Here is a 230686-nt window from a genome sequence, read left to right as displayed (position 1 = left end):
TTGCTAAAACGCGATAGTTCTTACAGTTATTATTCTGCTACCGATGGCAGCATTTTGCCTAACGGCGATCAACAATACGCCATTTACCTTGCCCGGTACTTTACGCAAGACTCAGTTTCTGCTATTAAAAGTACCGTGTTGCAAAAAAGCTATGACGACAATTATGCACCTATTAATCGCCTCTTACCGGTTTGGAAAATCTCTTTAAAAAGAGCCGATGGAATGGACGTTTATATAGAAACCAGCCAAAGCCGCCTGGGAACGTTCAACAACAACACCCGTAAAACATTTTTATGGATTTTTAGACAGTTTCACAACTGGCAATTTTTGGGAGATTTAGCAGGAGAAACATTCCGCATTGTTGTACTGCTGATTATTGTCTCGTTCATGCTGTTGTCCTTACTTTCGGGCATAATTGTATACGGACTTTTTTGGAACCGCTTTAAACAGATCAGACAAAAACAAGAAGCAAACGGACGGCACAATAATCGCTTTCTACACCGCTTCCACCGTCAGCTAGGTTTAATCGTGTCGTTTGTAATGCTTTGCTTCGTAATAAGCGGAGGGTTTCATTTATGGGTTAAATTACAAAACCAGGGTGCCGCACAAAAACCTTTTGAGCAACTAATCAATCGGTCTGACTTAGGAGCCAGCAATCTGAATTTGGTTGTAGCTGATAGTTTAATTAAGCGCATAAGTATAATAAAATTCGACGGGCTTGCGTATTATCAGGTACTCAATAACAAAAAAGAGTATTTGTATATAAATGCAGTAAACGGTAGTATTCTTGATGGTGGAGAAAATAAATTTGCACAGTATTTGGCCGGTTACTTTGGCAACAAATCCCATCAGTATCACAAATTGCTACCAAACACCGAACCTGTTAAGCAATTTACAGAGGAATACGGCTTTATTAACAAACGCTTGCCGGTTGTTAAAGTAAGTTACCCGTACAATGAAGATTGGTATATTGAAACCTCTTCTGCAAAGCTAGCTACAAAAGTTGCCGGTATTGACCGTACCGAAGGTTTCTCATTCATCTTTTTACACAAATACTTTGGTATGACTTGGGCTGGCAAAAACATTCGAGACATAGTTAGCATGCTGGCTGCAGCCGGTGTGTTAGTTGTATCTTTGTTTGGTTTTGCAGCTTTTTTAAAAAACAAATAACATGAAAAAATTAAGCATTTTCTGTCTGATGATTACTTTAGCTGCGTGCAATCAATCATCACAAACCCAAACCACAAGGCCGAATAACGAAAACAAAACTGTTTATACCTGCACTATGCACCCAGATGTAAAGGCAGATAAGCCAGGCATTTGCCCGCAATGTGGAATGGACTTAGTTGAAAAGAATTAAAAGAACCTCATTATGAAATTATACATCTTATTGGCATCAATAACACTATTAGCAACTGCATGCACCGACACCAAAAAGCAGGAAAAGGAAGCGCTAAGCAAAGTAATCGAAATACATGACAAAGCCATGGCTCATGATGAGCAGGCAGTAAGGAACAAGATGCTGTTGGACAGCTTGATCAAAAACAACGCAGACGAAGCCGCCAAAGTTATGCCTGTGGTTAACAATCTTACTATTGCAGATAAGGCCATGGAAGACTGGATGCATCAGTTTAATGCCGATAATACAGGCAAATCTCACGAGGAAGTTATGCAATACCTGGACGACCAAAAAAAGAAAGTTAGCAAGATAAATAACCAGCTAGCTACAGCCGTTAACCAATCAAACCAACTTATAAGTACTTTAAAAAAATGAAATTGATTAATTTAACTTTTATCACTGCTTTGATTTGGAGTTCGTGTACACAAAATAAAAGCAACACTATACTACCCATATACGGTAACCGCGAACCTGTAACCAAAACGGTGAACGGAAAAACGGTAACTGATACCGTTTACCAAACCATACCCGATTTTAAGTTTGTGAACCAATATGGCAAAGAAATAACACGCAAATCCTTAGACGGCAGTATTTATGTAGCCGATTTCTTTTTTACAAGTTGCCCATCTATTTGCCCGGTTATGCACCGCAACATGCTCAATGTTTACAATGAATTTAAAACTTCGGGCAATGTTAAAATTATATCGCATAGCATAGATCCCAAACATGATAGCGTGCCTGTATTGAAAAGCTATGCCGAAAAGCTAGGCATCACCGGTAACAATTGGTGGTTTTTGCAAGGAGATAAAGAAGCTACATACAAATTGGCCGGAAACTATTTAACCGCAGTACAAGAAGACAAGAATGCTCCGGGTGGCTTTGTACATGCGGGGTATTTTATATTAGTTGATAAGCAAAAACGCATTCGTGGTACTTATGACGGCACAAATGCCGACGAGGTGCAAAATCTAATCGGCGATATTAAAACACTGCAAAATGAGCCTTCAAATAGTATAGCGCAATGAAACTGAAAGTTATCTTTGTTCTTTTGGGCGCAATTACGGCATTGGTATACTCTTGCCAAAGCGAGCAAAAACTTGAATTTATGCGCTATTATACATCGGGTCAACAACTGTACAAAACGCGTTGTCAGAATTGCCATGGTCCGCAAGGCGAAGGTTTGGCCGCTCTCATACCGCCGCTCACCGATTCGCTGTTCCTGAAAAACAACCGCAGCAAATTAGCATGTTATGTCAAAAACGGTTTAAAACTACCCATACTTGTCAATAGTAAAGCTTACAACGGGCAAATGCCGCCTGCTAACCTTACCCCGGTCGAAATTGCTCAGGTACTTACTTATGTACAAAATTCATTTGGAAATAATCAGGGGCTCCATTCAATTGAACAAGTAAATAAAGACTTAAACAATTGTAATTGAGATTGATAACCACAATTATCTAACCGGGCCAGATCACTTTCTGCATGATTGTTAACGCAGGCCATACGAAAAGCAGTATCTTTGCACTGCAAAACGTTCTATCGCTGCCTGATTTAGTTTGGGCGGAGGAAAGTCCGGGCAACATAGAGCATCCTGCTTCTTAACGGGAAGGCGCTTCGCAGCGGGCGACAGCCAGTGCCACAGAAAATATACCGCCTGGCTTAGGTTAGGTAAGGGTGAAAACGTGAGGTAAGAGCTCACGGCAGGCATAGGTAACTATGTTTGCGGTAAACCTCAGGAGTTGAAAGACCAAATAGGTCCTGGTTTATGGAGGTTGCTCGCTTCCGGATGTTGCGTAAGCAGTATCGCCAGGATGGGTAGGTTGATAGAGCCGGTCAGCGATGACAGGTCCAGATTAATGATAGAAACTGCCGCAAGGCAGCACAAAACCCGGCTTACAGTTTTGCTGCTGTATTTAACCCCTCTTGTACAACCAGGAGGGGTTAATTATTTCCCGAACATTACAAAAAGTGTTTGTTTTACTATACAAATAGCTATATTAGCAGCCGAAAAAACATACTACTTCCTGAAAAAACATGGCTAAAATTTTAATTATTGATGACGAGCGCGCAATACGCAACACCTTGCGCGAAATTTTAGAATACGAAGACTACCATGTTGAAGATGTGGACAACGGCGTTGACGGACTTCAGCTAATACAAAAGAACGATTACGATTTAGTGCTGTGCGATATCAAAATGAATCGCATGGACGGTATGGAAGTCCTTACTGAGGGTATGGTCATTAAGCCTGACCTGCCTTTTATCATGATATCCGGCCACGGCACTGTTGAAACTGCAGTAGAAGCCAGTAAAAAAGGCGCTTTCGATTTTATTTCTAAACCGCCTGACCTTAACCGCCTTTTAATTACCGTACGTAACGCGCTCGACCGCGGAAGCTTGGTTACCGAAGCCAAGGTATTAAAACGTAAGGTGTCTAAAGTTCGTCCTATACTGGGCGAATCGCAGTCTATTTTAAAAATCAAAGAAACTATAGATCGTGTTGGCCCTACTGAGGCCCGTGTATTGGTAACCGGTGCCAATGGTAGCGGTAAGGAACTGGTAGCCCGCTGGTTGCACGAGAAATCGAACCGCAGCAATGGCCCTATCATTGAGGTAAACTGTGCTGCAATACCTTCGGAACTAATTGAGAGTGAGCTATTCGGGCACGAGAAAGGTTCATTTACTTCGGCTGTAAAGCAGCGTATTGGCAAGTTTGAACAAGCTAATGGTGGTACTTTGTTTTTGGATGAGATTGGTGATATGAGCCACTCTGCTCAGGCTAAAGTTCTGCGTGCTTTGCAGGAAAGCCGTATTACCCGTGTGGGTGGCGAAAAGGAAATTGAAGTGGATGTACGTGTAGTAGCGGCAACCAACAAGGACCTGCTTAAAGAAATTGAAGATGGTAACTTCCGTATGGACTTGTACCACCGCCTGAGCGTTATTTTGATACATGTACCGCCGCTTATTGAGCGCCGTGATGATATACCTTTGTTAGCAACCAGCTTTTTAGAAGAGATTTGCAATGAATACGGTATGCCCACCAAACGCATTAGTGATGCTGGCTTAGAGGCGCTTAGAGCCTTGCCATGGACGGGTAACATTCGTGAGTTGCGTAACATGATTGAGCGCTTGATTATTTTAAGCGACAAGGTGATTACCGATAGCGATGTTAAGGCGTTTGCCAATCCATCGGCACCAGTTAGTGTAACGGCAGGTGCGGCCGCTGCGCCACAAACCGACTTTGAGCAGTTTAAGAATTTTCAGGAGTATAAGGATTATGCTGAGCGCGAGTATATCAAATTTAAGTTGGAAAAGAACAACTGGAACGTTTCTAAAACAGCTGACGATATAGACATTCAGCGAAGTCATTTATATAGCAAAATCGAAAAATTTGGTTTAAAAAGGGGCGAGTGATCTCCCCTTTTTTCATGACACTAAAATCTGGTGAGTGCCTTAAATCAACAATTTTTAGCTGTTCGTATATTTACCCTCCTATCGACGTTTTAGAACAAAAATTGTCGTCACTCAATCAGTTTGCATACAAAGTTGTTTATATGAGTAAACAACCTTTATATGCATAATACAGATATTAAAATTGGCGACGTTGTAAAATTAAAATCAGGCAGCCTGGAAATGACTGTTAGTGATATAGACGAAAACATGGTGAGCGTTATTTATTGGGTTCCGGCAGTTAACGAGTTTAAAACCTACAACTTTTTGTCGGAACTCTTAATGAAGACTAATCTTACTGCATAACGCTTTAACATTAGTTTGCACTACCTGTTCATAACTGACGTCATACTTCCATTTTTGGCAGAAATCAGCCTTATTGCAGGCGTGTTTGCGGCCATAATTAGTATATGCTACGCGTTTTAAGTAATCAATGAGATTATCTACCATCAGGCGCAGATGTGTGGCATAAATTAAATATAGTAGCCGAGCTGGGGAGCTTGCCTTACTAACCTTATCTAAGCTTTATCGCTTACCAGGCGTTTGAGCAAGTATTGCGGGTTGTTGTAAGTGGTGCCACTAAATTCGCGATAGTATACGTTTACGATTTCCCAACCAAGCGTGGCCAGGTAATTAAGCCCATCAACCAGGTGGCTGTACTTTTGCACCTGCTGTGTTTTTTGGTTAATGGCTTCGTTGTAAGTGGCAAGTGTGGCGCTATCCTCACCTAAGTCCAGTTCAAACTCTATTCTACTGCTAAATAACTTGGTGTTCACTTTAAGTATGCAGTATTGGTATAAGGCGTAGTTGCTGGTATTCATGTGCATTTTAAATTGATCTCTGGCAACCAAGATACATCATTTATTCAAAAAGATTAAAAGTGCTTAGTTACCTCATTATTGTGTATAAAGCCTTTTTAGCGTAATTTAGCGTTCAGTATGTGCGGCAGGATAAATTTTGGGAGTAGCACGGAAACAGCCAAACGGCTGGGTGTTAAAGATGGCGAACCGGCCCGGTCTGGTGACATGAACGCCTTTGCATGTAAAGGGACCTACATATTTGGCTTGGTTGATAAGGCACCTGATACGTTGCGTCATTTCCATTGGCCGCTGGTGCCGGCATGGTGCAACGCTTATCCTGAGTATCATACCCATAACGCCCGGAGCGAAGACATGGGCCAGAAGCCAGCCTTCAAACATCTCTTGGGTAAGCGCCATTGCATTATAGCCATCGATGGCTTTTATGAATGGGAACGTACCGGCACAAAAACACCTTACTATTTCAGCATGGCCGATGGCAGCCTGATGCTGCTGGCCGGATTGTGGGATTATAACACCCGGCTTGATACTCCCCTGCTCAGCTGCACAGTTATAACCCGCGAGCCCAATCAAATGGTGGGCGAAGTGCACAACCGTATGCCGGTAATACTTACCCGATCTGAGGCTGATGTATGGCTTAATACCCAACTCTCTTACCCAGAGCGCGCCGAAGTACTGAAACCAATTGAAAATAGCGCTTTACTCAAAGTAGAGATTAGCAAAAGCATCAACAAGGCCGACAACAAATCGGGCGACTGGTTCAAGGGGCCAGATGTGAAACCGTTGAGCCTATTTTAAAAAGTTAGCTGCCTGTCGTCAGCATTCGATTGAACTTTAAGCGTAAAAAGGCTTTGTGCGTAATCTCTAATCCTTCAAAGAGCAAGGCATTACATGTAGTTGTTGTCAATCCGCTTTTTAGAAACAGACGAACCAGTTCCTGTAATTATTCTCTAAAGCAAAAAACTTATGATTATACATACTTCTGCAGACAGCTTTTAACCTGTCCCAAATACCCGCCACCAAACAAGTTCAAATGTAATAGCAGTGGATAAAGGTTCCACAGATCCAACCGTTGCTGCCAGGCATGCGCTAAAGGAAAGCCTTCGTTATAAGCGTCGTAAAATGACTTGTCAAAACCACCAAATAATGTAGACATGGCTATATCAAACTCACGATTGCCATAACTTACAGCCGGATCGATCAAAAACGGCGTCCCATTGTTAGCAATAAGGTAGTTACCGCCCCACAAATCGCCATGTATAAGACCAGGAGCTTCTTCCTCAAACAGACTACTCATGATATTATAAAGCCGATCAAACTGTTTTACATCCACATTGCTAAGCAATTGTTTATTTACAGCTGTCTGCACCATTGGCTGTAACCGCTCGTTGATGAAAAACTCTGCCCAGGTATTATGCATACGGTTGCTTTGCTGCAGCGATCCCATGTAATTGTCATGGCCTAAGCCAAACCGGGCGGCCGTATGCCGGTGCATGGCTGCGAGCTGCTGACCTAAAAGTGCCGACGTGCTTGCAGAAGGCTTTGTGCTATCAATCCATTCCATTAGCAAAAAGCTTTGGTCTGCGTAATGGGACTGTAAAACAACGTTAGGTACAGCTATTGTGTGCGTATTGCGGATGAGGTCAAGGCCACAGCTTTCGAGCTCAAACATGTTAGGGTAAGCGCTATTGCTGTTCAGCTTCATCATAAGCTTTTTCCCATCATCCATGCGCAAGCAATACGATCTGTTTATATCGCCTCCGCTAACCGGTTGCATTGATAAAATAGTTACATGATGACCATAAATATTTGTCAGACAGCTCTCTATGTAATCAGTTAGTTGAACATTCGGTTCCATTATCTTCAAATTAGTTAAATCGGTTAACGCATACAAATTTATCGCCTTAAAAAGCTATTTTTGCGTTTTGAAATGAAGCACATCCGTAACTTTTGTATCATAGCCCATATCGACCACGGTAAAAGCACCCTGGCCGACCGCTTGCTCGAATACACCAAAACCATTACTGCTCGCGAAGCCCAGGCTCAATTGCTTGACGACATGGATCTGGAACGCGAACGCGGCATAACCATCAAAAGCCACGCCATACAGATGGACTATGTGCTGGATGGGCAGCCGTATGTTCTTAACTTGATTGATACGCCGGGCCACGTCGATTTTTCATACGAGGTATCACGCTCAATTGCTGCGTGTGAGGGCGCTTTGCTCATTGTTGATGCATCGCAAGGCATACAGGCACAAACCATATCTAATCTTTACCTGGCTTTAGAGAATGATTTGGAAATTATTCCGGTACTTAACAAAATGGACCTGCCCGGTGCTATGCCCGAGGAAGTAAAAGACCAGATTGTTGACCTGATAGGATGCAAGCGGGAAGAAATCTTGGCTGCATCTGGTAAAACAGGTATGGGTATCGAAGATATTTTGCGTGCCATTATTGAGCGCGTTCCCGCCCCTGTTGGTGACCCCGACGCACCACTGCAAGCGTTGATCTTCGACTCGGTGTTTAACTCTTTCCGCGGTATTATAGCTTACTATAAAGTTGTAAACGGCGAAATACGTAAGAACACTAAGGTGAAGTTTATGGCTACCGGTAAAGAATATATTGCCGACGAAGTAGGCACTTTAAAACTTAACCAGGTTCCTAAGGATGTTATCAAAACCGGCGACGTAGGTTACATTATTTCAGGTATTAAAGAGGCAAAAGAAGTTAAAGTTGGCGATACGATCACTTTAATTGAGCGCCCGGCAGCTGCTGGTATTCAAGGGTTTGAAGAAGTCAAACCTATGGTATTTGCTGGCATTTATCCGGTTGATACAGAAGATTATGAAGAGCTGCGCGACTCAATGGGTAAGCTGCAACTGAATGATGCATCATTAGTATTTGAGCCGGAATCATCGGCTGCGTTAGGTTTTGGTTTCCGTTGTGGTTTCCTGGGTATGCTCCACATGGAGATCATCCAGGAACGTTTAGAGCGCGAGTTTGATATGACGGTTATTACTACCGTACCTAACGTATCTTACATTGCTTACACTACCAAAGGTGAACCGCTTACGGTAAATAACCCCTCTGACCTGCCCGACCCAAGCAAGCTGGATTTTGTTGAGGAACCTTACATTAAAGCCAACATTATTACCAAGGCCGAGTTTGTTGGGCCAGTAATGTCATTGTGTATTCAAAAGCGTGGTACTATTGTAAACCAGTCATATTTAACATCAGACCGGGTTGAACTCATATTTGAGATGCCAATGGGCGAGATTGTGTTCGACTTTTATGATAAGCTGAAAACTATATCCAAAGGTTATGCTTCGTTTGATTACACGCAAATAGGCTACCGCCAAAGCGACCTGGTACGTTTGGACATCCGTTTAAACGGCGAACCGGTTGACGCCCTATCGTCATTAATTCACCGCAGTAACTCTTACGATTTTGGTAAAAAGATCTGTGAGAAACTGAAAGAGCTTATTCCGCGCCAGCAATTCGAAATCATTGTACAAGCCTCTATCGGTGCTAAGATTATTGCTCGCGAAACGGTAAAAGCTTTACGTAAAGACGTAACAGCCAAGTGTTATGGTGGCGACATATCACGTAAACGTAAGCTGTTAGAGAAACAGAAAAAAGGTAAAAAGCGCATGCGCCAGGTAGGTAACGTAGAGATACCACAATCGGCGTTTATGGCGGTATTGAAATTAGACTAAATGACAATGTGATAAAGGACAAAAGATGCGACAATGTCTTTCGTCCTTTGTCTTTTTAATCCTATGTCCTCACATGCAACTACTCGACGGAAAATACGTATCTGAAAAATTAAAGGTTGAAATTGCAGAACAAGCATCAGAATATTTGCAGCGCACGGGCCGCAAACCGCACTTAGTTGCTGTTTTGGTTGGTCACGATGGTGGAAGCGAAATTTATGTAGCCAGCAAAATGCGAAACTGCGAAAAGGTGGGTTTCAAATCAACCTTGGTACGATATGAGAACGATGTTACCGAGAAAGAACTTTTAGCTAAAGTTGCTGAGCTAAACCGTGATGCCGATATTGACGGCATTATTGTGCAGCTCCCTCTACCCAAGCACATTGACCCGGAGAAGGTTACCGAACATATAGATCACCGTAAAGATGTGGATGGATTTCACCCTGTAAATTTGGGCCGTATGCAGCGTAACTTGCCATCTTTTATACCGGCTACCCCTTACGGCATTACCATGATGCTTAAGGAATATGGTATTGAAACGGCCGGCAAGCATTGTGTGGTAGTTGGGCGAAGTAATATTGTAGGCTCACCTATGAGTATTTTAATGGCGCGCAACGCCCAGCCTGGTAATTGTACGGTTACGATATGCCACAGTCGTACACCCGACATTAAGAAGTTTACACTTGACGCCGACATATTGATTGTTGCTATTGGCAAGAAAAACTTCATCACCGCTGATATGGTTAAAGACGGCGTGGTCATCATAGACGTGGGCATGAACCGCGAAACCTCTACCCTAACCAAGTCGGGTTACAAACTTTATGGTGATGTGGATTTTGAAAGCGTTGCACCTAAAGCGGCATGGATTACACCGGTGCCTGGTGGTGTGGGTTTAATGACAATTATTGGGTTGCTCAAAAACACGCTGTCTTCAGCTAACCGCGATGTCTACCCCGAACTTGCTACATAGTAGCATTTCATTTTGCCGGTTGCTGATAGAATACCCCTATAGTGTTTCCACAAAGAATAATGTCCCGTTAGCTCCATTGCGAGTCGGCGTTTGCTTTTGCAGAAAGCTTATTTAAAAATACGCTTTACACCCTCCAGCCAGCTCTTTACTTCTATATATACTCCGTCGGGTTCATTCCTTACCGGATACACGGTTACATAATCATTTTGGCCAGGCGCGCCTCTACCTGTTTGTAAATCGTAAGAATAGCGGTGGTAAGGACAAACAAGCTTTTCATCCTGGCACCAACCGCCGCTTAAATCCGCACCGGCATGGGGGCACCAGGCTGATAGTGCATAAACGTTTTTCTCATGAACTATTAAGCATATAGTTTTGCCGCCTGCATGCACTTTCTTAATCACCGATTCAGACAGATCAAGGCCGTCGGCCACTTTATACCATGCCATTTTAGCTGTTAAAAATCTATCCTCAAGTTCATCAGAGACGGATTCTTGACCAGCTCATCCATACTGGTTTGTAGTGTAACCTGCTTACGATCGGCCGATACTATTGCCTTCTTGTTATCTATTTTCTTAACCGGTTTGGCAAAGTTCAACACCACCTTGTAGGGCGTTTCGATGAGCATAGCCTTTGCCATAGCAAAGGTTGACTGCGTCTTTTTCAAAAACACTTTAAATTTAGCCATATCAATAACGCGACAAAATTTATGTGGCGTAACCTGGTAAGCATAAATATCCTGGCCAGCTATGAGTTGCTGGGCATTAAACATATTCATGTTAGGCCTTTTAGCGTTCTCTTGATCGTACTTAGCTAATTTTGATAAACGCTGCAGATAATACTCCAGTTCTTGCGGACTATTTGCCTGATGCCTGATGCTCACCTTCATCATGCTTCGCTTTAAATTCATATTTATGGCCAAGTTGCTGCTTTGCGCAAGCTTCATTTCCTCAGCGCTCATTTTGGTTTGGGTGCTATCTGGTAAGGCGCTGTACAGGTTCATTACCGTATCTTTCACCATGGCAAATTGCGGTGTAGATGCAAGCGAGTCTGACAGTAAGTTGTGCAGAACTGCAACTGCCTGGCTCATGTCAAAATCATACAGCACCTCGCATGTGCCGTTGGCCTTAAAGTTATAACGCTCAACAATATCCACACATGATGTGATGGAGCAGGCAAAACAAACTATAATAAAAATGTAAAGTTTTTTCATACCACTCATTTGTAAGTAATTATACAAATAATAACTTGTAGTTAGAAGTTTTAAAAATGTTTATGCTGCCGGGCTTTATGTATATTTGCAGATTAATTTATGGCACACGTAATACCAGAAGATGGCACACAGCTTCCGTTGATGGAAGAATTTTATACGATACAGGGCGAGGGTTACAATTCGGGTAAGGCCGCCTACTTTATAAGGCTTGGCGGTTGTGATGTAGGCTGCCATTGGTGCGATGTAAAAGAAAGCTGGGATGCTGAATTACATGCCCTCACTCCTTCTGATCTCATTGTAGAAAACGCATTAAGATATCCGGCCAAAAATGTTGTAGTTACCGGTGGAGAGCCATTAATATATAACCTCGATTATCTTACCGATAAGTTGCATCAGCATAACGTTAAAACATTTATTGAAACGTCTGGCGCATACCCCCTTTCGGGCCATTGGGATTGGATTTGCCTTTCGCCTAAAAAGTTTAAAGCGCCCATGCCTGATGTTACCGCATTTGCGCATGAGTTAAAAGTTATTGTTTTTAATAAGTCGGATTTTGCCTGGGCCGAAGAACACGCCAGCAAGGTGTCGCCCGAATGCAAGTTATTTTTACAGCCCGAGTGGTCAAAAAGCAAGGAAATGATGCCGCTTATTGTGGAGTATGTAATGAACAATCCTAAATGGGAAGTTTCTTTACAGACTCATAAGTTTATGAATATACCGTAACATTTTTGCCTTAAAATACGTATAGTATCTGTTATGCGATGTGTAGCTTTATGTTTTTTGCTTCTTTTTACTTTCAAAACTCATGGTCAGGTTAAAAAGCTGAGTACCAATAATAGCGCCGCTATAACGTATTACCAAAAAGCAAGCGCCTTTTTAGACCGTCAGGACTATGCAAACGCAGGCCTGAATTTACAAAGCGCACTCCAGGCCGATAATAATTTTATTGAAGCGCATGCTCAACTGGCCGATTTGCTTAAAATGCAAATTAAGTATAAAGAAGCTGTCGAGCACTACCGGGCAGTACTGACGCTTAACCCCGAGTTTAGTCGTGGCATCTATCTAAAACTGGGCGAATCGGAAATTAATTTGGCTGAATATGTGCAAGCTCAAGCACATCTCGAGAAATACATCACCTACCCCACATTAACGCCTGAGAATCGTTTTTATGCCCGCAAGCTCATTGACGATTGTACTTTTAGTATAGATGCACTACAGCACCCGGTTCCTTTCAAGCCGGTGAATCTGGGGCCACAAATAAACTCCATAAACGACGAATATCTGCCCGTATCAACAGCAGACGAAAGCACCCTTATTTTTACCCGGAAAATAGCATCCAACGAAGATTTTTATAAAAGCAGCCGCCAAAACGGCCAGTGGACAGCAGCCTCTTATTTAAGTAAATTCATCAACACCGTTGAGTTTAATGAGGGGGCACAATCGCTATCGCAAGATGGCAAGTTCCTGTTCTTTACGGGCTGCAACCGTCCTGATGGCTTAGGTCGGTGTGATATTTATGTAGCACAAAAAAAGGGGGAAGACTGGAGCAAACCTTTCAATTTAAGTTCGCCAATCAACAGTTCAGGATGGGAATCGCAGCCATCCATAAGCGCTGATGGCAAAACCTTGTACTTTGTAAGTAACCGTAAAGGTGGGTATGGAGGTTATGACATCTGGAAATGTCAGATCACTGATAAGGGATGGTCGGCACCTGAAAACCTAGGGCCAAACATTAATACACCATATGATGAGCAATCTCCGTTTATCCATCCTGATGATAGCACGCTTTATTTTTGCTCAAACGGGTGGCCGGGGATGGGCAATAAAGATTTGTTTATAAGCCGCCTTAACAAGGCAGGCAAGTGGGAGAAGCCCGAAAATATGGGCTATCCTATTAATTCGAGCGGTGACGAAAATGGCATGAGCATTAGTACTACCGGCGGTTATGCGTACTTTGCTTCAAACACGTTAAATGGCTATGGAGGCTTTGATATTTACATGTTTGAGCTGCCGGAAAAAACAAGGCCACATAACGTAACCTACGTAAAAGGATCTGTTGTGGATGCAACTACCAAAAAACCCATCGAAGCAGAAGTTGAAATAGTTGATTTAACGACCAACCGGCCGGTTTATCAAAATTACAGCTCGCCAACAAACGGCGATTTTTTGGTAACGCTGGTAACAGGGCGCAATTACGGGCTTACAATTACTAAAAACGGCTACCTTTTTTCATCTGAGAATTTTGCGCTTACTGGAAAAGACACTAATAAACCCTTTAACATTGAGGTGCCTCTTAATACCATTGAAGTTGGCAAATCTGCTATTCTGAAGAATATTTTTTTCGACACTAATCGATATGACCTCAAACCCGAGTCGCAGTCTGCATTGCAATACCTGCTCAATTTCATGACTGTTAATCCTACTGTTAGTATTGAGATATCTGGGCACACAGACAATATGGGTAATGATAAATTAAACCAAACATTGTCTGAAAGCAGGGCGAAATCCGTTTATCAATATCTTGTCAACCATGGTGCCAATGCCGGCAAGCTTCAGTTTAAAGGTTATGGCAAGCAGCAGCCGGTAGTGCCAAACACTACTGAAGACAATCGTGCTAAGAACCGCAGAACGGAATTCAAAATAATAGCAAAATAAATCAGGGCTTTTTAACATTGATAAAGCTCTCACCGTAAACCACTCCGTCACCGGCAACGCCCTGTATAACTATCCTAAACTTTCCTGTGATGTCGCTGGTATAGAAACTCATTTCGGTTTCCTTTTCTTTGTTTATTTTGACTAAATGCCTCCAAAATATCGTGGAGTTGTACTCTGGTTCGGTAGGGTTGGCTACCGCATAATCTGACCCGTAAAATTGCTTGGCCAGGTATATGCCATGGATGGTGTTGGTTTGACCATTGCTTTCAGCTGAGCAACCGTTATATACAGTACGCATTCCATTAAACGTATATACTGCACCTATAACCGGCAATGTATGTTGTGCGTTAACATGGTTTGGGCAATTAAGAATTTTGAACGCGCACACATAGTCGCCACATTTATTTGTAGCACCAAAAAAGGAGTTGTCTCTTTTGGCTACTACTGTAACTTCCTTTAATTGTATAGCACGTTCCAATCCTTTTATCGCAAAAGATTCGCTATTGAGTGTTGAAACCGAAGGCTCATAACTTTGCATTTTTAAAGAATGGGCCAGGGTCTTATTAACAGAAAGGTATGGATCCGCTATATGAACGTAGTAGTTGTCTTTTGTTTGTGTTATAAACCTTACTTTTTTGTCCTGCATGGTTAAAAGCTGTTCAAAACTTAAATCAAAGTGTCCAATATCATTCGTACTGAATATGATCGATGATGAATCGCGGGCCAGCACAACTGTTGCCGCCTTTTTTAATGGCTTATCATATTTCGTCAGTTTGCCTGATAATACTAATGAACCCTGCATGGATGCAGTATCGGTTACTTTAACGTTAAGCATATCCTGCCAGGTGTATTTGCGCCAGCCTTTTATCAAGAGGACGTTTTCAAGGTAAGCTTTGTCCTGAGGGTTGCTACCCATATATTTTTCCTTTAGCGGCAAGGTGCCTGTACCACTTTTAAGGTAAAAATAACTCTCGATGTCCTGTACTTTTTTAAGTTCGATACGGTTATCCTGTACGCATGCTACAGACACGAAGCCTTGCAAAGGCGCAATCATTTTCGCATCCAAACGCACCTTTAGGTTCACTTTTTCGCGTGTACTGAAGGTGATCTTGTTAGTTTGAAAAATTAAAGGGTTGGGTTGATCGAAGTGAGAAAAAAATACACGCTCAGCCATCGGGTGGCCGGCACTATCAGTTACAGTTACTTCGGCCAAGCCTCTAGGCATCTCATTTAATGGCACCTTAACTCTTAGCGGATGTAATATATCAACCTTAACAGGAGTACAAGAGTACAATTGCGTAAAATTGTGAACATTTATAAAATACCTTCCCCGTTCTGAACTACGAACCTGCACCTCGAGCGTATCGCTTGCCAGCGGGTTTCTAGCGGTTAGTGATATGCCCGATGAAAGTGCTTTCGGTAGTTGGTAAGACGTGTCCCTTTGCCTAATCCCCTTTAATTTTAAGGTGTAAACATGTTCCGGACGTGCATATAGTAAAAACCTGCCCATTCCATATGAGTCAGTATACAGCGTATCAAGTGCGTTACCATTTTCATAAAGTACACCTGTAACTTTTAGCGGCTGTCCATCTGGAGTGGTAGCTTCCCAGCCAACTTTTGAGGGCACATTATTAATCAGGTGCCCACTTTCCGGATAAAATTTAACCTGTGCTATTTCGTTTTTATCGGGTAGTGATAGATACATGTATTGGCTGGCTTTTTTGTCTTGTATCAGCACTTTCAACATGCTTTTTCCTGGCGGCATGTTAATCAAGTATTGCCCGGCCCGGTCCGTTTTTGCTTTTCCGTTAATGATACTAGTGTCCTTGCCAGCAAGCTTGTATTTAACGGTAGCATCAGCAACCGGCATGTAGTCGGCACCGGTAACACTTAGCACTACCTGACGCGGCTTATTGAGCCTGTTAACCAGAGTGTCTTTAAGAAACAATATGGCCTTAAACGGTGGAACAGCACCTGACTTGATGGTAACGGGTTGATGAAATACCGCTTCCGGGTTACGGTTAATTAGACGGTTGGTATACACTGTAAATGTGTAATTACCCGGCGCAATGCTATCTGGAAGCAGCAGGTTACCAAACCCTACGCCATTTGCCATTACAAATTTTTCATGCAAAACAACGGTCCGGTCCATATCGCTAACCAAGCTAACCGACAACGTGTGATGATCGGCGTAAGTATTGCAATTGAGCAAATAAGCCGTGAACCAAACATTTTCGTTATTGGTGTAAACTATTTTGTCGAAATGTGCAAACAACAATGTGGCTGGGCGCAACTGTTGATACCGCTTCATCTTTTGCTGCAGGGTGTCAGCCAACGGAGGCAGCACTTGTGCGGTGGTTTCTTGATTCACCAGGCATAAAAGCAGAGCAATCATAATTAGTTGTATGACTGAGCTTGCATTTTTAAGCCGGCATTTTAACATAAATTTGGTAGTGGTTCTTTAGGTTGCAGAATGCAAGATATAAAAAAAGGAACTCGTGTTGTGAGTTCCTTTTTATAATCATATCTAGTAAATGCTAGTTGCCTAACTCCGACATAAATTTGATACGCATGAGTTGTATCTCTTCGCGGGTATAATCATTAACGCCTAAATCCACCAAAGCGTCGTCTATTGAATCAACTTCAGCCGAACGGAAGTAATCATAGACCTCTTCCTGTTTATCCTCGTCAATTACTTCGTCTATATAGTAATTTAGGTTAAGCTTGGTACCAGAGTTAACAATAGATTCAACCTCACGAAGAATTTCTTCATAGGTTAATCCCTTTGATGCAGCGATATCTTCCAGGTCTAAATGGCGGTCAATGTTCTGAATAATGTAAACTTTAAGTGCTGATTTATTAGCTGCACTTTTTATAACCATATCAACCGGCCGGTCGATGTCGTTATCCTCTACGTACTTCTTAATCAGCTCAATGAATGGTGCACCAAATTTGGCAGCTTTACCCGCTCCCACGCCCGATATTTGCTTCAGCTCATCTGTAGATACGGGATAATGCGTACACATCTCCTCCAATGACGGATCCTGAAAAACTACAAACGGGGGTAAATTCTTTTGCTTGGCAATCTTTTTGCGCAAGTCTTTCAGCATCTGCAGCAACTGTGTATCCAACGCACCACCGCCGTGCTTAGGGCCCTCTTCAGACTCATCGTCCTCAGCGGCTTCCATAGGTTTGTTCAATACAAATTTAATGCTGTATGGGTTGTCTATAAAATCGTAACCTTTATCAGTTAGCTTCAACAAGCCATAATTGTCTATGTCTTTCGATAAGAAATTATCCAGCATTGCCTGGCGTAATAAGGAGTGCCATAAATTTTGGCCTTCTTCCTTACCTGAGCCAAAAACATCGAGAAGATGATGTTCATAATGGTGTACATGCGGATTATCCTGCCCCATTAACACACTGGTAATATGATGATCATCAAACTTGTCGCCCAGTTGTTTGATGAGGCTCAAAGCACGGTGCAGTTGCGCTTCAGCGTCAAAGAACAGCCGCTCAGAACTGCAATTATCACACATGCAATTACAACTGGCCGCATCATAGTCCTCACCAAAGTAATGCAAGATCTGCTTACGGCGGCAAACAGCCGACTCCGCATAATCAATTACTTCCTTAAGTATCTGCGTACCGATTTCACGTTCAGAAACCGGCTTGTCTTTCATAAATTTTTGCAGCTTATCTACATCTTTTTCAGAATAGAAAGCTACACAAATACCCTCGCCGCCGTCACGCCCTGCACGGCCGGTCTCCTGGTAATAACCTTCCATGCTCTTGGGCACATCATGGTGTATTACATAACGCACATCGGGTTTGTCAATACCCATCCCAAAAGCAATGGTAGCAACAATTACGTCGGCATCTTCCATCAAGAATTTGTCTTGTGTATCGGCACGCACTTTAGCGTCAAGGCCGGCGTGGTAAGGTAAAGCTTTAACGCCGTTTAACTTTAATGCCTCGGCTACTTCTTCTACCTTTTTACGGCTTAAACAGTAAACAATGCCTGATTTGCCCTGATGCTGCTTAATGAACTTAATGATTTCTTTAAGAACATTGCGTTTGGCACGCACTTCGTAAAAGAGATTTGAACGGTTGAACGATGATTTATATACCGTTGCATTGTTCATTTGCAAATTTTTCTGAATATCGTGCTGCACTTTGGGTGTAGCCGTAGCGGTTAGCGCTATAATCGGAATATCTTCGCCAAGGTTGGTGATTACCTGCCGTATCTTACGGTATTCCGGACGAAAGTCATGCCCCCACTCCGAAATACAGTGCGCTTCATCAACCGCTACAAATGATAGCTTGTTAAGCCTCAGAAAATCAATATTGTCCTGTTTTGTTAATGATTCGGGAGCAACATATAATAGTTTAGTACGACCGGCCAAAACATCTTCTTTAACCTTAGCCGTTTCTGATTTGGTTAATGATGAGTTTAGAAAGTGTGCAACGCTGTCTGAATTACAGAAAGCTCTTAGCTGATCAACCTGATTTTTCATCAGGGCTATGAGTGGAGAGATGACGATGGCTGTACCTTCCGTCATTAATGCCGGAAGCTGATAACACATGGATTTACCGCCGCCGGTAGGCATAATCACGAACGTGTCATTACCGGCCATTATATTAGTAATAATCGCTTCTTGTTCGCCTTTAAAATTATCGAATCCGAAAAAATTTTGCAGGTTATCAAAAAGCGACTTTTTAATTTCAATCATTTTATCTTAGAAAAAATTTGAAGTTCTGCTTTTATAGTTCAAAATAACAAAAAAATACAGAAAAACGACAAAATGTAAACAAAATATTAAACTATTATGATTTTACGTGTTGTTCTAAACTCGATAATAATTAACTAAATATACCCGATTTTTATTACAAAACCGAATTATTTTTTACAAATTTGACGGCAGTGTTACCACTTGATCACATACTGTATATCACATGAATAAAAACTATTATGCCATTATCATGGCTGGTGGCATAGGCAGCCGCTTTTGGCCTATCAGCCGTACTTCACACCCCAAGCAGTTTATCGATATCTTGGGCACTGGCAAAACGTTAATACAAAACACTTATGATCGGTTCCTGAAGGTTTGTCCGAAGGAAAATATTTATGTTGTTACCAACGAAATTTATACCGACCTAGTAAAAACGCAGTTACCAGATATGACCGACTCACAAATACTTACTGAGCCGGTTATGCGCAACACAGCTCCTTGTGTAGCTTACGGATGCTTTAAAATAGAAAGCCTGAACCCGGATGCAGTAATTGTAGTAGCGCCCTCAGATCACCTGATACTGGCAGAAGATAAATTTGTGAGCGCCATTGAAAGCTCGCTGGAAACAGCAGCTGCTCATGAGTGCCTGATCACCTTAGGCATTATGCCTTCGCGCCCGGACACAGGCTACGGATACATTCAGTACAATGACCAGGTAATCGACGAACAATTCCATAAAGTAAAGACCTTTACCGAGAAGCCTACGCTTGATATAGCCAAAACCTTTATTCAAAGTGGCGACTTTTTATGGAATGCAGGCATCTTTGTTTGGTCGGCCAAGGCCATCGTGAGCTCGTTTGATAAGTACTTGCCCGACATGCATGAGATATTTGCAGAAGCGCGTGCTGTTTATAATACCGCTGAAGAGAAACCGCATGTGCATACCGCTTACCAGCGCTGCATCAATATCTCTATCGATTACGGCATTATGGAGAAGGCAGAAAACGTTTACGTGCTGCCGTCTGAATTTGGTTGGAGTGATTTAGGCACCTGGGCTTCAATTTACCAGCTGGCAGAAAAAGACTATGTAGGCAATGCAGTTATCCCTTCTGAAAAGGTAATTATGTACGATTCGTCAAATTGTATGGTAAACGTACCTGATGATAAACTGGTTGTGTTACAAGGCCTGCACGATTATATCGTTGTTGAATCAAACAATACCTTGCTGATTTGCCCACGGGATCAGGAACAAAACGTAAAACAAGTAGTTGCCGACGTTAAACAGAAATTCGGCACGAAATACATTTAAGATTCAAATAAAATAATGAATCCATGCGCAGGTGTTTAATCCTTTATTAAACATTTGCGCATTTTTATTTGCATACCAATTTACTGTCGCTGCCTAACTGCTTCATAAAGTATTATTCCAGCAGATACCGAAACGTTTAGAGACTCTATTTCACCGTACATGGGTATCTTAGCTAAGTGGTCTGCTGTTCGTATCAGTTCGTTACGTATGCCATCTTCCTCTGATCCCATTACCACTGCGGTGGGTAAGGTATAATCCGGTTTGTAGATATAATCATTTGTTTTTTCGGTACAGCATACTATCTGCAAGCCCGACTCCTGTAAAAAGCGTACGGTTTGTACAAAATTTTCGTGCCGGCAAACCGGAATTTTGTATAAAGCGCCGGCCGATGTTTTCACGGCATCTGCATTAATCTGTGCCGATCCTTTTGCGGGTATCAGTATGGCATGCACACCGGCACATTCTGCAGTACGGGCCAATGCTCCCATATTGCGTACATCGGTTATGCTATCCAGCACTAAAATAAGCGGCACCTCCCCCTTTTCAAAAACATCTGGAATAATGTTTTCTATTTTCTGATAGGTAATTGGCGATACCACCGCTACAGCACCCTGGTGATTTTTAGGTGTCATGCGGTTCAACTTTTCGACGGGTACGTACTGTGGCGTAATTTGATGCTCGCTGGTTACTTGTTTTAACTCCTGATACAGTCCGCCGGTAAGGCCGCGCTGAACGTAAAGCGATTCAATTTCTTTGCCTGATATAATTGCTTCTATGATGGCACGGATTCCGAATATAAATTGACTATTGTTACTGCTGCGTCGCGGGGGATAATTACCTGTCATTTAAAATAAAATAAAGTAACAAAAATACGCATAATTACTAGTATAAACCTTACATTTAGTTAGAAGTGAAAAGGCGAACAAATATTCTATACAAATAAGATTTCAGATAAAAGAACACTAAGCCGGCAAATATTTATCAACAAGATCGGTTAGTAATTTTAATCTGCCATACCTGCGTCAACCCTACACTATTTGTATATTTTTGTCGCCCCAACGATTTGAGACAAGGCCATGATTTTTGAGAACAACAACCGAACCAACAACGACAGACGCAATAAGACATTTACATCGCCTAACCAGATATCCGGAAAACTGCCACCTCAGGCCCGTGATTTGGAAGAAGCTGTTTTAGGCGCGTTGATGTTGGAAAAAGACGCACTTTCTTCGGTTATTGACGTATTGAAACCAGAAGTTTTTTACGTAGAAAGCCATCAAAAGATTTTTAATGCCATACGTACCCTGTTCGAAAAAACATCGCCTGTTGATATCTTAACTGTTACGGCCCAATTGCGTATGCAGGGCGAATTGGAAATGGTTGGAGGCGCTTTTTATATTACCGAGTTAACTAACCGAGTAGCATCGGCAGCCAACATTGAGTACCATGCGCGTATCATCATTCAAAAATATATTCAGCGTGAACTGATCCGCATTTCGACCGATATTATCAATATTGCGTATGAAGACACCACAGATATTTTAGAGCTGCTGGATAAGGCTGAAAAGAATTTGTTTGATATTGCTCAAAATAACCTCCGCCGCGATTCGCGCAAAATGGATGACCTGATGCAGGAAACGCTGAAGGAAATTGAAGAGCTCAAAAATAAAACCGATGGTTTAACGGGTATAGGTACTGGCTTTACCGACCTTGACCGCATGACATCTGGCTGGCAAAAATCGGATTTGGTAATTATTGCAGCACGCCCAGCAATGGGTAAAACTGCGTTTGTGTTAAGCTGTGCACGCAACGCCGCCGTAGACTTTAACAAACCGGTAGTTGTTTTTTCCTTAGAGATGTCCTCTGTTCAGTTAGTAAATCGTTTAATATCAGGCGAGGCTGAAATTGAGCAGGAAAAGATACGTAAGGGTAAAATGGAGGAGTGGGAATGGCAACAAATTCACTCTAAAATTGGCCGCCTTGAACAAGCGCCATTAATTATTGATGATACACCCGGCCTAAATATTTTTGAATTCAGAGCTAAATGCCGCCGCTTAAAATCACAGCACGATATTCAGCTTATCATTATTGACTACTTGCAGCTCATGAGCGGTAAAACCGACGGCAAAGGCGGAGGTAACCGTGAGCAGGAAATTGGTAGTATATCCCGCGCATTAAAAATGGTAGCTAAAGAGTTACAGGTGCCTGTTATTGCGCTATCACAATTGAGCCGTGCGGTGGAAAGCCGTCCGGGCGGTTCTAAAAGACCCATGCTGTCGGATTTGCGTGAGTCGGGTTCTATTGAGCAAGATGCCGATATGGTGTTATTCCTTTACAGACCAGAATATTATGGTTTGGAATTTGACGAGGATAACAACCCTACCAAAGGTGTGGGCGAAGTAATTATTGCAAAGCACCGTAACGGCGAAACCGGAACTGTAAGGCTGAAATTTGTAGGCAAATACGTTAAATTCACCGATTTGGAACAAAGTATGGACAGCTACATGCCGCCTGCATCGGGCAGTGCATTTGCAGGCTTAAATCCATCGCAGGGTTTCGACAGCAACCCAGGTAATATTATTATACGTCCGTCGCGCATGGATGACATGGATGATGAGCCACCATTTTAAGGTGCGGAACAGTTAGAAAAAACCACCAATACTTAAAACAATAAACCTAACGCTACGCCTATCAGAATAATGATAGGCGTTTTAATTTTGGTGAAATACAGTAAACAAAACGCACCCGCCATTACCAGGTAAGCCATCCAATTACCCCCAAAAGGCGCAACCAGCAAAATAAAAGCGGTAGCCATAAAACCAACAGCAACCGCATTAATGCCACTTAATGAATTTTTAATGCGGGTTATCTTCTTTAGGTCTTCCCAAAAAGGTACTATAAAAAGTATGAGTATAAGACCTGGCAGGTTCACACCCACTACTGCAACAACGCTACCCCAAATCTGTCCGGCTAAACCGTAACCTTCATTACCTAACGTAATGGCACCCACAAACGAAGTAAATGAAAAGGTAGGCCCCGGCAAGGCTTGTTGTAAAGCATAACCCGATAAAAACTCAGCATTGGTTAGGTAATGCTTAACCTCGACAAACTCAGTATACATTAGCGGAACCAACACCTGGCCACCTCCAAAAATGAGAATGCCGTTACGGTAAAAATTTTCGAACAAGCGGATGGGTAAGCTAAAAGGCGAGGTACGATTTATAATAGCACCTAACGAAGCAAAAAACAGCAGTATCCCTATAAAGTAGGCAACCTTTTTAGGGTTAACATTCGAAAACAATTTTACCCGTAGTGCATCTTCAGTGGGTTGCGTTTCAAAGGCCGAAGAAAAGATACCGCCCAGTAATATTAATATGGGGAATGCGTATGGATTTTGCAGTATAAGCGTCGCCAGCAGCGAACCAATAGCCAGGTAAACGCTCACCTTGGTCTTAAGTATCTTTTGTGCAAAATTTACGGCTGCATAGGCAACAATACCCACCGCTGCTGGATGAAGAAACCGCAGCACCTCATCTACCCTGCCACTTGCTGCAAGGCCTTTATAGCTCACAGCCGCTATGCACATAATGGCTGCTGACGGTAATACCCAAATTACGAAACTTAATAGAGCGAGTTGCAAACCTCCCACCTTCCAGGCAATACCTACCAAAGTTTGTGTCGAAGATGGGCCGGGCAGTATTTGCGATAAGGCATTGAGCTCCATTAATTCTTCTTCTGTCACGTAACGGCGTTTCTCCACAAATTCGCGCAGCAATATAGCTACATGCGCTTGTGGCCCGCCGAAGGTAGTGAAGGTGTAAACCAACACATCACGTAAAAAAAGTAGTTTGCGGTTGTTCAATTTGCCTGTATTTAGCGGGGCAGTAATCTCTTTCGCTTTACGCTGATTGATATCTTAAAAGCTTCCTTAAATAAGTGCCGGGTTAATCATCATCGTCGTCATCAAATAATCCCGAAGCCTGGTTATAGGCCGACTGCAATTCCGAAAAAGCATGGTTATCACGTTTCTGCCGTGTAATCTGCATACCTTTTTGATAGATCACGACAGCCTCATCCTTTCGGTTCAGCGTTTCATAAAGCTTACCCAAGTGATAATATGTACCAGTGTAATTTGGATGTTCTGCCACTAAGCTTTCATAGTATTGCAAAGCTTTATCAACCTCGTTCAGCCTTAAGTACTCTGTAGCCAGGGCATATAACAGAAACTCATCATTCGGTTCGTCCTTTAAAAATTCAAGAAGCTTGGTTAAGCGGTCGGCCTGCATTTTAAACTGTGTATTTTTTAATATATTTTTGCAGCAAGGACGGCATAAAAATCAATTTATTTAGTAGCCGTCCCAACCGTTGCAAATGTAACGTTTGCAGCTTACTGCATCAACCTAATATTGCCTTAACACAGGTGTTAACGCCAGGCTTAAAATAAAAGCAAACGTTTTCAACAAACCTGCCGCAATGTGGTTATTGATGTTAAATGAATAAACAGAAAGGTTTGCGGCATAAATAATGCTGTAAACAGGTTAAAATGGTTTGTGATGGGTAACAATATGAAAAAAATAAAGCTCGACATTGTAGGTCTGTCTTACAGCCAAACACAATCGGGTGCATACGCTTTAGTGTTAGGTGAAGTAAATGGTCGTCGGAGGTTGCCTATCATTATTGGAAGTTTTGAGGCGCAGGCTATTGCTATTGAGATTGAAAAGATGACACCGAGCCGTCCGCTTACCCATGATCTTTTTAAGAGCTTTGCCCAGGCTTACCACATCAATATTCAGGAAATTATTATTTACAACCTAGTAGACGGAATATTTTACGCTAAGCTCATATGCTCTGACGGCAAAAAAACGGCTGAGATAGACGCCCGTACATCTGATGCTATTGCCATGGCTGTGCGTTTCGATTGCCCTATTTATACCCACGAGTTTATCCTTTCAACTGCAGGCATTGTGATTGAAGGTAATGATTTTGTTTACTTAGAAAACCTGAGCGAAGCGACGGAAGAAAAACCGAGCGGCTCGGGTACAGCCAGTTATACCTCTTTAAGTACAGACGAATTGAAAACCAAACTACAGGACGCGCTTACTGAGGAAGCTTATGAGAAAGCAGCCAAGATCAGAGACGAGTTGAATAAGCGAAAAGCATCCTAAATTCTGCTAGCTCAGTAACGATTAATAAATTAAGCCATAGTTGAACATCGGTCTCGGCTATGGCTTTTTACTGCCCCACCGCCTGTAAAAATCTACTTTTGCCGTTTTCTCATTTCGCAATATTTCACTACTTTCCGCTTTTATTTTCACTGACTAAAACTGATTAAACCGGGCGCCGTATGAATATTAAGTTTCGCTTGATACTGATGAATTTTATGCAATTTTTTATATGGGGAGCGTGGCTGCTCACCATAGGCGCATATTGGTTCCAGAACAAGCATTGGTCGGGTGCGCAGTTTGGCGTCATCTTTTCTACTATGGGCATATCAGCTATCTTTATGCCCGCGCTTACCGGTATAATCTCCGACCGTTTTGTAAACGCAGAAAAGCTTTATGGGATTATGCATATCATGGGTTCGCTTGTTTTGTTTAGCTTGCCATTAGTGACAAATCCCTCCACATTTTTTTGGGTGATATTGCTTAACATGGTGTTTTATATGCCAACACTATCACTCTCTATTACAGTAGCTTATACAGCCTTAAAAAACAAGAATATGGATGTTGTTAAAGACTATCCACCTATACGCATTTGGGGCACCATCGGGTTTATAGCAGCGTTGTGGACGGTAAGTCTTACGCATAATGAAACTTCAGCTAATCAGTTCTATATTGCTTCTGCAGTATCAATGGCACTGGGCATCTACTCCTTCACTTTACCTAAGTGCCCGCCATTGTTAAGTAAAACCAGCGGCAAGTCACTAACCGACAACCTGGGCCTGAATGCATTTGCGCTTTTCAAAACACCTAAGTTTGCCATATTCTTCGCCTTCTCTATGCTGTTAGGTGCAGCGTTGCAGCTCACCAATGCTTATGGCGATACCTTCTTACATGATTTCAATAATGTAGCTGCTTATAAAGACACCGTTGCGGTTAAGTATCCCGCTATTATCATGTCTATTTCACAAATCTCTGAGACACTGTTTATACTGGCAATACCATTTTTCTTGCGCAAGTTCGGCATTAAATACGTGATGCTGTTTAGCATGCTGGCCTGGGTATTACGTTTTGGTCTTTTTGCTTTTGGTGACCCCGCAGACGGCCTTTGGATGATTATCCTTTCATGCATTGTGTATGGCATGGCATTCGACTTTTTTAATATTTCGGGTTCATTATTTGTGGAAACGCAAACCACACCAGAAATACGTGGCAGTGCACAAGGCTTGTTTATGATGATGGTAAATGGATTTGGCGCTTTGTTTGGCAGCTTTGCCAGCGGCGTTATCATTGATGAATTTTTTACCCTGGCCGATAAGAGTAAGAATTGGCACGGCATATGGTTAACCTTTGCAGCTTATGCCCTTATAATTGCTGTTGTATTTCCGTTCGTGTTTCGGTACAAGCACAACAAAGCGCTTGAAGACGCTATACAGCACGCATAAATAATAATATTGGCTGCCGATGCCGATATGTAACAAACAAAAAAGGCTACCGAAAATGGTAGCCTTTTTTGTTTGTTGTTGTTATGCATGCGGCTTTAGTACCACCTTCACACAATCATCTTGCTTGTTCTTGAAAATATCATAGGCATGAGCTGCTTCGCTTAGAGGAAGTGTATGCGATATGATATCATTTAAAGTGACTTTTTCTTGTTTAATCAGATCTATCAGATGATCGATATAATTAAGTACAGGTGCTTGCCCTTGCCTAATGGTGATACCCTTATCAAACATGCGGTGAACCGGGAAGTTGTCATAAGGAGTTCCGTATACACCTACTACGGTTACGGTACCACTACGACGCACAGCTTCAAAGCACATTTCCAGTACCTTCATGCTACCTTTCTCGAAGTTGAGTGTAGCTTTCACTTTATCAAGAAATGAACGTTGCGCTTCAAAACCCACGGCATCTACACAAACGTCGGCACCACGTCCGCCGGTCACTTCCCTAATTGCTGCTACGACATCTACATCATTCGGGTTAAGCGTTTCCACCTTGTTAGCCTCGCGGGCTTTTCTCAGGCGGTAATCAACCGGATCAATTGCTATTACTCTGCTTGCACCGTTTAACCATGCAGCTTTTTGAGCCATTAACCCAACCGGGCCAGAACCAAAAATGGCCACCACTTCGCCACCCTTCATTTGCGCCCAGTCAATGGCCGACCAACCGGTTGGAAATATATCCGTCAGGAAAAGCACTTGCTCATCTGTCATGTTATCGGGCACAATGCGGGGGCTTACATCGGCGTAAGGTACTCGTACGTACTCGGCTTGTCCGCCCGAATAACCACCATACAAGTCGGTATAGCCAAATAAGGCACCGCCTTTATTATCCAGCATATCGCCTTGTGGGCCGTAGTGCTCATGATTGGAATTCTCGCAATGCGGCGAAGCGCCATGGGTACAGAAAAAGCATTGCCCGCATGCAATCGGGAAAGGCACGACTACCCTATCACCTCGTTTTAAATTTCGAACAGAGGGGCCGACTTCTTCAACAATGCCCATAAATTCGTGCCCCATTATAATATCGCTTGCCTGCGGAATGCCTCCGTCCAGAATGTGCAAGTCTGACCCGCAGATTGCGGTCGAAGTAACCTTTAATATCACATCATTGGCTTCTTCAATTTTCGGATCTTCAACCGTGTCTACGCTAATATCACCCGGTTTGTGAAAAACTGCTGCTTTCATAAGTAGATTTAGTTATTATAATTAATGTTATAACAATTAAATTAACAGATAGTTAAGCTCTTGGTTTTATATATAAAAAAAGCTCTAAACCTTGTAGGTTTAGAGCTAACGTGTAGTTGTGTAATTTTATAAAGAAAACAAACGGTAACCTAAAGTGAGGTTAAACAAATTTGCACGAATTTCAGAATCACCTCTGCCATTTCTAAGTTTGTTTAAACCCAACTCGTAACGCAAATCTAACGACATGCGCTGAAAATCTAACCCTGCGCCAAATTGCCAGGCATAATTTTGATCATGTACCCGAAGCCTGGCTGCGTTGTTAAATGCATCACCTACACTTTGGTCATGATTGATGGCAAACGAAATTAATGGGCCGGTATTAACCCGGGCGGCAACGCCAAACATGCCAAACTTTCTGCCAACCAGCAAGGGCAGATCAATGCTTTGAAATTCGGCGGTGTTTTCAGCTCCGGCTGTTGCATCCTTTAACTTAACGTTCTTACTGGTATAATACAGCTCAGGTTGAAAATGCCACCCTACAGCGCCTACCCTTGCCCAGGCACCTACAAGGTAACCAGCACGGTGACTGCTGCTTAAAGTGTTTTCTGTAGAAAAAGAGGACAGGTTTGCACCTGCTTTTAAGCCGAAATTAAAACTCGGCAAGAACTGAGCTGACGCCGAAAATCCGGTGCACAAGGTAATGGCTAATAGATAAAAGTATTTTTTCATAGTAGTATGTGTGTATTTGCATAACAATAAAGCCGCATTTTTGTGCGGCTTTATTGTTAATCTTGAAACACTCACTTAACTAAAAGTTCAATTTACCTTGGTAATAATCTAATATTTTGGTGCGGATATAATAATCATAACGCGCATTAATTAAATTGTTGTTAGCCCTATCGAGATTGTTTTTGGCCACAATATAATCAACTGAGGTTAGTGCGCCGGCATTGAAACGTATTTCAGCAGTGCGGAATGATTCTTTAAACGCGTCGACCTGTTCGGTTAATACCTGAAACCTTTCATAAGCAGATGCCATATTAATGTAGGCCTGTTCTACATTCTGTTTCAATTGTATACGTGTGGTTTCTTCTACATAACGGGTTTCTTGCAAATCAATTTTAGCTAAAGCCACTCGGTTGCGGCTAACAAAACCATTAAGTATGGGGATTTGCAAGCCTAAATTAACCTGCGTATTGTAGTTATTCTTAAACTGATTAAAGTATCCTATCTTATCACTCGAAAAATTTTGGTTATAAGCATACACTGGCTGGTTGCCACCGGCTGTTTTTATAAATGCACCGGTATTAACCTCCATCGAGTCAACAAAAATAGACTTGCGTGCGGCATTGGAGTACCGGGTAGCTAATCCGCCCGATAATGCCAATACCGGAAGCATATTGCCTTTGGCCACTTTAACTTGCTTTTCGGCGCTCTGCCTGCGCAAGGTTGCTGCTTTTACCAGCGGCAAGTTTTGTATGGCAGTGGTGTATATCTGTTCGGCAGATTCGTTGAACTTGGTTGATGAGACTTGGCTGGCATCCAGGCGCTGCAAAGTGATACTACGGGTGTAGGGCACATTCATAATTTGCAACAAATTAAGTTTTGATGCGTCCAAGGCATTTTTAGCATTAATAACCGTCAACTGGTCGGTTCCCTGCTGGCCTTTAACATCATAAAAATCTGATGGCTTAACTGCGCCATTGGCATTCATTACCTGCAAACGCTGTACCTGTTGCCTAGAAACCTCCAGTTGGTTGTTAGCTTGTGTAAGTAAATCAGTGTTGTTTATTACCTGTAGGTAGATGGTTATCACATTTAGCGTTATATCATTTTTGGCTTGTTCAAAGTCCATCTTTCCGGCCTGGTAGGCTAAGGCAGTTTGGCGTATGCTGTTTTGAACCGACAAGCCGTTGAAAAGTATCAGATTTGCATTTACGCCATAATCAGCCGATGCAATTTGCTGGTTTAAGTAAGTATTTGTAAACGGATCCAAGCCACGCCCTGTACTTAGCCCATGGTTTACCACACCATTAAAAGTAGGTAGCAAAGCCGCACGCTGCTGCTGCCAGTATACCCTGCTCCTTTCCATATCCAACTCGCTGCGTTTAACTGTTAGATTATTGGTAATGGCAATATCGATACATTGCTGCAGATTGTATACAGAATCGGCAGACTGACACTGGCCCGATCTATTGAGGCACAGTAAAATAATCAATAAAATGAGATAGCGCATAACCTTGCTTACAATAAAACGGTCGAATCGATTTTGCCATCCAACAAGTTGATGATGCGTGAACCGTACTGGGCATTTTTTTCTGAGTGCGTTACCTGGATGATGGTAACACCATCTTCCTGATTTAATTTTTTGAAAAGGTCCATAATTTCTTCGCCTTGCTTAGAGTTCAGATTGCCAGTGGGTTCATCCGCTAATAATAAATTGGGCTTGCTGATAAGTGCACGTGCTATACCCACCAGTTGCTGCTGGCCACCCGATAACTGAGCCGGAAACAAATCCTTTTTGCCTACGATGTTAAAGCGGTCTAAAATGTCGGCAACCAATGCCTTTCGTTCTGCGCTTTTTACATCCTGGTATAGCAGAGGCGTTTCAATGTTCTCATATACTGTCAGCTCATCTATTAAATGGTAGGCCTGAAAAACAAAACCTATGTTTTGCTTATACAAAGTTGAACGTTGTTTTTCTTTCAATTGATGAACCGGTTCATTTAGAAAGTATTGATAACCTTCAGATGGCTGATCGAGCATGCCTATGATGTTGAGCAGCGTTGACTTACCAGAACCCGACGGCCCCATAATAGATAGAAATTCTCCTTTTTCAACCTCCAAATCTACTTTGTTAAGCACATAGGTTTTATTAGCTCCAGTGTTATAGAATTTTGATATTTGTTTAAGTGACAGCATTTGCAGTATGATGAGTGATTAGTTGTTTGAAGATAACTTATTATACATTATGCTATACATGAATTCTATACCAAAACCATAAAGTGCTGTTTATAAAACCTATAGATGGTTTTAGTAACATACGGCTGTTCGCTTGTGTAACATGCATTGTGCGGTTGTGATACAGTTATAAGATCAATTGCTTATTCGATTAGGCACGTGTAAACATGTTGCTGGCAGTTTCAGATCAAAAAGCAAAAAAGGCACAACTAACAGATACGTTTTTTGTACTGTAAGTTGTGCCGTCGAACTGAACAATTATCAACCGAATTCAATTCGGTTAACAGCATTATTCGCTCCGCAGGCTTTTTACGGGGTTGGCAATTGCGGCCTTAACAGATTGGAAGCTTACTGTAACCATTGCAATTATAATGGCTGCAAAACCGGCCAGTATAAAAACCCACCATTCAACTTCAATGCGGTAAGTATAGCCCTGAAGCCAGCTATGCATAGCGTACAAGGCTATTGGCGTAGCAATAAAAATAGAGATCATAACCAGCTTCAGGAAGTCTTTAGAGATAAGCGTTGCAATGCTGCTTACCGAGGCGCCCAATACCTTACGTACGCCAATCTCTTTGGTACGGCTGCTGGCCATGTAAGCAGCCAAGCCAAACAGACCTAAGCACGATATGATGATGGTTAGCAAAGCGAACGTGCCGGCTAAGTTGCCTGTACGTTGTTGTTCTTTAAACTTTGCCTGATATTCCTGATCAACAAACAGAGGATTAAAAGGAAAAGCAGGGTTAAATTTTTTGAAAACAGCTTCGGCCTTTTGCAACGAAGCACTTATTGATTGTGCTGGATTTAAGCGATAATTAATAACATTGTCCCACTCGCTTCTTGGCCCCATAACAAACATCGGGTTTTTAGCATCAAATGGCGATCCCCAAATAAAGTCTTTAAATACGCCGACTACATGCCACTTTACAAAATCTTTATCTATAATCTGACCGATAGGTTTTTTAAAGTTCATGACTTTAGCGGCCGATTCATTTATCAGGCAGGCGGTAGAATCTGTGAGGTAAGCCGCCGGGTTAATGTCGCGTCCGTCAACCAGTGGTATCTTTACAGTTTTAATAAAGTCGCCTTGAGTAGCTATTTGGTCAAAAACAATCTTGGCACCTGGTGCTTTCCCTTGCCATTCTAACCCCCATGAGTTGGATTGGCTCGTAACCAAATTTGAGCTGGTAATGCTTACAGCAACAGCAGCCCCGGAGTTGAGTAGTTCATTCTTGATGAGTTTCTCATTCTTTTTAATATCGCCCGAAAAAGGCGTATATACCAAGTTGCTTTTATCATAGCCATTGTCGCGCTGCTGTGCATATTGTATTTGTCTGCGTATTATGATAGTGCTAATTATCATTACCACAGCAAACGTGAACTGCACAATAACCAATAACTTGCGTGGCGTAATCAGGGCGTTGAACGAACGGAAAGTACCCTTTAAAACCTCTACCGATTTGAAAGAAGAAAGGTACAATGCAGGGTAACATCCGGCCAGTAAGCCGGTAAGTAAAATAAAAGCTAGCGTGCACAGCCAAAACAAAGGGTTAGCATAAGGAATGCTCAATTGCCATTGCACCAGCCTATTAAAGTGTGGCAGGCTTACCTGCGCAAGCACAATAGCAATGATACCAGAAATAAGGGCAACAATAACCGACTCAATGAGGAACTGACCAATCAAAGCGCCTTTAATTGCGCCGACGGCCTTGCGTATGCCTACTTCCTTAGCACGCTTTTCGCTGCGGGCCGTACTCAGGTTCATGAAATTTATACAAGCAATAAGTAGTATAATACCTGCAATTATGCTAAACAAACGCACTACTTCTACCCTGCCACCCGACGGTTTACCATCCTTAAAAATATTATGCAGATAGTAATCGCTCAGCGGATAAAGGAAAACCTCATTATCTTCCTGATGCTTGCTGTGCCGTATAGTAATGTTGATTATTTTTTTATTGAATTGCTCTAAGGATGCGCCTGGCTTTAGCTGGACAAAAGTACGGTAACTGTTATTTCCCCAATTTTGATCATCGCGACCCCAAAATACTTTTATAAAAGACCATGGCGTAATATAATCACCCTGGAAACGGGTGTTGGATGGCTGCGGCTTCATAACACCGCTTACAACGAAACTGTGTTTATTGTCAAACATGATAATCTTGCCCAACGCGTCTTCACTTCCAAACATCTTTTTGGCAAAAACCTGGCTAATTACGATGTGATTGGAACTGCTTAGCGCATCGTGTTTATTTCCGCTTATCAACGGAAAGCTAAACATGTCAAAAAAGCCCGGATCTGCATTAAAGCCATCTGCTTCCAGCTTTTTACCCTTGTATTCTATTAAATGTCTTTCTGCATAATCGACCCGTACAGCCGATTTCACTTCAGGGTATTCTTGTGCCAAGGCCGGGCCTAATGTGTTTGGTGTGGTAGACCAGCAATTTACCTCTCCTTCAAAAGTTGACCGGTTATAAGCAACGTAAAGGGAATCGATATTTTTATGAAAACGGTCGAAGCTTATTTCGTTTTGTATCCACAACGCAATTAACATTGCTGCCGCCATGCCAACAGCCAAACCTGTAATATTAATAAACGAAAAACCTTTGTTGCTTAACAAGCTTCGCCAAGCAATTTTGATGTAGTTTTTAAACATGGTACGGCAGTAATAAATATTTTGAAAAATTTGTATTCAGACCAGGAAAAACTGCGGGTTCTAAACCGTTGATAATAAAAGAACCCGGATTACTCGCTCCGCAAGCTTTTAACCGGATTGGCCAACGCCGCTCGTATAGATTGAAAGCTAATGGTAATAAAAGCCAACACTATAGCTAGTATGGTTGATACTACAAAAACCCACCACTGGATGCTTATCCTATATGCAAAGCCTTGCAGCCACTTGTTCATTAGCCACCAAGCTATCGGAAAAGATATTATGGCTGCAAGCAAAACCAGTTTGACGAAGTCGCGAGAAAGCAATAACACAATGCCGGCCACGTTTGCCCCTAATACCTTACGTATACCTATCTCCTTGGTACGTTGCAATACCATCATAATAGAGATAGCCAATAAGCCAACACATGATATAACAATGGCCAACACAGCACCGCTTACAAAGATGCCTGATAAACGGCGTTCACTTAAGTACTGGCGCTCGGTGTTTTCGTTAAGCCATGCTCCTTTAAATTCGGTGTTAGGATATTGGCGGTGCCAACTTTCTTTTATTTCATCAAAGGCATGAATAAGACTTGCCGGTTTTACTTTAACGAATATGTAATTAATGGTGTAACCTTTATCCATAGTCAAGGTTAAAGAGCCAATATCTTCGTGCAGTGACTTGAAGTTATAGTTTTTTACAATACCAATAATCTGTGCTTTAGGTTGCTGATCATACATGGGCAGGAAACTACCCAACAGGTTCTTGCCTCCCAGTTGCCGGGCCATGCTTTCGTTAATAATAATAGCTGTACTATCGCCCGGAAAGTTCGGATCAAACTCCCTGCCTTCTACCAGTTTAATGTCGAGTGTTTTGGCATAGTCGTAATCTACACGCTGAATATTGGTGCGTATTTCCCGGTCGTTTACGGTAAAACCTAAAATTGATGTGCGTGATGAGCCATCATTACCGCGGCCCATGTTCAGATAAGCGCCGCTAACGCCCAGCACATTTGTATTGTTACGCAGCTCGTTACGCATCCGCTGCAAAGCCTTTTCGCCCGTAATTCCCCTACTAACCGGTATGCTGAGCACTTCTGTTTTGTTATAACCAAGCGGCTTTTCGCTCAAGTAGTTTATTTGCTGCCAGGTTATAATGGTACAAATGATAAGCAACGTTGATAGGGTAAATTGTATAACTAACAAGGTATTACGCAATTTGCCCGGCTTACCAGCACTCACGTCTCCTTTTAACACCGCAACAGTTTTATAACGCACCATCATTAAAGCCGGGTAAAAGCCGGCTATAGCAGTTACTGCCAGAAACAAAATAAGTATGCCTGCCAGATGGACTGGCTCGGCAAGCATTGATAAGCTGATTTTACTCTTAAAAATTGCCTTGAACAGGTCTACTACCAACACGCAAATCAGTAAACCAACTATGGTAGCGCCAAGGCAAACTAGAATGGTTTCAGTCCAAAATTGCAGCAGTAGCTGCCATTTGCCAGCACCTAAGGTTTTGCGTACACCTACTTCGCGGGCACGGGTAAAGCCGCGGGCTACCGAAAGATTAATAAAGTTAATGCAAGCAATAATGAGAATAAAACAACCTATTACAATTAGGCTGATGGGATATGTTTTACTTACCGAATTTCCTTCAACGCCCCCTAAGTCTATATTAAAGTGATTTGTTGCAAACGGGACGATACCTAACTTAAATAGATCTCCGTCTGCATCTGGCTTTGCACCCTCGCGTTTCAGTAGGTCCAGGTCTTGTGTATAGTGCTTCGTTACGAAGGGTTTCATTTGGTGACTGAAAACCTTGGGGTCATAGTTCTCAGCAAATTCTACAAGTACAAAATGTGTTCGATTATCCCATCTGTCAACATCGGTTTTGTAGTTTGGAAAATGTTCAAACCTCACCAGCATATCAAACTCCAAACTCGAGTTTGAGGGTAATTTTTTCATGACACCGCTAACTACAAAAGGCTTTTCCTCATTGCCGATAGTCAAAGTAACGGTCTTGTTGAGTGCCGGCTCATTACCAAAAATGGCTTTAGCTGCAGTTTTGGTAATTACAACGTTGTTAAGGCCGGAAAAAACTGTGTTTACATTACCCTGTAAAAGTGGAAAAGTAAACATCTTCAGAAAATCTTCGTCCACAAAATGTACACCTTGCTCCACCTCTTTATTGCCGTACTTCACCAGTGCACCTGCATTGGCACTACGGGTTATGTGTTTTACGGCTGGATATTCGGCCTTTAATGCAGGTGCAAAAGGTATAGACATCGACGAGGTCTTTTCCACACCCTCCGGCCGGTTCGAAATATTATATACCTGGTAAATGTTTTCCAGTTTTTCATGAAAGCGATCATAAGAGAACTCGTAAAAAACGGTCAGGAAGATGAGTGTACAACAAGCTACTGCTACCGATAACCCAACGATGTTCATTAGGTTAAAGACCCGACCTTTCCACAAGTTGCGCCAGGCTATTTTTAAGTAGTTCTTAATCATAATGGTAAATTTTTGGTGAGCGGAACATTCTGCTCAGCACTAATGAATGGCTTGTGCTTTATTTACTACTGCGTGGCATTGGCTGCAATTTACTCACGCCGATATTTTGCAGGCTTTTGCCTTTTAAGAAGGCCAATGCCTTGTTCAATGCTGCGTCATTGTTCTGAACAAAGTCTTTTACGGTAGGCAGCACTTCGATATCAGGTTTTATACCGTAGCCTACAAACTCGCGCCCGTCTGGGTAAGTATCTTTTTTGGTGCAAACACGCGCACCTCCACCTCCGGGCAAGTCGAAATTATAGGGCTGGCCGGTGCTTCCAAACGTATTTTGGCCTATTTTAATCATGTGCTGTTGTTTGTCGGCAAAAATTAAAAAGTCTTCGGCTGCAGAGGCTGTATTGTGTCCGATGAGTACGGCAGTTGGCACAATCACTTTAGGTGCTTTCGCTGTGTTAACATGTATGGTTGAAGCGGTGATAAGCTCATAACGCTCATCATGGTTGTTAAGGTAAGCTTTGCTTGCCCAAGCACTATTTACAGTGTCTTTTGGTGTTAGGCCCACACCCCATGCTTTAAAAGAGGGCACGTGCAGCCGGCTTACCATTTTAGAGCCGTAAAATGTTTTGTCATTGGTGAGATAGTCCAAGATGGCTGCCCCAATGCCAGTGCTGCCACCTCCATTATTACGCAGATCGATAATAAGGGCCTTAGCTTTATACAACTCGGGTAGCTTTTGTATAAATAAGCTATCAATCTTCTTGTCGCCAAAACTGTTTAAAGCCACGTACGCTACCTGGTTAGGATACCATTTTAAATTAAGCAAATCAGGTTCGGTGAGCGCCGGATAGGTTTCCTTCTCCTCGGTTTTTGCGTGGATTAACTGCAATGATTTGACTGCTCCTTTTGGTGTTTTAATTTTGAGCGCGTAGGTTGTGCCAGTTGGCCCTTGCAGCAAATTTGAAGCCGCTTGGTCGTCGAGCACATAGCGGGTAGACGATGCAATATACGGTCTTACATTTTTTGCCATATAATTATGGGTAGACATGCCGTTTACTTCAATAATCTCGCTGCCTACAGGAATTTCGTCCTTTTTTGAAAGATTAGTTCGGGTGATAATTGCGCGTCCATCTATGTTTTGAATGAACAGACGGTAGTTGCCAAACATGGTATTCAACACCTGATTGCCAATTACAGGGGGCATGTAGATATTGGTATGACCATCATTTAAAAAAGCACAAAAGCGCTGTAACTCGCGATAATACTCATAATCATTACTTGTTTTCTGTACAGTTGGTATCATAGCCGTGTACAAACTATCCCAGGCGGTACGGTTAACCTTACTTAGATAAACAAAGTTGTAATTCACCTCCTGCCAAAATTTAGATAGTCCGTAAACTTTCTCCTCAGGCTTAAGCGTGTTGGGCATTTGTGCGTGAGCATGCATGCATAAGCTTGCTGCAGCAACTAAAAGTGATAAGGTTTTAGAAAATTTCATTTGCGTACAATAAGGTATTCTTACATCATGATATTTTCAACTACGGTATGGCCATCAAGCAGGCGTACAATTCTATGGCTGTAACGGGCATCGTGTTCAGAGTGAGTTACCATAATAATGGTTGTTCCCTGCTCGTTCAGGTCGGTTAATAGTTCCATTACTTCGTTGCCGTTGCTGCTGTCCAAATTACCGGTAGGCTCATCTGCCAATATTAATTTGGGTTTGTTTACTACCGCACGGGCAATGGCCACCCGTTGCTGCTGCCCGCCCGACAGTTGCTGCGGGTAGTGATTTCGGCGATGCATTATTTGCATTTTGGTAAGCACCTCTTCAACACGTTGCTTACGCTCGGCCGTGCCAACGCCTGTGTAAATAAGTGGTAGCTCTACGTTTTCGAAAACCGTAAGCTCGTCTATCAAATTAAAGCTCTGAAAAACAAACCCGATGTTATGCTTGCGTAAGTCGGCACGCTTGCGTTCATTAAAGTGAGCCACCTCAGTACCATTAAACAGGTAACTGCCGCCATCTGGATCGTCAAGCAGCCCCAAAATATTAAGCAAGGTAGATTTACCACAGCCCGATGGACCCATAATAGCTACAAACTCACCGGTGTTAATTTCGAGGTTCAGCTTATTAAGGGCTACAGTTTCCACCTCCTCAGTGCGGTAAAACTTTTCAAGGTTTGTTATTTTAATCATTTATCCTCCTCACCCGTTGTACCGGGTTTCTTTGTTTAAAGGTAATTTCTTCAGTTGCGTTATTAGTATGATGCTTTCTCTGTTGCAGGTGTCAGTTCCTATTTTATAATTAGCTCCTGCATATCGCCATAATTTTCATAGCTTGATGTTACTACACGATCTCCCGGTTTTAACCCCTGCATAACTTCATAATAATCCGGATTTTGGCGACCCAATTGTATATCCATCCTATAAGCAGTTTTACCATCTTCGCTTAGTTTGAATATCCAGTTGCCACCCGTTTGCTGGTAAAAACCGCCTTTAGGTACTAGAACCGCTTGCGTTTCATCGCTTAAAGCTAAGCGTATCTGTAGGCTCTGCCCTCTGCGTATGTCTTTTGGCAATGCGCCTGCAAATTGCATATCGACCTGGAAACGGCCGTTAGAAACCTGTGTGAACACCTTTTTAATTTTTAGTTTGTAAGTTTTGTCGCCTAAGGTAAACTCACCCATTTGCCCATTAAACACACGGGTTATATAATGCTCATCCACATCAACCCGCACTTTAAAGCCAGATAGAACATCAATTTGGCCTAAACGACCACCCTTTTGCTTGCTTTGGCCAATTTCAGCGTCTAATGAAGTAAGCTGACCGTCAACCGGTGCACGTACAATCAAGTCTCCTACCTTTTTGCGCATCAGCTCTAATGTAGCTTTCATATGCGCGTACGATTCTTTCGACTGTTGCGTTTGCTGGTTCATGGCGGTTGAGTCCTGGTTCAGAATTTGTGTAGTTAGGCGCTTGCGGCGCACGGCGTATGAGTAATCATTTTCAGATTTTTGAAATTCCTGCAAGCCGATGGCTTTTTGGTCATAAAGGCGTTTATTTAGTTTATACACCCGATCGGCTTCTTTCAGGTTACTTTCTACTTCGGCCATTTGGTTTAGTTTGCTAATGGTATTCTGCCGGGCGTTATCGTGCGATATTTGCATTTGTGTAAGCACGTTAAATACGGCAGTTTCTTCGTTGGCCAGGTTTAACTCCAAATCAGTATTGGCTAGTTTCAAGATGGGCTGTCCCTTTTCCATGGTAGCGCCGTCTTCCACAAATAACTTTTCTACACGGCCTCCTTCAACTGCATCTAAATAAATAGTGGTTATAGGTAAAACTATACCATTAAGCGGTATAATTTCCTGAAACGATCCCTTTTTTACCTCACTTATGGTTATGCGCTCGGCATCTACATTAAGCTTGCTCTTGCCCGAAGTAAATACAATGCTTCCTGTTACCAACGCTACAACAGCTACTATGCCGGCAATAGTCATTACCCGTTTATTGTTCCACCTCTTTTTTTCAATTATTCTGTCCACGTAAAAAAGTTATTTACATCGTATATATAAACCCTGTGCCATAGTTTAAATAACTGTTTATCAGCACCTTATTTAACAATCTCAAAGATTGGCGTACGCTTGTGTTACAACAAGTGTGCGGTATTGATACAATGCTAAAATTGTAAACAAATGAAGCGCTTTGATTGCCAAATAGTTATAAATTTGGATAGCCAATTGCAATATTTGCGCAAATCAGCGTAGCTGTTATTTAAAATGAATAATAGTGCATTCGGCTATTAATACTAACTTAACCCTCCACAATAAAAGCAAATGATATTAAAAAAAGCAACAGTATTAGTTGTTGATGATGATACAGATGTACTTACGGCAGTAAAACTTTTGTTAAAGACCGAAGTACAGGAAATCATAACCGAAAAAAATCCGGAAAATATAAACTCGCTGCTCACCCGTAACCAGATTGACCTGGTCTTATTGGATATGAACTTTAATAGCGCCATGAACACCGGAAACGAGGGCATATACTGGCTGCGTAAGATAAAAGAATGGCGCCCGAACGTGTGTGTGATTATGATTACCGCATACGGCCATATTGATTTAGCTGTACGATCATTGAAAGAAGGCGCCAACGATTTTGTTGTAAAACCTTGGCACAACGAAAAGCTGATAGAAACCATTAAGGATTTATTAGACAAACAGGAAGGCCCTAAAAAGCCTAAAATCTCTGTCAAGGGTTCTACAGGCGGCACGGCCATATTAGGTGAAGCCGAAGCCATGCAGGATATATTTTATAAAGTAAACAAGATTGCGCCCACCGACGCCAACATACTTATTTTAGGCGAAAACGGTACCGGTAAGGATTTGATGGCGAAAGCTATTCATGAAAGGTCTTTACGTGCCAACAAACCCTTTATTAAGGTTGATGTTGGCGCATTAACGGATACGCTTTTTGAGAGTGAGTTATTCGGTCACAAAAAAGGCGCTTTTACAGACGCCCGGGAAGACCGCATGGGCCGTTTTGAAGAGGCCGAAGGTGGCACCTTGTTTTTAGATGAGATTGGCAATATCTCTTTACAACAGCAGGCTAAATTGTTAACTGTGTTGCAAAACCGCCAGGTTACCCGCTTAGGCAACAACAAGCCGGTTGATATTAACCTACGTTTGATATGTGCAACCAACGTGCCTTTGCAGGAATTAGCTAATGAGAACAAGTTTCGTAAGGATTTAATTTACCGTATTAATACGGTTGAAATTACCATGCCTGCCTTGCGCAGGCGTAATGACGATATACCCTTACTGGCACGCCATTTTGCAAAAATTTATGCGGCAAAATACCTAAAGCCGTCTGTGGATTTTAGTAACGCGGCACTGCAAAAATTACAGTCATACAATTACCCTGGCAACGTACGCGAATTGCAATACACCATTGAACGGGCTGTTATCATGGCCGAAGATGCCATTTTGCAGCCCGACGACCTGATCTTTTCATCTCTGGAAACGAATATAAAAGAAGCTCCCGAAGCCTCTGACAATGTCCCTTTAAGTATGATGGAAAAGAACGCCATTTTAAGGGTGATTGAAAAACATAACGGCAACATTACACGCGCCGCCAAAGAACTTGGTTTAACACGTACCGCATTATACCGCCGACTGAACAAGTATGATATTTAAGCGTTACGAGTGGCAATTATTGCTTCGCATTTTTGTTTTATTTGCCCTGCTTTGTGGTGCTGCCTACGCCATTATAAGCCGGTTTTATGTTTACAGCATTGCGCTTGCACCATTCATTATATACGTAATTGTTAGCATTATGCAGCAATACACAAAAATCCATCAGGAGGTGCAGGAGTTTGCTGAAGCAGCATTGTATCGCGATTTTTCGCGCCATTATGCCATCCAGAGTGCACCTGCTAACGTACAGATTTTACGTAAAGGTTTTAATGAAATCAACACCACGTTTAAGACTATTAACCGCGAGCGCGAAACGCAGTATCATTATCTGCAAAAGATATTGGAGCTTGTAGGCACTGGGATAATATCTTATGAGCAGGAAACGGGCGAAGTAGCCTGGATTAACGAATCGTTCAAGAATTTAATCAGTATACCTTACCTTAAAAGCATCCATTCGCTCGAAAAACGCAACGATGAGCTTTATTGGGAGATCATTAAACTAAAATCGGGCGGCAGCAAGGTAGTAACGTTAATCAAGGATCAGCAAAAAGTGAAACTGCAGCTAATGGCGAGCGTGTTGCGAAGCGAAGATAAGATCTATAAATTAGTCGCCTTCCAAAACGTAAGCGATGCCATGGATGAGTCGGAATCTAACGCCTGGTCAAAGTTGCTCAATGTAATGACGCACGAGATCATGAACTCGGTTGCTCCTATTTCGTCCCTGGCTGACACATTGAAAAACCGGCTTAAGCGGCCGGACATAGCCAACAGTCCGGTTAGTCATGATCTGGAAGATTTAGAGTTAGGAATTGACACTATTAAGCGCCGGAGCGAAGGCTTGCTTAAATTTACCGAAAGTTATCGCAGCCTTAACAAAATCACCAAGCTCGAGCTGCAACAGGTATCGGTTTATGATTTATTCGAAAACCTGAATACGCTGATGCTGCCCACACTCGAGAAAAAGAACATTGAATTGGATATTATACTCCGAGATATTAACATGACAATCGATGTGGATGTTAACCTGTTAGAGCAAGTGCTTATTAATTTATTGGTAAACGCCATTGAAGCTGTAAAAGATCAGCCTGAACCAATGATCAGCCTTTCGGCCGAGGTGCAAAGCAACAAAACTCTATTGAAGATAAGCGACAATGGTACAGGCATGTCTGCCGAGCTTATGGAAAAGATTTTTATTCCGTTCTTTAGTACACGCAAAACCGGCAGTGGCATTGGTTTAAGCCTGTGCAAGCAAATCATGCTTATGCATAAGGGTAACATACAGGTTCAAAGTACCGAAGGTGTGGGCACAACCTTTATATTGCAACTTAATTAACCCTGTATTTATGAAGATACTCGCCTTATGTGGCAGCCTGCGTCCGGAGTCATCTAATATGGGTATCTTGAAAACCATTCAAACATGGTTGCCGGATGGTGTTCAATATGAAATTTACGACAACATAGGCTTGTTGCCACATTTTGATCCCACTTTCAATCATGAAGATGTACCAGGCGAGGTTGTGAGGTTTAGAAGATTAATTGCCAATGCAGACGGCGTTATCATTTGCACGCCAGAGTATGTATTTGGTTTACCGGGCTCGTTGAAAAACGCTTTGGATTGGACCGCATCATCAGGCGAGTTTAATGAAAAACCGGTAGCTATTATTACGGCATCCTCATCGGGAGAAAATGCGCATGCTTCATTAAAAATAATAATGAATGTTTTGACAAGTCACGTGCCTGATACATCTACGCTGCTCATCTCCTACATCCGAACTAAAATAAACTCCCAAAGCCAAATAACGGATGCAGAAACGATTGATAAACTTCATAGTGTATTGCAATCTTTCCTCCAACATATTTCTGGCAAGCTGCCAAATTGACAAGCGCAAGCCGTTTGGAACAAGGCTTGATGTATGCGCAACAGCTACTAAACATTAATCCTTAAATTTTAACTATATGCAAGAAAAAGGTACGATTTCGATTCACACCGAAAACATTTTTCCCATCATTAAAAAATTCTTATACTCTGATAACGAGATATTTCTGCGTGAGCTGGTGTCTAATGCCGTTGATGCTACACAGAAGATAAAACGTTTAGCCTCACTGGGTCAATACAATGGCGACCTTGGCAGTCTGCAGGTTGAAGTTTCATTTGATGAAGCTGCCAAAACGATCACCATATCCGACAACGGATTAGGTATGACGGCTGATGAAATTAAAAAATACATCAACCAGATAGCTTTCTCGGGCGCTACCGAGTTTATGGAAAAGTTTAAAGAGGCTAAAGATGCAAACGAAATTATTGGTCGTTTCGGCTTAGGTTTCTATTCTGCATTCATGGTAGCCGATAAGGTTGAAATACAAACGCTATCTTATCAGGAAGGTGCTGAACCCGCTCGCTGGATATGCGATGGCAGCACCGAGTTTGAAATTACTGAAGGTAACCGTACAACACGCGGAACAGATATTATACTTCATGTTAATCAGGAGTCGGAAGAGTTTGTAAGCAAACACAAATTGCAAGAGATATTAGACAAGTATGCTAAGTTCCTACCCGTTCCTATTAAATTTGGTACTAAGACCGAACAGGAGCCAGATGGTGAAGATGAAGAAGGCAAACCTAAATATGTTTCAGTTGAGAGCGATAACATCATCAATGAAACAAACCCGATCTGGACTAAAGCCCCATCTGAGCTAAAGGACGAGGATTACTTAGCCTTCTATAAAGAATTATATCCATTCTCAGAGGATCCGTTGTTTTGGATTCACTTGAATGTAGATTATCCGTTTAACTTAACAGGTGTGCTTTACTTCCCTAAAGTGAAAAACGACTTTGATTTCCAACGCAACAAAATCAAGTTATTTTCACGCCAGGTATTTATTACGGATGAGGTTAAAGACATTGTTCCTGAATTTTTAATGCTTTTGCATGGCGTGATCGATTCACCGGATATTCCGTTGAACGTTTCTCGTAGTTTCTTGCAGGCAGATAGTAATGTTAAAAAAATAAATACTTACATCACCAAAAAAGTGGCCGACAAGCTGGCCGATCTGTTTAAAGCCGACCGCAAAGCTTACGAAGAGAAATGGAGCGACATTGGCTTATTTGTTAAATACGGCTTTTTAAGCGATGATAAGTTTTACGAAAAAGCAAAAGACTTTGTATTATTAACTAATACTGCTAAAGAAAACTTTACACTGAGCGAATACAAAGAGAAAGTACAAGCTGTACAAACCGACAAGGATGGCCAGTTAATTTATTTATATACTAACGAGCCTGCAAAACAGGATGCATTTATCCAATCGGCTACCAGAAAAGGTTATGACGTGTTGGTTATGAATTCTCCTATTGACAATCACTTTGTAGGTAACCTAGAACAAAAACTTGAAAAGACATCACTGAAACGTGTTGATGCTGACGTAGCCGATAAGCTGATTAAAAAGGATGATGCGCCGGCTACTGTATTGACTGATGAGCAAGTAACCCAGGTTAAAGCTGTTTTTGAAAAAGCAATTACCAAACCTGGCTTTAAAGTAGAGTTGGAAAGCCTAAGCCCTGAAGAGCTACCGGTAACTGTTACCATGGACGAGTTTATGCGCCGCATGAAAGAAATGGCCCAAATGGGTGGTGGCATGGGCTTTTATGGAAATATGCCCGACAGCTATAAAGTAGTGGTGAATGGTAATCACAAACTGATAAGCCGCATATTAGAAAATGGTGACGAAGGTGCACAATCACAACTGGCCAAGCAGGCGTTTGATCTGGCGCTACTTTCTCAAGGCCTGTTAACCGGTTCTGAATTGACCGAGTTTGTTAACAGAAGCGTGAGCCTGATTTAAGAACATATCTTTTAAAAAACATAAGCTGCCATTAAACCGGCGGCTTTTTTTGTGTCTAACTATATTGGTTATCAAACAAATTACCTTTACAAATAGTAGTGTTATAACCGATATATAATATAGCTCAAACTATGAAGACATTAAAGTATATATTCATCATTGCACTGTTTTTATTAGCAGGCAATACTTACGCTCAAGACACCGTTAGGAAGACAAGCCGTGCCGAGCGCCAGGAAATGAAAGCTGCGGAAGTTAGACAGCTGTTAGAAAGTAAAAAATTTGTATTTCAGGCCCAATACGCAAACCCATTGGGCGGAGGAGTAACAACATTAAATGGCCGATTATTTAATTTATCGCCTAACGGAAATGGCCACATCTATCTGAATTATAATTACGACTTCAAGATTAGGCCCGATTCGGTAATCTCTTATTTACCGTATTATGGTCGCGCTACGTTTGATGCAGCTTACAACTCGCCGAACGATAACGGTGTGATGTTTACTTCAACAAAATTTGGCTATTCTGCTAAGGCCGGTAAGAAAGGCAACACTGTAATTACCATTACGCCTCGGGATGCAAAGTATAATCAAAAATTTATTTTGGAGGTTACCGACAGCGGCACAGCTACACTGCAGGCAATTATAACCAACCGTAACACTATTTCTTACGACGGTTACATTACCGAAAAGTAATATCAATATATGTAGACAAAAAAGCCGCATTAATCAATGATATGCGGCTTTTCTGCTTTGTAATGATAAATTTTATTCATTACTATCGGCTGCTTTTATCGTAATGTGTAAGCTACCGTCCTGTGTTTCTAAAAAAGAGTTTTTGCCGGCTGTCCACTCATCGGCTATGTTTTCAGGAACAAATACAGTTACCAGATTTGTATGAAGAGTAGCTCTCATTTCGTTTTCGGCGGTACGCTGCAGCACAAACAGAATAGGCTCCTCACCTATCACAATTCGCTGCTTACAAACACCTTCATGGGCAAAAGCATCAAATTCGGCTTTCGATAGGTTATAATTTAAGACCGTTTCACTAATAGTTATTTCCATAATAAGTTTTTCAATCAGATCGGTGCATTTGACCTTCACTTACACAGAACAACTCATTTTCAGCTATTGTTCGTAATAATATGTAATTGCTACAGTACGTTTTTCAAAACGCTCCAAACGTTATCGGCCACAACTTTGGCGCCTTCTTTAGTTGGGTGGATGCCGTCATCCTGGTTAAGTTTAGCTACCCCACCCACGTTCTGTAACAAAAATGGGATGAGGGTCACTTTATTTTTTTCAGCCAGTTGGGTAAACATAGCCTTAAACTGGCTGGCATAACCAGCACCCATACTTGGCGGCACCTGCATGCCAGCTAATACTATTTTAGCATCAGGGTATTTTGATTTTACGCTATGGATGATTGTTTGCAAATTACGGGTTGTTTCAATTACGGGCACACCCCGCAAACCATCATTAGCGCCCAGTTCAAGCACGAAAACATCTACTTTTTGCTTCAATACCCAATCAATACGGCCGCGGCCGCCTGCGCTTGTTTCACCACTGTTGCCAGCATTTACAACGGTGTAAGGCAATTTGGCCTCCTTTATTTTATCCTGCACTACGCTTGGGTAAGCCTCCGTTGCCGGATCTTCCAATCCGTAACCAGCAGTTAAACTATCGCCAAAAAACAATACTACTTTGTTTGGTTTGGATTTAGCAGGAACTGCTGCCGTTGACGCCGCTGTAGTAGAGTCGGTTGCCTGCTGCTGCTGCCCTGCATTACTACATGCCGCCAGCAATAAGCTACTTATTAGTAATGCTTTTACTTTATGTTCAATCATCTTTCATAAATTCTTTTAAGTGTCTGATCTTAACACTTCCAGTGGTGGACGGTTAAGCACTCCACGGCTGTTAAACAGGCCAATTAAAATAGTTAACGCTACAGTAAGCCCAAACAGTATGCCAGCCGGGGCATAGTTAACTTGAAAAGGAATCTCAAAACTAAATTTGGCAAGCAACCATCCCCCTGCTATTGCAAGCAGCACACCAGTTAATGAAGATAACGCCCCTAAAAACAGATATTCTAATGCTGTAATAGCCAGTATCTGCCTTCTGCTGCCGCCAAGTGTACGCAATAAAACGCTTTCTTTAATACGCTGATATTTACTGATACGGACAGAGGCAATAAGTACAATAATACCTGTAGCTATACTGAAGCCGCTCATAAAACGTATTACGTAACTTATTTTATCCAAAATCTCATCCAGTATGGTTAGCACCAACCCCAGATCAACTATAGATACGTTAGGGTATTTTTTGACAATAGCTTGCTGATACTTAGCCGACGTTGGCGAAGAAGAAGCATGGGTAAGCAAAACGTGGAATTGCGGCGCCTGCTCTAAAACACCAGTAGGAAACACCACCTGAAAGTTAGTTTGTACCTTATTCCAGTTTACCTTTCTTAAACTGGCTACATAAGTATTTACTGGCGTACCCTGCACGTTAAAAGTAAGCTTGTCGTTCAATTTTATTTCTAACCGCTTGGCCATGCGTTCATCTAATGATACAGGAATTACGGTTTCACCGTCAGTCTTACCAATCCATTTTCCTTCTGCTATCTTTTCGGAAGAGGTAAGGTAATCTCGGTAAGTAACCCGGTACTCGTAACCAAAAGCACGGCGTAGCTTATCAGCAGTGCTGTCTTTAGGTAAGGTGGCAGCTGTTTTATTGTTTATACGGTCCAGCTTAATGGTAATGATGGGCACCTGCTGTATAACAGGCATATGGTGTTGCTTTGTAATATCAAGCACTCCTTTTTCCTGATCGCTTTGTATATCAAACAAAATCACATTAGGCTGATTGCCGCTCGCAGATAATGTTACCTGCTTAATAAGCATCGACTGCAGAAAGATGAGCAAACAAATAAAAGCAGTACTAAGCCCTATAGACACCATCAGGATGGTGGTTTGGTTATTGGGTCTGTGTAAATTGGCAAAGCCCTGCCTTACTAAATAACTCCATGATGCTTTAACCAATAATTTGATAATCCACATAAGCAAGAGTGCCGTTAATGTAAGTATCAGAAAGGCTACTAAAATGGCCACTGTAAAGGCTGCACTTGCCGCCCAATCATTAAGCTGCAAATAACTGAAACCTATGATAAAGCCGAGTATAAGCAGGTACACCAGCCAGCGAAGAGGATCTCTGCGAGATTTTACTGTTTCGAATGCAGAGCGCAAAGTGTTAAGCGGCGATATATTACGAATGCTGATTAAAGGCAATAAAGCGAAAAGCACGGATATGATAACCCCTAACAAAACGCCCTGTCCTAAAGCCAACCATGATACAGATACTGAAATGTCGAATGGCAAAAAATCTTTCAGAACAAGCGGCAAAACCTGTTGCACTACCGTACCCAATACAGCGCCGACAACTGAACCTATTAAGCCAATGCCTGCAATCTGTATCAAGAATATCAAGAAGGCTTCTGAGGCTTTGACGCCAAGGCAACGCAGCACCGCAATAGAAGCTACTTTCTCGCGCACATAGATCTGTGTTGCACTGGCCACACCAATACAACCCAGTAACAGCGCTATAAAGCCTACTAAGGATAGAAAACGGTTTAAGTCGCTAAATGCCCTACCTGTGTTTTGCTTACGCGTTTCGATAGTCTCATAACGCAGGTTATTTTTGTCCAGTTTTTCATCAAGGCGATCTGCCAGTTTATCGACGTCTGTCTTTTTATCAAATTTATAGTAAAAGTTGTAATTTATTCGGCTGCCTTTATCAACCAGTCCGGTTGCATCTAAGTATTGCAGCGGAATGTAAACCACCGGCGCAATACCTGCCGCTAAGCCACTTTGCCCGGGTGCCTGGTTCAAAACCCCTGCAATAATAAAAGTTACCTTACCAATTTTAACTGAATCGCTTACACCGGCTTTGTATTGCTGCATTAAAGCCGCATCTACCAAAGCATATTTACCGTCTTTAAAACTTTTAGCGGCTGTAGCAGGTGTAGTTTCAATACTGCCATAATACGGAAAGCCACCCTTTAAAGCACGAATTTGTACCAGCCGGGTATCTTGGCTTTTGTTGAAATATACCATTGAGGCAAAGTTGCGTTCTTGCGAACGCTGCGTGCCCAATGTATCCAGCAGCCTTTCCATTTTTTTATCAACCGCTTTGTTGCCGGATATAACTAAATCTGCTCCTACCAGGGTGGCAGCCTGTGAGTTGATATCATCACGCAGGTTATAACCAAAAGAATATATGGCAACCAGTGCGGCTATCCCCAGCGTAATAGATGAGATAAAAAGAAATAACCTGGAACGGTTACGCCGGCTATCACGCCAGGCCATCTTAAATAGCCAGCTCCATTTTACTGACCGGTTTAAGTTTATCATGTTAGATGAATCTGCGCTCATATCAGGCTAAAGTTTTTTCGTCAGATACGAGTTTGCCGCCTTTGATTTTCAAAATGCGTTGTGTTTTTCCTGCAAGCTCCAAATCATGCGTAACCAATATTAGGGTGGTACCGGCGTCATGGTTCAAATCAAAAAGTAATTTTTGCACACGCTCACCTGTTTCGGCGTCCAGGTTTCCCGTTGGCTCATCAGCAAATAGAATTTTGGGCTGATTGGAAAACGCCCGTGCAATAGATACCCGCTGCTGCTCGCCACCAGAAAGCTGTGTAGGATAATGATGGCTGCGGCTGGCCAGCCCTACTTTATCGAGCAAGTCCAGCGCCCTCGCCTTTATGTTTCGTTCGCCACGTAATTCTAACGGCACCATTACATTCTCTAAAGCGGTTAATGTAGGGAGCAGTTGGAAGTTTTGAAATATAAAGCCTACAAATTGATTACGAACCTGCGCTCTCTTGTCTTCACTTAGGGTGTTTAAATTGATACCGTTAAGCACCACGCTTCCGTTGCTCGATCGGTCAAGCCCGGCACATAAGCCAAGCAACGTAGTTTTACCGCTGCCTGATGGCCCAACAATAGCGTTGGCTGAGCCGGTGGGAATTAAAAAGTTGATGTTATCGAGCACCGTAAGTGTTTTGCCGGCACTTTGATAGGATTTACTTAGGTCGGTAATTTCCAGTATATTTTCCACTAACAATATTTAATTAAGATTATTCTTATAGACTTTAACAGCCCGTATAAGTTACAACATTAATTATAGTTAGTTTAGTTTGATGGTATTTTATGGCTGGAGTTTACAATAAGAAGATAAATTTTGCCAGCATGTGATACTACCTGATGCATTTAGCATACTGTTACTTACACTAAGCTTAAATGCATTGCCGAACATGGCTTTGCATTTGCCATTAAAACATGCTACTTTTTGTCAGCATGATCAATCTGGTGTTTTTTAGGGAAATTAAATAAGATTGAGCTAATGACAGGAATAACAAATATGCCTACTGTGAAGACTGATACCCACATATCAGTCTGTTCACTATCAAGTGTTTTAGTTACTGGAGACTCAGGATAAAAGTGTGAGAACAATGATGCCGAAAGTTTTAACCCTAAAACACCGATAACTAGGTAAGCTACCGTTTCCAAAAAGTGGAACTTTTCCATCAGCTGCACAAAGAACTGGGCTACGAAGCGCATAGCCAGAATTCCTATGAACACCCCGGTATATATCAGGAAAATGTGGTCGGTAAAGGCGACGGCGGCAAATACGTTATCAATGGAAAAGGCCAGATCCATTATCTCAACCAGTGCAACCGTAGCCCAAAAGTTGCCCAGTGCCCCTACGGTTTTTCTGTAGAACCAGCTTTCTTCTTTTTTGATATTTTCAGTCTCGTCTTTATCAGCAGTTTTTCCTTTAAAATAGTTAAAGGCAAGGTAAAGCAAATAGAAGCCGCCTAAGGGCTTAAGCCACCAGATTTTAACCAGCCATGTGGCCAGCAACAGGCATATGCCCCTGAAAACATATGCCCCTATAATGCCATACCGTAAGGCTTTGCTACGTTGTTCTTTGGGTAAATCGAGCACCATGGTTGCCAAAACTGCCGCGTTATCTACCGATAGCAAACTTTCAATAACAATTAAGTTGAGGATTATTAACAGCCCTGCTTTAATGTCTTCGCCAAGTAAAGTGTGCAAAAAGTCCATATCTCAAAATTATTCTTTATTCACAATTCATCGAACAAAGAGTTACACTTCAAAAGCTTTAAACACTATTTTAGGTATTAACCACCTTAAAACGGCTATAACAGCCCGCATTTATACTTGCATGCAATATTTTTAATATAATTGTACTCCATTAAGTGATCTATGCTATCAAAAAAGACAAAGTATGCCATCAAGGCACTGATTGTATTGGGTAAGAACAAAGACAACCCACCCATGCAGATTGCACAGATTGCGGAGCTGGAAAAAATTCCAAAAAAGTTTCTGGAAGTAATCTTGCTTGAATTACGTAAAGCCGGCTTTTTATACAGTAAAAAGGGCGCCGGCGGCGGGTATGCCATCAATAAAGATCCAAAAGAAATTTATTTGGTTAGTATATTACGCATTACCGATGGCCCTATAGCTATGGTACCGTGCGTTAGCTTAAACTTTTACCATCGCTGCGAGGAATGCCATAACGAATCAACCTGCGGTATTCGCAGTATGTTTTTGGACATCCGTGACGCAACACTTAAAATCTTATCTGAAACCAGCATTGCTGATTTAATTGACAAGGAAGTATCGCTGGGAGATTCGGCGCTCATAGGATTATAAAACAAGTAAAAAGAAAGGCCTCCTTTATCTGGAGGCCTTTCTTTTTTACTTGTTTGGTTGCGGGGTCATTCGCAAATAGGGTTTCACTACCCGATGGCCTTTCGGAAATTTAGCAGGAACATCTTCATCTTTCACAGCAGGCGTAATTACCACGTCCTCACCTTCTTTCCAATCTGCAGGTGTAGCTACACTGTAGTTAGCAGTTAACTGCAGAGAATCGATCACGCGCAAAATTTCCTGAAAATTACGACCCGTTGATGCCGGGTAAGTAATTATCAGTTTAATGGTTTTATCGGGCGCTATGATGAATAACGAACGAACGGTTGCAGTTAAGGAAGCATTAGGATGAATCATATCCCAGGCCTCCGCTATCTCGCGGCTTTCATCGGCAATGATAGGAAAGTTCACTTCTACGTCCTGTGTTTCGTTAATATCGCTAATCCAGCCCTTATGCGACTCTACAGAATCAACACTTAAAGCAGCTACCTTCACATTACGTTTCTTAAACTCATCTGTTAATGCAGCTGTACGGCCAAGTTCGGTTGTGCAAACCGGCGTGTAATCTGCCGGGTGCGAAAAGAGCACGCCCCAGCTATCGCCTAAAAACTCGTAAAAATCTATCTCGCCTACCGAGGTCTGCGCTTTGAAGTTGGGGGCTTTATCGCCTAATCTTAAACTCATGGTTATTAATTTTTGTAATGTTATGATAAGTATATAATTGTTTAAAACGATTTCGGTTTTAAAAGCAACAACCAAGATCATCTTGAACAAATATAGAACACCCAAGCAAAAAGTCTATAGTATTAGTAGATTTTTTACATCAAAAGAACAGAACCTTTTTCTCAACTACGGGGATGATATTGAATGATAGTGCTTTTTAAATAGTCACGATCTAAGTGTGTGTATATTTCGGTTGTGGTAATACTCTCATGGCCTAGCATCTCCTGTACAGCGCGCAGGTCGGCCCCTCCTTCAATAAGGTGAGTAGCAAAAGAGTGGCGAAAGGTATGCGGACTAATTTTTTTCTTTAGTCCTAGATTTTCTGCCAGTTGCTTAACAAGCATAAAGATATATACACGTGTTAAACGGCTACCTCTCCGGTTTAAAAACACTATATCTTCGTCTCCCTTCTTTACTGAAGTATGCACGCGTCCAAATTCAAGCCATAATTGAAGAGCCTTTATTGCAGTACTGCTAATGGGTACCAAGCGTTCTTTATTACCCTTACCAGTAACCTTAATAAATTCAATGTCGAGATATAGGTTAGAAAGCTTAAGTTCAGTCAATTCAGACACCCTCAGTCCGCAACTGTACAGTAATTCAACCATCGCTTTATTACGGGTGCCATCAGGTTTGGACAGGTCAACTACGGCAATAAGCTGGTTTATTTCATCATAACTTAAGGTGTCTGGTAACTTACGTTGAATTCTTGGCGACTCCAACAACTCAGAAGGATCTGCATTCACAATCTCTTCAATTAGCAGGTATTTGTAAAACGCCTTAATGCCTGATAGAATACGAGCCTGGGTAGACGGAATCATACCCAACTCATTTACCCACTGAATAAAGAGCCGTAAATCGGATAATACTATATTATCAGGCGTTAAAATAGGTAATTGTATTTCAGCGTATTCGCGGAGTCTACCTATATCTCTACTATATGCTTCAATAGAGTTCTCCGACAGTGATTTCTCCAATTTTAAATAGTTCCGAAAACCTTTTATTGCTGACTGCCAATCCACCTGCTTTAAGTTTTGATGTTTTATAAGTAAGTTTGAAATGCTATGAAGATACAAATCATTAATGGTCCAAATTTAAACCTACTTGGTGTTAGAGAAAAATCTATTTATGGTGACAGCAGTTTCGATAACTACTTTGCTTTACTCCAGCAGCGCTATGCCAACCATTCCCTCCATTACTTTCAAAGTAATTATGAGGGGGAGTTGATAGACAAACTGCATGAAGTGGGATTTGACTATGATGGCATTGTTTTAAACGCAGGCGCCTATACCCATACCTCTATCGCAATTGCCGATGCAATTGCCGCTATAACTACACCAGTTGTTGAGGTGCATATATCTAACGTACATAAAAGAGAGGAGTTTAGGCATAATTCTTTTCTTTCGCCAAACTGCAAAGGCATCATAGTAGGCTTTGGGCTCGACGGTTATCGCTTAGCAATTGAAAGCATAGTAAGCATTTAATTAAACTTAATTGTAAGCAAACGCTTTGAGCAAGCAGATGTTAATACTTTATAAGTGCTCCACTTACTTCATGTGCTGATGCGTAAAATTCTTTTTTTCCGGCTAATTGCCTGTTGTCTTTTGTTGCTGGTTGGAATGCCTTACCATGCCATTGCACAATATAAAAAGAAACGTTCTAAAAGTGTAAGCGACTCTTTGCGTGCGGCAATGCTGCGCCGCGATTCAATGATGAGGTATTACAAAACCTCAGATACATCAACTAATAATTTACTTCAAAGGATTGAGTATTACACACTATCTTTCAATCAGATAAGTAATAGATTAAGTAAAGGATTAGATACTGCAGATATAAGCGCACAGCTGCCAAGGCTGGAAAAGTTGACTACAACAGTCAGGAATTTAATTGTACGCGACCGATCAGGAACATTGCGCTACTTGTATTCTATAAGGGATATTTTAACTAAGCAACAAGACAAGCTAGATGTTTGGCAGGAGGATTTAAAAGCCATTAATGAAAAGCTGGCTGATACCGACGATCAACTAACCCTAATCAATCGGGATTCCATTTTTAGGATCTTCCCGGCTGATAGTACGTTGAGGCTTACCTTCCTGCAACAACGCGCCTCTATAGAAGTCAAAGCGCATAAGCTCGACTCGCTGAACAAGAAAGCACTGCTTCGTATAGGGCTGATGCAAAATAAAGTTACCTCTATTTATATCACTATACTGGAGGAGAAGGACCTTATCAACACCAAGATCAGGAACTTCAGCATTAATTCTTTTAATTGCGAATACGGTTATATCTGGAACATGCAATCGGCCAAAGGAGCTACGTTTGCATCGTCTTTAGAGCGTACAATTAGCATGAACATAAAGCTTTTTAAGTTGCTCAATGGCGAATCGCTCATGCATTTGCTCGGTATAATAATACTGGCAGGCTTTTTAATCTGGATCATTTTAAACAGACGTAAAATTGTTAAAACTAAAAGGAACCCGTCCAGCATACTTCAACAAACACAATACGTTTCGGGCTACCCTATTGCCGCTGCGCTTTTAGTAACATCTTTACTTGTTCCTTATTTTTACGACCAGCCCCCTATGGTTTTCCTGGAAATTATTTTTCTGGTAACTATTACCTGTGTATTATACCTTACCTACAAAACTTGCCCTAAACCAGCTTTAAGCTATTTACATAAACTATTCTGGCTAACGCTGCTGTTCAGCATCAGCAACTTATTTGTGGAAGTGTCTACCGTTGATCGCCTTGCGCTTTTGATCTTATCAGCGGCAACCGCCTGGATAAGTTTTAGGCTCATTAAGCAAATTAACATAACCTACGAACCGTATATACCCTACAGCCGCTTTGCACTTTGGCTGCTCGTAATTCTTCAAGCTGCACCGGTATTATTGAATATAGCAGGCCGTTTTAGTTTAGCAAAAATTATTGGTGTTACCGCCGTATACAATTTTTGGCTGGCCATTAGTTTATACTACTTTGTACAGATATTAATGCAAAGCCTCTTCTTACAGCTCGAGGCAAATAAAATTGATAAGGATAGTATAAGCTCCTATTTAGACTTCAAATTACTACAGGCCAAATTTAAAAACATCCTAAACATTGCTGCCGTGGTAATGTGGGTAGTTACTCTACTGCAAAATTTAAGCGTCGAAGACAATGCGTTTGAAATAGTGGAAAGCTTTCTGACACAATCGCGCAAATTAGGCGGCACCTTATTTACTTTCGGAAGCATTCTGATTTTCGTTGGCGTCATCTGGCTGGCATCTGTTGTGGCCCGCATCATCAGTTACTTTTATGACTTTGTTGGCCAGCACAAGCCAACCGAGTCTACCAAGCGCAAAACACGCACGTCACTCCTGCTTATCCGCATAGCAATATTCAGCGTTGGTTTCTTGTTAGCTGTGGGTGCCTCTGGCTTCCCGTTAGATAAGCTTACCATTATCATTAGCGCACTGGGTGTTGGTGTAGGCTTTGGTTTACAAAACATCGTAAACAACCTGGTATCGGGGTTAATACTGGCCTTTGAAAAACCGGTACAGGTAGGTGACGTTATTGAAGTTGCAAACCGCTCGGGCACTATAAAAGATATAGGAATGCGATCTAGCAAAATTGCTACAGGTAACGGCGCTGAGATCATCATCCCTAATGGTGATTTAATATCGCAGCATGTAATCAACTGGACTTTAAGTGATAGCAACCGCCAAGTTGAACTAAACATAAGTGTTGCCTACGGCTGTGATGTAGACAAGGTGAAGAACATTTTACGCAACATGCTAGCCAATCGGGATGATATTATGATTAAACCGGCACCGGTAGTTTATTTAGATAAATTAGGACCGGCGTCGGTTGATTTTAAAGTACAGTTTTGGGCGGCCGACATTTCGATGTGGCAGCAATTAAAAAGCCGCGTACTATCGGCAATTTATAAGGCATTTGAGGCGGAGGGTATCGAGATACCGCAACCTAAGCAGGAGCTTATATTACATATGCCCGGTAACAGCGCGACCGTAAATACACAAACAAGCGAACCAACTCGCCCGTTTAATGAAAGTCCTGCGGATCCAGATCAGTAAACTTGGTTTTCTTTTTGGCGAAGAACTGCATCACAATACTCCGTTTGTACAGCCCTTTTGTATTTGGAACCATCATTGGCTTGTGATAGGTTTGATCCATGCCGTCGTGTCTGCTTGATGAAGCGTTGGAAACCGAATGACCAGCCAGCACTGCTTCGTTGCTATATAATTCGGTTTGCTGTTTCTCCTCACAAGCAACTTGTTGCGTTTTTTTAAAAAAGCTTCTTACAAAGCTTTGATGGGCTTTGCTTACGGCCCATGCGTCTTTACGTTTACCTTCACCCAAAAAACGGATCAAGGCCAAAAGGTCCAGCCAAAAACGTATACCAATAACCCATGCACCGCGCATGGCAGGCAGGTTCTTTTTAAGCAATAAAAGATTGTTTCTGAAATTAAGATACGTTTTAAATGGATTTTCGGTATTGAGTGTACCTCCACCCACATGGTAAACGGAAGATTGCGCACAATACATAACCTTGTAGCCGCAGTTCTTTAAACGCCAGCACAAGTCAATTTCTTCCATATGTGCAAAAAAGCGCTCATCAAACCCACCTACTTCGCGCCAGCAATAGCTTTTAATGAACAGTGCCGCACCCGACGCCCAAAACACCTCACCCGACTGCTCGTATTGTCCTTTATCTTCCTCCACCTCATAAAACAAACGGCCACGGCAAAACGGATAACCCAGTTTATCGATAAAACCACCGGCAGCACCTGCATGCTCAAAGTAGCCGGGCTTGTCGAACGCTTTTATTTTAGGTGCAGCTGCAGCAATGGAAGCATCGCCTTCCATCAATGCAATCACCGGTTCAATCCAATCAGGCGTTACCTCAATGTCCGAATTAAGCAGGACATAGTAGTCAGCTTCCACCTTGTTAATTACCCGGTTATACCCGCCGGTATACCCGTAATTCTGTTCATTCTCTATAACATCAATGTGGCCGGCATAACGGGCTTTAATAAACTCAACAGAACCGTCGGTAGAACCGTTGTCTCCAACAATCACCTGTAAGTTTGGCCAAGTTGATTGTAGTACAGAGGGTAAGAATTGTTGCAAGTGCTTTAAGCCGTTCCAGTTAAGTATTATAACAGCAACTTTAGGTGGTATATTCATCAGTTCATATCTTCTGGTTTAAACTTCCACCTGCGGTGAGACCATAACCAGTATTGAGGCTCTTCTTTAATAACATTTTCCAGATAATGCACATGTGCTTTTGTAATCTCGTACTCGGCAGTTAGCTTAGGGTTATCAAACAAAGGTACAAATGTACAGGAGTAATAACCACGTTTTACACGCCTTACGTCACAAAAAACAACCAAGCTGTCTGTTGCCTTGGCCAGCTTTTCCACGCCCAAAAAAACTGCCGTGGGCTGATTCAAAAAATCTGTGAAGTACGTAGTTTCATCACGGGATGGCGTTTGGTCGCCCGCTAATACGGTAAAGGTAACCTCGTTCCGGTGGGCAACCAGTTTACGGAAGGTACTTTTCATCGGCACCAAATGTGCACCAAAGCGTGAACGCATATTGTAGAAAAACTCATCGAACACTGGGTTAGACAGGGGCTTGTAAGCAATGATGCATGGCCTTTCAGTAATCAACCCCATTCGTAAACAGCCACTTTCCCAGTTACCATAATGCCCTACTGCGCCTATGATACTTTTTCCCTGTTTAAATGCTAGATTTTCTTTTAGGTACTTATCCTCTATGCGAACGCGCTTAATCACCTCTTTTTCCGAGAGCGTACACAGCTTTATAGTTTCCACTACCAAATCGGCCAGGAAACGAAAGTATCTTTTTTCAATGGCTTTGCGCTCATTAAGTGACTTCTCAGGGAAAGCGTTAGCTAAATTTTCTTGTACGACTTTGCGCCGGTAGCCAATCATATAGTAGAGTAATACGAAAAGCACATCGGCAATCAGGTATAATAAGAAGTAAGGCAGCATAGAAAGCAGGTATAGTAAACCCACACCTAGCCTTGAAAAACCTTTTCTTATCATTACTTTCGCAAAAAATTAAGCTACAAACTTAAAAATATATGATGGAAAACGGCGCCTTATTGCCTATGTTTTATTTACCGCCAGTATCCTATTTCACGGCGCTTAATCAAAGTAAACCAAACATACTCATTGAGAAGCATGAGCACTTCCCTAAACAAACCTACCGTAACCGCGCAAATATATATTCGCCAGACGGTGTACTGGCGCTGGTTGTACCGGTAGTTAAAGGTGCAAAGGTGCATACGCCGGTAAAGGACGTAAAGATCAGCAATGACTTTGCATGGCAACGTTTGCATTGGATGAGTTTGCAGTCATGTTATCGGCGGTCGGCGTACTTTGAATTTTATGAGGATGAGTTTGCACACTTTTATGAAGAGCAATTCAACTTTTTGTTTGATTATAACGAGCAATTGCTTCATCTGTTACTGAAGTTTTTAAAGCTCCCGGTTAAGCCGCAGTATACCAACGAATATGAACGCAACTACCCAATGCTAACCGACTACCGTAATACCATACATCCTAAAAAAGATGTACCCTCTGAACAAAAACCTTATTTTCAGGTTTTTGAGGAACGGAATGGGTTTTTGAAAGATTTAAGTATAGTTGACTTACTTTTCAATCAGGGGCCGCAGTCTGTCAATTATTTATAAATGACCAGCACGCAGTATAAACGCATTACTAAACTAAAACGCCGGGCAGGCAATGTTGGCGACCGGCCTGGCTTGGTTAGGGTGCCTGATGGTGCGCTTAAACCACATATCAAAATATATTCATACAACGATAAGGAACTGGTAACTGCTGAAGGAGAGGATATTAAAACGATTTTAGATCAGTTAAACCGGTGTGCCAATCACACCCATTGGATAAAAATAAACGGCCTGGGCGATGCCAGCCTCATTGAAGAAATTGGCAAACGACTTTCCATTAACGATCTGGTGCTGGAAGACATTATGAATACGCACCAGCGGCCTAAGTTTGATGAGTACGATCAATATGTTTTTGCAACCGGCCGTATTATCACCAGTGATGAACAATGTGAGTTGAGCAACACGCAATTTTCTGTCATTGTGAAGGATAATATGGTGATAAGTTTTGAGGAAACATATGAAGAAAACTTTGAAGGCCTAGAAAAACGTTTAAATGCACAGCAAAGCCCTATTAGGAACTTCGGGCCAGGATTTATATGCTACGCTTTGTTTGATACGTTAATAGACTGGTATTTTGTGGTATTGAATCAAATTGGCGAAGAACTGGAGGCTATAGAAGACCGCATATACATAAACCCCGATCGTAGTATTATGTACGATACGCAGCGGTTAAAACGTATGCTTATTGTGCTGCGGCGGGCTAGCTGGCCAGAGCGTGACAAGATCAATGATATGATACGTACTGAAAGCCCGCTGATTACCAAGGAAACCAAAACCTATTTGCGTGACGCCTATGACCATTGTATTCAGATAATTGATCTGATTGAAAGTTATAAAGAGATTAGCGCAACTAATATAGACTTGTACTTATCCATGGTAAGTAACCGGATGAATGAAATCATGAAGGTGCTTACAATTATCTCGGTGATCTTCATCCCCTTAACATTTGTTGCAGGGGTTTATGGTATGAACTTCGCTCCTACCGATCCGTACACCAACAAACCCTTGCCGAATAACATGCCTGAACTCTACGAGCCCCATGGTTATCTATACTGCGTAGGCATAATGATTGTTATTGGGTTGCTACAATTGTTTTTCTTTTGGCGCAAAGGCTGGTTTAGCCGGTTATAACTTCTGAAACTCGGGCTTTAACTGTGCTTTCATAACCCTGCGCATCTTCACAATTTTGGGCATTGAAACAGATGTTAAATAAGAATTGTCAGCCAGATGTAGCCTGTAATAGCCTTGATGATACTTTTCGGCTGGATAAAACACCTTGAACGGCTCCACCTGTGTTACCACTTTACCACTATAATGTTTTGTTCCGTTGATCTTGCCAATAACCTGTAGTAGGGTCTGTTTTTCCTGCGGTGTACGGTAAAAGGCGATAGAACGATAGTCTGTGCCCACGTCGGGCCCCTGCCGATTAAGTGTGGTAGGATCATGTGCAAAGAAGAAGGCCTCCGCAAGTGTTGAATAACTTATCTGTTTTGGGTTATAATAAATCTGAACCACTTCGGCGTGGTTAGTAGTTCGGGTGCATACCTCTTCATAAGTGGGATTTTTTGTATTACCGCCAGCATAGCCTGATACTACCTTGTTTACCCCTTTCAGCTCAAGCATTGCTTCGCTTAAAGCCCAAAAACAACCACCTCCAAAAGTGGCAACCTGTTCGTTGGGTTTGGGTTGTGGCACTGCAGCAAATTCATTCCGCTCTTTATAGGGTTGTCCGTTAGCACAACTGCCTAATAAAATAGCGGCAACCAGGTACATTACCAACTTCTTCATATCACTACCTACGTTAAATTATATCGCCCCAGACTTCAGTTTGCTTTTTACTGTTTGTAAGATGACATTAAGTCCATTTATCTTAATCTCGTATACAGTTGCAAGCATCATACCTAACTTGCCTGCAGGCATTCCTTTTTGGTGCATCCACTCCAGGTAGCTTACCGGCAAATCACACAATAAAGTACCTTTATGCTTGCCAAACGGCATTTGCATTTTAACTATATCAACCAATATCTGACTGTCTGGCTTTAAACTTTCCACACCGTAAAGGTAACAGAAAACGGCTTACTATTTTACCAAACTGCGGGTAACGGCAAAACCTGCTAATGCGCCCAGCAGGCCTACAACCACCTTAAACTTTGTTGTAGAGTGGAATGGAGGAACATACGTTACTCCGCTTTCATCAGCAACGGCGGCTTGCTCTGCGTAACGGCCACCCGCCGGCACGGCAAGTTTTTCAAAATTATCAGCCAGGTTACGTAACGCCTCTTGTAATTCGCGTCCGCGAACTACCGGGCCATGGCCAGTGGCTGCAATTCGTGGTTGTAAGTCAGCTAAAGTTCTTACTGATTGTGCTGCAGCTTCCCAATTAGTGGTCATGTAACGAGGCGGGCCAGAAATCTTTTTAATATTGTTTAACGCATAAAACGCCGACTCGGGCTTGGTAGTCACAAAGGCATCTCCAACCACCAGTGTTGTATTCAAAGGCAGGAAAAGCGATATGTGCCCCGGCGTATGCCCAGGGGTGTGAATTACTTTCCATTCAGGTATTTCAGGCACACCTTCGTTCACATCAATTACACGTAAATTACGGCTTATATCTAACGGCGCCTTGCGAAAGAAAACAGACATTAATGACATAATACCCTCTCCGACAGTAGGATCAGCCGGTGGATATGAGGATTTACCTGTTAAGTACGGCACTTCAAGCTCATGCGCATATACGGGTACATCCCAGTGCATAAGCAGGTCTTCCAATGCGCCTGTATGATCAGAATGTGCGTGGGTCAGAACAATAGCTGATGGTTTTGCACCCGCCCCGAAAACGGCTTCGGCAAATGCTATAATGCGTTTGGCAGAGCCTTGCACACCAGCATCAACCAACACCCAGCCTTTAGGAAAACCGCGACGATTGGCAATGATATACACATTAACAAACATAATGCGCATACCCCAAACACCTTGAGCAACCTGAAAATATTTTATGTTATTAAGTTTCATTGGTTATTTATAATTGCCCTATTAACACCACCATAAATTAAAAGTTTTAACTGCCAAGTAATACACCGCCTAGGTGTAAAACAAATAGCCTGTTATGTGCATTATTGATAGAGTAATTTAAAATACCTTATAACTATATTTATGGAAAGACAGTTTGACGCCGTGTTAACCGGTTCTGATAGCCCAATTGAGGGATTGGTAACTACTATCGATTATAGCGGTTACCCGCAGGCATATGAGTTTAAATCTATAGACGAGACCTTGCATTTGGTTATAGTGCAAGAGACAGACGGGCACTGGATAAGGGTGGCCGGCACAGAACCTTATTTAACCGGCTGGGTTGATGAGCTGGTTGAACAAATCAATCATACTTCTTCAATTGAGTAAATACCGATGAACAAAAGGGAATTAGGTAATTCGGGCATAAGCATTGCACCATTTGTTTTTGGCGGTAATGTTTTCGGATGGACTATAGATGAACGGGCGTCTTTTACATTGTTAGACGCCTTTGTTGATAATGGGTTAGATTGCATTGACACAGCAGATGTTTACTCACGCTGGGTGCCGGGCAACAAAGGCGGCGAGTCTGAAACCATTATAGGGAACTGGCTAAAAAAGACTGGGAAGCGAAACAAGGTTGTTATTGCAACGAAGGTTGGAAGCTCAATGTTGCCTAATGACAGTAAAAAGAACTTATCTAAAGCCTACATTATTAAAGCTGCCGAAGATTCGTTAAGGCGTCTGCAAGTTGATCATATTGATCTTTACCAGTCGCACTATGATGATACGGATACGCCGGTGCAAGAAACCCTTGAAGCCTATGCGCAGTTGATTAAAGAGGGCAAGGTGCGCGCCATTGGCGCATCAAACTTCAGTGCTGGCCGCCTTGCCGAATCATTACAAGCAAGTAAAGAGCTTGGCCTGCCCAGCTATGCTACACTGCAGCCCGAATACAATTTATACGACCGTGAAGTTTACGAAAAAGAGCTTGAACCTATATGTAGAGACAACAATGTAGGCGTTATCACCTATTACTCATTAGCCAGTGGCTTTTTAAGCGGGAAATATAGAAACGAAGCGGATCTGAATAAAAGCAAACGTGGACAGGGCATTAAAAAATATTTAAACGAGCGTGGTTTTCGTATACTCAACGCTTTAGACGATGTAGCCAATAATTACAGCACAACACCGGCTGCTGCTGCCTTAGCATGGATAATTGCCCGGCCCGGCGTAACAGCTCCCATAGCCAGTGCAACGAGTACAGCGCAATTACAAGAGCTTGCTAAGGCTGTAAGTCTTAACCTTCCTTTGGATGTGATAGACCAATTAACCCAGGCAAGTGCTTATTAATAGTAAAGGGGACGCTGTAACAGCGTCCCCTTACTAAATATATGATGGAGTTAATCGGATTAGAATGAATACCTGTTTCCAGGAAGTTGCGGACGACTACTACCCCCGTTGTTTTGGGTATACCTCTGTTGATAATTCCCGTTACGATTGTTACTATTCCCGTTCTGGTTATTTTCACGATTAAAGCCACCGTTTGAGGGTCTTCCATAATTGCCCTGGTTGTTATCTCTGCCTGGTTGTCCATTGTTTTCCCTGTTAGGATAACCACTCCTGTTAGGATAACCATTGTTGTTATTACTATTGCCGCCCTCATTAGGGCCCTGGCCATAATTACGGTCCCGGTCTCTACTCCTGTCTTCGTTTCTGTTGTTTCGATCCCAGTTGCCACGGCCGCCGCCGGCGTTGTTTGAATCATATGGCGAGCTAGGGAAACGACCATTGTATCCCCTGTCGTCACGTCTGTCTGGGGTTCGGTTAGCATATTGGTTATTGTTCCAACTGCGGCCACCGTTACTACCATATCTACTGCGGTAATAATCATGATTTGCATACGGGCGTTGCGCCCTCACCTCATAACGGCGAGCACTGCGCCAATCGTAATCATGGTACCGGCCAGGAAGGTACGCTCCACTTACCCAACGACGGTCATCGTCCATATAATAATAACAGTGTTCAGGTACAGAGTAGTAAGCTTCTACATCTGGCAGGTAGTAATAGTTGTCGTAAACTACAGCCGGAGGTACAGGCTTATGAACATTAATAACCAACGGGCCTATTCGTACACCTACGTTTACCCCTACTTGTGCACTTGCAGTTTGTGACAACAAACCTCCAGCAGCTATGATGATTGATAAGAAGAACTTTTTCATATATCCTGTAATTTGCATGTATGACAGGATAACAGACAGCAAGGTTTAAGGGGCTAAATAATATGCTTTGTAACATCTGTGTGTACATTACACAACCATGTATTTAAATTGTTATTTGTAAAATTTTACGCCGCAAATTATAATGCTTTAATTTGAGCACAATCCATTATTTATGAAAAGAAAAGTAGCCTTGTCTTCTTTTATACCTATGCTGGCTGTTGCCGGCTTACTTTGGTATGGCGCCAGCCAGCAAAACACAATTACATCAGTAATTCCGGACGCTGATAACGCCGGTTTAAAGCTACCGGAAGGGTTTGGCGCCTTAAAGGCGGCCGATGGTGTTGGCAGAGCGCGGCATATAGCAATTACACCTGCTGGCGATATGTATGTGAAGCTTAACCGACTTAATAAAGACGGCAATGGCATTGTATACCTGCACGATAGTAATGGTGATGGCAAAATGGAGGATGCAAAAGGTTTTGCCAATTACATTGGTACTGGCATGTATATCAAGGATGGTTATCTCTATGCATCATCTAACACCGAAGTTTTTCGATATAAGTTAGACGACAAATACCAGATAGCAAACCCAACTCCTGAAAAAATAGTGACCGGTTTGATTGACCGCCATCAGCATGAATCAAAGTCGGTAGTGCTTGATAACGCAGGCAACATATATGTGAACGTTGGCGCTTACTCTAACTCATGCCAGGTAAAGGATCGCAACCCTGGCTCTATGGGACGCGAAGGCTGCCCCATACTTGATTCGGCTGGCGGTATCTGGCAATTTAAAGCAAACAAGCTCAATCAAACTTATGGAGATGGCGTACGCTACGCAACCGGGCTGCGCAATGTTGTTGGCCTGGACTGGAATCAGCAAAACAACCAGCTGTTTGTGATGCAGCACGGCCGCGACCAATTGCACGATTTGTTTCCGAATCTTTACACTGTGCAACAGTCTTCTATTTACCCTGCCGAGTGTATGTATGCCATTAAAAAAGGCGACAATGCAGGATGGCCGTATATTTATTATGACCAGGACCAACACAAGAAGATCTTAGCGCCCGAATATGGCGGCGACGGTAAGAAAGAAGGTGGTAAGGAAGCTATTGATCCATCTGTGGCCTTTCCTGGCCATATGGCACCTAACGGCTTGCTGTTTTATACCGGCAACATGTTTCCGGAACGTTATAAAAACGGTGCTTTTATAGCTTTTCATGGTTCATGGAACCGTGCGCCTGAACCACAGGCCGGCTTTTTTGTGGTATTTCAACCTTTTAAAGACGGAAAACCATTCGGTAAATGGGAAATCTTTGCTGACGGATTCTCGGGCTCGACGGAGAAAACAGCAAGTGGTCGTGCCGATCACCGCCCGTGCGGACTGGCACAGGGGCCAGATGGATCGCTCTATGTAAGCGACGATAGCAAAGGAACAATATACAGAATACTATATAAAAAGTAACCTTAATAAAAAGGCGGACTGTTGAGTCCGCCTTTTTTATTAAACGTATCTATACTTAATAGCAACTGGATTTTAAATCGTTTTTGGTGAGTAAACTTTCAGTACACCATCATCTTCACTACTCACTACCAACAAGCTCTTTTTGGTAGGGCTGTTTTTAGCAGGTATAATAAGTACACCTTCGGGCGCATCGCCACATTTTAGTAATTGCAGAAACACCGGCTTTTTAGGGTCAGTGATATCGTATACCGCTACTGCATCAGCACGTTCCATTCCAACAAAGGCAACGTTTTTATTGCCAATCTTCCCTATCGTTATGCCTTCAGGTTCAATAGATTTATCATCACTCCGGGCATCGTCGTACACACCTGCGGCTACTGCTTTAACGTCCAATTCGTTCATGCTATCAAATACCTGTGCTCCGGTATTGCCATTCCATACACTAAATGAGCGGGCCCCAAAGGAGTACAATGCATCGTAGTCGCCATCGCCATCAGTATCGCCCAGTGTGCTGGTGATGTTCAAACGCCCTAACTGCACATCGGTCTTTAAATCGTTACGATTAGGAAAAACAGTAGCGTCAAGCGTAACGTCTTTTATGCGCTTGGCTTCGGTTAACGCTGTATATTCACGTGCATCACCTTCGTTAGCAGTAAACAAATAAGGTATACCGCCCGATGTGAATACAGCGATACCGTCGGGCATAAAAATTCCTTTAACAGGCCACTTTGCTGCTACCCCTATTTTGTTGTCACGATCACTGGCGTCTATCTCGTTACCATTGGCGTTGTAATCTTTAAAGCCAAGTGGAAAGATGTTGGTAATAGTTTTAGTCACCAGGTCTATTTTGGCAATACCATTATTTTCTTGCAAGGTTACCCAGGCCGTTTTTGAATCTTCGGAAATAGTGATGTATTCTGGCTCTATGTCTTTAACGAAATCATTACCCACACCAAAAATCCTGAAGCCTTGGGCTTTTAGTGCCTCTTTCTGACTGGCGAAGCCGGCAAAATCGAGCGTTGTTACAGCATAATTATTATCTACAGCTATGATAGACACTGTTCCAGCAGGGTCATTAGTATAAGTGGTATTTGGCTCGCCCTCATTAGCCGTCATGATGAATTTACCGTCGGGCGAAAAGGTTATCATATCTGGCAAAGAACCAACGCTAATTACTTTTATTTCGCTAAAATCACTTGTTTTAAACACTGCCACCTTACCAAGAGCCTGTTTATCAGCAGATTCTATAGCGGCAGCCAATTTACCGTCGTAGACAGCCACACTATTTACAGCACCGCCGTAAGGGGCCATTTGTATGGAGGAGATAACTGCCATTTTAGATGGATCTTTAAAATCAATTACATCGATTTTATTTACAGTGCCGTTGTTTACCACAAACAGGCGATTAGTCGTCGGATCAAAAGCGCTGATCTCAGCTGCGCCGGCATCACCGATGTCTAATGTTCCAATTTCTGCAAATGTGGATGGATCCTCAGTAGGTTCAATTGGGTCCGCATTGTCTTTTTTCTTACAACCGGCAAGGATTACAGCCAGAAGGATAAACAGTAAATAATGTTTCATTCGGTATTTGGAGTTAAACACCAAAAATATTAACACATTATTAAGCCCTACACCTATTTAAATTAAGTGTTTGTTAACAAAAGTTTGTCTCTATATAAGAGACAAACTTTTAAATTACGCTGTAACGGAATGCCGCCATACGTTGCTCTTTGCCGTCCAAACGCTGTATACTCTCCTCAAGATCTTCTACTCTTTTGGTAGTTACAGCAGTTAAGATCGCTTCCTGATAACAGGAACGGGCTAAACAAAATTGCTTGTTCTTTTCGGCATGCTTTCCTGCTATCTCCCAAATTGCGGCGTAGTCTACGCCGGGTATGTTCAATGCTTTAATTTTGATAGTTTCTAAAGCTCTTTCTAGATTCAGAAATGCAAGCAGTCGTATATAGTGCTCATATAGATCAGGAAACCGATCATCGAGATCGTTACAGGTTTTAAAACAGTAACCCGCCTGTTGGTAATCCTTCAGCTCATAGTAATATATAAGCCCTAAATGAAAGAAAGCACGAGCGTATGTTGGGTCGGCAGCAATGATCTCGTTAAGTAACTGCAGGCTTTTGGGAGATTCGCCATATTTGTACTCCTCAACCGCTTGCAGATATTTTTCATCTATTGTGTAAAAAATGTCCATATGGAAATGTAAGTGCCAGTGTCGACTGACCTTATTAAAAAAAGAAACTGATAGTTGATTAGTGATGCCTGTAAATACAGGCCAAAAACGCAGAAAGGCTACTTCACGGTAAATACCCTCTGCACCAGCCGAATAGGCTGCTTAGGTAGCAATGTGCAGATATGGGTGAAGCGTAGCATCTTATTAAGTATTATAACGCAAAAGTAATAATTATTAACAGATTGCAAAATACTACCAAAAGAAAGGCACTGTAAGCTTTTTTAATAAAGCCAGGGATAAATGTGAATACGAAACTGTTCTCAGTTTCATATAAGAGAGTCATTGTATAACAACCCTCCTATTATCTGTTATATCGTATAAAATCTTGGCAGCAGTTTTTAACTAGCCAAGCCTAAATCTGTTAAAGGTACTGTGGTTTGAGTTGAGGTAATTAAAGGCATGTTAACATTAACGTCCTGAATAACATAATGGCTTTTCAATTCCTTTTCACTCACAATAACGCTAAAGTCGTTAAACTTAACGCCGTCTTCGTATGGATATATGGTGTAACCGCGTTTGTTGGGGTCATATGAGCCTAATTCAAAAACTTCTTCGTGTTTTATGCCCTTAATTTTAGCGCCTTGCACTAACTGGTAAGCATCTTTTATTGGTGCAAACTGATTGTTCTTCATAGATGCACCTACCTATACAATTACTTTGCCACTATTTTCAGTTAATTAACCAAACCATTCAAATAAATCACTTTGCGTTAAATTTAATTTATTTTCACTGTGTATATCCTTTAATATACGCCCTTCAGCCATATAAATTAACCTATTGCCGTAGGTATGAGCGTCTTTAAGGTTGTGGGTGATTAAAATAGCGGTCAGTTTGAATTGCTGAATGAGACGGTTGGCCGTTTGCATAACTAAATTAGCTGATCGCGGATCAAGTGCAGCGGTTGGTTCATCAAGCAACAATATCCGGCAATCGTCCATCACACTCATCAGTAAGGTTAAAGCTTGCCGTTGGCCACCCGATAAGGTGCCCATGGGCTGCATCAATTTATTTTCGAGTCCCATGCCCAATACACTGATTTTGTCCTGAACCTGTGCTTTAAAAGCACTATTGGTGCCAATACTTAAACCCTTTTTTTTAGTCCGTAAGGCGGCCACACGAAAATTGTCCAGAATGCTTAGATCAGGTGCAGTACCACTGAGCGGGTTTTGAAATACACGCGTTATCCACCTGCTGCGTTTGTAATCAGGCAAGCGCGTAACCAAATGGTCATCTAATTCAATCTTACCCGCCGATGGTATAATGCTGCCGGCAATCAGATTCAGCAAAGTACTTTTACCTGATCCATTTGCGCCTACTATCACCAGGTAGTCCTCGCTCGCAATATTCAAATTTAAATCCTGTATAGCTTTAACCTCGTTGGCCTTGCCGCGGTTAAATGTTTTGTTAATGCCCTCCAGCTTAATCATACCGTTTTGTTAATAACAACCTTGGTAAGCTTACAATAACCAGCACAAGCACAGCTGTTACCAATTTAAGTAAATTGGCATCAACACCCAACGCAAGCGTTATAGCCAGCACCAACTGAAACACTATTGCGCCTAACAGTACCAGTAACAAGCTACCCAGCACTGATGTTATCTTAAACCAGTTAATCAAACTTTCGCCAATAATTACCGACCCCAAACCGATAATGACAATGCCTATACCCATACTTATATCGGCAAAACCCTGTTGTTGCGTTATCAAAAAGCCGCTTAGGGCAGTTAGTGCGTTGGCCAAGGCTAAACCGATTATCTTCATCCTGTCGGTATTTACACCCAGTGCTCTAATCATGGTCTCGCTGTTGCCGGTGGCACGCATCGCAATACCAAAATCAGTTTTTAAAATATAGCCTATAAGCCCTGTAATTACCAATACAACTATCGTTAATATACCCAGCGCATTTAAATTAGGATCGATTGTTAGGTTGACAACGTTAAAGACCGACGGCATATTTACCAGCGGTAAGTTTGAACGCCCTGCTACCGAAAGATTAACAGAGTATAAAGCCGTCATCACCAGAATACCTGCTAAAAGCGCATTTATTTTAAGTTTGGTGTGTATAAAACCGGTTACTGCGCCGGCTAATGCACCGGCTAATAACACAATTATTAACGTAATGTATAACGAATTACCATGCGTTATCATAACACCTGTTAGCATACCACCTAACGTATAACTCCCATCAGTTGTAATATCAGGTATGTTAAAAATCTTCATGGAGATGTATATCCCTAGCGCAATGCCCGCAAAACACATTCCCTGCAGTAAGGCAGCTAAATAAAAGTCCATTACTTTACAGCTTCGAAATTGTCAGGAACGATTACATTATATTTTTTTGCGGCGTCCGCGTTGTATACACGCTTTCTTACTTTAACCATCTCAGGCTTTAACCCGTCAGTTTTATGCGTTTTAAGGTATTGCGCAGCCTGCAAGCCCGATTGGTAACCCCATTGATATATATCGGCCCCAAATGCTGCTACTGCACCTCGCTGTACCAAACCGGCTTCGCTGGTAAAAACAGGTACTTGCTTTTGCTCACAGTTTTTGTATATGGTTTCAAAAGCTGCAAACACGGTATTATCTGGATTGGCAAAAAATGCATCTATATTTTTTGATAGCAGTGATTGTGTAACCAGTTGTGCATCGGCCGATGAGTTTAACGGCATCGCTATCAATGTTATATTTGATTTTTCGGCCAACTCCTTTATACGCTCCATAGCATCGGCCGATTGCGGCTCCGACTGATTATAGACCATTCCGATCAACAACTTTCCGGCTTTTGCCTTTAGTAATTTCGGTATCAGCATAAATGATGTGTCAATATAATTCAGGTCTTCAACTGTACCGAACAGGTTAGCCGGGGCCTTGCCTTGTGCATCAAGCAAATGTGCACGTTCTGGTGTAGGTGACACCATCATAAAAATGGGGATCGTTTTTGTTTTTTGAGCTGCAGTAACTGATGATAATGTAGTACTGGTGGCCAGCAAATCAACAGGTTCTGATACAAACTTATTTACAATCTGTGTTAGGGTCGGTATGCTGCCTTGAGCGTTCTGGTATTCTATTTTGATATTGCCTTTATCTTCGCTAAAGCCATTTTTTGCTAAAGCATCTGTAAAGCCGGACTTAGCCTGTGCAATGGTAGCATCTTCAAAGGCATCAACAAAGCCAACAATGGGAACAGTATTTTTTTCGGTTGATTTGCACGCCGTCATTAAAAGCACAGCAGCACAAAGTATAAAGTATGGATTGCGCTTCATTGCACTAAAGTAAACAATTGTAAAGCAGATGGCTTAATATGTTTATAAAGAAGCTCGATTTTACCCACGTTTAACTATTTTAGCCCTTAATGATACCCGTTTCTAAACTTCCACAAACCGGAACTACTATTTTCACTACAATGTCTGCCCTGGCAAATGAGGTTGGGGCTATCAATTTGTCGCAGGGGTTTCCCGACTATGATTGCGACCCCGAACTGGTAAGCCTGGTTAGCCAAGCTATGCAAAACGGCTATAACCAATACGCACCTATGGCTGGCTTGCAGCAGTTACGTGAGCAGGTAGCTTATAAAACCGAAAGGCTGTACGGCGCAGTTTATCATCCTGAGTCTGAAATTACTATCACATCGGGTGGCACGCAGGCTGTCTTTACTGCAATATGTGCGTCTATACATCCTAATGATGAGGTAATTGTATTTGAGCCCGCTTATGATTGCTATGCTCCGGCTATAAAGCTGATGGGTGGTACTGTAAAATCGTTAGAACTGGAGCCGCCCGATTACCGGATTGCATGGGATATGGTGAAGCGATTGGTTAGCAACCGAACCCGTATGATCATCTTAAATTCGCCGCATAACCCAACCGCAACTATTTTACGCAAAGAGGATATTGATGAGCTGAGCACCATCGTACGCAATCGTGACATTTTAATTTTGAGCGATGAGGTTTACGAGCATTTAATTTTTGACGGCGAAGAGCATCATAGCATGGCCCGATACCCTGAGCTTAGGCAACGGAGCTTTATTGTAGCATCTTTTGGAAAGTTATTTCACACTACCGGTTGGAAACTGGGTTACTGTCTCGCCCCAGCTGAGCTTATGCATGAATTTAGAAAGATACATCAATACATTGTATTTAGCGCAAACACACCCATGCAGGCAGCTATTGCCGAATACTTAAAAAACGAAAACAGCTACATGGGCCTTGCTGGCTTTTTTCAGCAAAAGCGAGATACCTTCAGACAGGGTTTAGCCCAAACCCGATTTGAATTGCTGCCTTGTTCGGGCTCTTATTTTCAGTCAGTTTCCTACAAGCATTTCAGTGATGTTAAAGACACCGAATTTGCCATAAATATAGCAAGGGAGTTTGGGGTGGCTTCAATCCCTGTTTCGGCATTTTATACAAAGGGCACAGATCATCATGTGTTACGCTTTTGTTTTGCTAAAAGACAAGAAACTTTAGATAAAGCCGTTGAAAGATTAATGAAGTTGTAATATTTTTTGTTACTTGCAGGCTATAACCTGCTGTTATTAACCAACTTATAAGCCATTCCTGATGGACAATTTAAAAATCACCACGTATCAAGGCTACCTTTTCTGGGAAAACGTTGATAAAAACCTTCAGAATATATCGTTGCGTTTATCGGGCATGCGTACGAACACAGACCTGATCATTTTGCCCGAAATGTTCAACACAGGTTTTACAATGAACGCTGAAAAACTGGCCGAACCTATGAATGGCAGAACGATGCAGTGGATGCAGGCTACTGCAAAAAAATATGAGTGCGTTGTTACCGGGAGCTTAATTATAGCCGACGAAGATAAATTTTACAACCGCCTTATTTGGATGAGGGCTGACGGCACCTATGAATGTTACGATAAACGCCATTTATTTGCGCTGGGAAAAGAACACCAAACCTATACCGCCGGCACCAAAAAACTGATTGTTGAACATAAGGGATGGAAAATTTGCCCGGCTATTTGTTATGATCTTCGCTTCCCTGTATGGTTGCGCAATGTTGGCGATACTTATGACCTTTTATTAATTGTAGCTAACTGGCCGGAGCGCCGCTCTTTACACTGGCGTACGCTCATCCCTGCACGGGCTGTTGAAAATCAATCCTATGTAATAGGCGTAAATCGTGTAGGGCATGATGGTAACGAGGTTTACCACTCAGGCGACTCGACCTGTATAGACCCCAACGGAAACGTAGTATACTATAAGCGCGACGAAGAAGATGTATACACCTTTACCATTAACGCTGAAGAGTTAGAAAAAGCACGCCGCGCTATGCCTTTTTTAAAAGATGCTGATAGCTTTCATCTGGACGTTTAACTTCGCCTGCTTATCTTCTATATAACACACCAAAACGCCTCCTTTCTGTTAACTTCTTTAGATAAACAAATCCTACATTCATGAGATATATTAAACAAGTACAAGCTTTTTTACCAACTTGTTTATTACTTACTTTTTTTGCGTTCGGTGCATCTGCTCAAAAAAAGAAGAAAGATTATACTCCACTCGTAAATCCGTTTATAGGTACAGGCGGCCATGGCCATACCTTTCCCGGTGCCACAGTGCCATTTGGCATGGTTCAACTGAGTCCTGATACGCGGCTTGAGGGATGGGACGGCTGTTCGGGTTATCATTACACAGACAGCACCGTGTACGGCTTTTCGCATACTCACTTAAGCGGTACAGGCATAGCCGACTATTGCGACATTTTGTTTATGCCTACCACAGGTCTCCCAAAGTTGCAAAACACAGCATATAAATCTGCATTTAAAAAAGCTAACGAGGAGGCATCCCCAGGATACTACAAAACTATTTTAGATAAATACAAGGTAGAAGTGGAGCTGACAGCAACTACAAGAGCAGGATTACATAAGTACACCTACCCTTCTACTAACCAAGCCAATATCATTATAGACTTAAAGCATCGGGACAAGGTATTAAACTCATGGATTGAAGTGGTAAACGACCATGAAATCAGAGGATTTCGACAATCGCAGTCGTGGGCCCAAAATCAATACATTTATTTTCATGCTAAGTTCTCCAAGCCATTTAAAACCTATGGCATTGCCGCTAACGACGTGTTGCAACAAGGTAAACTAAGACTTGAAGGCACCAACATTAAAATGTATGTGCAGTTTGACGACCCTAAAGAGGTACTGGTTAAAGTAGGCATATCGGCCGTAAGTTCTGAGGGCGCTTTAAAGAATCTCGACGCCGAAATAAAAGATTTCGACTTTAAACAAGTACAAAAACAAGCCAAAACCGCCTGGATAAACGAACTGGCAAAGATTGAAGTAGAAGGAGGCGCACCTCCGGTGCCGCAAACGCAGCACAATCAGAATTATGGATATAGCCCTTACGCTCAGCAGCCTCAACGCCGGCCTGTGGTTGTTGACCAAGCGAAGGTAAAGCAGACCATTTTTTATACCGCACTTTACCATAGCATGATTGCGCCTAACATTTACAATGATGTTGATGGCCAGTATCGTGGGCTTGACAATAAGATCCACACGGCTCAGGGATTTAATTATTATACCGTTTTTTCGCTGTGGGATACCTTCCGGGCAGAGCATCCGCTTCTTACACTAATTGACAAAAAGCGCACCCTCGATTTTATTAAGACATTTTTAGCGATGTATGAGCAAGGTGGATTGTTACCTATATGGCCACTAGCATCAAATGAAACTTACTGCATGATTGGCAACCATGCCATACCAGTAATTGTTGACGCATACAGCAAAGGCATACGCGATTTTGATGCAGAAAAAGCTTTTGAAGGTATGAAAGCCGCAACAAACAGAGATAAGCTCGGACTCGATTCTTACCGCAACAACGGCTTGGTTTTGAGTGATACCGAAAATGAGTCAGTCTCAAAAACATTAGAATATGCTTATGATGACTGGTGCGTAGCCCAAATGGCCAAAATGCTTAACAAGCCGCAGGATTACGCCACTTTTATAAAAAGAGCGCAGTACTGGAAAAATGTGTACAACAACCAAAACGGCTTTATGCAAGCCAGAACCAACGGCAGCTGGTTTATCCCCTTTAAACCTACAGACGTAAATAGTCACTTTACTGAGGGTAACTCGTGGCAGTACAGTTTCTTTGTTCCGCAGGATATAGACGGCTTAGCCAAAAGCATGGGCGGCAAAGAAAAGCTTGAAGCCAAGCTTGATGAATTATTTACAACGACAGAGACATTAAGCGGGCGCCAGCAATCTGATATTACCGGCTTGATTGGTCAGTACGCACATGGTAACGAGCCAAGCCACCATATGGCTTACCTTTATAATTTCACTACCAATCCTGAAAAAACGCAGGTACGTTTAAATCAAATTTTAAATACCCAATACAGTAATAAACCCGACGGCCTGTCTGGCAATGAAGACTGCGGTCAAATGTCAGCTTGGTACGTAATGAGTTCACTTGGCTTATATAACGTAGCACCCGGCCAGCAGCAGTTTATGATTGGCTTGCCGCAATTTGAGAAAGCTGTTGTTAACCTGGAAAATGGCAAGAAGCTCACCGTGCTGAATTCAGGTACGTCGGTTAGCCTGAGCAATACTTACTTACAGGGTATGAACCTCAACAAAAAGCCTTACAGTAAACTTTACCTGGATTATAAGGACATAGCTGATGGTGGCGAGTTTGAGATTTTCACCGGTCGTTTGCCCAACCAGCTTTTTCTGCAGGAACTGGAGAAGCCCGTGTTGCAAATTACCGACTCACTGATTGTGCCCAACCCGGCGTTTATAGTACCATCCCGCTCGTTCAGGCAAACCATGACAGTGGCAATGAATTGTGCAGACCCTGAGGCTAAGATTTACTATACATTAGATGGCTCCGTTCCAAGCATCAAATCTAACGTGTATGTCAATCCGATCAATATATCGGCCACTACCACGATTAAAGCAATTGCCATAAAAAATGGAAAGACAAGCTTTGTAAATACTGGCACCTTTAATTTGCTAAAGGGCAACGCGAAGATCAGCTTGTTAAACAAATACCTGCCTAACTACGCTGCAGCTGGCGACGAAACTTTAATTGACGGTATAAAAGGCAACAGCAACTGGCGACTTGGTAACTGGCAGGGTTTCCAGGGCACAGACCTGGAAGCTATTATTGATCTGGGGCAAATTAAACCTGTAAAACAAGTTAGCTTGGGTACACTTCAAGATACCGGCGCCTGGATTATATTTCCTAAGTTGGTACAATACTTTACATCAGAAGATGGGAAGAACTATAAGCCTGCCGGCACCGTAACCTCCAGTGTAGGGGTTGATAGCCTAACGCCGCAAACCCAAATCTTTACTACTGCCCTTGCCGGCAAGGCGCGGTATGTTAAAGTTGTTGCTAAACAATACGGTACGCTGCCCACATGGCACGAAAGCAAAGGAAGCCCGTCTTACATCTTTGCTGATGAAATTGTAGTTGAATAATATTGGCAGATGCTAAGGCAATGGTATTACATGAAGAAGCCATCCTAATTAGCACAGGATGGCTTCCTGTTTCTCCCGTTATTCCTTTTCAAGCCGCTTCTTAATGTCGTCCAGGTTATTTGATTCGCCTTCGGGCAAAACAGGGTATTCCATTTTTAATTTACTCAACGTATCCACAATAATGGTGGATATGGCAATTCTCGAAAACCACTTTTTATCGGCCGGAATGATGTACCAGGGTGCATCGTGCGTAGCCGTGGCATTTATAGCATCTTCGTAAGCCTCCATGTAATCGTCCCAGCGCTTACGTTCTTCTAAATCACCGGCCGAAAACTTCCAGTTCTTGCTTTCGTCATCAATCCGTTTCAAAAAGCGTTCTTTTTGCTCTTCTTTTGATATATGCAGAAAAAATTTAATAATGACAGTACCGTTTCGAGTTAAGTGCTTTTCAAATGACCGAATACTTTCATAACGCTGCTCCCAAAAATCCTTAGGGATGTCATCCGGACTACTTATGCCAGGTAAATTTTCATTCATTATATACTGGGGATGGACACGGGTAACCAGCACATTTTCATAATGTGAGCGGTTATGTATGCCGATGCGCCCCCGCTCTGGCAATGCTTTGTAATGTCGCCATAAAAAGTCATGCTCATAATCTTCCGAGCTGGGTTGCTTAAAGCTGTAAACCTGGCACCCCTGCGGATTAACGCCCGACATGGTATGTTTGATCGCGCTGTCCTTACCCGCAGCGTCCATCGCCTGAAAAATGATCAAAAGATTAAATTTGTTATCGGCATACAGCTTGTTTTGCAGTTCGGATGTTTGTTTCACTAAATCGGCCAATACATCGTCGGCATCGTCTTTTCGGTAACCGGCGCTTAAAGATGTGTCGAAATCTTTGAGCGAAACTTTTTGATTTCCAGTTATTTTAAAATTGTTAGTTATATTTTGCATAGATAAAATAGATTTGCACGGTATTAACTTAAAATTTAGCTGACTTTTATACGTTAATGGTATTTGTCAGTCGTTAAAAGTTAACTATATAACTTACAACTATAGCCAATGTTTAAACGTATCCGCAATCCTATTCTGCGTTACCTCGTTATTTTTATATACTTCGTAATTATATTCTTTTGTTCTATTGAATTAAACCTGTTTGGTCTCTTTGGCTACTCGCCAGATACAAAGGACATTAAGAATCCTATTTTATCCGTATCATCAGAAGTTTTCACAGCTGATGGTAAGTTATTGGCGCGTTTTTACAAAGAGAATCGTTCGCCGATTGAATACAGTAACCTATCGCCAAACTTGATTAATGCACTTGTTGCGACGGAGGACGTCCGCTTTTTTAAGCATCACGGTGTTGATTATTACAGCTTTTTTACCAGCGTTCTATCCACAGCTAAAGGCGACAAGCGCGGCGGCAGTACCATTACTCAGCAACTGGCAAAAAATCTTTTTCAAACCCGTAAGCGCAAGGCACAAGGCTTTATCAGGCACATCCCCATAGTGCGTACGGTTGTATACAAGTTTAAGGAGTGGCTAACCGCATTTAAGATAGAACACATTTACAACAAACAGCAGATACTTACACTTTATTTTAATACGGTACCGTTTGGTAACAATTCCTTCGGCATTAAAACCGCAACATTAAAGTATTTTAACAAAAATCCGGATGAAGTTACGGCTGCCGAAGCCGCAACGCTGATTGGCATGCTAAAGGCAACATCAACTTACAATCCTATTCGTAACCCTGAGAAATCTTTAGAACGCCGTAATGTTGTCCTGGGGCAGATGCAAAAATACGGCTATTTAAAAAAGCCTGAATATGATGCAAGCATAAGGCAGCCCATTGGCTTGGACCTGAGCCATGTGGAAGATGAAGGCCAGGGAGACTCCTACCTGCGCCGGGCTGTTGAAAAATGGCTGGACAAATGGCTTACCAAAAATGATTATGATTTATACGAAGACGGCCTGAAAATATACACTACCATTGATTCGCGCTTACAACAATACGCCGAAGAGGCTGTTGCCGAAAAAATGAAAATGCTGCAAAAGCGATTCAATAACATTTGGCGGGGTAAGAACCCCTGGCGGGACTCGAAAGGTAATGAAATAGTAGATTTTGTGCTGAAAGCGGAGCAACGCCTGCCCATTTATGACCTACTGGACAAGAAGTACAAAGGCGATACTGTTAAAATTCAGGATTACTTTAACGTACCCAAACGTATGAAAGTGTTTACCTGGAACGGTGAAAAAGACACAACTTTTTCTAGTGTGGATTCTATTAAGTATTACGCAAAAATGCTCAATACCGGCATGATGACTATTGAGCCCACAACGGGAAAAATTAAGGTTTGGGTTGGTGGTATAGACCATAAATACTTTAAATACGACCACGTAAACCAGGCAAAACGGCAGGCTGGCTCTACCTTTAAGCCATTTGCATACCTGACCGCTATTGACAACGGCTACACACCTTGTGATAAGTTTACCGACAAACCCGTATCCATTACTTACAATGAAGACGGCAAACAGGAAGTATGGTCTCCTAATAATGCTGACTTTAACTTCTCTTACCGAGAAATGTCATTGCGTTGGGCTATGGGTAAATCGGTTAACTCTATAACTGCACAATTAACAGAAAAAGTTGGATGGGACAAAGTAGTTGAATATGCTCACAAATGCGGTATTGAAAGCCCGCTTAAACCAGTGCCATCAGTATCATTGGGGTCTAATGATGTTTCGGTATATGAGATGGTAAGAGCATACAGCACTTTTCTGAACAAAGGCGAAAAAATTGAACCATTACTGGTTACTAAAATTACCGATCATAATGATGCTGTGCTGGCCGAATTTGAGTTGAAGACAACAAAAGTTTTAAGCGAAGAAACTGCATGGTTGATGCTTTACATGTTCCGCGGAGGCATGGAAGAGCCAGGCGGTACATCACAAGCTTTATGGGAATATCCTATTTTATGGAAAAAGGCCAGCAACCAGATTGGCGGTAAAACCGGTACCTCATCAGACTATGTGGACGGATGGTACATGGGCATTACCAAAGACCTCGTAACAGGTGTTTGGGTTGGTGCTGATGACCGTAGCGTGCACTTCAATACATCGGCAAGTGGCGAAGGCTCGCACACGGCATTGCCAATATTCGGCACCTTTATGGAAAAAGTATATGCAGACCCAAAATCGGGTTACACATACGGCCCCTTCCCTAAACCATGGGTGAAAATAACAAAGCCATACATGTGCGAATCGCCAAGAATTTCAAGAGATACATCGTCTGTTAGCGATAGCTTATCCGCTCCGTCAGACAGCGCTTTAACATTACCGCCAGACACTACCGGTCAGCAATAAAATAAGAAGTAATTACGCTTTATAAACGTAAATTAATATTTTTAACGTCAACAGTTATAAACACTTATATGAGTAAATTTTACTTTAGTAAAAAAAGTAAAGCGCAACGATTCTTTATTCTGCTTGTTATTCTCATCAGTGCATGTTTTTTAAACAACACGGCGCAGGCACAATATTTTGGTCAAAATAAGGTGCGCTATAAAAACCTGAAATTTAAGGTTTACAAAACTCCTCACTTTGAGATTTACTATTACATGAAGAACGACAGCTTGCTGAAGCGCTTTGCGCAGGAGAGCGAGCTGTGGTACACCTTGCATCAGCAGGTATTTCGCGATACTTTTAAGCGGCCCAACCCCATTATATTATATGCTAATCACCCCGATTTTCAGCAAACTACAGCTATTGATGGCGATATCAGCGTAGGCACAGGTGGTGTTACAGAAGGTTTAAAGAACCGGGTGGTAATGCCAATTATGGAAACTAACCAAACAACCCGGCACGTATTGGGACACGAGTTGGTGCATGCTTTCCAATATCATCTGCTTTTAGGAAATGACACTACAGGCTTAGGCAATATCAACAACCTCCCATTATGGATGATTGAAGGTATGGCCGAATACCTTTCGCTCGGAAAACGGGACGCATATACAGCTATGTGGATGCGCGATGCTTACCTGAACAAAGACATTCCAAGTATTCGGGATTTAACTGAAAGCGGAAAATATTTCCCTTATCGTTATGGCGAGGCGTTTTGGTCTTACCTGGGTTCAACCTACGGCGATACCATCATTGTACCGTTTTTTAAAAATACGGCACGTTTTGGCCTTGAGTATGGCATAAGGCGTACATTTGGGTACGACGATAAGACGCTCTCTAACCTATGGAAAAACTCTATTGTTAACATGTACAAGCCTTATCTTAAAGATACCTCACAGGTACCTACCGGTAAGCGCTTAATTGACAATAAAAACGCCGGAGAGATGAATGTTGCGCCAGCCGTTAGTCCGGATGGAAAGTACCTTGCATTCCTTTCTGAGAAAGACCTGTTTTCTATAGACCTATTCCTGGCGGATGCTAAGACCGGGAAGATATTGCGACGGCTCACGAGTAAAACATCTAACACGCACATTGATGAATTTAATTTTATCGAATCGGCTGGAGCATGGTCGCCGGATAGCAAGAAATTTGCATTCAGTATATTTAGCGGCGGGCGCAATCGGATGCTCGTTGTATCAGTTCCTAGCGGCAAAGTAGTAAGTAATATTGCTATGGGTAAGGCCGAGCAATTTGGCAACTTAACATGGTCGCCTGATGGTAACCTGGTTGCGTTTCAGGCGCTATCAAATGGCAATAGCGATTTGTATATGTATAACTTCACCACCAAAGAAGTTACTCAACTCACTGATGACAAGTATTCAGATTATCAGCCAAACTTTTCGCGTGATGGAAGAAAGATTGTATTCACGAGCGACCGCACCACTTATGATGCAACTACGGCGCACACAATAAGCTTTAACCTGGCCGAAATTGACCTGGCTACCCGTAAGGTAACCAATATCAAAGTGTTCGACGGTGCTAACAATATGAACCCGCAATATTCAGCCGACGGTTCCAAAATCTTCTTCTTATCTAACCGTGATGGGTTCCGCAACCTATATGCGTATAACACAGCCAATGGCAGTGTTGATCAAATGACGGAACTATTTACAGGTATATCAGGTATTACAGAATTTTCTCCTGCCTTAAGTGTTTCGGCTCATGATGATGTGGTGTACTCGTACTATCGTTCGCAAAAGTATGCGTTGTATAACGCAAAGGCCTCGGAATTTAAAACCAAAACTGTAGCAGGCTCAGAAACCAATTTTGATGCTGCACTTTTGCCGCCGCCTAAAGCTGTAGGTGTTGATTTGATTAACTCCAATCTCAACAACTTCCTTTCATACCAGCGCATACCTGCCGATTCTATTCAAAACATTGCCTACCGCCCGCAGTTTAAGTTAGATTACCTGGCAAGCAGCGGTGTTGGCGTAGGTGTTGGTATTGGTGCCGGCAGTTACGGTGCAGGCTTATCAAGCGGTATACAAGGCGTTTTTAGCGACATTTTAGGCCGTAACCAAATCTATGCAGGTGCATCAGTTAATGGTGAGATCTACGATTTTGGCGCGCAGGTTTTTTATATTAAACAACAAGGTCGCTGGAACTTTGGTGGTGGTTTATCACATATTCCATACCAACTGGCTACTTACAATGTAGTACCGAGCACCTACTCAATTGGTGATAAAAGTATACCTGCTGTTGAAGAGCGCTATGATATTATCCGCATTTTTCAAGATCAGGTTTCGCTGTTTACTTCTTACCCCTTCTCTAAAACAACCCGTGCCGAGTTTGGAGGTGGCTTTTCGCGCAACTCTTATATGGTTACCCGTTATAGTACATATTATGATGCATCAACCGGTAGTTATATAGATTTTCAGCGTAACCGTATCTCTAATGATACCTACAACAACGACCCTTATAACAATGTAGGCATATTAAGGCCCATTAGCCTTATGCAGGTAAGTACTGCATTAATAGGCGATAATTCTTATTTTGGTATAGCGTCACCACTGAGCGGTTTTCGTTACCGTATACAAGCTGAGTATGATTTTGGTTCATACCGGTTCTTTTCGCCCACTGTAGACCTCCGCAAGTATGTCCGTATAAAACCGGTTACGCTTGCAGCCAGGTTTAACACCTTTGGTCGTTTTGGCGAAGATACCGGACTATACCCCTACTACATCGGCTATCCGTTTTTAATACGCGGTTACGAAAGTCAAACTTTTTATGGCAGTGGCAACCAGGTGTCGACTAATGGATTTACTATCGATCAATTGTCGGGTTCACGTGTGGCTGTGGCAAATTTCGAAATCCGGCTACCTTTTACAGGTCCGGAAAAGCTTTCGGCTATTAAATCAAAGTTCTTGTTTAGCGAATTGAATTTGTTTTTTGATGCGGGTTTGGCCTGGAACAAGGGTAACCAAATCAAATTTCAAAAAAGCCCGGACTTGCTAGGCTACCAGGTAGTAAACGATGGCAAAGGTAATACAACCACCACTGCTGTATACAACAGCAACCAACGTGTACCGGCGCTTAGTGCTGGTGTATCGTTAAGGGTAAATCTATTTGGTGCGCTTATATTGGAGCCTTATTACGCATTTCCGTTTAACCGTACCGATGTTAAAAAACCCGTATTCGGCCTGAATTTCACACCAGGTTGGTAAGCACTATAATTTTAAATAAAAAGCGGCCCCGGCCGCTTTTTTTGTTCTATACAAACACCTGTTAAGTTAAGTAGTTATATTTGATGTATATGAAAAACGTTCTAGCTATAATTTGCTTGCTTGCCTGTACATTAGTTGTTAAAGCACAAAACACGCCCGCCCGTGGCTCGTCTTATCAAGACTCTGTTCGGTCACAAACCCGTTCTGGTAAAATTAACATTGTAAATGGCACGCCCATGAATTCGGCTATGGACTTTGTTGAGAATTTAACCCAATCTAAAAATCACACGCTTTTTTTAACCGCAGTAAGGGCGGCAAGCATGATGGGAACGCTGAAAAGCCGCGGGCCGCTAACAGTTTTTGCCCCTACCGATAGCGCATTTCGTTTACGTATGGGTAAAAAGCTAGATACACTGGTTAAGCCCAACCACAAGTACGAACTCATTAACCTATTAAGTTATCATATCATTTCTGGCAGATATGATGCTAAAGAATTAGCTAAACAAATAAAAGACGGAAAAGGGGAAGCAACACTTCTTACACTTTCGGGAAGTAAGATTACGGCCAAAATAGACAGCAACCGAAATATTGTACTCTATGATGAAACCGGAGGCCAGAGTGTGGTTAGTCGTTTTAATATAGAACAAAGTAACGGAACTATGCACTTAGTCACCCAAGTGTTAATTCCGAAGGATAAAGCGCTGTAGTGCTTACACTAAAAACTAAAGCGAAGGCAATCTCGTTTATTGTAGTATGAGAAAGTTGATAATAGCTTTGTTAATTACTGCAACGGCAGCCACGTTTGGTTGTGAAAATTCTGTGGGTCAAAATAATCAACCTAAAGGTGCTAAAAGCAAAGCACCGGCTGAATGGAAGAAACTTTTAAATACAAATCAGTACCATATAATGGTTGAAAAAGGTACTGAAGCGCCGTTTCATAATGCTTACTATAACAACCATGAAAAGGGTGTATATGTAAGTGCTGCAACCGGCGATGTCTTATTTTCATCAGACGATAAATTCGAAAGCGGCACCGGATGGCCGAGCTTTACCAAACCCGTAAGTCAGGGTAAAGTAGCTATTATAGAAGACAACAGCTATGGCATGACCCGGTTAGAAGTGGTTGAAAAAAGCACAGGCCTACACCTGGGTCATGTTTTTGATGATGGTCCGGAAGACCGCGGTGGCAAAAGATACTGCATGAACTCTGGTGCTCTGAAATTCGTTAAAAAGCAATAGGGCGCTTGGCAGTACCTAAAGATGGTCTTAAGTAAGGGCGCTTTCTCATATTGCTTTCTAATTTCAAACCAACGGTAAGATCTATCCAATCGGCATTAACTAATCTTATTAGTTTTTCTTTTTGGGCGCGGGTGAAAGTGCTCATGAACTTAAAGCGTTCCATAGCTTGCTCCTCGTTATTTATCTCTTCAAAATATACCAAACGGTTTAATTGCTGCGCTTTGTCAAAAAACAAAGTAGGCATATCACGATAAAACTGTAAGGTCTTCATCAAGTCAGAGCAAAGACCTACGTGTAGATTAGTACGATTTCTGTCTGTGATGATATAAATGTAGTTCTTCATCTGATAATAAATTTTGCTGAATGAAATATTGTTACTAATTTTATGAGCATAAATTTACTAACAAATTTAGTAATTCCAAATTTTATGTCAATTATTTCAGCAAATATTAAATTTCTCAGAAAGAAGAAAGGCCTTACACAACAGCAGTTTGCTGATGAAATAGGTATAAAAAGATCATTAGTGGGTGCTTATGAAGAAGATCGTGCAGATCCTAAATATGATTTACTAAAAAAAATAGCATCTTATTTTGAAGTTAGTATTGATGACTTTATAAACGAAACCATTAACGAAAAATGGGCACCTAAACCTAAAGGCAATCCGGCCAATCTTCGTATTTTAAGTATATCGGTTGACAAGGAAGACAATGAAAATATAGAAATGGTGCCGGTTAAAGCAAGCGCCGGTTACTTAAATGGTTATGCAGATCCCGAGTACGTAGCAGCACTGCCAAAATTCTACTTACCCATGTTTAAGCAGGGAACTTTCAGGGCGTTTGAGATAAAAGGCGATTCTATGCTGCCCCTGCCTTCGGGCTCTGTTATTATAGGCGAGTATGTAGAAAACTGGGCCGATGTAAAAGCAGGCGAAACTTATGTGATACTTTCGAAAACAGAAGGTGTAGTATATAAACGTGTTGGTAACAAATACCGGGATAATAAGAAACTAAAATTACTTTCCGACAATCCGGTTTATGAACCCTATGAAATTAACGGTGAGGATATACTGGAAATTTGGAAAGCCAAAGCTTATTTATCCACTCAACTCCCTACACCAACCCCCGAACCGAGCATTGAAAACTTAACAAGCATGATGGCCGAGATGCAGAAATCGATCTCCCGTTTACAAAGCAACAATTAAGTTACAAGCTTGATTTTAAACCTGTAGCGAATATCTTTATCAAAAACTAAACAAACTTAAAAAAATGAAAAAGATCTTATTAGTATGCTGCTTCGTTTTAGGAATCAGTGCAGTTAGCTTCGCCCAAGGCGGTGGTGGCGGCAGAATGGGAAGAAGCCCTGAAGAACAGGCTAAAAGTTTACAAACACAATTGAAGCTTACAGATGACCAGACCGCTAAAGTGTTGGCTATTTACCAAACGCAGCGTAAAGCTATGGATAGCTTGAGAACAGCAAGCAATGGCGACTTTCAATCTATGCGTACTGCAATGGGACCAATGATGGAAGCCAACAATACCAAAATTAAGGCTATTTTGACTACAGAGCAAAAAGAAGCCTATGATAAAATGCTTGCAGAAAGAATGAATAGACAGCGTCAGGGCGGCGGCCAAGGCGGCGGCGGCACCCCTCCTCCAACACAAAAATAATACAATAGAGAAGCGGCAATAAGCCGCTTTTTTTATTTTAGCAAAAATTTAATTCATTGACGCCGTATCAATTCATACAAAATAAGTTGGCAGACCGTGCTTTGGCGGACAGCTTGCGGCAGCTACGCTTACCAAGCAATGCGATTGATTTTTATTCAAATGATTATCTTGGCTTTGCCAGATCCAAAGAGCTAACCGAATTGATAGAAGATGAGGTTTCAAGACATCTTCCCCTTCTAAACGGCTCTACCGGATCACGCCTATTGGCAGGCAACACGGCGTATGCAGAAGATTTAGAAAATACTATAGCACATTACCATAAAGCAGAAGCGGCTCTATTTTTCAATTCCGGGTACGATGCCAATTTGGGTATATTATCAAGCCTGCCTCAACGGGGAGACACAGTAATACATGACGAGCTTGCACACGCATCTATAATAGACGGTATCAGGCTGAGCCATGCCAATCGCTATAGCTTCAATCATAACGATCTGGAAAGTTTGGCAGGGAAGCTTAAAAGTGCAAAAGGAATATGTTATGTTGTGGTAGAAAGCGTCTACTCAATGGATGGCGACTTAGCGCCTTTAGCAGACATAGTAACAATATGTAAGGCACACAACGCCTCATTAATAGTAGATGAAGCACACGCTCTCGGCGTTTTTGATAAGGGACTTGTTAACCAAATGAATCTGCAAGATGATGTCTTTGCGCGTGTGGTCACATTTGGAAAAGCTTTAGGCACTCATGGAGCAGTAGTACTAGGCACTAGTGCGTTGCGCAATTATTTAATTAACTTTGCCAGGTCTTTTATCTACACAACGGCTGCTCCTCTCCATCAGTTAGCCTCTGTAAAGGCAGGATATAAATTGCTGGAAAGATCGCAACAAACCATTACCCAACTTAAACAAAACATTTCAACTTACGCTGAGATGATGGTTGAAGCCGGTTATGTTTCGAATACCAGCGCCATCCAGACAGTAAAAGTTGGAGGCAATGAAAAGACAAAAGCTTTCGCAGACAAGCTCCAAAAAGCCGGCCTTGATGTTAGGCCTATACTAAGCCCAACTGTGCCGGCTGGCACCGAAAGGTTGAGAATATGCCTGCATACATTCAATAAGATTGATGAGATCGAACAACTAGTTGCATCTGTTAAGACATTACGCTGATCATGGAAAGAAAACCTTTATTTATAACCGGCATCGGAACCGATGTAGGTAAAACCATCGTTGCGGCCATATTGGTAGAAAAGCTCAAAGCCGATTACTGGAAACCAGTACAATCAGGCGATCTGAATAATAGTGATACCATGAAGGTGCAAAGTTTTGTTTCAAATACAATCTCAAAATTCCACCCTGAAGCCTACAAGCTAACCCAACCTTACTCGCCGCATAAATCTGCAAGCATAGATGGTGTTGTAATTGATATAGATAAATTCCAACTTCCTGAAACAACCAATCAGCTAATTATAGAAGGAGCTGGTGGCTTAATGGTTCCTCTCAACAATGAGCATTATGTTGTGGACCTGATCGAAAAGTTTGGTGCCGAGGTTGTGCTGGTGGTGAAACATTACCTCGGTAGTATCAATCATACATTACTCTCGTTGGAGTTGTTAAAGCAAAAAAAAATCAAAGTCAGGGCTTTGATTTTTAATGGAGAAGAAGATGAATATTCAGAAAGTATCATTAAGCTTTCACTAAACGTACCGGCTTATAGAGTTAGCTTTCTTAATGTAATTGATCAAGAAAGCGTACAATATGCTGGTAATCATATTGAATTGTAGTAGGTAATAAGCTTAGTCAAATCTGTGTCTTTCTTAAAATTTAAATTGTTCTCTTTTAAATATTTTTCAACCTCATTTTGCTTTGTTCCCAAGGCCGTAATGATTGATTTTTTATCGGGTTTTACCGGTTGCACATTGGCACCACTAAGCAAATAATACTTCACATCTTTGTTATAAGTTTTTACTCCGGGTGAGCTGTAATCTTTACTCTCCAATATATATGATTTGGTGTGCTTAAGTAGCTTAACCGAGCCATCTCCAATTACTTCCAAAAATGTATTTGTGGTAGTACCAGGAACATTTGAATAACCGGATTTGAAATAATGCGAGTCCCCATTGTTATCCAAAAGAATGAACTCAGAAACAGGATCAACAAACGCTAAGACTTCTCCCTTTTCACCTTTAAAATATAGTTCATCTTTTTCCAGATTGTACATAACGTACATATTATCCTTATAGGTTACACCGTTTTTCAGTTTAACAGTTGCTTTCTGCCAATCGGTCGACATTAATGGACTACCTTTTACATCTTCCGTTTTAGTAGCAGTAATAGGTATTCCTTGTATGTCCTTTACCCAATTGTTTTGTGCATTAGCGTAAAAATTTAAAGCGCAGATCTGGACTGTAATGAAGCCAAGAGTCGTTAAGATACGTCTACTTTTCATGTTACCTTAAGTTAAAATAAAAAAAGGGAAGCCACATTGGCTTCCCTTAAAACTACTATAATTAAATAATAATTACAATTAAGTTTGAGAAATTCTGATTCCTACAAACTTGTCATTCTCACTTGGCTTAACACCATCTGTAGACATGATTTCCAAAACCACATCGCGTGGTGCTGTTGAAGTAACACCTGGGTTAACGATTTGTACTTCTACTTCTCCGAAGCTTGAGTTAGCCGGTATAGTAGCAGTACCTGATGTGGTAAAATGCGTACCGGCAACTGCTGGCAAAGGTGTTGTAGCTGTAGGGTTTTGAGGCTGGGCTAAAGCTACCACTCTGTAAGTTACAGTTGTAGGTGTTGATCTTTGTGCACCAACCAGGTTGATACGCAATTTTATACTGCCTGAGGTTCTGGCAATAGTAGGATCTGTAGTTACTGTTGCACGGCCGTAACCAGGTACACGAGTTAAGAACGGATAATTAAGACCTGCAGCATTAGCGTTATAAACAGATGCATCCCATTCAACCACCGAGTCGGTAAAAACTACCTTCTCATCTTTAATGCATGATGAAAATAATATAGCAACAAGTGCTACTAAATATATTTTGATATTCTTCATTTTTATCTAAATTTTAATAACCTGGGTTTTGCAATAGTTTGCCTTGGCTGGCATCTACGTCGGCTTGAGGTATAGGAGGTAATAATACAGAGTTATCGAACGCTAAAGTAGTGTTGCTAACTGGCTTTACAATATCAAGACCATTACGTTTCAAGTCGAAGAAACGTTGACCCTCGAAGGCAAACTCTAAGCGGCGTTGCGCCAATATTTCGTTAAACAGAGCTGTACCTGTAACTGTACCAGCAACCAATGCAGGTAAGCCACGGGCAACACGAATTGTGTTTACATCAGCAAGTGCAAGTACATCATTGCCGCTACGTTGGTAAGCTTCTGCGCGGTTCAGATACATTTCAGCCACACGAATAACTGGTACGTTATCCACGTTAACAGTAGCACTTCTGCCTAAAAACTTAGTACATTCTACATACACGGGAGTTCTTGATGATGGCCCAACCTCGAACATTTCGTTACGAACATCGGTAGATCTCGCTGTTATAACGACAGCGTTTGACCCATTGTTAGTAACAGTCATACCCAATGCACTTAGTAAAGTTGATGTTGGAACTAAGTCGCCAAATCCAGCAAACGGCTTTTTCGGTAGTGATGCAGGACGGCCGGTGTAGTTGTCAGAGCTATCTCTTGACTTGCCGGTAACACGGGCAGTTAAGCCAGTGAACAGCGTTTGCAAAGACACGTTTACACCTAAAGTTTCACCAGGCTGTACAAAAGCAACTTCAAATACCGACTCAGGATTTACAGCGGCGGTAAAGCCAGCAACATAATTACCTGGATTTAATAAACGACCACCTATGCTTGTAATTACGTCAGATGACAAAGAAACAGTTTTAGTCCAGTCTTTCCGGTACAACGCAACCCGTGAATATAAAGCTTGTGCGCCTTGCTTCGTTGCCCTTGAAGGGTTGGTTGTAATGTTACCCAATTTTGCAACAGCGTCATCCAAATCTGTGTAAATTTGATCGTAAACTGCTGTAATAGGTGCTCGGGGCTCATTTAAGGTTAAAGCGCCTTCAATAGTGGTAGTTGACTTTAAGATCAATGGAACACCACCTCTGTTTTGGATAGGCACATCGGCACCTGGTATATAAGCATAAGCTCTTACCAAATCAAAATAATAGAGCGCTCTTAAAAATTTCAACTCTCCTATATAAGCATTTTTTTGTGCCTCAGTAAAGGTTGGATCGACAATACCCGGAATAGTCTCCAGTGTTAAGTTGATGCGGTTAATAGCAACATAAGCACCCGACCAATGTGAGTAGTGGTTATAAGGTGAGGCGTTAGCCGTACCACGTACGTTGGTAGATTCACTTACATAACGGCCTGATTTGTTGGTAGATCTGCCGTTATCGGCCAAAGCCTCTCCCAAACCTATTAAGCGGTTACCGTAAAAGTTTTCGCCTTTTAAAGTGGCATAAAGGGTAACAATAGCAGCTTCAACACCATTTCTATCAGTTAAAGCAACATCTGCCGAAACTGAATCCTGAGGAGCAATTTCAAGCGTTTTCTTACAAGCAGTTGATAGTGTAACAACTGTTGCAAGGGTAAATACTTTTATATAATAAATATATCTCTTTTTCATTTTCAGTTTTTTAGAATCCAAGTTGTATACCAAAAGTGATATTTTTTGAGTTAGGTATCGCACCAGCATTTCCGTTGGCCGGGTCATAAAACTCAGGGTCATAGCCTGGGAATTTAGTAATTGTTACCAAGTTTGTAGCCTGTATATAAGCCCTTAGTGTATTAATCTTATACTTAGATAACAATTTTGCACCAAAGTTATAACCAAACTGAGCTTGCTTTAAGCGGATAAAGTCGGTTTTGAAATAAGTACGTGAACCGCCGGTTGATGCAATACCTTGCGCTTCTGAACCACCATCATACGGACGTGCAACGTCAGTGATCTGACCTGGCGTAGTCCATCTTCTGTCATAAACATCTTGTAAAACGTTTATTAAACGACGACCGTTTTCATACAAGAAACTAACTTGAGAGTCAGAAGCTATTTGACCGTATTGATAAGTGATTAAACCACTCAGGTCAAATCCTTGGTATGAAAAGGTATTGGTTAAACCGCCGTTGAATTTAGGCAGCAATGTATTACCAATGTATCTGCGGTCGGCAGCTACCGGCGAATAGGTGGTATTACCGTTAACGTCATACCACATTGGACGACCTGTAGCCGGGCTAACACCTGCGTAAGGGAACGTAAAAATTGAACCATATGGCGAACCTACACGCACGCTTACGTCACTTGGTAAAATTTGCAGGCCGTTGTATAAGCCGGTTACTTCGTTTTTAGTATATGTAAAATTGAAATCAGTTGTCCACCTAAAGCTACTTCTATCGCGGCCTTGTATGTTAACGGATGATATTTCTACCTCAGGACCTGAGTTCTTAATTGTTCCTACGTTACCGGTAATGCTTGTAAAACCGGTAATGCTCGAAACTGGCTGATTAAGTAAAAGGTTCGAGTTCTTTTTAACGTAATAGGTAAAGTTACCTGAAAGGCGATTTTTAAATAAAGACCAATCTAAACCTAACTCATACTGGGTTGATCTCTCCCACTGTAAGCCCGGGTTAGCCAGTTGGTTAAAAGCAATACCTGATGCACCATTGTAAAGCGGACCAGTACCGTATAACGCTAATGACGAGAAGTTACCAATACCGTTATCAATACCAGCAGAACCTATGCTACCTCTTAGTTTCAAATCATCAATCCAAGATACATCTTTCAGGAAGGATTCTTCCTTGATTGTCCAGGCACCAGTTACACCGCCGAACAAACCAAATTTCTCATCAGTACCAAAGCGTGATGAACCTTGGTAACGGATGTTACCACTTAAGCTGTAACGTTGTTTGTAAGTATATTGTACCCTACCAAAATAACTAAGCGTTTTGAAACCAGTAAAGGTTTGATCAATATCTACAGGAACTGCAGTAGCACCTGCGTTTTGGAACAAAGGCGAAGGCACACCAGTACCATACAGGTACAGCTGCTGGTTAAGTTGCCTTCTGTACTCAAAACCTGCTAAAGCGTTCAACTTGTTATCTTGATTAAAAGCTTTATTATAATTTAAGGTTTGCGTAGTTTGGAAGTTTGTTCTGTAATCGTTGAAAGTCTCAACAGAACCTTTTACAGCGAAAGCGTCATTGGTACGTGGGTCACGGAAACTTTTACCTACTAAGGTTCTGTAGTCCATTGAATAGAATGACTTGAACTGTAAAGATGGTAAAATGTCATAATTTGCAGTGAACGAACCAATCAGTTGGTTGGTGCGAGTGTCGTTAACATTGTATTCGTTTATCGCAACAATGTTTTGATTAAGTACACCTGTAAATGCCTGGCCCGAACCTGGTAAACCAAAGTAAGTACCATTAGCATTATAAACAGGATTTGAAGGAAGAAGTGTACTTGCAGCAAATGCAGGGTTACCTAAAGTACTACCTGATATTGAAAAAGGACCTTTTTGACCAATGGTACTTAAATTTAAGTTAGCATTGATGGAAAGTTTATCAGACGCTTTATGATCTAAGTTTAATTTAAAAGTACCTCTTCTAAAATCGGACTTTGTGATGATAGCTTGAAAGTTTTGATAAGTACCGGAAGTATAGAAAGTTGTTTTATCGCTACCGCCGTTAATTGCACCTTCAAAATTTTGCACAACACCAGTTTTAAATGCATAATCCTGCCAATCAGTTGTTGCTGCATTAGCAATGTCGGCATCAGTTGCAGTAGTTGGCAAGTTAATGTTACCCAATGCCGCGTTGCGTACTGCTGTTGCTGACGATGTAGGGTTAGCATTGGCTAAAGCCTCATACCTTACCTGGTAAAACTCCTGGGTGTTTAAAACATCAAAAGTTTTAATAGCCGACTGGCGGCCTTGATAATAGTTGAAGTTGTACTTGGTTTTACCTGCTTTACCTTTTTTAGTAGTGATTAAAACTACACCGTTAGCACCCTGAGCTCCATAAATTGAAGCGCTAGCCGCATCCTTCAAAATTTCGATAGACTCAATATCGCTTGGGTTAAGACCAGCCAAAGTATTAGTTTGCGTAAAGCCAGAGAAAGTTTCACCTGAAAGCTGCACACCATCCACTACATACAAAGGAGCTGTTACACCGTTAAAAGATCCAACACCACGGATACGCACGTTGATACCACCACCAGGTATACCATTGTTACCTATAACTGTTACACCCGAAGCACGGCCTTGTAACGCGGTTTGCATAGAAGCAATAGGTTGGTTAGCAAACTCGTTGCTGTTAATTCTCGAAATTGAACCACCTACCTCACGCTTGGTTTGAGCAACACCATAGCTACTTACTACTACCTCGTTAAGTGCGCGGCTGTTAGCAGCAAGGGTTACATTTTGAACAGTACCTGTACCAACAGTTACAGTTTTTGCTGTGTAACCGATATACGTAAATGTTAAGGAAGCTGAGGCGCCGGTAACTGTAATTGAGTAAGCGCCTTGAGCGTTAGTTTGTGTACCTGTGCTGGTGCCGGTTAGCTGCACGGATACCCCAGGTAACGGCTGACCGTCGTCTGCACTGGTAACTGTACCTGTGATTTTTCTGCTTTGCGCGAATGCATTTTGAAATGCAAAAACGCTCAAAGCTAGAAGAACAAGTAAAATTTTCTTCATTTGTTAATTGTTTGAGTTAATAAAATAGTTTTCAGGAGTGAAAATTATAAATAATTTTCAATAAACACCAAGAAATTGAAACATTTTTCGCTGCTAAGTCGCACTTTGTTAAAAATGTCAAAAAAAACCCCTTTCCGGCAACAAAATAATAGCGGGCTGTGCGAAAGCACTTACACTTTATTAAAATTTGATTAAACATTCGGTAACAAAAAAAGGGATAGCGAGCACTTAAGCCAACCATCCCTCTTTAATTTCAAAGAAAATTTACAAGCTTACATACGTTCTGGAACTTCAATTCCTAACAAACGCATGCCTTGTGCAATAACATTGGCAGTTGATGCAGATAATTGTGAACGGAAACGCTTTAACTCTTCAGTTTCCGCCTGAAGAATCGACTTTTCGTGATAGAATTTGTTATAAGCTTTAGCAAGCTCGTATATATAGTTGGCTATTGCGGCCGGATTAAAGTCTTTCGCTGCCTGCGTTACTGTTTCCTGATATTGCGATAAGGTTATGATCAAGTCGCGCTCTACCGGATCGAGCATTTTTATACTTGCTGTAGAACCGATATCTCCTACCCTACTTAAAACAGACTTGATACGGGCGTGAGTATACTGAATAAACGGCCCGGTATGGCCTTGAAAATCTACGGATTCATTTGGATCGAACAGCAAACGCTTACGTGGATCGACCTTTAAAAGGAAATATTTAAGGGCACCCATACCTATAATATAATATAAGTGCTGTTTGTCGGCTTCGCTTAAGCCATCTGTTTTGCCTAAAGCCTCGGTTTGTTCTTTAGCGGTAGCTTCCATCTCGGCGATAAGATCATCGGCGTCGACTACTGTACCTTCTCGCGATTTCATCTTGCCCGATGGCAAATCGACCATACCGTAAGACAGGTGAAATAATCCTTTTGCCCATGTTTTACCCAGCTTTTGTAATATCAGGAAGAGTACCTTAAAATGGTAGTCCTGTTCGTTGCCCACCACGTATATTGATTCATCCATCCCAAAATCATTGTATTTAAGCTGTGCGGTGCCTAAATCTTGTGTGATATATACCGATGTTCCGTCGGCACGTAAAACAAGCTTTTGATCGAGGCCTTCTTCAGTCAGGTCAATCCAAACGGAGCCGTCCTCTTTTTTGAAGAAAACACCCCTAGTAAGACCTTCTTCAATAATATCCTTACCTAATAAATAGGTATTCGACTCGTAGTAGTATTTGTCAAAATCTACACCCAGCTTTTTATATGTAGTAGCAAAGCCTTCGTAAACCCATCCGTTCATCGTTTTCCAAAGGCCTATCACTTCTTCATCGCCTGCCTCCCATTTTTGCAGCATTTGCTGCGCTTGCTTCATTAAGGTTGTTTCACTCTTTGCAATGTCTGTTAACTCGTCCCTTTCCTTCGTAATCTTTTCTTCAAAGTCTTTTGACTGTTCAGATTTCAACAGGTTGATCTTTTCAAGATGTCCGTTAATTTTTGACTTTTTTTGTTCCGAAAAACTAGATAAGTCATTATCATTTATTCGTTTTAGTAATGGTTCAACCTGCTTTTTCAGTTCTTTATCGAAAATAACATAATACTTACCCACCAAATGGTCGCCTTTCAAGCCGGATGATTGTGGTGTTTCCCCATCACCAAACATTTGCCAGGCCAGCATAGATTTGCAAATATGAATACCCCGGTCATTAACCAGGTTCGTTTTAATTACCTCATAACCGGCAGCGTCTAAAATGGCCGCTACCGAATAGCCCAACAGGTTGTTACGCACATGGCCCAAATGCAGCGGCTTATTAGTATTCGGCGACGAATACTCTACCATTACTTTTTTACCATTACGGGCGGCTACGCCATACTCCTCTTTACATACTACATTATTATATATAGCCAGCCAGTAAACATCTGCGATTGAAATATTCAGAAACCCTTTTAATATATTAAAGCCAGCAACCTCAGGCAAATTGGCTTGCAGGTATGCGCCAATGTCCTGACCAGTTTGCTCGGGCGATTTACGGGAAAACTTGGTAAAAGGAAATGTTACAATGGTTACCTGCCCTTCAAACTCTTTGCGGGTTTGCTGTAGGTTAACATCCTGTGCGGTTATGTTTGTTTGATATAATTGCTCAACAGCTTTTATAGTAGCGTCAATGATAAAATCCATCCGGCAAAATTAATAAATTGACTTAACCTAACGCCATTAATTGAATTGATTAATAAATCAATAACTTTGAGTTCTTCTGTACTACTTTATGACATCATTCGCTGAACAGTTAAAATTAAACGTAAATTCTGAAATAGGCACCCTTAGAGCGCTCCTCATACACAGCCCGGATAGCGGCTTAGGCAAAGTTGTACCCTCAAAAGCGCAAGACTGGTTGTTTGAGGATATTGTGCATTTAGATACCATGCGCCGAAATGAGTATGACTATTATGTAAAACTGCTGCTTTACTTTTTAGACACCAACAAAATTAAAGGCAAATTACAAGAAATAGACGCACCACAGGCCCAACGCAACTTTTTCAAACCCGATCATTCGGCCTTTTATGCTTCTGATAAAGTTATCGAGATTCAAACCTTACTGGCCGACATTTTGCAAGATGATGTTATTCGCGAGAAGCTGACGGCATCGGTTTGTGCCATTGAAAGCTGCAATTACAGGCTGCAGCAGCAGCTGTATAATACTCCACCTATTGAATTGGCTAAAATCTTCATTTCAGGCTCTCTGCATAAAGACCATATGATATTTGCGCCAATACCTAATCTGATCTTCTCTCGTGATATTGGCATAACCATTAATAATTATATCCTTATTAATAAGCCTGCTAAAAAAGCCCGCTCAAGGGAAACACTGCTCGCAAGGTATATCTTCTTTAATCACCCCATGTTTGCTGCTTACCGCGACAATATCTTGGAGATAACTGAACCTATACAAAACTTTCTACGCCCGGGTAAAGACCAGGAAGAAAAAACTACGCTTGAAGGCGGCGATGTAATGGTGGTGAGTAAAAACCATGTGATTATTGGCTGCAGCGAGCGTACGTCACTTAGCGGCGCATATGAAGCCATCAAATTGCTGTTTGATAATAAGGTGGTTAATAAAGTAACTGTATTAAAAATACCGCATAAGCGGGATTACATGCATATTGATACGGTTTTTACACAAGTAAAACGCAATGTTTGGGTTTTGTTAGGCTCGCTGGCTAAGGCAGATGCCGCTATTACCGCGTCTGATCCGCTGAGTTGGTTTGGAGATAAAAAGCCGAAAGACAAGACCGAGATCGTACAATTTATAAACGGAAAAGACAAGCCCCGGTATTTCAGCTGCATTGAGGAATTACTGGATGATGTTAGCCTGAATGATTTAAACAGTTCAGAACGCACCAGATTTATCTATTCAGGCAATAACAACTTCCCGTTTGATGCCCGTGAGCAGTGGACAGACTCGTGCAACCTGCTGGCTCTTAAAGAAGGTGTTGTTTTAGGATATGACCGCAATGATAAAACAGTTGAAGCTTTCAAAGATGCAGGTTTTAGCGTGGTAAAGGTTGCAGAACTTTTGCAGCAATTTGAAAACGGAGAACAATCTCCGGAGGGTTTGCAGAACACCTTAATTTTGATGCCATCATCAGAGCTATCGCGCGCAAGGGGTGGTTTTCATTGTATGAGTTTACCGTTGCTACGTGATGATATTATCTAGAAACCGACGTTTCATACCGTTATAGTGTTTCATCTTATTTCGCAAATTAAACATGAAACACATCATAATATCAGGCGTTAAATTTTATTTAGCCTATTATTAAAACATTGAACTTCTTATAAGCAATGAGTCAAACCACCTCCAAAATATTAATGATTCGGCCAGCCAATTTTGGCTTTAACGAACAAACAGCAGAAAGCAATGCCTTTCAGCAAAACTGCGAACTACAACAAGTTGCCGAAAAAGCGCTACAAGAATTTGACGCATTTGTAGATCTTTTAGTAAGCAAAGGGGTTAACATAACCGTTTTAAAAGATACCACAGAGCCTCAAAAGCCTGATGCTGTTTTCCCTAACAATTGGGTTTCGTTTCATGATAATGGCGATGTACTGCTTTACCCAATGCACGCCGAAAACCGACGCCTGGAGCGCCGTGAAGACGTGATACGCAAACTCGAGGACAAGTTTAAGGTAAACCATATCATCGATTTAAGCCGTTTTGAGCTGGAGAACAAGTTTTTGGAAGGTACCGGCAGTATAGTGCTCGATCGTGAGAATAAAATAGCTTATGCCTGTTTATCGCCCCGCACCGATGCAGATGTATTAGAAACTTTCTGCAAGCACCTCGGCTTTACAGCCGTTACTTTCAATGCAGTAGACGGCAAGCAACAAGCCATTTATCATACTAACGTGATGATGTGTGTGGGCAACAATTTTGCTGTTGTTTGCCTGGATAGTTTAGCAAATGACAACGAAAAGCAAGTAGTTGCTGATTCCCTTAAAAATACAAATAAAGAAATTATTGCGATCACCTTAGAGCAGATGAACAGCTTTGCCGGCAACATGCTGGAAGTACAAAGTAAAGATGGGAAAAGCCTTTTGGTAATGTCAAAAAGCGCACATCATTCACTTACCGAAGACCAAGTAAAAACTTTAGAAAAGTACACCGAAATTGTGTCTGCCGACTTAACCACAATTGAAACTATCGGTGGTGGCAGTGCCCGTTGTATGCTGGCTGAAATCCACCTCCCAGAAGCAGAATAAGGTTTGCTGATTGAAGTTGATTGTCATTTAAGTGCTTTGCAGGAGCTTGTTTGAATTTTTTCTTGAAAACTATTTAATTCTCAACCCAAATACTAACCAACTACGGGCTCCTTACAATTAAAACAATTAAACTTCAATCAACCCAATCAACCTTTCATTAACTATTTACTAAACAAAAGCTAGTAAGCAAAGGCGCTAACAGCGTCCTTGCTTTCCAGCATAGTATGTCCCATTAAAAACTCGTCTACTTTGCGGGCTGTTTCGCGGCCTTCAGATATAGCCCAAACCACCAGCGATTGTCCGCGGCGCATATCACCGCAAGCAAACACCTTGCTTACGTTAGTACGGTAAACACCTTCTTTAGCTTTTACATTCTTGCGCTCATCCAGTTCAACACCAGCCTGCTCAATCATGCCATTATGCTGCGGGTGCAAAAAGCCCATAGCTAAAAACACCAGTTGGCAAGGCATTTCGCGTTCCGATCCTTCTATCTCCACAAATTTGATAGGTCGGCCGGTTACATCGGTTTCCCAGGTTATATCTGCCACTTTTAATGCACGCAGGTTACCGTTCTCGTCGCCTAAAAATTCTTTGGTGTTCACGCCCCAGTAACGCTGGCAACCTTCCTCATGCGAACTGGTTGTTTTAAGCACCATGGGATAGTTTGGCCAAGGCATATGCGGTGTACGCTCGCGCGGTGGTTTTAAGCTCACCTCAAATTGGTGAACAGAATTGGCACCATGGCGGTTAGATGTACCCACGCAGTCAGACCCGGTATCGCCACCTCCAATTACAATTACATCTTTGCCAGTTGCCAGAATTTCTTCGCCTGCAAACGCCGTTCCACTAACGCGTTTATTCTGCTGTTTTAAAAACTCCATTGCAAAGTAAACGCCCTTTAAATCGCGCCCGGGAATAGGCAGGTTACGAGGTATCGTTGAACCACCGGCCAGTATTACTGCATCGTTGTTGCGGGTAAGTTCATCCATTGATATGTCTTTGCCTACCTCAGTATTGCATTTAAATACAATACCTTCATCTTCCATTACTTTTAAGCGGCGGTCAATTACCCATTTTTCCAACTTAAAGTCTGGAATGCCATAGCGTAATAAACCACCCGGGCGGTCATCGCGCTCGTAAACGGTTACCGAGTGGCCGGCTTTACTCAACTGCGCAGCAGCGGCTAATCCGGCAGGGCCACCGCCAACAACAGCAACCTTTTTACCGGTTTTGATAAAGGGTGCGCTTGGTTTAACAAGGTTACGCTGGTAAGCAATCTCAATAATATGCTTCTCAATTTCTTCAATAACAACCGGGGGTTTATTAATACCTAACACGCAGGCCGACTCACACGGCGCCGGGCAAATACGGCCGGTAAATTCCGGGAAGTTATTCGTTGTAGATAATATTTCGTATGCCTCATCCCAACTTTTACGGTAAACTGCATCGTTAAACTCGGGTATTACGTTACCAAGCGGACAGCCCGAATGGCAAAAAGGAATACCACAGTTCATACACCGTGCCGATTGCTCATTGAGTTTATCATCGCTATATAAACCAACAAACTCGTTATAATTCTTCACACGCTCCTCGGGCGCTAATTTGCCAGGAAGCTCTCTGTTATATTCTTGAAATCCGGTAGGTTTTCCCATTTCTTAATTAGCTGATGTTTGATATTCTTGTTGCAACAAAACTCTCTTGTACTCCTTAGGAAACACCTTCACAAAATTTAAAGCAACCGACTGCCAGTTGTTCAATAAATGCTCCGCCAGCTTACTGTTGGTTAAGTGCACATGCTTTTTTAACAGTGTTGTAATTTGTTCTTCGTCTTGTTTAGTTAGTGGATCCAGGTCAACCATCTCGGTATTGCAGTTGCTTGCAAAATCGCCTTGCGGATTGTAAATCCAGGCAATGCCACCGCTCATACCTGCTGCAAAGTTGCGGCCTGTTTTACCTAAAATAAGTGCACGTCCGCCGGTCATGTACTCGCAGCCGTGGTCACCCACTCCTTCTACCACAACTGTGGCACCAGAATTACGAACAGCAAAACGTTCACCAGCCATACCACGCACAAATAGCTCGCCTGATGTAGCACCATACATAGCCACATTGCCCACAATGATGTTATCTTCAGGCACATAACTTGCATCACCTTTTGGATAGATAGCTAACTGAGCACCAGACAAGCCCTTGCCTACATAGTCATTGGCCTCACCTTCCAGCTCAAAGGCTATCCCTTTAGCAGCAAACGCGCCAAAGCTCTGACCGGCAGAACCTTTAAATTTGAAGTTTATAGTATTTTCAGGCAAGCCCGCGGAACCATATTTCTTGGATATCTCATTTGAAAGTAGCGTACCTACCGTGCGGTCTATATTCTTCAAGTCAAATGATGCGAAAACAGGTGTCCGGTCTGCCAGCGCAGGCTGGGCAGCTTCCAACAGTTTCCAGTCAATGATATTGTCCATACCATGATCTTGTTGCTGACTGTTATGCAAGGTGTTACCCTTAGCATTGGTCACTGGATGCAGTATGCCAGACAAATCAACTTTCTTAGCTTTCCAACTTTGTATGTTATCCTTAACACGCAGGAATTGTACGCGTCCTACCATTTCATTAATAGTACGGAAGCCAAGCTCGGCCATAATTTCGCGCATATCCTCGGCAAGGAAACGGAACAGGTTAACCACATGCTCGGGCTTACCGCTAAATAAGCGGCGCAGATCAGGGTCTTGCGTAGCCACACCTACAGGGCAGGTATTTAGATGACATTTACGCATCATAATACAACCACTGGCAACTAAAGCTGCGGTAGCAACGCCCCACTCCTCGGCACCCAACAAGGCAGCTATCACCAAATCACGACCGGTTTTCATCTGCCCATCGGCCTGTAAAACCACACGGCTGCGTAACTTACTGCGTACCAAAGTTTGGTGCGCCTCGGCCAAGCCAAGTTCCCAAGGCAAGCCAGCATGTTTAATTGAACTTATTGGTGACGCACCTGTACCGCCATCATAACCAGCAATCAGTACCACATCGGCATGAGCTTTGGCCACACCTGCTGCAATGGTACCTACGCCGGCTTTCGATACCAGCTTAACGTTGATACGGGCAGCACGGTTAGCATTCTTTAAATCGAATATTAACTGCGCCAAATCCTCAATGGAATAAATATCGTGGTGTGGTGGCGGCGATATTAAACCTACGCCAGGCGTAGAGTGACGAGTTTTGGCAATCCAGGCATCCACCTTGTGGCCAGGTAATTGTCCGCCCTCGCCCGGTTTAGCGCCTTGCGCCATTTTAATTTGCAGTTCATCGGCATTAGTGAGGTAATTAGAAGTCACCCCGAAACGTGCAGATGCAATTTGCTTAATTGCCGAACGCATAGAATCGCCGTTTGGCAGTTTTTCATAACGCATTTCATCCTCTCCACCTTCACCGGTGTTACTCTTACCGCCAATGCGGTTCATGGCAATAGCCAGCGTACTGTGAGCCTCATGCGAAATAGAACCGAATGACATGGCACCGGTAGCAAAACGCTTCATGATGCTTTCTATAGGTTCAACCTCATCAACAGAGATTGACTCGCGATGATGTGTAAAGTCTAATAAGCCGCGTATGGTAAAGTGCTTTTCAGTTTGTTCGTTTACTAAACGGGCGTAGGTTTTATAAACCTCAAAATTATTGGTACTGGTGGCGTGTTGCAGCAAGTGTACCGTTTGTGGGTTAAACAAGTGAGCTTCGCCACGGCGTTTCCACTGATAAATACCACCTTCCGGCAGCAATTTAACCTCACCCTTTAATGTGGTAAAACCAAACTTATGTTTGCTTAAAGATTCACGGGCTATTTCATCGAGGCCTAAACCACCAATACGGGTAACAGCGCCAGTGAAATAACGATCAACCACCTCCTTATTTAAACCTAGTATTTCAAACTGTTGCGAACCGTGATAAGACTGCAACGTAGATATGCCCATTTTAGAGAAGATCTTAAGCAATCCGTAGTTTACGGCTTTTACATAGTTTTTAGATAGTGATTTAATATCAAGCTCACTGGCAATGCTACCATTGTTCTTCATGGTCTCGATGGTAGAAAGCGCCAGGTACGGATTAATTGCAGTTGCACCGAACGCCAGCAGGCATGCAAAATGGTGCACCTCCCAAACATCCCCTGCTTCAACAACCAAACCTACAGCACCTCTGCGGCCAATTTTAACCAGGTGGTGGTGAACTGCTGAAACAGCTAGCAAAGATGGAATGGCGGCGTGCTCTGAATCCAAAGCACGGTCACTCAGTATTAATACTTCAAAACCATCATCCACCGCATCTTCGGCATACCGGCACAAACGCTCAATACCTTTTTGAAGTGAGCCGGGTTGGCCATCAGCCTTAAAGTAAGTTTGTAGTGTTTTAGCGTGGAATAAACCAGTATCGATACTACGCAATTTTTCCAGTTGGTGATTACGTAAGATGGGGTGTTTAAGCGCTACGCAGTGGCAGTGCATTTTGTCCTCATCAAGCAAGTTACCGTTGTTACCTATAAAGGTAGCCAAACTCATCACTAAACGCTCGCGAATAGGATCTATTGGCGGGTTGGTTACCTGGGCAAAGAACTGCTTAAAGTAGCTTGCCAGATGCTGAGGTTTATCAGACAATATAGCTAATGGTACATCCGTTCCCATGGAGCCAATAGGTTCCATGGCATCTAATGCCATCGGCTTGATGATGCCGTCTATATCCTCACGTGTGTAACCAAATACCTGTTGGTACTTAAAAACCGAATCGGGCGATAAGCTGGTAAATGTAACGCGCGGATCGGGCAGATCTTCTAAGCGTATTTTGTAATTTTCCAGCCAACGGTCGTACGGCTGGCGAGCCGCCATTTCACTTTTAATTTCTTCGTCAGTAATAATTTTATGCTGCACCGTGTCAATCAAAAGCATTTTGCCGGGCTGTAAACGGCCCTTGCTTACTACAGTAGCTTCATCAATGGCCAAAACACCGGTTTCTGACGCTGCTATAACTCTACCATCATTGGTAACCGTATAACGCAACGGACGCAAACCATTACGGTCAAGCAAAGCACCTACTAGTTTACCATCGGTAAAGCAAATAGCTGCCGGGCCATCCCAAGGCTGCATAATGGTGGCATGATACTCATAGAACGCTTTTTTAAGCGGGTCCATTTGTTCATTGCCATCCCAAGCCTCTGGTATCAGCATCATCATTACATGCGGTAATGAACGACCTGAGTGCTGCAGTATCTCTATAATGTTATCTAAGCAAGCGGAGTCGGACTGGTTATTATCAATAACGGGCAACAGCATCTCCATTTCTTCGCGGCTAAAGTATGCCGAAGCTAAAGACTTTACACTCGAGAAGAACCAGTTTAAGTTACCGGTAAGGGTATTGATCTCGCCGTTATGTGCAATTAAGCGGAAAGGCTGAGCCAGTTTCCATGATGGGAAAGTATTAGTAGAAAAACGCGAGTGTATCATGGCAAAGCCCGATACCAAACGGGGATCTGCCAGATCAGTAAAGTATTGGCGTAATTGATACGTAGTTACCTGACCTTTGTAGATAATAGTTTTACAAGAAAACGAGGTGAAGTAAAAATGCTCACCAGCTCCAGCAATGGTTTCATTAACGGTTTTGTTTATAAAGCGGCGAAGCACATAAAGCTTACGCTCAAAATCTTCGGTGTTATTTATGGCCGAAGGTCTTAATACGAATACCTGCTCCACATCGGGTTCAGCGGTACGGGCAGTTTCGCCAATTACCGATGAATTAACCGGGAGCTTACGGAAACCAAGAATGGTTAATCCTAATTTTTCAACCGCACTATAAATTACATTACGACAAGCTTTCTTCAGGGCAGAGTCTTTAGGAAAAAATAACATACCTACTCCATACTCGCCTGGCTGGGGCAAACTCACCTCTATATCCGAACACTCCTCCATTAAAAATTCATGCGGCAACTGTATAAGAATGCCCGCGCCGTCTCCCGATTCGGGGTCACAACCACAGGCTCCTCTGTGCTCCATATTTTCGAGCATAGTTAGCGCATCATGAATAATCTGGTTAGACTTAATGCCGTTTATATTAGCAATAAATCCAGTTCCGCAGGAGTCGTGCTCAAATTCAGACCTGTATAGGCCTTGCTGTTCACATTCTGTTTGATCCATGTTTAAATTAAGATATTGTAAATTGGGCTACTATCACGAATATACTGTTTTTAGATTTTACACAAAATAAAAATTGCTTTTTTGCGATAATTCAAAATTTAATAAGCCCCAGTAACCCTTTATTTCAAATTTCGCAACCAGGAACAATCAAAGCATACGGTAATTTATACTCATTCTAAAGTAAGGCCATTATTAAAGTTTGGTTACCTTTGGCTCAATAAAATATAATGGAGCAAAAAAATAAAGCCGTTTTTTTAGACCGCGACGGCGTCTTAAATAAAGAATTAGGTGACTACGTTTGTCGCCTTGAAGATTTCAAGGTACTTGAACACAACTTTGCACCTTTAAAGGAATTGCAAGACAGGGGATACTTGTTAATTGTAGCTACCAACCAGGGCGGTTTAGCCAAAGGCTGGTATACCGAAGAACAGCTGGCCGAAATGCACCAGCACCTTAAGGATACTTATGCCCAACATGGCGTTACCTTTACCGATATATACTTTTGCCCACACCACCCACTGTTTACCGGCGATTGCGATTGCCGTAAACCCAAACCTGGCATGTTGTTGAAAGGTATAGCCCAACACAACATTGATCCAACACTGTCTTATTTTATAGGCGACCGCGAGCGCGACGTTGAAGCCGGCGAGGCTGCAGGTGTTACCGGCATCCTCATCAACAGCGATCAACCAATAAGTGACGTGCTCCACTTAATTAAGTGAAAGAGTAAAGAATAGAGAGTTAACGATACGGACCTGGTGTATAACTATATTGAAAAATGTAACCAAGTCTTCGTTCTTTACTCTTGACGCTAAACTCTTTTTAATTATATTTGCCGCAGCTCATCAAAAAGTTAGCTATTAAATGAACGGTTTCAATTTACATCATTTGCATATGCACCATCGCCCCCTGTGGCGATAATAATGATGTATGTTTCTACGCGAAATAACAAACCCCGTTTTATTTATAGTATAATACCCCCAACTTGTGAAAACACTTAAAATAGCTATCCAAAAATCTGGACGGCTCAATGAAAAATCAGTAGAGCTGCTTAAAAACTGCGGCTTAAATTTCGAAAATTACAAAAGCTCACTGATATCCCCTGTTTCGAATTTCCCGCTCGAAATTCTCTTTCTACGTGACGACGACATTCCTGAATACGTGCAGGATGGCATTGCCGACTTAGGGATAGTAGGCGAAAACGTAATACAAGAGACAGAAGTTAAAGTTAGCTATTTGCAAAAACTTGGATTTGGCAAGTGCTCACTAAAGATTGCTGTTCCAAACAACACCAGCATTCAGGATGTTGCCGATTTAAACGGCCGTTCTATAGCTACCACCTACCCTGTTATCCTTAAAAAATATTTAGACAGCCTAAACATCAGTGCCGATATCCGCACCATATCTGGTTCGGTTGAAATATCGCCGGGTTTGGGCTTAAGTGATGCCATTTGTGACTTAGTATCAACCGGTGGCACTTTAAAAAGCAACGGATTAAAGCCTTTTGCCGATGTAATGTCGAGCGAGGCGGTGCTTATTGGTCGCCAAGGCTCTGAAAGTGAAGATCTTATACAGGAACTTATTCAGCGTATCCAATCGGTATTGAGGGCTAAAGAAACCAAGTATGTGGTTTTAAATGTAGAGCGCACCAACCTTAATACAGTGTTATCGCTGTTACCTGGCGTTAAAAGTCCGTCGGTGGTACCACTTGCCGAGTCTGAGTGGGTTGCCGTACATACAGTGATACCCGAGCGCGATTTTTGGGATCGCATTAGCCAGCTAAAACAAGCCGGCGCACAAGGCATTGTGGTAATGCCTATCGAAAAAATAATATTGTAAAACCCCAGTCCCCATCAGGGGAGCTATTAATAAGTTTAATATGCTAAAGGTTTATAATTACGCCGAATTAAGCAAAGCTCAGGTCAACGACCTGGTGCAACGCAACATTGACCCGGCTAACGAGATACGTACGGTTGTAGAAACTATAATTGGCAACGTACAACAGCAGGGCGACCTGGCTTTGCTGGACTACGCCCGCCAATTTGATAAAGTTGTACTGGATAAACTTTATCTCGACAAAGCAGAACTGGCCGAAATAGCTACCGCCTTACTTCCAGAGCAAAAAACAGCGCTCGAGGTGGCTTATCAAAACATTTACAAATTTCATGAGAGCCAGTTAAAAGCAGAAAGCAAGATAGAGACCATGCCGGGCGTAACCTGCTGGCGCGAACTGCGGCCTATTGAAAAAGTAGGTTTATACATACCCGGTGGATCTGCCGTTTTGCCAAGCACTTTTTTAATGCTGGGTATACCCGCGCGTATTGCCGGCTGCAAAGAAATTGTGGTATGTTCGCCTCCGGGCAAAAATGGAAAGCTAAATGCTTTTATAGCTTATGTGGCCGAACTGTTAGATATTGACCGCATATACTTGGCGGGTGGTGCACAAGCTATTGCAGCGATGGCTTACGGAACTTCTACAATAACTAAAGTTGATAAGATTTTTGGCCCTGGCAATCAATTTGTAACCAAAGCTAAAACCATCATTCAATCAACTACCGTAACTGCTATTGATATGCCAGCGGGCCCGTCGGAGGTTTTAGTGATTGCCGACGAAACTGCAAACCCGGCGTATATAGCAGCTGATCTATTAGCTCAAGCCGAACATGGTATCGATAGTCAGAGTATATTGGTAGCCACATCAACCCATATTATTGAGCAGACTATTGCCGAGCTGGAAAAGCAGCTACCCATATTGCCGCGTGCCGAAATTGCCGCACAAGCTATCGCTAATTCTTATGCCCTTATGGTAAACGACTTGAGCGAGGCAATGCAATTCAGCAATCAATACGCCCCCGAACACCTGATACTGGCCACTGAAAGCTGGCAGCAAATAACGGAAAGCATTATTAACGCTGGCTCAGTGTTTTTAGGCAACCAAACGCCTGAAAGTGTGGGTGATTATGCGTCGGGCACTAACCATACGCTGCCAACCAGCGCTTACGCCAAGGCCTACTCAGGGGTTTCTGTTGATTCGTTTGTGAAGAAGATTACCTTTCAACACCTAACACCCGAGGGTTTAAAAGCCATCGGTCCGCATGTGGAGATACTGGCTGATTTGGAAGGCCTGCATGCACATAGAAATGCGGTAAGTGTAAGAATGCAATCAGAAGTTAACTAAACACTATGGCAATGAACGGAGCCATAATGAGCAAATCATGACTACCATGTTCGACATCAATAATATCTTAAGAGAAAATATAAAGAACTTAAAGCCTTATTCATCAGCTCGTGATGAATTTCAGGGCGAGGCAAGCGTATACCTTGATGCCAATGAAAATGCATTCGGATCGCCTTTGGACCAGAACTACAACCGCTATCCCGACCCGCTACAGTATGCCGTAAAAAAGCGCTTAAGCGAAATTAAAGGCGTACCACCGCGTAACATCTTTTTAGGGAATGGCAGCGACGAAGCTATCGACATTTTATTCCGAAGCTTTTGCAACCCAGGTACCGACAACGTAATATTGGTACCCCCAACCTACGGCATGTACGAGGTATCGGCTAATATTAATGACGTTGCAACCCGGAAGGTTAACTTGACTGATGATTACCAGTTAAACTTAGATGGCATAGCCGAGGCAATTGATGCGCAAACCAAAATCATCTTTGTTTGCTCGCCTAACAACCCAACCGGTAATTCTATTAACCGTGATGACATTGAAACGCTGCTATCTAACTTTAACGGCCTGGTAGTGGTTGATGAAGCTTATATTAACTTTAGCCGTCAAAAAACATTTATACAGGAACTAACCGAATATGCTAACCTCATTGTTTTGCAAACCCTGTCTAAGGCCTGGGGACTGGCCGGTTTACGTGTAGGCATGGCCTTTGCCAGCGAAGAAATTATTGAGGTAATGAACCGCGTTAAGCCACCGTATAACATCAATGAGGCTTCGCAGCAATTGGCTTTGCAAGCCTTGCAAAACACCGAGCAGGTAAACGGCTGGATCAAAGAAACTTTGGCCGAGCGTGATAAACTGGTACTCCAACTGAAAGACCTTGATTTTGTGGTAGATATTTATCCCTCAGATGCTAACTTTATATTAGTGAAAACTACCGACGCCAAAGGCATCTACAATTTCCTGGTCCAAAACGGCATCATTGTGCGCGACCGCTCTAAGGTAGAACTATGCGAAGGCTCGTTGCGCATTACAGTAGGCACCCCACAGGAAAACATTACCCTCATTAACACTTTACAAAACTTTAAATGAGCAATCTTAAAAAAGTATTGTTTATAGACCGCGATGGCACCATGATTAGCGAGTGTGCCGATGAGCAGATTGACGCTTTTGATAAATTGACGTTCTATCCTGGTGCGCTTACCTACTTGCCCCGCATAGCTAAAGAGCTGGATTACGAGCTGGTGATGGTAACTAACCAGGATGGCTTGGGTACGACTGCTCATCCGGATGAAAACTTCTTCCCGGTACATGAGTTTGTAATGAAAACTTTCGCAAACGAGGGTGTTAACTTTGAGGCCACTTTTATTGACCGCACTTTTGCAGCCGATAATGCGCCTACCCGCAAGCCTGGCACAGGAATGCTTACTCAATATCTCGACACCGAGAAGTATGACCTGGCTAACTCCTTTGTAATAGGCGACCGGCTGAACGATGTACTGCTGGCAAAAAACCTGGGCGCTAAAGCCATTTGGATAAACGATGGCCTAGGTATGGGTGCTAAAGAATTTACCACAGAAGAAATTGCCGCCATAAACGCTACTATCGGTATTAAAACTACCGAGTGGCAAAAAGTATATGAGTTTTTAAAAGTGGGCAAACGTGTTATTGAGCACCGCCGTACCACCAAGGAGACGGATATATACATTAAAATAGATTTAGATGGCACGGGCGAGGCTAAAGTAAATACCGGCCTCCACTTCTTCGACCACATGCTTGATCAGATTGCCCGGCATGGTAGTGTTGATCTGGAAGTAGTGGCTAAAGGAGATTTGCATATCGATGAGCATCACACTATTGAAGATACTGGTATTGCCTTAGGAGAAGCTATGGCAACTGCATTGGGTAACAAGCGGGGTATTGAGCGTTACGGCTTTTGTTTACCTATGGACGATTGCCTGGCACAAGCTGCTATTGATTTTGGCGGCCGCAACTGGCTGATGTGGGAAGCGGACTTTAAGCGTGAAAAAGTGGGCGATATGCCTACCGAGATGTTTTATCATTTCTTTAAATCGTTTACCGACGCCGCTAAATGCAATTTAAATATAAAAGCTGAAGGTTATAACGAACATCATAAAATAGAAGCTATATTTAAAGCTTTTGCCAAAGCCATTAAAATGGCTGTGCGCAGAGATGTAAATAATATGGTTCTACCCAGTACCAAGGGCGTACTGTAATCGGCTAAGGAGAATATCAAATAATGGAAGTTACGGAAAAACAAGACTCCGAAATACAAAGTTCACCTTCCCGGCCAGATGCTTCCAACAGCATAGGCATCGTTAGGTATGGTGCAGGAAATATTTTTTCGCTCACGTCTGCGCTCGACAGATTGAATATTCCGTACGGCATGATACACACCGAAGCCGACTTTGAACACTACGAGCGATACATCATTCCGGGTGTAGGCCATGCCGGAGCGGCCATGAACAAGTTGGAGCAAACCGGCCTTGTACCAGCTATTAAAGCCCTTAAAAAACCAACTCTGGGCATCTGCGTGGGCATGCAGTTAATGACAGCTTATTCTGAAGAAGGTAATGCCGATTTACTGAATATTTTTCCGAACAAGACATTGCGTTTTAAAGACAACGAACACTATAAAGTGCCGCATACCGGCTGGAACCGCGTATTACAAGATAAAGAGAACCCGTTATTCAACGGCATACCCGATGGCGCACATTTTTATTTTGTGCACTCCTACTACATTGAGCACAGTAATTTATTTACCTTGGCTTCAACTAATTACACCTTAAAGTATTCTGCATCAATTTGGCATGACAACTTTTATGGCGTACAATTTCACCCCGAAAAATCGGGTGTGTTTGGGGAAAAATTATTAGCAAACTTTTCAAAAATATAAAGGCATGTATATTATTCCTGCTATTGACATTCTGAACAAAAAAGTTGTTCGGTTACGTGAAGGCGATTATGAACAGGTAACGCAGTATGATGTGAGCCTTGAAGAAATGATTGAGCGCTACCAGTCTATCGGTACCGAACTCATCCACATTATTGATTTGAATGGCGCCAAAGGCGATTTCAGTAACCAACAATATCTGTTTGATGTTATTAAAAAAACAGATATGAAAATTCAATATGGTGGTGGCATCCGCAGTATTGAAAAAGTTCAGGAGCTCACAGATGCAGGCATAGCCCGTGTAATAGTAGGCACGCAAGCTATCAGTAATCCAATTTTTTTAGATGAACTGAGCAAAGCCATGTGTGGCCAAAGCAAGTGTTCTGACAAAATTGTGGTAGCTATTGATGTGCTTGATGAAGTAATCAAATACTCGGGTTGGATGGAAAGCTCGCCTATAAAACTGATTGATTATGTTGACCGCTGCCTACACCTGGGCTTTTACCGTTTTTTGTGTACGGATATTAACAAAGACGGTAAACTAGGTGGTGCAGGTGTAGATCTGTACAAAAAATTATTGAGCCACTCTCCTTTTATTAAGCTTATAGCGTCTGGTGGCGTTAGCTCCATGAAAGACATTGAGCAACTTAACAAGATAAAAGTAGAAAGCTGTGTGGTTGGAAAAGCCATCTATGAAAATCGCATCACCATTGACGACGTAAAAAACTGGAACTTAAAATCGTTAATATCGATATAAAGCACGACCTGAAAATAACAACCGACCTGTCATTTCGAGTATGAGAACTTTTTTAAGTGCTAAGTTAATCAGCAAGAAAAGAAAGGCTCGTTACCTGATTTGATGACAGGTTATAATAGCATTTTGCTTTGCAAGAGATAAAAGAAAATATAAACTCGCCCTTTACAAAGCCGATGGCATCTAGCCTCGCCAAACGCATTATTCCCTGCCTTGACGTTAAGGACGGACGCACGGTTAAAGGCGTAAACTTTGTTGACCTACGTGATGCTGGCGACCCTGTTGAGCTGGCCTGGAACTACTCCCAGCAAGGTGCTGACGAACTGGTTTTTTTGGACATTACGGCTACGCATGAAAAACGCAAAACCCTGATAGAACTGGTTAAAGCTGTAGCCCGCCAAATTAACATCCCATTTACCATAGGCGGCGGCATTAACGAAATTGCTGACGCCGACGCACTGTTAAACGCCGGTGCCGATAAAATATCGATCAACTCGGCCGCTGTACGTAACCCAGCACTGATTGATGAACTGGCAGCAGCTTTTGGTGTGCAGTTTGTTATTGTAGCGGTAGATACACGTCATATTGGTAATACCAATATTGTACACCTGAACGGTGGCCGCATAGCCACAGATAAGGAAACGCCAAGCTGGATTAAGGAGGCTGAAAGCCGTGGAGCAGGTGAAATTTTGCTTACTTCTATGGATCATGATGGTACAAAAGCTGGTTTTGATAACACTTTTTTGAAAGTGGTAAATGATGCCGTGCGTATACCGGTTATTGCCTCTGGTGGTGCAGGTAACGTGCAGCACTTCATAGATGTGTTTGAACAAACAAATGTAGATGCTGCCTTGGCCGCTTCAGTTTTCCATTACGGCGAAATTTTGATACCGGATTTAAAAGAGAGTTTAAGAACGCGTCAAATAGAAGTAAGATAAAACATAACTTAGATCATGCGGAATGTGAGTGATAGCTCTCTTTCAACATGTTAACTGATGACAAATGCAAGAAGGCTACGCTTATTCCTGCAATACTTTAAGAATCAATAATGCAAATAGATTTCACCAAATCACCCGATGGCTTAGTGCCGGTGGTTATACAGGACGTACAGACGTTAGAAGTGCTGATGCTGGGCTACATGAATAAGGATGCCTATGATAAAACAGTGCAAGAAAACATTGTCACGTTCTACTCCCGCTCAAAGAACCGTTTATGGACTAAAGGCGAAACCAGCAATAACTTTTTGCATGTCGTAAGCATTCATCTCGATTGCGATAACGACACCATCCTGATAAAAGCTAAAGCCGATGGGCCTACCTGTCATACCGGCGCACGCAGCTGCTTCCAAACCACGTATAACCAAAATTTCATTTTGGAACTGGAAAATATTATTGAGGACCGTTACACTAATCCGCAAGAAGGTTCGTACATCAACAAACTGCAAGGCAAAGGTCTTAATAAAATAGCTCAAAAAGTAGGCGAAGAAGGTGTAGAAACCGTTATAGCTGCCCTGGCAGAAACCGAAACCGACTTGATTAATGAGGCATCAGACCTTGTATTCCACCTATTGGTGTTGCTTCGCGAAAAGGGTTTGAAGTTAGAAACTATTGCCAAAAATCTGGAGCAAAGGCATAAATAACTGTTCAGTGTTTCATTAGTGCATCCGTTCACTATTCTTTTATAGTCCTTTCTGAGTTACTAATGAACCAAACACGCTAATGAACAAATTAAATGAAAGTAGAAAAGTCATTTGAATTATCCGGACATCAGAACCCCATTTTTGCGTTAGAATTTTCGCAAAAGCCTGGAATTTTGTTCAGCGCGGGGAATGATAAGGGTTTAGTGGAGTGGAGCTTGGAAAAACAGACCTTCATTAAAGTAATGTTCCCGGTAGTAGCTTCGGTGTATGCTATTCATTGCCCTACCGGCTTTCCGTTAATGTTTGCCGGTCTACGTAACGGTCAGGTATTAGTTTTCGATTTTATTGAGCAAAAGATTACCGGTATACTAAAACAGCATACCAAACCTGTATTTGATATTAAATCTGTTAAAGGAAAGCAAGAACTGCTTGTGGCATCTGAAGATGGCACGGTAAGCATTTGGAACTTGAATACCTTTGAACTGATACATACCATACAGATATCAACTGATACAGTTCGGAGCATCAGCATTTCGCCCGATGAAACGCAGGTAGCTTTTGGATGCAGGGATAGTTCGATAAAGATTTATAGCCTGCATGATTATGGCTTTATAAGCACATTAAGTGATCATACCATGGCAGTGTTCACAGTTCAGCATTCGCCCGATGGCCAGCACCTTTTATCGGGAGCACGTGATGCACAAATTAAGATTTGGAACGCTTCAGATCTTACCTTACAACAAAGCATTGCAGCACACCTATTTGCCGTAAACCATATCGTCTTTCATCCTACGGAGCCTTATTTTGCATCCGCCAGTATGGATAAAAGCATTAAAATTTGGGGCGCTGATGACTTTAAACTTTACAAGATCATCAGCCGGGAGAAAGGCTACGCCAGCCACCAGCTGTCTGTCAATAAATTAGCTTGGAACGGTAACCAATTAATTTCAACCGGCGATGACAAGCGCATTATTGCCTGGGATATTGCTTTCTAACTAAGTATTCGCTTGATAATGCGCAGCTTGTGCGTATGCTTTTTAAATTCTTCCGAATATATCCCTTGACCGTCTATAGCTTCGATTTTAACCCGGCCCGATGAATGGATAATTTGCTCGCTGTTGAGCATTATACCAACATGTACAATCCGCCCTTCGTCGTTATCAAAAAAGGCCAGGTCGCCGGCTTGTGCCGATGGCAAAAAGTCAACGGCCGTGCCCTGCTCTACCTGCTGACTGGCATCTCGCCTTAACTGTATACCATGTTGCTTGTATACTGCCTGCACAAAGCCGGAGCAGTCGATGCCAAAATGGGTACGGCCGGCCCATAAATAAGGTGTGTTTAAATAAGTCTTGGCAGTGGCAATCAGATCCGCCTCCCGTTCACCCGGGTCATTTATACCGAACACATCGTTATTTATCCAGCTACTGCCATTTTCGTAAAAAGGCAAGTTACTGCCCGCAGGCAGGTACAATAAGCTGTTATCGCTTTGCTTATAAGCTATGGTTACAGGCTGTGTAGTAAGTATCGTGTCAGTTTGTTGCAAAGAAAGGTAATCCTCATAATTTAACAGTGATACCTGATTGCTGCTAATCCAACCTTCATAAGCATCATGGGCGGTTACAATTTTCACCCACTTATCCTGCCGTTCTAATAACTCATAAGTTTCACCGAACAACAACTGCGACACCATCTCGCTTTTATCGCTCCCCTCAGCCCTTATGGGTATTATTGCTAACTTACTTATGCCGTATTCCATGCTGCTAATTTATAATTACTTCCCGGTAAACAAAAAAGGGACACTGTTTGAGTATCCCTTTTAAAAATAAATTTTGTTGTGTTTAACCTTCCATGTGTAGCCACTGCTTTTTAGCAATCAGCTCCTCTTGAGTCTCACGAACATTTTCATCGTCTACGCAGCAATCTACCGGGCAAACGGCCGCACATTGTGGCTCATCATGAAAACCTACGCATTCGGTACATTTATCTGGAACGATATAATATATATCATCCGATATTGCGGCTTGCGCTTCATCAGCGCTTAGCGTGTTTCCATCACCAAAATCAATAACACCTTTAAGCTCAGTACCGTCCGAAAAACGCCAGCTGGCTCCGGCATCGTAAATTGCGTTATTTGGGCATTCCGGCTCACATGCTCCGCAGTTTATACATTCGTCTGTGATTACAATTGCCATATATCTTTAGCTCTATATCTTATTATTCTGTTTACCTTTGCCTTTTTGAAAAGGCTTGCAAATATAACAAAAAAAACGTTTGCTGGTTTCCACATCTGTATAGTATATATGTCAATTTTCAACAAGTCATATTTAATCCAAATACTGGCCAATTTGGGCAGGCAATTGCTTAATCCCAATGCTACATTGCAGCAGCTGGTAGAAAGTGAACGCAATGTAAACCCCTGGTTCACGCCTGAAAGTGTGCAGCAGGCCATACAGGCAACAGGCTTATCTTTAACCGAAGATAACCTTGCGCAATGGCTGAACCACTATCAGCTTAAAGAACATGCTTCTAAAAAAGTTGGGTTAATACTTGCAGGCAACATCCCATTGGTGGGTTTTCATGATGTGCTTTGTGTATTAGCAAGCGGCAATATTGCGCTAATAAAAGCGTCATCACAAGATGCACGATTAATTAAGTATGTTTTACAATTGCTGGTAAATATTGAACCGCAATTAGCCGGCAGCTACCATTTTATTGAACGCCTGGAAGGATTTGATGCTATTATAGCTACAGGAAGCAACAATACTTCCAGATATTTTGAATACTACTTTGGCAAAGTGCCTAACATTATACGCAAGAACCGAAACAGTATCGCACTGTTAACTGGCCAGGAAAGTACTGAACAGTTACATGAGCTTGGAAAAGATATTTTTGATTACTATGGCTTAGGTTGCCGTAACGTATCAAAACTTTTAGTGCCTAAAGGCTATAACTTCATCCCGTTTTTTGAAGCCATTGAAGATTATCACCACATTGCACAGCATCACAAGTACCACAACAACTACGATTACAACAAAGCAATATACCTGGTAAACAGAGATAAGCACCTCGACAATGGCTTTTTATTGTTAAAGGAAGACACCCGCTTAGCCTCTCCCCTGGCCGTACTTTATTACGAAGAGTATGAGGACTTAAATGCAGCAGAAGCACTTTTAAGGGAACAGCGGGAACAGATACAATGTATAGTGAGTATGGTAAATTTGCCTGTTGAAGTGCAGGTGGTTGATTTTGGCAAGAGCCAGCAGCCTGCGCTTTGGGATTATGCCGACGGAATTGATACAATGGAGTTCTTGTCTAATCTTTAAAAATACGTACTTTTGAAGGGCATGTATATCATCAAAGTAAAAGGCGTTGCCAAAATACCCGACTATGTGCAGTTACGCGATGAGCAGTTTACACTCCTGGCCTATTTTAGGGTAGACAGACCTGATAAATCGCTGGACAAGGTTGGTTTGGGCGATAAGGCCGATTACATTATGAACCTGATAAAAGACCTGCCTTTTGGCCAGATATTGAAACTTGAATTATAAAGTAAATGATTGGAAATTCCGTTATAAAACTGCAAGGCGTTGATATTTTTCAGCAAAAGCACCTGGTATTGTCTGATGTAAACCTGCATATCGATAAAGGCGATTTTGTTTGGCTTATCGGTCAGACCGGCTCGGGTAAAAGCAGTTTACTTAAAGTAATTTATGGCGATTTAAATATTACTACTGGTGAAGGACATGCCGGGGGTTACGATTTAAAGAAGCTGGCTACCAGGGATGTTCCTTACCTACGCCGTAAGCTGGGCATTGTATTTCAGGATTTTCAATTATTAACCGACCGAACTATAGAGCAAAACTTACACTTTGTAATGAAAGCCACCGGTTGGAAAGATAAAAAGCTAATTGCAGACCGTATCCGTGATGTACTGGAAAAAGTTGGCCTGCGTTCAAAAATAAAAAAGATGCCACATGAACTTTCGGGCGGCGAGCAGCAACGTGTGGTAATTGCACGAGCTTTACTGAACGATCCTGAAATTATATTGGCTGATGAGCCAACCGGCAACCTGGATCCGGACACATCCGAGGAAATTGTGATGCTCCTGAAACAGATCAGCCTATCAGGCACTGCGGTGGTCGTTGCAACGCATGATTACCATATCATCCGTACTTTTCCATCTCGCATTATCAAATGCGAATCAGGCAAAGTACTGGAGGATGTTCAGATAGCATAATTTAGGGGCTAGTTTAAGGTTAGTAAGTGTTGCATTCCCTTGCAAGCTCTCCTTCGCAAGTTGTAACATGCTACTGACAACCCCTGTTATATAACTGACATCACACAACGGATTATGGCCGCTGGCAGGATCCGGAGAGACATTTCTACCCAATTTGTCGAATACCTACTGACAGGCTGACCGCTTTGCGGCTATGGCAAGGTACTTGATTTGCAACATTATCATGAACTTTAAAGACATGTTTAACAAGAATAAGAAGCAGGATACACCTGATACAGAAGATTTAAACGAAGTGAACACGGAGAATACCACACCTGAAGAACAAGCCGAAAATCCATTGGCTGATGAATTAAACGTAAATGCTGAAGAAGTTAAAACTGAATTATCAGCAGAGGCAAAGCTAAAGGAAGACCTGGCACAGGCTAATGATAAATATTTACGCTTGTACGCTGAGTTTGACAATTTTAAGCGCCGCACTACTAAAGAGCGTGTGGAGCTATTACAAACTGCTGGTAAAGAAGTAATTGTATCTATGCTACCTGTGCTGGATGATTTTGAAAGAGCTATTAAAGCAATGGAAAATGCACAGGATGTAAACGCTGTAAAAGAAGGCGTACTTCTGGTACAGTCTAAGCTTAAAAATATTCTGACTCAAAAAGGTCTTAAGGAAATGGAAGCTACAGGAACCACCTTTGATGCTGACATTCATGAAGCAATTACCAATATACCTGCACCTACCGATGACCTTAAAGGTAAAGTAGTTGATCAACTGGAAAAAGGTTACTACCTAAATGATAAGGTAGTACGTTTTGCTAAAGTAGTAGTAGGCGCTTAATTAGTTAGTAAGTAGTTAGGTTATTTTGTTATTAAGAGGTTGCTGCCTGAGCTTTTATGTTTCTAATTGCAGGCAATTGCTTAATAATTCAGTAACGTAATAACCAAAATATTATGTCAAAAAGAGATTATTACGACGTACTTGGGGTTTCACGCGGGGCCAGTGAGGACGAGATCAAGAAAGCCTACCGTAAGATGGCCATTAAGTATCACCCGGATAAAAACCCGGGCGATAAGGCCGCAGAGGAAGCTTTTAAAGAAGCAGCCGAAGCTTACGAGGTATTGAGCAAGCCCGACAAGCGCCAGCGTTATGACCAGTTTGGCCATGCAGCTAATGCACAATCGCCTAATGGCGGTGGTTACGGCGGTGGAGGCATGAATATGGATGACATATTCAGTCAGTTTGGCGATATATTCGGCGGCGGCAGTCCATTCGAAGGTTTTTTCGGCGGAGGCGGCGGTCGTCAGCAAGGTGGTGGAGGCAGGCGTGTAGCCCGTGGCAGCAACCTGCGCATCAAAGTTCGTTTAACCCTTGAAGAAATTGCAAATGGGGTTGAAAAAAAGATAAAAGTAAACAAACAGGTTTTATGTAATACCTGCGATGGTACAGGAGCTAAAGACAAATCGTCTTTCCAAACCTGTAAAACCTGTGGTGGCTCAGGTGCAGTACGCCGGGTAACCAATACCATTTTGGGTCAGATGCAGACTACCAGCACCTGCCCTACCTGTAATGGCGAAGGCTCAACCATCACCTCAAAATGTAACGTTTGCCATGGCGATGGTGTAGTTAGAGGAGAAGAAACCATCAGCATTAACATACCTGCCGGCGTGAGTGAAGGCATGCAATTGAGCATGAGTGGCAAAGGTAACGCAGCGCCACGCGGCGGTGTACCCGGCGACCTGATCATACTGATTGAGGAAGTACAGCACGAGACACTAAAACGCGATGGCCACAATGTGATCTATGATATGCACATCAACTTTGTTGACGCCGCACTAGGTACTAGTGTTGAAGTGCCAACCATTGATGGAAAAGCCAAAATTAAAATAGAGCCTGGTACTCAGGGTGGGAAAATCCTGCGCTTGAAGGGTAAAGGCGTGCCTGAAGTAAATTCCTATCACCGTGGCGACCAGTTGGTGCATATCAACATCTGGACACCCAAAGCTTTGAGCCGCGAAGAACGTGATCTGCTAGAAAAGCTGCAAAACTCTCCTAATTTCAAACCCAATCCGGGCAAAAATGAGAAAAGCTTTTTCGAACGGATGAAGGAATACTTTGAGTAAGCTTTAGAAGTAAGAAACAAAGTTCGAGCCTAAAACTATAAGTCGTGGTTCAACGACAGAAAGCCTGAAGAATTTTTCTTCGGGCTTTCTTATTTATAAATGGTCGCAGATTGTAACAAAATAGTCATCTTATTATCTAAACATTAATCTTATCTTCATAAACTTAAACTATACTGACCCCAACACACATGCTTAGCATCAGAAACATTGTGAAACAATACGCCGGTCATAAGGCGTTGAACGATGTGAGCCTGGAAGTTACCAGCGGGCAAATATTTGGTCTTTTAGGTCCAAATGGCGCAGGCAAAACTTCGCTCATCCGTATCATCAATCAAATCACTGCGCCCGACTCAGGTGAAATTTACTTCGACGGTGAAAAATTAAACCAATCGCATATTGAACGTATAGGCTACATGCCCGAGGAACGTGGCCTTTACAAAAAAATGGCCATTGGCGAACAAATTGTGTACCTGGCCCGCCTAAAAGGATTGAGCCATGCCGAAGCAACCAAACGTATAAAGTATTGGTTCGAGAAATTGGAAATTGAAAGCTGGTGGAACAAAAAGGTCGAGGAGCTATCAAAAGGTATGCAACAAAAAGCACAGTTTGTAGCCACGGTTTTGCACGAGCCCGATCTGATTATCCTGGATGAGCCGTTCAGTGGTTTTGACCCGGTAAATGCAGAATTAATTAAAGATGAAATACTGGAGCTAAACCGCAAAGGTGCTACCATCTTGTTCTCTACGCACCGTATGGAATCGGTTGAGGAACTTTGTAATTCTATTGCCCTGATCCATAAATCTAACAAGATACTGGACGGTCGCGTGAAAGACATCCGTAACTCCTACCGAAGCAACACCTTTTTGATCGAATATAACGGTGAAAAACTTGCTTTAAACGGTACAGAGCCATTTGCCCTGGTTGATGAAACAACTACTGAAGACGAAAGCCATATCATCCGGCTTAAGTTAAACGAGAGCACCAGCTCAAATGACGTACTGCAGTACCTTATTCCAAAAGTTAGTGTAATCCGTTTGCAAGAGGTTATTCCGAGTGTTAATGAAATCTTTATTAAAAACGTAAATCAAATTGGCTAAGCTATGAACAAAGTTTTCCTTATCATACAAAGAGAATATATATCACGCGTTCGCAAAAAAGCCTTTTTGGTGACCGTATTTTTAGTGCCGGCACTTTTATTGGCCATGTACGCTGTAATGTACCTTATTTACAAAAACAGCAGCGAACTGAATACCACACGGGTAGTAAAGGTGGTGGATGATACCGGTGTTTTTGCAGATAAACTACACGCTGGTAAAAACATCAAATTCCAACGCTCGACCTTGCCTTTAGCCGCAGCCAAGAAAGCACTAAAAAAAGATCACGAGCAAATACTGCTGTATATTCCTAAAAATTACGAGCAGGCAAAAGGTGTACAAATTTTATCGGAGAAGAAACCAAGCATTATGGTGACTACAGCAATTGAGCACCAGATGAATGAAATATCAACTAACAACAAGATGGTGGCTGCCGGTATTGATACTGCCCGACTAAAAGGCATTCACAGCAATATTGACGTTAGCGCCCTTGAAGTTACTGATGACGGCGAGAAAGACTCAAACATAGGTGCACTCACCATTATAGGCATCGCCTGTGCTGTTATGATATACTTATCGTTATTTATTTACGGGGCTCAGGTAATGCGTGGGGTAATCGAAGAGAAGACCAATCGTATTATTGAAGTTATTGTATCATCAGTAAAGCCGTTTCAATTAATGCTGGGTAAAATAATTGGTGTAGGCTTGGTAAGTATTACGCAATTTATTTTATGGATCGTATTATCGCTGGTGGTGAGTTATATTGCCAGCAAAAACTTTAATGCGCCACAAAGCCCGATGCTGGGCTTTTTAGATACGGTAAAGAACGTGCCGGTTGCCAGTATTATCGGTTACTTCCTTTTCTACTTTTTAACCGGATTCTTTCTTTACAGTGCGCTATTTGCCGCCGTGGGATCGGCTGTTGATAGTGAGACAGAAACACAGCAGTTTATGTTTCCTATTACCATGCCGCTACTGTTCACTTATTTGATTTCCGTATCGTTCTTAGCGCAAAATCCTGATAGCTCTTTGGCCTTCTGGCTTTCTGTTGTACCGTTCACCGCACCTGTGGCCATGATGGTACGCATTCCATTCGATCCTCCGGGCTGGCAAATCGCTATTTCCATGTGTATGATGGTGATTGGCTTTATATTTACTACCTGGGTAGCTGCGCGCATTTACCGTGTTGGTATTTTAATGTATGGCAAAAAAGCAAGCTACAGTGAACTGGTAAAATGGTTCTTCTATAAAGAATAATCTTAATTTCAACTTTTTGTTAATCCCTGTAAAACGTTAAAACTTTTACAGGGATTTTTTATTTTAGAGGTATGACTAACCGCGTTGCCGTTATGGACCTCGGCACAAATACATTTCATTTACTGATTGCTGAGCCCGACCCTACCCGTTTTTTTAAAGAAGTACTTCATGAGCATGTTGGCGTTAAATTAGGCGAAGGCGGTATAAATGAAGGTACTATTAAAACTAACGCTTACCAAAGAGGCATTGATACGCTCTTAAGCTTTCATCAGTTTATTAGGCAGCATAATGTGCATAACATAAAAGCTATTGCCACCTCGGCCATGCGCAGCGCATCTAACGGGCAGCAATTTATTGATGAGGTAAAGCAACACACAGGTATAGTTATCGAAACCATAAATGGTGACCGCGAGGCGGGTTACATTTATGCTGGTGTAAAGGCCTCCGGATGCTTGCAGGAAGCCAATAGCCTAATTGTTGATATTGGCGGCGGCAGTGTAGAATTCATATTAGGTAACGAGCACGAAATTATCTATAAGCAAAGCTTTGAAATAGGCGCTGCACGGCTAATGGCCAAGTTTCATCAAACAGATCCTATATCAGTTGATGAAGTGGCTGCTTTGAATGATTACCTGGATTTGCAATTAGCACCGATGTTTGACGCCGTTAAGAAACATAATGTTCAAAGCTTAATTGGCTCGTCTGGTGCGTTCGAGACATTTGCTGAACTGGCAGAGCGGCACAATGGGCATTCGTTTGATTTGAAACAAACGCCAACTTACGCCTTTAAAGAAGGTGATCTGTTAGAAATTACACGTAAAATTATTCATTCTAATCATGCAGAGCGGGCTGCTATGCCAGGCATTCTCCCTGTTCGTGTCGATATGATTGTGGTATCATCATTACTGATGCAATTTGTGATGCATAAGCTGAATCTGCATCAGGTAGTGATGTCTGCCTACTCATTAAAAGAAGGCGTATTGGCAGAAATGTTTAAATAGTAAGGGTCGCTATATTATGATTGGTTACAAGCGCCTGAACAAACTTACCTGGCCAACCTGAGTAATTGCTGATATACCTTTTCGGTAGGAAGGCCAACTACGTTGGTATAAGACCCTTCTATACGTTTAATAGCGGTAATACCAACCCACTCCTGTATACCGTAGGCGCCAGCTTTGTCATAAGGTTTATATTTGCTTACGTACGTTTTAATTTCTTCTTCAGACAGCGTGCGGAAGAAAACCTCAGATACATCATGGAACAGGTTATACTCGTGCTTATATAAGATACATACGCCCGTTACAACCTTATGCACGCGGCCCGACAGGCGCTGCAACATTTCTATTGCATGGGCCTCATTTTCGGGCTTGCCTAATATCAGCCCGTCAATAGCTACAATGGTATCAGCTGTAAGTACAATCTCGTCACCGGATTTAGCATCATAAGCTTTTGCTTTTTTTTCGGCAATATAAACGGCCACTTCCTCCGGGCTTAAATGCTCAGGGTAAGATTCGTCTACTTCCTTTAGTACAACTTCATAATATACGTCCATCAATCGCAACAGTTCCTGGCGACGCGGCGATTTAGAAGCGAGAATTATTTTAGGAATTTTAGTATTCATAAATGGCAGTTCATGGTCAAAACAAGTTCACAGCTGATGGTTCCATGAACAGAAGACCACCAACCATTTGCTTAGAAGCTACCAGCTATAAGCTTCGGCGCCCATCCATTTACCTTGAATTTTGAGCGCTTTTTCAATAACGTCACGCGCACAGCCCTTCCCGCCTGAAATAGGCGATACATACTCGCAAAGCTCTTTAATTTCTTCTGCAGCATCTGCTGGGCAAACAGGCATTCCTACCTGGCGCATTACTTCCAGATCGGGTATATCATCACCCATGTACATCACATTCATGGGGCTTATGCCTCTTTCGTTAATATAAACCTTGAAGGTTTCGGTTTTAACGCCTGAGCCTAAAAATACATCCTTTATACCTAAGCTATTTAAGCGATGCATAGCTATTTTTGAGCGGCTACCGGATATGGCGCATACATTATACCCGCATTTCACGGCTAATTGAAGAGCGTAACCGTCCTTGATATTGAAGGAACGGGTTTGTTCGCCTGCATCATTAACGTATACAGAGCCGTCTGTTAGTACACCATCCACATCAAAAATAAACGTGGTGATATCTTTAAATTTATTTAACAAAATTTTGTAAAGTTTATATCAAATCAAACAATTTTAAGAAAAATATATAACTATTCCTACAAAAAATTATTGATTATCCCGCCACTCATATACCCAGGCCGATTGTATCTGCTCTAAGTGGCCTTCATTTGCTTCTTCACGCGTACCTACAAAGTTTGGCAGGGTTAATACCCACTCTAACAAATCGGTAAAGCGAATACGGTATATTTTAGATTCACTAAAGTCGTCGCCAAACTTTTCATATAAACCCATGGCAATATCTTCATAATCATTCCAATGGATAGGTAAGGCAAATTTATCGTCGTTCATGTAAATTAATGTATGTGGGAGGTTGTGTGTTCTATGCAATGTGCAGGTTATGGAAGTGGTGTACAAAATCCAAATAACCCTAAAATTTATTAGTGCCCCATAAATTGAGACTGGTCAGGAATCAGTACTTGTATATCGCCGTCTATAACCACACACTGGCAGCCCAAGCGTGAGTTAATACGGGGACTAACAGCACGATCAATAAAGTCTTCCTCTTTGTCCGATATCTCCTGAATATTGTCCATGCCGCTGGTTATGTATACGTGGCAGGTGCTGCAGCCGCAAACACCACCGCAGTTATGCTGTAGTTCAATGCCGTTTTCCAGGCAAACATCCAATACCGATTCTCCTTCGGCTATAGGCAGCTCTACCGGCGCGTGATCCGGTTCCTCAAAGCTTATCTTAACTTTAAAAATATCCATTTTGGCAAAAGTAAAAAAATTACTTAACCCCAAGCGGGCCTTCGCCCATTTTGATGATAGCCTGACTTAATATATGGTATATCTGGCCAATCCCCTGCTCCTCTTTCAACAACTCCATATGCGCTGCCATTGTTTTTTGGTCATTACGCACAGCTGGGCCGGTTTGCACTTTATTAGGTAATTGGTTTTGCACCTTCTCTGCTGTTTCGGTTATAAGCGGCCTTATCAAATTGAAATCCAGGCCGTGCTTTTGAAGTAATTGTTGGGCAACGCTATAAAGATAATTTGGGAAATTGCAGGCAAACACAGCTGCCAGGTGCAGTATTTTACGCTGATCGGAACTTACCTGGTAAACGTTATTGCTTATACTTTGCGCTAACTGTTTAAGGTCAAAGTTCAGATTCTCGTAAGCGCCCTCTATACACATTGGCACCTGCCTAAAATCGACCTCTTTGGTTTTACTGAACGTTTGCAGTGGGTAAAATACGCCGGCATGCTCAGTATACTTTAACAGCGTTTGCATAGGCGTAGCCCCCGATGTATGCACTATAGGCTTTTGGTGTGGTGCCAATGCTTGGGCAACATCGTCAATGGCATCATCTTTTATACTGACGATAAACAGATCAACGTCAGGAATGATTTGCTGCAAATCATTGATAGCCTCTGCTTTTACATGATAAGCCAGCAGCGCAGCGTTCTGGTAATTTGGGCTGTACACCTGTAAAATGTAATGTCCTGCGTTTTTAAGAGCAGCACCTAAATGAGTGGCTACATTACCCGAACCAATGAGTGTAATACGCATATATTAACTTATTTCTGACCATTTTAACGGTTCTGGTAAACTCACGTTACTGAACTCGATATGTATGACCCGCCTCCTATGCTTACTGGTTGTGCGGCTTGATGAATGTAACAACAGTGGACGCATAACCATGATGCCGCCTTTTGGTACCGGGCAAACTTCTTCAGTTTCTTTGCTCCAGTCAATAGTTTCTGGTCTATAAATACCTTTACGGTGTGAACCCGGCACCACCCTTAGTGCGCCATTGTGTTCATCTGTATTATCTAAATGAATACGAACGGTAAAATTTTGTTGCAATATTTCAAGAGGAGGCTGAACAGCAAACTGGTCTTGCTTAACCGTCCATGGTCCAAATCCTGCAATATCTTGTCTGCTTTTTACAGAAATTGTCAGATCTTGATGATAGGCGACGAACCAGTTAGAATCCTCAGGCTTGTCGAAATAGATAGACTTAACCACAAAATAACTATCTCCAAAAATACTAGTTAGCAGTTGTTCAAAGCTTCCAGTAAAGATCAGAGATTTAATTTCAGGTAGTTCCTTCAAAAACTGCCTGATAGCAAAAAGATCAGCACTTTTTCGAAAAGTTAATCTTGACGTATCAGCGCTACTTAAAGCCTTGTGCATGAAATCTATTTCTTCATGACTAAAAACACTGTGTACGATGGTGTACCCTTTAGTGGCTATCTCATCTATATAAATAGTAGTAGTGTCAATATCTGTGGGGGCATCGTTCATTATAATTACCAGAATTAGCCAGGATTTTACACCAAAGTACCTGCCTTAGTTTTTGCTGGTTTGCCTTTAACCTCCACCACTTTTAACTCGCTGCTCCTTCTGAATATCGACATTAGGAAGCCAATAACCATAATGATGGTACCCGACCAGAAAAAGTTGATGTAAGGGAAATTTATAGCGCGCATTACTATATACGGCTTTTGGCTTTCGGGCTGTTGGTAAATGGTTAACTCAAACTTGTTCTTCTCCGGAATAATTTTTGAAAAACGGAGCTTTAAGCCTACATCGTCTACCTTGCGGGCAAAATCAAATGTGTTGCCACCTTTAATCATAAACACGGGCTCGGCCTTATAAGTAATACCGTGCGATACAATTTGGAGCTGAGCACCAACAGCTACGTCATTTTTTCCTAAAGGTATATTTTGCAGTTTGGGTGCTTTATTTAATCCTGTCAGAACCATGTAGCCTTCACGGAAACGGATAGTATCACCCAGGCTAGCTTCGTAAACTACAGGCGGATTGTAATGCTTGTCATCTTCAGCTGCGTCATGCTCGTCATGCCCTATCTCAGTAGAACCGGCAGCAAGGCCCTCCTCTTCTTTAATAGGTGCCGCAGTGATGTGTGTGTACAAGTCATGAAGCAGATAATGCTTGGTATCCGGAGACGAAACCAACCCCATCTTGGCATTGGCCTGTGAGTTTGGCGTTAACACGAAATGCTCAGTTAGCTTGCCTGCTTCGTTGTATTTTTTATAGTCAACCTTAAAATAATGATTTGGCGCAATAAGAGAGTCGCCAATGTAGGTAACTTTGTAACCACCCATGTCAACCGGCTGGTTCTTATACAACATGATGTTCTCACGCGCATCGCCAGCCTTGTCAAAATCTTTAACTTGTATAATACCAGTTTCGTTTTGCGATACTACTTTGCTGGTACCGGCGGCAATTAAAGCACCCACCAGTAACAATGCAAAGCCAATGTGCGCCACAGCCGATCCGGCCAGCTTAAATTTGCCTTTCAATGCATCAGCCAGTATTTTAGAGTTGGCCAATATGCCATAGATAGCGCCAAACATGGCAAGCATAAACACCAGCTTAAGCTTGTATAAACCGGTTATATAAACCACAACAGCAGTTAACAGCGCAGCTACAAATAAGTATAACAATGTAGTGATATAAAACCGGGTTGCATCGGTCTTTTTATATTTTAAAAACTGCGTAAACCCTAAAAAGAAAGTTACTACTACAGCAAAGCCGGCCTGAAAAATGTTATACAATGTTATAGGGTTAGTTGGCGGCGCTATATTGGTTTTAAAAATAGCATTCCATACCGGAACCGAAGTTACGATGACTAATTGCAAACAAGATAAAGCCAGGAAGGCCGAGCCCACAAACACCCAAAACTCACGCGAATAAGTTTCTTCTTCTTTTTTTGAGAAAGGCAATTCTTTCCATCGCCAAATTAACAAACCAACGGTGATGCCTAAAAATACCAATACATCCACCACCAGGTGCCAAAACATACCTAAATCAGTAAAGGCATGCACTGATGTTTCGCCCAGGATACCGCTACGGGTTAAGAATGATGCATAAAGAACGAGCACAAAGCTAAGTAAGGTTAGCAAGGTGGCTGTAAAGTAAGAATGGCCGGTATTTTTAAATACTATTAATACGTGTACCGCCGCTATAAGTACCAGCCATGGAATTAAAGAGGCATTCTCAACAGGATCCCAGTTCCAGAAACCACCAAAGTTGAGCGACTCATAGGCCCAAAACGACCCCATTATGATGCCAGTACCCAAAATCATCACGGCAAACAGTGCATATGGTATGGCTGCTGCTACCCATTCCTTATAACGGCGTTGCCACAAACCGGCAACCGCATAAGCAAATGGAATAATCATAGATGCGAACCCTAAGAACAATGTTGGCGGGTGTATAACCATCCAGTAGTTTTGCAATAGCGGATTCAGGCCATTACCATCCTTTACGTATTGCATATAATCAGGACGGCTGAATATAGGCCCCTCAATAGCATCGCGTAATAGAATAAATGGGGAGCTACCGAGGCGAGAACCCAGTATTTCCACACCAATAAGCATAGAGCTTAACAACACCTGTGAAAGGCCAACTACTACCATCACAGGCTTTTCCCATGACTTGGCGCGCCATATAAGTACATTACCTAAAACGGCCTGCCAGAAGGTCCAAAGCCAAAAGCTGCCTTCCTGCCCTTCCCAGTAACTCGAAATGATATAGTATACCGGCAAGGTGCTCGATGAGTGAGCCCAGGCATAATGATATTCGAAAAGATGATTGTAAATAATATAAAAAAGACAGCAGCCGATAGCCACTACCGAAAAGGTATTCACATAAAAGCTCCAGCGCCCTAAACGAAACCAAGATTGATCGAGCTTATTGCTTTGCGTAGTAGCAAAAAAGTAACTTATAGTTGAAAGCAAGGCTGAACCAAAAGACAGAATGATAAAAAACTGCCCTAGGTGGCCTGGCATGAGGTGCTCCCCTTGAAAATCTGTGCTCATTAAAGGAATTTATATGTTTGCCTGTTTGGCTTTAGCTTCGGTTACTTCTAATTTGTCTTGCGTATATTTAGAAGGGCACTTCATCAGGATCTTGGACGCATGAAATTCTTTACCACGCATTTGTCCGGTGAGTACAATCTGCTCTGAGCGCTCAAAGTCTTGCGGCTTTGTACCTGTAAATACAACTTTACACTCTTCGCCCTTATTATCACGCATGTAGAATGAAAAATAATTAGCATCCTTTGTTGGTTCATAATACAATTGCTTGTCTTTATTAAGGTGACCTACAATGTGTAGCTCATCTTTAGTTTGCTCGGCATCTTTAAAAGAACCGTAAGTGCTTGTATTTGAGTAAGTGCTGATAATTACGGCTATGGCAACTGCAATAACGATAATACCTAATATTGAACTTTTTTTCATGAATTTTACCTGCTGTAAAACAATCTACAAAAATACAAAACGGATAGCGAATACGCTTTATTACAACAGATATATCTTATTTAGAATTATTCTTGACAAAAGAACATATAGCCATTGTGTAACAAAGATGGTTTTGTTGATTTATAGAGCTGTTAACTATTTCAATCTTCACTTTGAGGGGCATTGAGAATAATAAAATTACCGTATCTGTATTAAAATAAAAAAAGCGGCACCTTTTGGATACCGCTTTTTATAGAACATTGTATGGTTTAGCCGATATTGCTTATGGCCAAACACCTAAATTCTGGTACGAAACTGCTATTTTATTGATAGCGCCAACAAAGGCAGCTACGCGTAATGTGCCTATACCAGGGTTATTTTTGAAAGTCTCGCGTATTTCGTGGTATGAACGGATCATGGTATCCTCTAAACCAGAGTTAACCAGTTCCAGCTCAGACGCACCTTTGATAATGGTTGAACGTTGCAGCGGTGTTAACGAAACACCGGTGATGCCCTCCACCATATTAACCAGGTTAAGGTTTGAGTTTTCTTCAAACCTGCGGTTCATACGGCCAAAAGATACGTGCGAAAGGTTTTTCAACCACTCAAAGTAAGATACGGTTACACCGCCGGCATTCGCATACATGTCCGGAACGATTATACCACCACCTTCATAAAAAATAGTTTCAGCCTCAGGCGTAGTTGGTCCGTTTGCACCTTCAACAATAATTTTTGCCTGTATGTTGCGAACGTTATCTGCAGTAATCTGATTTTCCAGTGCAGCAGGCACCAGTATATCACAAGGCTGCTCTAAGCCTTGGCCAGAGTTTGTGAATTCTTGAGCAGCGCCCGGGAAACCAAGAATGGAACCTGTGGCTTTACGATGTTGGAATACGGCGTCGTAATCTAAACCGTGCTCGTTATAGATAGCACCTTCAAATTCACACAAACCAACAATGATAGCGCCAAATTCAGACAGGAATTTTGCCGAGTAATACCCTACGTTACCTAAGCCTTGTACAATTACCCTTTTACCAGCCAAACCAGGCATTAAGCCAATTCGTTGCATATCTTCTCCTACGCTAACACATTCACGCGCGGCAATAGCCACACCACGACCAGTTGCCTCTCTGCGGCCGGCAATGCCATGCAAGGCAATCGGTTTACCGGTAACGCAGCCTAGTGCATCACCCTGACCAGGGTTCATGGTAGCATACGTATCAGCAATCCAGCTCATTTCACGCTCACCCGATCCATAATCCGGTGCAGGTACGTCAATACTTGGGCCTATAAAATTCTTTTTTATCAGCTCAACCGTATAACGACGGGTAATATTCTCTAATTCCTGAACGGTGTAGTTTTTGGGGTTAATTTTAATTCCACCCTTTGCGCCACCAAACGGAACATTTACAATAGCACACTTATACGTCATCAATGCAGCTAGCGCCATTACCTCGTCTTCGTTCACCATCTCGCTGTAGCGAATACCACCTTTTGTTGGCGATTGGTGGTGCGAGTGCTCAACGCGCCAGGCATCTATTACTTCAAAACCATTGCCTTTACGTATAGGGAAACGGAAACGATAAACACTGTTACATGATTTGATCTGATCTAGCAAACCCGCATCATGCTTGGTAAATTGTGCAGCATGATCAAAGTTCGTACACACATCACCGAAGAAATGCGTGTCCTGATCAGCTATTATTAAGTTACTCATGTTATTATATTGATTTAAATAATTGGTATAGTATCCTGCAAATAATGACAGATAATTAAGTTTATGATTAGAATGGCTTTTAACCTAAAAAGTTTTAGTTGTTGTGCTTTTCCAAACGACTTAAACGTCTGTCCATAACAAACAAATAAATGGCCAGCCCCACAAATACTATGGCAATGGTAGCAATAACTACATAAATTTTACCTGAGCTGCGCATGGCGTCAGCCATTTCGGGCTGCTGTGCAAAGGCACTGGTAAAACCGGCCATCAGTAGTAATAAGCAAAGTATTTTTTTCATGCGTTTATAGCGAGTTATTTTTATTTTCAATTAAACGGATTCTGTAGCGCAAGGTTGCAACCCAAATGGATACCAGTATCCAACCAATAAAAGCAGGATATAATACCATACGCATAGTGTTCGTGGTATCGTCCGGACCAAAAGCAGGGTTTCCTCCGTTGCCAGGATGCAGGGAGTCTGTTAATCGTGGAAGGATGATTAACAACACAAACATTATCGGAAACGCGAAAATGTTATAAATGGCCGAAACACGTGCTCGCTTTTGCTCCTCTTCAATAGAGTTGCGTAGCACCAGGTAGGCACAATATAACAGAAACGCAATCGCCGCGCTATTTTGTTTAGGATCATTGCTCCAAAACTCACCCCAGGTATAATTTGCCCAAAGCATTCCACTTAATAAACCCAGTACATAAAAAAACACACCTGTGTTTATAGATTCAACAGCTACAAGGTCATATTCCTCTTTTGGGTTAGCCAGGTACTTAATACTGTAGAAGACCGAAATGCCAAACAACACGAACATAGCCATCCACATAGGCACGTGGAAGAAAACGTTCCTTATAGTTTCATTTACAATAAATTTCATGGGTACCGGAACTAAAAGCCCGGCTATGAGTGAGTATAGAACCAGCAATATGCCCAGTACTTTCCACCAAGATTTATATATAAATTTCATATTGATTTTAACGCGCAAAGGTATAACAAATTACTTTAAATACTATGCGTACATAGTATTTACATTGAGCAGCAACACCTCATTTGAGGTACGGCGGCGTGTAAGAAGCCGAGGGTACATAGTCCACCGGCAGCAGTTCGGCAATCTTATTTTTAGACCAGGTGCCTTCATACAAAGTAGTTTGAGATGATACGACAGCTCCATTACTGTCAAAAAGTGCATACGGCTTGTAAAGAGTTATGATGCTGGTTTCGAAATTTTCCATATCAAGCGGGCGGTATACATCTTTAAAGTCTTGCGTTTCACGCTTTTTGGTGTAAACCACATACAGGTACCCCGGAAAAGTAATGGCAAAAAGACCCTTTTGGTCGGTATTCCGAGTTACCTGATCAGGATTTACAGGCTGCCGGTACAGCGTTTCGTGGTATTTAGGCAAGTTATACAACCTTAGCCAGTACTGCATCGAGTCGCGGTTAACCATTTGAAACTTGTCCAGCTTACGTTGTATTACTTCTTCGGGTGGGCGTTCAGTGTTTGGCCTGCGGTAGAGCAAGCGCATAACAAATCCTTCTTTATCATAAGTTCCACTAACCAGCGAACGGAAAAAATGAAGGTTCGAGCCGTAGTAGATATCCTGTCGCCGAATTTCCCATTTCTTTTTCTGGCTTTCGCTGCCGGGTAGTTCTTCATACAAAATGCGGCCTTGCCAAGAAATGATATTATTTATTTTATCGCTTTTAAACGACTTGAGAAGGAATTTAATTCGATAACCTAAAGCCTTATTCTCAATATTTACAAAATCGTAAGAGTAAGCTTCCAACGTTTTCTTTGACTTTTTGTAAATAAGCGTTAATTCTTCTGGATTGGATATCTTACATTGCTTAGCATAGGCCGATGTACCGAAAAATTCTGTTAAGAACATTTGATAATTGCGCTTCCAGTCGGCAGGCGTTGTAACAACAACTTCTCTCAGTTCTAAAACCCTGGCCTTTAAAGCAGCTTCTATTTTAACGGGCTCAGCACCTACCAATACCGATTGTGAAAAGTCTTCATATCCTACTGAAGTAATGATTAACTCATACTGCCCGGGTTTCACGCCTCTAAGCATAAAAGTACCGTCTTCAGCTGTTGTGGTACCGTAGGTGGCATTACTTAAAAACACGCTTACTTTTGCAAGGGGATTTTTAGTGTCGGCGTTAATTACTTTCCCGGTGATGCTGCCAGTTTGCGCAAGCCCTAACATGGGCAGTAAAAAAAGAAGAAATGCTACCGCAATGTACCGCATAATAAGCTTAATCAATATATTTTAAACGGGCAATCAAAGTCGTTATAAGGGCATTTGTAAAAAATCTAACGGAAGATTTAGTCGCGCCACAGAAACGGGAACAATATGAGTGAAACTGCTATTACAATTACGTTAATGGCCGCCAGTACACCAAAATTCCCATAAGTTAAGCTACGGTCTACCCCGTCCATTGCGCTTTTACTGATTTTTACCAGTAGCATAATTACAGGAATGATCACCGGAAAGCTTAAGATAGCCATAAGCGTTCCGTTATTACCTGCCTTGGCTGCAATTGCCGACACCATGGTAAACACGGTTGAAAAGGTAATGCTACCGGTAATAACTACCAAAAAGTACCACAGGCCATCTCCTAACCTATTCGAAAAAAAAAGTGAATAAACAATTAACGCCAATATACTCAAAAGCGTCATGAGCAAGGCGTTGTAAATAGTTTTTGATAGTATAATGGCGTGCGGACTAGCTATAGTATAATAGTACAGTAAGCGGCTACGACTTTCCTGTAAGAAGCTTTTGGCTATTGCATTTACTGATGCAAACAGGATGATAATCCAAAACAACACGTTCCAAACCAGTGGATATCCAGGGCTTTTAGTAAAACCAGGCGAAAGGTTGAACGAAATGTAGCATACAAAAACGGTTGATACGATATAAAGTAGTACACCGTTAAAAGCATATTTGGAACGCCACTCCAGCAGTATCTCTTTCTTTAGCAAATAACCGGTTTGGTTTAACAATTCCATCATTGCAAATATAGAATTTATTAAGTTTGTGTAAGTGCGATACCATGCCCGCAAACAAGATTAAAACTTCAGCATCTCATACTTTCGACGAACCAACAGGTTTAATATATAATCATGTTACCCCATTGGGTATAACGCGTATTACTGAACAAGATGGCTTTATCGTGTCGATCTTAGTTATGGATGAAGGTGAACCAAGTCATCACATTGCAGGCACAGCCACTCAATTGGCAATCAAGCAACTTGATGAGTATTTTGAAGGCAAACGCTTATCATTCGATCTGCCGTTGAAACCGGAGGGCACAACTTTTCAGCAATTAGTGTGGCAGCAATTGCAAGCAATACCATATGGTAAATGCATTACCTACCTACATCAAGCAAGGTTAATGAACAGCCCGCTAGCCATACGTGCCATTGCAGCCGCCAATGGTAAAAATAAATTATGGATTGTGGTACCTTGCCACAGGGTAATTGGAAGCAGCGGAAAATTAACCGGCTATGCAGGCGGCTTATGGCGAAAAAAGTGGCTTTTAGAACACGAAGCAAGAATTATAGGCTCGGGCCAGATAAGCTTAGGACTATAAAGCTCGTTTACTTAAAAAGCAGTCGCTTTATTTTCTCATGCAGTTGGTGCGGCTGGAACGGCTTGGCCAAAATATCATTCATACCTGCCGAAAGCGCTTGTTGCTGCTCATGCTCAAACGTAGCTGCCGAAAGAGATATGATAGGAATGCTTCTTTTAGGTTCCGAAAAATTCACCCTGATGTTCTTAGCTGCGTCATAGCCATTCATCTCGGGCATATGGGTGTCCATCAATATTAAATTATAATCATTAGCGAGCAGCTTATCAATCACTTTATGGCCGTTATCTGCAATTTCAACTTTAACGTTCCAGTCCCTCAACATCTTAGTTAGCATAAACTGGTTTACCAGGTTATCTTCTGCAACCAGTATACTAATGTTTTCGAAAGGCACCAGCACTCTGGGCCCCGCATCTGTTTTGACTTCGTCTTGTGATTTTTGTGCTGTACTGTACCAATTAATAAAATTAAATGTACTGCCTAAGCCTAATTGACTGCTTACGGTTAGTTCGCCCCCTTTTAACTCAATAAGTTTTTTAACAATAGCAAGGCCCAAACCGGTTCCGCCGTACTTTACGTTAGTATCCTGATCTGCCTGTTCGAATGATTCAAATATTTTGTTCAGCCTATCGGCCGGAATACCGATGCCGCTATCTATAATGCTGAACTTTAGTTTAACGTTCTCATTTAATTTTTGAAGTAACGTTAACTGTAGCTTTACATATCCCCTATCTGTAAACTTAATTGCGTTGCTCAGCAAGTTCATCAGTATCTGATTGAGCCGTAAAGAGTCGAACAAAAGTGTTTCAGGTATTTCGGGGTCTATTTCTAAAATCAGGTCAACTTTCTTTTCATCAGCCTTGTATTTAAGCAAATCAAAAGCCGATTTTACAACCTGACGGATATTATTTGGCTTGCGAATAATGCTAAACTTACCTGCCTCAATCTTGGAAATATCGAGCACATCGTTAATTACGCCTAGCAAAGATTGCGACGAAACATCTAACAGATCTACGATATTCTTTTGGTGATCGTCCAGGTCGCTTTTACGTAGCATACCGGTAAGGCCTATAATTCCATTTACGGGTGTGCGCAGCTCATGGCTCATATTAGCCAAAAAATTTTCCTTTATTTTCTTGGAATGTTCTGCTGCTTCTTTAGATCTGATGAGTTCCTGCTGATAACTTTTTTGAGGAGAAACATCGCTAATGTTGAGAAAAAGCACTTTATTACTATAAGTTACCCGGCACTCCGCCCAAATTATGCGCTTATCAAACGTCTCGAACTGGTATTCGGCTATAGCATAACTCAGATTATTATTAATAATCTCTAAAAGCTTCTTCCGGAACGTATCCTGATTAACCGCAGCAGCCAGACTAACAACACTCTTCTGAATCACTTCATTAGGCTGAAAGCCTAAAATTTTCGTTACGGCAGGGTTAACAGATTGTATGCGAAATGAGTGAGCATCAACAGTAGCAATAATATCTGCAGAGTTTTTAACCATGATGGCATAGTTCTGCAACTCCTCGTTTTTGGCTTTAATATCTTTTTGATGTTGCGCCAGTTGTATAAAGGCATCCACCTTAGCCGATGTAATAAACGGATCGAGCGGTTTATACAAATAGTCAACAGCACCAGTGCCAAAACCTTTAACTGCGTATTTAGCTTCTTTAGAGATGGCTGTTACGAAAATGACCAAAATATCCTTTGTACGCGGATTAGCTTTAAGCATCTCCACTAATTCAAAACCGTCAATTTCGGGCATTTGTACATCTACGAGTGCTATGCTTACCGGGTTTTCCCAGGCAATTCGTAATGCTTCGTTAGGTGATGTGGTTGAAAGGATATTTATATCATCACGTTTTAGCAAGGCTTCCAACGCTATAATATTTTCTTCCCTGTCGTCAACTAATAATATATTAACAACACTCATAAATGTGCGATAAAGTTATAAAAAGTATCAGCTAAATCTGTAATAGTTCGAATATTTCATCAATACTTAGAACATAGTCGGCGGCGTTGATATGAATAGCTGCATTAGGCATATCGGCCATTTCAGCTTCTGCGGGATTCTGCACTATCGTTAATGACCCATTCCTACGCAGTTTTAACAAACCTTCAGCTCCATCCTGATTAGCGCCCGACAGCAGTATAGCAGTACACTGTTCTTTAAAAACGTCGGCCGCGCTATCAAAAGTTACGTCAATTGAGGGTTTGGAATACCATACCGATTCTGAAACATCCAGGCTAAACTGGTTTTCGTTTTCAATCAGGGTATGATAATTTGCCGGCGCTATGTATATAGTATTATTTTCAATAATATCCTTATCACATACTTCGCGGAGGTACATACGACTATTTTCACCGAAGAGTTTTTCTATTTCGCTAAAAAAGTTCTTTTTACGGTGAATGATGATAATAACCGTTTTGTTGAGGCTGGGCGGCAGATGTTTTACGGCACGAAAAAGTATCTTGAATGATCCGGCCGAACCACCAAGCAACAGCACTTTTGATTGCTGCCACCGCTTTTTAATCTCATCATTAAGTGCCAATCTTTTGGTAGATGTTTTCTTTAGAATTGACCGTTTTGAATCTTTTTTTAAACGCATCAGACCGTATGGCCTCTTTGCTGCCCAGGCACAAAAAGCCAAGCGGGCATAAGCTGCGGTAAAATATGTCTAAAATCTTTTCTTGCAAAGCTGATTCAAAGTAAATGAAAACGTTACGGCAACTTATGAGTTGAAATTCGTTAAATACGTTATCAGAAATTAAATTATGTACCGAGAATAGTGTGTTCTGCTTAAGCTCAGTGTGTATGGTGGCCGCATCATAAAGAATGGTGAAGTGATCGGTTATCGTACCGGGCAAACCCGAGTACTGGTAATTTTCAGCGTACGACTTAATTTTACGCAAGCTGTAAATTCCTTTTTTAGCTTCTTTAAGAACTTCTGTATTTATGTCAGTGCCGTAAACAAATGATTTATTACGCAAGCCGGCTTCTTTTAACAGAATAGCCATAGAATAAACCTCTTCACCAGATGAGCAGCCGGCACTCCACACCTTTATATGCTGAAATGTAGAGAGATAAGGCAGTACCTGGTTGTTAAGCGCTTTATAAAAAAGCGGGTCGCGAAACATCTCGGTTACGTTAACGGTAACCTCCTCTAAAAAATGCTGAAAAAAGCTCAGGTCATTTACCAGGAGATGCTTCAAGTCATAGTACCCTAGTCGCTTGAGCTGCATAACTCTGGATATACGCCTTTTCAATGACGCTTTAGAATAGCCGGAAAAGTCAAACCCGTGGATTTTCTTTACCAGGTTTACCAGATCATTGAGTTCAAGCGGTGTTAACGATGGTGCTTCTGTAGTTCCGTTAATCATATATTACCCCTCTAGCCACAACTGCATCAGCGAAATTAGCCTGTCCATATCAATCGGCTTAGTAATGTAATCATTAGCGCCGGCAGCCAAACACTTTTCGCGGTCTTCTTTCATGGCTTTTGCTGTTAACGCTATTACAGGCAACTTGTTCCATTTGTTTTGTTTTCGAATATGCCTGGTAGCTTCGTAACCATCCATCTTAGGCATCATGATATCCATCAAAACAATATCTATGCCCTCTACCCTCTCCAATTTTTCGAGAGCCTCATCACCGTCGTTAGCTATTTCTACTATTAAATCGTATTGTTGCAATGCGCTGCTTAAAGCAAATATATTACGCATATCATCATCAACAACCAACACTTTTTTGCCTTTTAAAATCTCCTTGCCTTTTGATGCAACAACAGGTGGTTTGGCCGCGGCAGATGCAGGCCCAGAACTTACTTTATGTAAGAACAAATTTACCTCGTCAATCAGCCTATCGGCAGACTTGTTGGTTTTCATGACCATGGCATTGGCATATTGCATTAACCGGTTAACTGAGTTTTTATCCAGTTCCATAGCCGTATTCACGATTACCGGTAGTTCGGCAAAGCGATCAATAGCTTTAATTTTATCCAGCAAGTCCAACCCCGAAATATCGGGTAGGTTTAAGTCCAATATAACGCATTGATAATCGTTTTGATTAAGCATTGTAAAGGCTTGTTCGCCGGTAAAGGCCTGATCAACCGTAATACCTTGCTTTTGCATCAGGTCTTTAAGTGCCTGGCTCTGTGCCTCATGATCTTCAACCAGCAATATCTGTTTAAACTGCACGCCGCTTTGACTCATCATGTCGGCAAAGAGTTTGTCTAAAGTTTCGGTGTTGATTGGCTTTTTCAAGAAACTGATGGCACCCTCACGACGAACCTTATTAGCAGCGGCTTCACCAGCCGACATAAGATGCACCGGTATGTTTTTAGTAACATCATCGGCCTTCAATTCTTTTAATATCTGCCAGCCATCTTTCCCAGGTAGCATAATGTCAAGTATAACGGCGTCAGGCATGTTATCTTTAATTACCTGTGCAGCGTTGGTACCCTCGTTTACCATTATAGATTCATAACCATGCTCTTTCGCATAATCATGTAATATATCGGCAAAATTACGGTCATCTTCAACAATTACAACCAGCGGCGTACTCCGGCCGGCTTTCGGTTGTATGTTGGCCGGCTGCAGAAAATCGTTAAGCGGTTTAAAGCTTTCTACCGTTGGCAAAGTTGGTTCCTCGTCGGACTTAGCAACTGTCTGGGTGGCTTCTAAAGGTATGGTAAGCGTAAACTCACTACCCTGGTTTACCTCGCTGGTGAGGGTAATTTGCCCACCTAATAAAGTGGCCAGTTCACGGCTAATTGATAATCCTAGCCCAGTTCCGCCGTATTTACGGCTTGTAGAACCATCTGCCTGTTGAAAGGCTTCAAAAATCACTTTTTGCTTCTCGGGCGCTATGCCTATACCCGAATCTTTAACCTTAAAGCTAATGGTGTTAGGTTTAGTGCCCGGTGTAGCGTTTATAGAGATATGGCCACCTTCTGGCGTAAATTTGAATGCGTTTGATAAGAGATTTTTAATTACCTGCTCCACCCTAACCTTATCAGTGTAGATCAAGCCGGGCAAACCACTCACGTTACTTGTGAAGTTAATCTTTTTATTACGTGCAACCTCGGCAAACAGCTGCTCAATATCGTTTACTATTTCAGAAACCTTCACATCATCGTTCTGCATCTCCAGCTTGCCCGATTCAATTTTCGAAAGGTCTAAAATGTCGTTAATAAGCGTTAGCAGATCGTTACCTGCATTAAATATCACGCTGGCATATTTTATCTGATCTTCACTTAGATTATCGGTTTTATTATCTTTCAGAATACGCGCTAATACCAAAATACTATTTAAAGGTGTACGCAGCTCGTGGCTCATGTTGGCCAAAAACTCCGATTTATATTTTCCCGTAGTTTCCAGTTCGGTCACTTTTAGGTTAATGGCTGCACGGGCTTCTTCAATAGCCTGGTTCTTTTCTTCAAGTAAACTGGCTTTCTCTTCCAACTCAGCATTAATGGTTCGCAGTTCTTCCTGCTGTACCCGTAATTCCTCCTCTGAGGCTTGCAGCATCTCTGTCTTGTTCAGCAGTTCCTCGTTGGTAACACGCATTTCTTCCTGCTGGGCTTCCAGCTCTTCGGCTTGCTGTTGTGTTTCCTCAAACAAATCGTGCATTATAGTACGCGCCTGTGCTGTATTAATGGCAATGCCAATATCATCTGCAGCTGCCAGTATATACTCGCGGTCGCTATCTTTCAACTCTTGCTGAAAGGCTACTTCCATAACGCCCATCAACTTCTTATCAAAGAAGAACGGCACAATCAGTATTTCAGCCAGTTCCTGGCTAATTATAGAAGTTTCAAGTTGTAATTTATCGTTTAGATGACCTTTTATGGTTGCGGCTTTCTGGTCTTGGGCTACTTGTCCCAGCCATCCTTCAGATAGCTTTATTTTATTTTTTACAGCGCCAAGATTGTGAAATGCATAGTAAGAATACAGATCCAGCTGCTTATCATCATCATTATAAAGGTAAAAAGTACCAGATAGTGCATTAGTGTAACGACAAACCTCTGTCAGCACATTTTCAGACAATTCCTTCTCACTTTGCTGCCCCTGCATTTTTTCATTAAGGATGCCGATACCGGTTAGCAGCCAGTTTTTGTTTTCATTTTCAGCTAATACCTGGGCAAGTTCGGTGTTAGCTTCCTTTATTTCGGCTTCAATTTTCTTTTGCTGAGCAAACGTTTTTTGAATATAGATGAACAGCACTATTATGATAACCAGAAATATGGCCGACCCTACGGAGATAGTAAGTATAGTAGCATCAGATGCTTCTTGCGTTTGCGCTTTACCTGCTTGAAGCGATTTAGTTTCGACAATATTAATTTTTTCGATGGTAACGCGTACGTTATCCATTACGCCTTTGCCATTAATAAGCATATCGCGCGATACCATATACTCAAGGCCCAGGTCCTGACGGGTTTCTATGTTAGTACGCATCATGGCCAATGCGCTATTTGATAACGAGATTAGCGTTGAAACGTTACTTTGCTGATCCGGATCGGCACTTACCATATTCTCCAACCGGTTCAAATTCTGATTAATGCGAGGCAGCGCTGCATTATAGGGGTCTAAAAATTTGGGTTTACCTGTGGCGGCATAACCACGCATGCCGGTTTCAGCATCAACCAAAAGTTGCAATATGCCACGGGATGTATTGATGATTTGCTGGCTATGCTCAACCTGTTCCTGATTGTCTTGCAGTTGCCTGATGCTGCGGAAAGAGAAGATACCTACAATAAAAACAAGTAAAATAGAAATAGCAAACCCGGTTAATACCTGGGTACGAAAGTTTAGTTTGAACATGTTATAGGCTAAGTATGTAAACTTATGGTATGGTCAATACTTTGCTACACACCACAAGTCAAAGCTAATAATAAATAAGGTTAAATGAAAAAGGCGTTCATACTCCTGTTATGTTTAACAGACCGCCTTAACCGGCTGCTACCACTTTTTAAACACTACGAACACCGCTAGAATTATAAGTGCAAAACCTACAAAGTGGTTCCATGCCAGGCGTTCCGTTTTAAAAAAAACTGTAGTAAAAATTATAAAGATAGTGATGGTGAGCGCTTCCTGCAGCACTTTAAGCTGTAGTAAACTAAAAGGGCCGCCCTCAGCATTGTAACCAGCCTTGTTGGCTGGTACCTGAAACAGATACTCGAAAAAAGCAAGCCCCCAACTAATAAGGATTATTGCTATAAGCGGCAAGTTCTTTGACCATTGAAAATCCTTAAAACGCAAATGCCCGTACCAGGCAAAAGTCATAAATGTATTAGATATAATAAGAAAGATTATCGTTTTTAAACCACGCATGCCAATCAAAATAATAGCTTAGTCTGAATAATCACTTAATACCTTGCTCAAATGGGATAGCTGGCTTTGGCACGGCTAAGACACTCAGTATAGCTCCTGCAAACAGCAGGTACCAACCCCACTTAAACTTAATTAGCTTAGTTAAAAAGCCAGCCATACCTTTAAAAGGTATAAAACTGAACGTGTTGTGAACTTTTAATTGAGCTGCGATGTACACAAGTACAACCAATACAAGGCCAGCCCATGCGGCTATGCGTGAAACTTTGTATTGTTTGAGCACAATGCCTGCAATGCCTACAATGGCAACCAGCAGTACCACCATACTGTAAGGTTTGTTCAAATCGTACAAATCCCAGCTAACTACACCAAACGGACGTAGTAACGGGCACCATGTGGCTGCCATAAGCAGCACAAAACCGGCAAATGCTATAAATGCTTTGGACGACATTAGGTTTAATGATTAGGATATTCTGATAAAAGGAAGGTAGTGAAAAATAATATACAGCCGACAATATCTTATGTATATTATTTTTCACTACTGTTCGAAACAACAATTAAATTGTTTACTATTTTATAATCTCCATCTTCTCGGCGAAGTGGACGCAGTAATCGCGCAGGTCTTCGACAATGTTTTTCTCGTTGGTGGCACGCAAAAAGCTGTCTCCCTGGGTTTGCAGGGTTTCGAAAAAGAAACGTTTCATTTCATCAACCGGCATATCGTTAGTCCACAGGTTAATGCTTAACGTGTTTTTATAATTATGGTCCCACACGCTCAGCATAAATGCCTTGGCGGGTACTGCATCTTTATTTTCAGCGTCGGTAGATTCCCAGGTAATGTTTTGAGGAACATTGTTATCGTCCAGATCTACTATTAGTTTTATTTCAGCTCTTTTCATTTAAATTACTGTCTTACAAATAAATATATAACAACGGTAAGTATGATGAAGCTAAGCTCCACCATCCATAATGTTTTAGTGTTTAAAAAGAAATTTCGGAAAATCATATCCAAAAACCACAAAATCATACCGAACAGCAAATAAATCAGCGCAATAGTACCAGTCCATTGCTTAAACTCACTGCCGGTTACACTCACCGGTTTAAAAAACCAGGTAATAGCAGCCAATACAATCAAAAATGCTGTTGCAAAGTTTAAAGGTGTTAATCGAAGTTTCATTGACTATTTTTTTCGGAATGATTTACCGCGCGTAGTTTTGGGTTTACCATGCTTTTTGGCAAGCGTTTGTTTGTGGCCTAAGGATGGCTTTTTTTCAACGCGTTCTTTTTTTTCATGAAATGCACCTTTAAACTCCGGATCATGACGGCGCTTTTGCATGTCAATTTCCCGCGCTTGGTCCTGCCGCTCTTCATAAGGTGTTTCTTCTACAAAAACTTCTTGCGGTAGAGGCAAAACTTGTATAGGTTGCCTAATCAGCTTTTCTACCTGCTCCAGGTAATATTCTTCGGCCGGGTTACAAAAGGTAATTGCTTCGCCTGATTGTAAAGCACGACCCGTACGACCAATTCTATGCACATAATCTTCAATAACTATAGGCACATCAAAATTAATTACATGGCTTACATTGCTCACATCAATACCGCGCGAAGCTACATCGGTGGCTACCAATATTTTTACCTCATCTTCCTTAAAAGCATTAATTGAATTTATACGGGTATTTTGACCTTTGTTGGCATGCAGTACTTTTACCTGTTTATCGTCAAACTTGCGCACTAAAAACTTATAAACGTCTTCGGCAGCGGCGCGGGTTTTGCAAAATACAATAAGCTTTTTAAGCTCCTCGTCCCTATCCAGTAGTTTGCGCAGCAGGTTTATTTTAGTTTTAATATTAGGCACATAATACAGGTACTGGCTAATAGTTTGTGCCGGCGTTGCCTGCGGTGTAATCTCAATCACTGTTGGAAACTCCAAAAAGTTGCCCGAGAGTATCTGCACCTTATCAGACATGGTGGCCGAAAACAGCAGGTTTTGACGCTTACGTGGTACCACTTCCAAAATGCGGTTTATCTGTGGCATAAAGCCCATATCCATCATCTTGTCGGCTTCGTCTAACACCAAAAATTGCAGCGGCTTGGTATTGATGTGCCCTGCTAAATAAATCTCCAAAAATCTGCCGGGGGTGGCTACTATAATATCTACGCCTTTATTAATAGTTTCAATTTGCGTTTTGGGACCAAGACCACCATATATAATAACAGTCCGCAAATCAGTGTTTACAGCAAAGCTGCGGATGTTTTCTTCAATTTGCATAGCCAGTTCGCGGGTAGGCGCCAAAATAAGTGCACGTGCATCATTCCCCTGCGCATACTTAAGCTTCATGAGCATTGGCAGCACATAGGCTGCAGTTTTACCGGTTCCGGTTTGGGCAATACCTAATACATCCTGGCCATTTAATATAGGAGGTATAGCCTTTTGCTGTATAGGCGTAGCCTCAGTATAGCCGGCATCGGCAACAGCATTTAGTATTTGCCGGTTAAAATTAAATTCATCGAAAGGTACGCCCATAGCCGGCAAAGATACGTTTTACTTTTTTAGTAGGGAAGCAAGCGAGCGGCTAAGCTTGATAATGAGCTGGTTTTTGACGTTTATTTGAAAATAAATATTTAACTTAATAACCTTAAATAGTAAAACAAAATATTTCAAAAGGCATTATACCTTAAATTTTCTGTCCCCACTCTATCGCATGTCATTACCCTCCTCATCATATATACCATCGTTGGATGGATTACGCGGTATCTCTATCTTATTGGTATTTGTTGCGCACATCGGATTTGAGAAGATTGTGCCAGGTGGGCTGGGTGTAACCATATTTTTCTTTATCAGCGGTTATTTAATTACCTCGCTGCTTATCAGCGAGATAAATAATACAGGGTCGATCCATTTTAAGCTATTTTTTATTCGGCGGCTTATGCGGCTTTACCCGCCGCTGTTGTTCATGATCTGCCTTTTCTACCTATATCTGTTTTTTACTAATCAGGGTATTAATGTATACGAGGTACTGGCATCGTTATTTTACTATGAAAATTATTACTTCTATTATCACCCCGACCCTGCACACAGCTCGGACATTTGTAAAGTACTTTGGTCTTTGGTGGTAGAAGAGCATTTTTATTTAGTTTTTCCTGCCTTATTCTGGCTGATATATAAATCGCCGAAAGCTTTAATGACCATGCTGATCGTGTTACTTTTTGTACCACTTGTTTTTCGCTTATGGGGTATTATGATGTATGGAAGTACGGGAGATATTACAGAACGCTACACTTACTTGCTTACCCATACCAGGTTCGATTCAATTATATACGGGTGCTTAGCCAGCGTACTTCTTCATATATACAACTCTGCTGTTTATGTAAAGATCATCTCTAACAAATGGGTATTTGCAGCTGCGGCACTTACCATTGTGGCTTGCCTGGTTGTAAGGAACGGGGCTTTTAGAAACACCATCAGATATTCCATACAAGGCCTTTCCCTTTTGGTAGTAATACCAGCAGTGGTAAATATTCCAATTTATCAAAACCTAAGGACACTACTGTCTAACCGGGCATTGGTTTTTGTAGGTAAGCTGAGTTATTCCATTTACCTAACGCATATGACCGCCATTGGTTCGCTGGCATTCATCCGTAAAAACGGGCATCCGTTGTTGTTTTACGTCCTGGTTATACTGCTTACTGCAGCTTTATCAGTGTTCAGTTATCAATTTATAGAAAAACCTTTTGCCAAGCTCCGTACTCGTTACCGCGCCAAGGAACGGCTTACTTTGGCCTGAACACACTGACCAATAGCGAACAGGAATTGTATCAGAATCGAACACTGAACTGCATTAATCTACAGTAAAGAACTGAAAACAAACACCTTACATCTATGGTATGTAATTAGCCAAAATTGCTGCGTATTACCTTAACTGCAGCATCATGATTAAAAACTACCTTAAAACTGCCTGGCGTAATCTGTTACGCAGCAAAGTGTACTCACTTATAGCGGTTATTGGTTTGGCCATTGGCTTATCAGTGAGTACCTTATTGTTTTGGGGAGTTGATGACGAACTGCAGTATGATACCGCATGGCCTGACGCGGCAAACATATATCGTTTAAACGCCAGAATAAAAATGAGCGATGATGAGTACAATACCTGGACAAATACTCCCGCTCCTATTGCTGCTACAGCACTTCGCACCTTCCCCGGTGTAGAAATGGCCGTTCGTTATAATCGCGAGCAAATGCTGGTTAGCCAGGGCGAAGAACATATCATGGAAAAGAACGTGGCCTACACCGAACCCTCATTCTTCAAGATGTTTCATGTGAAGTTACTGAGGGGATCCGAGCAGGTGGCCCTGAGCGCTATTAACAACGTAGTACTCAGCCGTGACGCCGCTGTAAAATATTTCGGCTCTATAAACAATGCTGTGGGTAAAACACTTACTTTGAGCGAAAAGCTTGAGCCTTATACAGTATCGGCCATTATGGAAAACATGCCTGAGCGCAGTACGGTACGCATGGATATGCTGCTATCGTTAGACATGGTTAGAAAAAATTATGGCGGTAATGGCAACTGGAAAACTATAGATGAGGATTGGGGCAACTTCTATTTTACTACCTTTTTACGTCTTAAACCTGGCACCAACGTTAATCAACTTGCAAAGCAGCTGTCTGCCATACATGTAAAAAACAATGGTTATGTAAAAGCAGGCGATGTGACCTACATATGCCAACCCTTGAATATGCTGCGTTTATATAACGCCGACCTCTCGCCATCGGGTATAAAGATTGTACGTTTCTTCATGATTATAGGTGTGCTTATTTTATTGATAGCAGTTATTAATTACATCAACCTTTCCACAGCACGTGCAACCAAACGGGCAAAAGAAGTTGGTTTACGCCGTACCATTGGAGCAAGCCGCCAACAATTACTTATACAGTTTGTAACTGAGTTTATACTAATTTTAATTGCAGCATTACTACTGGCCGCAGCATTGATGCCCGTGCTAACTCCATTTTACCAGGAAATAAGCGGCAAGCTGTATAACATAGATTACTGGAAGCTGTCTACTATTAAAATTGTGGGCTGGGTTGCGTTAGGCACCATTATACTGGCCAGTGTGTACCCTGCCTGGATTTTATCTTCATTTAACCCTAACGATGTATTGAAAGCTAATTTTAATAAAGCGGCTCGAGGCGGCTGGCTGCGTAAAGGATTAGTTATTATGCAATTTACTTTTTCCGTATTGCTGATTATCTGCACAATTGTAATAACCAAGCAGCTTAAATTTATACAAACCAAAAACTTAGGCTATGATCGCGAAAACGTATTGATGGTGCCTCTTAATGGTAAAGTAAGCTCGCAGCTGCAAAGAGTAATGCATGAACTGAAATCCGACAAAAGCATCAGGGACGTAAGCTTTGCATCGGGCTTTTTGCTGGCCATGGGCGGATCTACCGATAACATTAACTGGCCGGGTAAGGTGAACAACCAGGCACACATTAGCCCTATGCAAATAGCAGCTAACTTTACAACGGCAATGCAAATGAAGTTTGCAGACGGACAAGGTTTTACTGGCTCCCCTGCCGATAGCGCTTACTATCTCATCAATGAATCGGCCGCACGTATGATGGCGCTAAAACATCCCGTAGGCACAATAATTAACCTTTGGGGTAAGCAGGGCGAGATAAAAGGCGTAATAAAAGACTTTAACAACGCATCGTTGAAAGAAGAGATAAAGCCAACCATCTTCAGCGCTGTACAGGCGAGTGAATTTGGCGGTTATTTGTATATAAGGGCACGGGCCGAAGCTACAAAGCAAGCTATTGCCAAAACAGAAGAACTTTATAAATCGATTGACAATATACGTCCGTTTGAATACCGCTTTTTGGATGAGGATTTTGACGCCATGTACCGTAAAGATATACAGACTGCAAAGCTATTTAAAGCTTTTGCCAGTGTTGCAATATTATTGAGTTGTTTAGGACTATTTGGGTTGGCGGTGTTTACAGCAGAACGCCGCACTAAGGAGATTGGCATACGTAAGGTTTTAGGTGCCAGCGTACAAAGCATCTCATTTTTGATTTCAAAAGAATTTACCGGACTCGTCATAATAGCCAACCTTATAGCCTGGCCTATTGCCTGGTACATCATGCACCAATGGATGCAGGAGTTTACCTATCGTACCGAAATTAGCTGGTATATATTCGTCATAGCCGGTTTTTTTTCACTATTACTTGCCGTAATTACAGTAAGTTCTCAGGCCGTTAAGGCTGCCATTGTAAATCCGGTGAAGAGCTTAAAAACAGAATAGCTTGCGTTATTTGTATAAACAGGGTTAATCAATTCAAAAGGTTGTCGCTAACATTGTTCCTCGAAACTATTTTTGCTCGCTTTGTGGTATGATAGGCTGTATATTCAATTCTTGGATATTTTGAGTGACTTAAAATTAAATCCGCCCTCGTCAGCTATCACTTTAATTTTGTTGGAGCCTTTATCAAGCTTTATCCCTTTCACCACAACTTCATGCCAAGCTTTAGATGGTACTGTTATGGCAAGGGGAATGCTGGTTGATTTTCCACCAGTAATCACAGAAACCTTTCCTTTGCCGGCTTCGGATGAAACGGTTAGTTTTACAGTATAAGTACCCTTGGCTTTTACGTCGATGGTATACTGCAACCATTCGCTGTCTTCAATGCTAAATATGTGATAGCCGGTATCATCCGCTTCAATATCTACCCCATCATTACGATAAGCACGGCCGCGGTTACCTTGTGTGCGTACACCCGGTGTGTACTGGTAACTTGAAGTATCTTTGTCGTAATAGGCCATACGCTGACTCCCGAGGTCGTAATCCACTGCGTTGATAGTGGCGTTTTTTGTGACGATGTGTTTTTTGAAAGGCACCGTTGCCGAACTCTGTACTTGCCTGAACATCGCGTCAGTCACATCACGGTGATAAGTGGTGTTTTCTAATTTTATATTCTCCAGGAATTCGTCTAACGCGGCAATGGCTTCTTGTTGGGCAGGTTTATCTCCCTTACCGTTCCAGTAATTAAGCAGTTTTTGATACGACGGCGTCAATTTAATTTCGAGCGGATTATTGGTGCCGATTTTCTTTTCCTGCCACCAGCTCCAGCCTATGTTATGGCCCTCCACTAATTTGATAGCCTCGGTAAACCAAGTATTCGAATTTTCGCCCGATTCGCCCAACCAAAGGGGCACATTGTGTTCCTTACTCATTTTGAGGAAGTTTTGAATTGAGCCGTCATTATTGAAATTGCCATATTTATGAAAACTCAGCACCATGTTATTATCCCATAGCGGAAAGATGCCATTATAATTGTTACCAAAGCCATTCCCTTCTATAATGATGATGTGTTTTTTATCTACTTCGCGTATAGCATTAGTGATGTTGACCATCAGCTGCCGTAGCTGAACATTTTTGGTTTCTGCTGTTCCCCGTTTATCATCTGCCTTTTCAAAACCCCAGTTTGGTTCATTAATGATATCGTAGCCGCCAATGTAGGGTTCGTTGGCATAACGCTGAGCCAATTTTTTCCAAAGCGCAATCATTTTTTGCTGATTTGCCTGGCTGTCCCACAAAGAGGGCTTTGCAGCGTCCCGATCAGATATGGCCAGGTCATTACCTTGCCCGCCTGGGGCAGCATGTAAGTCGAATATTAGATACATGTGATTTGCTTTACACCACTTTAACAAGCTGTCAGTTAGAGCAAATCCCTTTTCAATCCAGGTATTTTGACCCGTTACCGGCTCTTGATCAACCGGTAAAGTATACAAGCCATAATGCATAGGTAGCCTGATGGAGTTGAAACCCCATGACGCCATGGAGTCAACATCGATTTTACGGGTGTGATTGGTAAGCCATTTATCATAAAATTGCTGCGCATATGCCGGGCTGGTCACTTCTTCTATTTTTGCTTTAATGCGGTACTGCTGACCTACGTTACCAAGCCTGAACATGTATCCCTCCTGCAACATCCATCCGCCTAAACCCATTCCTCTAAGTAAAACTTTCTTGCCATTTGCGTCGGTAATGAACTGGCCTTGCGCTTTCAGAAAGGTTTGCCCATTGCTTTTTACAGATAACAATAAAAATATAGTAAGTAAGGATAGAACCAATTGGCGATACGCTTTTAACTGGATGAGACGTTTGGCTTTGATGTTCATAATTGAGTAATTGGTGAGCCAAAAATAAAAAAAGCCATAACATTACAGCGGTAAAAATCCGCATAAACAACTGCCTGATAGGCAATTACAAATAAACAAATACGCTTTGTAAATCTAAATTAAAAAGGTGGGGAACTGACATTCAACTGATTACATTTTAATTTAGAAAATCAGCGCGTAAAAGCAATACGGTTCATGCACAAGCAAAATAAATTTTGTTGTACATCATATGTGCAGTCTTGTATTCCTTTAGCTGCTTTTGTTCTCAAAAAGCATGTTATTTATGCAAATTTTCTTGCTGTATAAACCATTTTGCTGTTATATTTACCTATCCAATTATAACAATCAATCAATATTTATGAAGAAATTAGTTACCGGCATAGCCATGCTGTTAACCGGCTATGCGGGCTTCGCTGCTGATTATTTTGTTAAAAGTGAAAAAGAGTTTACCGAAGCTGATAAACACGCTATTGCGGGCGACAACATTATCATAGCTAATGGGAGCTATGCGCCCTGGACCGTAAAATTTACAGCCAATGGTAGTGCTTTACGGCCAATTGTTATCAAAGCTCAGGATGCCGGAAAGGTTATATTTAGCGGAGAGGTTACACAAACCATATTTAAAATCACCGGAAATTACACGCAATTGCAGGGTCTGAACTTCAATAACTGTATTTTAAATAAAGCTAATGGCAAAAACGGACTGCTTATTGACTTAAACAACACCAAGCATTCACGAATCACCAACTGCACTTTCCAAAAGAACAGCGCTAAGGTCCAATTTATGCCGCTGGTCATTATATCTGGCGAAGGAGAGCACAATCAGGTTGATCATTGCAGCTTCATCAGCAACCAGGATGAACAGGATCTGCAGGTACAAATCAATAGTCCCAAATTCCCAACATATACCCTTATAAGCGACAACTTATTCAGCGATAAGGATAAGGTAAGCTGGAAAGTTTTTAACGGCGGTGAATGTGTGCAAATTGGTCAGGATCCGGTTTTAAAGGGAACGGCAATGGCTAAGACAACCGTACGTAACAACCAATTCATACGCTGTAATGGCGAAGGCGAAGTAATAAGCAACAAAAGCAGTGGCAACAACTATACAAACAATTATTTCGAAGACTGCCAGGGCGAGCTGGTTATGCGTGGCGGGCATGATTGCTTAATTGACAGTAATCAGATAAAAGGTGGTACGGGCGGCATACGCATAAATGGTAGCGGGCATGTTATTACAAATAACATTATCTCCGGCGTACGAACCGGAATAAGGCTGATGTATGGCATGTCAAAAGGAAAAACGGAAACTGGATTTTATGTGGCTGCTACTAATTGTGTAATCAGTAACAATCACATCAGCAAGGCCGATGTGGGCATCTTGGTAGGCGACAATAAGAACCAAGATTGGACGGGCAAGTTTGACACCAATAAGTACCCATCACGCGTAATACAGGATATACCTCCGGCTGACAACCAGTTCAAAAACAATGATTTTACCGACACTAAACAGACTATTGTATATAAATAAAAATGTGCTTAAAGCGTGTTTAAGGCGCATTTTTTTGGAAAAAGCATAGCCCCCACTCAGAGCAAGGTGTTGGGCGTTTTATATATATTTGAATACAATTATAACTAAGCCGCTGTTAGTTTTATTTTTCTGAAAATGCACCTGCGTTATAGGTCAATTTGCTATGGAAAGAACCGGCTATCTGGAAATTTATATGATCAAACTTCTACCATTAAATATAGGTAACGGCCCTTACTTAGCGCTAAAAAACATCGCGCTAACCATGCTATTGGCACTACTTACCACTTCGCTTTTTGCCCAAAAAGTGCTGAATGTAGACAGTACCATAAGGCAGCACAAGTTCACACTAAATGAGGTTGATTACCTGGAAGATGCATCTGATAAGCTAACCTTTGCAGATGTTCTAAAATCTGATTTGGCTAGTCGTTTTAAAGCTAATAGTCTATACTATCCAAACAACAAAAACCGCTCATCAACTTATTGGTACCGGGTAAAGGTACGTTTTGATCGGTCGGCAGCAGACAAAGCCTCCTTGTTCGAGTTCTTTGACCAAACTACAGATGAAGTTACGGCTTACATCCCCGACGCACAAGGCCTTTATTCTATGAGTAAAGCTGGTGCTAAAATAGACTTTGACAGCCGCTTGTATCAGCACAAAAACTTCGAGTTCCTGATTAAAAACCCATCAGCGGGCGAGTATACCTACTACTTTAAACTCAAATCCCGGAATCTGGTCAATGTAATTATTGTGTACCGCACACTCGATTACTTCATACACTATGCACTAAACGAGTACCTAACCTTCGGGCTATTTTATGGAATGGTGCTCATCTTTTGTTTTCATAACCTGCTCATGTTTATGGCGGTTAAACGCCGTCAGTACTTGTACTACGTATTTTATGTTTTAAGCGTGGGGCTGTATGAAATGTGTGTGGATGGTATAGCATTCCAGTACCTCTGGCCAAATACGCCTGCCGTAAACGATTTTGCTTATGGAACCGCTTTGTACCTGCTCAGTATGTTCGCGCTCATTTTCACTAAAGAGCTGTTACAGGTTAAACACAGGGCCAGGCGTCTTTACAAGCTCATTAATTATGCACTGGTTTTGCGTACAGCCTTCTTTCTGGTGTGTTTGTTTGTCGATAAAAGTTTATTCATTTATAAGTTTGTTGAGTTTATACCACTTTCTATAGCGTTTATTACTGGTATACGCATTTATCGTAACGGCTTTAAGCCCGCTCGGTTCTTTGTGTTAGCTTATGCCTTTCTATTCACAGGCTTTGTAATTAAAGCGGTATCGGCGTTAGGTTATTCATGGCTTATGCCATCGGTAGTAGGCTATTACAGCCTTAGTTTTTGCTTCGTAATTGAGATGGTCTTACTATCCTTTGCAATTGGCGATCAGGTACGCATCCTTCGCAAAGAGAAAGACGCAGCGCAAGACGAAACCATTAAGCAAATGCACATTAATAGTGAGCTGAAGGATTCCATAAACCAGGAACTAGAGCGTCAGGTTAAAGTACGCACGCGAGAAGTGGTTGAAAAATCTAAAGAGATACTGGAGCAATCCAAAGTTATCGAAGAGCAAAACGAGCAGTTGATCAGTATCAATCACTTACTGGAACAGCAGGCGTCTGAAATAACGCGAATGAATGTACTGCTCGAGAAAGACAACATTCAGCTCAAAACCAATATAGATAAGGTTACAGATGCACGAGTACTATCTGCCGAACTAAATTTTGAGGAGTTCAGCGCTAAGTACCCCGATCAGGAAACCTGTTATAAGTTTCTATCTGAATTAAAATGGAAAAACGGCTATCAATGCACCCGCTGCAGTCATACCTCCTATTGCGCAGGCCGGGTACCCTACAGCCGTCGTTGTACCAAATGCAGCTATGAGGAATCGGCCTTACATAATACTATCTTCCAAAACAACCGTATTCCTATAAACAAAGCTTTTTACCTGGTTTACTTAATCTACAGTAGTAAAGGCACAATCTCATCACATCAATTGTCGGATAAACTAGGTATAAGGCAAAGCACTTGCTGGGCCTACGCTATCCGCATTAAAAAAGCTATGCAGGAGCAAAAGCGCTCGCGTAAAAAAGATGCACCGCAAGGATGGAGTACGTTAGTATTGTAGCTTTTTTGCAATGTACTGATTTAGACATCAATTACACCATGTGTCTGAAGCGTATTTTTGCGTTAAAACTTTTCAATTACTCGTAAAAGCTTATACACTCATTAACAGCGCATTGACCTTTATAGGGTACATGAGAGCAAAGCGTATTAAGTCTTATGTAATTCACTATATATCAATAATTTAAGTGATTAAACAGCTTGAATTTTTGCCTGCGATGCAATACATTTACGGTTTAAAACAACCAGTTATTACACGGCAGCTGCTTGGTGATCAGTAAAATCTATGCAATTAAACCGTCAGCCTGCTCCATACAGTTCATTTATGATAAAAAAGCTTCTCACCACTATCATCTGCTTAATGATACTACAGGTTGGATATGGCCAGCAATCCAGACGTCTAAACAACAACTGGGAATTTTTAAGACAGGATTTAGGCGGCATATGGGAATCGGTTAGGCCGGTAACCCAAGGCAATCCTGAAAGTGTTCCGCTATGGAAAACAGTAACTCTTCCGCACTGCTTTAATGCCAGCGATGCCGTTGATCCGGATGTAAATTATTACCAGGGGCCGGGTTGGTATCGTACAATGCTTGATATTAAGAACCCTTATGCCGACGGACGCACACTGCTTCACTTTGAGGGTGCCGGGCAAAAAACCGATGTATATGTGTACACAACAAAAGTAGCTTCTCATTTAGGCGGTTATGACGAGTGGACTGCAGATATTACAGAAGCCGTTGAAGCCTTTAAAAAGACAGAGGCTTATCAAAAACAGTTTAAGGGCAAAATACCGCTGTCTATCCGTTGTGACAATTCACGCGATTTGGAGACCATACCGTCACAGTTATCAGACTTTAACGTTTATGGTGGTTTGTACAGGTATCTAAATCTGGTTTACCAGCCGGCCGTGGCAATTGATAAGATTTTTGCAACACCAACATTAGCCAGTACCTTTAAGACGGGGTGGATAAATGTAAAAGGAAACTTTTATTCGCCTAAGCAAAATGGCAATGTAAACGGAGGGGTAAAACTTACCGATGCAGCCGGAAAAACTATTGCGAGTGATAATTATTCCATTAATTCAGTAGGCAGTGACAAACAGCCACTAAGCAAGCTAAAAATAAGCAGGCCTCATTTATGGACTACCGCTGATCCGTACTTGTACACCTTGCAGGTAACTGCCACAGCAAACGGCCAGACATATACTAAGACTGAAAAGATAGGCTTTCGCAATTTCGAGTTTAAAGAGCATGGTCCGTTTTACTTGAATGGAAAACGCTTATTACTGCGAGGCACCCACAGGCATGAGGATCATGCAGGCGTGGCTGCAGCGATGACGGAGGACATGATGAAGCGGGAGATGCAACAAATGAAGGATATGGGTGTCAACTTCATTAGGTTGGGCCACTACCAGCAATCGCGCATTATTTTAAACCTTTGCGACAGCCTGGGCATATTAGTTTGGGAAGAGGAACCTTGGTGTAGAGGAGGTTTAGGTGGTACAGCCTATCAGAACCAGGCCCGGCAGATGATGACCAACATGATAGAACAGCATTACAATCATCCATCCATCATACTCTGGGGGTTAGGCAATGAGAACGACTGGGAAGGCGATTTCCCAGAATTTGATAAACAAAAGATCAGGACGTTTATGAAAGAACAGAACGATCTTTCGCACCGGCTTGACTCTACCCGCTTAACCTCAATACGCCGTTGCGATTTTTGCAAGGATATACCGGATGTATATTCGCCGTCAATATGGGCTGGCTGGTACCGCGGCAAATACGCTGAATATAAACAAGTAAGTGAGGACGAATTTAATAAAGTAAATCGCTTTTTCCATGCCGAATGGGGCGGCGATAGTCATGCAGGCAGGCATTCAGAAAATCCGGAAGGTTTTTTAAATGTAAAATCGGGAGTTGGTGCCGACGAGCGACTTGGGGATGCATCGCTGAAAGGTGGCGATCCACGTGTATCACGTGATGGCGATTGGAGCGAAAGCTATATTGTCAATTTATTCGACTGGCACCTCAAAGAACAGGAAACCATGCCTTGGCTAAGCGGCTCAGCATTTTGGGTGTTCAAAGATTTTTCAACACCCGTTCGTCCGGATAATCCTGTACCCTACATGAATCAAAAAGGCGTTGTCGAGCGCGATGGTACACCGAAAGAGTCTTATTATGTATTTCAATCATACTGGACAGAGAAGCCCATGGTTCATATATATGGCCATAGCTGGCCGGTTAGATGGGGCACCACAACCGAGCAGAAAACGGTAAAGGTGTATTCTAATTGTGATGAAGCCGAGTTGTTTGTAAACGGCAAAAGCTATGGTGTTAAAAAACGCAACAGCCAGGACTTTCCAGCTGCAGGATTGCGTTGGCAAGTTAATCTGGTGAGCGGAAACAATGCCATTAAAGTGGTAGCTAAAAAGGGCAAGGTTACGGTAACTGATCAAATAACCCCAATTTACCAAACCCAGCAATGGGGCAAGCCCGCTAAATTAGTTGTGGAACAAATTGCTGATGATAACGGTGTTGTAAACGCGCAGGTAAAAGTGCTGGACAGCAATAATGTGCAATGTCTCGACGCAGCAAATTGGATAGACTTTGCCATGGCTGGTGATGGCGTGATGTTAGACAATATGGGCACATCAGGCGGCTCGCGTAAAGTGCAAGCATACAATGGCAGGGCCACAATAAAGGTAGACACCAAAAAGGGCAAAAGTATTTTAAGCGCAAAATCACCCGGATTGCCAACAGTATTCTTAAATTTAGCCGGCAAATAACACTAATATCCTATAAACAACAATGAGTTTAGAACAAACATGGCGCTGGTACGGCCCTAACGATCCGGTTTCATTGGCAGATGTACGACAGGCTGGTGCAACGGGCGTGGTATCAGCACTGCACCACATTCCAAACGGGCAGGTATGGCCAATAGACGAGATTCAGAAACGCAAAGCTATCATAGAAGAGGCCGGTTTAACCTGGTCTGTGGTTGAAAGCGTACCGGTACACGAAGACATTAAGAAAAGAACCGGCAACTATGAGCAGTATATTGAAAACTACAAGCAATCCCTGCTTAACTTAGGTCAGTGCGGTATTGATATTGTTTGCTACAACTTTATGCCGGTACTTGACTGGACGCGTACCGATCTGGATTATCCTCAACCAGATGGCTCAACGGCTTTACGGTTTGATGTAACTGCCTTTGCCGCGTTTGAACTATACTTATTGAAACGCCCAGGCGCAGAAAATATGTATACACCTGAGCAACAAACGTCGGCGAAAGCCTACTTGGACGGCTTGTCTGACGAGGATAAAACCAAGCTGGTTAAGAACATTATAGCTGGCTTGCCTGGCGCTGAAGAAGGTTATACGGTGGAGCAGTTTCTGGATGTGCTATCGTCATACAATCATATAGACGATCAGGCACTTAAAGCCAACCTATATCATTTCTTGCAACAGGTAATTCCAGCAGCGGAGCAAGCTGGTGTACTAATGTGCATTCACCCCGATGATCCTCCCTACCCTATTTTGGGCTTACCAAGGGTGGTAAGTACCGAGGCTGATATACAGGAGCTTTATGCCGCAGTTGACAGTTATCACAACGGTTTAACTTTCTGCACCGGTTCATTTGGCGTACGTGCAGATAACGATTTGGCCGGAATGGTTGAGCGTTTGGGCAACCGCATTCATTTTATTCACTTGCGCGCCACAAAACGCGACGAACTGGGCAATTTCCACGAGGCCGACCATTTGGATGGTGACGTAGACATGTTTGCAGTAATGAAAGCGCTGGTAACAGAACAGGAGAAACGCCGCGCAGCCGGTGAGAAGCACCTGCGCATGCCCTTCAGACCAGATCATGGGCACAAGATGCTGGATGATTTACATAAGAAGACCAACCCGGGTTACTCGGCCATTGGCCGCCTAAGAGGCCTTGCCGAATTACGTGGACTTGAACTCGGAATCAGACGGTTTATGGAGCGATAGAAACCAAAACTGATATCTATAAAAGCCGGTTTTCAATTATGAAAACCGGCTTTTGGCTTTTAACACTTATTGCGCTATAACAGATTGCCCGTTGGCCAAGCGGTTTTGGCGTAACAAAGCTTCCAGGTAATAATAATCTGCATAACTTATGGGCACATCAATTTCGCTGTTAGCTGGCTTATGGCCGGTGCTGTGTAGCAGAATAAAGCCCTTACTTTCACCTGGTTTTGCCTGGTAGTGTTTGCTAAGGCTATTCATGATGTCGTCGGCTGTTTTTTTGTACTGTTTGCCATTAGAGCTGTAAGTACTTAGCTCATACAGTGCTGAGGCCATCAAAGCAGCTGCCGATGCGTCGCGTGGGGCATTTGGAATGTCGGGCGCGTTAAAATCCCAGTAAGGCACTTTGTCCTTCGGTAAATTGGGATGGCTAAAAATAAATTTAGCAATTGCTTCGGCCTGTTGCAGGTAAGCCTTGTTCCTGGTTTCGCGATAACATAGCGTATATCCATACAACCCCCATCCCTGGCCCCTTGCCCAGGCAGATGAATCGGCGTATCCCTGGTGTGTTTGCTTGTGCAAAACAGCACCCGTTTGCGGATCATAATCAATCACATGATAGGAGCTATAATCGGGCCTGAAATGGTTCTTCATAGTAGTATTGGCATGGCTTACCGCAATTTTACGAAATGTAGAATCACCGGATAATTTGGTTGCCTCAAATAATAGTTCCAGATTCATCATATTGTCTATAATAACCGGGAACGGCCAATTCTTGCGATTATCCCAAGATTTTATGCAACCTACGATAGGATTAAAGCGGGTCGACAAGGTTTTGGCTGCCTGAATGATAACCTCCTTATAGTGCGCATCTTTAGTTAAACGGTAGCCATTGCCCACACTGCAATAAATTTTAAAGCCTACATCATGTGTACCTTTATCAAATTGCTCAGGCTCTATGTTGGTGGTATATGCTTTAGCGGCAGTAAGCCATTTATTGTTATGGGTGTACTCATACAAATACCAAAGCTCTCCAGGGAAAAAGCCGCTTACCCAATCTTTAGAAGGAATCATTACCAGCTCGCCAGTGGTGCTCAACGTTCTTGGTGAAACCGCATTAGGCTTGGTTGACGCTGCTATAGCCGCCGGTATGGCTTTTAGCATTACATCGGTTTGCTTTTCGGCAAATGGAATTGCTTTTTTAGCATTATTTTGTGCGTAGCCTGCGGTGGTTAAAAGGCACAACGCAACAGGAATCAGTTTATTCATAGTTATTTATTGAGCCAGATGAGCGGATGCCTCACCGGCAGGTTTCTTATTATCTCTTCGTTTGCAGGATCATGTTCCAGTCTCTTCCAGGTGTTTAGCCATTCAGCGTTCTTATAGGCATTCGCGCCAAAAACTAGTGCTGGCTGCGCTGCTGGCCAGCTGTCCCAGTGCATCACATCCTTTTGATAAGGCCACTTGTTCTTGTCTTTCAAATATGGATATAAAAACTCGATGCCTTTTTTGATAGAACGACCATCAACTGTTTGATAAGTAAACAGGTTATCTTTTGGTGTACTTAACAATTGGCAAATGGTGGTCATGGCATCCAGGTTAAAAATAGAATAACCATAAGGTTTTGTCCGTTTCAATTCCAGCGGAAAGCTACCATCGGCAGCCATTTGGCCTGGCAACAATACATTTTTATAACGATTGCGGCAAAAATCGAGCAAGGCCTCGTTTTTAGTAAATTTGGCAAAGCATGCTGTTTGCATTACCCAGCAGGTGCCATGGTTATTTTTGGCATTCATTTCGTCTTTGCCGTACTGGTGCGTGGTTAGCCAAACCAGGTACTGCTCAAACCAAGTTTTTATTGTTTTAAGATCCCCTTTGCTTATTACTTTCGAATCCTGTATCGCCTCAACACCCTGCACCACTTCCATTAGTTGTATGGTATCAATAATGCCTATGCCCCTGCCCGTGGCTACGCCTTTGATAGCCTGTGCGTACTGCAGGTTAGGGTTCATTAATGTTTGAGCATTAACAAACCATGCTTTTAAATGCAACAAAGCATGCTGCGCATACTTCTTATCGTGTGTGAGCTGATATGCTGAGGCTAATGCGCCAACAATACGACTAAAGCGGATCATGGCTAAACGGTGAGCCACAAAGTTTTGTGGGTTGGTTAAGCCGTCTTTTTGAATGTATGGTCCGGTTGGATTTTCAGGGTTAGGCCACCAGTAATCGCCCTCCGAATAAAAGTCGTGTCTGCCCCCTGCACTGCGCGGACTGCTTTCTGCCGTAACGGTGACCGGTTGCTGCGTTAGCGCCCATGCCGCTTCATCCAGAATAGATTGACGCAAAGTGGCTGCCACCTGATCCTTTACGGTACCGTCGCCAGCTGTGCGCCAGCTCAGCGCGAGGCATGAGGCTATCATTAATACAGCGACAAAATTTCTCATATGCCTTAATTACTTTTTAGCCTGTCTTACCTGGTTAAGCACCAGTTGCCAATCATAGTATTCGTTCCCTGCAACCTGTTGTATTGTTTTGACTAATGATGGATCATAATATGCAGCTAATGAGAGTACCACAATGCCGTTACGCTGTTTAAACGGCGCTCCTGCTACATACCCTTTTTCACCATTGGCCGCACGTTCTCGGTCAAATTTAACTTTACTGTTAGCAAACTCACCATGCGTCTTCTCCCCTGTTACAAACGGCACCAGGAACTGAACCGACTTTTGCACTGATGATTTGGTCGGCGACTCAAAGCTGTAGTAATTTTTACCATTCGCTCTACTGATCACTATGAGGGCTTTAAGAAGCGGTTCGAGCGTATAAATATGGTAATGCAGAGCATCCCGTTCGGCAAAGTCAAAGCTTGAGCCGTCAGGATATAAATTTTGAGCCAGCTGCTTTTCCAGTTCAGCCGTAATTGTATCCCGATACTTATCGGCATGTATGGCATAGGCTATCTGCGTTATAATTTTGATGCGGTGTGAATTCCAGTTATTTTTTGAAGTTGATTTAGTTGGCGTAGCCGATACGCTATGTATTTCGGCGTGGGCAATGCTCTCCAGCCAAGTGTCAATTGCTTGTTTATCTGGTTGGCTTACTTCGTTGCGTATCAGGTCATAACCGGTAAACATTTCCTCTAGCTTGGTTTCGTCAATTGGGTCGCCGGTGGCTTTGTTTATTTTGGCCCAGGCTGTCAGGTATTCCTGCGCCTTGTTCAAATAATCTTTGTTACCATAAAGACGATATATCAAAGCAAGGGCATATATCTTGGGCGCATCAGCAACAGCTTTCAAACTGGCCGTTTTGGCCGGATTACCCTGTAGTAGTCCTTGAGATGTTACCTTTTCAATGGGGTTTGGTGCTTCATTAAGTGCCTTTTCGGCCACTTGTTTCCACTCTGCAAATTCCTTTTGCACGCGGGCATCCTTTTCAACGGCTGTTTTAAGCGTTTTAACTTCGGCAGCGGTTAAACTTACGTATTGTGCTTTAACCCCCAACGTAAGGGTAAGCAAACTGCAGGTTATTATTATCTTTTTCAATTTAAAGGTAAATTAATAGTCATTTTCTAATTCACTAATTCAAACTTATCTTCAAGCATGATGTGGTCTGATGAATTACCAAGCATGAGTTTGAAGTCGCCAGGCTCAGTTGTCCAATTCATCTTCTGATCGTAAAAAGACAGTTTTTCTCTATTGATTACAAACTTAAGCGTTTTGCTTTCGCCAGCTTTCAAAAACACTTTTTCGAAACCCTTCAGTTCCTTAACCGGCCGTGTAACACTGGCAAACATGTCTTGCAGATATAGTTGCACTACCTCTTCTCCATCATACTTACCGGTATTAGATAATTTGCAAGTCACAGTAACTGAATCGGCGCTACTAAACTTGTTTTTGTCGAGTTTTAAATCGCTTAAGTTAAATGTGGTGTAACTTAAGCCATAACCAAATGCAAAGCGAGGACTATTCTGCATATCCAAATACCCTGAGCGATAGGTTGCCGCCACATCAGTTGGTGATGGCCTACCGGTGCTTTTGTAATTGTAATAAACGGGTATCTGGCCTTCTGACCGTGGAAATGACATAGGCAGCTTTCCGGCTGGATTGTAATCTCCGAATAGTACATCGGCCATGGCATTGCCAGCTTCACTACCCAGCCACCAGGTATGCAAAATGGAATTGGCACGATCGGCTGTCCAATTAAATATAAGCGGACGGCCCGACATGGTTAGTACCACTACGGGTTTGCCGGTACGTTGTACGGCTTTAATCAATTCTTCCTGCGCGCCCGGTAAGTGTATATTGGCTTTGCTCTTGGCTTCGCCACTCATATCAAATGCTTCGCCTACGGCCATAATTACAACATCTGCTTTGCGGGCAATAGCTGCTGCTTCTGCAAAGTTACATTTGGCAGTATCTTTCAGATCGCAACCTTCTGCGTATAACAACTTGGTATTTTTGCCTACCTTATTCTGTAAGCCCTCATACAAGGAAACTAAGTGGTCGTCATCCCATTTAACAGACCAGAAACCCATCATGTCTTTGTTGGATTTGGCCAATGGCCCAATCACAGCTATCGTCTTTATTTTTTTTGATAACGGAAGAAGTTGTTTATCATTTTTTAGGAGTACAATGCTCTTACGTGCAACATCGCGAGCCATTGCCCTGTTAGCGGCGGAGTTTAGTGTTTGGGTTTCGCGCTGCTCATTACTAAACCGATAAGGATCATCAAACAAACCCAATTCAAATTTTTTACGAAGGATACGTTTAACGGCATCATCAATTAAAGCATTATCTACTTTTTTATCTTGCACCAGCTTTGCCAGGCTTGCAATATAAGCGTGACCTTCCATGTCCATATCGCTGCCAGCTTTAATGGCCAGTTCAGATGCCTCTACGTTGTCTTTAGCAAAGCCATGCTGCACCATTTCGCGTATGGATCCCCAATCACTTACCACAAACCCCTGGAAATTCCATTTGCCTTTTAAAATATCTCGTTGCAGATAAGCGTTGCCCGTGGCCGGTATGCCGTTTAAATCATTAAAAGAATTCATGAATGTGGCAGCACCTGCGTCAAGCGCAGCTTTAAATGGCGGCAGGTAGGTTTCCCACAACATGCGCTCACTCATATCAACCGTATTATAATCGCGGCCGCCAATGGCAGCGCCATACGCTGCAAAGTGCTTTACACAAGCCATTATAGCATCTAAATTACCCAGTCCGTTTCCCTGAAAGCCTTTAACCCTTGCTTTGGCTATTAATGAACCCAGGTATGTATCCTCTCCAGCTCCTTCCATAACGCGCCCCCAGCGTGGATCACGAGATATATCAACCATAGGTGCAAAAGTCCAGTGCTGGCCAGAGGCGGCTGCTTCAGTAGCCGCCACGCGTGCCGAGGTTTCAATGGCTTTCAAATCCCAACTGGCAGCTTCGGCCAGTGGCACGGGGAAAGTAACGCGATAACCATGTATGATATCCAGTCCAAATAATAATGGAATCTTAAGACGTGACTGCATGGCTATTTCCTGCACCATACGGGTATCCTTTGCTCCTCTTACATTCAGCATAGAGCCTACTTTACCATCTTTTATATCTTGGTATTTGGTAGTGTTTGCCGTTACCGGACCTGTGGCCAGGCGGTCGCCGGTGTATTGATTTAGCTGACCTATCTTTTCATCAAGCGTCATCTTAGCCAACAATTCCTCTACCTTTTGATCGATGCCTGTTTTCGAGTTTAACAGCGGTTGTTGGGCCATCAAACCTAAACTTAAGCTTAAAGAGCATAAGGTAAGTAAAATTTTATTTTGCATGTAGGTAAAAGGGAGTGTATAACGAATGGTTAAAGGCACTATTGACCTTTAACCATTCAGGGAATTTTCATTTTAAATCGACTGGAATGACAACTACATTAATACCTGCTGGGAACAGTTAGCGTATTAGTAACATGTATTTGCCCGTTAGTTGCAATGATGCCGCCGGTAACAACGGTGGTTCCATCATTCATTACCATAGGCGAAAAATCAGCGTTATTTTGTTTGAGATTGAATTTACCCTCTAAATCAAATCCTTTGCCGTTAGTGCCCGTAAAATCAAAAGTAAGGGTTCTGGTGCCGCTCAAACTTAAATTAGGCGCTGCATTTACAACCAAGTAACCCAATCTTGATTCTTTACCGGCTGTTGCACCCGCTGGCAATAGTGTAGGCAGCGATTGGTTTACGCTGTTTAAATTATTAAAGCCCAAATCGCCGACACCAATCAGGTACAGAAAATAATTTTTTAAAGTTTGGGGCGAATATTCGTTCCATGATGTTGCCGGGTGCGTTACCGGTGTTACACCATCAGCTGCATATTTCTGCGTCCCGTCGGGGTTCTTTTCCATTATCGGAAAATCAAACCAGAAGCCAGCTGTAGGAATGTTGCTAGTTGTTTTTACCACACCGGCAGTGGTTGTAGTGGGTAAAACCCTAACAGCGTTATTGCCCAGGAAGATAAACGTACGGCCAGCTTTCTCGTACTCGGTAGGATCTATGCCTGCATACTCTAAACCCAATTGCATGTACTTAAAAACCGTGTCGTTTGCAATTAGGGGTGCTTTGCCACGTTCGCGCAAATATTGCAACGCAGTTTTGTTAATTTTAGGATCTACTGTACTGCCCGGCTGGTACTCATAATTCTTTTGCAATTCCAAACCGCCAATTTTACAAGAGCTTACTATGGATGCGCAAAACAAGCCGGCTAAAAGTATATTTCTTTTTTTCATGACGTTTAATATTATAAACCGTTATAAGGCGGGTTTTGAACTAATAAATTGTTAGAATAAAGCACTGTGTTGCTCAGTGGCCAGTAGTAACGGCGCTTGTCTGTACCCCATCCTACTTGTGCATTACCTATGGATATCTGACGGGCTATTAGAATTGGATCCATCACTTCAATCACACGATCGGTACGTACCAGGTCAAACCATCTTACACCTTCGCCAATAAGTTCATACTGTCTTTCTTGTAAAATTTCGCTTTCCAACGCTCTCTCATCAGCAAACTGCGTGGTTAATACGGTTGGTACGCCCGCACGTGCTTTGATCAGATTGAGGTACTTAACCGCGTTGCTCCTGTCACCAACTTTATTCAGTGCTTCGGCGTACAGAAGATACATGCCACCTAAGCGGTATAGCGGGATGTAAACATTAGTTTCGACATTTGCAGGTAAATTAGCTGTAGAACTACCATAGTTAGTTGAGGTAAAGTTATAACCGGCTGTAGCAGTGGGCGCTATATAAGTACCGGGATAAAATTTCCAGAAACTGCGGTCACGAATGGGTTGACTGGTTGCAGATGAAATATTATACGTTTGTTTAACTCTCAAGTCTATTGTAGCCGTAGTATTGCCATATTTTGCAGTTGCTGCTTTTGGCCAATTGGTCCACAATGGATCGGCCATACGGATAATTGGCTCATTTGATGTACGTGACACACCGCCCATACAAGCACAACCATTATCTGTATAATCCCAATGGATGTTAAAAATACTTTCAACGCTGCCGGCTGGTGTAGCAAATTGTTTATTCCATGATATACCGGGCTCTAAATCAGCAGCGGCACCACCCGCACCCGTGGCAGCTACACCTGCAGTATTGTACACCTTACCAGTTGGCCCTTTGGCAGCAAACAGACGCTTAAACCAAATTATAGCATTGTTATAATCTTTATCCCACATGTAAACATCCGCTCCAATTGATGCTATGGCTCCTTCTCCCAAATAAAACACATCTGGATTACCATTTTTAGCGGTAAGATCATATGCCTTTTGGATGTCGGATTTAACCTGTGCCAAAACTTTTGCCTGAGGGTCGCGGGCCTGGGTAGCAGGTTGAGTTGGATCAACGTACGGCTCGGTACGAATTACTGCATCACCCCAAACCCGTGCAATCCAAAAGTAGGCCAAAGCACGCATGGCATATGCCTGTGCTGTGTAGCTTGACTCCAATGCAGGACTTAACGCGCCGTTTGTACCCGGTGCAACGTAGTTTTTTATTTCCGGAAGCCTTTTGATAAGTAGGTTTGCACGGGCTATAACGCTGTACAGAATGGTCCAGTCGGCATAAGCGTTTCCTGAAGTTAGACCATTAAAGTCGATCTCATTGGTGCTGGATGTTGCGTAGTTAGGTCTCCGGCCTTCCCAATTATCAGACCGTGCCTCGCCCCACCAGGTAATGTTGTTCTGGTTTTGCCCATTGGCAGATTGTTTAATCATGGCCGACTGAAACTCGCCGTACATAGCGGCAACGGCTGCGTCGGCATCCAGTTTACTGCGAAAAAAGTCTTCCTGTTTACCTTCAGACACTGGCTGTTCATCCACAAGCTTGTTACAACTTACGAAAGTTACCAGTACACTTATTATTGCTATTGAAAATATCTTTTTCATAATCTGTTACTTTTTAAAATGCCACATTAAGGCCAAATCCAAATTCTCTTCTCTTGGGGTATCTTCCTGTATCGTCTCCTGGCGTTAAACCACTTGATGGCGTAAATTCAGGGTCGAAACCGCTATAGTTTGTCCAGGTAAGCAGGTTGATACCATACATATACAGGGAAAGATTTTTGGTGAAGAACTTATTAGCCAACTTTGAATCGAAACGGTAAGTTAAACGAGCATTTGATAAACGCACAAAGCTTCCGTTTTCTAAAAAGTAGCTGTTGCCGCCTATACGCTGGCTGCCACGCGTATCTTTATCGGGGTAATATGGATAGGTTGCAATATCACCTTGTTTCGTCCAGGCACCATAAATAGCTTCTGGTAACGAAGGGCCGCCGGCATTGGCAAAATTTGTTAAGTTTTGTTTAAACTGGTTGTAAACCTGCCCGCCCAAAGTAGCATTGATAATAAAAGATAGGGAGAATTGCTTGTAGGTAAAGTTATTCACAAAGCCCAGATATATGTCTGGCTGTGCATTTCCAATTACCTGGCGGTCGTTATCATCTATTATACCATCATTATTCACGTCTTCCCACTCTGTATCACCACCAAGCAGCACAGCGCCGCCGCTGGTTTTTTTACGTACAACTTGTCCGGAATAAGGTTGACCGTTAAGCTGATAACTGCTGGCTACTGTTGCGCCGGCATTACCATTTGGGCTGGTTGCTGTAGGCCCGCCGCGTGTAGTGGTTACTGCTGTTATGCCTATTGGCGTTAACCGTTGCCCATCTGGTGTGTAAGCATTTGACGCATCATACTGGTAAATACCAAGGTTTTTCCAGCCATAAAAGCTGCCAATACGTAATCCGTCGGCTACAAGATAACGTGCGTTACCACCGCTTACACCGCCAGAACCGGTAGCAACAAAACTTTCACCATTATTTAAACTTACAATTTTACCGCGTTCAAGCGAGGCGTTAGCGTTAATGGTCCAGTTAAAGTTCTTTGTTCTGATGGCATTACCACTCAATACAAATTCCAAACCTTTATTTTGAATGGTGCCTACGTTTACACGCTGTACCGTAAAACCGGTTTCTTTAGGCACCTGGCGGTTGTAAAGCAAATCATTAGTAGTTCTGATGTAAGCATCGATAGTAGCAGTAAGACGCCCTTTCAGAAAATTTAAATCTAAACCTAAATCTTTGGTTGTGGTAGTTTCCCATCTTAAACTTGGGTTAGCCAGGTTATAAGTAGGTGCAATACCCGCAACTTTGTTATAAATATCACTGCCTATGTCCACTAATGGCACCGCATCAAAAGCCCCTATAGGGTCATTTCCTGCCTTGCCATAGCTAAAGCGAATCTTTCCATCATCTAAAAACTTTTTAGTAAAGCCCAAGAATTTCTCATCAGTAAAACGCCATCCTGCTGATGCTGCCGGAAAACCACCAGAACGGTTTGCAGGGCCAAATCTTGATGATGCATCATTACGATACACACCCTGTAAAATATATTTACCCTTGTAGCTATAGTTTACGCGGCCAAAGTAAGAACCGGTTGAAACAGGTACGAAACGCACACGTTGTGAACGAAGGCCGTTAAGGTTAGCGCCAGGAACGGTCCGGATATTTTCGAACACGATATTAGCCGCTATCAGGTTAGTAGTATCTGTTCTCACACGGTCACGAGATACACCCAGTGTTGCTGAGATGCTGTGATCTTTTGCAATAGTTTTATTATAGTTTAAGTATGCCTGTGCCTCGTAATAAAATCTTTGAAAAATATTGTTTCGCAATGAATTGGTTTGTTGATCCTGAGAGTTTACGGAACGGGGCGAAAAGCTTATACCCTCAGAGTTGTCCAACTGCGTGTTAAGCGTTGTTGTCAACTTTAAGTCTTTTGTAAGATCAAAGTTTAAAGAATTAACAAACTGCGTACGATATTCTTCCCTTGTGTTTTCCTCATAAAGCGCATTGGCGATAGGATTACGCTTACCATTGATATAGCTGGTTAACTCGCCGTTTGGATAATAAAGCAGGTAGTTTGAAGGCCTGTCAAACGCCGGTCTGATCTGGTTACCAAAATTTGAGTAATTACCCGTTTGCCTGTAAAAAGAAATATTACCCGAATACTTTACAAACTTAAGGAACTGATAATCCACGTTAACACGAGATTGAATTCGCTCACTATAGGTGTTGGTAAGCGTTCCGGCATCGTCCAGATAGTTGAAGCTGGCGGCATAGGTAAGATTTTTCTGACCACCACCTATAGAAAACTTCACGTCGTGGCGGCGACTGGTATTACCTAATACTAAACGCTGTAAGTCATTATCAGAGTTTTGGCCAGGGTTCAATGAATCCACTAAGGTACTTCCGTAACCAGGCGTTAAGCCACCTTGCAATCTACGATAGTAACGCACATCGGCTGCATTGGCGGTTTGAATAAAGTGAGCCAGTTTACCAATAGTATAAGTGTACTGAAGGTCAATTCGGGTTTTACCTTCAACACCACGTTTGGTGGTGATCAGTATTACACCATTAGCTGCCCGTGAACCGTAAATAGCAGCTGAAGCCGCATCTTTAAGCACCTCAACGCTTTGTATATCATTAGGATTTAACAACGATGCATTTTGTGTAATTACACCATCAATAACATATAATGGGTTAGTACCCTGCCCTTCCGACGAAAAAGTAGACGGTCCGCGAACGGTGATTGAACCTTCTGCGCCTGGCTCGCCGTTATCATTAATTACCAAAACGCCGGCTGCCTGCCCTTGCAGGGCATCAAAAAGGTTTAACGGCTGACGTTCTTGTATTTGCTTGTCCGTTACGGTAGATATTGCACTGGTTATGTCGCGCTTTCTTTGTACGCCGCCATAACCTGTCGATATTACAACTTCTTGTAGTGCTGTGCTTGATTCCTGGAGTTTTACGCTTACGGAAGTTCGGCCGTTAAGCGCTTGTTCTAATGTATTAAAACCTACATAGGTAAAAACCAAAGTAGCATTGGCACTTGGAGCAGTTAAACTGAACTTACCATTTCCATCAGTGTTGCCGCCACCGTTTGAGCCTTTAACTTTTACGGTAACACCGGGTAAAGCATCGCCTTTGCTGTCTGTTACTGTCCCGGTTATTTTAATTGCAGTTTGTGCAAAAGTGTAATTGGTAATGGCGAGCAATTGCACCAGCAGTATGAACCCTACCAGGCTGAGGCTTTTTGCCTGTACCAATTTTAGTTTTTTCAATAAAAATGTTTTAGTACATCTTTTATTCATATCTCTTAATTTTTTTATCGTGAATGTTTTCTGTAGCATTCCGAAGGTTGGTTTAATTGAGGTTGGAGGTTTTTGGAAGCATACAAGCGTTAGCCGGTGTTGCACGTGAGCGTTTTCATGTCGATCATTTTAAATGGTTAGCAATTGGTTTTATTATTCTCAAGCAAGCTGTTTTAGAACATATAGCAGTAAGACAAGACGACTGTCAAGTCCTGTCATTTCTTTACTGTTTTCTGAATCTGGTAGAAAGCTGATGCTTAAATCATCATAATTGGCGATGTAAACATAATAGCTTTTTTCACAACCCACAAGAGAAAATAACTCATAATATACTGTAAAACAAACACTTATAAATAATTTGATACACTTCAATCACAAGCCATAACTTGCATTATGCTGTATTTTAAGCACAAAACGAGGGGTTTAACTAATAGGTGATACGCTTAATTAACAATGAACTTTTTTTTACTTTTTTACCGGCACCCATGAGTTGGCTCTGTTTGCGCTACCCTATACGGTTAAAGAGGCAAGAAATATAACTCGTGCAGGTTTATAATGCTTGCGCGACCTTTAATAACAGAGAGTACTCTTTTATTATCTTCTCCTTCTGCGTAGCTCGATACATTATATGCAAGGGATTTAAGTTCAGGCACGGGGCAAAAAAATCGTAACCAATTGCAGATTATGGTGCACAATTAATTTGTTCCAATAGCTTACAACTATTGTTTTCCATATAAATACTTTATACATTTCAGCCGTATTCTCATCCTTACCTACATGAAACTTAGCTTAAACCTTTCACCACTCGTTAAGCGATTACTGGCCGCTGGCCTGGTACTCGCCGTGGTAATTGCCGGTATTTTAGTTATCAGGCAAAAGCATAAAAAGAAAATTAATCCTGAGTTTTCAAAATATATTGAATCTTACACAACCGGCGTCATATCCCGGCAAAGCGTCATCCGCATTAAACTGTCCAACCAAGTACAAACCAGCCATGCCAAAAACGAGGAGATTAAGGATGGAATTTTTGATTTTTCGCCATCGGTAGACGGAAACGCTTACTGGGTTGATGCCCAAACTATTGAGTTTAAGCCAAAACAAGCGTTAATTCCAAACAAAAGCTATGATGTCTCCTTCGCCCTCAGTAAAATAACAGATGTACCTGATGAACTGGACGATTTCGAATTCAATTTTGAAACCATTAAGCCCGATTTTAAAGTAGATTTTGACGGCTTACAAACTGCAACAAACACTTCATTAGATAAAATGAAGTTCACAGGTAACATACAAACTGCAGATACGGAAGATGCGGCTAAGGTGGAAAAGATGATCTCCGTTAATTACCCATCAGCTACACCTATCACCTGGCAGCATAACGAGGCTACCCGCATTCATCAATTTACCATCAATAATATTAAGCGCTCGGCTAGCAACGCAACACAATTAGTTATTAAATATGACGGCCAGCCGCTGGATATTGACGATAAACAAAGCACCGAATTTGAAATACCCAAAATTGGTGACTTTAAAGTGCTTGCTATAAAAGCCCTGCAAGATCAGGAACAGTTTGTGCTGATCCAATTATCCAACCCAATTATGGTAGGCCAGGAATTGAACGGCTTAACCGGTATTAGCAATGTTGCAGATGCAGCTTACACTATTGATGGCAGTACCATTAAAGTATATGCACCAAACCGTCTGGAGGGCAATTACACCGCTTTTGCCAATGATGGAATTGAAGACATTACGCATAAAAAAATCACCAGAGGTTTTACAGCTAATGTGTTTTTCGAAAATCGCCTGCCCTCAGTCACCATTCCGGGCAAGGGTGTCATTTTACCAGATTCAGGACGCCTGTTAATGCCTTTTGAGGCCGTTAACCTCAAAGCGGTTGACGTAAGCATTGTGAAAATATATGAAAATAACATTCCGCAATACTTTCAAAATAATGGATTTGATGGTAATTACCAGCTAAGGCAGGTGGGCAAACCCGTACTCCAAAAAACTATCAGACTGGACGATGATAAGGGCCTCAACCTGGGTAAAAAGAACCGATTTATGCTGGATGTGGACCACCTTATGCGTACGGAGCCGGGAGCCATATACCGTGTAGTGATAGGTTTCAGGCAAGAGTATTCATTGTACAATTGCAAAACCGCCCAGGCAACAATTAAAACGCAGGCTGATGAAGACTCCAATGAGGAATATGAGGAAGAAAGTGACTATGGCAACAACAACTCAGGTATTGACGAGGATGACGAATTTTGGAGCCGGTATGATAATTTTTATCCCACTGGCTACAAGTGGGATGAGCGTGACGACCCCTGCAGTACATCTTATTATAACCAGGACCGGTGGGCTACCCGAAACATACTTGCCTCAAACATTGGTTTGATTGCCAAGCGCGGCAGCGATAACAGTATGGTTGTGGCGGTAACCAATATTATGGATGCCCAGCCTATGAGTAAAGTAACGCTTGAACTACTTGATTACCAGAAACAGGTAATTGCAACTACCACGTCAGACGGAGACGGTTTAGCAAAGTTCAATCTAAAACGCAAGCCATACTTGCTGGTTGCTAAAAATGGCGACGAGCGCGGCTACTTAAAGCTTGATGACGCCGGCGCCTTACCCCTTACACGCTTCAACGTAGGTGGTGAGCAGGTACAAAAAGGCTTAAAAGGGTTTATTTATGGTGAGCGCGGCGTTTGGCGCCCCGGTGATTCTATTTTCGTTTCTTTCATCTTAGAAGATAAGCTCGAAACGATTCCAGAAGATCATCCGGTTGAGTTTGAGCTATACAACCCGTTAGGGCAGCTTTATACCCGGTTTACACGCAATAAGGCCTTGGATGGATTTTACAGCTTTCACACCGCTACAGCCACCAACTCTCCTACCGGTAATTGGACAGCAAAAGTGAAGGTTGGCGGCGCTGTGTTCGAAAAAAGCATTAAGGTAGAGACCATTATGCCTAACCGCCTTAAGCTAAACCTGTCATTCGGTAACCAACCCGAACTTACAAAAGGTAGCAGCACGGGCGGCACATTAAATGCGCGCTGGTTGTTTGGGGGTATTGCTCAAAACTTGAAAGCCAAGGTTGATGCATTTGTATCTGCACAAAAAACCAGGTTTAAAAAGCTGGAAGATTACGAATTTGACGACCCTACCCTGGCTTTCAACACACAAACGCAAACCATTTTCGATGGCCGCTTAGATGCTGAAGGTAACGCGCCTGTTAATGCTGATATAAATATAGAAAAGCAAGCACCCGGTCAGCTAAGGGCCAACTTTTTGGTGAAGGTGTTTGAGCCTGGTGGTAATTTCAGTATACAGCAGGTAACCATGCCCTACAACGTTTATAGCGGCTACGTGGGCATTAAAACGCCCGAAGGAAGTGCTATGACAGGCATGCTGGAAACCGACAAGGATAATACCATTGATATAGTAGATGTAAACAGCAAAGGCTTATTGTTTGCAGGTGTGCGCAATGTAGAAGTAGAGGTTTACAAAATACACTGGCGCTGGTGGTGGGACGAAACCGGTGACGAATTAAGTAACTTTACGCAAGACCAGTATAACAAACTGGTTACCACTCAGACGGTGCAGCTTACCAACGGCCGTGGTAAATGGAACCTAAGAGTTGATAAAAATGACTGGGGCCGTTACCTGGTACGAATAAAAGACCCCGTAACGGGGCATGCTACAGGAAAGGTAATTTACGTTGATTGGCCAAACTGGTCTGAACGTTTGCAACAGGGCAACCCAACCGAGGCAGCTATGTTATCGTTCACGGCCGATAAGCAAACTTATAAGGTTGGCGAAGAGGTTACGCTTACTATACCAACTGGTGCCAATGGCAGGGCTTTGATTAGTATTGAAAATGGCAGCCACGTTATTAAAACAGATTGGATAAGCACCGAGCGGGGCCAAACGCGCTACAGGTTTAAATTAGAACCGGGCATGGCACCTAACATATTTGCAACGGTTACCCTGTTGCAAAAACATGCCCAAACACTAAACGATTTGCCCATACGCATGTACGGCACCATTGGCCTGCAGGTAGAAGATCCTGCCACCATATTGAAGCCGGTTATCACTATGCCAGATAAGTTAAGGCCGGAAACACAGTCGGCCATAACCGTTTCAGAGTCGTCCGGCAAAGAAATGACCTATACTATTGCCTTGGTTGATGAAGGCTTGCTTGATTTAACCAACTTTAAGACGCCCGACCCTCACAGTGCGTTTTATGCACGCGAAGCACTAGGTGTAAAAACGTGGGACCTGTTTGATTATGTAATTGGTGCTTTTGGCGGAGGCCTGGAACGCATATTAAGTATAGGCGGCGATGGTAGCGGCGTTGGCAATGGTAAAAACGTATCGGTAAACCGCTTTAAGCCTGTGGTTAAGTTCCTGGGGCCTTTTCACTTAGGCAAGGGCGAAAAACAGACGCGTAAATTTACCCTGCCACAATACATAGGCTCGGTTAGGGCAATGGTAATTGCAGGGCACAACGGTGCATATGGTTTTACCGAAAAGGCAGTGGCTGTTAAAAAGCCGTTGATGATACTGGCCACACTGCCACGTGTACTGGGGCCGTTAGAAAAGGTTCAGTTACCAATCACCGTTTTTGCCATGGAAAATAATATAAAAACCGTGAGCATTAAAGTTCAGTCCAATGCATTCAGTAACCCGGGCAGTAGCTATCAAAAAACTGTCACATTCAATAAGCCCGGCGACCAGTTGGTTTCATTTGACTTGAACGTAAAGGATTTTGTGGGCGTAGGCAAAGTAAAAATTATTGCACAAAGCGGAGGCGAAACTGCCGCCTACGATGTGGCACTCAATGTACGAAACCCCAACCCGCCTATAACGCATATTATTGAAAAAGAATTGAAACCGGGCGAGGTGTGGAACACTGCTTATACCGCCATAGGCATGAACGGCACTAACAAGGCCACGCTTGAGGTGTCCTCCATCCCTGCCCTTAATCTAACTAAACGCTTAAGCTATCTGGTGCAGTATCCGCATGGCTGTGTTGAACAGACTACATCGGCAGTTTTTCCGCAGTTATATTTAAGTCAGCTGATTAGTTTAACTTCCCGTCAGAAAGCGGAAGCAGAAAGCAACATCAAAAATGGTATCAGCCGGTTAAACGGATTCCAGGTACCAAGCGGTGGCCTAAGCTACTGGCCTGATGGCGGCGAAGCCGATGAGTGGGGCACTAACTACGCCGGACACTTTATGCTGTCGGCCCAAGCAAAGGGCTATAACCTACCGGTTGGATTTTTAGAACAGTGGAAAAAGTTTCAAAAACAAAAAGCGTTAAACTGGTCGCCAGATCCGCACGATTTCTTCGACTCGGGTTTAATACAGGCTTATCGTTTGTACCTGCTGGCTATGGCTCGTGCGCCCGAGCTGGGTGCCATGAACCGGCTTAAAGAGTTTAAATACATTAGTCCGGAGGCTAAGTGGCGTTTGGCAGCAGCTTACCAGATGGCCGGCCAGCCCGAAGCAGGCCTGCGGCTTATAGCCGGATTACCAACAATGGTTAAGCCGTACAAGCAAATGGCTTATACCTACGGTTCCGATCTGCGAGACGAGGCAATGATACTGGAGACATTGACGCTGCTGGGGCAACGGGCAAAAGCATCGCGCATGGTTTACAGTGTTGCCGCCAAACTATCTCGCGATAGTTGGTACAGTACCCAAACCACTGCTTATTCACTACTCTCCATAGCGCAATACTGCGGGCAAAACAAAACAGGCAACCGCTTGCAATTTGATTTACAAGCCGGAAGTATCAAAAATCCCGTAAACGCCCAAAACTACTTATGGCAATCTTCTATCGCTGCTAACGGTGGCCGGGCGGTTATTAAAAACAAGGGTAAGAACTTGTTATACCTCCGTTTAATACAACAAGGCACGCCTTCACTGGGCCAGGCGGTGACATCTAGCATTAACCCCGATATTTTGCAGATGCAAGTCAATTACTATACCCTTAGCGGCAAACCCATAGATCCGACCATGCTAAAGCAAGGAACCGATTTTGCGGCGCAGGTAATAATAAAGAACCCCGGACAACGAGGTGCTTACGCTAATATGGCGCTTACACAAATCTTTCCATCAGGTTGGGAAATTTTAAATACCCGTATGATGAACAATGACGAAGTATTTAAATCGTCTCCGGCTGATTATCGAGACATTAGGGACGACAGGGTTAATACTTATTTTAGCTTGAGGGAAGACCAGCAGGTAACATATTATGTAATGTTGAACGCATCTTACACAGGCAGGTTCTATCTACCTGCCACCTATTGCGAAGCTATGTATGACACTTCTGTTAATGCGCTAAAAAGCGGCCAGTGGGTTGAGGTATTAAAATAACATGACTAGTGTTATAAACTGTGTTTTGAACGGCTGTGAGATTTTTTGACATAGCGCAGTAAATGAAGAATAATTCAGAATTGCACACTTCCGTTAGGTGCAACACAGCATTCAAAAATACGCTTAAGCAGCCAAAGGTATACATACCTTTGGCTATTATATTATTCCTTTGTATTGCGTTTTGGTTTTGCCTGCCTAAGCCGCTCTTTAAAAGACCTACATCTTATGTTATTGACGACGAGCAAGGGCAGCTTTTGGGTGCTGCCATAGCGGCCGACGGACAATGGCGTTTCCCGTATGACGAAGCCGTACCCGATAAATTTAAAAAATGTATCATTGCTTTCGAAGACAAGCGCTTCAGGCACCATCCGGGTGTAGACGTGCTGGCTTTTGGGAGGGCGATCCGTCAGAATTTAAAGAGCCAGAAAGTAAGCAGCGGGGGCAGCACGCTTACTATGCAGGTGATACGCTTAGCCACTCACCACCGTCGTACCATTTGGAACAAAATGATTGAGATGGTAATGGCGCTGCGCTTGGAACTTACCTATAGTAAAGAAGAAATATTGGCCCTGTATGCCAGCAATGCCCCATTTGGCGGCAATGTTATTGGATTAAACGCAGCAGCATGGCGTTATTACGGGCGCAGTTCCGATAAGCTCTCCTGGGGAGAGATGGCAGCAATGGCAGTTTTGCCTAATGCCCCCTCGCTGGTACACCCAGGTAAAAACCGTAAGTTGTTATTAAAAAAGCGCAACCTTTTGCTGGACAAACTAGCTCAAAAACACATCATCGACCAAAGCACTGCCGAGTTGTCCAAACTTGAACCGATGCCCGATAAGCCCTTAAAACTTCCACAAATTGCCCCTCACTTATTAGAACGCTTTAAGGCTGAGCATCCACCACAATCATTATTTAACACCCGTATCAAAACTACTTTGAGAGCCGGTTTACAAGAACAGGTATCTGCCATTTTAGAACGTCATCATCGTATTTTGAAAGCCAATGAAATCAATAACCTGGCGGCCGTTGTGCTCGATGTGGAAACGGGCAAGGCATTAGCCTATGCCGGCAACATTTTTCACCCGGCAGATGAGGGTCTGCAGAGCAATGTAGATGTGGCCAATGCGCCTCGTAGCCCGGGCAGTACCCTAAAGCCCATGTTATATGCAGCGATGTTACACGATGGTTTCATCTTGCCTAATACACTCGTACCCGATATACCAACCCAAATAGCCGGTTACCATCCCGAAAACTTTGATTTGGGTTATGATGGTGCAGTGCCGGCTTCCAGAGCATTAGCCCGTTCCTTGAATGTACCTGCGGTAAAAATGTTGCAGAAGTACAAGTACGAACGTTTTTACGAGGTGCTTAAAAAAATGAGCATCACTACGCTCAACCAGCCGGCAGACCACTATGGCTTATCGCTTATTTTAGGCGGATGTGAAAATACGCTGTGGGAACTAACTGGTGCTTATGCCAGCATGGCCCGGGTGCTTAATCATTATAATCAAAACAATCGTTACTCAGCTGCTGATTATCATGCACCTGTTTACCAAGCAGCCCCGTTAAACCAACCAACCGAAAAAAATGGATTGTTGGATGCCGGTTCAATTTACTACACTTTTCAGGCGATGGAAGAGGTGATGCGACCGGGCGAAGAAATGCTTTGGCAGCAGTTTGCCTCAACTCAGCGTATAGCCTGGAAAACCGGCACCAGTTTTGGCTTTAGAGATGGTTGGGCTATAGGTGTTACGCCCAAATATGTGGTGGGTATTTGGGTGGGCAACACCACTGGCGAAGGAAGGCCCGACCTAACTGGCATTAACACTGCCGCGCCTGTATTATTCGAGATCTTCAGGCTTTTACCCGTTGCACGCGATTGGTTTAAAGCACCGGTAAACGCTATGGTGAAGATTGATGTATGCAAGGAAAGCGGATGCCGTGCAGGTGAATACTGCGAACATATAGCACAAATGTGGGTGCCTTCCGGCGGACTGAAATCGCCGGTGTGTCCCTACCACCAATTAGTTCATCTGGATGCCACCCGGCAGTGGCAGGTAACTACCGATTGCGAATCACCAGAACGGATGGTGCATCAAAAATGGTTTGTTCTGCCACCGTCTATGGAGTATTATTACAAAGCCCGCAATTATCAGTACCGCACCCTGCCACCATTTAGGAGCGATTGTGCCGTGGCCGATAAAGGCCAGCCTATAGAAATTATTTATCCTAAAGATGACGCCAAAATATACATACCCATAGAAGCTGATGGTACACGCGGCCGCATGATATGTAACGCTGCACATAGGCAACCAGGCATAAAAGTGTTTTGGCATTTGGATAACCAATACCTGGGCGTAACGCATGATTATCACCAAATGGCCCTAACAGCGCCGCCCGGCAAGCATATACTTACACTGGTAGATGCAAACGGAAATACTGTTAAAGTGAGATTCACTGTTTTGGACAAGGAAAAGCCGTAACGCGGCTTTTCCTCAAATAAATCCAAATCTCGAATTACCTAAACCTTTTTAAATACCACTACAGCGTTATGGCCACCAAAACCAAAGGTATTGCTCATGGCTATATTAACGGTTTTCTCTACTGCGTCGCCGGTTACTATATGCAGGCCAACAGGCAATTGGGAGTCTAAAGTAGTGGTGTTAATAGTAGGCGGCACCAAGTTGTCGGTTACTGCTTTTATAGAAATTATAGCCTCCACCGCACCGGCAGCACCCAGTAAATGCCCCGTCATGGATTTGGTAGCACTAACCGAGAGTTTGGCACTGTCGCCAAAGGCGGAATAGATAGCTTTTGCCTCACTAATGTCACCAACCGGGGTTGACGTAGCGTGGGCATTCAGGTAATCTACGTCGTTGTGTGTTAAGCCGGCATCTTGCAAAGCCAGCTCCATTGCTTTAATAGCTCCTTTACCCTCAGGGTGTGTTGCAGTAATGTGGTAAGCATCCCCAGTCATCGACGAGCCTGCAATTTCTGCATAAATGGTTGCACCGCGTTGTTTCGCGTGCTCATACTCTTCCAATACCAATACACCTGCACCCTCACCCATCACAAAACCATCGCGCTCCACATCAAACGGTCTTGAAGCAGCCTCTGGATCGGTATTACGGGTTGATAAGGCCTTTAGCGCATTATACCCACCAATAGAGCCCTCGGTTATAGGCGCATCTGCACCACCAGTGACAATAATTTTGGCTTTTCCCCAACGTATGTAGTTCAGCGCATCCATAATGGCGCTATTGGCGCTGGCACAGGCCGATACTGTGGTGAAGTTGATACCCATTAAGCCATACTTTATGGATATTAACCCTGATGCCATGTTAACCAGCGTTTTGGGAATAAAAAACGGGTTAAAATGCGGCTCATGATTGGTTGCTGAATACTCTTTGATCTGCTGCTCGAAAGTCTCAAAACCACCCTGTGCCGACCCGAAAATTACGCCCACATCATAGGGTGACATCGCATTAATGTCAAATCCTGAGTCTTCGATAGCCTGTTTAGCAGCAATGAGGGCGTACTGAGTAAACAGGTCATTACGTTTTACTTCGCCTTTGTCCAGATACTGTGCCGTATGAAAATCATCGGGCAGCTGTGATGCGAATTGTGTTTTAAACTTTGATGTATCGAAACGGGTTATTGCTTTTGCGCCGCTTCTTCCATTTTTAATGTTGTTCCAGAAAGTGGCTACATCAGTTCCTAACGACGAAACCACGCCCATTCCTGTAATTACTACTCTTTTCATTCTTATTATTCCGGTAGCGCATTAAGCTTATACGCACCGTTATTATGGTTTATACTTCCTATTCTATCTGATAAACGATTACTATAAACACGAATCGTTTATCACTTCAACAAAACCTTGGTTGCGCCATATCCAAATTTTTCTTTACGGGCATCCATAAATGTTTGAACCTTTTGATGCTTGCTCAATTGCTTATGCAACTCATTTCTAAGCGTGCCGTTACCGGCACCGTGTATAAATGTTATCTCAGGCAATTGATGAACTATTGCCGCGTCAAGCGCCTTTTTGAAATGCTCGAGCTGCACACGCAAAATCTCCTGGCTACCCATAAAGTGATGATCCTGGCGCAGCTTTTCTACATGTAAATCTACTTCACTTAAAGGTTTCTCCACCTCCTGTTTCTCGACAGCAGGTTTAAAAAAGCTTCCTTTAAGCTTCTCGGCATCAATAACCATTTCTGGCTCGTCCAGCCTTATGAGCCAACCTTGTTGATTGATGACTGGCAAAGGCTTTTTAGCGCCTGCAAAATCTTTGGCTTTAAACTTATCGCTAAAAACTAAAGGCTGCGCAGGCTTCATATCTTGCTGCGTATAAAATAAAATCTGCAAGTTAAATTTAGGCCACACTTGTATATCAGCCAATTGAGCGGAGTAAATAGCAGTAGCAGATTTTGGCTGCAGTATACCGATAAACTCCCCTTTAAATTGCTGCTTTTCGGTAATCAATGTAACCATCAATTGGTATGACGTTTCATTAATCAAATGAAAGTGTACAACGGAGGCAGCCTTAACATCACTTACAACGCCCAGGTAAACACCATTTGTTTTAAATTCACCAGCCGGTACAGCCAACGTTCCGCGGACCTCACCACCAGACGCCTGGCTGCCAGATTGGTGGCCGTGCACCGTCGTAACCTTACTGGCCAAAACTGGTATTTCAAAATCATCATCGCCAGTTACGCCAATCATTTGCTCGTCAAAAATGCGGGTCACATATCCTTCTCGCCTTTCGTCAACAAATCGCACAAAATCTCCAAGCTTGTATTTCATATTGTAAAAAAATTACAGGCACAAAGGTAATGTAATAAGTAATTGTTTATCACAACTTGAGTAACATCCTATTAATATTCACATTAAAATGATTTAACATATCATATAAAGCATTAATTTTGCAAGCCTTATTTAATTTGAACGGTGAGCCGAAACGGAACAATATCATTAAGAAAAAACTGGAAAGCTACCTGGGCTTGTACATCGCAACGTTCGCTGATGGTAACGGGGTCGGTGATTGTGGCCATTATTTTATCGGCCATGCCTCACTTTTTTCAGTACATTGAAAAACGCCCGGGCATACAACTGCACGATTGGGTACTTGCTCAAATCCCTCCTACCGATGTATCGCTTTATATATTCCTTATAATTTGGGGTATGGGCTTATTAACTTTGGTACGGGCTATTCAGTCGCCTGCTATTTACGTACGTTATATATGGTTATATATAGTGATATGCCTAACCCGATTACTTACTATAACGTTAGTGCCACTTGCAGCCCCAGCCGGACTGGTTGAACTGGTTGATCCTATAACCGGCATATTTTACGGCCATACCATTGTTACCAAAGACTTGTTTTACTCAGGTCATACATCTACGTTAATTACAATGTATTTTTGCTTAACCAAAAAAAGCGACCGCATTTTATCCATAATAGCAACTGTAGCGGTGGGCTGTTTATTGCTGGTACAACACGTGCATTATACGATTGATGTATTGGCGGCCCCGGTCTTTGTTTACCTGTTAAACCGGATTATGACAAATACTTTGTTTTACAATCAAAATTTTAATCAAACACAACAGCCATAAAAAAAGCGGGTTCAATTAATGAACCCGCTTTTTTTATGGACCTTTTTACTGTGTTTTATTACGCTTTAACGTAGTAAGAAAATCTGCTCCGTTATACGTTATTTTTAATTTGATTGAATCCTGGTAAACTTTGCCAATATGCGTGGCGGTGCTTCCGTTAAGGTCTACTTTAAAAGAGATCATGTCTTTGTCAATCTTCCCATCGGTAATATCAGCTGTACCCAGCGGTGTATCAGATGTGCCTGTGAGCTTATCGCCGTCGGCTTTAAAGTTATACGTTAAAGGTATATCATTACCATTGTAATCAATATAACCGCTCCACTTACCGCTAACATCGGCCAGTATAACGCAGAACAAAACGCCGCAAACGGCCAGCACAAAAGAGTTGAAGATTTTTGAATTCATAATGATTTAACCGGTTGTTTGATAAAGATATCACTAAAAATCAAAAATCCTAAATGTATTTAAACTTACCGTTGCCCCGATGTTATACTTACAGCAGCACATCGAGATATATTTTACAAAAAACTAATTATTAAATCATTTAAAGAGGCAAGGCTATGAATGTAACCGAGTATAATTAAACGACCTGGTGGATGAGTAACAAGTTGAGGTTTGGTTTTAAGCAATGGCTGGCCCGCCCAATTGATTTTAAGTGCTGTAAAACAAAATACCCAAAGAGTGCTTTGATGTAAATGAGTCCTATTAGAGGGGCGTAAGTTGCTAGAGAATTAAGTCTACTAATCTTGTTGACAAAAAAAATGTAATTTTTACGTTGAAAGTCGTAATATCACACGTTTTAATTAGGCACAAAGCAAATTGCGTGTACATTTGTACCGTTCAAACCAAAAATGACTAACACCGAATATACACAGAAACCTGAGACTGATGTAGTACTGATTGGCGCCGGCATCATGAGCGCCACATTAGGGCTGATGCTTAAACATCTCCAGCCCAACCTTACTATAGAAATTTTTGAAAGGCTGGATGTAATGGCTGCCGAAAGCTCGGATGCTATGAACAACGCCGGCACCGGACATTCTGCTTTTTGTGAGCTTAATTACACTCCGCAACTGCAGGATGGAACTGTTGACATATCAAAGGCTATAAAGATCGCCGAACAATTTGAGGTTTCTAAGGAGTTCTGGTCGTTTTTAATAGAGCAGCAGATTATACAATCTCCTAAAAACTTCATATACCCGGTTCCACACATGAGCTTTGTTTGGGGCGATGCCAATGTGTCGTACCTTAAAAAGCGTTATGAAGCTCTTGTAAAGCATCATTTTTTTGCTGGCATGGAGTATTCGGAAGATGCACAATTACTGCAGAACTGGATACCGTTAGTAATGGAAGGCCGCCAAAACGGCGAGAAGGTATCAGCTAACCGGATGGATTTAGGCACCGATGTAAACTTTGGTGCATTAACTAACAGCTTGTTTAATTACTTAAAACAACAACCTGGCGTTAGCCTGCACTTGCAGCATGAAGTGCGAGACTTATCTCGCGAAAAAGACCAAAGCTGGCGTGTAAGCGTAAAAGATCTGGCTACAGGCGCAAACCGTAAGCTGAAAGCAAAATTTGTGTTCGTAGGCGCTGGTGGTGGTGCCATTCATCTGCTGCAAAAGTCGGGCATTCCCGAGAGTAGAGGTTTTGGTGGTTTCCCTGTTAGCGGACAATGGCTTGTTTGCCATAACCAGGAAGTAATTGAGCGCCATCAGGCGAAGGTTTATGGGAAAGCGTCGGTAGGTTCGCCGCCGATGTCGGTACCTCACCTGGATACCAGAATGATTAATGGTAAGAAATCATTGTTATTTGGCCCTTATGCAGGTTTTTCCACCCGTTTCCTAAAAAAGGGATCACTGTGGGACTTATTCGGATCTATTAAACCGGGCAACATCTTCCCGATGATGAAGGCTGGTATCGACAACATCCCGTTAACTCGTTATCTGATTAGCCAGGTTACGCAGTCTCAAGATGACCGTTTGGCCGCTTTGCGAGACTATTTCCCCAATGCCAAAAAAGAAGACTGGGACCTGGACATTGCCGGACAGCGTGTGCAGGTAATCAAAAAAGACCCTAAACGTGGTGGTGTGCTCGAATTTGGTACCGAGGTTGTTACAGCAGCAGATGGTAGTATTGCAGCCTTGCTTGGCGCATCACCGGGAGCATCAACTTCTGTATCCATCATGGTGCAATTAATAGAGCGTTGCTTTAAGGATCAGGCAAAAACACCTGAATGGCAGGAAAAGTTGAGAGGCATGATCCCTTCATACGGACAATCTCTATCTAAAAATGCACAACTGGCTAATGAAACACGCGAACGGACAAGTAAAATACTGGAGTTAATTTAGTTATCTTTAAATACACCTGATAACTTACACAACATCTTTTATCTCGTCTTAAACGACTGTTGGAAATCGTGTCAGATCATGCTCTTATATTAAATGCATGATCTGACACGATTGTTTGCTAATATCCTAAACGGCGCTTTTTAATTTTGATTGAATACAGTGCCTTTGCTCCTACACTTCATTCACCTATGTCCAATACAATATTTTGGCTTGCGGGAACCGGGTGTTAATCTCATGCTCAAAAAAACTTTTTAGATATCCCATTTGCTCGCGGGTGTACACGTACTTTATGCCACCGAACTTGTTACGCTTGGTAGAACGGGTAGATTCATCCATATCCAGGCCGGTGTTAGGGTACCAGCTCATTAATATATCCTTAGAGCCGGGGGTAAAACGGTGAGTAATCAACTCAAAAGTTAAATCTGTTTCAAAGTTTAAGTTTTGTTGTAAATGTTCAAACAAGTCAGTGTATGCTTCTTCCCAGTTAGGTATTGGCATAATTGGCGCAAGTACCACGCCAACCGGATAACCGCCACCACCCAGCTCTTTGGGCAAAGCCATTTTGCGTAAAGCTTGTACCCGGGCTGCAACACCAGGCGTACCGCCTTCTAACCGGCGGGCCACGGCATCAGCATTTAGGCTGCACCTGAAACGCGTTCGCCCGTTATGTTCCAAATTGATTAAATGGTCTACCGCATCAAACTTAGTTACAAAGCGCAGATGACTCATAGCGCGCTGGCCAAAAAACCTGATGGTTTTGGCCAAACCACCGGTTATATGCTCTATGCTTAACGGATCGGTATAGCAGCTGGCTTCAAACGAAGTAATTTGGTTTAGCCGCTCAAACTTAATAGTGTTTTCAAGAATAGCGGGCAAGTTGGCAAATACTCTGATGGCCGGCGGCCCTTGTAAACTGCCAGCCAGGTAACAATACTGGCAATGAGCAGGGCAACCCTCGGCCAGGTGAAATTGCCAATCAGCCGATGGTGGAATGGGTCTTAAATTAAACGCGCTTTTAGGTGCGTTTACGATAGCTAAGGTATTTTTGGCTATTTTATAAGTTTCCTTGTCTGTCGCGCCACGTAAGCCTGTAATGCGGTTGTTCTTCAACAACTGAACATTAAGATTTAAAGCCTGCGCACGCTCAAATATTTGTTGGCCGTATGGCTCGTCCATAGCATCGGGTGTGAACACCACACGCTTAGGCATCCAGGCTTTACGGCCTTTTACGTTAGTTGTTTGTATTACTTTAGCTTCCTCGTCTATTTGCTCTAGCACGTTTAGTAATTCCATGGTATGCTTTTCACAAATGGCATTCCACAATTAGTGCATAACTGTATTTTATCAAGCAATTAACAAAGATGTCGTACTAATTACAATTAAGATTTCAAGTGTCCGTCCTCAACAAAGCGATCCTTTTGAAAGCTATAATACAAGTAAAATAAGGCGGGCAATATAAACAAACTACCAATTATTAAAGCCCAACCTAGTGCTTGCATAGTAGCATTGGGTGCTTGGTGCTTAAATAGTGACAAGTGTTCGCCATCTTTGAGAATCAGGAAGTCGGGAAAGTGAACATAAGTGATTGCCAGCAAAATCATGCTGGCCTGAAAGCCAGCTAAAATCCGGGGCATTATTGTTTTACCTCTGCCAACCAGTATCCACAAAACCAAGAGGGATATAAATGCTGCAATAACAGCTGTTAGCCCTATCGTGTTGCCCAAAATCCAACGCATAAGCGGAATATCGTCATGCCAGGCAGCTGTAAATACTAGCGCACCACATACAACCGCAATAATATTCCAGTTTCTGGCTTTCCGGATGAAATCGCGTTTATCCTCGTCATTCTTGGCTTCACCAATGAGATAAATAGAAGCCAGAAACCCACATAAAGCTACGGTAAACAAACCAATAGCAACCGAAAACCAATTAAACCAAACGAACACATAGGCCGACAGGAAGTCGGTTGATGACGGGTTGATTTGCCCTGAGATAGCGCTACCTGCAATGATGCCTAAAAATAGCGGTGTGATAAAGCTTGATAATAAAAAAATACGATTATAAATGCCCTGCATATTGTCAACTACAGCATCGTAATTTCGGAATACGAATGCCGTGCCCCGCGCCGTAATGCCAATAAGCATAATAACAAGCGGTATATGCAGATAGATAGACATGGTACTATATATGAGCGGAAAGCCAACAAACAAGATAACCACAGCAATAATTAACCACATGTGATTAGCTTCCCAAATAGGGCCTATTGCCTGGTAAGCTGCTTTGCGGGTACGGCTACGATTAGCGGGCGTACTAAACAATTCAATAATACCAGCACCAAAATCGGCACCACCCAACACCAGGTAAAGCAAAATAGCAAGCCACAAAAAGCCAATGATAACGTATTCCATAATTTATGACTGGCTTAAAGTTAGATTTTCGGGTTGTTTGTCATATAACTGCGGCACCATTTTAATTTGGCGGTACAACAGAAAAACTACCACAATACTTAGCGAAATGTAAATAGCTGTAAAAACATAAAAAGACCATGCTATACCAGGCATAGGCGTAACAGCATCGGCAGTACGCATAACACCATGAATAATCCACGGCTGGCGTCCAATCTCAGTAACCATCCAACCCGCTTCAACCGCAATAAAGCCTGTTGGTATTGCAACAATAAATAAACGCAGCAGCCAGTTGCTATTTAACCAGTGCTTTTTAAACCATACAGCTATTAAATATAATACACCAACCAGCATCATAAACATGCCCAACCCCACCATTACCTGAAACGAATAATGCGTGACGGCTATGGGTGGCTGATCCTTCTCCGGTATTTGATCTAATCCCTTTACCGGCTGATGAAAATTATCATACACCAGGAAACTGAGCATGCCCGGAATTTCCAGTCCATAATTTACTTTTTTAGCCTTTACATCTGGAATGCCTCCTATTACCAATGGCGATGCGGGCTGTGTATGAAAGTATGCTTCCATAGCAGCCAGTTTTGCGGGCTGACGTTTAGCTACGCTTTTAGCAGCCACGTCGCCGGCTAAGGGTTGCAAAAGGGCCGCAACGGCAGCAAAGCCGGCGGCAATTTTGAATGCCTGCTGATGAAAAACCACATTGCGTTTACGTACAATCATTAACGCATGCACACCTGCTACCGCAAAACCGGTTGAGGCAAAGGCGGCTAATGTCATATGCAAAGCTTCGGGCAACCATGCCTGGTTAAACATGGCTTTCATAGGATCGATGTTGGTGTATTGCCCGTTTATATAATCAAACCCTGCGGGGCTGTTCATCCAGGCATTAGCGGCTACTACCAAAATACCAGAGGCCAATCCGCTAACGCCTACTACTACGCCTGTAAACCAATGGAATAATGGATTTAGCCGCTCCCAGCCATATAAGAAGAACCCAAGCGCAATAGCTTCTATAAAAAAGGCTGTACCCTCAAGCGAGAACGGCATACCGAAAATGGGGCCTGCGTGCTGCATAAACTTAGGCCATAGCAAACCCAACTCAAACGACAAAATAGTGCCCGACACTGCTCCTGTGGCAAAGAAAATTGCAACGCCTTTGCTCCAGGCCTTGGCTATATTTTTGTGATTAACATCTTTGGTTTTTAGCCACCGGTAATGGGCAACTGCCATAAAAAACGGCATAACCATACCAATACAGGCATAAATAATGTGAAACCCCAGCGAAAGGGCCATTTGTGAGCGGGCTGCTAAAAAATCATCCATTTAATAAGCGATTTATGTACAGCTAAATTACTGGCAATCAATATCAGTGCCGCTACTTTTTTTTAATTATATTGATTATATATTGCAAATAATTAATAACTGGAAAGAGTTTGGCACAAGAGCCATACTCAACTCGAAATCACTTGGTATCTAGCGCGGGCTTGATCATGGTTTGCGATACCGCCCAGCCGGTAGCATACATCCAGCGCGTCATTTTAGCCAACTTGGGTATGCTGATGAATTGCGGCTCATCTTTTGGCGTATGATAATCGGGGTGTAATAAGCTGGTGAAGAATATAGCAGGAATTCCGGCTTGGGCATAAGGTGCATGATCACTCCGGAAGTACCAGTTCTCAGGATGCTTTGCGTCATCCCATGAGGTATCTATCTTAAAATTGGTTAGCTGCCTGTTAGCCTGCATAGCCATATCAACCAATGCCGTAGAATTGCGATGTGGAGCTATTGAACCTAATAAAGCCGCTGAATCAATGGAATTACGGCCAATCATATCGCCATTCAAAACGGCTACAATACTTTCCTTCTTAACAGTTGGATGCACTGCAAACCAGCGGGAACCGAGCAGCCCCCGCTCCTCCGCCCCATGCCAAACAAATAATGCCGAGCGTTTACCTGGCTTTGCCACCCATGCCTTACCAATGGCCAGCATACCTACAGTTACCGAAGCATTATCATCTGCCCCGTTCCAAATAGAATCCTGCCCAACGGGGTTGCCAATGCCATCATGATCATGGTGACCGCTGAATAGCACGTATTCATTGCGCAGTTTTGCGTCTGTACCGCCTGCCTTGGCAACCACGTTTACCGATGGATATAAAAAGGTTTCCATGACAATGTCAGCACGCATATTGCTGCCTTGTTTAATAGCGCTTTCTAATCCTGAACGTACCAGTATTACGGGTACAGCTCTTCCGTTACTAAGATTAGTGCGCGTTGTGGTAGTCAAGCCTACGTTTTGGTAAGAACCGTCCTCATAATTATGGCCAATAAAAGCAATTTCTTTTTCAGTAATTTCATTTGCTACAAAAATTATAGCAGCCACTCCTCTACGGCGTAACGCCATGCCTTGCTGGCGTATAGCCGATGCGGTGTAACGATATTCCCACAAGCTCATACCAGCAGCCGGTAAGGGTTTAGGCGCCTCAATTTTAACTGCTACGATTTTGCCTTGTAAATTGGCAGAGGTATCGGCCATAGCGTTGAGCCAGGTGACAGCACCATCCAGGTGGACATCCACCGGCTGGGTTATCCAAAAATCATTACCCATTTTAAAATTCTGATCGCCTACTTGCATAATGCTCCGGTCGGCAGTTCGGGTACGGCGCATATTAAAGTACTGAAAATAAGTACCGTCATCACCGGCGGGTTTCAATCCGGCCTGTTGAGCTTTTTGCGCTACCCAGGCAGCAGCCCGCATTTCATCTTCAGAGCCAGCTCGTCGTCCTCTAAATGCATCGCCGGCCAGCTCAAAAATATCGCGTTTTAAATCAGCTTCTTTGATGGACGCCAGGCCGGGTAGATTAGCTGTGGCCGTTTTACTTTGGCCATAACTATTCAATACGATACCAAGTAGTGTAGTAAGGGTAAATATTCTTTGCATATCCATAACCTTTTGTTATGCACAAGATATGTTTTTTCGGGCTGTAACGTTTATAACATCTGTATTACATTGCACATATAAGCGGCGGTTAATGCAAACGTTAATTCGTAAAAATAAATTTACCTTTGTGCCCTTGTGGCCCTGGCCTGTTTAATATTTATATGAAGATTTTAGTTACCGGTACAGCTGGTTTTATTGGTTTTTATGTAGCCCAAAGGCTTGCCCGTTTAGGTTTTGATATAGTGGGCGTTGATAACATAAATACCTATTACGATACTGAACTAAAACATGGTCGGCTGGAGGCATCGGGTATTGCAACCGCAAGCCTGCAAGACAATGAACCGGTTTGCAGCACGCTTTACCCCAATTACTGCTTTATTAAGCTCGATATATCAGACCGGGCGCAGATGGAAAGTCTGTTTAATACTTATAAATTTGATGTAGTTTGCCACTTGGCCGCACAAGCAGGTGTGCGTTATTCCATTACCAATCCGCACGATTATGCACTGAGCAATCTTTCGGGTTTTCTAAACATACTGGAAGGCTGCCGCAGTGTACAGGTGAAGCATTTGGTTTACGCCAGCAGCTCGAGCGTTTACGGACTAAACAGCAACACGCCATTCTCAGTTCACGACGGGGCAGCGCATCCGGTTAGTTTGTATGCAGCCAGCAAAAAAAGCAACGAAATGATGGCGCACAGCTACAGCCATCTATATCAGATACCTACCACCGGTTTACGGTTCTTTACGGTATACGGACCCTGGGGACGGCCGGATATGGCTTATTTTAAATTTGCCGATGCCATAATAAAAGGTAATCCTATTGATGTGTATAATAATGGCGAAATGCAGCGCGATTTCACTTATGTTGACGATATAGTAGAAGGGATTATTCGAGTGTTAGACAAGCCTGCTACTGCCAACCCAAAATGGAACAGCCAGCAACCCGATCCTGCCACTTCAAGTGCACCTTACAGGTTATATAATATTGGCAACTCCTCCCCGGTTAAGTTAATGAAGTTTATTGAAGCGCTTGAAAATGCTATAGGCAAAAAAGCTGTAATTAATTTACTGCCTATGCAGGCCGGCGATGTGCTATCTACCGATGCTGATATGAGCGACCTGGAAAAAGAATTTAACTATCATCCGCAAACGGATATACAGGCAGGTATTAACCGATTTGTAACTTGGTTTAAGGACTTTTATAAGGTATAACCACTTGTTTTAAATTGATTATATGCTCTATACAACCGCTGATTGTAGCAACTTTTCAACAATCAATCGAACTGTCTGTAATTAAAAGTAATTCATTTTTACTTTTAAGAATACGGACCTATGAAAAGCACGATCATCCTTATTCATGGCATGTTCCAGAACGCCAAAAGCTGGGAACCATGGGTAAAACATTTTACTGAAAAAGGTTATAACTGTATTGCCGAATCATGGCCGCTGCACGAAGGCGAGCCTGCCGATTTACGCGCAAATACACCTGCTGGTTTAGGCGAATTACGGCTGGCTGTTATTATTGAGAAATATAGGCAGTTAGCAACTTCCCAAACCGAAAAACCAATACTGATTGGTCACTCTGTAGGCGGCCTGATTACACAAATATTAGTTAATGAAGGTCTGGCCAAATTAGGCGTTGCTATCAGCTCTGTAGCTCCTAATGCCATGATTACACTGGATTGGGGATTTACCAAGAATAGCGCGCTTATTACTAACCCATTAAAAGGCGATGATCCTTTTATAATGGATCTGGAAAGCTTTCAAGGGTCTTTTGCCAACACTATGAGTATAGAAGCGGTAAAAGAACCGTATGAACGTACTGCTACAAATGATAGCCGTAATGTACTGCGCGATTGTCTTGGTGAAGACGGCAAGGTAGACTTGGAATTACCACATGTACCTTTACTATTTATTGCCGGCGAAGAGGATGAAATAATACCTTATGAACTTTGTGAAAAGAATGCAAAAGCATACGATGATGAATTAAGCTCAACTGAGTTTCGCAAATTTGCAGGTAAGAGCCACTTTATTTGCTGTGAGCCTGGCTATGAAACAGTAATTGAGACAGTTTACAACTGGATACAGCAGAAGGAGGATATGCCTCCTTATGAAGTATAATTAGCAGTTAATCGTTACCATAGATTACTTAATTAATTAAAAGGCCATAAACATTGTACTGTCAAATGTTTATGGCCTTTACGCGTAAGGAAGGCTTTCTTAAGATAATTTGGCAGTTTTTTAATTAAATGTTTTACCTTTAGGTTACTTTTAAATTATTGAAACCAGCTATATCAACGTATGAAGAAAAAAAGCTTTAGATGGTCTGACGAGAGTGAACCGCACAAACAACGCACAAAAGCCATCATTAAAGAACACCCTGAATTACGCCAGCTGATAGGCCGTAATCCGTACACCTTTTTAGTAATCACTTTATGTGTAGGCGTGCAGATAGCCGCAGCTTATTTACTTAGGGATGCTGCTTGGTATTGGATAGCCCTGGCAGCATACGGCGTTGGTGCTTTTGCCTGCCATACCCTGTTTGTGTGTATACACGAATGTGCCCATAATTTAATTTTTAAAAATAAACTGGCCAATACATGGTCGGGTATTTTTGCAAATTTGCCAACACTATTACCTAGTGCCGTTTCTTTTCAAAAATATCACTTAAAGCACCATTCTTACCAGGGCGTTGAAGCGCTGGATGCTGATATGCCTTTCCACTGGGAGGCCAGATTAATAAACAACTACACCTTTGGAAAAGCTATGTGGCTGTTATTTTATCCGATTTTCCAGGCACTTCGTCCCTTCCGCTTAAAAGAAATTAACCTTTTTGATGGTTGGACTGCAGTGAACTGGTTGGTGCAAATTACTTTTACAGGTGCTGTAATTTACTTTTTAGGATGGGGTGCTGTGTTATACCTGGCATTAAGCTTCTTCTTCTCGGTTGGTTTGCATCCACTTGGCGCACGCTGGGTACAGGAGCATTTCTTAACGCACGGTGAGCAAGAAACTAAAAGTTATTATGGCCGCTTAAACTTCCCTAACCTGAATGTAGGTTATCACAATGAGCATCATGATTTCCCGTCAGTACCCTGGAACAATCTGCCAAAAGTGAAAGCACTGGCAGGCAGGCATTATGATGAGTTAGGTCACCACACCTCATACACACGCTTGCTGTTTGAGTTTTTGTTCGATCGCGAGTTGTCTGTATTTTCACGTACGGCCCGTTCAAATCGTGGTGGCAAGATTACGGCACCTGTGCCTAAACCTGCCCCAAGTGACTCTGCAAACGCGCAAGTAGCTTAAGATAAATTGTCGACATAAAAGAAAAGGCCTGTATTAACATACAGGCCTTTTCTTTTATTATTATTGGGGTTTAACAGTTACCGTCTGCGTCGCAGCTTGGGCCATCGGTTATCTCCAGGTTTTTTGGCTGTAGTTGCCATTCGCTGTAAGCTGTCTTCATAGTATTCAGAAATACTTCTGTAGCCTGTGCGCCCGATACTGCATAACGGTTGTTTATCACAAAAAACGGCACACCACGAATATTTAATGTTTCAGCCTCATGAATATCTTGGTACACCTCATCTGCGTAAACGTTACTATCCACAACGGCTGTCACTTCTTCTGCTTTTAATCCGATTTCTGTGCTTATGTTAACCAACGCTTCCTTATCGTCGATGTTGAGGCCATCTGTAAAGTAGGCTTTAAACAAGCGCTCTTCTAACGCATCACCCAATCCGTGTTTCTTAGCCAAATGACTTAAACGGTGTGCATTAAAGCTATTGGCCACCACCGCACGGTCAAAATTGTACTGTAACCCTGCTTGTTCGGCCATTTCTGTTACCTGGTTACTAAGCTGTTTAGCATAATCCAGGTTCCAGCCTTTGCTATCGGCCAATGATTGGTAAACACTTATATCGGGGTTTGTTTTTAAGGCAGGATTGAGCTGAAAGCTTTTCCACTCCACCTCTACTACATCGTTATGCTCAAAGGCGGATAAGGCTTCCTCAAAATGGCGCTTACCTATATAACAGAACGGACACATCACATCCGACCATATTTGTACTTTCATCTTAACTGATTTTAATCAAATATAAGAATGCCATTTAAGTTTATGTATCTGCTTTTTTAGCTATTACCGGCCAATGACACTGCCGCCAATTCTATAACTTGGGTATAGTATAGTGATAAATGGGCTGCCTTTTACCTTCGCTAACGGTGTAATAGCTTTTGCCGTTTGCTGCAAAGCCAATGGCTTCGCCCAGTTTTTCCTGTTCATAAGCAGGCTGAACAGGCTTACGCTGTAAAGTCTGCCAAACAGCCTCTTTATCGTGCCGTCGCCAATAGTAAACGCGGCTGTAGCTCTTTAATACAACTTGGCTGCCATCCTTTGAAATATCGCCGCTTACTATCCATTTGAATGGCTGTAATCCTTTGAAATGTAGCTGGCAGCGCTTGGTAAGTGTTACTGTGTCATTGGCCTTAAAATTTAAAGGTGCGGTGTAAACGCTCACCATACTGTGCCTCTTGGTTACAATGTACAGGAGCTTCTCCGTAGGATCTATCATCAACGTCTCGGCATCCTTCGGCCCATCGGGATAGGTAACTGACAGAACACTGCACTGCAACGTTTGTGCACTATCGGCCACGGCAGGCAGATCGGGCTCGGCTATACGGTATATATTAACGGATCGATTGGAAGCGCCATTATCTCCAATATCACCTATATATACATAACTCTTGTTTGGCAATGGGCCCGGGCCAACTGCTATGTCTTCGCAATCCTTAACGTTTACTGCGCCTTTATCTGTTACATAGTAATAGGTGCCTAATAGTTTCCCTTGCCTGTCAATTGCGAAAAAACGATTGTTATCACCACTATCATTATGTATATAATACACATCACTATGCTTACCGGATGCAGCAATGCCCGACGTTTCACCGTTTAAATCACTTTGTAAGTAACCCGATATATAGTTGGTATCGTCGCGCTTGTTTTGTGCATAGGCTGCTAGTTCCAGTACAAAAATAAGTACTGGCCATAGTATACGCCTTTTTTTAAAGTTCTTCACCCTATGCATATTAACGGCAAAGTAAATCAATTCTTATAACTATTTAATTAATAACGCAAGAATTAACAACAACTCTAAAATTTAATACCATTTTGATAAAAATATGGAAATATTGGCCTACAATTTTGACGTGGTTAGCCATAGTCCACTTACAATCTTACGGTAAAGTAAGCGTTTGATTATAAGATTGTGATATCGAGCGATACCTTAAACTTTTCTGTATGGAAACTTCAGCAAAACACTTTAGGTTTGTAAACACTAAAACCGACAACGTAATTTATTACTACTCGGTAGATTATGCTTCGAGCAGTGAAAATTTAAAAGAAACGTTAAACGCCATAAAGGCCCAGGTGGCCACCAGTAACGGCCTCGATATAAACACACTGTATTGGGAAGAAGTAAGAGAAGAAGAAAAAAACAATTAAGCTGCAACTTCATGTTGGATATGTGTTTGTATGCTGCTTAATTTGCTGCATGATTGAACCTGCCCCGGTCAAAGCATTTTCAGATAAGAAAGCTTATGCATTAATAGCCGGTTTAGGTGTGTTGCTTGCGCTATTGTTTACTGCAGGTTACTTTCCTAACTTTATTGAGCGTTATTACAGCACAGGCCTTTACCAGTTTATTGGTTATATAGCCCACTCCTTGTTGGGTTGGGTGCCATTTAGTTTAGGCGACTTGTTTTACTTTTACATCATCTCCTACTTACTTTACAGTTTGTGGCGTTGTTTTCGAAACATTCGGCGAAAAAATTTCAGGTTATTATGGAGCGAAACGCTCAAATTTATCATTAAACTGCAGCTCTTTATTGGTTTGTTTTACTTGATGTGGGGGCTGAATTACTTCCGTCCACCGGCGGCTGCCATTTTAAATTTACCTAACAAAACTTATTCATCAAACCAGCTGCAAAAAGTTACCAGGTTATTAATAGATAGCACCAACAGTTTGCGGAGCAGCATACTACGGGCAGACACTCTAACTGATAACAAAGCAATATTTGATATTTCGAAGCAGGCCGTACAAAATTTAGGGAAATTTAGCAATAAACTGCAAAGCACTTTTCCATCGGCAAAACCTTCGTTATTCACTCCCGTAATTAATTATATGACTACGGCGGGCTACTTTAACCCTTTCACCGGAGAGGCGCAAATAAATTATGCTATGCCCATAGTTGACCGGCCCATAACCTCATGCCATGAAATGGCTCATCAAATAGGCTTTGCGCGGGAGGATGAGGCTAACTTTGTCGGATTTCTGGCTGGTATAAAATCCAGTAAAAAGCTGCTCAGGTATTCTGCGTATTACATGGCTATGCAAGAATTTATGCAACAAGTACGCCGCCAGGATACGGTAGTATTTAATAATTTCAAGAAAGAGATATCACCAGCTGTGAAAACAGATTTGAAAGTGGAGCACCTTTATTGGCAGCACTATCAAAATCAGCTCGGATATATAACCAGCGTATTTTACGATAACTTTTTAAAAGCTAATAACCAACCCGAAGGCCTGCGTACTTACAACCGTATGATTAACCTAACCATGGCTTATTACAGCCAATAGTTACTAATTACGCTAGTGTTAAGCCTACAATTACATGTCTTTTATTTCCGGCTCATTAAGCTTTGTAATGGCCTATAGCGATGAAAATAAATTCAATATATTTTAGCTGTTCTTTATCAGAATGCTTTCTACAATGTAAGTTACCTGTTCACATTTGTCTGTAGTACGCTCCAGGGCACCTAAAATTTCACTGTATTTTATAAGTTGAAAGGTGTCGGTTTCTTTAGCATTTAGCAGTGCAAAGGCCTTATCATAAACTTGGTCCGCTTTGTGCTCTAGCTGCTTAATTTGGTTGCAAATCCCCAAAATTGTTTCAGAATCACTGATCTTGTTAAGGGCTCTGATGCATCTGTCCATGTGCTGGCTTGCTTCCAAAATAATGGCACATAACTCGCGTATGGGTGCGGTTATCACATCGAGTGAATATAAGTTAATACGGCGCGCAGATGAGTCGATATAATCAGAAACGGCGTTGATAGCCGAAACCAGGGCGTACATATCATTACGTTCAAAAGGTGACACCAATGCTTTGCCAGACACGGCATATACTTGACGTTTAATATCGCTCGACTGGGCTTTAAGCCGGCTAATTTGAGCAAATTCCGTCTTCTGTTCAGGAATCCACTCACCGTTCACGGCATCGTTTAACAACTTAGCCATGGCTGCACTGTTGGCCGAGGCGCGGTTAAATAAGTTAAAAAAAACCGCATCGTTCTTCGGCATAAACCGGCTTAAGAAATTTGTCATAAGGAGCGTACTGTATGTTTACCTATAATAGAGCGCTATAAAAGTAAGATTATTGATTTATAACGCCAATGTTAAGTAACCGATTTAATGTTAACACAATGTTAATACTGCATTATTAAACGGTTAAGTTAATTTTACAGCATGTCTGAAGATGACCTCCCCACTTATGCTATTGTTGAGTTATTGATTCGCCTGGGCGATTTGAACCCGTCAATAGGTAATTATAAAGACCACTTCTATGCAGATGGTGTGGTTATGGTTAAAACCAGTACTGGCTTTGTCCGCTTCCCATCACAACTTGTGTTTCAGCAATTTAATGCCCCCGAGCTAATTACAGCAGATGACCTGAACAAAGTTGCTCAAGCATTCCAATGAGTTTAGCTCAACTTTTTAAGGACATAAAGTGCCCCGAATAAAACGCCGGCTACACCGGCTGCACGGGCTACTTTTTTATTACTTACTTTTTTGGAAGTAAAGCCGCCCGATATTTGATTGTTTGCACCGGTTGGTTCAAAAATGCTGCCGTTAGTAACCGGGGCTGGTTCAGCATTCTTTAGATACATTTTGATAAACTTGGTGGTAGACCAACGCGTTAGTTTAGGCGACAACCATTGGCTAAACCTTGCCAGGTATGCAGCACTTCCTAAAGTAACCGAGTCTTTAGGCTTTTGCGCTAAAGATACTACAGTGTGCGCTACTTTGTAAGTAGGAACAACGGGAGGCGCGGGTTTTAAGATTTTACCGGTATAGTTGGCCGCATGACTTGGACCAGGGGTATCCACAAAACCCGGAAAAACGTCACAAATGTGAATACCCGGGCAATCCTGTAACTCCGCACGCAATGCTTCCGAATAGCCTCGCAAACCAAACTTACTTGCTGTATATGACACTGAATAAGGGAAAGCCACAAAGCCGCCCACTGAATTTAAATTGATAAGGATGCCTCGTTTTTGCTTTTTAAAATGCGTCAGCGCAGCATGTGCACCGTTAATATAACCTAGTAAATTAACCTTAACCACCTGGTTATGCACTTCAATAGGAATAGTTGTAAACTCGCCTAAGGCGCCTAAACCTGCCACATTAACCCACACATCTAAACTACCTCCAAAAATGCAGGCATCTTTTGCTAACTGCATTACCGATTCTGGGTCGGTAACATCGGTTACTACGGCAATCGCCTTGCCTCCCAAACGGTCACATAGATCAACCATTTCATCTAAAACATCTTTTTGCCTGGCAGCCAGTACTACTTTAGCACCATGGCGGGCAAACTCTAAGGCTGTAGCCCTACCAATACCACTAGTGGCTCCGGTAATTACAACTGTTTTTTTATTTAATGGCGATGTTGGCAGGTATTTGGAGGCTGTCATAAATAGTTTTTAAGTGCAGAGCTTTCAAACATATACAACCCCGCACTTAATTAAAAGTTTAATTTAAAAATGGATATTAAAGCTGAAGATATAAATTTAGCTACAACTCAGCAATGAGCTTGTTTACTATTAATTACAATAAAAGTGATCAGTAACACCCCTTTAAACTAATTTAATAATCTTTAGGCTGGCTAATGTTTCCATGACCCAAATTTTCCTGTTCTGTAATCCTGATAGGCATCCATAATTTCTTGCTCAGTATTCATTACAAACGGCCCTTGCGACACCACAGGCTCATTAAATGGCATGGCATGGCCTAATAATAAGATACTGTCAATATTAACGCTCATTTTCAACAAGTCATCATCGTGGTTAAATTCGGCCAGGTTTAATGAGCGGACGGCAGCGCCGTTTACATTAATTTCTCCGCTGATCACATAAAAAAATATATTATGCGCTTGGGGTATAGCCACTTCCAATTCAGCCCCGGCTTTCAAGTTTATCGTGCTCAGAAATATACCGGTCAACGATTCGAAAGCGCCTTTCACGTCCTTCCATTCCCCCGCAATTAGGTTAACTGTAACCTTGCCTTCATCAAATTGCAAAACGGGTATATCCTGCTGTTGTTTACCTATATAGTAAGGATCAGCCATTTTTAATCTGGCCGGCAGGTTTGCCCAAAGCTGCAATATTTCCAGGTCGCCACCATCACGCTTAAACTCATCTGATGAAACCTCGGCATGTATTAAACCCCTTCCGGCACGCATCCATTGTACTCCTCCTGCTTTTATAACGCTTTCGTGCCCGCTGCTATCCTTGTGAGAAATATCACCTTTTAGTATAAAGGTTACGGTTTCCATCCCCCTATGCGGATGCGGGCCAAAAGGCAAACCACTATTCCGGGCCGGGTATACCTGCGGGCCATGATGGTTTAAAAATAAAAACGGATCAATATACTCAACTGAGGCCGTAGGCAATGCCCGGTAAGTCACTAAATCGGCAATGGGCGAATAAACCGCCGCATGTATCTTCTTAATAGTTCTCATGTTAGTTGATAACATATTCCACTGGGTACAATGTTTCAGTCGTTGTCTGGTTTTTTGATTTCGCGCTGCAATTATCACAATAAAACGACACATACCCGGTTTAGTATTTAAGAAAATGAAGCCGAAATGCGTTGAAACTAAATTTACTACCTTTGCCCGGCCAACTACAAAGCATGTATATTAAACCTTTACACATTTTAACTTTCACCCTCCTCCTCTTAGGAGCACTGTCTGCTTCGGCACAAAAACGGTTTACCTTAAGCGGCACCGTACGCGACGCAGCAACCGGCGAAACGCTAATTGGCGCATCGGTTATTCTGCAATCGCCAGCCGGCCGGTTGGGCACAGCTACCAACGCCTACGGCTTTTACTCTTTAACTGGAACCGAAGGTACCTATACGCTAAGTGTAAGTTACATCAGCTACCAGGCTACAACCAAAAGCATCACATTAAATCAAAACACAACGCTTAGCCTCGAACTTAAAGCAGGATCAGAGTTGCAGGAAGTTGTGGTGAGAGCCGGGGAACGTAAAGACGAAAACGTGCGCAGCCCACAGATGGGTGTCGAAAAAATAGATATTAAATTACTCGATAACCTGCCCGTTCTGTTTGGCGAAAAAGATGTGTTAAAAACTATTCAGCTTTTGCCGGGTGTAAAATCGGGAGGCGAAGGCAACACGGGGTTCTTTGTACGTGGTGGCGCTTCAGATCAAAACCTAATACTGCTTGACGAAGCAACGGTATACAATTCCTCTCATTTGCTAGGCTTTTTTTCCACCTTTAATGCCGATGCTATTAAAAACGTAGACCTTTATAAAGGGGGCATGCCTGCGCAGTACGGCGGCCGTTTGTCATCTGTGTTAGATGTGAAGATGGATGATGGCAATAACAAGAATTTCTCAATGCAGGGTGGCATCGGCCTTATTTCATCGAGGTTAAAGCTGGAGGGACCAATAGTGAAAGACAGAGGCTCTTTCATGGTGAGCGCCCGACGAACCTATATTGACTTTTTGCTTAAGGCATCTCCTGATACTGCCATTAAAGGCAATACGCTAAACTTTTATGATTTAAACATGAAGGTGAATTATAAGTTCAACGACAAGAATACGGTGTTCCTTTCTGGTTATTTTGGGCAGGATAACATTGGCATTAAAGATCTGTTTGATAATAATTGGGGAAACAGCACCGCCACATTGCGTTTAAACCATGTTTTCACTAGTCGCCTATTCTCTAATACTTCACTCATTTACAACAAATACAACTACGCTATAAAATTGCTTGACGACGTCAACAACTTTGAGGTAACCTCTCTTATTCGCGACTATAATCTAAAACAAGATTTCCAGTATTTTAGCAATCAGCACACGCTCCGCTTCGGCCTGCAAGCCACACATCACCGTATAGCACCGTCTGATATATCAACCAGCAGCACATCAAGCTTTAACGCATTATCAATAGAGAACCGTTACGGACTGGAATCATCGGCTTACCTGTCAGACGAATATGCGGTTAGCCAGCGGCTTAACCTTTTATATGGCTTGCGCGCCAGCTGGTTTAGCTTGCTCGGGCCTGGAACTTTTAATACTTACAACAACATTGGAGATATTACCTCCTCAGATACTTATGGCGGCGGTAAATTTGTGCAAAGCTATTTCAACCTCGAACCGCGCTTTTCGGCTAGTTATACCATTAATGAGCAAAATTCGGTTAAGGCATCCTATAACCGCAATACGCAAAATATACATATACTTTCCAATTCCGGCTCCAGCTCTCCTACTGATCAGTATGTAATGAGCAGCAACAACATCAGGCCCGAAGTGGCAGACCAAGTAGCTTTGGGGTACTTTAAAAACGCAAAAAATAATACCTATGAATTTTCGGCAGAGGTGTATTACAAACGGATGCAAAACCAGATCGAATACAAAAATGCAGCAAGGTTAATTGCTAATGCCAACGTAGAGTCGCAATTGTTGTTTGGTGATGGTCGTGCATACGGGCTCGAATTGTATGCAAAGAAACGCATAGGCAAGCTAAGCGGCTGGATTAGCTACACCTTATCGCGTACAGAACGTAAATTTAATGAGTTGAACAATGGCAGTTACTTTCCGGCCAGGCAAGACCGCACGCATGACGTGGCACTAGTTGGTATTTACAAAATGAGTAAGCGCTGGACTTTATCTGCCAATTATATATATAACACCGGTAATGCCGTAACCTACCCGGCCGGCAAGTACCAGGTTGGTAACATGACTACTTTTTTTTACACCGAACGTAATGCCAACCGGCTGCCTTATACCAGCAGGCTTGATGTAAGCGCTACACTGGAGGGTAAAGACACTGGTAAAAGGTTCCATTCTAGTTGGTCGTTTGGGCTGTATAACGCTTTAAACCGTAAAAACCCGTATTCTGTGGATTTTAGAGATGTAGCAAGCGATCCATCAAGAACTGAAGCTGTACAAACGTCGCTTTTTGGCATAATACCATCGGTAACCTGGAATTTTAAATTTTAACGCAAGTTGATAATGAAATTGAAATACTACCTGCTTTTATTCATACTGTGCGGTGCACTGCTGAGCGCTTGTCAGAAGGTAATTGATATTGATGTCAACACCTCCACATCACAATTAGTAATTGAGGGTAACATCTCTAATGTGCGGGAGAACCAGATCATTAAAATAAGCCGGTCGGTAGCGTATACGGAGAAAAACGTTTACCCTGCCGTATCAGGCGCGGATGTTCGGGTAACCGACAACCTGGGCAATTCGTGGAAGTTCGCTGAGACAGCACCGGGCCAGTATGCTGTGATTATGCGCGGTGTAACCGGCAGAACTTACAAAATGAAAGTAGTGGTTGACGGGCAAGATTATGCGGCAACTTCGGTTATGCCTACCGCTGTAAAGATAGACTCGCTCAGTTTATCAAATGTTACTTTTGGTAGCACTACACGCAAATTGGTATCTGTAAATTATACTGACCCTAAAGGTCAACCAAACCAATACCGTTACATTATGCGCATTAACGGCAAGAAAAGCAATCGTGTGTATGTAACAGACGACCGCCTTACGGATGGCAATATACGCAAAGAAGATTTGTACCCGGATACCAATGATGACGATGAAGATGACGACCTGAAAACTGGCGACCAAGTGGAAGTAGAAACGCAAAATATTGATAAAGATGTGTTTACTTACTGGTTTACCTTGCGGCAACAAAGGCGGGGCGGACCAGGTGGAGGTGTAACGCCAGGCAATCCGCCATCTAACATCAGTAACAACGCGTTAGGTTATTTCAGTGCACATACCTATTATTCACTCGCTATTAGCGTACCGTAGCATTGCCATAAGTAAGTAAGCGCTGCATTCATCACTCCTATAAGTGCAGCAACTGCTGAGATCCGAGTTGAACGCTTTATTGTTATTAGGCATGAGTGTTTAACCATAACATAACACTCTCCCCAATGCAGTAGTTCGTGAATCTTTGTGTTGGGTTAAATATAACAGTCCGGATGCTGCATCTTGATTTGATAAAACTAACTTCACGCCAACCCTTAGCCTTGTCCGTTCCGGTTCATTCGTGAGGCCTCTCTTGTGAAACACTCCTGCACTACAACGGCTAACTTACTCTTATCAAGTAATCTTGTTATTTGGTTTTCGACCATAAAAAAGCCCTGCTTCATATAAAGCAGGGCTTGAACAAATATTAAAATGGTTGGCTTTTTAACCTTACCAAATCCTGATGCGATCCTCAGGTTTTTTATACATTTTATCGCCGGGTTGTACGTTAAATGCTTTATACCAGGCATCTACGTTAGTAATAGGCGCATTGGTACGGAACTGCCCAGGTGAGTGTGGGTCCGTTTGCACCTGCAACGCCAATGCCTCCGGACGTTGTAAGCCTCTCCACACCTGCGCGTATGACAGGAAGAAGCGTTGGTCTGGCGTAAAGCCATCTATTTTTGTGTTTGACTGACCTTGTTTTGTTTTCTTAAATGCCTCGTAAGCAATATTGATACCGCCTAAATCAGCAAGGTTTTCACCCAGTGTCAGTTTGCCATTTACATGCATGGTATCCACAGCCACAAAATTGTTAAACTGATTTACCACCATGTCAGCACGGGATTTAAACTTATCGGCATCGTCTTTCTTCCACCAGTCGCGCAAAGTTCCGTCAGCATCATACTGGCGGCCTTGATCATCGAAACCATGCGTCATCTCGTGGCCTATAACCGCGCCAATACCACCGTAATTTACAGCATCATCAGCTTTGAAGTCATAAAAAGGGAACTGCAAAATACCAGCAGGGAACACAATCTCGTTATTTACCGGATTATAGTAAGCATTAACCGTTGGAGGCGTCATACCCCACTCAGTTTTGTCAACTGGTTTGCCTAAACGACCAACCATATCATTATAACTCCAGGTGCTTACGCGGCGCAGGTTGCCAAAGTAATCACTACGGTCAACCGTTAAACCAGCGTAAGTTTCCCATTTATCGGTATAGCCAATCTTAACAGTAAAAGCGTTTAGCTTGCGCAACGCACGCTGTTTGGTCTCAGGCGTCATCCACTCCAGGCGCTTAATACGATCGCCCAATGTAGATTTAAGGTTATTTACCAAAGCCAGCATTGAAGCTTTAGCTTGTGGCGTAAAGTATTTCTCTACGTAAAGCTGACCAAGTAATTCGCCTAAACTGCCATCAACTAACGATGTCATGCGCTCGTAGCGTGGCGCTTGTACCTGCTGTCCGCTTAATACACTGCTGAATTTAAATTGAGATTGTACGAACGGAGAGCTTAATGAACCAGCTGAACCGCGTAAAATGCCCCATTTTAAATACGTTTTCCAATCTTCAACAGGGGTAGATGCCAATAAACCATCAGCTGCAGTTAAAAAAGACGGAGAAGAAACCAATACAGTATCCTGGCCATTCACCTTTAGCTTAGGCAGTAATTGCGCCCAATTTAAGTGAGGTGTAGTTTTGCTCAGATCAGCAATGGCAAACTTATTGTAAGTTTTGTTTGGATCGCGCATGGCTACACGGGTCATTTGTGCTTCGGCCAACTTGGTTTCTAAAGCAAAAATTGTAGCGGCATTTTTGGCGGCAACCTCTGCGCTGCTACCGGTTAAGGTATACAGATCAACTATATATTGTTTGTAAGCATCCTGTATGCGTTTAGTACGTGGATCAGACTTTAAGTAATAGTCGCGATCTGGTAAACTTGTACCACCCTGACCTAAGCCAACTACGTATTTGCTCACATTTTTAGGATCCTGACGTATGCCAAAGCTAAACAACGGACTACCAATGGCATTAGCACGCTCATAAACAATCTCGTTCACAACACCGTTGATGTCTGCAATAGCATCAATGCGTTTCAAATCGGCTTTGATAGGATCATAGCCACGTTTTTCGATAGCCATTGTATCCATAGCACTAGCGTACATATCGCCAACACGTTGTTTGATGCTGCCCTTAGGCGCTGTAGCTGATGTTTTACTTACTTCCTGAACAATGGCTTGTAATTTCTTTTTGTTATCATCATTCAGAATGTTGAAGCTCCCCCAGCGGGTTTCTTTAGCAGGGATGGTGTTACTCTTTAGCCAGCCGCCATTGGCGTACTCAAAAAAGTCGTCGCCAGGTTTAACCGATGGGTCAATGTTGGCAGGATCAATAAACTTTCTCGGCGGGGTCGGCTTAACTTTGCCGGTTTTACCGCCATCCGCAGCATAGGCATTAGCCGATAGGCAAACTGCTGCTGCAAGCATTAAATTACTAAAATTCAATTTCATTTTTAATCAATATCGAGTGCTAAATGTAAGCAATTTTGGGCATTTGCAAACAGTTGTGAGGGTTTTATTACAAATGTAAATACTTACGCTTGTTTCAGTACTTAAAGGGTACTTTCAGCAATTTTAAAAATAAGCTGTTTATAAAAAGAAGCTGTTAACAGACTAAATGGTAGTTGCCTTGTGGTTTATTGATTAGTATGTATCCCTAATCAAAAAATGGCGTTGCCATGAAAAATAATCTCTCAATTAAGCCATCCGGGCAATCTCAGCAAAATCTACCTTTTTCCATGGATAGCGGTCGGCATGGTTGATGATCATGTTGTGCATATAGTCATTGCCCGGGTATGGAGTTAAGTAATTTTTTAACTGAGATATGTTGTTGGCATCAAAGTAATGTGAAATATAGCCCATCCCATACAACCGGCCTTTTTCTATTAATATACAGCTGTGCTCATCATTGGTGCGGCCTTCGTCTCTAATGGCAAATGTTGGCAAGGCTTGTTTTAAGCCTTCAATAGCTTGCTGAATTTTATAATTGTAGGCTTCTGCACTTTCATGGCCGGTACAAGCACAATATTCTTGCCCCGCTCCGGTACAGGTGTCATTATTTTTTTGAATAAAGCAAAACTTAGGACACAGTTGGTAGGTTTCAATCAGCTTAAGCATGATATTATGCCCTTCGAGCAGCGAGCTGCAGGTGTGTACCGGGGTGGAGTATTTCCTACGTTTATCGACAGCCATACGCAGGTAACCACGCTGGTCTTCATAGGTGTATAAACCAAAGTTAAATTCCAGCTTCTTTTGCGAACGGTTAAATTTGGGCCACAGACGCTTAATTTCAACAGCCTCTGTTAGCAATGCCATAAGCTCTGTGCCGCACTCCTGATAACTGATTTGGTGTATATTGCGCATAAACTCCTGCCGCTGAGCGCCAGAGTTGTTGCCACTAAAATGACCGGCCACCCTCTTTTTAATATTTACTGCCTTACCCACGTACACAACTTTACCCTTATTATCATGAAAGTAGTAAACACCCGGTGTTGGTGGTAGCTTTTCGATGAACCGGCGATGCAGGTTAGGAGGCAATACCTGTTCTTTCGAGCGCTGCTTAAGCGCTTCAGGAATATGATTGTCTTTATCGCTGTTGAGCAACATAGTGAACAACTCAGCGGTAGCGTCCGCATCCCCGGCTGCACGGTGGCGGGCCGAGTTGCCAATACCAATATGATGGCATAACTTACCCAGGCTGTACGATGGCATACCCGGCATAATTTTGCGGCTTAAACGAACGGTGCACAGTTTGTTGCACTGCAAATCGTACCCGGCTGCACCCAGGTGGTATTTTACAAATGAATAATCGAAGTTGACGTTATGGGCCACAAATATCTGGCCTTGTAACAGGTTGTAAATGTCGTAAGCTACATCCTTAAAATAAGGTGCCTGTTGCACCATCTCATTGCTGATACCTGTTAGGGCTTGTATGTATACCGGAATATCCTTACCAGGGTTAACCAGTGTTTCATAACGTTGCACTACCTCATTACCATCATGAATACAAATAGCTATTTCGGTTATACCGTTAGCGCTGGCATGCCCGCCCGTGGTCTCAATATCAACAATCGCATACATCTTACATCAAAATTAAAAAAATAAATGATGCTAATAATGTTAGCTTGAAAATAATTTTCCAAGAAGATCTATTGTCTTAAAGAAACAAGCAGCTCTTGATAAACAAAACTGCCATTGCCCGCAAATTAGTTAAACTACGCGTGCAAACTTTGCCTCGCACATTAGTGATAACCTTACCTGTAACGGTCTATTGCACAGCAGTCAAACCAAAAAATTTATACTGTCCCCTATCTTTTACAAACTGAAAAGCATAACGCTGGCTTTCATACCCTTTAACTTTTCCGGGCTTATTAGTTACATACCAAATGTCATACACGTCCAGTATCTCGTCGTTTACGTTTATATTAAGCGGCTTGTAATTCTTTATTTTTTCGGTTACAATTAAGTGTCGCGAGGTTTTGATGGCGGTCCACAATTGGGTTTTGGGCAAACTGGCCAGAATATTTTTAACAAAAGCATCGGCACTTACCAGGTCTCCTGTACCGGCCTGAATGGCGCATGGCTGGCAATACACCTGTTTTAACGACAACCGCTTTAATGTGCCCGCATTTTTGCCAGACAAAGCCTTTACATATTGTTTCCAAACGGCTTCAACCGCTAATGAATCGGCTTTGGGTGTTTTTACCATCTTCATTTTTTGACTGCACGATGAGAACAATAAAGCGGCAAGGCTGAGGGTTATAGCAATGTATTTAGTCATTTTCTTCAATAATTAAAGCCGAAATCATCTAAGCCGAACGGAAGAAATGTGCGGCGTGGCCTTTAAATAAATTCTATTCATAAACGCAAAACCAGCCATTGTGTGTGCATGGTTACGCCTGTTTTTTTAAACTGCCGCACAACTGCCACATATCATGGCACTCTGCTGACCAAACCATTAGTCTTGCATATTTCATAATTACTTGTAAAACTTATCTTTGCGCACCTATGCTGATACATCAATTTTACGACACCGACCTTGCGCATGCGTCTTATGCTATTTTGCGTGCCGGCCAGGTAATTGTTATTGATCCGGCGCGCAATCCGCAGCCGTATTATGATTTTGCGGAACTGCATGAAGCTGATGTTGTAGGCGTGATTGAAACGCATCCTCACGCCGATTTCGTAAGCTCTCACTTAGAGATACACGAAACTACCGGAGCTACCATATATGTAAGTCACTTGTTGGGCGCAACTTATCCGCACCAAACATTTGATGAAGGCGATGAAATAACGCTGGCCGATATCAAATTAAGGGCATTGAATACGCCCGGTCACTCACCCGATTCTATTTGCGTTCTGGTAGAGGATGAGAACGGCCAGACCACTACCCTGTTCAGTGGCGACACCTTGTTTGTAGGCGATGTTGGCAGACCCGACCTGCGCGAAGAAGCTGGCAATATCACCGCTAAAAAAGAGGATTTAGCCCGGCAGATGTACCGCACTACCCGCCAAAAGCTAATGAAACTACCTAAGCAGGTAGTAGTATATCCGGCCCACGGTCCGGGTTCATTGTGTGGTAAAAGCATGAGTCAGGACTTGCAAAGCACTATTGGACGTGAGCTGCGGGAGAATTCTGCCTTGCAGTTGATGGATGAATTGAAATTTGTTAATGACCTAATTGCAGATCAGCCTTTTATGCCCCTGTATTTTGGGTACGATGTAGAGCTGAATAAGACCGGAGCACCTGCATACGCACAAAGTTTAGCGAATGTGCCGAAATTAATGCCTGACACAGATCTGGATACAGGAGTGCTGGTTGTGGACACGCGCAACAAGGCCGATTTTAATAAAGGTCATATCAAAAATGCAATAAACCTTCAATTACAAGGCAAATTTGAAACCTGGCTGGGCGCAGTGATTGAACCAAAAGAACCTTTCTACCTCATTGCTGCTGACGAAGCAAAGCTGGATGCAGCATTAAGCCGGGCAGCCAAAATTGGTTACGAACAGCAAATAAAAGGCGCTTTAATCACGCCGGCTGCAGCTGTTGAGACCTCTCCCGAATTAGATTTAGGTGATTTTAAAGCCAACCCCAATAATTATACTATTATTGACACACGTAACTGGAATGAGATAGACGCTGGCTTGCTGTTTAAAAACGGGCTTACCATTCCTTTACCTGAGCTACGTAAGCGCTTAAATGAAATACCAGCCGATAAACCTATAGTAGTTCATTGTGCCGCTGGTTACCGCTCCGCTGCTGCACAAAGCATTATTGCTGCCAAGATTACCACCGTGCCGGTTTATGACTTAGGTGAGGCCGTGACCGCGTTTAGAAGCGTTACTAGTAACACTTAACCAAGCTATTTATTCGAAAGCATCACAACCTATGAAACTTTAGAGAACAACTGCATGAGTGATCATCTTACTATAGTTGCCACTGCCGATGGCTCCAAGACAATCTATAATGCCGAAGTTGGCGAAAATTATCATTCGCGGCACGGTGCTTTACAGGAGAGCCAGCACGTGTTTCTTAACTCAGGTTTGCGCTATTTTTTAGACAATAGCGGCAAAAACGTTGCATCAGTGCTTGAAGTAGGCTTTGGTACCGGGTTAAACTTTTTGCTCAGTGCAGATTTTTGCATCGCTGAACAAATACCGCTTAAATATACCGGCATCGAAGCCTACCCACTAAGTACAACCATGATTGCTGATACCGGTTATGATGCGTATATATCGCCGGCGCTGTGGGAAAGCTTTAAAACGCATTACGCTAAAGCATTAAAAGAAGCAGTCCCAATTAATAACTCAACAGTACTTGAAATAGCGCATAGCCAACTGCTTACTTTCTCCACTACACAACTGTTTGACGTTATTTACTTCGACGCTTTTGCGGCTATCCATCAGCCCGAAATGTGGGATGAGGCGGCAATTGACCACACCATTAAGTTTTTAAAGCCCGGTGGCGTGTTTGTAACCTACGCCATTACCGGCAACCTGAAAAGGCAATTCAAAGCCTTAGGCTTTAAAGTAGAGAAGGCCCCTGGCGCACCAGGTAAACGCGAAATGCTACGGGCCGTAAGCCCTAAATAAAAACTTTTCCTACTTAAATCAGCAATTGCTTATCTCATATACCAGGAGTTTTATTGCTTTGCCAAAGGCTTATCTTAACCGGCAATATGTACTTTTGTAAAAAACTGCATTATGCCAATAACACCTCCCGATACCGCTAATAATCCGCTTTCTGCATTCGACCGCCTGCTCACGATTATGAATGATTTGCGCGAGAACTGCCCGTGGGATAAAAAACAAACAATCGAAAGCCTCCGTCATCTTACCATTGAGGAAACTTATGAATTGTCGGACGCCATTTTAGGTAACGATATGGATGAGATCAGGAAAGAGTTAGGTGATATTATGCTACACCTGGTATTTTATGCACGTATTGCATCCGAAACAAATTCGTTTACCATAACCGACGTGCTGAACGGCATTTGCGACAAGCTTATTAACCGCCACCCGCATATTTATGGTGATGTAGATGTAAATGATGAAGAGGATGTAAAGCGCAATTGGGAACAAATTAAACTTAAAGAAGGCAATAAATCGGTGCTGGGTGGTGTACCCGCCTCATTGCCCGCACTAGTAAAAGCAGCACGTATACAAGAAAAAGCCCGCGGCGTTGGATTTGATTGGGAGGACAAAAGCCAGGTTTGGGAAAAGGTGGAAGAAGAAATGCACGAGTTCCGGAACGAATATAACGCAGAGGACAACACCGTTATAGACCAGGACCGTGCCGAAAGCGAGTTTGGGGACCTGCTTTTTTCCCTTATAAATTACGCCCGCTTTGTTAACATAAACCCTGAGAATGCACTCGAAAAAACCAACCGGAAGTTCATAAAACGTTTTCAGCACCTGGAAAGCCAGGCTGCTGCCAAGGGCAAAAAGTTACAGGATATGACCCTGGCCGAAATGGATGTTTATTGGAACGAAGCAAAGCAGTTATAATTTTCGAGTACAGGTGTTACACTTCATGATGTTTTATCGTAATGGCTATATATACGAGCAAATGTTATGAAAAAAATACTACTTCAAGTATTATCAGGTATAATCTTTATCAGCTCGGGTTGTATGAAAGACAACTCCGATACTACACCTGTGGTACAGCCTCAAGGTAAATTTACAGGTCAGTTTTACAGGATACATAGAAACGCTAACACTCAGGTAAAAGATACAGTAAAAGCAGAGATAGTGCTTGATTTGGTAAGCAACACTTTTAAGGTGACAGGTGACACCACCAAACATGCCGGCAGCAACGGCAAGTTCAACTATAACCAATCGTATATGGAGTGGATCGACAGCACTGTTCCAATTGGCTCAAACAGTTTAAATTTACCTAAATACCATTTGCATGGTCTTTATCAGTATGTTTATAATGGCACCAATTTAGAATTTGCTGCGAGTACCTATCCGGTAGATACGCTGATCTATCTTTATAAACTAAAAAAATAAATAACAAAAAGTCTTTCACGTAAAGACTTGTCAACTATACATTGCTGAATGCTCGACCCCAACAGCAATGCTGAGCATGAACTGATACAGCATTGCATTACAGGCGCCATAAAGTACCAGGAACGCTTATATAAGCAGTTCTATGGCTATGCCATGGGCGTTGGGCTACGCTATTGCGATAGTCGGGATGATGCATTGGAAGTAGTAAACGACTCGTTTATTAAGGTGTTTAACACCATCAAAACCTATAACCCCGACCGGTCATTTAAGGCTTGGTTGCGACGAATTATCATTAATACAGCTATTGACAGGCGGCGCAAGGATTTAAAATATCAGCTGCATACCGATATGGAATATGCCAACCATATTGGTCATAATCATACAGCTATACAGGAGTTGAACGCAAAAGATATTTTAAAACTAATGGATGGTTTGCCCACCCTGCAACGTGCCATATTTAATATGTATGAAATTGATGGATACAACCATGATGAAATTGCCGAAATGTTGAACATCCCCTCCAGCTCATCAAGAGTATACTTGAGCCGGGCCAAAGAGAAATTAAGAAAGGCATTAACCACAGAAGCACATAACCATGAGTGAGCCTTTGGATAATGAATTGAGGAAACGCATTAGCGAGGTATTTGACAATTACGAAGATACCGCTCCTGCCGAAGCAGGCTGGCAGTTGCTGCGCGAAAAGCTTCCATTAGAAAAGAAACGCCGCATGGCACCTATATGGTGGAGCGCTGCCGCCACCTTGCTCATACTATGCCTGTTTGGGTTATGGTTTTATAATGAGCCCCAAAAAGCAGATCAAAGCTTTGTTAAAACACAACGCAAGCCACGTACTACTAAAGATTCTATTTCACGGACGAACATAACACCCGAAGAAATTGCTCAGTATCGTGCCGCTGCAAAAGATTCAGCACAAAAACAATATGCCGATTTGCAAAAACACAATTTAGGGCCTGTAAAGCGTAATAATTTTGCAAACGGCAACAAGCTTTCTACCTCGCCCACTTCTGTTCCTGCACCGGATAAGCATTTGAACGAGCCAGATAAATTGGCGCAGCAACCAGTGTCCGGTAACAGCCTGCGGTACAATGAAGGCTTAGTTAACGAAAAGCAGTTAAACAAAACCACCAATACGGCAATAGCCTTAGTTCCTGTTAAAAAGCCGGATAGTTTACAAACAGTAAGCTCCAACATACTTGCTGCCCAACAAAACAATGTGCCAACGCATAGCAATAAAATAAATGCTGTAGATATTAAAGATTCGGCCGACGTAAGTAAATCGGCTATGAGTGTTTACCTGGCTAATGAGCAAAATAAGGGCGCCGGTAAAAACGCGAAAGACAACAATTCACCCGCCGATAAAAAAGTGCTTTACAGTGTATATGCTGCTACGTATTTCAATTACGCCGAAGGCAGCAAAAGCCAAATAAATACAGGCGCAGGTTTCACTACTGATATAAAATTGGCAGGCAACTTCAAATTAAGTACCGGCATAGCCATAGGCAAAAACACTTTAAATTATAACGGCCAACCGGCTAAAACGGGCATATTAAACGAGGCCATAGGTGTTAGCCGGGCTAAAGCAAGTGACTACCCGGCCGCTTCTGCAGCACCGGTACTGGGCTTTGTAGGTCAAAGAGTAGCTCCCGACCCGGTTGTAACAGGATACAATGTGAGTTTAACCGGATTAGATGTACCCGTAAATATTAAGTATGAATTTAATCCAAAAAAATCGGATAGCTATATATCGGCCGGTTTGAGTTCAGGTACATTTATTACTGAAACCTATCGTTATCAATATGATAACAGTGCTAACGTGTTAGGATTTTCACCTGAAATTCCTGACGCATCCACCCGAAAAAGCTTCACGCAGTTTGGCTTTGGCCGTATGTTAAACATCTCGATGGGAATTGGTTACCAAATTACCAGTAGCAATCGTTTGGTGATCGAACCATTTTTTAATTATCCGCTTAGTGGCTTGGGCTCGCAGCAAATACGTTTTGGCGCGGGTGGCATTAACCTAAGGCTAAAGTTTCAGGGGGCAAAAAAATAAGCTTACTTAAAGCGTATTGCCCTAACCGGCGATATTTTACTAACCAGCATAGAGGGTAGCAGTAAAACCAGCAAGCAAATAACCAGGGTACCCACGTTAAGCCAAATTACGTCCCATGCACTCAGCTCAATAGGTACAAAATTCATATAGTAAGATGCCTGGTCGAGCTTTAAGAAGTGTGTACGGTGTTGAAACCAGCTAAAGCCTAAACCAAATAAATTACCCAGCAATAAACCCATCCCAATAAGGTAAGTGGCGTTATATAAAAAAATGGACTGTATACGCCAGTTTGTTGCGCCTAATGCTTTGAACATTCCTATCATGGATGTGCGCTCCAAAATCATAATCAACAAAGCCGATATCATGTTAATGACTGCTACAATAGTCATTAGTATCAACATCACTCTTGTATTTACATCAAGCAGGCTAAGCCATTCAAATATTGTGGGATAAGTTTGATCAACCGTATATGACCGGAGGTAAGTTGGCAAGTAAGCACTTAATTTTTCATTAGCTTCAGTTAGCTGGTCAAAATCCTTTACCTGCATTTCGTAACCACCTGCTTCGCGGTAAGTCCAGTCGTTTAGTCGCTGAATTACCGACAAGCTGCCAATTACAAAAGTTTTGTCAACCTCTTCTACCCCTACATTAAAAATACCAACAATGGTAAACTTGCGCTTACGCATGGGTTCCTGTATAAAGTACATCAAAAAGTCGTCTCCAACTTTGAGTTTTAGCCTTGAGGCCGTATGACTGGACACCATGATCTGCTTTTGCGCCTCGGCCGAATCGGCAAAGTTGATCACCTTGCCTTCAACAAGAGTGTTTTTAAAGATCTTCCAATCATAGCTCTTATCAACCCCTTTTAATACAACGCCTTCAATCTCATCATTGGCTTTTATAATGGCCGGTTTGGTAGCGTAAGGCATAATCCCTTTAATGTAGGGGTCCGCTTTCGCTTTTGCTGCAAAAGCCGGATCGATCATAAACGGCGAATTCTCGTAAGAGAAATTATTATCAAATTTTGTTACCTGAATATCGCCGGCAAATCCTCTTATTTTTTCGCGTATTTCGCGTTTAAAGCCCTTAACAATAGCAATAGAAAGTATCATTACGCCCAAACCAAGCATAATGCCTACAATGGCAATGCGCACAATGAGCTTGGAAAATGTGCGCTTGCTTTGGAATGTAAGCCGCGAAGCAATAAAAGATGAAAAATTCAAGGCAAACAGTTTTTTTGTACTTTCGCAAATATGCGTATTTAAGACCGATGTTTAAGCATCTGCCTTGCACCGCAAAGCATCACAACTTATGATAACCTACATTAAAAACATCAGCCTCGCAATAAGTTTGCTATTTATTAATTTGATGCCAACATGCGCTCAAAAACCGCTAACAACTAACTTAGCAAATACAGCAAAAAAACCGGCTGCAGGTAAGGCAGGTTCTGGTGGCTACGTTGCGGCAAACCCGGCGGCTAATGAAACACAGCTCTACTTGCCTTACTTAAAGGGTAAAAAGGTAGGCATGGTGGTTAATCCCACTTCAATTATCGGTTCAAAAAAAATTGCTTTAGTAGATAGCCTGTTAAAGGTGGGTATACAAATTACAAAGATATACGGCCCGGAGCATGGCTTTAGAGGCAATGCAAGTGACGGTGCCACTGTGACCAATGAGGTAGATGCCAAGACCAAAATTCCGGTAGTTTCTTTATATGGCAAAAATAATAAGCCTACCCCCGCCGATTTAAAAGGCATAAACCTGTTGGTGTTTGATATACAGGATGTAGGTGCACGCTTTTACACTTACATTTCTACCCTGCATTATGTGATGGAAGCTTGTGCAGAAAACAACATTGAACTAATGGTGTTAGACCGCCCTAATCCCAATGGCTTTTATGTTGACGGACCGGTGCTGGATACGGCGTTTAAATCATTTGTGGGCATGCACCCTATACCTGTGGTTCATGGTATGACCATTGCCGAATATGCCCAAATGATAAACGGCGAGGGCTGGTTGAAAGGCCGGATAAAATGCAAACTAAAGGTAGTTAAGATGCTTAATTACCAGCATAACCTGCCTTATACGCTACCCGTAAATCCCTCACCTAATTTAAACACAGCACAGTCTATACTGCTTTATCCAGGCATCTGTTTTTTTGAAGGCACTACTTTAAGCTTAGGGCGGGGTACCCCGTTCCCTTTCCAGGTGGTAGGCCACCCGGCGCTTAAAGGAAAGTACAACTTTTCTTTTACACCAGTAAGCATACCAGGAGTTAGCGACAACCCACCTCAAAAAAATGTGGAGTGCTTTGGTGTTGATTACCGTAATTATGATACCAGTAAAATACGGGAAGATAAAAAGCTAAACCTATCATGGTTATTATCCTTTTATCAAAACTTTCCTGAGAAATCGAAGTTCTTTATTGCCTACTTTACCAGACTGGCAGGTACCGATAAGCTGCAAAAGCAAATTGAGGTCGGCCTAACGGAACAACAAATACGTCAAAGTTGGGAGCCGGCATTAAGCAAATTTAAAGAAGTAAGAAAAAAATATCTGTTATATCAATAAACAGCATGTTCATGATCAGATTTATAGCCTGATCTCAGTATTTGACACCGGAACCTATAACTTAAAATCCAACATACACATCTGCACAAAATGAGAATAGTTTTTATGGGGACGCCCGAGTTTGCTGTAGCATCACTTGAAGCATTGCTTGATGCAGGAAGCGAAATTGCAGGCGTTATTACCGCACCCGATAAACCTGCAGGGCGTGGTCAAAAGCTTAGCGAATCGGCCGTGAAACAATATGCCGTTTCAAAAGGCCTGAAAGTACTTCAGCCAGTAAAACTTAAAGATCCGGATTTTTTATCTGAACTGAAATCGCTGAATGCCGACTTGCAAGTGGTAGTGGCTTTCCGTATGCTGCCAGAAGTAGTTTGGAATATGCCGCCTAAGGGCACAATTAACCTACACGCCTCTCTGCTGCCGCAATACCGCGGTGCTGCTCCAATTAACTGGGCTATCATTAACGGCGAAAAGGAAAGCGGCGTTACTACATTTTTTCTGAAACAGGAGATTGATACCGGCGATATCCTGTTTGTAGAAAAAATAACGATTGACGATGAAATAACGGCAGGCGAATATCACGACAGGCTGATGAACAAAGGTGCTGGCTTGCTGGTAAAAACAGTGAAAGCTATTGAAAGCGGCCGTTATACAGAACAGCCGCAGGAGCAACTGGTGGAGGGACAAGACCTAAAACACGCCCCTAAAATTTTCAAAGAAGATTGTCGCATAGAATGGAACCAGCCTGTTAACCAGGTACACAACCTTATACGTGGCTTAAGCCCCTACCCCGCAGCTTATACCGAACTTAATGGAAAAGTATTTAAAATTTATAAAAGTGTAAAGGAACAAGTGCAGCCCCAAGGCCAGCCCGCCAGCTATTTAACTGATAATAAGACTTATCTTAAATTTGCCTGCAACGACGGTTATGTGCAAGTAACCGATGTGCAGCTTGAGGGTAAAAAGCGTATGGGGGTTGAAGAGTTTTTGCGGGGTGTAAAATTGTAATCTTACCAATCAATGTTCTGAACCGGTAGTTCCGGCTCAGAACATTGCATTAAATAATCTCTTCTATTTTATAAGACTTACCGTTTAAAATAAACTCATCTCCTTTCTTGCACGCCTTCATCTTTATACCTATCGGAGACGCGGGTGATATAGCGAAATAAGTTTCGTTATTTAGATTTAATGTACCAGCGCTGATAGAAAGATAGAATTTGCCGTTATTGGTTATCACTACGCTTCCTGCTTCAGCAGTTGCAGATTTGCCGCTGGTGCCAATTTGATTAAGTGCTACCATCAACTTGTTGGCCTCGTTTAGTTGCGTAAGGTTGCGGTTGGTCTCCTGCTGCGCCATTTCTCTTCCGGTTTCATATTTATCGCCGGCACTGCTTTTAGTGTCATCGTTAGCTGCTTGTTGTGCCTCGGCTATCGCCATTTGCGCAGCGTTCATTCGTTGCTGTACCACCTCAACACATAGTTGATGCAGTTGTCTCTTTATATTATTCATAGCCAAAATAAAGCCCCGTTTGATGACTCAAACAGGGCTTGTTGTAAAAGTATGTATTTTTAAAACAACTCCAATGCAACTACTGATTTTGCAGGCAGGCTTACAACTAGTTTGTCGCCGTTACGTTTTGCACCATTAAACTGTTTAGGAACAATGTTTAGCGGCTTGGCGAACGTATTTATATCGGCCGTGCTGCCAGAAGTTAATACCTGTCCGCTTACATTTTTCCACATTATATCCTTCAACTCGGTGCTTACTTCAATAGTGTTATGTGCATCGAGGTTCACCAGTGTAATATGGATTTTGCCGGCCTTGTCCTGCGAAGCAGATACGTTTACCGCCGGCAGCTTTTTGCCGTCAAACTCGTAGTCGGGCGTATTGAGTTGTATAGGCAGGTATTTTGCATCCTGATGTACTTTATACATATCAAATATGTAATACGTTGGTGTTAGCAACATCTTTTCCTTATCGGTTAATATTAATGATTGCAGCACGTTTACTGCTTGTGCCAGATTGGCCATCTTTACACGATCGCAGTGATTATTAAAAATGTTAAGATTGGTACCGGCTACCAGTGCGTCACGCAAGCTATTTTGCTGATACAGGAAGCCTGGGTTAGTACCGGGTTCAACATTAGTCCATACACCCCATTCATCCACAACTAAAGCCACACGCTTTTTAGGATCGTACTTGTCCATAATAGCGGAATGCTTGGTAACAAATTCCTCCATGCGCAAGGTATTGTTAATGGTGTTGAAATATTCCTTTTCGCCAAAGCCGGTAGCCGGGCCTTTGTCGCCCCACTTTCCAGTTGGTAAGGTGTAGCTGTGTAATGATAAACCCCACATACGACCCGGACCAACATTTTTCATCATGGTTTCCGTCCAGTTGTAGTCGCCGTCGCTAGCGCCACAAGCTATTTTGCGAAGCCGCGCGTTAGGATAATCACGCGAGTACGTAGCATAACGGCGGTACTCGTCGGCGTAGTGTTCTGCAGTCATACTGCCACCACAGCCCCAGCTCTCGTTACCAACTCCCCAAAACTTTACTTTGTAAGATTCAGGGTGCCCGTTTTGCTTACGCAAGGTGGTGAGCGGACTTAAACCGTCAAAGTTTAAATACTCCACCCACTTCGACATCTCTTCAACCGTACCGCTGCCCACATTGGCTGATATATAGGGCTCTGTATCCAGCAACTTACAAAGCTCCAGAAACTCGTGCGTACCAAAACTATTGTCTTCTACTACCCCGCCCCAATTAGTATTAATCATTTTGGGACGTTGTGCGCGCAAACCAATGCCATCGCGCCAATGATATTCATCGGCAAAACATCCGCCCGGCCAACGCAGGTTTGGGATTTTAATCTTCTTAAGCGCGTTAACAATATCCAAACGGATACGATCCTGCTTTTGTACGGGCAAACTTTTATCAACCCAAAAACCGCCGTAAATGCCGTGGCCTAGGTGTTCGGCAAACTGCCCGTAAATGTGACGGCTGATGGTATCTTTAGAATTATTACTTACTGTAATACTTGCCGTTTTTTGGGCAAAGCTGTTATAGCTCATGCCCGCTAATAAGAGTAAGACGTATTTTTTCAAAATCAGGAAAATTGGTTTTAATTGTCAGATGTACAATTATACAATTTACCAATTTAAATACCTATCATTTCAATAAAAAGTATTCCACAATATTATCTTAAAATTCCATTATCTTACCTAAAAGCTACTGGCGCAAATCAGCTTTCAGACTTGTAAGGTATAATAGATATGGTGCCATCCTTTTCCAAAACGGCATATTTTATTTCCTCTACACGTTCCAGGCCATGTGTAGATCGTGCCGCCAGCATAATATCATCCTCCGCAACCTGCGAATGCTTCATGCGTATAGGCAGCATTTTTCCATTATCAACTAATATGAGCGATGTGCCTTCCATCATTTTGGAAAAGAACGACCACTTCCCTTTGATAACCGAAAAAATAACATTTACGGCTACAAAGACGATAATTAAAATTACAGCGCCTGTTAATGAGTAATCCATTCCAACTAAAGCCTGTTGCGTAACCTGGCTAATGGTTAATAACAGTACGAAATCAAAGGTACTGGCCTGAGCCATGGTTCTTTTACCCATGACACGTACTATAACCATTAAGAACAAATACATAAACACACCCCTGATAACTAACTCCATTGCTGCTTTGTATTATGGATAAATAAAATGTTTGATATCGAACACCTCATCATTTACTTCAATTTTACCGCTAACAGACCCGTGTTCCATTGGGGTTAAATAAAAAGCAATCGTAAAATTCCGGTCTGCATAAAACTCGTAAACGCGCTTGTCTTTCACGATGTAGCTGCGGGTTGGTTCCGGAATTATTTGCGAAATCTTGAAGTAATTCATTAGGGATTGCGCAATGGCAACCGTTTTTATGGTTTGGCTTTTTGATGAAATCCTGATCATTTTTTCGGCCTGATACCTGAATAATTGATCGTATTGTACGTTAAAGTGGCCTTGGTTTACTGATTTATAACTGGCCGCCCCATCACCAAATAACCCGGCAATTACCAGTGCCACTATGACAAACAATGACACCCACGCTACCTTCTGTAACAGCCAGCTTACTTGTGTATGTGCAATCTCTTCTTGTATCTCTATGCTGGCGTTAACTTTCTCGGCCTTGAAAATATCCATCTACAGTATCTTGTGCGCTTGTATGATAACATAACGCCAAATGAATCAAGCTGTTTTGAAATACTTGTTTAACCATACAATGAAAACTTAGCGCTTTGAAGATTCTATTGCAAACACAATAATAGGTTTTAAAGTTGTAGAGGGTAACACACAGTTAACCGCCCGTTAATTTAACCGGCTAACTTGCTACCAACACTAAAATATGAGAATTAACGAAGACGAAGAAGCGATTGCTTTTTACCAGGAAGCGCTTGACCATTTAAAGGATAGCGGAATTGAATTTTTGCTGGGAGGCGCTTTTGCCATATTTCATTACAGCGGAATATACCGCGACACGAAAGATATTGATGTGTATTGCAAGTCATCTGACTGTCCGCGCATATTAAAATATTTTGGCGACCGTGGTTACGAAACCCAGTTTACAGATGCGCGCTGGCTGGCCAAAATTTACAAAGGTGAGTATTTTATTGACCTTATTTTTGATACTGTAAACAATATATGTAAGGTTGATGACACTTGGTTTGAACGTGCCGTAGACGCCAGCTTTTTTGACCGCAATTTGAAATTACTTGGTCCGGAAGAGTTGATATGGAGCAAGATATATGTTCAGAACCGCGAACGTTTTGATGGCGCTGATATTAACCACCTGCTTGTACAATATGGCAAAAACTTGGACTGGCATCATCTTTTGTTCAGACTGGACCAGCACTGGCAATTGCTACTTGCACAGTTAGTGATGTTCCAGTTCGTTTATCCGGCCGATTACCAGGAGATTGTGCCTCGCTGGCTGTATGATGAGTTGCTACGCCGGGCCGCCGAGCAGTTCGACTTACCATCGCCTGAGGAAAAAGTATGCCGTGGCCCGATGATTGACCAAACACAATACAGTGTTGACATAAAAGACTGGGACTATAAATCGTATACGATAAAGACTGTTTAATACTTTATGGAAGAGCATAAAATAACCCGCATAGCTGCTGTTGGCGACATCCACGTTAAAGAAACAGACCACGGCAAATGGGTAGACTATTTTAAGGAGGTATCAACCAAGGCCGACGTACTGCTTATTTGCGGCGACCTTACCGATACAGGCGACGAAGACGAAGCTCAGATATTAGCTAACGAGCTTAGGGCCTGCACTATTCCGGTGATTTGTGTGCTAGGCAACCATGACTATGAAAAGGGCCGTCATAAATTGATACGGCAGGCCATACAAAATCATAATGTACATGTGCTTGATGGCGAAGCCATTGTTATAGGTGGTATTGGATTTGCCGGCGTAAAAGGCTTTGGCGGCGGATTTGACCGCTATTTGCTTACTATGTTTGGCGAGGATGCAAACAAGGCTTATGTGCAAGAGTCTGTAGATGAGGCTTTGCACTTGGAGCGCGCTTTGCAAAAATTGGACTCAGACCATCAGGTCGACAAAAAAATTGCTGTTTTACACTATTCGCCAATTAAGGCGACCGTAGTAGGCGAACCGGAGGAGATTTTTCCCTTCTTAGGTTCATCGCGGTTGGCAGAGACGCTTATACGTAATAATGTAGCGGCTGCGTTTCATGGGCATGCTCACGCCGGAACCCTCGAAGGACAGATTAACAATAGCAATATCAAAGTATTTAACGTAGCTAAACCTGTTTTAGTTAAAGCTGGTTACTCGTGTCCATACTACTTATTTGAGGTATAAAATAGTCTGCTGTTTTGTGCAAACAACTTTAAAATTAAACCTTGGCTTACAGTTTGCATCATATATACAAGAGATACTTAATAAACACACTTATGAAAAAGACCATTTTGTTATTCGGATTGATATTCACTTTTATAATTAGCGCTGCTAATGTTTCTTTTGCTCAAAAAAAGAAAGGCATGAGCTCGCAAGCTAAAGGTGCCTTGATAGGTGGTGCAGGTGGTGCGGTTGCTGGTACCCTAATAGGTCATAATGTTAAAGGTGCGCTGATAGGTGGTGCCATTGGTGCTGGCGGTGGTTACATTATAGGCAACGAACACCGTCGTAATGAAGAAAAAAGAAAGCGGGCTTACTATCGTGCTCATCACACCAAAAAACAGTACTATAAAAAATACGGAACTTACAAATAATCAGGTAACCAACAAAAACTTAAAAAGCTATCATCAGTTAGATGATAGCTTTTTTTGTGCATAACATGCCGTTGTTGAAACTTAAAGTATAGCACCTCTGTTTTTATTTAAATTTTTTACCATGACAGCGATTCAAATTATCAACAGGGAAAAACTATCAGAACGCAAATTCTTGCTGGAAAACGTTGACTACAAAAAGCCAGATAACAGCGGAAAGCTGATAGATATGAAGGCCGAAGTGTATCACAGGCCTGATGCAGCGGCTGTACTACTCTACAACGCAGCGCAGCAAAAATTCCTCTTCACTAAACAGTTTCGATTACCTACTTTTTTAAATAATAACGAAACCGGCTACCTGGTAGAAGCTTGTGCCGGATTGATTGACGAGGGTGAAACCCCGGAATATACAGCAATACGGGAGGCCGAAGAAGAATTAGGCTGCAAAGTGACCAACTTAGAACGGGTTGGCGGCGTATACACATCGGCAGGTGGCATTACAGAGTTTGTGCATCTGTTTATAGCGCCATATAGTGACGATGACGAACGGGGCGATGGCGGTGGCTTACCTGATGAAGGCGAAGCAATACAGGTAACAGAAATGACTTATCAGGAAGCACGCGACTCGCTAAGAGAAGGAAAATTAAATGACGCAAAAATTGTCATACTATTGCAATATTACTTTTTATTTTGTTAATTACAATCAATTAAACAATCGGGGACATCAGTTACTTTATGCATATAAACTGCAACTGGCTTATTTCAATTACTGCTGCTTCAATTAGGGGATGATAAAAACGTACTTAATTATATCAGCATTATGCTTTTTTATACCAGGAGCATTAATTGCACAGGATACCGCTATGGTGTCTACGTTTAAACAAGTACGTACCGATACAACAGGCCAAAAGGATCTACTTGATGTTTTTAAAGCTGTTTTCAAGCCAAAGACCAGATCTCCAGTAAGCCTCAACCCGGCACAAGACAAAGTATTCTTCTCATTCCTGCCGACAGCATCAACAATACCCGATGGGGGTGGCAAAATGTTCATCACTTCCACTACAGCTGGCTTTTATCTGGGCGATCAGCAAACAACCAATTTATCGAGCTTTACGTTCACTCCATATTTTAATTTCAAAGGTCGGTTTGGTTTACCCTTACGTTCCAGTATATGGTTTAAAAACAATCAGTGGTTTTTATTGGGCGATACCCGGTTTATGGTTTATCCCCAAGATACATGGGGACTTGGCGGTAACCAGCCCGAAGAAAACCGCATGAGGGTTGATTATAAATACGTAAGGTTTTACCAGAGTTTGTTACGTCGCGTTACCTCCTACTTTTTTGCGGGTGTAGGTTATAACATGGATTACCACATGCGTATTAAAACGCGGCAGGAAGGCACCAACCTTCAAGACCTGTCAGACTATGCCTTCGGGACAGAATATGGTCAAAACTCACTCTCCTCCGGCATATCGCTTAACTTGCTTTACGATACCCGTAACAATTCCATCAACCCTTTGCCGGGTTGTTATTCTAATTTGGTTTATAGGTTAAATACGCCGGTTTTAGGTAGCAACCGGGTATGGCATTCCTTGTATGCGGACATGCGCAAGTACATATCTTTGAGTCCGCACAACACTACGCGGCAAAATACCCTGGCCTTATGGACCTATTATTGGACCACGCTTGACAGAGGAGCGCCTTATTTAAGCTTGCCCAGTATTGGCTGGGACCTTTACAACCGCTCGGGCCGGGGCATTGAACAAAATCGTTACCGTGGGCAAAGCTTATGGTATACCGAAGCTGAATATCGCCGCAGTATAACACGCAATGGTCTTTTAGGCTTTGTATTATTTGCCAATATGACCACTGTTAGCGAACCCGATACAAGGCAGTTTAATTACTTCCATCCTGCTGGAGGCGGCGGTTTGCGTATCAAGTTTAACAAAGCATCCAACACCAACATCGCTATCGATTACGGATTCAGCAAAGGATATTCATCAATCAGGCTAAATTTAGGAGAAGCCTTTTAATTCCAATTATTGTCTTTATCAAGTTGCAAAATTGTTTCTAACCGTTATATTTGCAATCGATTGCATTCCTATCTGTAAAACACCATTTATAAACATCTATTCATGAAAATAACGCTTACAGCATTGCTGTTAACTGGCAGCATGGCATTACAATTAGCTCATGCTCAAACTACTGCAGGCACTAAGGTGGGTAAAGGCTTAAAAGATTATTATAAAAACTACTTCCCTATAGGTGTTGCTGTTGCCCCCCGCCATTTGCAGGGAGATGAGGGCAAATTTATACTGCAACAGTTCAACAGTGTTACGCCTGAGAACGCCATGAAGATGGGACCTATCCATCCGCAAGAGGACCGCTATTTTTGGCGTGATGCAGATTCCATAGTAAACTTTGCGCAGAAACATGGGCTGCGGGTGCGCGGTCATAACTTATGCTGGCACGAACAGACACCTAATTGGCTGTTTAAAGACAGTACAGGCAAACAAGTGAGTAAAGAATTACTTCTTAAACGACTACACGACCATATTTTTACAGTAGTTAACCGGTATAAAGGAAAGATTTACGCGTGGGATGTAGTTAATGAGGCCATTGATGATGATCCGAAAAACTTCCTCCGCAATTCGCTATGGTATCAGATATGCGGAGAAGATTTTATTGTGAAAGCCTTTGAGTATGCGCATGAGGCAGATCCGAAAGCAGTGCTTTTTTATAATGATTATAATACTGAACGCCCTGAGAAAATGGAGCGTGTATATAAACTGCTCAAAAAACTGGTCGATGCCAAAGTTCCGGTTCAAGCAGTAGGCTTGCAGGCGCACTGGTCGTTACAGGAACCATCTGCAACAGAACTCCGCAATACAATACAAAAGTTCGCATCATTAGGCCTTAAGGTACAGATAACTGAGCTCGACGTATCAATATATCCTTGGGAAAAAGAACGCCGTCCACTACGCCCAGGCGAAAAAGGCGAATTAACGCCGGATTTAGAGCAAAAACAAATAGCTAAGTATAAAGAGGTTTTTGAGGTACTGCGCCAGTATAAAAGGGTTATAACCGGTGTTACCTTCTGGAATGTGTCTGACCGCTACACCTGGCTTGACGAATACCCTGTACGTGGCCGCAAAAACTTCCCGTTACTGTTTGATGCCAATCTGCTCCCTAAAAAAGCATACTATGAGGTAATAAACTTCAAAAAATAATTTCCCTATCTGCGTTAACAATGAAGAACCTCTCCCCCATCAGTCTATTCGTTTATTTTAAACGAATAGCAGCCATATTTATCGTCATGGTAATCTGTACGCAACAGGCCAATGCCACACATGATGATAGTTACGTTAGTGCTAAGCCCGTTGCTAATAGCTTTGCATTAAGTGCAGCGGGTAAATCGGCGCCTTTATGGGTTAGCACCGATGATTATGCTGGCGTTATACGTGCCGTAAAAGATTTGCAAAATGACATTAATGCTGTGACGCATCAAAAACCCAACTTACTAAACGGCACAGCAGCAGGCAAGCAACTGGTTATCATAGGCACTATTGGCAAAAGCGCGGTTATAGATCAGCTTATAAAAAACAAAAAGATAAACGTAAGCGGTGTTACCGGCAAATGGGAAACTTTCGTGTTACAGACGGTAAGCAAGCCTATGCCGGGGGTAGACCAAGCATTGGTAATTGCGGGCAGCGATAAACGTGGCACCATATATGGCGTTTATGACTTATCTGCCCGTATTGGCGTATCACCCTGGTACTGGTGGGCTGATGTACCGATTAAGGAGCAGAAAAGTTTGTATATAATACCCAGCCGTTACACCCAGGGCGAACCCGCGGTTAAGTATCGGGGCATATTTATTAACGATGAAGCACCTGCTTTTTCGGGCTGGACCAAGGAGAAGTTTGGCGGCGTAAATAGTAAAATGTACGCTAAAATGTTTGAGCTTATTTTGCGTATGAAAGGAAATTACCTTTGGCCTGCCATGTGGGGCAATGCCTTCAATGTAGATGATCCGGCTAACCGGGCCACTGCCGATGAGTATGGCATTGTGATGGGAACCTCACATCATGAGCCTATGGACCGTGCCCAACAGGAATGGAAACTTTATGGCAAAGGTGAGTGGAATTACAATACCAACGGTGATGTTTTGCGCGACTTTTGGCGCAAAGGCATTGAAAACATGGGCACTGCCGAAACCATTGTTACCGTAGGTATGCGTGGCGATGGTGACATGGCCATGGAGCAAGGAACTAACATTGCCCTGCTCGAAAAAATTGTAGCCGATCAGCGTAAAATTATAGCTGATGTGACTAAAAAGCCGGCCGATCAGACACCGCAAATGTGGGCGCTGTATAAAGAAGTGCAAGACTATTATGACAAAGGTATGCGCGTGCCGGATAACGTTACCTTACTGCTTTGCGACGACAATTGGGGAAACATACGTAAGTTACCCAAGCTTGGCGAAAAGCCCCGTAAAGGCGGTTATGGCATTTATTATCATTATGACTATGTGGGCGGTCCACGCAATTATAAATGGCTTAATACAAATCCTATTGTTAAGGTTTGGGAGCAAATGCACCTAGCATATGAGTACAATGCCCGGCAGGTATGGATTGTAAACGTAGGTGATCTTAAGCCTATGGAGTTTCCGATAGAGTTCTTTTTGGACTATGCCTGGAATCCTAACAAATGGCCTGTTAACCGTGTGCAGGAATATACCCGCTTATGGGCCTTGCAACAATTTGGACCTGAACATGCCAGCGAAATAGCCAGTATCATTGCCAGGTACACTAAATACAACGGGCGTCGTAAACCCGAATTACTCAATCAAAATACTTACAGCATCACTAATTATCGCGAGTTTGAGAACGTTGTAAATGATTATAACCAGCTCCGAGCACAAGCAGAAGAATTGTACAAAAAGATGCCTGCTGCTTACAAAGATGCTTATTATCAACTGGTATTACACCCTGTACAAGCCTGTTCAAATTTGAACGAGATGTATTACAACGCTGCATTAAACAAGTGGTATACCCAGCAAGGCCGGGCAGCAGCTAATGATAAGGCCGCTGCTGTCAAAACACTGTTTGCTAAAGATGCCGAGATATCTAAATACTACAATATACAATTGGCTGGTGGCAAATGGAACCACATGATGGATCAAACACACATTGGTTATACATACTGGCAGCAACCACCGGTAGACAAAATGCCGGAGGTAACTGAAATACAATTATCTGCTGTACCTTCAATGGGTGTTGCGGTCGAAGGTTCAACGGCTTGGTGGCCTCAGGAAACCCGTGAGGCTGTACTGCCTGAATTTAATAAGCACCAAAAGTCGCCATACTATATCGAAGTGTTCAATCGTGGGCAGTCATCATTCAAGTTTACAACACAAACTGCACCGTGGGTAACCGTAACACCGGCAAATGGTTTAGTAAGCAAACAACAACGTATTTTGGTAAATGTAAATTGGGCAAAAGTGCCGGCTGGTTCGCAAGTTACGCCAATTACCATTACATCATCGGATGGAAGCAAGGTAGTTGTAAACGCTAACATTTATAACGCGGTTAATAACAAAACTCCAATAAAGGGCTTCGTTGAACACAGCCGCTATGTTTCGATCGAAGCTGTTCATTACACTAAAGCGGTTAACAGTGCAGCGGCACAATGGCTGGTTCTGCCCGATTATGGCCGTACGCTTTCTGCCGTTACAGCCTCCCCTTCTACTGCACCCTTGCAAAAGCCGGGTGGTAATGGTGCGCATTTACAGTACCAGATCAATACAATTGATACAGGTTTGGCAGACCTTCATGTATACCTTTCTCCTACTATAGACTTTACAGGCAGTAAAAGCTTGCAATATGCCGTGTCTATTGATGACGAGAAGCCACAGGTGTTTCATGTTAACGCAGAAGCCACTCAGCCTTTATGGAACAAAGTAGTTGCCGATGCTATTAATATCCAGACATCACAACATCACCTTAAAAAGCCCGGCGTACACGTGATCAAATTTTGGATGATTAGTCCAGCCGTAGTATTGCAGAAACTTGTACTGGATTTTGATAAAAGTGTTAAGCCAAGTTATTTAGGCCCCCCTGAGAGTTATAATAATACCACTGCTCAGTAAGAAGCAACTTAAGTACATCGCTGTTGAATTAGCGAGGTTTTTAAGTTATGCTTATAAAATAATAAATACTTAACTGAAAGTAAGCTCGTGTTGGCGTTTGTACACTTATGCTGAGAAAGCGCGATCTACATAACTGTGTATTTGACAATTAAAAATACAATCGATTGCAAAAATATATTAGGTTAGCTTTAAAATTAATTGCATTTTTACCGGGCAGTACAAATTCGGCGCTTTTAAGCTTATTTATACTATTAGTTCTTCAATTACATACATTAATATATTATGAAATTTTTCATCGACACGGCTAACCTGTCACAAATTAGCGAAGCCCATGATATGGGTATTTTAGACGGGGTAACCACTAACCCTTCCCTAATGGCCAAAGAAGGTATCACAGGCCAAGACAATGTTATTGCACACTACAAAGCCATTTGCGATATTACCGATGGCGACGTTAGCGCCGAGGTTATTTCTACTACTTACAACGAGATGGTTGAAGAAGGCTTGGCCCTTGCTAAACTGCACGAGCGTATTGTAGTAAAAGTGCCGATGATTAAAGATGGTGTAAAAGCTATTAAATACTTTACACAACAGGGTATCAAAACCAATTGTACGCTGGTATTTTCTGCAGGTCAGGCGTTATTGGCTGCAAAAGCCGGTGCCACTTATGTATCACCTTTTATTGGCCGTTTGGATGATGTTTCAACCGATGGCTTACAACTTATTGAAGACATTCGTTTAATTTACGATAACTACGGTTACGAAACGCAAATTTTGGCTGCATCAGTTCGCCACGCTATGCATATCATTAACTGTGCTAAACTAGGCGCCGATGTAATTACCGGTCCATTATCAGCTATTACAGCACTATTAAAACACCCATTAACTGATAATGGTTTGGCTCAGTTCCTGGCCGATCATGCCAAAGCAGCCGCTGCTGGCGTTCCCCCGGTTAAGTAATTACCAGTAAATAGTAGTGGTTTAAGTAATTGACGATTGGATACATCCAACCCTTACAACATAGCCTACTTACTGCTTTACCTATCAAATACCCAACAAATCAACTTTTACTAGATCACAAAGAATGACACAAGATATACAAGAGCTTAAAAGCATTGCCTCACAAGTGCGCCGCGATGTGGTGCGCATGGTGCACGGCTGCCAGAGCGGCCACCCGGGCGGCTCGTTGGGTTGTACCGATTTTTTGGTAGCCCTCTATTTTTCAATAATGAAACACGACCCATCCTTTAATATGGATGGTGAAGGTGAAGATCTTTTCTTTTTATCAAACGGCCATATTTCGCCCGTATTCTATTCAGTTTTATCACATTCCGGTTACTTCGATAAAGCCGAAATGGCTACTTTCCGTAAATTGGATTCACGCTTACAGGGCCACCCTACTACACACGAAGGATTACCGGGTGTACGCATCGCCTCTGGCTCTTTAGGTCAGGGCTTATCAGTAGGTATCGGCGCGGCGCTTAGTAAAAAACTAAATGGTGATGATCGTTTAGTGTTTACCCTGCACGGTGATGGTGAATTGCAGGAAGGCCAGATTTGGGAAGCTGCCATGTTTGCACCACATAACCGGGTAGATAAATTAATCATGACCATTGATGTGAATGGCCAGCAGATTGATGGCCCTACTAAAGTGGTATTATCATTGGGTGATTTGCATGCTAAGTTCCTGGCTTTTGGCTGGGAAGTTATGGAGATGAAAGGTAACGATATGGCACAGGTTGTTGAAGGCTTACAAAAAGCCATTAGCCTAAGCGGCAAAGGCAAGCCAGTAGTTATATTAATGCAAACTGAGATGGGTGCCGGTGTAGACTTTATGATGGGTAGCCACAAATGGCACGGCGTTGCCCCTAACGATGCCCAACTGGAGCAAGCCTTAAATCAACTGGAAGAAACACTAGGAGACTATTAAGGATAGAACAGGACTCAAAAACCAAGAGTCACTGCTTGACTTATTTGCTCATTCAACAATTCACTCAATCACTCATTAATTCAACAACTATACTGTGACCAAGTATACATATACAGAAAAAAAAGACACCCGTTCGGGCTTTGGGGCTGGTTTGCTAGAAGCTGGTAAACGTAATCCTAAAGTGGTTGCCTTGTGCGCCGACCTTGTAGGTTCGCTTAAAATGCAAGATTTTATCAATGCTTTTCCTGAACGCTTTGTACAGGTAGGTATTGCCGAAGCCAATATGATGGGCATTGCTGCTGGTTTAACTATTGGTAGCCATGTACCTTTTACCGGCACGTTTGCCAACTTTTCGACAGGCCGCGTTTATGATCAAATCCGCCAGTCTATTGCGTATTCTGATAAGAACGTAAAAATTTGTGCCTC

General features: G+C 42.4%; 195 protein-coding genes and 1 other RNA gene (2 of these 196 only partly in view). 98 read left to right on the top strand and 98 right to left on the bottom strand.

The genetic code is table 11. The features are described 5' to 3' along the window. The 8 genes from ABDD95_RS10470 to ABDD95_RS10435 all read left to right on the top strand — a co-directional run. Positions 1 to 1170, top strand: the 3' portion of a protein-coding gene (locus tag ABDD95_RS10470; protein ID WP_345951838.1) for a PepSY domain-containing protein. Its footprint begins 288 nt before the window's first position; the window shows 1170 of its 1458 coding nt (coding positions 289–1458); the start codon falls outside the window, past its left edge; its stop codon occupies positions 1168 to 1170. Between the two features lies 1 nt (position 1171). Next, positions 1172 to 1360: a heavy metal-binding domain-containing protein gene (locus ABDD95_RS10465; protein WP_345951837.1), complete on the top strand. Its 189-nt coding sequence runs from the start codon at positions 1172 to 1174 to the stop codon at positions 1358 to 1360. Between the two features lie 12 nt (positions 1361 to 1372). After that, positions 1373 to 1774, top strand: a complete 402-nt coding sequence (locus tag ABDD95_RS10460) for a hypothetical protein (protein ID WP_345951836.1) — start codon at positions 1373 to 1375, stop codon at positions 1772 to 1774. Next, a complete protein-coding gene (locus tag ABDD95_RS10455; RefSeq protein ID WP_345951835.1) occupies positions 1771 to 2424 on the top strand; it encodes an SCO family protein in 654 nt (217 codons plus the stop codon). The genes ABDD95_RS10460 and ABDD95_RS10455 overlap by 4 nt, the downstream gene beginning before the upstream one ends. Further along, positions 2421 to 2837: a cytochrome c gene (locus ABDD95_RS10450; RefSeq protein ID WP_345951834.1), complete on the top strand. Its 417-nt coding sequence runs from the start codon at positions 2421 to 2423 to the stop codon at positions 2835 to 2837. Before ABDD95_RS10455 ends, ABDD95_RS10450 begins: the two co-directional genes overlap by 4 nt. A gap of 85 nt (positions 2838 to 2922) precedes the next feature. Next, positions 2923 to 3311: RNase P RNA component class A (gene rnpB / locus ABDD95_RS10445), an RNA gene on the top strand. Positions 3312 to 3433: 122 nt separating this feature from the next. Then, complete coding sequence (locus tag ABDD95_RS10440) at positions 3434 to 4813, top strand: sigma-54 dependent transcriptional regulator (protein WP_345951833.1); 1380 nt, start codon at positions 3434 to 3436, stop codon at positions 4811 to 4813. A 159-nt stretch (positions 4814 to 4972) separates the two neighbouring features. Then, the gene (locus tag ABDD95_RS10435; RefSeq protein ID WP_345951832.1) at positions 4973 to 5155 is read left to right on the top strand and encodes a DUF2158 domain-containing protein; all 183 of its coding nucleotides are present in this window, start codon (positions 4973 to 4975) and stop codon (positions 5153 to 5155) included. A 212-nt stretch (positions 5156 to 5367) separates the two neighbouring features. Here ABDD95_RS10435 and ABDD95_RS10430 read toward each other — a convergent pair whose 3' ends face one another. Continuing rightward, positions 5368 to 5670 carry a hypothetical protein gene (locus ABDD95_RS10430; protein ID WP_345951831.1) on the bottom strand — a complete coding sequence of 101 codons (303 nt, stop codon included), beginning with the start codon at positions 5668 to 5670 and terminating at the stop codon, positions 5368 to 5370. A gap of 117 nt (positions 5671 to 5787) precedes the next feature. Between ABDD95_RS10430 and ABDD95_RS10425 the strand changes: the two genes are divergently transcribed. After that, positions 5788 to 6465, top strand: a complete 678-nt coding sequence (locus ABDD95_RS10425; RefSeq protein WP_345951830.1) for an SOS response-associated peptidase — start codon at positions 5788 to 5790, stop codon at positions 6463 to 6465. 172 nt (positions 6466 to 6637) lie between these two features. On the opposite strand, the gene ABDD95_RS10420 is transcribed toward ABDD95_RS10425, so the two are convergent. Further along, positions 6638 to 7525: a fructosamine kinase family protein gene (locus tag ABDD95_RS10420; RefSeq protein WP_345951829.1), complete on the bottom strand. Its 888-nt coding sequence runs from the start codon at positions 7523 to 7525 to the stop codon at positions 6638 to 6640. A 72-nt stretch (positions 7526 to 7597) separates the two neighbouring features. Between ABDD95_RS10420 and lepA the strand changes: the two genes are divergently transcribed. Both lepA and ABDD95_RS10410 read left to right on the top strand, forming a co-directional pair. After that, positions 7598 to 9385: a translation elongation factor 4 gene (gene lepA, locus ABDD95_RS10415; protein WP_345951828.1), complete on the top strand. Its 1788-nt coding sequence runs from the start codon at positions 7598 to 7600 to the stop codon at positions 9383 to 9385. A gap of 73 nt (positions 9386 to 9458) precedes the next feature. After that, positions 9459 to 10352, top strand: coding sequence for a tetrahydrofolate dehydrogenase/cyclohydrolase catalytic domain-containing protein (locus ABDD95_RS10410; protein WP_345951827.1), 894 nt, complete (start codon positions 9459 to 9461; stop codon positions 10350 to 10352). 107 nt (positions 10353 to 10459) lie between these two features. Here ABDD95_RS10410 and ABDD95_RS10405 read toward each other — a convergent pair whose 3' ends face one another. Both ABDD95_RS10405 and ABDD95_RS10400 read right to left on the bottom strand, forming a co-directional pair. Beyond that, positions 10460 to 10798, bottom strand: coding sequence for a Rieske (2Fe-2S) protein (locus ABDD95_RS10405; protein ID WP_345951826.1), 339 nt, complete (start codon positions 10796 to 10798; stop codon positions 10460 to 10462). 8 nt (positions 10799 to 10806) lie between these two features. Next, positions 10807 to 11562 (bottom strand): hypothetical protein, encoded by a 756-nt coding sequence (locus ABDD95_RS10400; RefSeq protein ID WP_345951825.1) that lies wholly within the window; start codon positions 11560 to 11562, stop codon positions 10807 to 10809. A gap of 99 nt (positions 11563 to 11661) precedes the next feature. Between ABDD95_RS10400 and ABDD95_RS10395 the strand changes: the two genes are divergently transcribed. Next, positions 11662 to 12285 carry a 7-carboxy-7-deazaguanine synthase QueE gene (locus tag ABDD95_RS10395; RefSeq protein ID WP_345951824.1) on the top strand — a complete coding sequence of 208 codons (624 nt, stop codon included), beginning with the start codon at positions 11662 to 11664 and terminating at the stop codon, positions 12283 to 12285. 57 nt (positions 12286 to 12342) lie between these two features. Further along, positions 12343 to 14217 (top strand): OmpA family protein, encoded by a 1875-nt coding sequence (locus tag ABDD95_RS10390; RefSeq protein ID WP_345951823.1) that lies wholly within the window; start codon positions 12343 to 12345, stop codon positions 14215 to 14217. A 1-nt stretch (position 14218) separates the two neighbouring features. Here the strand turns inward: ABDD95_RS10390 and ABDD95_RS10385 are convergent, their stop codons facing one another. Together ABDD95_RS10385 and recQ are read right to left on the bottom strand one after the other, a co-directional pair. Next, on the bottom strand, positions 14219 to 16612 hold the full coding sequence (locus ABDD95_RS10385; RefSeq protein ID WP_345951822.1) for a hypothetical protein: 2394 nt from the start codon (positions 16610 to 16612) through the stop codon (positions 14219 to 14221). A gap of 142 nt (positions 16613 to 16754) precedes the next feature. After that, positions 16755 to 18947 carry a DNA helicase RecQ gene (gene recQ / locus ABDD95_RS10380; protein ID WP_345952103.1) on the bottom strand — a complete coding sequence of 731 codons (2193 nt, stop codon included), beginning with the start codon at positions 18945 to 18947 and terminating at the stop codon, positions 16755 to 16757. Positions 18948 to 19173: 226 nt separating this feature from the next. On the opposite strand from recQ, the gene ABDD95_RS10375 reads away from it, so the two are divergent. Then, positions 19174 to 20259 carry a mannose-1-phosphate guanylyltransferase gene (locus tag ABDD95_RS10375; protein WP_345951821.1) on the top strand — a complete coding sequence of 362 codons (1086 nt, stop codon included), beginning with the start codon at positions 19174 to 19176 and terminating at the stop codon, positions 20257 to 20259. An 80-nt stretch (positions 20260 to 20339) separates the two neighbouring features. On the opposite strand, the gene rlmB is transcribed toward ABDD95_RS10375, so the two are convergent. After that, positions 20340 to 21104 (bottom strand): 23S rRNA (guanosine(2251)-2'-O)-methyltransferase RlmB, encoded by a 765-nt coding sequence (gene rlmB, locus ABDD95_RS10370; RefSeq protein WP_345951820.1) that lies wholly within the window; start codon positions 21102 to 21104, stop codon positions 20340 to 20342. A 231-nt stretch (positions 21105 to 21335) separates the two neighbouring features. On the opposite strand from rlmB, the gene dnaB reads away from it, so the two are divergent. Beyond that, on the top strand, positions 21336 to 22889 hold the full coding sequence (gene dnaB / locus ABDD95_RS10365; protein WP_345951819.1) for a replicative DNA helicase: 1554 nt from the start codon (positions 21336 to 21338) through the stop codon (positions 22887 to 22889). A 32-nt stretch (positions 22890 to 22921) separates the two neighbouring features. On the opposite strand, the gene chrA is transcribed toward dnaB, so the two are convergent. Together chrA and ABDD95_RS10355 are read right to left on the bottom strand one after the other, a co-directional pair. Continuing rightward, positions 22922 to 24121: a chromate efflux transporter gene (gene chrA, locus ABDD95_RS10360; RefSeq protein WP_345951818.1), complete on the bottom strand. Its 1200-nt coding sequence runs from the start codon at positions 24119 to 24121 to the stop codon at positions 22922 to 22924. A gap of 82 nt (positions 24122 to 24203) precedes the next feature. Beyond that, on the bottom strand, positions 24204 to 24545 hold the full coding sequence (locus ABDD95_RS10355; protein ID WP_345951817.1) for a tetratricopeptide repeat protein: 342 nt from the start codon (positions 24543 to 24545) through the stop codon (positions 24204 to 24206). 279 nt (positions 24546 to 24824) lie between these two features. Here ABDD95_RS10355 and ABDD95_RS10350 point away from each other — a divergent pair, with 279 nt between their 5' ends. Further along, positions 24825 to 25424, top strand: coding sequence for a bifunctional nuclease domain-containing protein (locus ABDD95_RS10350; protein WP_345951816.1), 600 nt, complete (start codon positions 24825 to 24827; stop codon positions 25422 to 25424). A gap of 179 nt (positions 25425 to 25603) precedes the next feature. Then, positions 25604 to 26863: a nucleoside permease gene (locus tag ABDD95_RS10345; RefSeq protein WP_345951815.1), complete on the top strand. Its 1260-nt coding sequence runs from the start codon at positions 25604 to 25606 to the stop codon at positions 26861 to 26863. Between the two features lie 81 nt (positions 26864 to 26944). Here the strand turns inward: ABDD95_RS10345 and ABDD95_RS10340 are convergent, their stop codons facing one another. The 9 genes from ABDD95_RS10340 to ABDD95_RS10300 all read right to left on the bottom strand — a co-directional run bounded on the left by ABDD95_RS10340 (position 26945) and on the right by ABDD95_RS10300 (position 39780). Next, entirely contained in the window at positions 26945 to 28108 is a 1164-nt protein-coding gene (locus ABDD95_RS10340) for a zinc-dependent alcohol dehydrogenase (protein ID WP_345951814.1), read from the bottom strand. Positions 28109 to 28234: 126 nt separating this feature from the next. Beyond that, the gene (locus ABDD95_RS10335; protein ID WP_345951813.1) at positions 28235 to 28837 is read right to left on the bottom strand and encodes a porin family protein; all 603 of its coding nucleotides are present in this window, start codon (positions 28835 to 28837) and stop codon (positions 28235 to 28237) included. A gap of 79 nt (positions 28838 to 28916) precedes the next feature. After that, on the bottom strand, positions 28917 to 30344 hold the full coding sequence (locus ABDD95_RS10330) for a TolC family protein (RefSeq protein ID WP_345951812.1): 1428 nt from the start codon (positions 30342 to 30344) through the stop codon (positions 28917 to 28919). Positions 30345 to 30352: 8 nt separating this feature from the next. After that, the gene (locus ABDD95_RS10325) at positions 30353 to 31030 is read right to left on the bottom strand and encodes an ABC transporter ATP-binding protein (protein ID WP_345951811.1); all 678 of its coding nucleotides are present in this window, start codon (positions 31028 to 31030) and stop codon (positions 30353 to 30355) included. Positions 31031 to 31358: 328 nt separating this feature from the next. Further along, positions 31359 to 33725 (bottom strand): ABC transporter permease, encoded by a 2367-nt coding sequence (locus ABDD95_RS10320; RefSeq protein WP_345951810.1) that lies wholly within the window; start codon positions 33723 to 33725, stop codon positions 31359 to 31361. A gap of 89 nt (positions 33726 to 33814) precedes the next feature. After that, positions 33815 to 36238, bottom strand: coding sequence for an ABC transporter permease (locus ABDD95_RS10315; RefSeq protein WP_345951809.1), 2424 nt, complete (start codon positions 36236 to 36238; stop codon positions 33815 to 33817). A 58-nt stretch (positions 36239 to 36296) separates the two neighbouring features. Next, positions 36297 to 37733 (bottom strand): S41 family peptidase, encoded by a 1437-nt coding sequence (locus ABDD95_RS10310; RefSeq protein WP_345951808.1) that lies wholly within the window; start codon positions 37731 to 37733, stop codon positions 36297 to 36299. Between the two features lie 20 nt (positions 37734 to 37753). Then, positions 37754 to 38431 carry an ABC transporter ATP-binding protein gene (locus ABDD95_RS10305; RefSeq protein ID WP_345951807.1) on the bottom strand — a complete coding sequence of 226 codons (678 nt, stop codon included), beginning with the start codon at positions 38429 to 38431 and terminating at the stop codon, positions 37754 to 37756. Between the two features lie 98 nt (positions 38432 to 38529). Then, positions 38530 to 39780 carry an efflux RND transporter periplasmic adaptor subunit gene (locus ABDD95_RS10300; RefSeq protein ID WP_345951806.1) on the bottom strand — a complete coding sequence of 417 codons (1251 nt, stop codon included), beginning with the start codon at positions 39778 to 39780 and terminating at the stop codon, positions 38530 to 38532. Between the two features lie 291 nt (positions 39781 to 40071). Here ABDD95_RS10300 and ABDD95_RS10295 point away from each other — a divergent pair, with 291 nt between their 5' ends. From ABDD95_RS10295 to ABDD95_RS10275, 5 genes are all read left to right on the top strand, one after another. Then, positions 40072 to 41430: a sigma-54 dependent transcriptional regulator gene (locus tag ABDD95_RS10295; RefSeq protein ID WP_345951805.1), complete on the top strand. Its 1359-nt coding sequence runs from the start codon at positions 40072 to 40074 to the stop codon at positions 41428 to 41430. Next, positions 41420 to 42763: a HAMP domain-containing sensor histidine kinase gene (locus ABDD95_RS10290; protein WP_345951804.1), complete on the top strand. Its 1344-nt coding sequence runs from the start codon at positions 41420 to 41422 to the stop codon at positions 42761 to 42763. Before ABDD95_RS10295 ends, ABDD95_RS10290 begins: the two co-directional genes overlap by 11 nt. Before the next feature lie 10 nt (positions 42764 to 42773). Next, on the top strand, positions 42774 to 43310 hold the full coding sequence (locus ABDD95_RS10285) for an NAD(P)H-dependent oxidoreductase (protein ID WP_345951803.1): 537 nt from the start codon (positions 42774 to 42776) through the stop codon (positions 43308 to 43310). Between the two features lie 76 nt (positions 43311 to 43386). Further along, positions 43387 to 45270, top strand: coding sequence for a molecular chaperone HtpG (gene htpG, locus ABDD95_RS10280; protein WP_345951802.1), 1884 nt, complete (start codon positions 43387 to 43389; stop codon positions 45268 to 45270). A 131-nt stretch (positions 45271 to 45401) separates the two neighbouring features. Beyond that, complete coding sequence (locus ABDD95_RS10275; protein WP_345951801.1) at positions 45402 to 45962, top strand: DUF4251 domain-containing protein; 561 nt, start codon at positions 45402 to 45404, stop codon at positions 45960 to 45962. 72 nt (positions 45963 to 46034) lie between these two features. On the opposite strand, the gene ABDD95_RS10270 is transcribed toward ABDD95_RS10275, so the two are convergent. The 5 genes from ABDD95_RS10270 to ABDD95_RS10250 form a co-directional block, all read right to left on the bottom strand. Continuing rightward, a complete protein-coding gene (locus ABDD95_RS10270; protein WP_345951800.1) occupies positions 46035 to 46331 on the bottom strand; it encodes a hypothetical protein in 297 nt (98 codons plus the stop codon). Positions 46332 to 46420: 89 nt separating this feature from the next. Beyond that, positions 46421 to 47113, bottom strand: a complete 693-nt coding sequence (locus ABDD95_RS10265) for an arylesterase (RefSeq protein ID WP_345951799.1) — start codon at positions 47111 to 47113, stop codon at positions 46421 to 46423. 15 nt (positions 47114 to 47128) lie between these two features. Further along, positions 47129 to 49696: an FtsX-like permease family protein gene (locus ABDD95_RS10260; protein WP_345951798.1), complete on the bottom strand. Its 2568-nt coding sequence runs from the start codon at positions 49694 to 49696 to the stop codon at positions 47129 to 47131. Between the two features lies 1 nt (position 49697). After that, a complete protein-coding gene (locus ABDD95_RS10255) occupies positions 49698 to 50390 on the bottom strand; it encodes an ABC transporter ATP-binding protein (RefSeq protein ID WP_345951797.1) in 693 nt (230 codons plus the stop codon). A 218-nt stretch (positions 50391 to 50608) separates the two neighbouring features. After that, positions 50609 to 51394 carry a TerC family protein gene (locus tag ABDD95_RS10250; protein WP_345951796.1) on the bottom strand — a complete coding sequence of 262 codons (786 nt, stop codon included), beginning with the start codon at positions 51392 to 51394 and terminating at the stop codon, positions 50609 to 50611. A gap of 162 nt (positions 51395 to 51556) precedes the next feature. On the opposite strand from ABDD95_RS10250, the gene ABDD95_RS10245 reads away from it, so the two are divergent. Then, positions 51557 to 52006, top strand: a complete 450-nt coding sequence (locus tag ABDD95_RS10245) for an Rrf2 family transcriptional regulator (protein ID WP_345951795.1) — start codon at positions 51557 to 51559, stop codon at positions 52004 to 52006. A 45-nt stretch (positions 52007 to 52051) separates the two neighbouring features. Here the strand turns inward: ABDD95_RS10245 and ABDD95_RS10240 are convergent, their stop codons facing one another. Further along, a complete protein-coding gene (locus ABDD95_RS10240; RefSeq protein ID WP_345951794.1) occupies positions 52052 to 52687 on the bottom strand; it encodes a peroxiredoxin in 636 nt (211 codons plus the stop codon). Between the two features lie 161 nt (positions 52688 to 52848). After that, on the bottom strand, positions 52849 to 53748 hold the full coding sequence (gene xerD / locus ABDD95_RS10235; protein ID WP_345951793.1) for a site-specific tyrosine recombinase XerD: 900 nt from the start codon (positions 53746 to 53748) through the stop codon (positions 52849 to 52851). Between the two features lie 42 nt (positions 53749 to 53790). Between xerD and aroQ the strand changes: the two genes are divergently transcribed. Further along, on the top strand, positions 53791 to 54210 hold the full coding sequence (gene aroQ / locus ABDD95_RS10230) for a type II 3-dehydroquinate dehydratase (RefSeq protein ID WP_345951792.1): 420 nt from the start codon (positions 53791 to 53793) through the stop codon (positions 54208 to 54210). 78 nt (positions 54211 to 54288) lie between these two features. Continuing rightward, positions 54289 to 56802 carry a mechanosensitive ion channel domain-containing protein gene (locus ABDD95_RS10225; RefSeq protein WP_345951791.1) on the top strand — a complete coding sequence of 838 codons (2514 nt, stop codon included), beginning with the start codon at positions 54289 to 54291 and terminating at the stop codon, positions 56800 to 56802. Here ABDD95_RS10225 and ABDD95_RS10220 read toward each other — a convergent pair. Beyond that, complete coding sequence (locus ABDD95_RS10220; protein ID WP_345951790.1) at positions 56771 to 57916, bottom strand: glycosyltransferase family 2 protein; 1146 nt, start codon at positions 57914 to 57916, stop codon at positions 56771 to 56773. The genes ABDD95_RS10225 and ABDD95_RS10220 overlap by 32 nt on opposite strands. Continuing rightward, entirely contained in the window at positions 57916 to 58800 is an 885-nt protein-coding gene (locus tag ABDD95_RS10215) for a lysophospholipid acyltransferase family protein (RefSeq protein WP_345951789.1), read from the bottom strand. Before ABDD95_RS10215 ends, ABDD95_RS10220 begins: the two co-directional genes overlap by 1 nt. Positions 58801 to 58838: 38 nt before the next feature. On the opposite strand from ABDD95_RS10215, the gene ABDD95_RS10210 reads away from it, so the two are divergent. Both ABDD95_RS10210 and corA read left to right on the top strand, forming a co-directional pair. Continuing rightward, positions 58839 to 59450, top strand: a complete 612-nt coding sequence (locus ABDD95_RS10210) for a WbqC family protein (protein WP_345951788.1) — start codon at positions 58839 to 58841, stop codon at positions 59448 to 59450. Next, entirely contained in the window at positions 59451 to 60578 is a 1128-nt protein-coding gene (gene corA, locus ABDD95_RS10205) for a magnesium/cobalt transporter CorA (RefSeq protein WP_345951787.1), read from the top strand. Here the strand turns inward: corA and msrA are convergent. The 3 genes from msrA to ABDD95_RS10190 are packed head-to-tail and all read right to left on the bottom strand — an operon-like array spanning position 60573 to position 62459. Next, positions 60573 to 61235: a peptide-methionine (S)-S-oxide reductase MsrA gene (gene msrA / locus ABDD95_RS10200; protein WP_345951786.1), complete on the bottom strand. Its 663-nt coding sequence runs from the start codon at positions 61233 to 61235 to the stop codon at positions 60573 to 60575. The genes corA and msrA overlap by 6 nt on opposite strands. An 18-nt stretch (positions 61236 to 61253) precedes the next feature. Next, complete coding sequence (locus ABDD95_RS10195) at positions 61254 to 61499, bottom strand: DUF3820 family protein (protein ID WP_345951785.1); 246 nt, start codon at positions 61497 to 61499, stop codon at positions 61254 to 61256. Positions 61500 to 61526: 27 nt separating this feature from the next. Beyond that, a complete protein-coding gene (locus ABDD95_RS10190) occupies positions 61527 to 62459 on the bottom strand; it encodes an MBL fold metallo-hydrolase (RefSeq protein ID WP_345951784.1) in 933 nt (310 codons plus the stop codon). Between the two features lie 141 nt (positions 62460 to 62600). Here ABDD95_RS10190 and ABDD95_RS10185 point away from each other — a divergent pair, with 141 nt between their 5' ends. Both ABDD95_RS10185 and ABDD95_RS10180 read left to right on the top strand, forming a co-directional pair. Next, positions 62601 to 62846: a hypothetical protein gene (locus tag ABDD95_RS10185; RefSeq protein WP_345951783.1), complete on the top strand. Its 246-nt coding sequence runs from the start codon at positions 62601 to 62603 to the stop codon at positions 62844 to 62846. 6 nt (positions 62847 to 62852) lie between these two features. Beyond that, positions 62853 to 63809, top strand: coding sequence for an aldo/keto reductase (locus ABDD95_RS10180; RefSeq protein WP_345951782.1), 957 nt, complete (start codon positions 62853 to 62855; stop codon positions 63807 to 63809). A gap of 59 nt (positions 63810 to 63868) precedes the next feature. On the opposite strand, the gene ABDD95_RS10175 is transcribed toward ABDD95_RS10180, so the two are convergent. After that, entirely contained in the window at positions 63869 to 64678 is an 810-nt protein-coding gene (locus ABDD95_RS10175) for a hypothetical protein (RefSeq protein WP_345951781.1), read from the bottom strand. A gap of 172 nt (positions 64679 to 64850) precedes the next feature. Between ABDD95_RS10175 and ABDD95_RS10170 the strand changes: the two genes are divergently transcribed. Further along, on the top strand, positions 64851 to 66140 hold the full coding sequence (locus ABDD95_RS10170; RefSeq protein ID WP_345951780.1) for a PQQ-dependent sugar dehydrogenase: 1290 nt from the start codon (positions 64851 to 64853) through the stop codon (positions 66138 to 66140). Between the two features lie 72 nt (positions 66141 to 66212). Here ABDD95_RS10170 and ABDD95_RS10165 read toward each other — a convergent pair whose 3' ends face one another. The 6 genes from ABDD95_RS10165 to ABDD95_RS10140 form a co-directional block, all read right to left on the bottom strand. After that, on the bottom strand, positions 66213 to 67721 hold the full coding sequence (locus tag ABDD95_RS10165; protein WP_345951779.1) for a choice-of-anchor I family protein: 1509 nt from the start codon (positions 67719 to 67721) through the stop codon (positions 66213 to 66215). 109 nt (positions 67722 to 67830) lie between these two features. Next, entirely contained in the window at positions 67831 to 68349 is a 519-nt protein-coding gene (locus ABDD95_RS10160) for a hypothetical protein (RefSeq protein ID WP_345951778.1), read from the bottom strand. Positions 68350 to 68726: 377 nt separating this feature from the next. Continuing rightward, positions 68727 to 69020, bottom strand: coding sequence for a hypothetical protein (locus ABDD95_RS10155; protein ID WP_345951777.1), 294 nt, complete (start codon positions 69018 to 69020; stop codon positions 68727 to 68729). A gap of 45 nt (positions 69021 to 69065) precedes the next feature. Next, positions 69066 to 69815 carry an ATP-binding cassette domain-containing protein gene (locus ABDD95_RS10150; protein ID WP_345951776.1) on the bottom strand — a complete coding sequence of 250 codons (750 nt, stop codon included), beginning with the start codon at positions 69813 to 69815 and terminating at the stop codon, positions 69066 to 69068. Beyond that, the gene (locus ABDD95_RS10145; protein WP_345951775.1) at positions 69808 to 70680 is read right to left on the bottom strand and encodes an ABC transporter permease; all 873 of its coding nucleotides are present in this window, start codon (positions 70678 to 70680) and stop codon (positions 69808 to 69810) included. Before ABDD95_RS10145 ends, ABDD95_RS10150 begins: the two co-directional genes overlap by 8 nt. Beyond that, positions 70680 to 71651 (bottom strand): ABC transporter substrate-binding protein, encoded by a 972-nt coding sequence (locus ABDD95_RS10140; protein WP_345951774.1) that lies wholly within the window; start codon positions 71649 to 71651, stop codon positions 70680 to 70682. The genes ABDD95_RS10145 and ABDD95_RS10140 overlap by 1 nt, the downstream gene beginning before the upstream one ends. 89 nt (positions 71652 to 71740) lie before the next feature. On the opposite strand from ABDD95_RS10140, the gene ABDD95_RS10135 reads away from it, so the two are divergent. From ABDD95_RS10135 to ABDD95_RS10125, 3 genes are all read left to right on the top strand, one after another. After that, positions 71741 to 72883, top strand: coding sequence for a methionine aminotransferase (locus ABDD95_RS10135; protein ID WP_345951773.1), 1143 nt, complete (start codon positions 71741 to 71743; stop codon positions 72881 to 72883). Between the two features lie 61 nt (positions 72884 to 72944). Next, a complete protein-coding gene (locus tag ABDD95_RS10130) occupies positions 72945 to 73724 on the top strand; it encodes an amidohydrolase (RefSeq protein ID WP_345951772.1) in 780 nt (259 codons plus the stop codon). Positions 73725 to 73804: 80 nt separating this feature from the next. Then, complete coding sequence (locus ABDD95_RS10125; RefSeq protein ID WP_345951771.1) at positions 73805 to 76843, top strand: GH92 family glycosyl hydrolase; 3039 nt, start codon at positions 73805 to 73807, stop codon at positions 76841 to 76843. Positions 76844 to 76921: 78 nt separating this feature from the next. On the opposite strand, the gene ABDD95_RS10120 is transcribed toward ABDD95_RS10125, so the two are convergent. Continuing rightward, entirely contained in the window at positions 76922 to 77800 is an 879-nt protein-coding gene (locus tag ABDD95_RS10120) for a polyphosphate kinase 2 family protein (protein WP_345951770.1), read from the bottom strand. Positions 77801 to 77908: 108 nt separating this feature from the next. Here ABDD95_RS10120 and ABDD95_RS10115 point away from each other — a divergent pair, with 108 nt between their 5' ends. The 4 genes from ABDD95_RS10115 (at position 77909) to msrB (ending at position 84711) form a co-directional block, all read left to right on the top strand. After that, complete coding sequence (locus ABDD95_RS10115) at positions 77909 to 80212, top strand: transglycosylase domain-containing protein (RefSeq protein WP_345951769.1); 2304 nt, start codon at positions 77909 to 77911, stop codon at positions 80210 to 80212. 68 nt (positions 80213 to 80280) lie between these two features. Next, the gene (locus ABDD95_RS10110) at positions 80281 to 83472 is read left to right on the top strand and encodes a basic secretory protein-like protein (RefSeq protein WP_345951768.1); all 3192 of its coding nucleotides are present in this window, start codon (positions 80281 to 80283) and stop codon (positions 83470 to 83472) included. Positions 83473 to 83561: 89 nt separating this feature from the next. Further along, entirely contained in the window at positions 83562 to 84179 is a 618-nt protein-coding gene (locus tag ABDD95_RS10105; protein ID WP_345951767.1) for a fasciclin domain-containing protein, read from the top strand. Between the two features lie 46 nt (positions 84180 to 84225). Next, positions 84226 to 84711: a peptide-methionine (R)-S-oxide reductase MsrB gene (msrB, locus tag ABDD95_RS10100; RefSeq protein ID WP_345951766.1), complete on the top strand. Its 486-nt coding sequence runs from the start codon at positions 84226 to 84228 to the stop codon at positions 84709 to 84711. On the opposite strand, the gene ABDD95_RS10095 is transcribed toward msrB, so the two are convergent. Next, entirely contained in the window at positions 84698 to 85054 is a 357-nt protein-coding gene (locus ABDD95_RS10095) for a GIY-YIG nuclease family protein (protein WP_345951765.1), read from the bottom strand. The two genes, msrB and ABDD95_RS10095, sit on opposite strands and share 14 nt — an antisense overlap. 84 nt (positions 85055 to 85138) lie before the next feature. Here ABDD95_RS10095 and ABDD95_RS10090 point away from each other — a divergent pair, with 84 nt between their 5' ends. The 4 genes from ABDD95_RS10090 to bioD all read left to right on the top strand — a co-directional run bounded on the left by ABDD95_RS10090 (position 85139) and on the right by bioD (position 88158). Then, the gene (locus ABDD95_RS10090) at positions 85139 to 85912 is read left to right on the top strand and encodes an XRE family transcriptional regulator (RefSeq protein WP_345951764.1); all 774 of its coding nucleotides are present in this window, start codon (positions 85139 to 85141) and stop codon (positions 85910 to 85912) included. A gap of 64 nt (positions 85913 to 85976) precedes the next feature. Then, complete coding sequence (locus ABDD95_RS10085) at positions 85977 to 86378, top strand: hypothetical protein (RefSeq protein WP_345951763.1); 402 nt, start codon at positions 85977 to 85979, stop codon at positions 86376 to 86378. Between the two features lie 56 nt (positions 86379 to 86434). After that, positions 86435 to 87544: an 8-amino-7-oxononanoate synthase gene (locus tag ABDD95_RS10080; protein WP_345951762.1), complete on the top strand. Its 1110-nt coding sequence runs from the start codon at positions 86435 to 86437 to the stop codon at positions 87542 to 87544. Positions 87545 to 87546: 2 nt separating this feature from the next. Then, on the top strand, positions 87547 to 88158 hold the full coding sequence (gene bioD, locus ABDD95_RS10075; protein ID WP_345951761.1) for a dethiobiotin synthase: 612 nt from the start codon (positions 87547 to 87549) through the stop codon (positions 88156 to 88158). Here the strand turns inward: bioD and ABDD95_RS10070 are convergent. The 5 genes from ABDD95_RS10070 to argS all read right to left on the bottom strand — a co-directional run bounded on the left by ABDD95_RS10070 (position 88143) and on the right by argS (position 96270). Next, the gene (locus tag ABDD95_RS10070) at positions 88143 to 88823 is read right to left on the bottom strand and encodes a hypothetical protein (RefSeq protein WP_345951760.1); all 681 of its coding nucleotides are present in this window, start codon (positions 88821 to 88823) and stop codon (positions 88143 to 88145) included. The two genes, bioD and ABDD95_RS10070, sit on opposite strands and share 16 nt — an antisense overlap. Before the next feature lie 78 nt (positions 88824 to 88901). Next, positions 88902 to 89441, bottom strand: coding sequence for a hypothetical protein (locus tag ABDD95_RS10065; RefSeq protein ID WP_345951759.1), 540 nt, complete (start codon positions 89439 to 89441; stop codon positions 88902 to 88904). A 13-nt stretch (positions 89442 to 89454) separates the two neighbouring features. Continuing rightward, positions 89455 to 91038, bottom strand: a complete 1584-nt coding sequence (locus tag ABDD95_RS10060; RefSeq protein ID WP_345951758.1) for a RagB/SusD family nutrient uptake outer membrane protein — start codon at positions 91036 to 91038, stop codon at positions 89455 to 89457. Positions 91039 to 91048: 10 nt separating this feature from the next. Further along, positions 91049 to 94105 (bottom strand): SusC/RagA family TonB-linked outer membrane protein, encoded by a 3057-nt coding sequence (locus ABDD95_RS10055; protein ID WP_345951757.1) that lies wholly within the window; start codon positions 94103 to 94105, stop codon positions 91049 to 91051. A 272-nt stretch (positions 94106 to 94377) separates the two neighbouring features. Continuing rightward, entirely contained in the window at positions 94378 to 96270 is a 1893-nt protein-coding gene (gene argS / locus ABDD95_RS10050; RefSeq protein WP_345951756.1) for an arginine--tRNA ligase, read from the bottom strand. A gap of 88 nt (positions 96271 to 96358) precedes the next feature. On the opposite strand from argS, the gene ABDD95_RS10045 reads away from it, so the two are divergent. Together ABDD95_RS10045 and ctlX are read left to right on the top strand one after the other, a co-directional pair. Then, entirely contained in the window at positions 96359 to 97807 is a 1449-nt protein-coding gene (locus ABDD95_RS10045; protein WP_345951755.1) for an arginine deiminase family protein, read from the top strand. Between the two features lie 125 nt (positions 97808 to 97932). Further along, positions 97933 to 98850: a citrulline utilization hydrolase CtlX gene (ctlX, locus tag ABDD95_RS10040; protein ID WP_345951754.1), complete on the top strand. Its 918-nt coding sequence runs from the start codon at positions 97933 to 97935 to the stop codon at positions 98848 to 98850. A gap of 179 nt (positions 98851 to 99029) precedes the next feature. Here the strand turns inward: ctlX and ABDD95_RS10035 are convergent, their stop codons facing one another. After that, entirely contained in the window at positions 99030 to 100502 is a 1473-nt protein-coding gene (locus ABDD95_RS10035; RefSeq protein WP_345951753.1) for a glutamate synthase subunit beta, read from the bottom strand. A gap of 3 nt (positions 100503 to 100505) precedes the next feature. Then, entirely contained in the window at positions 100506 to 105032 is a 4527-nt protein-coding gene (gene gltB / locus ABDD95_RS10030; protein WP_345951752.1) for a glutamate synthase large subunit, read from the bottom strand. A gap of 227 nt (positions 105033 to 105259) precedes the next feature. Here gltB and ABDD95_RS10025 point away from each other — a divergent pair, with 227 nt between their 5' ends. The 10 genes from ABDD95_RS10025 to ABDD95_RS09980 all read left to right on the top strand — a co-directional run bounded on the left by ABDD95_RS10025 (position 105260) and on the right by ABDD95_RS09980 (position 114513). Further along, positions 105260 to 105754: an HAD family hydrolase gene (locus tag ABDD95_RS10025; protein WP_345951751.1), complete on the top strand. Its 495-nt coding sequence runs from the start codon at positions 105260 to 105262 to the stop codon at positions 105752 to 105754. Between the two features lie 265 nt (positions 105755 to 106019). Next, positions 106020 to 106871: an ATP phosphoribosyltransferase gene (gene hisG / locus ABDD95_RS10020; RefSeq protein ID WP_345951750.1), complete on the top strand. Its 852-nt coding sequence runs from the start codon at positions 106020 to 106022 to the stop codon at positions 106869 to 106871. A 40-nt stretch (positions 106872 to 106911) separates the two neighbouring features. Continuing rightward, positions 106912 to 108210: a histidinol dehydrogenase gene (gene hisD, locus ABDD95_RS10015; protein ID WP_345951749.1), complete on the top strand. Its 1299-nt coding sequence runs from the start codon at positions 106912 to 106914 to the stop codon at positions 108208 to 108210. A 37-nt stretch (positions 108211 to 108247) separates the two neighbouring features. Then, on the top strand, positions 108248 to 109303 hold the full coding sequence (gene hisC, locus ABDD95_RS10010) for a histidinol-phosphate transaminase (RefSeq protein ID WP_345951748.1): 1056 nt from the start codon (positions 108248 to 108250) through the stop codon (positions 109301 to 109303). After that, complete coding sequence (hisB, locus tag ABDD95_RS10005; RefSeq protein WP_345951747.1) at positions 109300 to 110448, top strand: bifunctional histidinol-phosphatase/imidazoleglycerol-phosphate dehydratase HisB; 1149 nt, start codon at positions 109300 to 109302, stop codon at positions 110446 to 110448. The genes hisC and hisB overlap by 4 nt, the downstream gene beginning before the upstream one ends. 23 nt (positions 110449 to 110471) lie before the next feature. Beyond that, positions 110472 to 111128, top strand: coding sequence for an imidazole glycerol phosphate synthase subunit HisH (gene hisH / locus ABDD95_RS10000; RefSeq protein ID WP_345951746.1), 657 nt, complete (start codon positions 110472 to 110474; stop codon positions 111126 to 111128). Positions 111129 to 111132: 4 nt separating this feature from the next. Beyond that, positions 111133 to 111882 carry a 1-(5-phosphoribosyl)-5-[(5-phosphoribosylamino)methylideneamino] imidazole-4-carboxamide isomerase gene (locus ABDD95_RS09995; protein WP_345951745.1) on the top strand — a complete coding sequence of 250 codons (750 nt, stop codon included), beginning with the start codon at positions 111133 to 111135 and terminating at the stop codon, positions 111880 to 111882. A 173-nt stretch (positions 111883 to 112055) separates the two neighbouring features. Continuing rightward, positions 112056 to 112817, top strand: coding sequence for an imidazole glycerol phosphate synthase subunit HisF (hisF, locus tag ABDD95_RS09990; protein ID WP_345951744.1), 762 nt, complete (start codon positions 112056 to 112058; stop codon positions 112815 to 112817). Between the two features lie 110 nt (positions 112818 to 112927). Beyond that, positions 112928 to 113518: a bifunctional phosphoribosyl-AMP cyclohydrolase/phosphoribosyl-ATP diphosphatase HisIE gene (gene hisIE / locus ABDD95_RS09985; protein WP_345951743.1), complete on the top strand. Its 591-nt coding sequence runs from the start codon at positions 112928 to 112930 to the stop codon at positions 113516 to 113518. A 92-nt stretch (positions 113519 to 113610) separates the two neighbouring features. Then, positions 113611 to 114513: a WD40 repeat domain-containing protein gene (locus ABDD95_RS09980; RefSeq protein WP_345951742.1), complete on the top strand. Its 903-nt coding sequence runs from the start codon at positions 113611 to 113613 to the stop codon at positions 114511 to 114513. On the opposite strand, the gene ABDD95_RS09975 is transcribed toward ABDD95_RS09980, so the two are convergent. Both ABDD95_RS09975 and ABDD95_RS09970 read right to left on the bottom strand, forming a co-directional pair. Then, a complete protein-coding gene (locus ABDD95_RS09975) occupies positions 114510 to 115274 on the bottom strand; it encodes a C40 family peptidase (protein ID WP_345951741.1) in 765 nt (254 codons plus the stop codon). The two genes, ABDD95_RS09980 and ABDD95_RS09975, sit on opposite strands and share 4 nt — an antisense overlap. 82 nt (positions 115275 to 115356) lie before the next feature. Beyond that, the gene (locus ABDD95_RS09970) at positions 115357 to 115710 is read right to left on the bottom strand and encodes a 4Fe-4S dicluster domain-containing protein (RefSeq protein WP_345951740.1); all 354 of its coding nucleotides are present in this window, start codon (positions 115708 to 115710) and stop codon (positions 115357 to 115359) included. Positions 115711 to 115818: 108 nt separating this feature from the next. Between ABDD95_RS09970 and ABDD95_RS09965 the strand changes: the two genes are divergently transcribed. From ABDD95_RS09965 to ABDD95_RS09930, 8 genes are all read left to right on the top strand, one after another. Further along, positions 115819 to 116841, top strand: coding sequence for an acyl-CoA reductase (locus ABDD95_RS09965; RefSeq protein ID WP_345951739.1), 1023 nt, complete (start codon positions 115819 to 115821; stop codon positions 116839 to 116841). 21 nt (positions 116842 to 116862) lie between these two features. Next, on the top strand, positions 116863 to 117066 hold the full coding sequence (locus ABDD95_RS09960) for a fructose-6-phosphate aldolase (RefSeq protein ID WP_169610682.1): 204 nt from the start codon (positions 116863 to 116865) through the stop codon (positions 117064 to 117066). Between the two features lie 5 nt (positions 117067 to 117071). Further along, a complete protein-coding gene (locus ABDD95_RS09955) occupies positions 117072 to 117755 on the top strand; it encodes an ATP-binding cassette domain-containing protein (protein ID WP_345951738.1) in 684 nt (227 codons plus the stop codon). Positions 117756 to 117978: 223 nt separating this feature from the next. Next, a complete protein-coding gene (locus ABDD95_RS09950; protein ID WP_345951737.1) occupies positions 117979 to 118590 on the top strand; it encodes a nucleotide exchange factor GrpE in 612 nt (203 codons plus the stop codon). Positions 118591 to 118703: 113 nt separating this feature from the next. Continuing rightward, positions 118704 to 119873, top strand: a complete 1170-nt coding sequence (gene dnaJ, locus ABDD95_RS09945) for a molecular chaperone DnaJ (protein ID WP_345951736.1) — start codon at positions 118704 to 118706, stop codon at positions 119871 to 119873. Between the two features lie 188 nt (positions 119874 to 120061). Beyond that, positions 120062 to 120970 (top strand): ABC transporter ATP-binding protein, encoded by a 909-nt coding sequence (locus ABDD95_RS09940; protein WP_345951735.1) that lies wholly within the window; start codon positions 120062 to 120064, stop codon positions 120968 to 120970. A 3-nt stretch (positions 120971 to 120973) separates the two neighbouring features. Next, positions 120974 to 122224, top strand: coding sequence for an ABC transporter permease (locus ABDD95_RS09935; protein WP_345951734.1), 1251 nt, complete (start codon positions 120974 to 120976; stop codon positions 122222 to 122224). A gap of 71 nt (positions 122225 to 122295) precedes the next feature. After that, the gene (locus ABDD95_RS09930) at positions 122296 to 123225 is read left to right on the top strand and encodes an exopolyphosphatase (RefSeq protein ID WP_345951733.1); all 930 of its coding nucleotides are present in this window, start codon (positions 122296 to 122298) and stop codon (positions 123223 to 123225) included. 44 nt (positions 123226 to 123269) lie between these two features. On the opposite strand, the gene ABDD95_RS09925 is transcribed toward ABDD95_RS09930, so the two are convergent. The 13 genes from ABDD95_RS09925 to ABDD95_RS09865 all read right to left on the bottom strand — a co-directional run bounded on the left by ABDD95_RS09925 (position 123270) and on the right by ABDD95_RS09865 (position 134407). Then, a complete protein-coding gene (locus tag ABDD95_RS09925; protein ID WP_345951732.1) occupies positions 123270 to 123845 on the bottom strand; it encodes a Maf family nucleotide pyrophosphatase in 576 nt (191 codons plus the stop codon). A gap of 78 nt (positions 123846 to 123923) precedes the next feature. Next, positions 123924 to 124436 (bottom strand): HAD-IIIA family hydrolase, encoded by a 513-nt coding sequence (locus ABDD95_RS09920; protein ID WP_345951731.1) that lies wholly within the window; start codon positions 124434 to 124436, stop codon positions 123924 to 123926. Between the two features lie 66 nt (positions 124437 to 124502). Then, positions 124503 to 124745, bottom strand: coding sequence for a Fe-S cluster assembly protein IscX (iscX, locus tag ABDD95_RS09915; protein ID WP_345951730.1), 243 nt, complete (start codon positions 124743 to 124745; stop codon positions 124503 to 124505). An 89-nt stretch (positions 124746 to 124834) separates the two neighbouring features. Continuing rightward, positions 124835 to 125167 carry a 2Fe-2S iron-sulfur cluster-binding protein gene (locus tag ABDD95_RS09910; protein WP_345951729.1) on the bottom strand — a complete coding sequence of 111 codons (333 nt, stop codon included), beginning with the start codon at positions 125165 to 125167 and terminating at the stop codon, positions 124835 to 124837. Positions 125168 to 125186: 19 nt separating this feature from the next. Continuing rightward, positions 125187 to 125969, bottom strand: a complete 783-nt coding sequence (locus ABDD95_RS09905; RefSeq protein WP_345951728.1) for a DUF2520 domain-containing protein — start codon at positions 125967 to 125969, stop codon at positions 125187 to 125189. Between the two features lie 3 nt (positions 125970 to 125972). Then, on the bottom strand, positions 125973 to 126707 hold the full coding sequence (locus tag ABDD95_RS09900; RefSeq protein ID WP_345951727.1) for a phytanoyl-CoA dioxygenase family protein: 735 nt from the start codon (positions 126705 to 126707) through the stop codon (positions 125973 to 125975). A gap of 26 nt (positions 126708 to 126733) precedes the next feature. Further along, entirely contained in the window at positions 126734 to 129250 is a 2517-nt protein-coding gene (gene ccsA, locus ABDD95_RS09895; protein WP_345951726.1) for a cytochrome c biogenesis protein CcsA, read from the bottom strand. Between the two features lie 9 nt (positions 129251 to 129259). Beyond that, positions 129260 to 129670, bottom strand: a complete 411-nt coding sequence (locus ABDD95_RS09890; RefSeq protein ID WP_345951725.1) for a cytochrome c maturation protein CcmE — start codon at positions 129668 to 129670, stop codon at positions 129260 to 129262. Positions 129671 to 129953: 283 nt separating this feature from the next. Beyond that, positions 129954 to 131387 carry a Glu/Leu/Phe/Val dehydrogenase gene (locus ABDD95_RS09885; RefSeq protein ID WP_345951724.1) on the bottom strand — a complete coding sequence of 478 codons (1434 nt, stop codon included), beginning with the start codon at positions 131385 to 131387 and terminating at the stop codon, positions 129954 to 129956. Between the two features lie 94 nt (positions 131388 to 131481). Beyond that, positions 131482 to 131685 carry a CcmD family protein gene (locus ABDD95_RS09880; protein WP_345951723.1) on the bottom strand — a complete coding sequence of 68 codons (204 nt, stop codon included), beginning with the start codon at positions 131683 to 131685 and terminating at the stop codon, positions 131482 to 131484. Positions 131686 to 131689: 4 nt separating this feature from the next. After that, the gene (gene ccsA, locus ABDD95_RS09875; RefSeq protein ID WP_345952102.1) at positions 131690 to 132352 is read right to left on the bottom strand and encodes a cytochrome c biogenesis protein CcsA; all 663 of its coding nucleotides are present in this window, start codon (positions 132350 to 132352) and stop codon (positions 131690 to 131692) included. An 88-nt stretch (positions 132353 to 132440) separates the two neighbouring features. Continuing rightward, entirely contained in the window at positions 132441 to 133646 is a 1206-nt protein-coding gene (locus ABDD95_RS09870; protein ID WP_345951722.1) for a carboxypeptidase-like regulatory domain-containing protein, read from the bottom strand. Positions 133647 to 133723: 77 nt separating this feature from the next. Next, a complete protein-coding gene (locus ABDD95_RS09865; RefSeq protein ID WP_345952101.1) occupies positions 133724 to 134407 on the bottom strand; it encodes a heme exporter protein CcmB in 684 nt (227 codons plus the stop codon). Between the two features lie 44 nt (positions 134408 to 134451). On the opposite strand from ABDD95_RS09865, the gene ABDD95_RS09860 reads away from it, so the two are divergent. Then, entirely contained in the window at positions 134452 to 134991 is a 540-nt protein-coding gene (locus tag ABDD95_RS09860) for a methylated-DNA--[protein]-cysteine S-methyltransferase (RefSeq protein ID WP_345951721.1), read from the top strand. A 7-nt stretch (positions 134992 to 134998) separates the two neighbouring features. Here the strand turns inward: ABDD95_RS09860 and ABDD95_RS09855 are convergent, their stop codons facing one another. The 9 genes from ABDD95_RS09855 to ABDD95_RS09815 all read right to left on the bottom strand — a co-directional run bounded on the left by ABDD95_RS09855 (position 134999) and on the right by ABDD95_RS09815 (position 144844). Next, on the bottom strand, positions 134999 to 136924 hold the full coding sequence (locus ABDD95_RS09855; RefSeq protein WP_345951720.1) for a response regulator: 1926 nt from the start codon (positions 136922 to 136924) through the stop codon (positions 134999 to 135001). A 31-nt stretch (positions 136925 to 136955) separates the two neighbouring features. Continuing rightward, a complete protein-coding gene (locus tag ABDD95_RS09850; RefSeq protein ID WP_345951719.1) occupies positions 136956 to 137543 on the bottom strand; it encodes a chemotaxis protein CheB in 588 nt (195 codons plus the stop codon). Next, positions 137533 to 138372: a protein-glutamate O-methyltransferase CheR gene (locus ABDD95_RS09845; RefSeq protein WP_345951718.1), complete on the bottom strand. Its 840-nt coding sequence runs from the start codon at positions 138370 to 138372 to the stop codon at positions 137533 to 137535. Before ABDD95_RS09845 ends, ABDD95_RS09850 begins: the two co-directional genes overlap by 11 nt. Positions 138373 to 138375: 3 nt before the next feature. Beyond that, complete coding sequence (locus tag ABDD95_RS09840; protein WP_345951717.1) at positions 138376 to 141813, bottom strand: response regulator; 3438 nt, start codon at positions 141811 to 141813, stop codon at positions 138376 to 138378. A gap of 138 nt (positions 141814 to 141951) precedes the next feature. After that, the gene (locus tag ABDD95_RS09835; RefSeq protein WP_345951716.1) at positions 141952 to 142275 is read right to left on the bottom strand and encodes a DMT family protein; all 324 of its coding nucleotides are present in this window, start codon (positions 142273 to 142275) and stop codon (positions 141952 to 141954) included. Positions 142276 to 142354: 79 nt separating this feature from the next. Continuing rightward, positions 142355 to 142771: a hypothetical protein gene (locus ABDD95_RS09830; protein WP_345951715.1), complete on the bottom strand. Its 417-nt coding sequence runs from the start codon at positions 142769 to 142771 to the stop codon at positions 142355 to 142357. A 118-nt stretch (positions 142772 to 142889) separates the two neighbouring features. Then, positions 142890 to 143219, bottom strand: coding sequence for a gliding motility protein GldC (gldC, locus tag ABDD95_RS09825; protein ID WP_345951714.1), 330 nt, complete (start codon positions 143217 to 143219; stop codon positions 142890 to 142892). Positions 143220 to 143224: 5 nt separating this feature from the next. Next, complete coding sequence (locus tag ABDD95_RS09820) at positions 143225 to 143497, bottom strand: hypothetical protein (protein WP_345951713.1); 273 nt, start codon at positions 143495 to 143497, stop codon at positions 143225 to 143227. A 3-nt stretch (positions 143498 to 143500) separates the two neighbouring features. Further along, entirely contained in the window at positions 143501 to 144844 is a 1344-nt protein-coding gene (locus ABDD95_RS09815; RefSeq protein ID WP_345951712.1) for a DEAD/DEAH box helicase, read from the bottom strand. Between the two features lie 178 nt (positions 144845 to 145022). On the opposite strand from ABDD95_RS09815, the gene ABDD95_RS09810 reads away from it, so the two are divergent. Next, positions 145023 to 146105 (top strand): acyltransferase, encoded by a 1083-nt coding sequence (locus ABDD95_RS09810; RefSeq protein ID WP_345951711.1) that lies wholly within the window; start codon positions 145023 to 145025, stop codon positions 146103 to 146105. A gap of 145 nt (positions 146106 to 146250) precedes the next feature. Next, a complete protein-coding gene (locus ABDD95_RS09805) occupies positions 146251 to 148629 on the top strand; it encodes an ABC transporter permease (protein WP_345951710.1) in 2379 nt (792 codons plus the stop codon). A 104-nt stretch (positions 148630 to 148733) separates the two neighbouring features. On the opposite strand, the gene ABDD95_RS09800 is transcribed toward ABDD95_RS09805, so the two are convergent. Then, entirely contained in the window at positions 148734 to 150506 is a 1773-nt protein-coding gene (locus tag ABDD95_RS09800; protein WP_345951709.1) for a cellulase family glycosylhydrolase, read from the bottom strand. A gap of 358 nt (positions 150507 to 150864) precedes the next feature. Here ABDD95_RS09800 and ABDD95_RS09795 point away from each other — a divergent pair, with 358 nt between their 5' ends. From ABDD95_RS09795 to uxuA, 4 genes are all read left to right on the top strand, one after another. Further along, entirely contained in the window at positions 150865 to 152037 is a 1173-nt protein-coding gene (locus ABDD95_RS09795) for a chondroitinase-B domain-containing protein (RefSeq protein WP_345951708.1), read from the top strand. Between the two features lie 193 nt (positions 152038 to 152230). Further along, positions 152231 to 154180: a 7TM diverse intracellular signaling domain-containing protein gene (locus ABDD95_RS09790; RefSeq protein WP_345951707.1), complete on the top strand. Its 1950-nt coding sequence runs from the start codon at positions 152231 to 152233 to the stop codon at positions 154178 to 154180. Between the two features lie 321 nt (positions 154181 to 154501). Further along, positions 154502 to 156967: a glycoside hydrolase family 2 TIM barrel-domain containing protein gene (locus ABDD95_RS09785; protein ID WP_345951706.1), complete on the top strand. Its 2466-nt coding sequence runs from the start codon at positions 154502 to 154504 to the stop codon at positions 156965 to 156967. 22 nt (positions 156968 to 156989) lie between these two features. Then, positions 156990 to 158177 carry a mannonate dehydratase gene (gene uxuA, locus ABDD95_RS09780; RefSeq protein WP_345951705.1) on the top strand — a complete coding sequence of 396 codons (1188 nt, stop codon included), beginning with the start codon at positions 156990 to 156992 and terminating at the stop codon, positions 158175 to 158177. A 66-nt stretch (positions 158178 to 158243) separates the two neighbouring features. Here uxuA and ABDD95_RS09775 read toward each other — a convergent pair whose 3' ends face one another. The 7 genes from ABDD95_RS09775 to ABDD95_RS09745 all read right to left on the bottom strand — a co-directional run bounded on the left by ABDD95_RS09775 (position 158244) and on the right by ABDD95_RS09745 (position 169862). Beyond that, positions 158244 to 159443, bottom strand: coding sequence for a glycoside hydrolase family 88 protein (locus ABDD95_RS09775; protein WP_345951704.1), 1200 nt, complete (start codon positions 159441 to 159443; stop codon positions 158244 to 158246). Between the two features lie 2 nt (positions 159444 to 159445). Next, the gene (locus tag ABDD95_RS09770; protein WP_345951703.1) at positions 159446 to 160621 is read right to left on the bottom strand and encodes an alginate lyase family protein; all 1176 of its coding nucleotides are present in this window, start codon (positions 160619 to 160621) and stop codon (positions 159446 to 159448) included. 9 nt (positions 160622 to 160630) lie between these two features. Beyond that, positions 160631 to 161719 (bottom strand): alginate lyase family protein, encoded by a 1089-nt coding sequence (locus tag ABDD95_RS09765; RefSeq protein WP_345951702.1) that lies wholly within the window; start codon positions 161717 to 161719, stop codon positions 160631 to 160633. A 26-nt stretch (positions 161720 to 161745) separates the two neighbouring features. After that, a complete protein-coding gene (locus ABDD95_RS09760) occupies positions 161746 to 163986 on the bottom strand; it encodes a glycoside hydrolase family 3 N-terminal domain-containing protein (RefSeq protein ID WP_345951701.1) in 2241 nt (746 codons plus the stop codon). A gap of 98 nt (positions 163987 to 164084) precedes the next feature. Further along, entirely contained in the window at positions 164085 to 164936 is an 852-nt protein-coding gene (locus ABDD95_RS09755) for a hypothetical protein (RefSeq protein ID WP_345951700.1), read from the bottom strand. Positions 164937 to 164947: 11 nt separating this feature from the next. Next, the gene (locus tag ABDD95_RS09750; protein WP_345951699.1) at positions 164948 to 166597 is read right to left on the bottom strand and encodes a RagB/SusD family nutrient uptake outer membrane protein; all 1650 of its coding nucleotides are present in this window, start codon (positions 166595 to 166597) and stop codon (positions 164948 to 164950) included. Between the two features lie 13 nt (positions 166598 to 166610). Further along, positions 166611 to 169862 (bottom strand): TonB-dependent receptor, encoded by a 3252-nt coding sequence (locus ABDD95_RS09745; RefSeq protein WP_352432934.1) that lies wholly within the window; start codon positions 169860 to 169862, stop codon positions 166611 to 166613. Between the two features lie 777 nt (positions 169863 to 170639). Here ABDD95_RS09745 and ABDD95_RS09740 point away from each other — a divergent pair. Beyond that, positions 170640 to 176246 (top strand): MG2 domain-containing protein, encoded by a 5607-nt coding sequence (locus ABDD95_RS09740; RefSeq protein WP_345951697.1) that lies wholly within the window; start codon positions 170640 to 170642, stop codon positions 176244 to 176246. Positions 176247 to 176308: 62 nt separating this feature from the next. Continuing rightward, complete coding sequence (gene pbpC, locus ABDD95_RS09735) at positions 176309 to 178729, top strand: penicillin-binding protein 1C (RefSeq protein ID WP_345951696.1); 2421 nt, start codon at positions 176309 to 176311, stop codon at positions 178727 to 178729. 38 nt (positions 178730 to 178767) lie between these two features. Here pbpC and fabF read toward each other — a convergent pair whose 3' ends face one another. Further along, positions 178768 to 180009 carry a beta-ketoacyl-ACP synthase II gene (gene fabF / locus ABDD95_RS09730; RefSeq protein WP_345951695.1) on the bottom strand — a complete coding sequence of 414 codons (1242 nt, stop codon included), beginning with the start codon at positions 180007 to 180009 and terminating at the stop codon, positions 178768 to 178770. A 101-nt stretch (positions 180010 to 180110) separates the two neighbouring features. After that, on the bottom strand, positions 180111 to 181058 hold the full coding sequence (locus ABDD95_RS09725) for a Smr/MutS family protein (protein ID WP_345951694.1): 948 nt from the start codon (positions 181056 to 181058) through the stop codon (positions 180111 to 180113). A gap of 144 nt (positions 181059 to 181202) precedes the next feature. Between ABDD95_RS09725 and ABDD95_RS09720 the strand changes: the two genes are divergently transcribed. Further along, the gene (locus ABDD95_RS09720) at positions 181203 to 181868 is read left to right on the top strand and encodes a phosphatase PAP2-related protein (protein ID WP_345951693.1); all 666 of its coding nucleotides are present in this window, start codon (positions 181203 to 181205) and stop codon (positions 181866 to 181868) included. A 45-nt stretch (positions 181869 to 181913) separates the two neighbouring features. On the opposite strand, the gene ABDD95_RS09715 is transcribed toward ABDD95_RS09720, so the two are convergent. Then, entirely contained in the window at positions 181914 to 182273 is a 360-nt protein-coding gene (locus ABDD95_RS09715) for a hypothetical protein (protein ID WP_345951692.1), read from the bottom strand. Positions 182274 to 182719: 446 nt separating this feature from the next. Here ABDD95_RS09715 and ABDD95_RS09710 point away from each other — a divergent pair, with 446 nt between their 5' ends. Further along, positions 182720 to 184219, top strand: a complete 1500-nt coding sequence (locus tag ABDD95_RS09710) for a malate:quinone oxidoreductase (RefSeq protein WP_345951691.1) — start codon at positions 182720 to 182722, stop codon at positions 184217 to 184219. 186 nt (positions 184220 to 184405) lie between these two features. Here the strand turns inward: ABDD95_RS09710 and ABDD95_RS09705 are convergent, their stop codons facing one another. The 4 genes from ABDD95_RS09705 to ABDD95_RS09690 all read right to left on the bottom strand — a co-directional run bounded on the left by ABDD95_RS09705 (position 184406) and on the right by ABDD95_RS09690 (position 189586). Next, entirely contained in the window at positions 184406 to 185512 is a 1107-nt protein-coding gene (locus ABDD95_RS09705; RefSeq protein WP_345951690.1) for a spore photoproduct lyase family protein, read from the bottom strand. 86 nt (positions 185513 to 185598) lie between these two features. Further along, positions 185599 to 186627, bottom strand: a complete 1029-nt coding sequence (locus ABDD95_RS09700) for a cytochrome d ubiquinol oxidase subunit II (RefSeq protein WP_345951689.1) — start codon at positions 186625 to 186627, stop codon at positions 185599 to 185601. A gap of 3 nt (positions 186628 to 186630) precedes the next feature. Further along, positions 186631 to 187968, bottom strand: coding sequence for a cytochrome ubiquinol oxidase subunit I (locus tag ABDD95_RS09695; protein ID WP_345951688.1), 1338 nt, complete (start codon positions 187966 to 187968; stop codon positions 186631 to 186633). Positions 187969 to 188107: 139 nt separating this feature from the next. Continuing rightward, a complete protein-coding gene (locus ABDD95_RS09690; RefSeq protein ID WP_345951687.1) occupies positions 188108 to 189586 on the bottom strand; it encodes a M28 family peptidase in 1479 nt (492 codons plus the stop codon). A gap of 161 nt (positions 189587 to 189747) precedes the next feature. Here ABDD95_RS09690 and ABDD95_RS09685 point away from each other — a divergent pair, with 161 nt between their 5' ends. From ABDD95_RS09685 to ABDD95_RS09675, 3 genes are all read left to right on the top strand, one after another. Beyond that, positions 189748 to 190800 (top strand): NAD-dependent epimerase, encoded by a 1053-nt coding sequence (locus tag ABDD95_RS09685; RefSeq protein ID WP_345951686.1) that lies wholly within the window; start codon positions 189748 to 189750, stop codon positions 190798 to 190800. Between the two features lie 120 nt (positions 190801 to 190920). After that, on the top strand, positions 190921 to 191709 hold the full coding sequence (locus tag ABDD95_RS09680) for an alpha/beta hydrolase (RefSeq protein WP_345951685.1): 789 nt from the start codon (positions 190921 to 190923) through the stop codon (positions 191707 to 191709). Between the two features lie 180 nt (positions 191710 to 191889). Continuing rightward, on the top strand, positions 191890 to 192897 hold the full coding sequence (locus ABDD95_RS09675) for a fatty acid desaturase (protein WP_345951684.1): 1008 nt from the start codon (positions 191890 to 191892) through the stop codon (positions 192895 to 192897). 70 nt (positions 192898 to 192967) lie between these two features. On the opposite strand, the gene ABDD95_RS09670 is transcribed toward ABDD95_RS09675, so the two are convergent. Both ABDD95_RS09670 and ABDD95_RS09665 read right to left on the bottom strand, forming a co-directional pair. Continuing rightward, complete coding sequence (locus ABDD95_RS09670) at positions 192968 to 193666, bottom strand: DsbA family oxidoreductase (RefSeq protein WP_345951683.1); 699 nt, start codon at positions 193664 to 193666, stop codon at positions 192968 to 192970. A 91-nt stretch (positions 193667 to 193757) separates the two neighbouring features. After that, positions 193758 to 194666, bottom strand: a complete 909-nt coding sequence (locus ABDD95_RS09665) for a hypothetical protein (RefSeq protein WP_345951682.1) — start codon at positions 194664 to 194666, stop codon at positions 193758 to 193760. A gap of 221 nt (positions 194667 to 194887) precedes the next feature. On the opposite strand from ABDD95_RS09665, the gene ABDD95_RS09660 reads away from it, so the two are divergent. Beyond that, a complete protein-coding gene (locus ABDD95_RS09660) occupies positions 194888 to 195091 on the top strand; it encodes a hypothetical protein (protein ID WP_345951681.1) in 204 nt (67 codons plus the stop codon). 49 nt (positions 195092 to 195140) lie between these two features. Next, positions 195141 to 196226 (top strand): DUF3810 domain-containing protein, encoded by a 1086-nt coding sequence (locus ABDD95_RS09655; protein WP_345951680.1) that lies wholly within the window; start codon positions 195141 to 195143, stop codon positions 196224 to 196226. Between the two features lie 102 nt (positions 196227 to 196328). Here the strand turns inward: ABDD95_RS09655 and ABDD95_RS09650 are convergent, their stop codons facing one another. Beyond that, on the bottom strand, positions 196329 to 196949 hold the full coding sequence (locus ABDD95_RS09650; protein WP_345952586.1) for a DUF47 family protein: 621 nt from the start codon (positions 196947 to 196949) through the stop codon (positions 196329 to 196331). 165 nt (positions 196950 to 197114) lie between these two features. On the opposite strand from ABDD95_RS09650, the gene ABDD95_RS09645 reads away from it, so the two are divergent. After that, positions 197115 to 197348 (top strand): hypothetical protein, encoded by a 234-nt coding sequence (locus ABDD95_RS09645; protein ID WP_345951678.1) that lies wholly within the window; start codon positions 197115 to 197117, stop codon positions 197346 to 197348. A gap of 2 nt (positions 197349 to 197350) precedes the next feature. On the opposite strand, the gene ABDD95_RS09640 is transcribed toward ABDD95_RS09645, so the two are convergent. Beyond that, positions 197351 to 198343 carry an SDR family oxidoreductase gene (locus ABDD95_RS09640; protein ID WP_345951677.1) on the bottom strand — a complete coding sequence of 331 codons (993 nt, stop codon included), beginning with the start codon at positions 198341 to 198343 and terminating at the stop codon, positions 197351 to 197353. 191 nt (positions 198344 to 198534) lie between these two features. Then, on the bottom strand, positions 198535 to 199389 hold the full coding sequence (locus ABDD95_RS09635) for a pirin family protein (RefSeq protein ID WP_345951676.1): 855 nt from the start codon (positions 199387 to 199389) through the stop codon (positions 198535 to 198537). A gap of 173 nt (positions 199390 to 199562) precedes the next feature. Here ABDD95_RS09635 and ABDD95_RS09630 point away from each other — a divergent pair, with 173 nt between their 5' ends. Together ABDD95_RS09630 and ABDD95_RS09625 are read left to right on the top strand one after the other, a co-directional pair. Continuing rightward, on the top strand, positions 199563 to 201899 hold the full coding sequence (locus ABDD95_RS09630; protein WP_345951675.1) for a TonB-dependent receptor: 2337 nt from the start codon (positions 199563 to 199565) through the stop codon (positions 201897 to 201899). A 12-nt stretch (positions 201900 to 201911) separates the two neighbouring features. Then, a complete protein-coding gene (locus ABDD95_RS09625) occupies positions 201912 to 202721 on the top strand; it encodes a DUF4249 domain-containing protein (protein ID WP_345951674.1) in 810 nt (269 codons plus the stop codon). 390 nt (positions 202722 to 203111) lie between these two features. On the opposite strand, the gene ABDD95_RS09620 is transcribed toward ABDD95_RS09625, so the two are convergent. The 3 genes from ABDD95_RS09620 to ABDD95_RS09610 form a co-directional block, all read right to left on the bottom strand. Further along, positions 203112 to 205178, bottom strand: a complete 2067-nt coding sequence (locus ABDD95_RS09620) for a M13 family metallopeptidase (protein WP_345951673.1) — start codon at positions 205176 to 205178, stop codon at positions 203112 to 203114. A gap of 246 nt (positions 205179 to 205424) precedes the next feature. Further along, positions 205425 to 206807 carry an exonuclease domain-containing protein gene (locus tag ABDD95_RS09615; RefSeq protein ID WP_345951672.1) on the bottom strand — a complete coding sequence of 461 codons (1383 nt, stop codon included), beginning with the start codon at positions 206805 to 206807 and terminating at the stop codon, positions 205425 to 205427. Positions 206808 to 206994: 187 nt separating this feature from the next. Beyond that, complete coding sequence (locus tag ABDD95_RS09610; protein WP_345951671.1) at positions 206995 to 207507, bottom strand: hypothetical protein; 513 nt, start codon at positions 207505 to 207507, stop codon at positions 206995 to 206997. Between the two features lie 227 nt (positions 207508 to 207734). Here ABDD95_RS09610 and ABDD95_RS09605 point away from each other — a divergent pair, with 227 nt between their 5' ends. The 6 genes from ABDD95_RS09605 (at position 207735) to ABDD95_RS09580 (ending at position 213312) form a co-directional block, all read left to right on the top strand. Next, positions 207735 to 209087: a rhodanese-like domain-containing protein gene (locus tag ABDD95_RS09605; RefSeq protein ID WP_345951670.1), complete on the top strand. Its 1353-nt coding sequence runs from the start codon at positions 207735 to 207737 to the stop codon at positions 209085 to 209087. Positions 209088 to 209141: 54 nt separating this feature from the next. Continuing rightward, positions 209142 to 209822, top strand: coding sequence for a tRNA (5-methylaminomethyl-2-thiouridine)(34)-methyltransferase MnmD (gene mnmD, locus ABDD95_RS09600; protein ID WP_345951669.1), 681 nt, complete (start codon positions 209142 to 209144; stop codon positions 209820 to 209822). A gap of 111 nt (positions 209823 to 209933) precedes the next feature. Further along, positions 209934 to 210737: a nucleoside triphosphate pyrophosphohydrolase gene (gene mazG, locus ABDD95_RS09595; RefSeq protein ID WP_345951668.1), complete on the top strand. Its 804-nt coding sequence runs from the start codon at positions 209934 to 209936 to the stop codon at positions 210735 to 210737. A 123-nt stretch (positions 210738 to 210860) separates the two neighbouring features. Beyond that, positions 210861 to 211241 carry a hypothetical protein gene (locus tag ABDD95_RS09590; RefSeq protein ID WP_345951667.1) on the top strand — a complete coding sequence of 127 codons (381 nt, stop codon included), beginning with the start codon at positions 210861 to 210863 and terminating at the stop codon, positions 211239 to 211241. 48 nt (positions 211242 to 211289) lie between these two features. After that, on the top strand, positions 211290 to 211844 hold the full coding sequence (locus tag ABDD95_RS09585; RefSeq protein ID WP_345951666.1) for an RNA polymerase sigma factor: 555 nt from the start codon (positions 211290 to 211292) through the stop codon (positions 211842 to 211844). Beyond that, positions 211837 to 213312, top strand: coding sequence for a hypothetical protein (locus tag ABDD95_RS09580; protein ID WP_345951665.1), 1476 nt, complete (start codon positions 211837 to 211839; stop codon positions 213310 to 213312). The genes ABDD95_RS09585 and ABDD95_RS09580 overlap by 8 nt, the downstream gene beginning before the upstream one ends. 2 nt (positions 213313 to 213314) lie before the next feature. Here the strand turns inward: ABDD95_RS09580 and ABDD95_RS09575 are convergent, their stop codons facing one another. After that, positions 213315 to 214535: an FtsX-like permease family protein gene (locus tag ABDD95_RS09575; RefSeq protein WP_345951664.1), complete on the bottom strand. Its 1221-nt coding sequence runs from the start codon at positions 214533 to 214535 to the stop codon at positions 213315 to 213317. Between the two features lie 145 nt (positions 214536 to 214680). Here ABDD95_RS09575 and ABDD95_RS09570 point away from each other — a divergent pair, with 145 nt between their 5' ends. Together ABDD95_RS09570 and fmt are read left to right on the top strand one after the other, a co-directional pair. Then, entirely contained in the window at positions 214681 to 215883 is a 1203-nt protein-coding gene (locus ABDD95_RS09570) for a DUF1343 domain-containing protein (protein ID WP_345951663.1), read from the top strand. A 90-nt stretch (positions 215884 to 215973) separates the two neighbouring features. Beyond that, positions 215974 to 216891, top strand: coding sequence for a methionyl-tRNA formyltransferase (gene fmt / locus ABDD95_RS09565; protein WP_345951662.1), 918 nt, complete (start codon positions 215974 to 215976; stop codon positions 216889 to 216891). 49 nt (positions 216892 to 216940) lie between these two features. Here the strand turns inward: fmt and ABDD95_RS09560 are convergent, their stop codons facing one another. The 4 genes from ABDD95_RS09560 to ABDD95_RS09545 form a co-directional block, all read right to left on the bottom strand. After that, complete coding sequence (locus tag ABDD95_RS09560; RefSeq protein ID WP_345951661.1) at positions 216941 to 217393, bottom strand: 3-oxoacyl-ACP synthase; 453 nt, start codon at positions 217391 to 217393, stop codon at positions 216941 to 216943. Between the two features lie 59 nt (positions 217394 to 217452). Next, positions 217453 to 218991, bottom strand: a complete 1539-nt coding sequence (locus ABDD95_RS09555; RefSeq protein ID WP_345951660.1) for an alpha-L-arabinofuranosidase C-terminal domain-containing protein — start codon at positions 218989 to 218991, stop codon at positions 217453 to 217455. A gap of 137 nt (positions 218992 to 219128) precedes the next feature. Beyond that, positions 219129 to 219581 carry a YetF domain-containing protein gene (locus tag ABDD95_RS09550; protein WP_345951659.1) on the bottom strand — a complete coding sequence of 151 codons (453 nt, stop codon included), beginning with the start codon at positions 219579 to 219581 and terminating at the stop codon, positions 219129 to 219131. Positions 219582 to 219593: 12 nt separating this feature from the next. Beyond that, positions 219594 to 220085 (bottom strand): hypothetical protein, encoded by a 492-nt coding sequence (locus ABDD95_RS09545; protein ID WP_345951658.1) that lies wholly within the window; start codon positions 220083 to 220085, stop codon positions 219594 to 219596. A 202-nt stretch (positions 220086 to 220287) separates the two neighbouring features. Between ABDD95_RS09545 and ABDD95_RS09540 the strand changes: the two genes are divergently transcribed. The 10 genes from ABDD95_RS09540 to ABDD95_RS09495 form a co-directional block, all read left to right on the top strand. After that, positions 220288 to 221025, top strand: coding sequence for a nucleotidyltransferase (locus tag ABDD95_RS09540; protein WP_345951657.1), 738 nt, complete (start codon positions 220288 to 220290; stop codon positions 221023 to 221025). 6 nt (positions 221026 to 221031) lie between these two features. Next, positions 221032 to 221772: a metallophosphoesterase gene (locus ABDD95_RS09535; RefSeq protein ID WP_345951656.1), complete on the top strand. Its 741-nt coding sequence runs from the start codon at positions 221032 to 221034 to the stop codon at positions 221770 to 221772. A 92-nt stretch (positions 221773 to 221864) separates the two neighbouring features. Beyond that, positions 221865 to 222182, top strand: a complete 318-nt coding sequence (locus ABDD95_RS09530; protein WP_345951655.1) for a glycine zipper domain-containing protein — start codon at positions 221865 to 221867, stop codon at positions 222180 to 222182. 121 nt (positions 222183 to 222303) lie between these two features. Beyond that, positions 222304 to 222876, top strand: a complete 573-nt coding sequence (locus tag ABDD95_RS09525; RefSeq protein WP_345951654.1) for an NUDIX domain-containing protein — start codon at positions 222304 to 222306, stop codon at positions 222874 to 222876. A 91-nt stretch (positions 222877 to 222967) separates the two neighbouring features. Continuing rightward, positions 222968 to 224212 carry a BamA/TamA family outer membrane protein gene (locus ABDD95_RS09520; protein ID WP_345951653.1) on the top strand — a complete coding sequence of 415 codons (1245 nt, stop codon included), beginning with the start codon at positions 222968 to 222970 and terminating at the stop codon, positions 224210 to 224212. 102 nt (positions 224213 to 224314) lie between these two features. Continuing rightward, positions 224315 to 225409, top strand: a complete 1095-nt coding sequence (locus ABDD95_RS09515; protein ID WP_345951652.1) for an endo-1,4-beta-xylanase — start codon at positions 224315 to 224317, stop codon at positions 225407 to 225409. A gap of 20 nt (positions 225410 to 225429) precedes the next feature. After that, on the top strand, positions 225430 to 228330 hold the full coding sequence (locus ABDD95_RS09510; RefSeq protein ID WP_345951651.1) for a glycosyl hydrolase 115 family protein: 2901 nt from the start codon (positions 225430 to 225432) through the stop codon (positions 228328 to 228330). A gap of 282 nt (positions 228331 to 228612) precedes the next feature. Continuing rightward, complete coding sequence (gene fsa / locus ABDD95_RS09505; RefSeq protein WP_345951650.1) at positions 228613 to 229290, top strand: fructose-6-phosphate aldolase; 678 nt, start codon at positions 228613 to 228615, stop codon at positions 229288 to 229290. A 124-nt stretch (positions 229291 to 229414) separates the two neighbouring features. Beyond that, complete coding sequence (locus ABDD95_RS09500) at positions 229415 to 230260, top strand: transketolase (RefSeq protein ID WP_345951649.1); 846 nt, start codon at positions 229415 to 229417, stop codon at positions 230258 to 230260. Between the two features lie 94 nt (positions 230261 to 230354). Then, positions 230355 to 230686, top strand: partial view of a transketolase C-terminal domain-containing protein gene (locus ABDD95_RS09495; protein WP_345951648.1) — the start only. It continues 625 nt past the right edge of the window; only the first 332 of its 957 coding nucleotides appear in the window; the start codon lies at positions 230355 to 230357; its stop codon lies beyond the right edge, outside the window.

It is taken from the genome of Mucilaginibacter sp. PAMB04274 (genome assembly GCF_039634385.2).
GTDB lineage: Bacteria > Bacteroidota > Bacteroidia > Sphingobacteriales > Sphingobacteriaceae > Mucilaginibacter.
The sequence above is the reverse complement of the archived record's forward strand: the minus strand, read 5'-3'. Positions and strand labels throughout refer to the sequence as shown.

Bases quoted from the DNA above. Each gene is read 5' to 3' on its own strand.
- ABDD95_RS09660 (WP_345951681.1), top strand. From the start codon at position 194,888: ATGGAAACTTCAGCAAAACACTTTAGGTTTGTAAACACTAAAACCGAC.
- ABDD95_RS10185 (WP_345951783.1), top strand. From the start codon at position 62,601: ATGGAAAGACAGTTTGACGCCGTGTTAACCGGTTCTGATAGCCCAATT.
- ABDD95_RS10070 (WP_345951760.1), bottom strand. From the start codon at position 88,823: ATGAAAAGTAGACGTATCTTAACGACTCTTGGCTTCATTACAGTCCAG.
- ABDD95_RS09935 (WP_345951734.1), top strand. From the start codon at position 120,974: ATGAACAAAGTTTTCCTTATCATACAAAGAGAATATATATCACGCGTT.
- dnaB (WP_345951819.1), top strand. From the start codon at position 21,336: ATGATTTTTGAGAACAACAACCGAACCAACAACGACAGACGCAATAAG.
- ABDD95_RS09965 (WP_345951739.1), top strand. From the start codon at position 115,819: ATGTCAATTTTCAACAAGTCATATTTAATCCAAATACTGGCCAATTTG.
- htpG (WP_345951802.1), top strand. From the start codon at position 43,387: ATGCAAGAAAAAGGTACGATTTCGATTCACACCGAAAACATTTTTCCC.
- ABDD95_RS09620 (WP_345951673.1), bottom strand. From the start codon at position 205,178: ATGAAATTGAATTTTAGTAATTTAATGCTTGCAGCAGCAGTTTGCCTA.
- ABDD95_RS10410 (WP_345951827.1), top strand. From the start codon at position 9,459: ATGCAACTACTCGACGGAAAATACGTATCTGAAAAATTAAAGGTTGAA.
- ABDD95_RS09925 (WP_345951732.1), bottom strand. From the start codon at position 123,845: ATGAATACTAAAATTCCTAAAATAATTCTCGCTTCTAAATCGCCGCGT.
- ABDD95_RS10385 (WP_345951822.1), bottom strand. From the start codon at position 16,612: ATGATTGCTCTGCTTTTATGCCTGGTGAATCAAGAAACCACCGCACAA.
- ABDD95_RS10215 (WP_345951789.1), bottom strand. From the start codon at position 58,800: ATGATAAGAAAAGGTTTTTCAAGGCTAGGTGTGGGTTTACTATACCTG.
- ABDD95_RS10425 (WP_345951830.1), top strand. From the start codon at position 5,788: ATGTGCGGCAGGATAAATTTTGGGAGTAGCACGGAAACAGCCAAACGG.
- ABDD95_RS09590 (WP_345951667.1), top strand. From the start codon at position 210,861: ATGAAAGACAACTCCGATACTACACCTGTGGTACAGCCTCAAGGTAAA.
- hisF (WP_345951744.1), top strand. From the start codon at position 112,056: ATGGCATCTAGCCTCGCCAAACGCATTATTCCCTGCCTTGACGTTAAG.
- ABDD95_RS09815 (WP_345951712.1), bottom strand. From the start codon at position 144,844: ATGGGCGTACCTTTCGATGAATTTAATTTTAACCGGCAAATACTAAAT.
- ABDD95_RS09520 (WP_345951653.1), top strand. From the start codon at position 222,968: ATGATAAAAACGTACTTAATTATATCAGCATTATGCTTTTTTATACCA.
- ABDD95_RS09650 (WP_345952586.1), bottom strand. From the start codon at position 196,949: ATGCCGAAGAACGATGCGGTTTTTTTTAACTTATTTAACCGCGCCTCG.
- hisIE (WP_345951743.1), top strand. From the start codon at position 112,928: ATGCAAATAGATTTCACCAAATCACCCGATGGCTTAGTGCCGGTGGTT.
- ABDD95_RS10295 (WP_345951805.1), top strand. From the start codon at position 40,072: ATGATATTAAAAAAAGCAACAGTATTAGTTGTTGATGATGATACAGAT.
- ABDD95_RS09545 (WP_345951658.1), bottom strand. From the start codon at position 220,085: ATGGATATTTTCAAGGCCGAGAAAGTTAACGCCAGCATAGAGATACAA.
- ABDD95_RS10115 (WP_345951769.1), top strand. From the start codon at position 77,909: ATGTTTAAACGTATCCGCAATCCTATTCTGCGTTACCTCGTTATTTTT.
- ABDD95_RS10265 (WP_345951799.1), bottom strand. From the start codon at position 47,113: ATGATTGAACATAAAGTAAAAGCATTACTAATAAGTAGCTTATTGCTG.
- ABDD95_RS09845 (WP_345951718.1), bottom strand. From the start codon at position 138,372: ATGATTAACGGAACTACAGAAGCACCATCGTTAACACCGCTTGAACTC.
- aroQ (WP_345951792.1), top strand. From the start codon at position 53,791: ATGAAGATACAAATCATTAATGGTCCAAATTTAAACCTACTTGGTGTT.
- mazG (WP_345951668.1), top strand. From the start codon at position 209,934: ATGCCAATAACACCTCCCGATACCGCTAATAATCCGCTTTCTGCATTC.
- fabF (WP_345951695.1), bottom strand. From the start codon at position 180,009: ATGAAAAGAGTAGTAATTACAGGAATGGGCGTGGTTTCGTCGTTAGGA.
- ABDD95_RS09740 (WP_345951697.1), top strand. From the start codon at position 170,640: ATGAAACTTAGCTTAAACCTTTCACCACTCGTTAAGCGATTACTGGCC.
- ABDD95_RS09900 (WP_345951727.1), bottom strand. From the start codon at position 126,707: ATGAACGATGCCCCCACAGATATTGACACTACTACTATTTATATAGAT.
- iscX (WP_345951730.1), bottom strand. From the start codon at position 124,745: ATGAACGACGATAAATTTGCCTTACCTATCCATTGGAATGATTATGAA.
- dnaJ (WP_345951736.1), top strand. From the start codon at position 118,704: ATGTCAAAAAGAGATTATTACGACGTACTTGGGGTTTCACGCGGGGCC.
- ABDD95_RS09770 (WP_345951703.1), bottom strand. From the start codon at position 160,621: ATGAGAAATTTTGTCGCTGTATTAATGATAGCCTCATGCCTCGCGCTG.
- ABDD95_RS09745 (WP_352432934.1), bottom strand. From the start codon at position 169,862: ATGAATAAAAGATGTACTAAAACATTTTTATTGAAAAAACTAAAATTG.
- ABDD95_RS09560 (WP_345951661.1), bottom strand. From the start codon at position 217,393: ATGAATAATATAAAGAGACAACTGCATCAACTATGTGTTGAGGTGGTA.
- ABDD95_RS10395 (WP_345951824.1), top strand. From the start codon at position 11,662: ATGGCACACGTAATACCAGAAGATGGCACACAGCTTCCGTTGATGGAA.
- ABDD95_RS09685 (WP_345951686.1), top strand. From the start codon at position 189,748: ATGAAGATTTTAGTTACCGGTACAGCTGGTTTTATTGGTTTTTATGTA.
- ABDD95_RS10315 (WP_345951809.1), bottom strand. From the start codon at position 36,238: ATGATTAAGAACTACTTAAAAATAGCCTGGCGCAACTTGTGGAAAGGT.
- ABDD95_RS09755 (WP_345951700.1), bottom strand. From the start codon at position 164,936: ATGAAAAAAAGAAATATACTTTTAGCCGGCTTGTTTTGCGCATCCATA.
- ABDD95_RS09710 (WP_345951691.1), top strand. From the start codon at position 182,720: ATGACTAACACCGAATATACACAGAAACCTGAGACTGATGTAGTACTG.
- argS (WP_345951756.1), bottom strand. From the start codon at position 96,270: ATGGATTTTATCATTGACGCTACTATAAAAGCTGTTGAGCAATTATAT.
- ABDD95_RS09670 (WP_345951683.1), bottom strand. From the start codon at position 193,666: ATGAAAGTACAAATATGGTCGGATGTGATGTGTCCGTTCTGTTATATA.
- ABDD95_RS10275 (WP_345951801.1), top strand. From the start codon at position 45,402: ATGAAGACATTAAAGTATATATTCATCATTGCACTGTTTTTATTAGCA.
- ABDD95_RS09975 (WP_345951741.1), bottom strand. From the start codon at position 115,274: ATGGAATACGGCATAAGTAAGTTAGCAATAATACCCATAAGGGCTGAG.
- ABDD95_RS10140 (WP_345951774.1), bottom strand. From the start codon at position 71,651: ATGAAGCGCAATCCATACTTTATACTTTGTGCTGCTGTGCTTTTAATG.
- uxuA (WP_345951705.1), top strand. From the start codon at position 156,990: ATGAGTTTAGAACAAACATGGCGCTGGTACGGCCCTAACGATCCGGTT.
- ABDD95_RS10355 (WP_345951817.1), bottom strand. From the start codon at position 24,545: ATGCAGGCCGACCGCTTAACCAAGCTTCTTGAATTTTTAAAGGACGAA.
- ABDD95_RS09910 (WP_345951729.1), bottom strand. From the start codon at position 125,167: ATGGATATTTTTAAAGTTAAGATAAGCTTTGAGGAACCGGATCACGCG.
- ABDD95_RS09865 (WP_345952101.1), bottom strand. From the start codon at position 134,407: ATGGAATTGTTAAACCAAACCGGTTATTTGCTAAAGAAAGAGATACTG.
- ABDD95_RS10340 (WP_345951814.1), bottom strand. From the start codon at position 28,108: ATGAAAGCAGCAGTTTTTCACAAACCGGGTGATATTAGCGTAGACACG.
- ABDD95_RS10430 (WP_345951831.1), bottom strand. From the start codon at position 5,670: ATGAATACCAGCAACTACGCCTTATACCAATACTGCATACTTAAAGTG.
- ABDD95_RS10090 (WP_345951764.1), top strand. From the start codon at position 85,139: ATGTCAATTATTTCAGCAAATATTAAATTTCTCAGAAAGAAGAAAGGC.
- ABDD95_RS09585 (WP_345951666.1), top strand. From the start codon at position 211,290: ATGCTCGACCCCAACAGCAATGCTGAGCATGAACTGATACAGCATTGC.
- hisC (WP_345951748.1), top strand. From the start codon at position 108,248: ATGACTACCATGTTCGACATCAATAATATCTTAAGAGAAAATATAAAG.
- ABDD95_RS09535 (WP_345951656.1), top strand. From the start codon at position 221,032: ATGGAAGAGCATAAAATAACCCGCATAGCTGCTGTTGGCGACATCCAC.
- ABDD95_RS10060 (WP_345951758.1), bottom strand. From the start codon at position 91,038: ATGAAAAAGAGATATATTTATTATATAAAAGTATTTACCCTTGCAACA.
- ABDD95_RS10025 (WP_345951751.1), top strand. From the start codon at position 105,260: ATGGAGCAAAAAAATAAAGCCGTTTTTTTAGACCGCGACGGCGTCTTA.
- ABDD95_RS10180 (WP_345951782.1), top strand. From the start codon at position 62,853: ATGAACAAAAGGGAATTAGGTAATTCGGGCATAAGCATTGCACCATTT.
- ABDD95_RS10150 (WP_345951776.1), bottom strand. From the start codon at position 69,815: ATGATTAAGCTGGAGGGCATTAACAAAACATTTAACCGCGGCAAGGCC.
- lepA (WP_345951828.1), top strand. From the start codon at position 7,598: ATGAAGCACATCCGTAACTTTTGTATCATAGCCCATATCGACCACGGT.
- ABDD95_RS09955 (WP_345951738.1), top strand. From the start codon at position 117,072: ATGATTGGAAATTCCGTTATAAAACTGCAAGGCGTTGATATTTTTCAG.
- ABDD95_RS10120 (WP_345951770.1), bottom strand. From the start codon at position 77,800: ATGCAAAATATAACTAACAATTTTAAAATAACTGGAAATCAAAAAGTT.
- ABDD95_RS10055 (WP_345951757.1), bottom strand. From the start codon at position 94,105: ATGAAGAAAATTTTACTTGTTCTTCTAGCTTTGAGCGTTTTTGCATTT.
- ABDD95_RS10110 (WP_345951768.1), top strand. From the start codon at position 80,281: ATGAGTAAATTTTACTTTAGTAAAAAAAGTAAAGCGCAACGATTCTTT.
- ABDD95_RS10035 (WP_345951753.1), bottom strand. From the start codon at position 100,502: ATGGGAAAACCTACCGGATTTCAAGAATATAACAGAGAGCTTCCTGGC.
- ABDD95_RS10420 (WP_345951829.1), bottom strand. From the start codon at position 7,525: ATGGAACCGAATGTTCAACTAACTGATTACATAGAGAGCTGTCTGACA.
- pbpC (WP_345951696.1), top strand. From the start codon at position 176,309: ATGAAGAATAATTCAGAATTGCACACTTCCGTTAGGTGCAACACAGCA.
- rlmB (WP_345951820.1), bottom strand. From the start codon at position 21,104: ATGACAGGTAATTATCCCCCGCGACGCAGCAGTAACAATAGTCAATTT.
- ABDD95_RS10435 (WP_345951832.1), top strand. From the start codon at position 4,973: ATGCATAATACAGATATTAAAATTGGCGACGTTGTAAAATTAAAATCA.
- ABDD95_RS09675 (WP_345951684.1), top strand. From the start codon at position 191,890: ATGAAGAAAAAAAGCTTTAGATGGTCTGACGAGAGTGAACCGCACAAA.
- mnmD (WP_345951669.1), top strand. From the start codon at position 209,142: ATGAGTGATCATCTTACTATAGTTGCCACTGCCGATGGCTCCAAGACA.
- ABDD95_RS09810 (WP_345951711.1), top strand. From the start codon at position 145,023: ATGTCATTACCCTCCTCATCATATATACCATCGTTGGATGGATTACGC.
- ABDD95_RS10240 (WP_345951794.1), bottom strand. From the start codon at position 52,687: ATGAGTTTAAGATTAGGCGATAAAGCCCCCAACTTCAAAGCGCAGACC.
- ABDD95_RS09885 (WP_345951724.1), bottom strand. From the start codon at position 131,387: ATGAGTAACTTAATAATAGCTGATCAGGACACGCATTTCTTCGGTGAT.
- ABDD95_RS10190 (WP_345951784.1), bottom strand. From the start codon at position 62,459: ATGAAACTTAATAACATAAAATATTTTCAGGTTGCTCAAGGTGTTTGG.
- ABDD95_RS09655 (WP_345951680.1), top strand. From the start codon at position 195,141: ATGATTGAACCTGCCCCGGTCAAAGCATTTTCAGATAAGAAAGCTTAT.
- ABDD95_RS09860 (WP_345951721.1), top strand. From the start codon at position 134,452: ATGCCCGCAAACAAGATTAAAACTTCAGCATCTCATACTTTCGACGAA.
- ABDD95_RS10465 (WP_345951837.1), top strand. From the start codon at position 1,172: ATGAAAAAATTAAGCATTTTCTGTCTGATGATTACTTTAGCTGCGTGC.
- ABDD95_RS10145 (WP_345951775.1), bottom strand. From the start codon at position 70,680: ATGGACTTTTATTTAGCTGCCTTACTGCAGGGAATGTGTTTTGCGGGC.
- hisH (WP_345951746.1), top strand. From the start codon at position 110,472: ATGGAAGTTACGGAAAAACAAGACTCCGAAATACAAAGTTCACCTTCC.
- ABDD95_RS10045 (WP_345951755.1), top strand. From the start codon at position 96,359: ATGACATCATTCGCTGAACAGTTAAAATTAAACGTAAATTCTGAAATA.
- ABDD95_RS09950 (WP_345951737.1), top strand. From the start codon at position 117,979: ATGAACTTTAAAGACATGTTTAACAAGAATAAGAAGCAGGATACACCT.
- ABDD95_RS09855 (WP_345951720.1), bottom strand. From the start codon at position 136,924: ATGAGTGTTGTTAATATATTATTAGTTGACGACAGGGAAGAAAATATT.
- ABDD95_RS10405 (WP_345951826.1), bottom strand. From the start codon at position 10,798: ATGGCATGGTATAAAGTGGCCGACGGCCTTGATCTGTCTGAATCGGTG.
- ABDD95_RS10350 (WP_345951816.1), top strand. From the start codon at position 24,825: ATGAAAAAAATAAAGCTCGACATTGTAGGTCTGTCTTACAGCCAAACA.
- ABDD95_RS09880 (WP_345951723.1), bottom strand. From the start codon at position 131,685: ATGAAAAAAATACTTTGCTTATTACTACTGATGGCCGGTTTTACCAGT.
- msrB (WP_345951766.1), top strand. From the start codon at position 84,226: ATGAGAAAGTTGATAATAGCTTTGTTAATTACTGCAACGGCAGCCACG.
- ABDD95_RS09790 (WP_345951707.1), top strand. From the start codon at position 152,231: ATGATCAAACTTCTACCATTAAATATAGGTAACGGCCCTTACTTAGCG.
- ABDD95_RS09820 (WP_345951713.1), bottom strand. From the start codon at position 143,497: ATGAAACTTCGATTAACACCTTTAAACTTTGCAACAGCATTTTTGATT.
- ABDD95_RS10335 (WP_345951813.1), bottom strand. From the start codon at position 28,837: ATGAAAAAATACTTTTATCTATTAGCCATTACCTTGTGCACCGGATTT.
- bioD (WP_345951761.1), top strand. From the start codon at position 87,547: ATGGAAAGAAAACCTTTATTTATAACCGGCATCGGAACCGATGTAGGT.
- ABDD95_RS09645 (WP_345951678.1), top strand. From the start codon at position 197,115: ATGTCTGAAGATGACCTCCCCACTTATGCTATTGTTGAGTTATTGATT.
- ABDD95_RS09930 (WP_345951733.1), top strand. From the start codon at position 122,296: ATGACTAACCGCGTTGCCGTTATGGACCTCGGCACAAATACATTTCAT.
- ABDD95_RS09760 (WP_345951701.1), bottom strand. From the start codon at position 163,986: ATGCAAAATAAAATTTTACTTACCTTATGCTCTTTAAGCTTAAGTTTA.
- ABDD95_RS09805 (WP_345951710.1), top strand. From the start codon at position 146,251: ATGATTAAAAACTACCTTAAAACTGCCTGGCGTAATCTGTTACGCAGC.
- ABDD95_RS10065 (WP_345951759.1), bottom strand. From the start codon at position 89,441: ATGAAGAATATCAAAATATATTTAGTAGCACTTGTTGCTATATTATTT.
- ABDD95_RS10305 (WP_345951807.1), bottom strand. From the start codon at position 38,431: ATGATTAAAATAACAAACCTTGAAAAGTTTTACCGCACTGAGGAGGTG.
- ABDD95_RS09610 (WP_345951671.1), bottom strand. From the start codon at position 207,507: ATGACTAAATACATTGCTATAACCCTCAGCCTTGCCGCTTTATTGTTC.
- ABDD95_RS09635 (WP_345951676.1), bottom strand. From the start codon at position 199,389: ATGAGAACTATTAAGAAGATACATGCGGCGGTTTATTCGCCCATTGCC.
- ABDD95_RS09995 (WP_345951745.1), top strand. From the start codon at position 111,133: ATGTATATTATTCCTGCTATTGACATTCTGAACAAAAAAGTTGTTCGG.
- ABDD95_RS10165 (WP_345951779.1), bottom strand. From the start codon at position 67,721: ATGAAACATTATTTACTGTTTATCCTTCTGGCTGTAATCCTTGCCGGT.
- ABDD95_RS09515 (WP_345951652.1), top strand. From the start codon at position 224,315: ATGAAAATAACGCTTACAGCATTGCTGTTAACTGGCAGCATGGCATTA.
- ABDD95_RS09700 (WP_345951689.1), bottom strand. From the start codon at position 186,627: ATGGAATACGTTATCATTGGCTTTTTGTGGCTTGCTATTTTGCTTTAC.
- ABDD95_RS09840 (WP_345951717.1), bottom strand. From the start codon at position 141,813: ATGTTCAAACTAAACTTTCGTACCCAGGTATTAACCGGGTTTGCTATT.
- ABDD95_RS09500 (WP_345951649.1), top strand. From the start codon at position 229,415: ATGACACAAGATATACAAGAGCTTAAAAGCATTGCCTCACAAGTGCGC.
- ABDD95_RS10330 (WP_345951812.1), bottom strand. From the start codon at position 30,344: ATGCGCTATCTCATTTTATTGATTATTTTACTGTGCCTCAATAGATCG.
- ABDD95_RS09690 (WP_345951687.1), bottom strand. From the start codon at position 189,586: ATGCAAAGAATATTTACCCTTACTACACTACTTGGTATCGTATTGAAT.
- ABDD95_RS10260 (WP_345951798.1), bottom strand. From the start codon at position 49,696: ATGAGCGCAGATTCATCTAACATGATAAACTTAAACCGGTCAGTAAAA.
- ABDD95_RS10225 (WP_345951791.1), top strand. From the start codon at position 54,289: ATGCGTAAAATTCTTTTTTTCCGGCTAATTGCCTGTTGTCTTTTGTTG.
- ABDD95_RS09960 (WP_169610682.1), top strand. From the start codon at position 116,863: ATGTATATCATCAAAGTAAAAGGCGTTGCCAAAATACCCGACTATGTG.
- ABDD95_RS10085 (WP_345951763.1), top strand. From the start codon at position 85,977: ATGAAAAAGATCTTATTAGTATGCTGCTTCGTTTTAGGAATCAGTGCA.
- ABDD95_RS09785 (WP_345951706.1), top strand. From the start codon at position 154,502: ATGATAAAAAAGCTTCTCACCACTATCATCTGCTTAATGATACTACAG.
- ABDD95_RS09830 (WP_345951715.1), bottom strand. From the start codon at position 142,771: ATGTCGTCCAAAGCATTTATAGCATTTGCCGGTTTTGTGCTGCTTATG.
- ABDD95_RS10130 (WP_345951772.1), top strand. From the start codon at position 72,945: ATGGACAATTTAAAAATCACCACGTATCAAGGCTACCTTTTCTGGGAA.
- ABDD95_RS10320 (WP_345951810.1), bottom strand. From the start codon at position 33,725: ATGTTTAAAAACTACATCAAAATTGCTTGGCGAAGCTTGTTAAGCAAC.
- ABDD95_RS09890 (WP_345951725.1), bottom strand. From the start codon at position 129,670: ATGAAAAAAAGTTCAATATTAGGTATTATCGTTATTGCAGTTGCCATA.
- ABDD95_RS09630 (WP_345951675.1), top strand. From the start codon at position 199,563: ATGTATATTAAACCTTTACACATTTTAACTTTCACCCTCCTCCTCTTA.
- ABDD95_RS09580 (WP_345951665.1), top strand. From the start codon at position 211,837: ATGAGTGAGCCTTTGGATAATGAATTGAGGAAACGCATTAGCGAGGTA.
- ABDD95_RS10125 (WP_345951771.1), top strand. From the start codon at position 73,805: ATGAGATATATTAAACAAGTACAAGCTTTTTTACCAACTTGTTTATTA.
- ABDD95_RS09510 (WP_345951651.1), top strand. From the start codon at position 225,430: ATGAAGAACCTCTCCCCCATCAGTCTATTCGTTTATTTTAAACGAATA.
- ABDD95_RS10400 (WP_345951825.1), bottom strand. From the start codon at position 11,562: ATGAAAAAACTTTACATTTTTATTATAGTTTGTTTTGCCTGCTCCATC.
- ABDD95_RS09680 (WP_345951685.1), top strand. From the start codon at position 190,921: ATGAAAAGCACGATCATCCTTATTCATGGCATGTTCCAGAACGCCAAA.
- ABDD95_RS10455 (WP_345951835.1), top strand. From the start codon at position 1,771: ATGAAATTGATTAATTTAACTTTTATCACTGCTTTGATTTGGAGTTCG.
- ABDD95_RS10160 (WP_345951778.1), bottom strand. From the start codon at position 68,349: ATGGACATTTTTTACACAATAGATGAAAAATATCTGCAAGCGGTTGAG.
- ABDD95_RS10210 (WP_345951788.1), top strand. From the start codon at position 58,839: ATGATGGAAAACGGCGCCTTATTGCCTATGTTTTATTTACCGCCAGTA.
- msrA (WP_345951786.1), bottom strand. From the start codon at position 61,235: ATGAAGAAGTTGGTAATGTACCTGGTTGCCGCTATTTTATTAGGCAGT.
- ctlX (WP_345951754.1), top strand. From the start codon at position 97,933: ATGAGTCAAACCACCTCCAAAATATTAATGATTCGGCCAGCCAATTTT.
- ccsA (WP_345951726.1), bottom strand. From the start codon at position 129,250: ATGAGCACAGATTTTCAAGGGGAGCACCTCATGCCAGGCCACCTAGGG.
- ABDD95_RS09540 (WP_345951657.1), top strand. From the start codon at position 220,288: ATGAGAATTAACGAAGACGAAGAAGCGATTGCTTTTTACCAGGAAGCG.
- ABDD95_RS10245 (WP_345951795.1), top strand. From the start codon at position 51,557: ATGCTATCAAAAAAGACAAAGTATGCCATCAAGGCACTGATTGTATTG.
- gltB (WP_345951752.1), bottom strand. From the start codon at position 105,032: ATGGATCAAACAGAATGTGAACAGCAAGGCCTATACAGGTCTGAATTT.
- gldC (WP_345951714.1), bottom strand. From the start codon at position 143,219: ATGAAAAGAGCTGAAATAAAACTAATAGTAGATCTGGACGATAACAAT.
- ABDD95_RS09715 (WP_345951692.1), bottom strand. From the start codon at position 182,273: ATGAATTCAAAAATCTTCAACTCTTTTGTGCTGGCCGTTTGCGGCGTT.
- ABDD95_RS10375 (WP_345951821.1), top strand. From the start codon at position 19,174: ATGAATAAAAACTATTATGCCATTATCATGGCTGGTGGCATAGGCAGC.
- ABDD95_RS10105 (WP_345951767.1), top strand. From the start codon at position 83,562: ATGAAAAACGTTCTAGCTATAATTTGCTTGCTTGCCTGTACATTAGTT.
- fsa (WP_345951650.1), top strand. From the start codon at position 228,613: ATGAAATTTTTCATCGACACGGCTAACCTGTCACAAATTAGCGAAGCC.
- hisD (WP_345951749.1), top strand. From the start codon at position 106,912: ATGCTAAAGGTTTATAATTACGCCGAATTAAGCAAAGCTCAGGTCAAC.
- ABDD95_RS09705 (WP_345951690.1), bottom strand. From the start codon at position 185,512: ATGGAATTACTAAACGTGCTAGAGCAAATAGACGAGGAAGCTAAAGTA.
- ABDD95_RS09905 (WP_345951728.1), bottom strand. From the start codon at position 125,969: ATGCGTATTACACTCATTGGTTCGGGTAATGTAGCCACTCATTTAGGT.
- ABDD95_RS10250 (WP_345951796.1), bottom strand. From the start codon at position 51,394: ATGGACTTTTTGCACACTTTACTTGGCGAAGACATTAAAGCAGGGCTG.
- ABDD95_RS09775 (WP_345951704.1), bottom strand. From the start codon at position 159,443: ATGAATAAACTGATTCCTGTTGCGTTGTGCCTTTTAACCACCGCAGGC.
- ABDD95_RS09940 (WP_345951735.1), top strand. From the start codon at position 120,062: ATGCTTAGCATCAGAAACATTGTGAAACAATACGCCGGTCATAAGGCG.
- ABDD95_RS10095 (WP_345951765.1), bottom strand. From the start codon at position 85,054: ATGAAGAACTACATTTATATCATCACAGACAGAAATCGTACTAATCTA.
- ABDD95_RS10175 (WP_345951781.1), bottom strand. From the start codon at position 64,678: ATGAAAAAGTTCTTCTTATCAATCATCATAGCTGCTGGAGGTTTGTTG.
- ABDD95_RS09980 (WP_345951742.1), top strand. From the start codon at position 113,611: ATGAAAGTAGAAAAGTCATTTGAATTATCCGGACATCAGAACCCCATT.
- ABDD95_RS09525 (WP_345951654.1), top strand. From the start codon at position 222,304: ATGACAGCGATTCAAATTATCAACAGGGAAAAACTATCAGAACGCAAA.
- ABDD95_RS09725 (WP_345951694.1), bottom strand. From the start codon at position 181,058: ATGAAATACAAGCTTGGAGATTTTGTGCGATTTGTTGACGAAAGGCGA.
- ABDD95_RS09750 (WP_345951699.1), bottom strand. From the start codon at position 166,597: ATGAAAAAGATATTTTCAATAGCAATAATAAGTGTACTGGTAACTTTC.
- ABDD95_RS10345 (WP_345951815.1), top strand. From the start codon at position 25,604: ATGAATATTAAGTTTCGCTTGATACTGATGAATTTTATGCAATTTTTT.
- ABDD95_RS10290 (WP_345951804.1), top strand. From the start codon at position 41,420: ATGATATTTAAGCGTTACGAGTGGCAATTATTGCTTCGCATTTTTGTT.
- ABDD95_RS09970 (WP_345951740.1), bottom strand. From the start codon at position 115,710: ATGGCAATTGTAATCACAGACGAATGTATAAACTGCGGAGCATGTGAG.
- ABDD95_RS10285 (WP_345951803.1), top strand. From the start codon at position 42,774: ATGAAGATACTCGCCTTATGTGGCAGCCTGCGTCCGGAGTCATCTAAT.
- ABDD95_RS10440 (WP_345951833.1), top strand. From the start codon at position 3,434: ATGGCTAAAATTTTAATTATTGATGACGAGCGCGCAATACGCAACACC.
- ABDD95_RS10460 (WP_345951836.1), top strand. From the start codon at position 1,373: ATGAAATTATACATCTTATTGGCATCAATAACACTATTAGCAACTGCA.
- ABDD95_RS09795 (WP_345951708.1), top strand. From the start codon at position 150,865: ATGAAGAAATTAGTTACCGGCATAGCCATGCTGTTAACCGGCTATGCG.
- hisB (WP_345951747.1), top strand. From the start codon at position 109,300: ATGAGCAATCTTAAAAAAGTATTGTTTATAGACCGCGATGGCACCATG.
- ABDD95_RS10310 (WP_345951808.1), bottom strand. From the start codon at position 37,733: ATGAAATTTTCTAAAACCTTATCACTTTTAGTTGCTGCAGCAAGCTTA.
- ABDD95_RS09615 (WP_345951672.1), bottom strand. From the start codon at position 206,807: ATGTATGCGATTGTTGATATTGAGACCACGGGCGGGCATGCCAGCGCT.
- corA (WP_345951787.1), top strand. From the start codon at position 59,451: ATGACCAGCACGCAGTATAAACGCATTACTAAACTAAAACGCCGGGCA.
- ABDD95_RS09800 (WP_345951709.1), bottom strand. From the start codon at position 150,506: ATGAACATCAAAGCCAAACGTCTCATCCAGTTAAAAGCGTATCGCCAA.
- fmt (WP_345951662.1), top strand. From the start codon at position 215,974: ATGAGAATAGTTTTTATGGGGACGCCCGAGTTTGCTGTAGCATCACTT.
- ABDD95_RS09550 (WP_345951659.1), bottom strand. From the start codon at position 219,581: ATGGAGTTAGTTATCAGGGGTGTGTTTATGTATTTGTTCTTAATGGTT.
- ABDD95_RS09835 (WP_345951716.1), bottom strand. From the start codon at position 142,275: ATGACTTTTGCCTGGTACGGGCATTTGCGTTTTAAGGATTTTCAATGG.
- ABDD95_RS10450 (WP_345951834.1), top strand. From the start codon at position 2,421: ATGAAACTGAAAGTTATCTTTGTTCTTTTGGGCGCAATTACGGCATTG.
- ABDD95_RS09530 (WP_345951655.1), top strand. From the start codon at position 221,865: ATGAAAAAGACCATTTTGTTATTCGGATTGATATTCACTTTTATAATT.
- ABDD95_RS09605 (WP_345951670.1), top strand. From the start codon at position 207,735: ATGCTGATACATCAATTTTACGACACCGACCTTGCGCATGCGTCTTAT.
- ABDD95_RS09570 (WP_345951663.1), top strand. From the start codon at position 214,681: ATGCCAACATGCGCTCAAAAACCGCTAACAACTAACTTAGCAAATACA.
- ABDD95_RS10220 (WP_345951790.1), bottom strand. From the start codon at position 57,916: ATGAATATACCACCTAAAGTTGCTGTTATAATACTTAACTGGAACGGC.
- ABDD95_RS10325 (WP_345951811.1), bottom strand. From the start codon at position 31,030: ATGCTGTCACTTAAACAAATATCAAAATTCTATAACACTGGAGCTAAT.
- ABDD95_RS09695 (WP_345951688.1), bottom strand. From the start codon at position 187,968: ATGGATGATTTTTTAGCAGCCCGCTCACAAATGGCCCTTTCGCTGGGG.
- ABDD95_RS09640 (WP_345951677.1), bottom strand. From the start codon at position 198,343: ATGACAGCCTCCAAATACCTGCCAACATCGCCATTAAATAAAAAAACA.
- ABDD95_RS09870 (WP_345951722.1), bottom strand. From the start codon at position 133,646: ATGCGGTACATTGCGGTAGCATTTCTTCTTTTTTTACTGCCCATGTTA.
- ABDD95_RS10170 (WP_345951780.1), top strand. From the start codon at position 64,851: ATGAAAAGAAAAGTAGCCTTGTCTTCTTTTATACCTATGCTGGCTGTT.
- ABDD95_RS09625 (WP_345951674.1), top strand. From the start codon at position 201,912: ATGAAATTGAAATACTACCTGCTTTTATTCATACTGTGCGGTGCACTG.
- ABDD95_RS10135 (WP_345951773.1), top strand. From the start codon at position 71,741: ATGATACCCGTTTCTAAACTTCCACAAACCGGAACTACTATTTTCACT.
- ABDD95_RS10155 (WP_345951777.1), bottom strand. From the start codon at position 69,020: ATGAAGAACAATCAGTTTGCACCAATAAAAGATGCTTACCAGTTAGTG.
- ABDD95_RS10270 (WP_345951800.1), bottom strand. From the start codon at position 46,331: ATGGAAATAACTATTAGTGAAACGGTCTTAAATTATAACCTATCGAAA.